The organism is Vibrio sp. KUL80, assembly GCF_059725495.1.
Map to the genome: position 1 here is coordinate 1 of NZ_AP045841.1, position 230,686 is coordinate 230,686.

193 protein-coding genes, 11 tRNA genes, 6 rRNA genes, 5 pseudogenes and 1 riboswitch (1 of these 216 cut by a window edge) are annotated in these 230,686 nt (G+C 46.7%); of the genes and pseudogenes, 134 read left to right on the forward strand and 81 right to left on the reverse strand.

Annotation, left to right across the window (positions count from 1 at the left end; all coding sequences use genetic code 11):
- Nucleotides 1-100 precede the first annotated feature (100 nt).
- From dnaA to AC6I8U_RS00025, 5 genes are all read left to right on the forward strand, one after another.
- Nucleotides 101-1,507 (forward strand): chromosomal replication initiator protein DnaA, encoded by a 1,407-nt coding sequence (dnaA, locus tag AC6I8U_RS00005; RefSeq protein ID WP_096994000.1) that lies wholly within the window; start codon nt 101-103, stop codon nt 1,505-1,507.
- A gap of 87 nt (nt 1,508-1,594) precedes the next feature.
- Nucleotides 1,595-2,695: a DNA polymerase III subunit beta gene (gene dnaN / locus AC6I8U_RS00010; protein ID WP_498017393.1), complete on the forward strand. Its 1,101-nt coding sequence runs from the start codon at nt 1,595-1,597 to the stop codon at nt 2,693-2,695.
- A gap of 15 nt (nt 2,696-2,710) precedes the next feature.
- A complete protein-coding gene (gene recF, locus AC6I8U_RS00015) occupies nt 2,711-3,793 on the forward strand; it encodes a DNA replication/repair protein RecF (RefSeq protein WP_042478135.1) in 1,083 nt (360 codons plus the stop codon).
- A gap of 12 nt (nt 3,794-3,805) precedes the next feature.
- On the forward strand, nt 3,806-6,223 hold the full coding sequence (gyrB, locus tag AC6I8U_RS00020; RefSeq protein WP_498017394.1) for a DNA topoisomerase (ATP-hydrolyzing) subunit B: 2,418 nt from the start codon (nt 3,806-3,808) through the stop codon (nt 6,221-6,223).
- 483 nt (nt 6,224-6,706) lie between these two features.
- Nucleotides 6,707-7,141: an Hsp20 family protein gene (locus tag AC6I8U_RS00025; protein ID WP_498017395.1), complete on the forward strand. Its 435-nt coding sequence runs from the start codon at nt 6,707-6,709 to the stop codon at nt 7,139-7,141.
- A gap of 100 nt (nt 7,142-7,241) precedes the next feature.
- Here the strand turns inward: AC6I8U_RS00025 and AC6I8U_RS00030 are convergent, their stop codons facing one another.
- Nucleotides 7,242-8,501: a valine--pyruvate transaminase gene (locus AC6I8U_RS00030; protein ID WP_498017396.1), complete on the reverse strand. Its 1,260-nt coding sequence runs from the start codon at nt 8,499-8,501 to the stop codon at nt 7,242-7,244.
- Between the two features lie 254 nt (nt 8,502-8,755).
- Here AC6I8U_RS00030 and AC6I8U_RS00035 point away from each other — a divergent pair.
- A pseudogene (locus tag AC6I8U_RS00035) lies at nt 8,756-10,060 on the forward strand (IS1182 family transposase); the annotation flags it as partial.
- A 134-nt stretch (nt 10,061-10,194) separates the two neighbouring features.
- On the opposite strand, the gene AC6I8U_RS00040 reads toward AC6I8U_RS00035, so the two are convergent.
- The 3 genes from AC6I8U_RS00040 to glyQ form a co-directional block, all read right to left on the reverse strand.
- Entirely contained in the window at nt 10,195-12,279 is a 2,085-nt protein-coding gene (locus tag AC6I8U_RS00040) for an alpha-amylase (protein WP_498017397.1), read from the reverse strand.
- 205 nt (nt 12,280-12,484) lie between these two features.
- Nucleotides 12,485-14,581, reverse strand: a complete 2,097-nt coding sequence (gene glyS / locus AC6I8U_RS00045; protein WP_498017398.1) for a glycine--tRNA ligase subunit beta — start codon at nt 14,579-14,581, stop codon at nt 12,485-12,487.
- Between the two features lie 2 nt (nt 14,582-14,583).
- Nucleotides 14,584-15,504 carry a glycine--tRNA ligase subunit alpha gene (gene glyQ, locus AC6I8U_RS00050; RefSeq protein ID WP_042478144.1) on the reverse strand — a complete coding sequence of 307 codons (921 nt, stop codon included), beginning with the start codon at nt 15,502-15,504 and terminating at the stop codon, nt 14,584-14,586.
- 415 nt (nt 15,505-15,919) lie between these two features.
- Here glyQ and AC6I8U_RS00055 point away from each other — a divergent pair, with 415 nt between their 5' ends.
- Nucleotides 15,920-16,474 carry a TMEM165/GDT1 family protein gene (locus AC6I8U_RS00055; protein WP_498017399.1) on the forward strand — a complete coding sequence of 185 codons (555 nt, stop codon included), beginning with the start codon at nt 15,920-15,922 and terminating at the stop codon, nt 16,472-16,474.
- Between the two features lie 152 nt (nt 16,475-16,626).
- Nucleotides 16,627-16,887, forward strand: coding sequence for a hypothetical protein (locus tag AC6I8U_RS00060; protein ID WP_042478170.1), 261 nt, complete (start codon nt 16,627-16,629; stop codon nt 16,885-16,887).
- Nucleotides 16,888-16,922: 35 nt separating this feature from the next.
- Here AC6I8U_RS00060 and tusA read toward each other — a convergent pair whose 3' ends face one another.
- Entirely contained in the window at nt 16,923-17,171 is a 249-nt protein-coding gene (gene tusA, locus AC6I8U_RS00065; RefSeq protein WP_042478150.1) for a sulfurtransferase TusA, read from the reverse strand.
- A 483-nt stretch (nt 17,172-17,654) separates the two neighbouring features.
- On the opposite strand from tusA, the gene AC6I8U_RS00070 reads away from it, so the two are divergent.
- The 3 genes from AC6I8U_RS00070 (at nt 17,655) to AC6I8U_RS00080 (ending at nt 20,216) form a co-directional block, all read left to right on the forward strand.
- The gene (locus AC6I8U_RS00070) at nt 17,655-18,596 is read left to right on the forward strand and encodes a LysR family transcriptional regulator (RefSeq protein WP_042478152.1); all 942 of its coding nucleotides are present in this window, start codon (nt 17,655-17,657) and stop codon (nt 18,594-18,596) included.
- 85 nt (nt 18,597-18,681) lie between these two features.
- On the forward strand, nt 18,682-19,296 hold the full coding sequence (locus AC6I8U_RS00075; RefSeq protein ID WP_498017400.1) for a c-type cytochrome: 615 nt from the start codon (nt 18,682-18,684) through the stop codon (nt 19,294-19,296).
- Nucleotides 19,293-20,216 (forward strand): c-type cytochrome, encoded by a 924-nt coding sequence (locus AC6I8U_RS00080; protein ID WP_498017401.1) that lies wholly within the window; start codon nt 19,293-19,295, stop codon nt 20,214-20,216. The genes AC6I8U_RS00075 and AC6I8U_RS00080 overlap by 4 nt, the downstream gene beginning before the upstream one ends.
- Before the next feature lie 83 nt (nt 20,217-20,299).
- Here the strand turns inward: AC6I8U_RS00080 and acuI are convergent, their stop codons facing one another.
- From acuI to fadB, 3 genes are all read right to left on the reverse strand, one after another.
- Nucleotides 20,300-21,280 carry an acrylyl-CoA reductase (NADPH) gene (gene acuI, locus AC6I8U_RS00085; RefSeq protein WP_128649930.1) on the reverse strand — a complete coding sequence of 327 codons (981 nt, stop codon included), beginning with the start codon at nt 21,278-21,280 and terminating at the stop codon, nt 20,300-20,302.
- Nucleotides 21,281-21,440: 160 nt separating this feature from the next.
- Entirely contained in the window at nt 21,441-22,604 is a 1,164-nt protein-coding gene (fadA, locus tag AC6I8U_RS00090) for an acetyl-CoA C-acyltransferase FadA (protein ID WP_498017402.1), read from the reverse strand.
- Between the two features lie 26 nt (nt 22,605-22,630).
- Complete coding sequence (gene fadB / locus AC6I8U_RS00095; protein ID WP_498017403.1) at nt 22,631-24,799, reverse strand: fatty acid oxidation complex subunit alpha FadB; 2,169 nt, start codon at nt 24,797-24,799, stop codon at nt 22,631-22,633.
- A 219-nt stretch (nt 24,800-25,018) separates the two neighbouring features.
- Here fadB and AC6I8U_RS00100 point away from each other — a divergent pair, with 219 nt between their 5' ends.
- The 17 genes from AC6I8U_RS00100 to thiH all read left to right on the forward strand — a co-directional run bounded on the left by AC6I8U_RS00100 (nt 25,019) and on the right by thiH (nt 40,720).
- Complete coding sequence (locus AC6I8U_RS00100) at nt 25,019-25,642, forward strand: YigZ family protein (protein ID WP_234494908.1); 624 nt, start codon at nt 25,019-25,021, stop codon at nt 25,640-25,642.
- 31 nt (nt 25,643-25,673) lie between these two features.
- Nucleotides 25,674-27,131, forward strand: a complete 1,458-nt coding sequence (locus AC6I8U_RS00105) for a TrkH family potassium uptake protein (RefSeq protein WP_112460744.1) — start codon at nt 25,674-25,676, stop codon at nt 27,129-27,131.
- A gap of 46 nt (nt 27,132-27,177) precedes the next feature.
- A complete protein-coding gene (hemG, locus tag AC6I8U_RS00110; protein ID WP_498017404.1) occupies nt 27,178-27,705 on the forward strand; it encodes a menaquinone-dependent protoporphyrinogen IX dehydrogenase in 528 nt (175 codons plus the stop codon).
- 465 nt (nt 27,706-28,170) lie between these two features.
- A 16S ribosomal RNA gene (locus AC6I8U_RS00115) occupies nt 28,171-29,722 on the forward strand.
- Nucleotides 29,723-29,811: 89 nt separating this feature from the next.
- Nucleotides 29,812-29,887 (forward strand) — tRNA-Glu (locus AC6I8U_RS00120).
- A 2-nt stretch (nt 29,888-29,889) separates the two neighbouring features.
- A tRNA-Lys gene (locus AC6I8U_RS00125) sits at nt 29,890-29,965 on the forward strand.
- Between the two features lie 34 nt (nt 29,966-29,999).
- A tRNA-Val gene (locus tag AC6I8U_RS00130) sits at nt 30,000-30,075 on the forward strand.
- A gap of 318 nt (nt 30,076-30,393) precedes the next feature.
- Nucleotides 30,394-33,280: ribosomal RNA gene (locus AC6I8U_RS00135) — 23S ribosomal RNA — on the forward strand.
- Nucleotides 33,281-33,384: 104 nt separating this feature from the next.
- Nucleotides 33,385-33,500 (forward strand): 5S ribosomal RNA (gene rrf, locus AC6I8U_RS00140).
- Together the 16S, 23S and 5S rRNA genes with 4 tRNA genes alongside form the textbook arrangement of a ribosomal RNA operon.
- A gap of 56 nt (nt 33,501-33,556) precedes the next feature.
- Nucleotides 33,557-33,633 (forward strand) — tRNA-Asp (locus AC6I8U_RS00145).
- 370 nt (nt 33,634-34,003) lie between these two features.
- Complete coding sequence (crcB, locus tag AC6I8U_RS00150; RefSeq protein WP_234494910.1) at nt 34,004-34,387, forward strand: fluoride efflux transporter CrcB; 384 nt, start codon at nt 34,004-34,006, stop codon at nt 34,385-34,387.
- Nucleotides 34,388-34,444: 57 nt separating this feature from the next.
- Nucleotides 34,445-34,544: riboswitch (TPP riboswitch) on the forward strand.
- 113 nt (nt 34,545-34,657) lie between these two features.
- Nucleotides 34,658-36,580 carry a phosphomethylpyrimidine synthase ThiC gene (gene thiC / locus AC6I8U_RS00155; RefSeq protein WP_498017405.1) on the forward strand — a complete coding sequence of 641 codons (1,923 nt, stop codon included), beginning with the start codon at nt 34,658-34,660 and terminating at the stop codon, nt 36,578-36,580.
- 31 nt (nt 36,581-36,611) lie between these two features.
- Nucleotides 36,612-37,841: a thiamine phosphate synthase gene (locus AC6I8U_RS00160; RefSeq protein ID WP_498017406.1), complete on the forward strand. Its 1,230-nt coding sequence runs from the start codon at nt 36,612-36,614 to the stop codon at nt 37,839-37,841.
- Nucleotides 37,834-38,601 (forward strand): HesA/MoeB/ThiF family protein, encoded by a 768-nt coding sequence (locus tag AC6I8U_RS00165; RefSeq protein WP_498017407.1) that lies wholly within the window; start codon nt 37,834-37,836, stop codon nt 38,599-38,601. The genes AC6I8U_RS00160 and AC6I8U_RS00165 overlap by 8 nt, the downstream gene beginning before the upstream one ends.
- Before the next feature lie 20 nt (nt 38,602-38,621).
- Nucleotides 38,622-38,825 carry a sulfur carrier protein ThiS gene (thiS, locus tag AC6I8U_RS00170; protein ID WP_498017408.1) on the forward strand — a complete coding sequence of 68 codons (204 nt, stop codon included), beginning with the start codon at nt 38,622-38,624 and terminating at the stop codon, nt 38,823-38,825.
- Nucleotides 38,826-38,828: 3 nt separating this feature from the next.
- Complete coding sequence (locus AC6I8U_RS00175) at nt 38,829-39,596, forward strand: thiazole synthase (RefSeq protein WP_498017409.1); 768 nt, start codon at nt 38,829-38,831, stop codon at nt 39,594-39,596.
- Nucleotides 39,597-39,607: 11 nt separating this feature from the next.
- Complete coding sequence (gene thiH / locus AC6I8U_RS00180) at nt 39,608-40,720, forward strand: 2-iminoacetate synthase ThiH (protein ID WP_498017410.1); 1,113 nt, start codon at nt 39,608-39,610, stop codon at nt 40,718-40,720.
- Nucleotides 40,721-40,799: 79 nt separating this feature from the next.
- Here thiH and AC6I8U_RS00185 read toward each other — a convergent pair whose 3' ends face one another.
- Together AC6I8U_RS00185 and AC6I8U_RS00190 are read right to left on the reverse strand one after the other, a co-directional pair.
- Nucleotides 40,800-42,587 (reverse strand): aminopeptidase P family protein, encoded by a 1,788-nt coding sequence (locus AC6I8U_RS00185; protein WP_498017411.1) that lies wholly within the window; start codon nt 42,585-42,587, stop codon nt 40,800-40,802.
- Between the two features lie 141 nt (nt 42,588-42,728).
- Nucleotides 42,729-43,670, reverse strand: coding sequence for a LysR family transcriptional regulator (locus tag AC6I8U_RS00190; protein ID WP_498017412.1), 942 nt, complete (start codon nt 43,668-43,670; stop codon nt 42,729-42,731).
- 157 nt (nt 43,671-43,827) lie between these two features.
- Here AC6I8U_RS00190 and AC6I8U_RS00195 point away from each other — a divergent pair, with 157 nt between their 5' ends.
- Both AC6I8U_RS00195 and tsrA read left to right on the forward strand, forming a co-directional pair.
- Complete coding sequence (locus tag AC6I8U_RS00195) at nt 43,828-44,973, forward strand: multidrug effflux MFS transporter (RefSeq protein ID WP_498018290.1); 1,146 nt, start codon at nt 43,828-43,830, stop codon at nt 44,971-44,973.
- 92 nt (nt 44,974-45,065) lie between these two features.
- Nucleotides 45,066-45,350, forward strand: a complete 285-nt coding sequence (gene tsrA, locus AC6I8U_RS00200; RefSeq protein ID WP_042478912.1) for an H-NS-like global regulator TsrA — start codon at nt 45,066-45,068, stop codon at nt 45,348-45,350.
- 72 nt (nt 45,351-45,422) lie between these two features.
- Here tsrA and AC6I8U_RS00205 read toward each other — a convergent pair whose 3' ends face one another.
- The 4 genes from AC6I8U_RS00205 to AC6I8U_RS00220 all read right to left on the reverse strand — a co-directional run bounded on the left by AC6I8U_RS00205 (nt 45,423) and on the right by AC6I8U_RS00220 (nt 47,954).
- The gene (locus tag AC6I8U_RS00205) at nt 45,423-45,875 is read right to left on the reverse strand and encodes a DoxX family protein (protein ID WP_042478909.1); all 453 of its coding nucleotides are present in this window, start codon (nt 45,873-45,875) and stop codon (nt 45,423-45,425) included.
- Nucleotides 45,872-46,663, reverse strand: coding sequence for an HvfC/BufC N-terminal domain-containing protein (locus AC6I8U_RS00210; RefSeq protein ID WP_498017413.1), 792 nt, complete (start codon nt 46,661-46,663; stop codon nt 45,872-45,874). Before AC6I8U_RS00210 ends, AC6I8U_RS00205 begins: the two co-directional genes overlap by 4 nt.
- Nucleotides 46,663-47,520 (reverse strand): MNIO family bufferin maturase, encoded by an 858-nt coding sequence (gene bufB / locus AC6I8U_RS00215; protein ID WP_498017414.1) that lies wholly within the window; start codon nt 47,518-47,520, stop codon nt 46,663-46,665. The genes AC6I8U_RS00210 and bufB overlap by 1 nt, the downstream gene beginning before the upstream one ends.
- A 173-nt stretch (nt 47,521-47,693) precedes the next feature.
- Nucleotides 47,694-47,954, reverse strand: coding sequence for a BufA1 family periplasmic bufferin-type metallophore (locus AC6I8U_RS00220; protein WP_042478904.1), 261 nt, complete (start codon nt 47,952-47,954; stop codon nt 47,694-47,696).
- A gap of 259 nt (nt 47,955-48,213) precedes the next feature.
- Between AC6I8U_RS00220 and uvrD the strand changes: the two genes are divergently transcribed.
- Nucleotides 48,214-50,388 (forward strand): DNA helicase II, encoded by a 2,175-nt coding sequence (gene uvrD / locus AC6I8U_RS00225; protein WP_498018291.1) that lies wholly within the window; start codon nt 48,214-48,216, stop codon nt 50,386-50,388.
- 747 nt (nt 50,389-51,135) lie between these two features.
- On the opposite strand, the gene AC6I8U_RS00230 is transcribed toward uvrD, so the two are convergent.
- Both AC6I8U_RS00230 and rarD read right to left on the reverse strand, forming a co-directional pair.
- Nucleotides 51,136-51,792: a LysE family translocator gene (locus tag AC6I8U_RS00230; protein WP_112478781.1), complete on the reverse strand. Its 657-nt coding sequence runs from the start codon at nt 51,790-51,792 to the stop codon at nt 51,136-51,138.
- 17 nt (nt 51,793-51,809) lie between these two features.
- Nucleotides 51,810-52,727 carry an EamA family transporter RarD gene (gene rarD / locus AC6I8U_RS00235; protein WP_498017415.1) on the reverse strand — a complete coding sequence of 306 codons (918 nt, stop codon included), beginning with the start codon at nt 52,725-52,727 and terminating at the stop codon, nt 51,810-51,812.
- Between the two features lie 205 nt (nt 52,728-52,932).
- Between rarD and recQ the strand changes: the two genes are divergently transcribed.
- From recQ to AC6I8U_RS00250, 3 genes are all read left to right on the forward strand, one after another.
- Nucleotides 52,933-54,768: an ATP-dependent DNA helicase RecQ gene (recQ, locus tag AC6I8U_RS00240; RefSeq protein WP_042503160.1), complete on the forward strand. Its 1,836-nt coding sequence runs from the start codon at nt 52,933-52,935 to the stop codon at nt 54,766-54,768.
- A complete protein-coding gene (locus AC6I8U_RS00245; protein WP_128649908.1) occupies nt 54,761-55,063 on the forward strand; it encodes a DUF3630 family protein in 303 nt (100 codons plus the stop codon). The genes recQ and AC6I8U_RS00245 overlap by 8 nt, the downstream gene beginning before the upstream one ends.
- A gap of 210 nt (nt 55,064-55,273) precedes the next feature.
- Nucleotides 55,274-55,945 (forward strand): 7-cyano-7-deazaguanine/7-aminomethyl-7-deazaguanine transporter, encoded by a 672-nt coding sequence (locus AC6I8U_RS00250; RefSeq protein ID WP_498017416.1) that lies wholly within the window; start codon nt 55,274-55,276, stop codon nt 55,943-55,945.
- Between the two features lie 91 nt (nt 55,946-56,036).
- Here the strand turns inward: AC6I8U_RS00250 and gppA are convergent, their stop codons facing one another.
- Both gppA and rhlB read right to left on the reverse strand, forming a co-directional pair.
- Nucleotides 56,037-57,533: a guanosine-5'-triphosphate,3'-diphosphate diphosphatase gene (gppA, locus tag AC6I8U_RS00255; protein ID WP_498017417.1), complete on the reverse strand. Its 1,497-nt coding sequence runs from the start codon at nt 57,531-57,533 to the stop codon at nt 56,037-56,039.
- 52 nt (nt 57,534-57,585) lie between these two features.
- Entirely contained in the window at nt 57,586-58,878 is a 1,293-nt protein-coding gene (rhlB, locus tag AC6I8U_RS00260; protein ID WP_042478900.1) for an ATP-dependent RNA helicase RhlB, read from the reverse strand.
- A gap of 108 nt (nt 58,879-58,986) precedes the next feature.
- Between rhlB and trxA the strand changes: the two genes are divergently transcribed.
- The 13 genes from trxA to AC6I8U_RS00325 all read left to right on the forward strand — a co-directional run bounded on the left by trxA (nt 58,987) and on the right by AC6I8U_RS00325 (nt 71,945).
- Nucleotides 58,987-59,313, forward strand: coding sequence for a thioredoxin TrxA (gene trxA / locus AC6I8U_RS00265; protein ID WP_042478899.1), 327 nt, complete (start codon nt 58,987-58,989; stop codon nt 59,311-59,313).
- Nucleotides 59,314-59,505: 192 nt separating this feature from the next.
- A complete protein-coding gene (gene rho / locus AC6I8U_RS00270) occupies nt 59,506-60,765 on the forward strand; it encodes a transcription termination factor Rho (protein ID WP_042478896.1) in 1,260 nt (419 codons plus the stop codon).
- A 129-nt stretch (nt 60,766-60,894) separates the two neighbouring features.
- On the forward strand, nt 60,895-61,893 hold the full coding sequence (locus AC6I8U_RS00275) for a hypothetical protein (protein WP_498017418.1): 999 nt from the start codon (nt 60,895-60,897) through the stop codon (nt 61,891-61,893).
- A 98-nt stretch (nt 61,894-61,991) separates the two neighbouring features.
- A complete protein-coding gene (gene ubiD, locus AC6I8U_RS00280) occupies nt 61,992-63,857 on the forward strand; it encodes a 4-hydroxy-3-polyprenylbenzoate decarboxylase (RefSeq protein ID WP_498017419.1) in 1,866 nt (621 codons plus the stop codon).
- On the forward strand, nt 63,854-64,126 hold the full coding sequence (locus AC6I8U_RS00285; RefSeq protein WP_234494928.1) for a 2Fe-2S iron-sulfur cluster-binding protein: 273 nt from the start codon (nt 63,854-63,856) through the stop codon (nt 64,124-64,126). The genes ubiD and AC6I8U_RS00285 overlap by 4 nt, the downstream gene beginning before the upstream one ends.
- A gap of 12 nt (nt 64,127-64,138) precedes the next feature.
- The gene (gene fre / locus AC6I8U_RS00290) at nt 64,139-64,852 is read left to right on the forward strand and encodes an NAD(P)H-flavin reductase (protein WP_234494929.1); all 714 of its coding nucleotides are present in this window, start codon (nt 64,139-64,141) and stop codon (nt 64,850-64,852) included.
- A 517-nt stretch (nt 64,853-65,369) separates the two neighbouring features.
- Nucleotides 65,370-66,922 (forward strand): 16S ribosomal RNA (locus tag AC6I8U_RS00295).
- 67 nt (nt 66,923-66,989) lie between these two features.
- Nucleotides 66,990-67,066, forward strand: a tRNA-Ile gene (locus AC6I8U_RS00300).
- A gap of 42 nt (nt 67,067-67,108) precedes the next feature.
- Nucleotides 67,109-67,184, forward strand: a tRNA-Ala gene (locus AC6I8U_RS00305).
- Nucleotides 67,185-67,507: 323 nt separating this feature from the next.
- Nucleotides 67,508-70,397, forward strand: a 23S ribosomal RNA gene (locus AC6I8U_RS00310).
- A gap of 126 nt (nt 70,398-70,523) precedes the next feature.
- Nucleotides 70,524-70,639 (forward strand): 5S ribosomal RNA (gene rrf / locus AC6I8U_RS00315).
- Between the two features lie 70 nt (nt 70,640-70,709).
- Nucleotides 70,710-70,800: transfer RNA gene (locus AC6I8U_RS00320), tRNA-Ser, on the forward strand.
- Nucleotides 70,801-70,979: 179 nt separating this feature from the next.
- Nucleotides 70,980-71,945 carry a phosphotransferase gene (locus tag AC6I8U_RS00325; protein ID WP_498017420.1) on the forward strand — a complete coding sequence of 322 codons (966 nt, stop codon included), beginning with the start codon at nt 70,980-70,982 and terminating at the stop codon, nt 71,943-71,945.
- Nucleotides 71,946-71,986: 41 nt separating this feature from the next.
- Here AC6I8U_RS00325 and AC6I8U_RS00330 read toward each other — a convergent pair whose 3' ends face one another.
- Genes AC6I8U_RS00330 through hemC form a run of 4 tightly spaced genes read right to left on the reverse strand, consistent with a single transcriptional unit; the run spans nt 71,987 to nt 76,039 of the window.
- Nucleotides 71,987-73,168, reverse strand: a complete 1,182-nt coding sequence (locus AC6I8U_RS00330; protein ID WP_498017421.1) for a heme biosynthesis protein HemY — start codon at nt 73,166-73,168, stop codon at nt 71,987-71,989.
- A complete protein-coding gene (locus tag AC6I8U_RS00335) occupies nt 73,168-74,352 on the reverse strand; it encodes a uroporphyrinogen-III C-methyltransferase (protein WP_498017422.1) in 1,185 nt (394 codons plus the stop codon). The genes AC6I8U_RS00330 and AC6I8U_RS00335 overlap by 1 nt, the downstream gene beginning before the upstream one ends.
- Nucleotides 74,336-75,094: a uroporphyrinogen-III synthase gene (locus tag AC6I8U_RS00340; RefSeq protein ID WP_234494933.1), complete on the reverse strand. Its 759-nt coding sequence runs from the start codon at nt 75,092-75,094 to the stop codon at nt 74,336-74,338. The genes AC6I8U_RS00335 and AC6I8U_RS00340 overlap by 17 nt, the downstream gene beginning before the upstream one ends.
- Nucleotides 75,095-75,100: 6 nt before the next feature.
- Nucleotides 75,101-76,039: a hydroxymethylbilane synthase gene (gene hemC / locus AC6I8U_RS00345; RefSeq protein ID WP_498017423.1), complete on the reverse strand. Its 939-nt coding sequence runs from the start codon at nt 76,037-76,039 to the stop codon at nt 75,101-75,103.
- Nucleotides 76,040-76,382: 343 nt separating this feature from the next.
- On the opposite strand from hemC, the gene AC6I8U_RS00350 reads away from it, so the two are divergent.
- On the forward strand, nt 76,383-78,917 hold the full coding sequence (locus AC6I8U_RS00350) for a class I adenylate cyclase (protein ID WP_234494935.1): 2,535 nt from the start codon (nt 76,383-76,385) through the stop codon (nt 78,915-78,917).
- A gap of 16 nt (nt 78,918-78,933) precedes the next feature.
- On the opposite strand, the gene cyaY is transcribed toward AC6I8U_RS00350, so the two are convergent.
- On the reverse strand, nt 78,934-79,248 hold the full coding sequence (gene cyaY, locus AC6I8U_RS00355; protein ID WP_128650156.1) for an iron donor protein CyaY: 315 nt from the start codon (nt 79,246-79,248) through the stop codon (nt 78,934-78,936).
- A gap of 74 nt (nt 79,249-79,322) precedes the next feature.
- Here cyaY and lptM point away from each other — a divergent pair, with 74 nt between their 5' ends.
- The 6 genes from lptM to yigB all read left to right on the forward strand — a co-directional run bounded on the left by lptM (nt 79,323) and on the right by yigB (nt 84,032).
- A complete protein-coding gene (gene lptM, locus AC6I8U_RS00360) occupies nt 79,323-79,442 on the forward strand; it encodes an LPS translocon maturation chaperone LptM (protein WP_419153417.1) in 120 nt (39 codons plus the stop codon).
- 36 nt (nt 79,443-79,478) lie between these two features.
- Nucleotides 79,479-80,732, forward strand: coding sequence for a diaminopimelate decarboxylase (gene lysA, locus AC6I8U_RS00365; protein ID WP_042478751.1), 1,254 nt, complete (start codon nt 79,479-79,481; stop codon nt 80,730-80,732).
- A 10-nt stretch (nt 80,733-80,742) separates the two neighbouring features.
- Entirely contained in the window at nt 80,743-81,573 is an 831-nt protein-coding gene (gene dapF / locus AC6I8U_RS00370; protein WP_042478753.1) for a diaminopimelate epimerase, read from the forward strand.
- Between the two features lie 83 nt (nt 81,574-81,656).
- Entirely contained in the window at nt 81,657-82,373 is a 717-nt protein-coding gene (locus AC6I8U_RS00375; RefSeq protein WP_498017424.1) for a DUF484 family protein, read from the forward strand.
- Nucleotides 82,351-83,307: a tyrosine recombinase XerC gene (xerC, locus tag AC6I8U_RS00380; protein ID WP_498017425.1), complete on the forward strand. Its 957-nt coding sequence runs from the start codon at nt 82,351-82,353 to the stop codon at nt 83,305-83,307. Before AC6I8U_RS00375 ends, xerC begins: the two co-directional genes overlap by 23 nt.
- Nucleotides 83,307-84,032 (forward strand): 5-amino-6-(5-phospho-D-ribitylamino)uracil phosphatase YigB, encoded by a 726-nt coding sequence (gene yigB, locus AC6I8U_RS00385; protein WP_498017426.1) that lies wholly within the window; start codon nt 83,307-83,309, stop codon nt 84,030-84,032. Before xerC ends, yigB begins: the two co-directional genes overlap by 1 nt.
- A 3-nt stretch (nt 84,033-84,035) precedes the next feature.
- On the opposite strand, the gene AC6I8U_RS00390 is transcribed toward yigB, so the two are convergent.
- A complete protein-coding gene (locus AC6I8U_RS00390) occupies nt 84,036-84,620 on the reverse strand; it encodes a tRNA-uridine aminocarboxypropyltransferase (RefSeq protein ID WP_498017427.1) in 585 nt (194 codons plus the stop codon).
- Between the two features lie 8 nt (nt 84,621-84,628).
- Nucleotides 84,629-85,657 (reverse strand): COG3650 family protein, encoded by a 1,029-nt coding sequence (locus tag AC6I8U_RS00395; RefSeq protein ID WP_498017428.1) that lies wholly within the window; start codon nt 85,655-85,657, stop codon nt 84,629-84,631.
- Between the two features lie 43 nt (nt 85,658-85,700).
- Between AC6I8U_RS00395 and AC6I8U_RS00400 the strand changes: the two genes are divergently transcribed.
- Nucleotides 85,701-86,159 carry an EVE domain-containing protein gene (locus tag AC6I8U_RS00400; protein WP_498017429.1) on the forward strand — a complete coding sequence of 153 codons (459 nt, stop codon included), beginning with the start codon at nt 85,701-85,703 and terminating at the stop codon, nt 86,157-86,159.
- Nucleotides 86,160-86,264: 105 nt separating this feature from the next.
- Here AC6I8U_RS00400 and AC6I8U_RS00405 read toward each other — a convergent pair whose 3' ends face one another.
- Together AC6I8U_RS00405 and AC6I8U_RS00410 are read right to left on the reverse strand one after the other, a co-directional pair.
- Complete coding sequence (locus AC6I8U_RS00405; protein WP_498017430.1) at nt 86,265-87,086, reverse strand: Cof-type HAD-IIB family hydrolase; 822 nt, start codon at nt 87,084-87,086, stop codon at nt 86,265-86,267.
- 138 nt (nt 87,087-87,224) lie between these two features.
- Nucleotides 87,225-88,211: an alpha/beta fold hydrolase gene (locus AC6I8U_RS00410; RefSeq protein ID WP_498017431.1), complete on the reverse strand. Its 987-nt coding sequence runs from the start codon at nt 88,209-88,211 to the stop codon at nt 87,225-87,227.
- A gap of 127 nt (nt 88,212-88,338) precedes the next feature.
- On the opposite strand from AC6I8U_RS00410, the gene rhtB reads away from it, so the two are divergent.
- Both rhtB and AC6I8U_RS00420 read left to right on the forward strand, forming a co-directional pair.
- Nucleotides 88,339-88,956 (forward strand): homoserine/homoserine lactone efflux protein, encoded by a 618-nt coding sequence (gene rhtB / locus AC6I8U_RS00415; RefSeq protein WP_234494944.1) that lies wholly within the window; start codon nt 88,339-88,341, stop codon nt 88,954-88,956.
- 15 nt (nt 88,957-88,971) lie between these two features.
- Entirely contained in the window at nt 88,972-90,198 is a 1,227-nt protein-coding gene (locus AC6I8U_RS00420; RefSeq protein WP_498018292.1) for an EAL and HDOD domain-containing protein, read from the forward strand.
- On the opposite strand, the gene AC6I8U_RS00425 is transcribed toward AC6I8U_RS00420, so the two are convergent.
- Nucleotides 90,195-91,220: an amidohydrolase family protein gene (locus tag AC6I8U_RS00425; RefSeq protein ID WP_498017432.1), complete on the reverse strand. Its 1,026-nt coding sequence runs from the start codon at nt 91,218-91,220 to the stop codon at nt 90,195-90,197. The genes AC6I8U_RS00420 and AC6I8U_RS00425 overlap by 4 nt on opposite strands.
- Nucleotides 91,221-91,290: 70 nt before the next feature.
- A complete protein-coding gene (locus tag AC6I8U_RS00430; RefSeq protein ID WP_252012918.1) occupies nt 91,291-91,611 on the reverse strand; it encodes a DUF2500 domain-containing protein in 321 nt (106 codons plus the stop codon).
- A gap of 260 nt (nt 91,612-91,871) precedes the next feature.
- Here AC6I8U_RS00430 and AC6I8U_RS00435 point away from each other — a divergent pair, with 260 nt between their 5' ends.
- The 4 genes from AC6I8U_RS00435 to AC6I8U_RS00450 all read left to right on the forward strand — a co-directional run bounded on the left by AC6I8U_RS00435 (nt 91,872) and on the right by AC6I8U_RS00450 (nt 94,746).
- On the forward strand, nt 91,872-92,243 hold the full coding sequence (locus tag AC6I8U_RS00435; RefSeq protein WP_042478771.1) for a hypothetical protein: 372 nt from the start codon (nt 91,872-91,874) through the stop codon (nt 92,241-92,243).
- Nucleotides 92,244-93,145: 902 nt separating this feature from the next.
- The gene (locus tag AC6I8U_RS00440; protein ID WP_498017433.1) at nt 93,146-93,784 is read left to right on the forward strand and encodes a lysoplasmalogenase family protein; all 639 of its coding nucleotides are present in this window, start codon (nt 93,146-93,148) and stop codon (nt 93,782-93,784) included.
- A gap of 84 nt (nt 93,785-93,868) precedes the next feature.
- Nucleotides 93,869-94,105 carry a YecH family metal-binding protein gene (locus AC6I8U_RS00445; protein WP_042478773.1) on the forward strand — a complete coding sequence of 79 codons (237 nt, stop codon included), beginning with the start codon at nt 93,869-93,871 and terminating at the stop codon, nt 94,103-94,105.
- Nucleotides 94,106-94,161: 56 nt separating this feature from the next.
- Nucleotides 94,162-94,746 carry a YhgN family NAAT transporter gene (locus tag AC6I8U_RS00450; RefSeq protein WP_128649876.1) on the forward strand — a complete coding sequence of 195 codons (585 nt, stop codon included), beginning with the start codon at nt 94,162-94,164 and terminating at the stop codon, nt 94,744-94,746.
- A gap of 60 nt (nt 94,747-94,806) precedes the next feature.
- Here the strand turns inward: AC6I8U_RS00450 and AC6I8U_RS00455 are convergent, their stop codons facing one another.
- Nucleotides 94,807-95,124 carry a DUF1145 domain-containing protein gene (locus AC6I8U_RS00455; RefSeq protein WP_234494948.1) on the reverse strand — a complete coding sequence of 106 codons (318 nt, stop codon included), beginning with the start codon at nt 95,122-95,124 and terminating at the stop codon, nt 94,807-94,809.
- Nucleotides 95,121-95,723, reverse strand: a complete 603-nt coding sequence (gene rsmD, locus AC6I8U_RS00460; RefSeq protein WP_042478818.1) for a 16S rRNA (guanine(966)-N(2))-methyltransferase RsmD — start codon at nt 95,721-95,723, stop codon at nt 95,121-95,123. The genes AC6I8U_RS00455 and rsmD overlap by 4 nt, the downstream gene beginning before the upstream one ends.
- A 204-nt stretch (nt 95,724-95,927) precedes the next feature.
- On the opposite strand from rsmD, the gene ftsY reads away from it, so the two are divergent.
- From ftsY to glpG, 6 genes are all read left to right on the forward strand, one after another.
- Nucleotides 95,928-97,190 (forward strand): signal recognition particle-docking protein FtsY, encoded by a 1,263-nt coding sequence (gene ftsY, locus AC6I8U_RS00465; RefSeq protein WP_498017434.1) that lies wholly within the window; start codon nt 95,928-95,930, stop codon nt 97,188-97,190.
- A gap of 62 nt (nt 97,191-97,252) precedes the next feature.
- Nucleotides 97,253-97,924 carry a cell division ATP-binding protein FtsE gene (gene ftsE / locus AC6I8U_RS00470; RefSeq protein WP_042478777.1) on the forward strand — a complete coding sequence of 224 codons (672 nt, stop codon included), beginning with the start codon at nt 97,253-97,255 and terminating at the stop codon, nt 97,922-97,924.
- A complete protein-coding gene (gene ftsX, locus AC6I8U_RS00475) occupies nt 97,914-98,867 on the forward strand; it encodes a permease-like cell division protein FtsX (protein WP_498017435.1) in 954 nt (317 codons plus the stop codon). The genes ftsE and ftsX overlap by 11 nt, the downstream gene beginning before the upstream one ends.
- 264 nt (nt 98,868-99,131) lie before the next feature.
- On the forward strand, nt 99,132-99,989 hold the full coding sequence (rpoH, locus tag AC6I8U_RS00480) for an RNA polymerase sigma factor RpoH (RefSeq protein WP_234494951.1): 858 nt from the start codon (nt 99,132-99,134) through the stop codon (nt 99,987-99,989).
- A gap of 492 nt (nt 99,990-100,481) precedes the next feature.
- A complete protein-coding gene (gene glpE, locus AC6I8U_RS00485) occupies nt 100,482-100,808 on the forward strand; it encodes a thiosulfate sulfurtransferase GlpE (RefSeq protein ID WP_498017436.1) in 327 nt (108 codons plus the stop codon).
- Nucleotides 100,809-100,819: 11 nt separating this feature from the next.
- On the forward strand, nt 100,820-101,659 hold the full coding sequence (gene glpG / locus AC6I8U_RS00490; RefSeq protein ID WP_498017437.1) for a rhomboid family intramembrane serine protease GlpG: 840 nt from the start codon (nt 100,820-100,822) through the stop codon (nt 101,657-101,659).
- A 36-nt stretch (nt 101,660-101,695) separates the two neighbouring features.
- Here glpG and AC6I8U_RS00495 read toward each other — a convergent pair whose 3' ends face one another.
- Nucleotides 101,696-102,103 carry a flagellar basal body-associated protein FliL gene (locus tag AC6I8U_RS00495; protein WP_128649880.1) on the reverse strand — a complete coding sequence of 136 codons (408 nt, stop codon included), beginning with the start codon at nt 102,101-102,103 and terminating at the stop codon, nt 101,696-101,698.
- A 159-nt stretch (nt 102,104-102,262) separates the two neighbouring features.
- On the opposite strand from AC6I8U_RS00495, the gene AC6I8U_RS00500 reads away from it, so the two are divergent.
- Entirely contained in the window at nt 102,263-102,805 is a 543-nt protein-coding gene (locus AC6I8U_RS00500; RefSeq protein ID WP_234494953.1) for a chorismate--pyruvate lyase family protein, read from the forward strand.
- Nucleotides 102,802-103,662 carry a 4-hydroxybenzoate octaprenyltransferase gene (gene ubiA / locus AC6I8U_RS00505; protein ID WP_498017438.1) on the forward strand — a complete coding sequence of 287 codons (861 nt, stop codon included), beginning with the start codon at nt 102,802-102,804 and terminating at the stop codon, nt 103,660-103,662. Before AC6I8U_RS00500 ends, ubiA begins: the two co-directional genes overlap by 4 nt.
- A gap of 72 nt (nt 103,663-103,734) precedes the next feature.
- Here the strand turns inward: ubiA and plsB are convergent, their stop codons facing one another.
- Entirely contained in the window at nt 103,735-106,194 is a 2,460-nt protein-coding gene (gene plsB, locus AC6I8U_RS00510) for a glycerol-3-phosphate 1-O-acyltransferase PlsB (RefSeq protein WP_498017439.1), read from the reverse strand.
- Between the two features lie 284 nt (nt 106,195-106,478).
- Here plsB and lexA point away from each other — a divergent pair, with 284 nt between their 5' ends.
- The 5 genes from lexA to hemN all read left to right on the forward strand — a co-directional run bounded on the left by lexA (nt 106,479) and on the right by hemN (nt 110,573).
- On the forward strand, nt 106,479-107,102 hold the full coding sequence (gene lexA, locus AC6I8U_RS00515) for a transcriptional repressor LexA (protein ID WP_252012907.1): 624 nt from the start codon (nt 106,479-106,481) through the stop codon (nt 107,100-107,102).
- A gap of 161 nt (nt 107,103-107,263) precedes the next feature.
- Complete coding sequence (locus AC6I8U_RS00520; RefSeq protein WP_498017440.1) at nt 107,264-107,902, forward strand: class I SAM-dependent methyltransferase; 639 nt, start codon at nt 107,264-107,266, stop codon at nt 107,900-107,902.
- The gene (gene yihI / locus AC6I8U_RS00525; protein WP_128649884.1) at nt 107,902-108,468 is read left to right on the forward strand and encodes a Der GTPase-activating protein YihI; all 567 of its coding nucleotides are present in this window, start codon (nt 107,902-107,904) and stop codon (nt 108,466-108,468) included. The genes AC6I8U_RS00520 and yihI overlap by 1 nt, the downstream gene beginning before the upstream one ends.
- A 15-nt stretch (nt 108,469-108,483) precedes the next feature.
- Nucleotides 108,484-108,978: a DUF2489 domain-containing protein gene (locus tag AC6I8U_RS00530; protein WP_042478799.1), complete on the forward strand. Its 495-nt coding sequence runs from the start codon at nt 108,484-108,486 to the stop codon at nt 108,976-108,978.
- Nucleotides 108,979-109,181: 203 nt separating this feature from the next.
- The gene (hemN, locus tag AC6I8U_RS00535; protein WP_498017441.1) at nt 109,182-110,573 is read left to right on the forward strand and encodes an oxygen-independent coproporphyrinogen III oxidase; all 1,392 of its coding nucleotides are present in this window, start codon (nt 109,182-109,184) and stop codon (nt 110,571-110,573) included.
- 103 nt (nt 110,574-110,676) lie between these two features.
- Here the strand turns inward: hemN and AC6I8U_RS00540 are convergent, their stop codons facing one another.
- The 5 genes from AC6I8U_RS00540 to glnA all read right to left on the reverse strand — a co-directional run bounded on the left by AC6I8U_RS00540 (nt 110,677) and on the right by glnA (nt 118,185).
- A complete protein-coding gene (locus tag AC6I8U_RS00540) occupies nt 110,677-113,241 on the reverse strand; it encodes a bifunctional diguanylate cyclase/phosphodiesterase (protein WP_498017442.1) in 2,565 nt (854 codons plus the stop codon).
- A gap of 176 nt (nt 113,242-113,417) precedes the next feature.
- Nucleotides 113,418-114,821 (reverse strand): nitrogen regulation protein NR(I), encoded by a 1,404-nt coding sequence (gene glnG, locus AC6I8U_RS00545; RefSeq protein ID WP_498017443.1) that lies wholly within the window; start codon nt 114,819-114,821, stop codon nt 113,418-113,420.
- Between the two features lie 47 nt (nt 114,822-114,868).
- Nucleotides 114,869-115,861 carry a nitrogen regulation protein NR(II) gene (gene glnL, locus AC6I8U_RS00550; RefSeq protein ID WP_234496026.1) on the reverse strand — a complete coding sequence of 331 codons (993 nt, stop codon included), beginning with the start codon at nt 115,859-115,861 and terminating at the stop codon, nt 114,869-114,871.
- A gap of 191 nt (nt 115,862-116,052) precedes the next feature.
- Complete coding sequence (locus tag AC6I8U_RS00555) at nt 116,053-116,562, reverse strand: DUF4124 domain-containing protein (RefSeq protein ID WP_498017444.1); 510 nt, start codon at nt 116,560-116,562, stop codon at nt 116,053-116,055.
- Between the two features lie 213 nt (nt 116,563-116,775).
- A complete protein-coding gene (gene glnA, locus AC6I8U_RS00560) occupies nt 116,776-118,185 on the reverse strand; it encodes a glutamate--ammonia ligase (RefSeq protein WP_042478804.1) in 1,410 nt (469 codons plus the stop codon).
- Nucleotides 118,186-118,695: 510 nt separating this feature from the next.
- Here glnA and typA point away from each other — a divergent pair.
- Nucleotides 118,696-120,528: a translational GTPase TypA gene (gene typA, locus AC6I8U_RS00565; protein WP_042478807.1), complete on the forward strand. Its 1,833-nt coding sequence runs from the start codon at nt 118,696-118,698 to the stop codon at nt 120,526-120,528.
- Nucleotides 120,529-120,740: 212 nt separating this feature from the next.
- Here the strand turns inward: typA and pssA are convergent, their stop codons facing one another.
- Nucleotides 120,741-122,081: a CDP-diacylglycerol--serine O-phosphatidyltransferase gene (pssA, locus tag AC6I8U_RS00570; RefSeq protein WP_498017445.1), complete on the reverse strand. Its 1,341-nt coding sequence runs from the start codon at nt 122,079-122,081 to the stop codon at nt 120,741-120,743.
- Between the two features lie 90 nt (nt 122,082-122,171).
- Nucleotides 122,172-122,603: a GNAT family N-acetyltransferase gene (locus AC6I8U_RS00575; protein ID WP_498017446.1), complete on the reverse strand. Its 432-nt coding sequence runs from the start codon at nt 122,601-122,603 to the stop codon at nt 122,172-122,174.
- A gap of 59 nt (nt 122,604-122,662) precedes the next feature.
- On the opposite strand from AC6I8U_RS00575, the gene murB reads away from it, so the two are divergent.
- On the forward strand, nt 122,663-123,697 hold the full coding sequence (gene murB, locus AC6I8U_RS00580) for a UDP-N-acetylmuramate dehydrogenase (RefSeq protein WP_498017447.1): 1,035 nt from the start codon (nt 122,663-122,665) through the stop codon (nt 123,695-123,697).
- On the forward strand, nt 123,694-124,650 hold the full coding sequence (birA, locus tag AC6I8U_RS00585; protein ID WP_498017448.1) for a bifunctional biotin--[acetyl-CoA-carboxylase] ligase/biotin operon repressor BirA: 957 nt from the start codon (nt 123,694-123,696) through the stop codon (nt 124,648-124,650). Before murB ends, birA begins: the two co-directional genes overlap by 4 nt.
- 49 nt (nt 124,651-124,699) lie before the next feature.
- Here the strand turns inward: birA and coaA are convergent, their stop codons facing one another.
- Complete coding sequence (gene coaA / locus AC6I8U_RS00590; RefSeq protein WP_394154662.1) at nt 124,700-125,623, reverse strand: type I pantothenate kinase; 924 nt, start codon at nt 125,621-125,623, stop codon at nt 124,700-124,702.
- A 209-nt stretch (nt 125,624-125,832) separates the two neighbouring features.
- On the opposite strand from coaA, the gene AC6I8U_RS00595 reads away from it, so the two are divergent.
- The 14 genes from AC6I8U_RS00595 (at nt 125,833) to AC6I8U_RS00660 (ending at nt 141,526) form a co-directional block, all read left to right on the forward strand.
- A tRNA-Thr gene (locus tag AC6I8U_RS00595) sits at nt 125,833-125,908 on the forward strand.
- 48 nt (nt 125,909-125,956) lie between these two features.
- A tRNA-Tyr gene (locus AC6I8U_RS00600) sits at nt 125,957-126,041 on the forward strand.
- A 35-nt stretch (nt 126,042-126,076) separates the two neighbouring features.
- A tRNA-Gly gene (locus AC6I8U_RS00605) sits at nt 126,077-126,151 on the forward strand.
- 13 nt (nt 126,152-126,164) lie between these two features.
- Nucleotides 126,165-126,240 (forward strand) — tRNA-Thr (locus tag AC6I8U_RS00610).
- A gap of 136 nt (nt 126,241-126,376) precedes the next feature.
- Nucleotides 126,377-127,561, forward strand: a complete 1,185-nt coding sequence (gene tuf / locus AC6I8U_RS00615) for an elongation factor Tu (RefSeq protein ID WP_234494646.1) — start codon at nt 126,377-126,379, stop codon at nt 127,559-127,561.
- A gap of 302 nt (nt 127,562-127,863) precedes the next feature.
- Nucleotides 127,864-128,241 (forward strand): preprotein translocase subunit SecE, encoded by a 378-nt coding sequence (gene secE, locus AC6I8U_RS00620; RefSeq protein WP_042478967.1) that lies wholly within the window; start codon nt 127,864-127,866, stop codon nt 128,239-128,241.
- 13 nt (nt 128,242-128,254) lie between these two features.
- A complete protein-coding gene (gene nusG / locus AC6I8U_RS00625; protein WP_042478970.1) occupies nt 128,255-128,803 on the forward strand; it encodes a transcription termination/antitermination protein NusG in 549 nt (182 codons plus the stop codon).
- Between the two features lie 188 nt (nt 128,804-128,991).
- The gene (gene rplK / locus AC6I8U_RS00630; RefSeq protein ID WP_008078231.1) at nt 128,992-129,420 is read left to right on the forward strand and encodes a 50S ribosomal protein L11; all 429 of its coding nucleotides are present in this window, start codon (nt 128,992-128,994) and stop codon (nt 129,418-129,420) included.
- Between the two features lie 4 nt (nt 129,421-129,424).
- Nucleotides 129,425-130,126, forward strand: coding sequence for a 50S ribosomal protein L1 (gene rplA, locus AC6I8U_RS00635; RefSeq protein ID WP_042503215.1), 702 nt, complete (start codon nt 129,425-129,427; stop codon nt 130,124-130,126).
- A 256-nt stretch (nt 130,127-130,382) separates the two neighbouring features.
- Nucleotides 130,383-130,877 carry a 50S ribosomal protein L10 gene (gene rplJ, locus AC6I8U_RS00640; protein WP_128648005.1) on the forward strand — a complete coding sequence of 165 codons (495 nt, stop codon included), beginning with the start codon at nt 130,383-130,385 and terminating at the stop codon, nt 130,875-130,877.
- A gap of 59 nt (nt 130,878-130,936) precedes the next feature.
- Entirely contained in the window at nt 130,937-131,305 is a 369-nt protein-coding gene (gene rplL, locus AC6I8U_RS00645; protein WP_031493851.1) for a 50S ribosomal protein L7/L12, read from the forward strand.
- Between the two features lie 250 nt (nt 131,306-131,555).
- Nucleotides 131,556-135,581 (forward strand): DNA-directed RNA polymerase subunit beta, encoded by a 4,026-nt coding sequence (gene rpoB / locus AC6I8U_RS00650; RefSeq protein WP_234494969.1) that lies wholly within the window; start codon nt 131,556-131,558, stop codon nt 135,579-135,581.
- Nucleotides 135,582-135,668: 87 nt separating this feature from the next.
- Nucleotides 135,669-139,871, forward strand: coding sequence for a DNA-directed RNA polymerase subunit beta' (gene rpoC, locus AC6I8U_RS00655; protein WP_112478821.1), 4,203 nt, complete (start codon nt 135,669-135,671; stop codon nt 139,869-139,871).
- Between the two features lie 569 nt (nt 139,872-140,440).
- Nucleotides 140,441-141,526, forward strand: a complete 1,086-nt coding sequence (locus AC6I8U_RS00660) for an IS4 family transposase (protein WP_498017449.1) — start codon at nt 140,441-140,443, stop codon at nt 141,524-141,526.
- 137 nt (nt 141,527-141,663) lie between these two features.
- Here the strand turns inward: AC6I8U_RS00660 and AC6I8U_RS00665 are convergent, their stop codons facing one another.
- Complete coding sequence (locus tag AC6I8U_RS00665; RefSeq protein ID WP_042478978.1) at nt 141,664-142,158, reverse strand: Rsd/AlgQ family anti-sigma factor; 495 nt, start codon at nt 142,156-142,158, stop codon at nt 141,664-141,666.
- A gap of 164 nt (nt 142,159-142,322) precedes the next feature.
- Here AC6I8U_RS00665 and nudC point away from each other — a divergent pair, with 164 nt between their 5' ends.
- From nudC to AC6I8U_RS00680, 3 genes are all read left to right on the forward strand, one after another.
- Entirely contained in the window at nt 142,323-143,105 is a 783-nt protein-coding gene (gene nudC / locus AC6I8U_RS00670; RefSeq protein ID WP_498018293.1) for an NAD(+) diphosphatase, read from the forward strand.
- 308 nt (nt 143,106-143,413) lie between these two features.
- Entirely contained in the window at nt 143,414-144,481 is a 1,068-nt protein-coding gene (hemE, locus tag AC6I8U_RS00675; protein WP_498017450.1) for a uroporphyrinogen decarboxylase, read from the forward strand.
- 120 nt (nt 144,482-144,601) lie between these two features.
- Nucleotides 144,602-145,132 carry a DUF4136 domain-containing protein gene (locus AC6I8U_RS00680; RefSeq protein WP_498017451.1) on the forward strand — a complete coding sequence of 177 codons (531 nt, stop codon included), beginning with the start codon at nt 144,602-144,604 and terminating at the stop codon, nt 145,130-145,132.
- A 61-nt stretch (nt 145,133-145,193) separates the two neighbouring features.
- Here the strand turns inward: AC6I8U_RS00680 and AC6I8U_RS00685 are convergent, their stop codons facing one another.
- Entirely contained in the window at nt 145,194-146,120 is a 927-nt protein-coding gene (locus AC6I8U_RS00685; RefSeq protein WP_498017452.1) for a D-2-hydroxyacid dehydrogenase, read from the reverse strand.
- A gap of 65 nt (nt 146,121-146,185) precedes the next feature.
- Between AC6I8U_RS00685 and AC6I8U_RS00690 the strand changes: the two genes are divergently transcribed.
- The gene (locus AC6I8U_RS00690; RefSeq protein WP_042478981.1) at nt 146,186-146,773 is read left to right on the forward strand and encodes a YjaG family protein; all 588 of its coding nucleotides are present in this window, start codon (nt 146,186-146,188) and stop codon (nt 146,771-146,773) included.
- Between the two features lie 139 nt (nt 146,774-146,912).
- Nucleotides 146,913-148,037 (forward strand): ISAs1 family transposase, encoded by a 1,125-nt coding sequence (locus AC6I8U_RS00695; RefSeq protein ID WP_498017453.1) that lies wholly within the window; start codon nt 146,913-146,915, stop codon nt 148,035-148,037.
- Nucleotides 148,038-148,106: 69 nt separating this feature from the next.
- Here the strand turns inward: AC6I8U_RS00695 and greB are convergent, their stop codons facing one another.
- Both greB and AC6I8U_RS00705 read right to left on the reverse strand, forming a co-directional pair.
- Nucleotides 148,107-148,586, reverse strand: a complete 480-nt coding sequence (gene greB / locus AC6I8U_RS00700; RefSeq protein WP_498017454.1) for a transcription elongation factor GreB — start codon at nt 148,584-148,586, stop codon at nt 148,107-148,109.
- 105 nt (nt 148,587-148,691) lie between these two features.
- Nucleotides 148,692-149,561, reverse strand: a complete 870-nt coding sequence (locus AC6I8U_RS00705; RefSeq protein ID WP_498017455.1) for a helix-turn-helix domain-containing protein — start codon at nt 149,559-149,561, stop codon at nt 148,692-148,694.
- 354 nt (nt 149,562-149,915) lie between these two features.
- Here AC6I8U_RS00705 and ompR point away from each other — a divergent pair, with 354 nt between their 5' ends.
- Nucleotides 149,916-150,635 (forward strand): osmolarity response regulator transcription factor OmpR, encoded by a 720-nt coding sequence (gene ompR / locus AC6I8U_RS00710; protein WP_006071277.1) that lies wholly within the window; start codon nt 149,916-149,918, stop codon nt 150,633-150,635.
- Between the two features lie 86 nt (nt 150,636-150,721).
- Nucleotides 150,722-152,041, forward strand: coding sequence for a two-component system sensor histidine kinase EnvZ (gene envZ / locus AC6I8U_RS00715; protein WP_498017456.1), 1,320 nt, complete (start codon nt 150,722-150,724; stop codon nt 152,039-152,041).
- 180 nt (nt 152,042-152,221) lie between these two features.
- Here the strand turns inward: envZ and recG are convergent, their stop codons facing one another.
- The 6 genes from recG to gmk form a co-directional block, all read right to left on the reverse strand.
- Entirely contained in the window at nt 152,222-154,300 is a 2,079-nt protein-coding gene (gene recG, locus AC6I8U_RS00720; RefSeq protein WP_498017457.1) for an ATP-dependent DNA helicase RecG, read from the reverse strand.
- An 835-nt stretch (nt 154,301-155,135) separates the two neighbouring features.
- Nucleotides 155,136-155,420: a GIY-YIG nuclease family protein gene (locus AC6I8U_RS00725; protein WP_498017458.1), complete on the reverse strand. Its 285-nt coding sequence runs from the start codon at nt 155,418-155,420 to the stop codon at nt 155,136-155,138.
- A gap of 96 nt (nt 155,421-155,516) precedes the next feature.
- Nucleotides 155,517-156,203, reverse strand: coding sequence for a tRNA (guanosine(18)-2'-O)-methyltransferase TrmH (trmH, locus tag AC6I8U_RS00730; RefSeq protein ID WP_498017459.1), 687 nt, complete (start codon nt 156,201-156,203; stop codon nt 155,517-155,519).
- A 63-nt stretch (nt 156,204-156,266) separates the two neighbouring features.
- A complete protein-coding gene (gene spoT, locus AC6I8U_RS00735; RefSeq protein ID WP_042476939.1) occupies nt 156,267-158,384 on the reverse strand; it encodes a bifunctional GTP diphosphokinase/guanosine-3',5'-bis pyrophosphate 3'-pyrophosphohydrolase in 2,118 nt (705 codons plus the stop codon).
- Between the two features lie 45 nt (nt 158,385-158,429).
- Nucleotides 158,430-158,702, reverse strand: coding sequence for a DNA-directed RNA polymerase subunit omega (gene rpoZ / locus AC6I8U_RS00740; protein ID WP_006071268.1), 273 nt, complete (start codon nt 158,700-158,702; stop codon nt 158,430-158,432).
- Between the two features lie 963 nt (nt 158,703-159,665).
- Complete coding sequence (gene gmk / locus AC6I8U_RS00745; RefSeq protein ID WP_446569005.1) at nt 159,666-160,289, reverse strand: guanylate kinase; 624 nt, start codon at nt 160,287-160,289, stop codon at nt 159,666-159,668.
- Between the two features lie 380 nt (nt 160,290-160,669).
- Between gmk and AC6I8U_RS00750 the strand changes: the two genes are divergently transcribed.
- Together AC6I8U_RS00750 and AC6I8U_RS00755 are read left to right on the forward strand one after the other, a co-directional pair.
- The gene (locus AC6I8U_RS00750) at nt 160,670-162,040 is read left to right on the forward strand and encodes an NCS2 family permease (RefSeq protein WP_498017460.1); all 1,371 of its coding nucleotides are present in this window, start codon (nt 160,670-160,672) and stop codon (nt 162,038-162,040) included.
- A 264-nt stretch (nt 162,041-162,304) separates the two neighbouring features.
- Nucleotides 162,305-163,618: an IS4 family transposase gene (locus AC6I8U_RS00755; protein WP_498017197.1), complete on the forward strand. Its 1,314-nt coding sequence runs from the start codon at nt 162,305-162,307 to the stop codon at nt 163,616-163,618.
- Between the two features lie 290 nt (nt 163,619-163,908).
- Here AC6I8U_RS00755 and AC6I8U_RS00760 read toward each other — a convergent pair whose 3' ends face one another.
- The 11 genes from AC6I8U_RS00760 to AC6I8U_RS00810 form a co-directional block, all read right to left on the reverse strand.
- A complete protein-coding gene (locus tag AC6I8U_RS00760; RefSeq protein WP_239921222.1) occupies nt 163,909-164,175 on the reverse strand; it encodes a hypothetical protein in 267 nt (88 codons plus the stop codon).
- An 88-nt stretch (nt 164,176-164,263) separates the two neighbouring features.
- Nucleotides 164,264-164,668: a hypothetical protein gene (locus AC6I8U_RS00765; RefSeq protein WP_498017461.1), complete on the reverse strand. Its 405-nt coding sequence runs from the start codon at nt 164,666-164,668 to the stop codon at nt 164,264-164,266.
- Between the two features lie 103 nt (nt 164,669-164,771).
- Nucleotides 164,772-164,951, reverse strand: a complete 180-nt coding sequence (locus tag AC6I8U_RS00770; protein ID WP_277825207.1) for a hypothetical protein — start codon at nt 164,949-164,951, stop codon at nt 164,772-164,774.
- A gap of 124 nt (nt 164,952-165,075) precedes the next feature.
- On the reverse strand, nt 165,076-165,465 hold the full coding sequence (locus AC6I8U_RS00775; protein WP_277825209.1) for a hypothetical protein: 390 nt from the start codon (nt 165,463-165,465) through the stop codon (nt 165,076-165,078).
- 47 nt (nt 165,466-165,512) lie between these two features.
- Complete coding sequence (locus AC6I8U_RS00780) at nt 165,513-166,244, reverse strand: hypothetical protein (RefSeq protein ID WP_498017462.1); 732 nt, start codon at nt 166,242-166,244, stop codon at nt 165,513-165,515.
- Nucleotides 166,244-166,537, reverse strand: a complete 294-nt coding sequence (locus tag AC6I8U_RS00785) for a hypothetical protein (RefSeq protein WP_277825213.1) — start codon at nt 166,535-166,537, stop codon at nt 166,244-166,246. Before AC6I8U_RS00785 ends, AC6I8U_RS00780 begins: the two co-directional genes overlap by 1 nt.
- Nucleotides 166,538-166,896: 359 nt before the next feature.
- A complete protein-coding gene (locus tag AC6I8U_RS00790) occupies nt 166,897-169,263 on the reverse strand; it encodes a phage NrS-1 polymerase family protein (RefSeq protein ID WP_498017463.1) in 2,367 nt (788 codons plus the stop codon).
- A gap of 248 nt (nt 169,264-169,511) precedes the next feature.
- The gene (locus AC6I8U_RS00795) at nt 169,512-169,709 is read right to left on the reverse strand and encodes a helix-turn-helix transcriptional regulator (protein WP_498017464.1); all 198 of its coding nucleotides are present in this window, start codon (nt 169,707-169,709) and stop codon (nt 169,512-169,514) included.
- Between the two features lie 100 nt (nt 169,710-169,809).
- Entirely contained in the window at nt 169,810-170,256 is a 447-nt protein-coding gene (locus tag AC6I8U_RS00800; RefSeq protein WP_498017465.1) for a hypothetical protein, read from the reverse strand.
- 1 nt (nt 170,257) lies between these two features.
- Nucleotides 170,258-171,535, reverse strand: coding sequence for a tyrosine-type recombinase/integrase (locus tag AC6I8U_RS00805; RefSeq protein WP_498017466.1), 1,278 nt, complete (start codon nt 171,533-171,535; stop codon nt 170,258-170,260).
- A gap of 198 nt (nt 171,536-171,733) precedes the next feature.
- Nucleotides 171,734-172,600 carry a YicC/YloC family endoribonuclease gene (locus AC6I8U_RS00810; RefSeq protein WP_498017467.1) on the reverse strand — a complete coding sequence of 289 codons (867 nt, stop codon included), beginning with the start codon at nt 172,598-172,600 and terminating at the stop codon, nt 171,734-171,736.
- Between the two features lie 151 nt (nt 172,601-172,751).
- Between AC6I8U_RS00810 and rph the strand changes: the two genes are divergently transcribed.
- Nucleotides 172,752-173,468, forward strand: coding sequence for a ribonuclease PH (rph, locus tag AC6I8U_RS00815; RefSeq protein WP_498017468.1), 717 nt, complete (start codon nt 172,752-172,754; stop codon nt 173,466-173,468).
- Nucleotides 173,469-173,688: 220 nt separating this feature from the next.
- Entirely contained in the window at nt 173,689-174,330 is a 642-nt protein-coding gene (gene pyrE, locus AC6I8U_RS00820; protein ID WP_338165597.1) for an orotate phosphoribosyltransferase, read from the forward strand.
- Nucleotides 174,331-174,391: 61 nt separating this feature from the next.
- On the opposite strand, the gene AC6I8U_RS00825 is transcribed toward pyrE, so the two are convergent.
- From AC6I8U_RS00825 to coaD, 4 genes are read right to left on the reverse strand one after another with little or no spacing between them, the layout of a single operon-like run.
- A complete protein-coding gene (locus AC6I8U_RS00825; RefSeq protein ID WP_498017469.1) occupies nt 174,392-175,204 on the reverse strand; it encodes a galactosyltransferase-related protein in 813 nt (270 codons plus the stop codon).
- 2 nt (nt 175,205-175,206) lie between these two features.
- A complete protein-coding gene (locus AC6I8U_RS00830) occupies nt 175,207-176,643 on the reverse strand; it encodes an ArnT family glycosyltransferase (RefSeq protein WP_498018294.1) in 1,437 nt (478 codons plus the stop codon).
- 50 nt (nt 176,644-176,693) lie between these two features.
- Nucleotides 176,694-177,692 (reverse strand): glycosyltransferase family 9 protein, encoded by a 999-nt coding sequence (locus tag AC6I8U_RS00835; RefSeq protein WP_498017470.1) that lies wholly within the window; start codon nt 177,690-177,692, stop codon nt 176,694-176,696.
- A gap of 2 nt (nt 177,693-177,694) precedes the next feature.
- Entirely contained in the window at nt 177,695-178,189 is a 495-nt protein-coding gene (coaD, locus tag AC6I8U_RS00840) for a pantetheine-phosphate adenylyltransferase (RefSeq protein WP_498017471.1), read from the reverse strand.
- Nucleotides 178,190-178,330: 141 nt separating this feature from the next.
- Here coaD and AC6I8U_RS00845 point away from each other — a divergent pair, with 141 nt between their 5' ends.
- Nucleotides 178,331-179,362 (forward strand): glycosyltransferase family 9 protein, encoded by a 1,032-nt coding sequence (locus AC6I8U_RS00845; protein WP_498017472.1) that lies wholly within the window; start codon nt 178,331-178,333, stop codon nt 179,360-179,362.
- Nucleotides 179,363-179,426: 64 nt separating this feature from the next.
- Here the strand turns inward: AC6I8U_RS00845 and AC6I8U_RS00850 are convergent, their stop codons facing one another.
- A complete protein-coding gene (locus tag AC6I8U_RS00850; RefSeq protein ID WP_498017473.1) occupies nt 179,427-180,224 on the reverse strand; it encodes a glycosyltransferase family 2 protein in 798 nt (265 codons plus the stop codon).
- Nucleotides 180,221-181,276, reverse strand: a complete 1,056-nt coding sequence (locus AC6I8U_RS00855; RefSeq protein WP_498017474.1) for a glycosyltransferase family 9 protein — start codon at nt 181,274-181,276, stop codon at nt 180,221-180,223. Before AC6I8U_RS00855 ends, AC6I8U_RS00850 begins: the two co-directional genes overlap by 4 nt.
- 121 nt (nt 181,277-181,397) lie before the next feature.
- Here AC6I8U_RS00855 and AC6I8U_RS00860 point away from each other — a divergent pair, with 121 nt between their 5' ends.
- Entirely contained in the window at nt 181,398-182,102 is a 705-nt protein-coding gene (locus AC6I8U_RS00860) for a 3-deoxy-D-manno-octulosonic acid kinase (RefSeq protein ID WP_498017475.1), read from the forward strand.
- Between the two features lie 21 nt (nt 182,103-182,123).
- Here AC6I8U_RS00860 and AC6I8U_RS00865 read toward each other — a convergent pair whose 3' ends face one another.
- From AC6I8U_RS00865 to rfaD, 12 genes are all read right to left on the reverse strand, one after another.
- On the reverse strand, nt 182,124-183,044 hold the full coding sequence (locus AC6I8U_RS00865) for a WavE lipopolysaccharide synthesis family protein (RefSeq protein ID WP_498017476.1): 921 nt from the start codon (nt 183,042-183,044) through the stop codon (nt 182,124-182,126).
- 9 nt (nt 183,045-183,053) lie between these two features.
- Nucleotides 183,054-183,794 carry a glycosyltransferase family 2 protein gene (locus AC6I8U_RS00870; RefSeq protein ID WP_498017477.1) on the reverse strand — a complete coding sequence of 247 codons (741 nt, stop codon included), beginning with the start codon at nt 183,792-183,794 and terminating at the stop codon, nt 183,054-183,056.
- Nucleotides 183,791-185,386: a capsular biosynthesis protein gene (locus AC6I8U_RS00875; protein WP_498017478.1), complete on the reverse strand. Its 1,596-nt coding sequence runs from the start codon at nt 185,384-185,386 to the stop codon at nt 183,791-183,793. Before AC6I8U_RS00875 ends, AC6I8U_RS00870 begins: the two co-directional genes overlap by 4 nt.
- Nucleotides 185,377-185,757 (reverse strand): HAD hydrolase family protein, encoded by a 381-nt coding sequence (locus AC6I8U_RS00880; RefSeq protein ID WP_498017479.1) that lies wholly within the window; start codon nt 185,755-185,757, stop codon nt 185,377-185,379. The genes AC6I8U_RS00875 and AC6I8U_RS00880 overlap by 10 nt, the downstream gene beginning before the upstream one ends.
- Before the next feature lie 5 nt (nt 185,758-185,762).
- Nucleotides 185,763-187,004, reverse strand: coding sequence for an O-antigen ligase family protein (locus tag AC6I8U_RS00885; RefSeq protein WP_498017480.1), 1,242 nt, complete (start codon nt 187,002-187,004; stop codon nt 185,763-185,765).
- A gap of 70 nt (nt 187,005-187,074) precedes the next feature.
- Nucleotides 187,075-188,346: a lipid IV(A) 3-deoxy-D-manno-octulosonic acid transferase gene (waaA, locus tag AC6I8U_RS00890; RefSeq protein ID WP_498018295.1), complete on the reverse strand. Its 1,272-nt coding sequence runs from the start codon at nt 188,344-188,346 to the stop codon at nt 187,075-187,077.
- A 22-nt stretch (nt 188,347-188,368) separates the two neighbouring features.
- Nucleotides 188,369-188,779, reverse strand: coding sequence for a GtrA family protein (locus AC6I8U_RS00895; protein ID WP_498017481.1), 411 nt, complete (start codon nt 188,777-188,779; stop codon nt 188,369-188,371).
- Nucleotides 188,779-189,774: a glycosyltransferase family 2 protein gene (locus tag AC6I8U_RS00900; RefSeq protein ID WP_498017482.1), complete on the reverse strand. Its 996-nt coding sequence runs from the start codon at nt 189,772-189,774 to the stop codon at nt 188,779-188,781. The genes AC6I8U_RS00895 and AC6I8U_RS00900 overlap by 1 nt, the downstream gene beginning before the upstream one ends.
- Nucleotides 189,774-190,619 (reverse strand): glycosyltransferase, encoded by an 846-nt coding sequence (locus AC6I8U_RS00905; protein WP_498017483.1) that lies wholly within the window; start codon nt 190,617-190,619, stop codon nt 189,774-189,776. Before AC6I8U_RS00905 ends, AC6I8U_RS00900 begins: the two co-directional genes overlap by 1 nt.
- Before the next feature lie 80 nt (nt 190,620-190,699).
- Nucleotides 190,700-191,716: a lipopolysaccharide heptosyltransferase II gene (gene waaF, locus AC6I8U_RS00910; protein WP_498017484.1), complete on the reverse strand. Its 1,017-nt coding sequence runs from the start codon at nt 191,714-191,716 to the stop codon at nt 190,700-190,702.
- Complete coding sequence (locus tag AC6I8U_RS00915) at nt 191,713-193,479, reverse strand: bifunctional glycosyltransferase family 4 protein/polysaccharide deacetylase (RefSeq protein WP_498017485.1); 1,767 nt, start codon at nt 193,477-193,479, stop codon at nt 191,713-191,715. Before AC6I8U_RS00915 ends, waaF begins: the two co-directional genes overlap by 4 nt.
- A 740-nt stretch (nt 193,480-194,219) precedes the next feature.
- A complete protein-coding gene (gene rfaD / locus AC6I8U_RS00920) occupies nt 194,220-195,161 on the reverse strand; it encodes an ADP-glyceromanno-heptose 6-epimerase (protein ID WP_498017486.1) in 942 nt (313 codons plus the stop codon).
- A gap of 427 nt (nt 195,162-195,588) precedes the next feature.
- Between rfaD and AC6I8U_RS00925 the strand changes: the two genes are divergently transcribed.
- The 28 genes and pseudogenes from AC6I8U_RS00925 to manA all read left to right on the forward strand — a co-directional run bounded on the left by AC6I8U_RS00925 (nt 195,589) and on the right by manA (nt 227,719).
- Nucleotides 195,589-195,813: a hypothetical protein gene (locus AC6I8U_RS00925; protein ID WP_252012844.1), complete on the forward strand. Its 225-nt coding sequence runs from the start codon at nt 195,589-195,591 to the stop codon at nt 195,811-195,813.
- Between the two features lie 131 nt (nt 195,814-195,944).
- Entirely contained in the window at nt 195,945-196,586 is a 642-nt protein-coding gene (locus AC6I8U_RS00930; protein WP_252012843.1) for a YjbF family lipoprotein, read from the forward strand.
- A gap of 42 nt (nt 196,587-196,628) precedes the next feature.
- Nucleotides 196,629-197,387, forward strand: a complete 759-nt coding sequence (locus tag AC6I8U_RS00935) for a capsule biosynthesis GfcC family protein (RefSeq protein WP_498017487.1) — start codon at nt 196,629-196,631, stop codon at nt 197,385-197,387.
- Nucleotides 197,380-199,569, forward strand: coding sequence for a YjbH domain-containing protein (locus AC6I8U_RS00940; RefSeq protein ID WP_498017488.1), 2,190 nt, complete (start codon nt 197,380-197,382; stop codon nt 199,567-199,569). Before AC6I8U_RS00935 ends, AC6I8U_RS00940 begins: the two co-directional genes overlap by 8 nt.
- A 799-nt stretch (nt 199,570-200,368) precedes the next feature.
- A complete protein-coding gene (locus tag AC6I8U_RS00945; RefSeq protein ID WP_498017489.1) occupies nt 200,369-201,502 on the forward strand; it encodes a polysaccharide export protein in 1,134 nt (377 codons plus the stop codon).
- 101 nt (nt 201,503-201,603) lie between these two features.
- Complete coding sequence (locus tag AC6I8U_RS00950; RefSeq protein WP_498017490.1) at nt 201,604-202,044, forward strand: arsenate reductase/protein-tyrosine-phosphatase family protein; 441 nt, start codon at nt 201,604-201,606, stop codon at nt 202,042-202,044.
- A 175-nt stretch (nt 202,045-202,219) separates the two neighbouring features.
- Complete coding sequence (locus tag AC6I8U_RS00955; protein WP_498017491.1) at nt 202,220-202,597, forward strand: four helix bundle protein; 378 nt, start codon at nt 202,220-202,222, stop codon at nt 202,595-202,597.
- A gap of 63 nt (nt 202,598-202,660) precedes the next feature.
- Nucleotides 202,661-204,823: a polysaccharide biosynthesis tyrosine autokinase gene (locus AC6I8U_RS00960; RefSeq protein WP_498017492.1), complete on the forward strand. Its 2,163-nt coding sequence runs from the start codon at nt 202,661-202,663 to the stop codon at nt 204,821-204,823.
- 508 nt (nt 204,824-205,331) lie between these two features.
- Nucleotides 205,332-206,456, forward strand: a complete 1,125-nt coding sequence (locus AC6I8U_RS00965; RefSeq protein ID WP_498017493.1) for an ISAs1 family transposase — start codon at nt 205,332-205,334, stop codon at nt 206,454-206,456.
- 343 nt (nt 206,457-206,799) lie between these two features.
- On the forward strand, nt 206,800-207,924 hold the full coding sequence (locus tag AC6I8U_RS00970; RefSeq protein WP_498017493.1) for an ISAs1 family transposase: 1,125 nt from the start codon (nt 206,800-206,802) through the stop codon (nt 207,922-207,924).
- 472 nt (nt 207,925-208,396) lie between these two features.
- Complete coding sequence (locus AC6I8U_RS00975) at nt 208,397-209,521, forward strand: ISAs1 family transposase (RefSeq protein ID WP_498017494.1); 1,125 nt, start codon at nt 208,397-208,399, stop codon at nt 209,519-209,521.
- 106 nt (nt 209,522-209,627) lie between these two features.
- Nucleotides 209,628-210,920 carry an oligosaccharide flippase family protein gene (locus AC6I8U_RS00980; RefSeq protein WP_498017495.1) on the forward strand — a complete coding sequence of 431 codons (1,293 nt, stop codon included), beginning with the start codon at nt 209,628-209,630 and terminating at the stop codon, nt 210,918-210,920.
- Nucleotides 210,917-211,873 carry a glycosyltransferase family 2 protein gene (locus AC6I8U_RS00985; protein WP_498017496.1) on the forward strand — a complete coding sequence of 319 codons (957 nt, stop codon included), beginning with the start codon at nt 210,917-210,919 and terminating at the stop codon, nt 211,871-211,873. The genes AC6I8U_RS00980 and AC6I8U_RS00985 overlap by 4 nt, the downstream gene beginning before the upstream one ends.
- 344 nt (nt 211,874-212,217) lie before the next feature.
- Nucleotides 212,218-213,036 (forward strand): hypothetical protein, encoded by an 819-nt coding sequence (locus AC6I8U_RS00990; protein ID WP_498017497.1) that lies wholly within the window; start codon nt 212,218-212,220, stop codon nt 213,034-213,036.
- Nucleotides 213,033-214,268: a glycosyltransferase gene (locus AC6I8U_RS00995; protein WP_498017498.1), complete on the forward strand. Its 1,236-nt coding sequence runs from the start codon at nt 213,033-213,035 to the stop codon at nt 214,266-214,268. Before AC6I8U_RS00990 ends, AC6I8U_RS00995 begins: the two co-directional genes overlap by 4 nt.
- Nucleotides 214,269-214,315: 47 nt before the next feature.
- Nucleotides 214,316-215,095: a glycosyltransferase family 2 protein gene (locus AC6I8U_RS01000; RefSeq protein WP_498017499.1), complete on the forward strand. Its 780-nt coding sequence runs from the start codon at nt 214,316-214,318 to the stop codon at nt 215,093-215,095.
- A gap of 3 nt (nt 215,096-215,098) precedes the next feature.
- Entirely contained in the window at nt 215,099-216,229 is a 1,131-nt protein-coding gene (locus tag AC6I8U_RS01005) for a glycosyltransferase family 4 protein (protein WP_498017500.1), read from the forward strand.
- Between the two features lie 50 nt (nt 216,230-216,279).
- On the forward strand, nt 216,280-217,401 hold the full coding sequence (locus AC6I8U_RS01010) for a glycosyltransferase family 4 protein (RefSeq protein ID WP_498017501.1): 1,122 nt from the start codon (nt 216,280-216,282) through the stop codon (nt 217,399-217,401).
- Between the two features lie 3 nt (nt 217,402-217,404).
- Nucleotides 217,405-218,511 carry a GDP-mannose 4,6-dehydratase gene (gene gmd, locus AC6I8U_RS01015; protein ID WP_498017502.1) on the forward strand — a complete coding sequence of 369 codons (1,107 nt, stop codon included), beginning with the start codon at nt 217,405-217,407 and terminating at the stop codon, nt 218,509-218,511.
- 5 nt (nt 218,512-218,516) lie between these two features.
- Nucleotides 218,517-219,491, forward strand: a complete 975-nt coding sequence (gene fcl / locus AC6I8U_RS01020) for a GDP-L-fucose synthase (RefSeq protein WP_498017503.1) — start codon at nt 218,517-218,519, stop codon at nt 219,489-219,491.
- A gap of 170 nt (nt 219,492-219,661) precedes the next feature.
- A complete protein-coding gene (locus AC6I8U_RS01025; protein ID WP_498017504.1) occupies nt 219,662-220,114 on the forward strand; it encodes a GDP-mannose mannosyl hydrolase in 453 nt (150 codons plus the stop codon).
- Between the two features lie 271 nt (nt 220,115-220,385).
- Nucleotides 220,386-220,541, forward strand: a pseudogene (locus AC6I8U_RS01030) (transposase family protein); the annotation flags it as partial.
- 169 nt (nt 220,542-220,710) lie between these two features.
- The gene (locus tag AC6I8U_RS01035) at nt 220,711-221,835 is read left to right on the forward strand and encodes an ISAs1 family transposase (RefSeq protein ID WP_498017505.1); all 1,125 of its coding nucleotides are present in this window, start codon (nt 220,711-220,713) and stop codon (nt 221,833-221,835) included.
- A 30-nt stretch (nt 221,836-221,865) separates the two neighbouring features.
- Nucleotides 221,866-222,844: pseudogene (locus AC6I8U_RS01040) on the forward strand (ISAs1 family transposase); the annotation flags it as partial.
- A gap of 95 nt (nt 222,845-222,939) precedes the next feature.
- Nucleotides 222,940-224,346, forward strand: a complete 1,407-nt coding sequence (locus tag AC6I8U_RS01045) for a mannose-1-phosphate guanylyltransferase/mannose-6-phosphate isomerase (protein WP_498017506.1) — start codon at nt 222,940-222,942, stop codon at nt 224,344-224,346.
- A gap of 2 nt (nt 224,347-224,348) precedes the next feature.
- Nucleotides 224,349-225,098 carry a WecB/TagA/CpsF family glycosyltransferase gene (locus tag AC6I8U_RS01050; protein ID WP_498017507.1) on the forward strand — a complete coding sequence of 250 codons (750 nt, stop codon included), beginning with the start codon at nt 224,349-224,351 and terminating at the stop codon, nt 225,096-225,098.
- Nucleotides 225,088-226,518 carry a phosphomannomutase gene (locus AC6I8U_RS01055; RefSeq protein ID WP_498017508.1) on the forward strand — a complete coding sequence of 477 codons (1,431 nt, stop codon included), beginning with the start codon at nt 225,088-225,090 and terminating at the stop codon, nt 226,516-226,518. The genes AC6I8U_RS01050 and AC6I8U_RS01055 overlap by 11 nt, the downstream gene beginning before the upstream one ends.
- A 16-nt stretch (nt 226,519-226,534) precedes the next feature.
- Nucleotides 226,535-227,719: a mannose-6-phosphate isomerase, class I gene (gene manA, locus AC6I8U_RS01060; RefSeq protein ID WP_498017509.1), complete on the forward strand. Its 1,185-nt coding sequence runs from the start codon at nt 226,535-226,537 to the stop codon at nt 227,717-227,719.
- 236 nt (nt 227,720-227,955) lie between these two features.
- On the opposite strand, the pseudogene AC6I8U_RS01065 reads toward manA, so the two are convergent.
- A pseudogene (locus tag AC6I8U_RS01065) lies at nt 227,956-228,555 on the reverse strand (IS5 family transposase); the annotation flags it as partial.
- A 166-nt stretch (nt 228,556-228,721) separates the two neighbouring features.
- Between AC6I8U_RS01065 and AC6I8U_RS01070 the strand changes: the two are divergent.
- Together AC6I8U_RS01070 and AC6I8U_RS01075 are read left to right on the forward strand one after the other, a co-directional pair.
- Nucleotides 228,722-230,335, forward strand: coding sequence for an IS1634 family transposase (locus AC6I8U_RS01070; protein WP_498017510.1), 1,614 nt, complete (start codon nt 228,722-228,724; stop codon nt 230,333-230,335).
- 166 nt (nt 230,336-230,501) lie between these two features.
- Nucleotides 230,502-230,686 (forward strand): annotated as a pseudogene (locus AC6I8U_RS01075) (ISAs1 family transposase) (it continues 944 nt past the right edge of the window).

The following is a 230,686-nucleotide window of genomic DNA, read 5'->3' on the forward strand; positions in this document are numbered from 1 at the left end:
ATCTTATTCACTGGATCGCCGATCATTTACTGGCGATCTTGGTTATCAACAGGTAAAATTACCAATCTTTTCCAATTCCAATAAATAGAGTGAGAGCACCGTGTCATCTTCGCTTTGGTTGCAATGTTCGCAACGTCTACAAGAAGAGCTACCCGCTACCGAATTCAGCATGTGGGTTAGACCCTTACAAGCTGAGCTTAATGACAACACCTTAACTCTATTTGCGCCTAACCGCTTTGTACTCGACTGGGTGCGCGATAGATACCTCAACAGTATTAACCGCCTACTAAAAGAGTACTGCGGTAATGATGTTCCAAATCTGCGTTTCGAAGTCGGTAGCAAGCCAGTTTCTGCGCCACCAGCACCTAAGCCAGTTAAGACCGCTGCAGATGTTGCGGCTGAGTCATCTGCACCTGCGCAGCTACAAGCGCGCCAACCTGTGCATAAAACCTGGGATGATGAAACAGAGGTCTCTGACATCAATCATCGTTCGAACGTTAACATCAAGCACAAGTTCAACAACTTCGTTGAAGGTAAGTCGAACCAACTTGGTCTTGCTGCGGCGCGTCAGGTCGCTGATAACCCTGGCGCAGCTTATAACCCACTATTCTTATATGGCGGTACAGGTCTGGGTAAAACCCACCTATTACATGCAGTGGGCAATGCCATCGTAGATAACAAACCCAACGCGAAAGTGGTGTACATGCACTCGGAGCGTTTTGTTCAGGATATGGTTAAGGCGCTACAAAACAACGCGATTGAAGAATTTAAGCGCTATTACCGCAGTGTCGACGCGCTGCTTATCGATGATATTCAATTCTTCGCCAATAAAGAGCGCTCGCAAGAAGAGTTTTTCCATACCTTTAATGCGCTGCTTGAAGGCAATCAACAGATAATCCTGACATCGGATCGCTATCCAAAAGAGATCAATGGCGTAGAAGATCGCTTGAAATCTCGTTTTGGTTGGGGCTTAACCGTGGCTATCGAGCCGCCTGAGCTGGAAACCCGTGTCGCGATCTTGATGAAAAAAGCCGAAGACCATCAAATTCACTTAGCCGATGAAGTCGCATTCTTTATTGCTAAACGCCTGCGCTCAAACGTTCGTGAGCTGGAAGGGGCACTAAACCGTGTTATCGCCAATGCGAACTTTACTGGTCGTCCTATTACTATCGATTTTGTTCGTGAAGCACTGCGTGACTTGCTGGCGTTGCAAGAGAAGTTGGTGACGATTGATAACATTCAAAAGACGGTTGCTGAATACTACAAGATTAAAGTGGCGGATCTGCTTTCTAAGCGACGTTCTCGCTCAGTCGCTCGCCCGCGTCAATTGGCGATGGCGCTAGCCAAAGAGCTGACCAACCACAGCCTGCCAGAGATTGGTGATGCGTTTGGTGGTCGTGACCACACTACTGTACTGCACGCGTGTCGAAAAATCGCTCAGCTGCGTGAGGAAAGTCACGACATTAAGGAAGACTATTCCAACTTAATTCGCACGCTTTCTTCATAATAGTGGCATAATCACTATAATTAGCATTCAAGTTATTGTATTTCGCATATAAGTGGCATGGATTGCCATCTTTACGAAGAGTTATCTATGAAATTTACTATCGAACGTCACCACCTACTAAAGCCGCTACAACAAGTCTCTGGTGCATTAGGCGGTCGTCCTACATTACCTATTTTGGGCAACTTGCTACTTAAGGTAGAAGAAGGGGTACTTTCTCTTACTGCGACAGACCTAGAGGTTGAGCTGGTAAGTAAAGTAACGCTAGAGAGTGAGTTCGAAGCAGGCAGCGTAACGGTGCCTTCACGTAAGTTCCTCGATATCTGCCGTGGTCTGCCTGATGATTCTGCTATCACCATTGTACTAGAAGGTGACCGCGTACAAGTGCGCTCTGGTCGTAGCCGTTTCTCTTTATCCACATTGCCAGCGAGCGATTTCCCAAACATTGAAGATTGGCAGCAAGAAGTGGCGGTGACGGTGACTCAAGCCGAGCTTAAGTCGCTGATCGACAAGACTCAGTTCTCAATGGCTAACCAAGATGTGCGTTACTACCTAAACGGTATGTTGTTTGAGTTAGACCAAACAACATTGCGTTCAGTGGCGACCGATGGTCACCGTATGGCGGTAGCAACGGTTGCGCTAGAAGGCAGCTTTGACAACAAACAGATCATTGTGCCGCGAAAAGGTGTACAGGAGCTGTCTAAGCTTCTCGATGCGCCAGAGCAGCCAGTCACGCTGCAAATTGGCAGTTCTAACATCCGTGCCGAAGTGAACAACTATGTCTTCACTTCTAAGCTTGTTGATGGTCGTTTCCCCGATTATCGCCGCGTAATGCCGCAAAATACCGACAAGACACTCGAAACAAACTGTGATGAGTTGCGTCAAGCGTTCTCTCGTGCCGCGATTCTATCGAATGAGAAGTTCCGCGGCGTTCGTGTCAACCTTGCAGACAACGAGATGCGCATTACGGCGAATAACCCAGAGCAAGAAGAAGCCGAAGAGATGCTCGACGTGAACTTCCAAGGTGACGCGCTCGAGATTGGTTTCAACGTTTCTTACGTTCTCGATGTACTTAACACGCTTCGCTGCGACCAGGTACGCATGTCGATGTCCAATGCCAACGCCAGTGCTTTGATTGAAAATAGCGAAGATGACAGTGCCATGTACGTGGTGATGCCGATTCGTCTCTAAGACGAGCATGACGTTATGCCGCTTACGCGTTTAATCGTACAGCAATTTCGAAATATTAAAGCCTGTGATATCGAACTATCCACAGGCTTTAACTTTATTATTGGCCCCAACGGCAGTGGCAAAACCAGCTTGTTGGAGGCGATCTATTTGCTCGGTCATGGGCGCTCATTTAAGAGTTCGCTCACCGGTCGAGTGATACAAAATGACTGCCAAGAGCTATTTGTACATGGCCGTTTTTTGAACTCGGATCAATTTGAGATACCCATTGGCATTAATAAGCAGCGCGATGGCTCAACAGAGGTTAAAATAGGCGGTCAATCTGGGCAAAAGTTAGCTCAGCTTGCCAAGGTTCTGCCGCTGCAACTTATCCATCCAGAGGGCTTTGAATTGCTCACTGATGGTCCTAAGTTTCGCCGGGCATTTATCGACTGGGGTGTGTTTCACTCTGAGCCAGGTTTTTTTGAGGCTTGGGGGCGTTTTAAGCGTCTCAGTAAGCAGCGCAATGCGCTACTTAAGACGGCCACCAGCTACCGAGAGTTGAGCTACTGGGATAGAGATTTAGCCCAGCTCGCTGAACAAATCGATGGGTGGCGCCGCACCTATGTCGAACAAATGAAAACCTTGGCTGAAGAGATGTGTCAGTCTTTTCTGCCGGAGTTTGAAATCAAACTCGGTTATTACCGTGGCTGGGAAAAAGACACGCCGTATGGCGAGCTCTTAGAACGTAACTTTGAGCGTGACCAAAGTTTGGGATACACCTTTAGTGGCCCCAATAAAGCCGATTTAAGAATTAAAGTGAACAACACCCCTGTAGAGGATGTGTTGTCTCGTGGTCAGCTAAAACTGATGATGTGTGCGCTGCGCCTTGCGCAAGGGCAGCATCTTGCTGAGTTGACCGGAAAGCAATGTATCTATCTGATAGATGACTTTGCTTCAGAATTAGATAGCCTGCGTCGTAAACGCTTAGCGGATTACTTAAAACAGACTCAGGCTCAAGTTTTTGTAAGCTCTATTACCGAAAGCCAAGTTGCCGACATGATTGACGAAAATGGCAAGATGTTTCATGTGGAACATGGCACAATAGAGCAAGGTAAATAGTGAGAGAAACTCATGTCAGAAAATTACGATTCATCGAGTATTAAGGTACTAAAGGGTCTGGATGCGGTACGTAAGCGTCCGGGAATGTACATCGGCGACACGGACGATGGAACCGGTCTACACCACATGGTTTTTGAGGTGGTTGATAACTCAATTGATGAAGCGTTAGCAGGTCACTGTAGCGACATTATCGTGACTATTCATGAGGACAACTCTGTTTCTGTTAGCGATGATGGCCGTGGTATTCCAACGGAAATGCACCCAGAAGAGCAAGTGTCTGCTGCAGAAGTTATCATGACGGTACTTCACGCGGGTGGTAAGTTCGATGACAACTCGTACAAGGTATCGGGTGGTCTGCACGGCGTAGGTGTTTCTGTAGTAAACGCACTGTCTAAGCAAGTGACACTGACAATCCATCGTGGCGGTCACATTCATACTCAAACTTATCACCACGGTGAGCCACAGGCGCCACTGGCTGTGATTGGTGATACCGACAAAACGGGTACAGAAATCCGTTTCTGGCCAAGTGAAGAAACCTTCTCTAACGTAGAGTTCCACTACGACATTCTTGCCAAGCGTCTACGTGAACTGTCGTTCCTAAACTCAGGAGTCTCAATCAAGCTTGTCGATAAGCGCGAAGAAGACAAAATGGATCACTTCATGTTTGAAGGTGGTATCCAGGCGTTTGTTGAGCATCTAAATACCAACAAGACACCAATCATTCAGAAAATCTTCCACTTTGATAACGAGCGTGATGACGGCATCACGGTTGAAGTGGCGATGCAGTGGAATGATGGCTACCAAGAAAACATTTACTGCTTTACCAACAACATTCCTCAACGTGATGGTGGTACTCACCTTGCGGGCTTCCGTGCCGCACTGACGCGTACGCTGAACTCGTTCATGGATAAAGAGGGCTTCTCTAAGAAAGCTAAGACAGCGACATCAGGTGATGATGCTCGTGAAGGTTTGACCGCTATTATCTCGGTGAAAGTGCCAGATCCGAAGTTCTCAAGCCAAACCAAAGACAAGCTCGTTTCATCAGAAGTGAAATCCGCGGTTGAGTCTGCAATGGGTGAGAAACTGTCTGAGTTCCTAGTGGAAAACCCAGCAGAAGCGAAGATTGTTTGTACTAAGATCATTGACGCCGCTCGCGCTCGTGATGCAGCGCGTAAAGCGCGTGAGATGACACGTCGTAAAGGCGCTCTAGACCTAGCGGGTCTGCCAGGCAAACTGGCTGACTGCCAAGAGAAAGACCCAGCGCTTTCTGAACTGTACATAGTGGAGGGTGACTCTGCGGGCGGTAGTGCTAAGCAGGGTCGTAACCGTAAGAACCAAGCGATTCTTCCACTTAAAGGTAAGATCCTAAACGTAGAGAAAGCACGTTTCGATAAGATGCTTTCTTCACAAGAAGTGGCAACGCTAATTACAGCTCTAGGCTGTGGTATCGGCCGTGACGAGTACAACCCAGATAAACTGCGTTACCACAACATCATCATCATGACCGATGCGGACGTCGATGGTTCTCACATCCGTACGCTGCTTTTGACTTTCTTCTACCGTCAAATGCCAGAGCTTATCGAGCGCGGTTACGTGTACATCGCTCAGCCACCGCTTTACAAAGTGAAGAAAGGTAAGCAAGAGCAGTACATCAAAGATGAAGATGCGATGAACCAATACCAAGTGTCTTTGGCACTGGATAACGCCGCTCTGCACGTGAACCCTGAGGCACCAGCGCTAGCCGGTGAAGCGCTAGAGAAATTGGTACAGCAGTTCAACGGTGCAGTGAAGGTTGCCGAGCGCATGGCTCGTCGTTACCCGCACGCGCTAGTGAGTGAGTTCATGTACACCCCACGCCTAACGGCTGAGCAGTGTCACGACGTAGCGGCGGTTGAAGCATGGTCTAAGCTGCTTGTTGAGCAGCTAAATGCGAAAGAAGTGGGCGCAAGCCAATACAGCTTCGAGGTTGAACAGCACGCTGAGCTAGGTCTGAACCTACCGAAAATCATCGTGCGTACTCACGGTGTGACTCATGAGCATGTGCTGAGTATCGATCTACTGAACTCGAAAGAGTACGGCAAGCTAGTATCTCTATCGGAAGCTCTAGAAGGTCTGATTGAAGAGGGGGCTTACGTGAAACGTGGTGAGCGTACTCAACCAGTGAGCAACTTTGAAGATGCCCTTAACTGGCTAATCAAAGAGTCGCGTCGCGGTCTGAGCCTACAGCGCTACAAAGGTCTAGGTGAGATGAACCCAGATCAGCTTTGGGAAACCACTATGGATCCAGAGACACGTCGCATGATGCAAGTAACGATTGAAGATGCGGTTGGCGCAGACCAGCTGTTCACGACTCTAATGGGCGACCAAGTCGAGCCGCGTCGTAACTTCATCGAAGAGAACGCATTGAAAGTAGCTAACCTAGACGTTTAGATTGATTTCTCTTCGCTGGCTGAACTGATTTCTGCGTCGAAGGTGCTCATTTATACCTATAAATTGCGCGCCTTCTCCTTGAACTCAGCTCACCCAGCTTCGATAAACCAATCTAAAAACAAATAGACTGCCTTACACGGCGGTCTTTTTTGTTTTTAACTCTATGAAAAATAAACGTTATAAAAATAATTAAAGAAAATGCCTTGAAAGCGAATTTCGTCATCCCTATATCTATTTGTGAAGAGGGAGCTGTCTTGCTCAAGAGAGAAGAAACAGACCTTTTAAATCGCCTGCAAAGTATCGCTCAGTGGAGGATAGCTTTAACGGCACACTTAAAAAAATTGATTTATTGCTACGTCCCCGAACAGCAAGGCTGTCAGCGGAGTGGTGGATAAGTCCCTTAGTCGTCACTACATCCGTTTATAGGATGGGTGTAGGTGAAAACTCACGGCTAAGACTATTGCTTACTATGAGGATAGCATTATGAGAACTGTAGATTTCACTCCTTTATACCGCAACGCAATTGGCTTCGATCGTCTATTCAACATGATGGAAGCGAACTCAGCGAAAAACTCTTCTGGCGGTTACCCTCCATACAACATCGAGCAACAAGACGAGAACCACTTCCGAATTACTATGGCTGTGGCTGGTTTTGCTGAAGACCAACTCGATCTGACTCAAAAAGACAACATGCTGATTGTTAAGGGTGAGCGTAAAGCCGAAGAAGGTAAAAACTACGTGTACCAAGGTATCGCAGAGCGCGATTTCGAGCGTAAATTCCAGCTAGCTGACTACGTGAAAGTCGTAGGTGCAAGTATGGAAAATGGTCTACTTCACGTTGATCTGGAGCGTGAGATTCCGGAAGCGATGAAGCCACGTAAAATTGAGATTGGTGGTAACAAACTGATCGAAGGCTAATCATTTCGCTGAAATGAAAGCCCTGATATAAAGAGTGAAAGAGCGCCAGAAGGCGCTCTTTTTTGTATCTATTCTATTGTTATCTTGTGTTTTTGGAGCCTTAATCGCTAGTGCTTTGCGCGTATGCTTTAGCCACTTCTTCCGCGATAATCGCAATACCTTGCTGCATCTTGTCGTCATCTTGCACATAATTCATGCGCAGACATTGATGGGCATGATCCCATTCATCTTCCTGACCAATAAAGAAGTATTCCCCTGGGACAATCAACACGCCGCGATCTTTCAAACGTTGGTAAAGCTCCATAGTGGTAATGGGTAGTTCATCAAACCATAGCCATAGGAAAATCGCGCCTTCTGGCTTATGGATTCGAAAACGGGGATCGGTAATCGCCGATTGCAATAACTCAACCGCGCGCTGGGATTTCTGTTGGTAGAACGGCTTAATGACATTCGAGCTGAGCTCTAGAATGTCACCTTTCTCAATCATGTGATGAGCAAGTGCGGGTCCAAAGCTGCCCGGCGCTAGGCTAATAATTCCATTCATATTGGTCATCGCTTGGGTGACTTCTTCACTGGCAATCACGATACCGCAGCGCAACCCTGGCAGACCTAGCTTGGATAAGCTCATGCAAAGAATGGTGTTCTCATTCCAAAACGGCTCCACATCTTCAAAGATGATGTTTGGGAATGGTAAGCCGTAGGCGTTATCGATGATCAGCGGGATGTTATTTTCACGAGCCAATTTATCCAGCTTGTGGATCTCTTCATCGGTGAGTACGTTACCCGTTGGGTTGGTGGGGCGTGAGGCACAAATCGCGGCAACCGAATCATCGATCTCTAGGTGCTCAAAATCCACATGGTATTTGAATAGACCGTTATCAAGCAGCTCAATCTCTGGGTGATAGGAGACAAAGATGTCTTCGTCTATGCCTGCGTCACCATAACCAATGTACTCTGGCGCAATTGGCAGCAAAATTTTCTTGTGGCTGCCATCGCTTTGCTTACCTGCGAGTAGGTTAAATAGATAGAAAAAACCACTTTGGCTGCCATTGGTTAGGCTGATGTTCTTTTCGGTAATGTTCCAGCCATAGGTATCGCGCAGCAGTTTAGCGAGCGATTTAACAAACGCATCTTTTCCTTGTGGACCGTCGTAGTTGGCCATGGCGGCCACCAGCTCACCACTGGCGAGGAGGTCACTACTGGCTTGGTGAAAATACTCGAGCATGGCAGGAATGGCGGCTGGGTTGCCACCTCCGAGCATGATGGCGCCTGGAGTGCGAAGGCCATCATTAAGATCATCCATTAATTGGGTAATACCTGAGTAACGATTAAATTTTTCACCAAACTTCGAAAATTGCATTGCTGTACCTAGTTCATCGTGTTCACTTGTTGTGTTTTTAAGGGGGGTTATCCTGCTGGTGGCAAGATGAACCTTTGAACATACAGCAATGATAACTAGAGGCAAAGCACTATTTGAGTGCAAAGAAAATGAGCAATAAGAAAGGAGCGCAATAGCGCTCCTCAGACTGCTGACAAAGGTCTAGCCATCAGGCTAGACCTTTGATCTAATAGAGGTATCGAAATATGGATATCTCAATATGCTTCAAGAGCCTTCACCTCTACTGTAAAGATAATGGTCGCCCACCTGTTGACCCTGTACGCCTGTTTAAAATCATCCTGCTTGGCTATCTCTTCGGAATAAAAAGCGAGCGACAACTCGTGAAAGAAATTGAAGTCAATGTCGCGTATCGATGGTTCTTGCGTATGTCACTTACAGAGAAAGTTATCCATGCATCGACACTCAGCCAAAACCGTATTCGCCGCTTTAATGGTACCGATGTGTTTGAGTGTATCTTTATCAATATCGTAGAGCAGGCAATGGCGAAAGGCTTGGTTGCTGGCCAAGAGCTATTTACTGACAGTACGCACCTAAAAGCCAATGCTAATAAGAATAAGCACACGAACAAAGTGACTAAGGTTCGCGCCAGCGCCTATCTTGATATGCTCGATGAAGATGTCGCGCTAGACCGAGAAAAAGAGGGTAAGAAACCTCTAAAAGCACGTGCCTCTGATCCTAAAACTAAGAATACAAAAACAAGCACGAGCGACCCGGAAAGTGGCTTCATGACTCGAGATAATAAGCCTCAAGGCTTCTTCTATCTCGACCACCGTACAGTGGATGGACAGCATGGCATTATCTTAGATACCCATGTCACTGCAGGTAATATCAATGACTCTCAACCTTATGTGAAGCGCCTGGACTATACCCTAGAGCAATTTCACCTTAATCCAATCGCCGTTGGACTCGACGCGGGCTACTTCACTGCGCCAGTCGCTGAGTCATTAGAGCGTCGAAATATCTTGGGCGTGTTCGGTTATCGCAGGCCGTCCAGCACAAAGAATGCGTTCAAGAAAAAGCACTTTATCTACAATAAAGAGCGAGACAGTTACCGCTGTCCTAACGGTCAAGAGCTCATCTATAAAACAACATCTAGAGATGCGTATCGTGAGTATCACTCCGACCCGAAAGAGTGTGCACTCTGCCCAATGCGAGATGACTGTACGCAAAGTAAAACCATGAAGAAAGTCATTACAAGACACATCTATACGGACGCAGTGGATAGAGCAAATCAAATGCGGCTCTCCCCTTATGGAAAAAAGACATATCGGCGAAGAAGTGAGACGGTAGAGCGGAGCTTCGCCGATGCTAAGCAGCACCATGGTCACCGTTATGCTCGCTTCCGTGGATTATCCAAAGTGCAGATGCAATGTTGGCTGGCTGCTACCGCTCAAAACATCAAGAAGATAGCGTTGGTGGTGAGCTATCTACGAAAAATAGGGCTAAATATGTCCCAAATACGTCAAATTATGGCGTCTAGATACCAAATTAAGCATTGTGCTCTTCTAAACTTGGCATGATCAAAAATATCGCGATCGCGGCCTACGGCCGCTCATAAAAGAGAACCCCACTTCGAAAAGTGGGGTTCGTCAGCAATCTGAGGAGCGCAATAGCGCTCCTTTTTGATGTGATTGAGTAGGTCTTAATCTATTGATTATTCACCAGTGTAAACGATGAGTACCTTGTCATCTTGGTAACGACGTTCAAACGCATAGTACCCGCTTTGCTGGTGGGTAATATGCTCACCCTTAGCAATAGCAGGGTGGCGTAGGCGGAAATCACCGAGTGTTTGCCAGTGCTTCAATAGGGTTTCGCGCTGACCAGTTATCTTATCCCAAGGCATGTCTGAGCGCGTACCTTGGTGTGAGTCAGAGCCACTGACACCTAGGTCTCTTGCTATCTCATCACCATAGTAGATCTGCACCGCACCCGGACTTAACATCAGTGCATTGGCGGCACGCATCTGATCATCAATGCTTCGGCTTCGAGATGCCCAGAACAGTGAAGTGTCGTGCGAAGAGAGGTAGCTCAGCACATTGAACTCACTGTCGCTGTTAATGCGCTCTGCATAGCGGCGATAGTCACTGTCTAGGTTAGCGAAACACTTCAATGCCTTAGGGGCAACGTCGCCTTGGAACTCGAAGTTAATGATAGAATCAAAGCCGTTATCGAAATACGGGCTCTTCACCACGCTGTGCGCCCAAACCTCACCGGTCATCCAGAATGGTTTATCATCCAGTGCCTTGTCTGGGTTGTTTTGTTTCCACTCTGCCAGTGCTTCATTGCTGGCTTGCTTGAGTTTGGCCCAGCTTTCCATTTCGACGTGTTTAGCGGTATCGACACGGAAACCATCGATGCCATATTCGCGAACCCAATCTGTTAGCCAGGTGATCAAATGCTCACTTGGCGTGGCTTGAATATCTTTGGCATTGGTCTCTTTATTACGATAGAAGTTCGGCAGGCCTGTCTTCTGTGTCGATTCGGTTTTTAGATCCGGCAAGAAGTTAAGAGACATGGTTCTGTCGTTGTATCCAGGTGCGTCGTAGTCACCGATGTCGGTACGGATCCAATCCTTACCCCACCATTTATCCCATGCCTCGTCATCACTGTACTTGATGTAATCATTAAAGCTGTGCCAGCTTTGCCCTGATTTAGGTTGCCAATCGGTCCAGTTTTCACCGAGTTCTTGTTTCGCCTCTTCATCAGAGAGATACAGTTTTCCGAAGCCAAATTCTTGCATGTCCGCTAGCGTGGCGTAGCCGGTATGGTTCATGACCACGTCCCAAACGACACGGATACCTTTCTCGTGGGCGGTATCGATAAACTGACGCAATTCCGCTTCAGTGCCCATGTTAGCATCGAGCTTGGTCCAATCTTGATGGTAATAGCCGTGATAGCCATAATGTTTGAAGTCACCTCTATCACCGCCACCAACCCAGCCATGAATCTGCTCCAGTGGCGAGGTGATCCAGATGGCATTGACGCCAAGCGATTCAATATAGTCGAGCTTTTTAGTCAAGCCAGCCAGATCGCCACCATGGAAGGTACCGATCTCATGTTTGCCGTCTTTGCTTCGTCCATAGCTGTTATCGTTATCTGGGTTGCCGTTGTAGAAGCGATCGGTCATGACGAAATAGACCGTCGCGTTGTCCCAGTCGAATTCCGCCTTCGGTGCCTGCTCTGCGGGCTCTAGCAGCAATAGGCCCTGGCTGTTTGCGCCAGGCTGCAGCGCAATCTTGCCGCTGCTGACCGTCGCTTGTTGCCCGCTCAGCGCATCTCTAAGTACAGTACCATCGGCAAAGGTGGCACTGACATCAATGACTTTGGGGCTGTCAGTGGCAACAGGGCAGGTGGAGGTAAAATCGTTACTCTGTTTTGGTTTCACCTTCACGGTGAGCTCGTTGTTGGCTGGATTGAGCGTAAACTGGTAGGTATTCGCCTTGAATACTCGCATCGGAATGGCCGATTCCCCGGCACAATCATCGAGCTTTAATGGGCGGTTAAACTTAATGCGCGCGTCTTCCGCCAGAGCAAAGTTGCTGCCACAGGTTTGTGCATTATCACCGATAGAAAAGGTATAGCTGCCTTTGTCGAGCTTCTTTTCTGCTACCAGCAAACCTTGTTCATTGGCAGAAAAAGCCACTTGTTGGTCATCTAAGCTAAGTAGTAACGCGTCATCTGGCAGTTGGCTGCAGGCGCTGAGCATCGCCACTGAGAGTGAAAGTAGGGTCTTTTTCATGGGTTCTCTTCCTTGAAGTTATCCCACGTTTATATCAAATATCGACCTCTACATTCTGAGTGCTATAACCGCTAGTTTGTAGGCAAACTCCCTACAATTTTCATACTAGTTCACAGAACTAACAATAACTTGTTGCCGATCGAAAGGTACAAAAAAGGGAAGCGGATGCTTCCCTTTCATTAACCATTATTGCCTAAATTGACGACTACTTTTGAAGAAGTGAAATGTCGGCGATTTGTAGGAACAGGTTACGCAGGTTGTTTAGTAGCGTTAGACGGTTCTTCTTAAGTGCTTCGTCATCGGCCATGACCATCACGTTATCGAAGAACGCATCCACAGGCTCACGTAGGTCAGCAAGCTTGCTTAGTGCTTCTTGATAGTTACCGGTCGCGAATGCTGGCTCAAGGGCTTCAGTCATCACTTCAACGTTCTCTGCTAGTGTCTTCTCTGCATCTTCTTGTAGAAGTGCAAGGTCGATTTCAGCTGCCAGTTCGCCGTCGAATTTCGCTAGGATGTTACCTACACGCTTGTTCGCTGCCGCCAGTGCTTCTGCTGCCTCTAGCTCACGGAAGTGAGATACCGCTTTAACGCGCTGGTCGAAGTCTGCTGGTTTGGTTGGACGGTTAGCCAGTACTGCTTGGATGATATCCACGCTGAAGCCTTCATCTTTGTACCATGCATTGAAACGACCAAGCATGAAGTCGATGACGTCGTCGGCAACGTTCGCGTTGGTTAGCTTGCTAGTACCGTCTTCTAGGGCAAACAGAGACTGAGCTTTCGCAATTAGGTCCGTTAGGTCTAGGTTGTAGCCGTTTTCGACGATGATACGTAGCACACCTAGAGACGCACGACGAAGTGCGAATGGGTCAGAGCCCTTAGGTGCTTGGCCAATACCGAAGATACCGACAATCGTATCTAGCTTGTCTGCCATTGCAACAGCTGAAGAGATACCTGTGCTTGGTAGCTCGTCACCGGCGAAACGCGGCATGTACTGCTCGTAAAGCGCCAGTGCTACTTGCTCATCTTCACCATCGTGAGTGGCGTAGTGCATGCCCATGACACCTTGGGTATCGGTAAACTCGAATACCATAGAGGTCATTAGGTCACACTTCGCTAGAAGACCAGCACGCTTAGATTTTTCAACGTCAGCATCGATTTGCTCAGCGATGTAGCCAGCAAGTTCAGTGATGCGGTCTGTCTTGTCTTTGATAGTACCAAGCTGCTTCTGGAAGATAGCTTGCTCTAGCTCAGGTAGACGGTCGATAAGAGGGCGCTTACGGTCCGTGTTAAAGAAGAACTCCGCATCCGCTAGACGTGGACGTACAACTTTCTCGTTACCTTCGATTACGTAGCGAGGCTCTTTAGATTCGATGTTAGAGACGAAGATGAAGTTTGGTAGTAGCTTCTTGTTCTCGTCGCCATTCTCATATGAATACACTGGGAAGTACTTCTGGTCACCTTTCATGGTGTAAACCAGCGCTTCAGAAGGCACCTTCAGGAACTCTTCTTCGAATTTCGCCGTTAGTACTACTGGCCACTCAACGAGTGATGTTACTTCTTCAACTAGGTCATCCTCTAGATCAGCGACACCGCCAACTGCTGCTGCCGCTTTTTGCGAATCAGCTAGGATGATTGCTTTACGCGCTTCGTAATCTGCCATCACTTTACCGCGCTCTTCTAGGATCGCAGGATATTGCTCAGCAGAATCGATAGTGAACTCTTGCTCACCCATGAAGCGGTGACCACGGATAGTGCGGTCAGAGGCTACGCCTAGGATCTCGCCTTCGATAAGGTCAGAGCCCATTAGCATAGTCAGTGTTTTAACAGGACGGATGAACTGAGTCGTCTTGTTACCCCAACGCATTGGCTTCGCGATTGGTAGGTTAGCCAGTGCATTTGCTGCTAGGTCAACCACGATTTCAGTTGTTGCTTGGCCTTTGACTTCTTGTTTGAATAGTAGCCATTCGCCTTTGTCTGTCACTAGACGATCCGCTTGCTCAACAGTGATGCCGTTACCACGAGCCCAGCCTTGAGCTGCTTTGGTTGCATTACCGTCAGCATCGAATGCCACAGAAACCGCAGGGCCACGCTTTTCTACCACTTTATCCGCCTGACCTTCAGCAAGACCAGCGACCTTAAGTGCGAGACGACGAGGAGCCGCGTACCATTTCACACCTTCGTGTGTTAGGTCTGCACCTTTAAGCTCTGCTTCGAAGTTCGCTGCAAAAGCTTCTGCAAGGGTACGAAGCTGCGTTGGTGGTAGTTCTTCAGTACCGAGTTCAATTAGAAATTCTTTTGCCATGATTACTTCTCCTCGTCTTTTTTAAGCATTGGGAAGCCTAAGGCTTCACGTGATGCGTAATATGCTTCTGCAACCGCTTTAGTCAGGTTGCGGATACGAAGGATGTAACGTTGGCGCTCTGTTACAGAGATAGCTTTGCGTGCATCAAGGATGTTGAACGCGTGAGCCGCTTTAAGAATGCGCTCATACGCTGGAAGAGGAAGAGGTTTCTCTAGCTCTAGCAGCTCTTTGGTTTCTTTTTCACACTGGTCAAAGTAAGTGAATAGGAAATCTACGTCAGCGTGCTCAAAGTTGTAGGTTGATTGCTCAACTTCGTTTTGGTGGAAGATATCACCGTAAGTGACCTTGCTGCCATCTGGTGCGACGTTCCACACTAGGTCGTAAACAGAATCTACTTCTTGAATGTACATCGCTAGACGCTCGATACCATAAGTGATCTCGCCAGTTACTGGCTTACACTCAAGACCGCCAACCTGCTGGAAGTAGGTAAACTGAGTTACTTCCATGCCGTTTAGCCAGACTTCCCAACCAAGACCCCATGCGCCTAGCGTTGGGTTTTCCCAGTTGTCTTCTACGAAACGAATGTCGTGAACTAGCGGGTCGATACCAAGCACTTCAAGTGAGCCTAGGTACAACTCCTGAATGTTATCTGGAGAAGGCTTAAGCGCAACTTGGAACTGATAATAGTGCTGCAGACGGTTCGGGTTCTCGCCGTAGCGACCATCGGTCGGGCGACGTGAAGGTTGAACGTATGCCGTAGACATTGGCTCTGGGCCAAGTGCACGTAGACATGTCATTGGGTGAGAGGTGCCTGCACCTACTTCCATATCTAGTGGTTGAACAATAGTACAACCGTTCTGTGCCCAGTAATCCTGCAGCGCGAGGATCATTCCCTGGAAGGTTTTGATATCGTATTTTTGCATAGTAATTCGCGCAATTCTCTAAGTGAAAAGGTGTTTCTGATATTCAGAAAATAACAAATAAGTATACCGACTAATCGGTAAGGGGAGTAGGGGTAAAAGTGCTGATTTAATCATCATAAAGGTAAAAAAATGCGGTTTTTCGGAGTTATTCGCTGTGTGAAGGGGCGTAAGCTCCAATATTGTTGAAATTGATTCATTGAGTGATTACAATGCCGTCATCTTTGGGGAGTAGCTTATCCATACACTCACAAGCGTTTGGATTCGTTCGTCAACATAATTGGTGCAAAATCACCATGGCGTTCGAGACTTGTGCCCGCAAGTTTAGCAAGACCATAGATAAACATCGTGAACCGGGGTGGGGCGCGAGGTTTGTCTATAGGTTAAATACTATAAACCCTGCCCCTTAGAGCATGTCGTGAGCGTTTTAGCTATATCAATTACTACTGTGGCACTTGCCGAAATTGGCGATAAGACCCAACTTTTATCTCTACTGCTGGCCAGCCGTTATCGCAAACCTACTCCTATTATTGCTGCTATCTTTCTAGCGACCATTGCCAACCATGCGTTAGCTGCATGGCTGGGGGTTGTGGTGGCCGATTACCTATCACCTGAAGTTCTTAAGTGGGTATTAGTGGTCAGCTTCCTTGCCATGGCTGCCTGGATCTTGGTGCCGGATAAACTCGATGACGATGAGAGTATTTCAAGTCGCGGTCCGTTTATCGCCAGTTTTATCGCATTCTTCATTGCTGAAATTGGCGATAAAACTCAGATAGCGACCTCCATTCTCGGCGCGCAATACGCGGATGCGCTGACCTGGGTGGTGATTGGGACTACGGTGGGTATGCTACTAGCCAATGTGCCTGTCGTCTTGATTGGTAAGCTATCAGCGGACAAGCTTCCGCTTGATTGGATTCGTCGTATTACCGCCATTTTGTTCGTAGGACTCGCTATCGGCGCTGCTGTTTTTTAATAACAATATCAAATAAATATCAAATAAATATCAAACTTTAATCGGGATCAAACTCTCGCTCGAATCTGATGAAATTCGTGATGAATGACATATTAGTGTCATAATTGTCATGGTACTTTAATCATGTGGATCCTAGCGAGAGGGCAACGATTATGCTTACACGTTACACAGGAATGACCGCGGAAAGTCAAAGCCGTTTATTCACCTTCGGTTTGGTATTAACACTGCTTGGGATGGTACTCACCGATATGTGGATACCTATGGTCGTCGGTGCCATCGTCATGGCAGGATTGGCCGTCGAGTCTTGGATTCGGGTTCAGCATTTGATCCCAATGCACAACGAGATCCGTTCGATGCAAAAGCAGATAAAAAAACTGCAATCTGAGATCAGAACGCTCGAATATGACGAATAGTAAAAAGGCTGCCAGTGGCAGCCTTTTTTAGTGCGTTACGCTAACCCTTTTTTAATCAAATAAAGGTAAGGAACGGTTTCTGTCTGAGCACTCAGCAATTGGTGATCCATAAAGCGACAGAAACTTGGAATATCGCGCGTCGTCGAAGGGTCGTCGGCTTTCACTAACAACACTTCACCTTCTTCCATCTTACGAATTGTCTTCCTGACCATCATCACTGGCTCTGGGCAGCGCAGTCCTTCGGCTTCGAGTGTTTGCGTCGCTAGGTCTGTATTGATTGTCATCGGGAACTCTTTCTTACTAAAAAACAGCTCAAATTCTACTTATGAAGAAAAAATATGCAATAACCCCTTGGCAAAAGGAATTTTTTGTTTTAACTTTATTAACAAGTTGGTAACAAAGGAGCAGGGACGTAACTATGTTAACCGTACTAGACAGGATTACAATTTACTCGGTGCTTTGCTTGATAGCATTCTGTGCCTTGGTATTACAGCCTTCCCAACAAGCCGGGTGGGCTCCGTTAATAGGTTTAAGTGTCTCTATAGTGGGTCTCTGGTTAGAGGTAAGACGCTGGCAAGATGTTTCAGAAGAACAAGAGAATTAACATTTGATAAACATTCTTGCAAATTAGAACTTCCAATACATTTTACGACATTCCGACACTATCCCCATTTTCTTGGGCTTCCCCGCTGAAAGGCGGGATTTTTTTTATCTGAAGAAAAGAAAACCAAGTGTACACTAGGGGAAGAATTACGTAGGAAGAGCTTATGGAACTCGAAGAAATCTATCGTCGCGACCTCAATTTATTGGTGGCATTGAAGGTGCTGGTGGAAGAGGGCAGTGTTAGTCAAGCGGCCGTGCGACTCAACCTAAGCCAATCCGCAACGAGTCGAGTGTTAGGTCGATTGAGAGACTTATTAGGGGATCCGCTTTTCACCCGTCAAGGACAGCGAATCATTCCTACCAGTAAAGCGCTCGAGATATGTAAGCAAATTGACCAACCGTTAGAGTCCTTCCGTCAGTTGCTGACACCCAGTGAGTTCAATCCCTACTATTGTAACGAGCGCTTTCTCATCGCGACGACTGACTATGCGATGCAAACCATCCTTCCTTATGCATTGCCGAAGATTTATCAGCTCGCGCCTAATATCTCTTTGGAGTTCGCTCCACTGCAACACGAGAGCCTTTTTAAACAGCTCAGCACTGATAAGGTCGATATGGCGATCTGCCGTCCTACGGGTTCGGTTACACCATTGCATCAAGAAGTCTTGGGCCCGGTCGGCGTCTCTTGCTTAGTTTCCAAGCAACATCCGTTAGCGGATAAACCCGTATCGCTTGAGGATTATATCAATGCGCCTCATGCCATGATTGCGATCAGTGACGGCGTTAAAGCTCTGCTGGATGCCGCGCTTATCAACCAAAACCCTCGAAAAATGGTACTGCGTGCCTATCATCTTGAAGCCGCATTGGCGATTGTCGATAGCATGCCATTGATCATTACCGTACCTGCTGATCTCGCCTATTTAGTAGCAGATCGCTACGATCTAGTAATTAAACCGCTGCCTTTTGCTTTTACGCCGTTTGATTATTCTCTGATTTGGCACGCGCGATGCGATACCTCGGAGTCTCAGAAATGGCTTCGCTCGGTAGTAAAAGAAGAGTGTGGGAAATTGATTGCCAAACGCATTGAAGACGTCGGCCTCGGCTAGTCGTCTCAGAGTTAAAACAGAGAATTCCTTGCCTTAGTCACGCTCTGTTCTAGTGTTACTAGAAACAATAGCAAAGGATTGAGCAATGAACGTGACACGGAAAGCCCTTGTCTTTGCAGCTTTAACCCTTCCCTGCAGTGTATTCGCAGAGACCAATGTAATGGAAGCTTGCATTGACTGTCACGGTGCCGATGGCGTCGGACGTGAAAACACCATTCCTAACCTTCGAGGTCAACCGAAAGCTTACTTGGAAGCACAAGTCCTCGCCTTTAAATCAGGTCAGCGACACAGCACGTTTATGGATCCCGTTGTGCATAATGCGGCTGATGAAGAGTTGATCAAAGCAGCTGACTTTTATGCTTCGATAGCTGTGTCAACACCAGAGACACTTCAGTGGCGAGGTGACAAGTGGCCCGCTGATATGCCGTTAGGAGAACGTATTGCTTACAGTGGGAAGTGGAATGACAAGGTTCCCGCTTGTGTATCGTGTCATGGTCCCAACGGAGTTGGCGTTGCACCCAGTTTTCCGATGTTAATGGGGCAAAACAAAGATTATCTGGTTAATCAGCTCAAAGCATGGAAAAGCGATCAGCGCCCCCCAGGTGTGTTGGGTTCGATGGTGACGATTGCCAAGGGTTTAACCGATGAAGAAATAGAGGCGGTTGCAAGCTACTTTGCATCACAAGGAGGCGCGCAATGAACAGGATAACCATCTTGAGTTTAGTATTGTTTGCCACCCCCGCTGTTTTTGCCGATGCCTATCTAGACAGGGAACCCATAGAACCTGGACGTGCCCTTGCTGAAGGGGAACAGCACCATCAAGTGACTCATTGGGAGACGTTACCTGAGGGTGAGATGGGAGAGTCAGTAAAGCGCGGCTACTCATTATTCATGAACACCCAGCAGATGCGAGCTTCAGGGAAAGTAAATAATGGAATGAACTGCACTAACTGTCACCTAGGCGGTGGTAGCGTCGCAGATGCTGCGCCCATGTGGGCGGCGTTTGTCTCTTATCCTGCTTATCGATCTAAGAACAAGCGCGTCAATACCTTTCAAGATCGGCTACAAGGGTGTTTCCTTTATTCTATGAATGCAGAAGGTGGAAAGCCACCTGAGGTGACTAGTCAAGAAATCCTGGATTTGAATGCTTATTCCTATTGGTTGTCGTTTGGAGTGACCGTTGATAATAATCTGCCGGGACGAGGTTTTGGACATATCTCTGAGCCAGAGCTTGCTCCCGACTATGAACGTGGGCAGCAGGCATATCAGGAGAACTGTGCTGTGTGCCACAGTGAGGATGGTCAAGGCAGAAAAGTCGCTGATCGCTACGTTTTTCCTCCGCTATGGGGACCCGATAGCTTTAACTGGGGAGCGGGCATGCACAAGGTAAACACCGCTGCTGCCTTTATCAAACATAATATGCCGCTTGGGCAAGGAGGGTCACTCTCCGATCAGCAGGCATGGGACATTGCGCTGTTTATGGACAGTCACGAAAGACCTCAGGATCCAAGGTATGATGGGGATATTAGTCAAACCCAAAAAAGTTATCATGGCGACAATAGCCAATATGGTGAACCAAGTCCTGTCGATGAGCACCTACTTGGTACAAAGGCTTACTAACCTTTAGTGCTATCGATTGATATGTTCAAAACGAAAAAAGGCTCTCGCAATGAGAGCCTTTTCTATGATTAGGTTATCGTTAATTAGATTTTGATAGTCACACGACCCGTAACAGCACCGTTAGTGATGTCTTCCGCCGCTTGAATCGCATCTTCTAGTGCTACGGTTTTGCTTGCCTGTGCGTAGTATGACTCAGGAAGTAGCGTTGCTAGCTGTTCCCAAGCTTTGATGCGTTTTTCGCGTGGACACATTACTGAGTCAACACCTTGCAGACGCACGTTGCGCAGGATAAATGGCATTACTGTAGTTGGTAAATCAAAGCCACCCGCTAAACCACATGCTGCGACAACACCGTTGTAGTTTACTTGCGCAAGCACTTTAGCAAGCATGTTGCTACCCACAGTATCGACAGCGGCAGCCCAGAATTGACGCTCAAGTGGTTTCGCTGGCTCTTCCAGTTCGCTGCGCTCAACAATGCGTGATGCACCGAGTGATTTTAGTAGTTCGCCGTTCGCTGAAGCGCGGCCTGTTACTGCCGCCACTTTATAACCTAGTTGGTTAAGCAGCGTAACCGACACACTACCCACACCGCCACTTGCGCCTGTGACCAGTACTTCGCCGTCTTCTGGTTTTACGCCTGCATCAACAATGGCTTGTACACATAGCATCGCAGTAAAACCTGCAGTACCGATAGCCATCACTTTTTCTGCATCGAGACCTGCTGGCATTGGCACTAGCCAGTCACCGTTTAGGCTCGCTTTCTCAGCCATGCCACCCCAGTGATTCTCACCGACCCCCCAGCCAGTGAGAACCACTTCGTCGCCTTCCTTGTAACGAGGGTCGTCTGATTGCGACACTACGCCAGAAAGATCGATACCCGGTACCATTGGGAAATTGCGGATGATTTTACCTTTACCGGTAATCGCCAACCCATCTTTGTAGTTCAAAGATGAATATTTTACATCTATTTTTACATTACCTTCTGGAAGCTGTGACTCGTCTACCTGAGAAATAGTAGCGATTGTTTTTTTGTCTTCTTGGTTAAGTAACAGTGCTTTGAACATGGTGTTCTCCAATGAGTTGACGTGTTATCTGCTGCAAAGTGTAGGTGAGAAATTCGAAAAAAAACAATGAAACTTCAACATTAGATGTATGCATTACATGCATAAATAAAAACAGCCCCGAAAACGGAGCTGTTTGCGTTGAAGAGCCGTAATGAGAGGGCTACGGTCTTTCAAAGATGGTTGCGATACCTTGACCCAAACCAATACACATAGTGGCAAGACCGATCTTGGCGTCTTTGTTTTCCATGATATTGATAAGCGTAGTTGAGATACGAGAGCCCGAGCAGCCGAGTGGGTGACCGAGTGCGATAGCACCGCCATTCAGGTTAACCTTCTCGTCGACCACATCCAGTAGGCCAAGATCTTTGGCACATGGCAGTGATTGAGCCGCAAATGCTTCGTTTAGCTCAACAATGTCGATGTCGTCCATCGTTAGGCCTGCACGTTTAAGCGCTTTTTGCGTGGCTGGTACCGGGCCGTAACCCATAATCGATGGATCGCAGCCTGCAATGGCCATAGAGCGGATCTTCGCGCGAATGGTTAAACCAAGCTCATTGGCTTTCTCTTCGCTCATGATTAGCATGGCAGACGCACCATCCGATAGGGCTGATGATGTACCTGCGGTTACCGTGCCATTTGCAGGGTCAAAGACTGGACGAAGCTTAGACAGCCCTTCAACATTGGTTTCTGGACGAATCACTTCATCGTAATCGAGGGTAAACAGTGAACCATCTTCAGCATGACCTTCGGTCGGCAAGATCTCGTTCTTGAATCGACCTTCAACGGTCGCCGCTTGCGCTCGCTGGTGGCTTCGCGCTGCAAACTCATCTTGTTGCTCACGGCTGATGCCATGTAATTTACCCAGCATTTCGGCGGTGAGACCCATCATGCCCGCTGCTTTCGCGACGTTTTTAGAAAGTTGAGGGTGGAAGTCCACACCGTGCGTCATAGGAACGTGTCCCATGTGCTCAACACCACCAATTAGGCAGATCTCAGCATCGCCAACCATGATTGAGCGCGCCGCGTCATGCAACGCCTGCATAGATGAGCCACACAGGCGGTTTACCGTGACCGCACCAATCTCAATCGGTAGCCCTGCCAGTAGCGCTGCGTTACGAGCAACGTTAAAACCTTGCTCTAGGGTTTGCTGTACACAGCCCCAGTAGATATCTTCAATCTCTTCTGGCTTCACTTGTGGGTTGCGAGCCAAGATACCTTTCATTAGATGTGCCGATAAGTCTTCAGCACGCTGATGTCTAAATGCACCACCCTTGGAACGACCCATAGGTGTACGAAGACAATCAACAACGACAACATTTTTCATTTTGATATTCCTCATCCAGTCGGTGGTTACAGTGAGCTAGCTTGTTGCACGTCATAGAAGCGCTTGCCAGAGCTTGCCATATCGACCAGCGACTGAGGCACCTTGTACATTGCACCTAGCGATTCATATTGCTTCGCCATCACAACGTAGTTATCGATACCGATACTGTCTAGATAGCGGAACACACCACCTCTAAATGGAGGGAAGCCTAGGCCATAGACCAGCGCCATGTCTGCTTCTTGTGGTGTTGCAATGATGCCCTCTTCCAAACACAGTACGACTTCGTTGATCATTGGAATCATCATGCGTTGAATAATGGTGTCATCATTGAATGATTGTGCAGGCTTGCTGACTGACTCAAGCAGTGAGTTGATGTCTTCGCTTGGTGCTTTCTTAGGACGACCGCGCTTGTCCGTGGTGTAAGCATAGAAACCCGAGCCATTCTTCTGACCATAGCGAGTGTTTTCAAATAGCACATCAATGGAATCACGCTGATCTTTTGCCATGCGCTCAGGGAAGCCTTCCGCCATCACCGCTTGTGCATGGTGCGCGGTATCAATGCCCACCACATCAAGTAGGTAAGCAGGGCCCATCGGCCAGCCAAACTTGCGCTCCATGATTTTGTCGATTTGAATGAAGTCCGCGCCATCCGCCAGAAGCTGACTAAAGCCACCAAAGTATGGGAATAGAACACGGTTAACAAAGAACCCTGGGCAGTCGTTGACAACGATAGGAGATTTACCCATCTTCGCAGCGTAAGCAACAACGCGGTTGATGGTTTCTTCCGAGGTGTGCTCACCGCGAATGATTTCGACCAATGGCATGCGGTGTGCTGGGTTAAAGAAGTGCATACCACAGAAGTTTTCTGGGCGTTTTAGAGACTTCGCAAGAACATTGATAGGAATGGTTGAGGTGTTAGAGGCGATGACGGTGTTTTCGCCCACCATCTCTTCGACTTCACTCAGCACTGCGGCTTTGATTTTTGGATTCTCTACCACCGCTTCCACAATCACATCGCTTTGCTCAATACCGGCGTAATGTAGGCTCGGGGTAATAGAAGCCAGCACGCCAGCCATCTTAAATCCGTCGATACGTCCACGTTGTAAACGCTTGTTGAGCAGTTTAGAGGCTTCGGTCATACCTAGCTCAAGAGAGGCTTGAGCGATGTCTTTCATGATGACAGGTACACCTTTTAGCGCAGATTGGTAAGCGATACCGCCACCCATAATACCTGCGCCAAGTACGGCTGCACGCTCAGTCTCTTTACCTGACTTAGCGGCTTTCTTAGCAAGACCTTTGATGTACTGATCATTAAGGAAGATGCCAACCAATGCGTTAGCGACATCTGAGCCAGCAAGGTTGATGAAGTAGTTTGCTTCGATATCAAGCGCCTCATCACGACCAAATTGTGCTGCCTCTTCAATCGTTTTGACTGCGGCCATTGGCGCTGGGTAGTGAGGACCAGCTTTTTGTGCCACTAAACTTTTCGCCATAGTGAAGCTCATCATGGATTCAAGTTTGCTAAGAGTCAGTGGTGATACTTTTGCTTGGCGGCGCGCTTTCCAGTCAATTTTTTCGTTGATGGCAAGCTCGATGGTGTTCAGAGCAGAGTCATACAGTGCTTCGGTCTCGACGATGGCGTCGATAAGACCAACTTTCAATGCCTCATTGGCTCGGCAGGCTTTACCTTGCGTGATGATTTCCATGGCACTGTCAGCGCCAATCAATCTTGGTAGGCGAACGGTACCGCCAAAACCCGGCATAATACCCAGTTTTGTTTCTGGTAGACCGATGCTGGTGGTCTTGTCACCAATTCTAAAGTCCGTCGCCAATACGCACTCACAGCCACCGCCTAGGGTGTGGCCTTTTAGTGCAGATAGCGTTGGGACTGGCAAGTCTTCCAGCTTATTGAAAATGTTGTTGGCGAACCCTAACCATTCCTTGAGTTCAGCTTTTGGCTTGGCAAACAAACCAAGGAACTCAGTGATGTCAGCACCCACAATAAAGGCACTTTTATCCGTCGTTAGGATAAGTCCTTTAAGGTCGCTCCATGAAGCAAGCGCATCGAGGGCTTTGTCTAAAGATTCGAGAGTAGCCAGATCAAGTTTATTGACCGACTGGGGAGAGCTAAAGCACAGTTCGGCGATGCCGCTGCGTACTTCCTTTACCTGTAGAGTTTCAGATTGGTAAATCATTGTCATTCTCCGTGACAGACAATCCGTGATTGTGTGAAAGCGGTTGTTATAGTTTTACTTCTGGTTAGACCAGTTATTTAAGTGTGTACCGCATCGAATTTAATTTCAATACATTTTTTAAACAACTGTTTAACATTATGACCAGTGTCCAATCTTGGAGTCAATTGCTATTGCTCGTGCTAGAATACCCCTTTTAGGCGACAAACCTCGTAAAAGCCAATGAACTCAACTGCATACTTGATACCTGAGCACCCAGTTCTTTTTGAAGAAGAGATCAAAAAGAGCGTGTTCATCACGCAAATCGCTCATACGCCGAGTATTGAGTTGGCGAAAGCATTTGTTGATCAAGTGAAGAAACAGCACAGTAGTGCCCGACATAATTGTTGGGGCTTTGTGGCGGGACGTCCTGAAAATTCGATGATGTGGGGCTTTAGTGATGACGGTGAGCCGTCTGGCACCGCAGGCAAGCCTATCTTGGCGCAGCTTAGTGGTTCTGGTATTGGAGAGCTCACTGCCGTGGTCACGCGTTATTCTGGTGGTATCAAGCTTGGAACGGGCGGTTTGGTGAAGGCTTATGGTGGCGGTGTACAACAAGCACTTAAGCTGATTCAAACAATCGAAAAAAAAATCACCACACAATTACGTCTAGAGTTAGACTATGCATTCGTGTCTATAGCTCAAGCCGAGCTGAGTCGTTTCGAAGCGGTTGAGGTCGAGTCGCACTACACCGACAAGGTCATTCTTATTGTTGAGTTAGAAGTGAACCATGTTGATGCACTGACGCAGAGTATCATTAATAAAAGCGGAGCCAAGGCAATGGTCTCCCCAGTAGAAAACAACTAGGACGTAACGAAGCACCGCTTCATCAACTCATATGCAATTTCGATCCATAATTCGCATTGTTGGACTGCTACTCGCTCTGTTTAGCGTTTCAATGCTCGCCCCCGCTTTAGTCGCACTGATTTATCGAGATGGTGCGGGTGTGCCTTTTGTGACCACTTTTTTCGTCCTACTTGTTTGCGGCGGGTTTTTCTGGTTTCCAAATCGTCGTCATAAACACGAGCTCAAAGCCAGAGACGGCTTCCTTATTGTTGTACTGTTTTGGACCGTAATCGGCAGTGCGGGTGCACTGCCATTTTTGATTTCTGATTATCCGAATGTCTCTGTCACAGATGCCTTCTTTGAATCCTTCTCGGCACTGACGACGACAGGAGCGACGGTCATCGTTGGCTTAGATGAACTTCCTAAAGCGATTTTGTTCTATCGCCAGTTACTCCAATGGTTTGGTGGCATGGGTATCATCGTACTCGCGGTGGCTATTCTACCGGTACTTGGCATCGGTGGGATGCAGCTCTATCGAGCAGAGATCCCTGGACCGGTTAAAGACAGTAAGATGACGCCACGTATCGCAGAGACAGCAAAAGCGCTTTGGTACATCTATCTGAGTTTGACCATTGCCTGTGCAGCGGCGTTTTGGGTGGCAGGCATGACCCCTTTTGATGCCATTGCCCATAGTTTCTCGACGATTGCGATTGGCGGTTTCTCGACTCATGATGCCAGTATGGGTTATTTTAATAGCCCTGCTATCAACATGATTACGGTTGTATTCTTGCTGATATCTGCGTGTAACTATTCTTTGCACTTTGCGGCCTTTGCCTCTGGTGGCGTGCATCCTAAATATTATTGGAAAGATCCCGAGTTTAGAGCCTTCATCTTTATTCAGGTGGTTCTGTTTTTGGTCTGCTTCCTTATCTTACTTGAGCATCACTCCTACAATTCCATGTACGACGCGTTCGATCAGGCTCTATTCCAGTCAGTATCGATATCGACGACGGCCGGCTTTACGACAACGGGCTTCTCTGAGTGGCCACTGTTCTTGCCGGTACTCCTGCTGTTCTCATCTTTTATTGGTGGCTGTGCAGGCTCAACGGGTGGTGGCATGAAGGTCATACGTATTCTTCTGCTGACACTGCAAGGTGCCCGTGAAATGAAGCGCTTGGTTCACCCAAGAGCGGTCTATACCATCAAAGTCGGCGGAACAGCACTATCACAGCGCGTTGTCGATGCCGTTTGGGGGTTCTTCTCTGCTTATGCACTGGTGTTTGTGGTGTGTATGTTGGCGCTTATCGCAACGGGTATGGATGAGCTGAGTGCGTTCTCTGCCGTAGCGGCGACACTGAATAACCTGGGTCCAGGTCTTGGTGAGGTGGCTCTTCACTTTGGTGATGTGAACGACAAGGCGAAATGGGTACTGATCGTGTCGATGCTATTTGGGCGATTGGAAGTGTTCACTCTTCTTATACTACTAACGCCAGCATTCTGGCGAAGCTAATTCATCAATACCAATTAACTAATAGATGGCAGCGAAGGAAATCATCGTGGAAAAAGTTCTCTATCTCTATTCTTCTCGCGAAGGACAAACAAAGAAAATCATTGGACGTATCGCTGAGCAGCTTGGTCACAATGATGCTGCCACTATTAACCTGCATGAAAACCCAGATGTAAATCTGAGTGACTATGACAAAGTACTCATTGGTGCCTCGATTCGTTATGGTCATCTTAATAAGAAGCTGTATCAGTTTATTGAAGCAAACCAACAACAACTGAGTGGAATGAAGGCGGCGTTCTTCTGCGTGAACCTGACGGCAAGAAAAGAAGACCAAGGTAAGGATACGCCAGAAGGCAGTGCCTACATAAAGACGTTTCTTAAAAAGTCACCTTGGCAACCGACGCTGATCGGGGTTTTTGCTGGTGCCCTCTATTATCCTCGTTATAATTCGTTTGATCGCTTTATGATTAAGTTAATTATGACCATGACGGGCGGTGAAACGGATACTACCAAGGAAGTTGAGTATACCAATTGGGATAAAGTGGGGCTGTTTGCAGAGAAATTTGCTCAGCTATAGAGAGAAAACGTTGGTTTTTACGCCGTTTTGACTCGTTTTTAAGCGAACGATAAAAAAAAACGAAAAACTTTAAAAAAAGGGTTGCCAACTTTAATCCGATCTCTATAATGCCCCCTCGCTGACACGGGAAAGGACAACGAAATCCCCAACGAGTCAGAAGGTCACAAGCTTCTAAGAAGCTTAGCAAAATAAGTTGAAAAAAGTGGTTGACACGAAAACTTATCTCGCTAAAATGGCCGTCCGTTTCAAGGGAAGCTTTGAAACAAGCTCTTTAACAATATAAACCTATCAATCTGTGTGGGCACTCGTTGATGATAATCAAATTAGATATTTCTCTTAATAAAGAGCGGTATCAAATTAGGTTTCAATGAAACGAAGTGACCATTGAATCGAAAGATTCAGCACAGTCAATTCAAACATTACTTTTATGTAATGTTCAGTATTCATTGAGCCGAACAAAATCTTAAATTGAAGAGTTTGATCATGGCTCAGATTGAACGCTGGCGGCAGGCCTAACACATGCAAGTCGAGCGGAAACGAGTTAACTGAACCTTCGGGGGACGTTAACGGCGTCGAGCGGCGGACGGGTGAGTAATGCCTGGGAAATTGCCCTGATGTGGGGGATAACCATTGGAAACGATGGCTAATACCGCATAATAGCTTCGGCTCAAAGAGGGGGACCTTCGGGCCTCTCGCGTCAGGATATGCCCAGGTGGGATTAGCTAGTTGGTGAGGTAATGGCTCACCAAGGCGACGATCCCTAGCTGGTCTGAGAGGATGATCAGCCACACTGGAACTGAGACACGGTCCAGACTCCTACGGGAGGCAGCAGTGGGGAATATTGCACAATGGGCGCAAGCCTGATGCAGCCATGCCGCGTGTGTGAAGAAGGCCTTCGGGTTGTAAAGCACTTTCAGCAGTGAGGAAGGTAGTGTCGTTAATAGCGGCATTATTTGACGTTAGCTGCAGAAGAAGCACCGGCTAACTCCGTGCCAGCAGCCGCGGTAATACGGAGGGTGCGAGCGTTAATCGGAATTACTGGGCGTAAAGCGCATGCAGGTGGTTAGTTAAGTCAGATGTGAAAGCCCGGGGCTCAACCTCGGAACTGCATTTGAAACTGGCTGACTAGAGTACTGTAGAGGGGGGTAGAATTTCAGGTGTAGCGGTGAAATGCGTAGAGATCTGAAGGAATACCGGTGGCGAAGGCGGCCCCCTGGACAGATACTGACACTCAGATGCGAAAGCGTGGGGAGCAAACAGGATTAGATACCCTGGTAGTCCACGCCGTAAACGATGTCTACTTGGAGGTTGTGGCCTTGAGCCGTGGCTTTCGGAGCTAACGCGTTAAGTAGACCGCCTGGGGAGTACGGTCGCAAGATTAAAACTCAAATGAATTGACGGGGGCCCGCACAAGCGGTGGAGCATGTGGTTTAATTCGATGCAACGCGAAGAACCTTACCTACTCTTGACATCCTCAGAAGAGACTGGAGACAGTCTTGTGCCTTCGGGAACTGAGAGACAGGTGCTGCATGGCTGTCGTCAGCTCGTGTTGTGAAATGTTGGGTTAAGTCCCGCAACGAGCGCAACCCTTATCCTTGTTTGCCAGCACTTCGGGTGGGAACTCCAGGGAGACTGCCGGTGATAAACCGGAGGAAGGTGGGGACGACGTCAAGTCATCATGGCCCTTACGAGTAGGGCTACACACGTGCTACAATGGCGCATACAGAGGGCGGCCAACTTGCGAAAGTGAGCGAATCCCAAAAAGTGCGTCGTAGTCCGGATTGGAGTCTGCAACTCGACTCCATGAAGTCGGAATCGCTAGTAATCGTGGATCAGAATGCCACGGTGAATACGTTCCCGGGCCTTGTACACACCGCCCGTCACACCATGGGAGTGGGCTGCAAAAGAAGTGGGTAGTTTAACCTTCGGGAGGACGCTCACCACTTTGTGGTTCATGACTGGGGTGAAGTCGTAACAAGGTAGCCCTAGGGGAACCTGGGGCTGGATCACCTCCTTATACGAAAGATTATTGCGATGAGTGTTCACACAGATTGATGGTTTATGATGTAAAGAGATAATGTAAGTGCCCAACACTTACAACTTAGTGTCCCGTTCGTCTAGAGGCCTAGGACACCGCCCTTTCACGGCGGTAACAGGGGTTCGACTCCCCTACGGGATACCATTGGGTCGTTAGCTCAGTTGGTAGAGCAGTTGACTTTTAATCAATTGGTCGCAGGTTCGAATCCTGCACGACCCACCATTTCCTTCCACGGGAAATGTAAAAAACTAAATGTGGGCGATTAGCTCAGTTGGGAGAGCACCTCCCTTACAAGGAGGGGGTCACTGGTTCGAGCCCGGTATCGCCCACCACTCTCTAAGAATTTTTGGATTAAGAATTTCCAAACCACTTCAGTAAAGCGTACGTGGTTGGAATTTTTGACGCCGCAAGGCACTGAGAATCTTTAGAAAGTGCAATTAGTTTGCATAGCTCTTTAACAATTTGGAAAGCTGACAGATAACAATTTGATTGATTGTTATCTATTAAAAGTTCTCAAATCCTAATCGAAAGATTAGGTACCAACACACATTCAAGTGTTCTTGGAATTTGAGTCCGGCAAAATCGAGTCTGCACATGTATAAAAATGCAGACAACTTTGGTTACGTAACAAAGACCCTTTGGGGTTGTATGGTTAAGTGACTAAGCGTACACGGTGGATGCCTTGGCAGTCAGAGGCGATGAAAGGCGTAATAACTTGCGATAAGCTCAGATTAGGTAGTAATAACCTGTGAGTCTGAGATTCCTGAATGGGGAAACCCACCTGCATAAGTAGGTATCGCTGAGTGAATACATAGCTCAGCGAGGCGAACCGGGGGAACTGAAACATCTAAGTACCCCGAGGAAGAGAAATCAACCGAGATTCCGAAAGTAGCGGCGAGCGAAATTGGATTAGCCCTTAAGCTTTTAATGAGACAGGTGAAGGCTCTGGAAAGTGCCGCGATACAGGGTGATAGCCCCGTAACCGACATCTCATCATCAGTGAAATCGAGTAGGGCGGGACACGTGATATCCTGTCTGAATATGGGGGACCATCCTCCAAGGCTAAATACTACTGACTGACCGATAGTGAACCAGTACCGTGAGGGAAAGGCGAAAAGAACCCCTGTGAGGGGAGTGAAATAGAACCTGAAACCGTGTACGTACAAGCAGTAGGAGCACCTTCGTGGTGTGACTGCGTACCTTTTGTATAATGGGTCAGCGACTTATATTCAGTGGCAAGGTTAACCGTTTAGGGGAGCCGTAGGGAAACCGAGTCTTAACTGGGCGTTCAGTCTCTGGATATAGACCCGAAACCAGGTGATCTAGCCATGGGCAGGTTGAAGGTTGAGTAACATCAACTGGAGGACCGAACCGACTAATGTTGAAAAATTAGCGGATGACTTGTGGCTAGGGGGTGAAAGGCCAATCAAACCTGGAGATAGCTGGTTCTCCCCGAAATCTATTTAGGTAGAGCCTCGGACGAATACTACTGGGGGGTAGAGCACTGTTAAGGCTAGGGGGTCATCCCGACTTACCAACCCTTTGCAAACTCCGAATACCAGTAAGTACTATCCGGGAGACACACGGCGGGTGCTAACGTCCGTCGTGGAGAGGGAAACAACCCAGACCGCCAGCTAAGGTCCCAAATTATAGCTAAGTGGGAAACGATGTGGGAAGGCTTAGACAGCTAGGATGTTGGCTTAGAAGCAGCCATCATTTAAAGAAAGCGTAATAGCTCACTAGTCGAGTCGGCCTGCGCGGAAGATGTAACGGGGCTAAGCTATAAACCGAAGCTGCGGCAATGTCTTTGACATTGGGTAGGGGAGCGTTCTGTAAGCCGTTGAAGGTGAACTGTAAGGTTTGCTGGAGGTATCAGAAGTGCGAATGCTGACATGAGTAACGATAAAGGGGGTGAAAAACCTCCTCGCCGGAAGACCAAGGGTTCCTGTCCAACGTTAATCGGGGCAGGGTGAGTCGACCCCTAAGGCGAGGCCGAAAGGCGTAGTCGATGGGAAACGGGTTAATATTCCCGTACTTCTTACAATTGCGATGGGGGGACGGAGAAGGCTAGGTGGGCCTGGCGACGGTTGTCCAGGTTCAAGTGCGTAGGCTTGAGAGTTAGGTAAATCCGGCTCTCTTTAAGGCTGAGACACGATGTCGAGCTACTACGGTAGTGAAGTCATTGATGCCATGCTTCCAGGAAAAGCCTCTAAGCTTCAGATTGTAAGGAATCGTACCCCAAACCGACACAGGTGGTCGGGTAGAGAATACCAAGGCGCTTGAGAGAACTCGGGTGAAGGAACTAGGCAAAATGGTACCGTAACTTCGGGAGAAGGTACGCTCCTCGCGGTGAAGTCCCTTGCGGATGGAGCTATGGGGAGTCGCAGATACCAGGTGGCTGCAACTGTTTATTAAAAACACAGCACTGTGCAAAATCGTAAGATGACGTATACGGTGTGACGCCTGCCCGGTGCCGGAAGGTTAATTGATGGGGTTAGACTTAGGTCGAAGCTCTTGATCGAAGCCCCGGTAAACGGCGGCCGTAACTATAACGGTCCTAAGGTAGCGAAATTCCTTGTCGGGTAAGTTCCGACCTGCACGAATGGCGTAATGATGGCCACGCTGTCTCCACCCGAGACTCAGTGAAATTGAAATCGCTGTGAAGATGCAGTGTACCCGCGGCTAGACGGAAAGACCCCGTGAACCTTTACTACAGCTTGGCACTGAACATTGACCCTACATGTGTAGGATAGGTGGGAGGCTTTGAAACTAGTACGCCAGTATTAGTGGAGCCGTCCTTGAAATACCACCCTTGTAGTGTTGATGTTCTAACTTGGTCCCCTAATCGGGGATGAGGACAGTGCCTGGTGGGTAGTTTGACTGGGGCGGTCTCCTCCCAAAGAGTAACGGAGGAGCACGAAGGTGGGCTAATCACGGTTGGACATCGTGAGGTTAGTGCAATGGCATAAGCCCGCTTGACTGCGAGAATGACAATTCGAGCAGGTGCGAAAGCAGGTCATAGTGATCCGGTGGTTCTGAATGGAAGGGCCATCGCTCAACGGATAAAAGGTACTCCGGGGATAACAGGCTGATACCGCCCAAGAGTTCATATCGACGGCGGTGTTTGGCACCTCGATGTCGGCTCATCACATCCTGGGGCTGAAGTCGGTCCCAAGGGTATGGCTGTTCGCCATTTAAAGTGGTACGCGAGCTGGGTTTAGAACGTCGTGAGACAGTTCGGTCCCTATCTGCCGTGGGCGTTGGAAGATTGAAGGGGGCTGCTCCTAGTACGAGAGGACCGGAGTGGACGAACCTCTGGTGTTCGGGTTGTGATGCCAATCGCATTGCCCGGTAGCTAAGTTCGGAATCGATAACCGCTGAAAGCATCTAAGCGGGAAGCGAGCCCTGAGATGAGTCTTCCCTGGCACTTTAAGTGTCCTAAAGGGTTGTTCGAGACTAGAACGTTGATAGGCAGGGTGTGTAAGCGTTGTGAGGCGTTGAGCTAACCTGTACTAATTGCCCGTGAGGCTTAACCATACAACACCCAAAGGGTTTTGATGGACTCAAAGCAAGAACTTTGAATGTGTATGAGAACACGCTCTTAATATAAGAGAAAACAGCTTTCCGAATTAAAGAATTTGCTTGGCGACCATAGCGTTGTGGACCCACCTGACTCCATGCCGAACTCAGAAGTGAAACGCAATAGCGCCGATGGTAGTGTGGGGCTTCCCCATGTGAGAGTAGGACATCGCCAGGCTTTGAACAATATCTGTTTAAAGCACGATTGAGATAAGACTTTAAATAGACCACTGCGGAGTGGTAGTTCAGTTGGTTAGAATACCGGCCTGTCACGCCGGGGGTCGCGGGTTCGAGTCCCGTCCACTCCGCCACTTATTAGAAAACCCGATGCGAAAGCGTCGGGTTTTTTATTATCTATAGTTTGGTAGCTTCCCTTTCACGGCAGTCGAGTCCCGGTTGGATGCAACCCTAGACTGGGCGTCTCCGCCACTTATCAAGAAGCCTCGTTTAACGACGAGGTTTTTTTGCATTTGTAATTCTTTAATTATCTCGTACTGTATTCATCTGTAGCAATCAAACCACACTCAGTGCAAACGTTACTCCTGTAACTTTTGAATTTTTGGTAGGGTTCAGCCCACTACATCATCAAAATTTATCCTTAGTTTCCTAGATCTTCACTCGAATTTATAGAGTGTTCGTATATTATTACTCCCATCAGTAAGTTTTTTAAAAAGAGTGGTTATGGGACAGCTTTCAATTTTAGGCTTTATAGCAATCGGTGGGGCATTTGGCGCTTGCAGTCGCTATTTGATTTCTGAGCTTTGTGTGATGATCCTAGGGCGTGGTTTCCCTTATGGTACGTTAACCGTGAATGTTGTCGGTTCGTTTATCATGGGGCTGTTGATAGCGGCTTTTGAGGCAGAGGTGTTTGCTCCAGAGCCATGGCGTCAGATCATTGGTCTAGGCTTTTTAGGCGCATTGACGACATTCTCTACCTTTTCGATGGACAATGTATTACTAATGCAGCAAGGCGCATTTTTGAAGATGGGACTAAACGTGCTCCTTAACGTTGTGTTAAGTATCTCAGCCTGTTGGATAGGTTTTCAAATTTTAACCAAAAGTTAGTCAAAAACCACTCAACGGTTATTGAATGTTCGGAATCTTTTCTTCTATAATCGTTGCCAGTACTTGTCGGAGTGCCCTCTGGGCTGAGACCGTTAATTCGGGATCCGTTGAACCTGATCTGGTTAATACCAGCGAAGGGAACAAGAGAATAAAAGTAACTTCACCTCTTTTATTATCAAATAGCTCGCGCTATTGCAGTTGATACCTCTTGTATTCACACATCCGTCAAGCATTTATCTTTTATAACTATATGATATATAAGGAAATGCTATGTCGACACGTAAGCAAAATAGACTGGACGCAAAGAACTTCATCGATACGTTATCGGTGACGCCCTATCCAAACTCAGAGAAAACCTATATTCAAGGTAGCCGCAGCGATCTGCAGGTACCGATGCGTAAGATCTCTCTTTCCGATAGTCTAATTGGTGGCAATCAAGATAACCCAGTATACGAGCCTAACGAGCCTATACACGTGTATGACACCTCTGGCCTATACACAGACCCTCAACATAACATCGACCTCTACAATGGGCTCCCAAAGCTCAGGGAGCAATGGATAGAAGAACGCCTAGATACGGAAGTACTAGACGGTGTGACTTCTGAGTTCGCCAAGGAGCGTTTAGCTGATGAAGCCTTGGACGAGCTTCGTTACGGTCAATTGCCTCGCATTAGACGTGCTACCGATGGAGCATGCGTTACTCAGCTTCACTACGCTCGTAAAGGCATTATTACTCCTGAGATGGAGTACATTGCCATCCGCGAGAACATGGGACGTCAAGAGCTTAAAGACGAAATGCTCACTCAGCAACATCCCGGACAACACTTCGGCGCTAACCTACCAAAAGAAATTACGCCTGAGTTTGTGCGTAAAGAGGTTGCTGAAGGGCGTGCCATTATACCGTCAAACATCAATCACCCTGAGTCTGAGCCAATGATCATTGGTCGAAACTTTTTAGTAAAGGTTAACGCCAATATCGGTAATTCATCGGTCACGTCATCGATTGAAGAAGAAGTAGAAAAATTGGTGTGGGGTACGCGCTGGGGTGCCGATACCGTGATGGATTTGTCTACCGGACGAAATATTCACGAGACTCGAGAATGGATCCTTCGAAATAGTCCAGTACCGATCGGTACCGTTCCTATGTATCAAGCCTTAGAAAAGGTAAATGGTGTAGCTGAGAATCTTACATGGGAAGTGATGCGAGACACACTGATAGAGCAAGCGGAGCAGGGGGTTGATTACTTTACGATCCACGCAGGTTTGCTTCTACATCATATCCCATTAACCGCAAAGCGTGTGACAGGCATTGTAAGCCGAGGTGGTTCTATTATCGCTAAGTGGTGTCTTGCGCATCATGAAGAGAGCTTTCTCTACTCTAACTTCAAAGAGATCTGTGAGATTTGTGCACGCTATGACGTTGCGTTATCTCTAGGCGATGGGCTGCGCCCCGGTTCGATAGCCGATGCTAACGATGAGGCTCAGTTTGCTGAGCTTAGAACGCTTGGCAAACTGACTAAGATAGCGTGGGAGCACGATGTTCAGGTAATCATTGAAGGCCCAGGCCATGTGCCAATGCATATGATTAAAGAGAACATGGAAGAGCAGCTTGAACATTGCCACGAAGCGCCTTTCTATACTCTAGGTCCATTAACTACAGATATTGCACCTGGCTATGACCACATTACCTCAGGTATCGGTGCTGCAATGATTGGTTGGTATGGCTGCGCTATGTTGTGTTATGTGACACCCAAAGAGCATCTTGGCCTGCCCAATAAAGAAGATGTGAAGACAGGTCTTATCACTTACAAACTTGCCGCACACGCTGCTGATCTGGCAAAGGGTCATCCGGGCGCTCAGATCCGTGATAATGCATTGTCAAAGGCAAGATTTGAGTTCCGCTGGGAAGATCAATTCAACCTCGCTCTTGACCCAGATACAGCACGCCAATTCCATGACGAAACCTTGCCTCAAGAATCTGGGAAAGTTGCCCACTTCTGTTCCATGTGTGGTCCTAAATTCTGCTCAATGAAAATCTCTCAAGAGGTTCGCGAGTATGCAAAAGACTATCAATCCAATGAGAATATTGAGGTCAAATTGATCGATGATCCCCTTGAAGGAATGCGTCAAAAATCTCAGGAGTTTAGGGCGACGGGTGCCGAACTTTACCACCCAGCTGTCACCGAAGAATAACTCTACCAACTAGAAGACTAAGGAGCTTCCGTTGAAACTTTTATTGCCCTCTATTTATGCGCCTTTACATTCTCATATAGAGGATGTACTTCAACTTGCAAGTAAGGTTGGCTTTGCTGTCGAGTCTATCGAGCTTTCTATCTCAGACCAATGCGAGGTAGTGACGATTGTTAATGGAAATGAAGTCAGTACGATTTCTAACGACAGTCATAGTAACGAACATTTCGCGAAGTGCGACTATCGAGTTCGCTATTCACATGATTTAGATGAAACAGAGTTATCGAGTAACCTTGCATCGCTTGAATTTGGCGATGTCTACATCGATGTCACTAGCGGTGATAAGTACGCGGATGTTTGGTCGTGTAGAGAAGGCACAATAAAGGCTTCAGCGGACGCCAATAAGGTCATAGACAAGGATATTCATTTTGCTTGGTTTGTTGTCTGCTTAGCTCTGGATTTTCCTCTTGAGGATACGATGATGCTCGCAAGAGCAGGGAGTGTTTCACGTGAAACATGGCCAGCTCAGCTCGAGCAGTTTTCAGTACCCGTTATTGAAAACCATCACCTTGGCATTCGTGTTGGCTGGGCCGTTGATGCGTCCAACCAAGCTTTCCCTAAAGTGAGTAAGCAAAAGTTAGGTCTCTATCCAGTGGTTGATAGCATTGAATGGATAGAGCGTCTGTTAAAGCTAGGTGTCAAAACGATTCAGCTTCGAATCAAGCAACCTGATACACCTAACCTTGAACAACAAATAGAACAAGCTATAAGACTTGGTGAGAAGCATGATGCACAAGTCTTTATTAATGACTATTGGCAGTTGGCACTAAAGCATGGTGCGTATGGTGTTCACTTAGGGCAAGAAGACATCGAAGTTGCGGACCTAAAACAGCTCGCTGAGCAAGGTATTGCGTTAGGGCTATCGACGCATGGCTACTACGAACTGTTGCGCATTATCCAGATTAATCCGAGCTACGTTGCTTTGGGCCACATTTTCCCAACAACGACGAAACAGATGCCTTCGAGACCCCAAGGCTTAGTTAGGTTGGCCTTATATCAAAAGCTCATCGATTCGATTCCTTACGGTGATGTAATCGGCTATCCGACGGTCGCTATTGGTGGGATCGATCTTAAAACAGCGAAACCCGTTTGGGACTGTGGTGTTACGAGTCTAGCGGTTGTACGAGCAATTACCTTATCCGACAACGTACCGGCGGTACTTGATAACTTTGCAACGATTATGAGTGAGCGAACACATGATTAACGATGCTCAGTTTAAGCAGTATTTGAGACAACTCAGCTTGACGAATGTGGGTGAAGCAGGACAAGCAGATATTGTGAACTCTCATGTTTTGATCATTGGTTGCGGTGGTCTTGGAACTGCCGCGAGTATCTATCTAGCTGGAGCTGGGATCGGTCGAATAGTGCTAGCAGATGATGATGTCATTGAAACCTCCAATCTACCTAGACAAGTTACTTATGGCTACGCAGATGTCGGTGTGTCCAAGGTAGCGTGTTTGGCTAAAAGTCTCACCAACCAAAACGCGAATATTAGCGTCAGAGCGATTAATAAGAGGCTTGAGGCTAGCCAGTTAGCGTTAGAGATATCGCTTGCAGATGTGGTTGTGGACTGTAGCGACAACATCACTACACGCCAGGCTGTTAACCAGTACTGCCGTCAACACAATACCGATTTAGTGACTGCTGCAGCAATTGGATGGAATGGGCAACTGGGCGTATTCCCTTTTTCATCCAACCTAGATGTACCGTGTTATCGCTGCCTGTATCCATTTGACGAGATAAAAGGGACGTCAAAATGCTCTGAATCGGCGGTAATGGGTCCTGTGGTTGGGATGATGGGGGTCTATCAAGCGTTGGAGACACTAAAGCTGATCCTAGCCGTTCATCGTGATAGCCAAGATAAACAGATGCCAGATTTGAGACTATTCGACGGACTCAACGGTAGTTGGCAATCATTGAGAATTAACAAAGACACTGAATGCAGTGTGTGCGGCAACAAGTAAAAAGAAGTAAGAGAGCAGAGATGATTCAGTTAAAAGTAAATAATTCCATCCATCAGATGTCGCAAGAAACTAACCTAGCTAACTTGCTTGCAGAGCTAGATATTGAAGCGCTAGGTTGTGCGATTGCTGTCGACGATCAGATCGTTCCTAAATCGGAGTGGCTTACATTCACTGTTAAAGAAAACATGTCCATCAATATTTTTCAAGCGATAGCAGGGGGCTAACTGATGCTGAAGATTGCAGATAAAACCTTTAACTCAAGACTTTTTACCGGTACCGGTAAATTCGCTGATCAGTCGCTGATGATGAAGTCTATCGTGGAGAGCGGTTCAGAATTGGCGACGATGGCGCTTAAGCGGGTTGATCTCGACGGTCAAGATGATGACATCTTGCGTCCTCTAATCAGTAATAATGTCAACTTGCTTCCCAATACCTCAGGTGCAAAAAACGCAAAGGATGCAATATTTGCAGCTCACCTAGCGAGAGAAGCATTGGGTACTAACTGGTTAAAATTGGAAATACACCCTGACCCGAAATACTTATTACCTGATCCAATTGAAACATTAAAGGCGGCGGAGCAGTTGGTAAAGGATGGCTTTATTGTTTTACCTTACTGTCACTCTGATCCGACGCTTTGTAAACATCTAGAGGAAGTAGGCTGTGCTGCTGTGATGCCATTAGGTGCTCCAATTGGAAGCAATAAAGGCATAGTCAGTAAAGACTTCTTAGAGATCATTATCGAGCAAGCGAATGTGCCTGTTGTCGTCGACGCTGGAATTGGTGCGCCTTCTCATGCAGCACTTGCCATGGAGATGGGGGCCGATGCGGTCTTGGTTAACACAGCAATAGCCGCTGCTGCTGACCCAGTCTCGATGGCTCGTGCATTTAAGTTAGCAGTAGAATCAGGTCTCATCGCTTATGAAAGTGGATTGGCTGGTACGGTGAATCACGCTGTTGCGTCTAGTCCGCTTACTGCATTCCTTGATTCGATGTAGGAGAGAGCACCATGAGCTTTGTTGAAGAACATGCTAAGTATGACTGGGATGATGTTAGGTTGTCTATCTATGGCAAAACAGCGGGCGATGTGCAAAGAGCTTTGTCTAAATCTCGTCTTGATCTAGAAGATTTCAAGGCATTGATTAGTCCTGCAGCCGAGCCTTTTCTAGAGCAAATGGCGCAGCGTTCCTTCGCTCTAACTCGTAAGCGTTTCGGTCATACTATGTCTATGTACATTCCCTTGTACTTATCCAACCTGTGTGCCAACGCGTGTACTTACTGCGGTTTTTCCATGGAAAACCGTATTAAACGTAAAACACTATCGAAGCAGGAAATAGCACTCGAATGTGACGTTATTAAACAAATGGGCTTCGACAATATCCTTTTGGTGACAGGTGAGCACGAGAATAAGGTGGGAATGAAGTACTTTAACGAAGTCATTCCAGAGATCAAAAGACACTTTAGCTATCTCGCGATGGAAGTGCAGCCTCTCGATAGAGAAGATTACGCGACATTAAAGCAACATGGCTTAGATGCGGTGATGGTTTATCAAGAGACCTATCACAGACGTACCTATGCAGAGCATCATCTGCGTGGTAACAAGATGGATTTTGATTACCGACTGGATACGCCGGACCGTCTTGCGCAGGCTGGTATTGATAAAATTGGAATCGGTTCTCTGATAGGACTCGAAGAGTGGCGCACCGACTGTTTTTACGTCGCGGCACACCTTCAGTATCTTGAGAGTCGTTATTGGAAAACGCGTTACTCGATCTCGTTCCCAAGGCTTAGACCTTGCGAGGGAGCACTGCAACCTAAGTCGGTGATGACAGACAAGCAGCTGGTTCAGTTAATCTGCGCTTATCGATTATTCAATAACGAGGTTGAGTTGTCACTGTCGACTCGTGAATCAGCCACGTTTAGAGACCATGTTTATCCTCTCGGTATTACCAGTATTAGCGCAGCATCTAAAACACAACCAGGCGGCTACGCTAACGACGAAGAAGAGCTAGAGCAGTTTGCCATTAGTGATGAGCGAAGTGCAGAGCTTGTTGCGGCCTCTGTTAAAAGGGCAGGTATGGAACCGGTTTGGAAGGATTGGCACCAGTCTTACTCTGGATAGTAACTCTTACATGTTTCACGTGAAACAACGAAAAAAGGCGCTGTAAACCAGCGCCTTTTCTTTATCTAACGGATTAATCTTAGAGTGCCTTACAAGCTTCCTCTAGCCACACCAGAGCTTCCCCCTCGACTAATGGAGAGACGTCGCTCCAGACTTTTTGATGATACTGATTCAACCAAGCCTTTTCGCCTTCGGTGAGCAGTTCTGTCACGATATTGCGTTTGTCGATTGGGCAGCGAGTCAACGCTTCAAAACCGTACATTACGCTATCACCATTTGTTGCCTTTTCGACAACAAGCTCAAGGTTCTCTATACGGATACCGAACTCATCTGCACGATAGTAACCCGGCTCATTTGACAACACCATGCCAGGAACCAGGGGAGTATTGTTGACAGCCTTGGCTATGCGCTGTGGTCCTTCATGAACACTCAGGAAATGACCCACACCATGACCTGTACCATGGTCGTAGTCGAAGCCATTTGCCCACAAATGCTGGCGAGCTAATACATCTAACTGGTGACCACAAGTTCCTCTCGGGAAGAGTGCAGATGCGAGACTGATATGACCCTTTAGTACCAGTGTAAACTGACGCTTCATTTCGTCACTAGGCGTACCGATTGCGATGGTGCGAGTAATATCTGTCGTGCCGTCTAGGTACTGACCACCTGAGTCTACAAGGTACAAGGTATCTTGAATGATTGGGCCTGGTACTTCCTGGTTCTCATGATTGTAATGGCACATAGCAGCATTACCAGCTGAGGCCGAAATGGTATCAAAGCTGAGGTCGACAAGGCTTGCATCTGCGCGGCGGAAGGTTTCTAGCTTGTCAGCAAGTACAGCTTCGTCATACAGATTACCAGCTGCAACTTCTGCATCAAGCCAGCAGAGGAAGTTGGTCATCGCAGCACCATCACGAATGTGGCTCTGTTTCATGCCTTCAACTTCTACAGAATTCTTGGCGGCCTTTGGCATCAAACATGGATCGGCGATTTCCAGCAGCAATGCACCGTATTGCTCTAATTTGAGCTTGAACCAAGCGTTACTTGTCGCTGGGTCCAACGTGACTTTTTTGGCTTCTAGAGTTTTAAGGACACTCTCTAAAGTTTCAGGGAGGCAAACTTCTACGCCTTGCCCAACGTGAGAATTGAAGGCTTCACGGTCTTCGATTCTAAATGGGTCGATGAAGAACTGCGTTTTACCATCGGAGTACAGGATGGCATGGGAAAGCAAAACAGGTAGGCGTGAAACGTCGAGACCACGAATGTTGAGCATCCAACAAATAGAGTCTAGCTCAGTAATTATGGCGGCATCGGCACCAGACTTGCTCAGTGACTCTGCAAGCGTCTTACGCTTCTGTTCACTGCTTTGACCAACCTTGTCTAAAGGCATCAAACGAACGTTACTTAGCAGAGCGTCAGGGCGGTCGCTCCAGAATAGATCAATCGGGTTTTCATCAACAGCAACGAGCTCGTACTTACCTGCAAGCTGCTCAATTGCGCCTTGATACCAACTCCCTCTATGCATGCGTGGATCAACGGCAATGCGAGCACCAAGCTCAACTGACTCCATAGTCCATGTTAGTGGTGGTTGTTCAATAAGGTGGCAGTAGTCAAAAGTACCTGCTGGAACTTGCTTGCGAACTTGTACCGTATAGCGACCATCAACAAAAATAGCGGCTGATTGGCGAGTGATAACCGCTGCACCTGCTGACCCAGTGAACTGCGTTAGCCAGTGAAGTCGCTCGTTGTGAGCTGGGACATACTCGCCCAAGTACTCGTCTTCATGGGCAACAATAAACGCATCCAAGTTATTGTCGGTGAGCCAAGATTGAATCTGTTCAACTCGGCGAGAAATCTGTTCCTGCATCTGTAGTTCCTTTGTCTCGGCGAAGCGTGTCACCTTACTATTATTTGCTCTATAAGCTAGCGCTTTTACGGATGATATACAATCGATTCTATGCTCAGATGAAACTATCCACCAATAGTTACTACGATCAAATTTGGTTCGTTATCTTAAGTGCAATGTTTTCTGACGAATGATGTCGATAAGCCAGTTTAGAGCCGGGTCGCGGTCTCTGTCTTTATGCCAAAATAAGGTGTAGGCCATTGGAGGAAACTCTAAGGGCAGTGGCAAGACTCTCAGTCCCATTTGCTCAGCGACCAAATGAACAAAATGCCTCGGTGCGGTAAAGACAAAATCGGTGTAGCTGCAAAGGGCCGCTGCATTATTAAAGTCAGGAACCGTAATGGCGATATCACGCTCTTTACCCATATCAGCGAGTTTGTAATCCAACAGCCAGCGGTCGCTTCCATCACAGCGTACTTGTACATGTCGCAAGGAAAGGTAGGTATCTAGGTTCCAAGGCTTAGAATGAATAGGGTGGTTTGCACGAACCAGACACATCTGATTGTCTCTATACACCTCAAGTTCTTGGATATCGTCTGGGGCGACCATAGTGCGGATTGCATCTCGAATATCAATGTCTTTACCAGTGATACCAAGATCGAGTTCGCCTTTTTGCATCTGCTCAAACGTCGATTCGTTCCAAGCATGAGTACTAATACTGAGATTAGGACCTTGACTGAATATCGCAGGTAAGAAATGCGGCATGATGAGAGGGTAGACGCTCTCTACAGCTGCAATGTGGAAACGGTATTCACTGGTGGTCGGCGAAAACTCTGGTGGCGCAGTAATCGACTGCATATGAGCCACCAAAATATCAAGTTTCGGCTTAAGCTGAAGGGCGCGAGGTGTGGGAGACAACCCATGAGCATGACGAGTAAATAGCGGGTCATCAAACAACTCACGTAGTTTGGATAGAGACTTACTGACCGCGGATTGGGTTAGGCACAATCGATTTGCTGCCCGAGTCACATTGCATTCATCTAAGAGAACCGACAAACAGAGCAATAAATTGAGATCGATCCGACTCAGCTTTTCTAAGTTCATAGTGAGAAATTCCTTTCAGGAATAATGCTAATGAGTATAAACCATTTCTGCTCATATCATAACGAATATAGAATCACATCCCAATTGAACACATTCTATCGGTAAGAGGCGACCTTTGAATAACACCCCTTCTAAAGTCCAAGTAGCAGCGCTCGTCATGTTGGTATTTTTTAGCCCTTTGGCTATTGATATTTATCTGCCAGCATTGACGCAGATCTCTTCATCTTTTGATGTCGCACATACTCGTGCTCAGGACACGATCACTTGGTTTTTGATTGCGATGGGTGTGGGTCAACTCTTTGCAGGGCCACTTGCCGATAAACTAGGACGTCGAACGGTTGCCCTTGGTGGTATCGCTATCTACGGAATGAGTGCTTGCTTGGCGTGGGCAGCTCAATCTATCGAGTGGATGCTTGCCGCAAGGTTGCTACAAGGCTTAGGTGCGTGCGCGACATCTGTAGCGGCCTTTGCAACCGTTCGCGATATGTATGGGCCAGAGCGCAGTGGAAAAATGATCAGTTACCTTAACGGAGCCATTTGTTTTATTCCTGCACTCGCTCCAATCTTGGGTAGTTATTTAACACAGCAATTTGGCTGGCGCGCAAACTTCAGCTTTATGGCGGGGTTTGCACTTATGGTTGGAGGCATAGTTCTGCTTAACATGCGTGAGACCAATCCTGCTCAAATTGGCGAAAAGTACTTTGCTTTGTCTCGCTACACACAGGTGCTTAGTACACCAACTTTCTTATTTCATGCCACGCTATGTTTGCTGGCGATGGGGGTTATTCTTGCCTATGTGACGTCTGCTCCCGTAGTCTTGATGGAACAAATGGGGTTGTCGATGAACGCCTTTACGTTCTGGTTCGGTCTTAATGCCGTGTTTAACATTGCTGCCTGTATGTTAGCGCCAAAGATTATGGACAAGGTGGGTACCCACAAAACGCTGCAACTCGGTATTGTTACTTTACTGACAGCTGGCGCGGCGATGGTTTGGGGAGCGAAGTTCTACACACCGGCATCCTTTATGGTTCCAGTCATTCTTTCATCGATAGGCTTTGCCCTTATATTGGGGGCCGCGGCGGGTAAGGCGTTAGCACCATTTGGCGATAAAGCTGGCACAGCTGCTGCGCTACTTGGTTTGTTCCAGATGAGTGGTGCTGGTCTCTTGGTTGGTATCATGCAGCGAATGGGTTTAGAAGCACCTTATATGATTGCACTACAAATGTGGCTTGTGCTGCCTGCACTAATTATCCTCAAGACAAAAGTTGGTAAAGGCTGGCATCAAACTGTAAAAATCGGCTAATTTAAAATCGATTTAGTTTTCCCAATTGAAAAAACGGGTGTATATTTAGCTCTATATACCCCGTATTAATTAATAACTGGATAAACGCAGTAATGTCTTTGACAACGTACGAAATGGCTCGTGTTCTCGAGCAAATGGAAGAATCTCCAGAAAAAATCATGTTTGGTAAGTTGCTCAATGAATTGGGTAACCAAAGTGAAGAGCGTATCCGCAGTGCCGCTAAACAGGTACCAATCCATATACTGCGAGATATTGTTTATCAATTTCAGCAAGTCATTGAATCTCGTAAAGGTGAGCAGGTAGAGTCACTCGCCAAAGAATTGGCAGAACAAGGCATTTCAGCTGAAGAATTAAAAGCCTTTCTTGCGAACAAGTAATCCATCGTTTTATTAAAAAGCCCGGTATATTTATACCGGGCTTTTTACTTCCTACATTATTCAATCAACAGATTATTTTATCTGTGAACGAATGACTTTATCTGCAGATATAGGTCCAGGTCCCCATACGACGACGACTAATATCATCAAGCCCCAGAGTTGGTGGTCATAGAACCCTTTTTCCCAAAGCAGTGGGTATGAAACAACGGCAATGATATTAAACACAAACAAGACAGCTGCCATTGGTCGAGTAAATAAACCGAGAGCAACAAACACCGGCAGGATCAATTCTGCTGCAGTACCCATATATGCTGCCAACTCCCAGGGTAAAATCGGCACTTGATACTCCAGCTCAAATAGATAAAGCGTGCTGTCCCAAGACGCAATCTTGGTTAGTCCAGAATTAAAGAAAACCCAAGCGACCCAGAGACGGCAGAACAGTAACAGCAAGGGTACAAAGCCTGCTTGAAGCGTATCGATTAGCTTATCGTAGCTGACTAGCCAATTAGAGAGTGTTGATTTCATGTCATGCTCCTTGCGGTGTGCTCGTTATGCAGAGTAAATCCAGCTACAACATCCAAGGCGAATATACTTGGTAGTGCCGTTAGGAGAGCAGGATCAATGAACTTAAGTGGCTGCTGGTGAGATAAAGCGACCAACAATTGAAAGCTAGTCTCGTCGATCACATGTATGGTAGGGGATGCCAATCCTTGCTTTGTGACGAGCACGGATTCGGGTTGATTGATATTGAAATCATCGAGCTGCTCGTTGTGAATTGCCTCTATAAGGCTCGCGATAGCAAACTCAGACTGCATCAAACGATGATTTGGTTTCACATGAAACACAAGCTCACTGTGTTGTGTTTCTGGTACTAGACTCATGTTGACGAGCGGCTCGATGTCATCATTAATGCTGCTTAACGGACATTGATTAAGTGCATCAATAGCTGATTCTAGCGTCATGACATCGACTAAATAGGGAGCCGCGCTTGTGATGTTGTCCAACTCGGATACGGAGTGCGCGAAGCCTTCCCCATAGTCAGCGACATTGCCTGTTTGTGGGGGATGATGAATGATGTGGTGTTTGGCCATGGACTGGAAACACTCTTCTCCCACGAGCTGTAATGTCATTGGATAGCAGACTGCTAGTACTTCACCTAGGCTAATGACAAAATTATTGCGATAGACTTGCATACGATCATCGGCACTAAAGTGGTCGCCGACAATATATTGGTGGATGCTGCTATCAGTTTGGCAGAGTGAGCGACTGAAGGCCGATTGCAGTTCACTAAGACTTAGTTCGCTGGGATTCATTATGCGCTCCTCAATGTTTCTGTGCTGTTCTCAACGAGAATATCGATCGCTTTCTCGGCTTCTTCGAGTAGCACTTGCGGCTCGGGGATATCGAGATCCCACTCAATGAGTGTAGGGACTGGAGCGTTTGAACTGTTCCACTCTCGATATAACTCCCACACTTCGTCCGATACCCGAGCACTGTGGGTATCAATCCAAATTTCACCTTGCTCAAGCTGCTTACGGGTAAAACCGGCTAAATGAATCTCGTCTACGGTCGTTGGATCGACAGCGGCAAGATAGCGATTTGCATCGTAGCCATGGTTGAAGCAAGAGACATGCACGTTGTTTAGGTCGAGTAACAGACGGCAATCAGTACGACGTTGCACTTCGGAGAGAAATTCCCATTCTGGAATCGTCGAGTGATTGAATCGCAAATAGCTGGATGGGTTCTCAATTAATAGCGGCCTTTGAATTGCATCTTGTACTTGAAGCACATTGCGACAAAACAGTATCAACGCTTCTTCCGTATAGGGAAGTGGCAGCAAGTCATTAAAATAATGCCCACCGTGCTCACTCCAACTTAGGTGATCCGAAACAGCAAATGGCTGAATGTCATCGATGAGCCGTCTGAGCTGATGTAAGTGTTGAGTGTTTACTTCTGACGCCGAACCCAAAGAAAGACCGATACCATGACAGCTGATATTGACCTGATCGCGAATCGCCTTTAACTGACGGTACTCAGCGGTATGCGATAGGAAATAATTTTCGCTATGAATCTCAAGCCATCCTGCCTTATCAGCATGCTGCTCAAAGTAGTCTAGGTGTGGTGTGCGTAATCCAACACCAACAAGCTGAAAGGCACGACTTCGATCCATGATGATCTCCCTGATCTGTTTGATTTTGTGGGTAACTTGTAGAAAACGAAAGGGGCGCATCGTTACGCCCCTCCGGTCTTGTTGTAACTTGAAAACGTATGAACAAACAAAGTGAAGACAAAGTTACAATCAAGCTATGCTGATAGCATTGTCGCTTCTAGCACGCGGGACGGCTACGCAGACTCTGTGCTACCACCAACCAGTTTGCCGCATAGACCCTTAGGGACAACAACGAAGGCATCTTTCTGGTTATCTTCTTTCGCAGTACCTGCACATGAGCTGGTTTTTGTTGCACAGTCGTTTTTCCCAGCTTTTGATACGCCGTAGCATTTCTCTTTATCTGCTGCGTGTGCTGGTGCTGCGCCTAGTGTTGCGCCGCCAAGAGCGATTAGACCGGTAACTGCTGCAGTGATAGCTAGATTAGTAGTTTTCATAGTACTTTCCTCGAGACTTGATCCATGTGGTTTATTTTCACAGGTCACTGTTTGCGACTTGCTTATCCAATAGGATAGGAAGCCAAACAAAAATCTTTCAAAAAGATCAAAAAAACTTTGTAATAATGTTAAATGCTAGTATATACCATTGATTTGTATCCAATTTTTTTAAATTTAAAATTAAGAAAATTTTCTGAAATGGTGAGACTGTTTGAGTTATAATCAACGGATATGTATAAATAACCAGTAGCTAAGACTCATCATGGATCCTTCTCTTCTTCTCGACGGTCTCAATGACAAGCAGCGTGAAGCTGTTGCAGCCCCTTTAGAGCACATGCTCGTCCTTGCCGGTGCAGGCAGTGGTAAAACGCGCGTTCTGGTGCATCGTATTGCTTGGCTTATGTCGGTTGAGAACGCCTCTCCGTTTTCCATTATGTCTGTGACCTTTACCAATAAAGCGGCAGCAGAGATGAGAGGGCGTATTGAAGAGCTGATGATGGGCAGTGCTTCTGGTATGTGGAACGGCACTTTCCATGGCATCTGTCACCGCATCCTGCGTGCGCATTATCTCGATGCTAAGCTTCCAGAAGATTTCCAGATCATTGATACCGACGATCAGCAAAGGCTGTTAAAACGTCTCATCAAGGCGCAGAACCTGGATGAGAAGCAATGGCCAGCACGTCAGGCAGCTTGGTGGATTAATGGTAAGAAAGATGAGGGGCTACGACCTCAACATATCGATAGCTACCAAGATCCTGTGACTAAGACCTATTTGCAGATCTACACCGCGTACCAAGAGGCGTGTGATCGTGCTGGGCTGGTGGACTTTGCAGAAATCCTGCTGCGTGCCCATGAGCTGCTGCGTGATAACAAGTTTGTTCGTGAGCACTACCAAGCGCGCTTCAAACACATTCTGGTGGACGAGTTTCAAGACACCAACAACATCCAGTACGCCTGGCTGCGCATGATGACCGGCGCTGACTGTAAGGTGATGATTGTTGGTGATGATGACCAGTCTATTTATGGCTGGCGTGGTGCTAAGGTCGAGAATATCCAGAAGTTCTTAGATGAGTACCTAGGTGCGAAAACCATTCGCCTTGAGCAGAACTACCGCTCCACTAAAACCATCCTTGAAGCTGCCAACGAGCTGATCGCCAACAATACTGAACGTATGGGTAAGGAGCTATGGACGGAAGGTAACGAGGGTGAAAAGATTTCTGTTTACTCTGCGTATAACGAGCTGGATGAAGCGCGTTTTGCCGTGGGTAAAATCAAAGAGTGGCTTGATAAAGGTGGCAGTCTGACAGATTGCGCCATGCTATATCGAAACAACGCCCAGTCCCGTGTTTTAGAAGAAGCCTTGATTCAAGCGCAACTGCCATATCGTATCTATGGTGGTATGCGATTCTTCGAGCGCCAAGAGATCAAAGATGCTCTGGGCTATTTGCGCTTGATGGCCAATCGCAACGACGATGCCGCATTTGAACGTATTGTGAATACACCGACTCGTGGGTTGGGGGATAAAACTCTAGATACCATTCGTTTTGCCGCTCGCGATCGCGGGGCAACGCTATGGGAAGCGAGTATTGCACTACTGGATGAAAAGGTTCTTGCTGGGCGTGCTGCTGGCGCGCTATCGCGTTTCATTGAGCTTATCAATGCACTCGAAGACGACACGTTTGAATCGCCGCTTCATGAGCAAACTGACCATGTGATTAAGACCTCTGGGCTATTTGCTATGTACGAGCAAGAGAAGGGCGAGAAGTCTAAGGCGCGCATTGAAAACTTGGAAGAACTCGTCACCGCAACGCGTCAGTTTGAGAAACCTGAAGAAGCGGAAGATATGACGCTGCTGACGGCGTTCTTAACTCACGCGGCGTTAGAAGCTGGTGAAGGTCAAGCCGATGAGTTTGATGATGCGGTGCAGCTAATGACACTGCATAGTGCCAAAGGTCTCGAGTTCCCAATGGTATTTATGGTGGGGGTTGAAGAGGGCATGTTCCCTAGCCAGATGTCGGCGGAAGAAGCGGGCAGGTTAGAGGAAGAGCGCCGCCTCTGTTATGTGGGTATGACGCGTGCGATGGAGAAGCTATTCATCACCTACGCAGAGATGCGTCGTCTTTACGGACAAGACAAATATCATAAGCCGTCTCGTTTTATCAGAGAGCTGCCAGAGACATGCTTGCAAGAAGTTCGCATGAAGGCGCAAGTCAGCCGTCCAACGACAACGGGACGCTTTAGCCAAACGGAAGTGAAGAATAACTTCAACGAAACGGGCTTCAATCTGGGTGAGCGTGTCATGCACCCTAAATTTGGTGAAGGAACCATCATCAACTTTGAAGGAAGTGGCCCACAAAGCCGCGTACAAGTTGCCTTTAACGGTGAAGGTATTAAATGGCTGGTGACGCAGTACGCCAAGCTGGAAAAGCTGTAAACGATTCAACATGAGCGTTTAACCAAAAGGAGCTTATCGATGGGCTCCTTTTTTGTATCTAGTGTTCTAGGTTGAGCCTTGTTCTAAATCGCTAAATCGCTAAATCGCTAAATCGCAGACAAAGAAAAACCCCGAGGGCTTGCGCCCATCGGGGTTATAGTCTTACTCGCAGCAATCCGGCTACTAAAAGTGCTCCATGCATCTAATCCATGATAGTGTGCTGTAATCCGTCAGCTTAGTCCTTTCGTCGCCTTCCTAGCGGTGTCCTAATGATCTTATCCTGATCTGCTAACAATCCTCGTTAGCGCACTTCACTTGTTCCCTGAGCGGTGTCCCTGACATCATCCTGATGCTAAGTCCTTGCCTCATCCAGAGGTGTCCATTGTCTTTCCTTAGTAGTAACCATCCTAGTTACTATTGCGTCCATTCAATGTCCAATTTGCTTTCCATGCCGATCATTCATCCTGAATAACCGTATCTTCTTCCTGAAGATGCCCAAATCCGTGAGCGTTTCCTGTTCCGTGTCAGCATCCTTCCGACATGGTTAATATTAAACGAAACTGGCCTCGGAGCAATCCAGTTAAACGGTAATAATCCACTACCTCAGCAAAGCGAAATTATCTCCATTCCAATAAAAACAAATGGTTAGCTCGTTTTAGGGGTGAATGCTTGTAGCACGAAGCGATAAACACCTAAGGCTTTGTGAGAGATCTCGCACACGCTGCGTGTCGAATGGCGCAAAATACCCTAAAGGCCGGAAATCACCTGAGTGAAGATGGTCACACCAATCCCTGAAAACAGCACACCACATAGCCCATCAATGTAGATAGCCGCTGATCCAAGCTTACGCTGCATGCGCTTAGTCGATAGCGCCCAGGCTAAAAACGAGAACCAAGCCAAGGAAAGCGACCATAGAATTACGAGAGCCGCCACTTTACCCGGAATCGACATGGTTGATGGCACCAAGCTAGACATCAAACTAATAAAGAACACCAAGGCTTTCGGGTTGAGAATATTGGTGGTAAAGCCGCGAGAGAACGCCTGTCTTCGGCTAGAAAGCAGAAGACTAGGGTCATTGGCAAGGTCACTTGGCTGGTGGCGCTGTGCCCATCTACCCCATACGGAGCGTAAGGCGCCAATACCGAGGTAAAGCAAATAGCTGCCGCCAGCGATTTGCACCACGGCAAACAGTGTTGGGTGCTGATGTACGACATAGCTCACGCCCGTTAGACTGAAAATAGAGTGCAGCAAGATGCCAAATGACAGCCCCAGGGCAATATAAAAGCCAGTCTGGCGTCCAAATCGAGTCGCATTTTGTACCACGAGCGCAAAGTCTGGGCCCGGGCTCATGAGGGCAACAAAGTGCACCGTGGCGAGAGTGACTAGAATAGTGATTTCGTTCATTGTTTTCTGTATCTGTATTACTGAGTTTTAGCCATTGTCTTCTTATTGCTGCGATTGGTTTTTAGTCCATCGAAGCTAAATACCACCAATGCACCCCAGATGAAGGCAAAGGTGAGCGCTTTATCTAAGGTAAAGGCTTCGCCATACACGAGTACGGCCAACAAGAACATTAAGCTCGGGCCAATGTATTGGAAAAAGCCAAGAGTCGACAGCTTCAAGCGTGTCGCCGCACCGGTAAAGCACAATAGTGGTAGCGTGGTAACGATACCTGCAGAGATAAGGAGGAGATTCAGTGTCGTGCTGTTATCCATCATATTTGACGTCGCCGTATCCGCGATAAATAGCACATAAATGGCGGCAGCTGGCAACATCACTAAGGTTTCAATGAATAGCCCGGTTTGCGCATCTAAACTGACTTTCTTACGCAGCAAACCGTACAGGCCAAAGCTCATTGCTAGTGCGAGGGCAACAACGGGTACCGAACCAAATGCAATTAGCTGGATCAGTACACCGATGGTGGCAAGTGCGACCGCAAACCACTGCAGTTTTCTAAGTCGTTCACCTAAAAACAGCATGCCGAGTATCACGTTGATGAGCGGGTTAATGTAGTAACCCAGGCTAGCATCGAGCATGTGATTGGCGTTAACCGCCCAGATAAAGATAAGCCAGTTAATACCAACGAGCAGTGCGGTGGTGAAAAGGTAGCCCATCTTCTTTTTAGAGCGCAGCACATCGCGAACGCTGCGCCAGCGTCGACCAAAATGCAGCAAGACAGTCAGCAACACAAATGACCAGATCACTCGGTGGCTGAGAATTTCTAGGGGAGAAACGCTACCTAGTGCCTTAAAGTAGATAGGGGCGATACCCCACATTGTGTATGCACCGATGGCGAGCAGTACGCCTTGTTTGGCTCTTTGCTGTTCTTCTAATGACATGCAAATTTTCTCAAGAGCAGGTCTGTGACCTAAAAGGGGGAGGAAAGCGTTTGAGTATAACGTGTTGTGGTGTTTTGGACTATTTAATGCTCGATCTGAAGCTACTTTTTCTTCATCCCGCAGAGCAAATTGAGTTTCCTTCAAGTGACAACCCCTCTACAATGTAGCGTTTTCGACCCATCAAAGACTTTCATCAGGATATTGCATGACAGCCGTACTCGCTGCAGAACAATCTGAATCACTACCCAGTTCGCAGTCGGTCTTAGAGTCCGTTTTCGGCTATCAAGAGTTCCGTCCGGGACAGCAAGAAGTTATCGACAGTGCTATTGCGGGCAACGATGGCCTCGTGATCATGCCAACCGGTGGCGGTAAATCTCTGTGCTATCAGATCCCTGCCTTGGTGAGACCCGGCGTGACCTTGGTTATCTCGCCACTGATTTCCCTGATGAAAGATCAAGTCGACCAGCTCAAGGCTGACGGCGTTGCTGCAGAGTGTATTAACTCGACTCAGTCGAGAGAGGCGTTGATTGATATCTATCGCCGCATGAACAGCGGGCAGATCAAGCTGGTGTATGTGTCGCCAGAGCGCGTGTTGATGCACGACTTTATTGAGCGTCTAGAGCATATTGAGCTGTCGATGATTGCTGTGGATGAAGCGCACTGTATTTCTCAGTGGGGGCACGACTTTCGCCCTGAGTATGCCGCGCTCGGTCGACTAAAAGAGCAATTTCCTTATGTACCCGTTGTGGCGCTGACAGCAACGGCCGACGATGCCACTCGCAAAGACATCATCCACAGGCTTAATCTACAAAACCCGCACGAATACTTGGGCAGTTTTGATAGACCTAATATCCGTTACACCTTGGTAGAGAAGCATAAGCCGGTCTCGCAGATCGTGCGCTTTCTTGGCGAGAACAAGGGCGGCAGCGGAATCATCTATTGTGGTAGCCGTAAGAAAGTGGAAATGCTCACCGAAAAGCTTTGTGGCAACCATATCCGAGCGGCAGGCTATCATGCTGGTATGGATACCGATGAGCGTGCTTATGTTCAAGATGCGTTTCAGCGTGATGACATTCAGGTTGTGGTGGCAACGGTGGCCTTTGGTATGGGTATCAATAAGCCGAACGTACGTTTCGTTGCTCACTTTGATATCCCGCGCAACATCGAATCTTATTACCAAGAGACCGGCCGAGCAGGACGTGATGGTTTGCCCGCAGAAGCGATGATGCTTTACGATCCTGCTGATATGGGCTGGCTGCGCCGCATGGTGGATGAAAAGCCTGAAGGACCACAAAAGCAGGTCGAGAGTCATAAGCTTAACGCCATGAGTGCGTTTGCGGAGGCGCAAACCTGTCGTCGTCAGGTACTGCTTAATTACTTTGGTGAGTACCGCGAGCAGCCTTGTGGTAACTGCGATATCTGCTTGGATCCTCCTAAGCATTTTGATGCCACCCAAGAGGCGCAAAAGGCGCTTTCATGTGTCTATCGCGTCAATCAAAGCTTTGGTATCAGCTACGTGGTAGAGGTGCTGCGTGGTATGTCAAATATCCGTATTCGCGAGCATGGGCATGACAAACTCACCACTTACGGCATTGGCCGCGATCATAGCCACGATTACTGGGTGAGTATCTTTAGACAGTTGGTGCACAAAGGGTTACTGAGCCAAAACATCACTCGTAACTCGACGTTGCAACTGACAGAGGAAGCGCGTCCTCTTCTGCGCGGTGAAACCACGCTAGAGCTTGCTGTACCAAGACTCGATACTGCGGCGCGCAGCGCGAAATCCGATAAGCTGGCGTCGAAACACTACGACAAGAAGCTGTTTGCCAAACTACGTAAACTGCGTAAGTCGATTGCTGATGAAGATGGCTTGCCACCGTATGTGGTGTTCAGTGACGCGACCTTGATTGATATGGCGGAAATTTTACCGACCTCGTACGGTGAAATGCTCGCTGTGAACGGGGTGGGTGAGCGCAAGCTTGAAAAGTATGCGGATCCATTCCTCGACTTAATACAGGAGCATTTGACGGGTCATGGCTGATTTTGGTCTTCGTGAATATATTGAACAGGAAGGTAAACTGCTTATCATCACGCCTTCCTTTGACTTTGATAGTTTTGACTCGCTAGCGGTGTCGATGCTCGGCCAGCTTTCAGCAACGGTAGTAGAAAAGCAGTGGGATGCGGACATTCATACCTGGTTGGTGGATTTTGAAGGTTGTCGTATGCTGCTAAAAGGCGAGCATTACAGTGAGTCAATGTGGTTTGAGGCCTTGGATATTTCGGCGAGCAAAGAAGAGTTTGATTTCTTAGCTGGTCTATTTCGTCGCGGCTTTTGACCTAATGCATTCAGTTGTTAGCTCGAAAACGTTTGCTCTATTATCCTCTATTGCGCGTCAAATTGATTAATGTATAATCGCCCGCCGCTGAGCTTAGTTAATCAAACAATGAGTTAAACAAGCAGGCACAATAAACCATTTTATTAGTCACTCGAGGCTTTGCCTCAACTTGGGTTCCCTCAACCCCAAGCAAAACGAAAAAGGTACAATATGAATCCGTTTTCTCCTGTGCAGCAGCGCAAAGCTCTGACATTTCTCGTTCTATTTCACTTGGTGATCATCGCATCCAGTAACTACTTGGTGCAGCTACCGTTTACTATTTTCGGTTTCCACACCACGTGGGGCGCATTTACTTTCCCATTCATTTTCCTTGCGACCGATCTGACCGTACGTATCTTTGGTGCTGGTTTAGCCCGTAAGATCATCTTCTTAGTCATGCTGCCTGCGTTGGCGGTGTCGTATGGATTATCGGTATTGTTCTTTGAAGGGCAGTTCCAAGGCTTTGGGCACTTGGGTGAATTTAACCTGTTTGTTGCTCGTATCGCTGCGGCAAGCTTTATGGCTTACCTGCTGGGACAAATACTAGATGTGCATGTTTTCAACCGTCTGCGCCAAATGAAGCAGTGGTGGGTGGCTCCGACATGTTCAACACTGTTTGGTAACGCGCTGGATACGCTGGCTTTCTTTGCTATCGCATTCTACCAAAGCCCAGATCCGTTTATGGCAGAGCACTGGACGGAGATCGCCTTGGTCGACTACGGCTTCAAACTGGTGATTAGTCTTGGTCTGTTTGTACCAATGTACGGCGTGCTGCTCAATTTCTTGGTGAAGAAGCTGACAGCAGTGAACCCAGAGTTAAAGGTAACAGGCGTAAAAGCCTAATGAGTCTCTAGAAGCAAAATGTAAAAAATCCCGAACGGTTTGGTTCGGGATTTTTTTTCACAGTAATCAGCTTGAGCCGCTTGAATCAGGCTTAGACTGCCTGAATCGTCAGTGGCCAACCGGCATCTGATTGTCGGTTAGACTCGATTTCAAGCTCTGCCGCTGACAGTGGATGGGCTTCTAACCACTGCTTATCAATAGAGAGCGTTAGGCTGTTGCCCTCACACTGCACCGCAAATTGAGGCTGCAGATCACGCTGACGGCGGTGAGTAATGATCACTGATAAGCGCAACAATCTCAGAACTCGCTCCGCACTCTGTGTAGACAAAGCATGCTGCGATGGCAGTGGTGTCAGTTGGTCTTTGTATCGACGAACCACTTCAGCTAGCAGATGCTTTTGCGCACGAGTGAAACCCGGCAAATCTAAGTTCTGAAGTAAGTACGCACTATGCTCACCGGCCTTTTTAAAGTCTAAGGTGAGGCCGATTTCATGCAGTTTTGATGCTGCTTCAAGCAGTGCAATGGCATGTGGCTCTTCAATCCAGCTTTCGTTACCACAGCTCACCAATAAGCTGGTGGCAGTAGCCGCAACTTGATCGCCGTATTCCACATCGAGCTGACAACGGGTTTGCACGCTATTAATCGTGCGCGCACGAATGTCATCTTGTTGCAGCTCTTTAACCATGTCATACACCATACCCTCACGCAGCGCGCCGCCCGCAAGCGTCATGGAGTCGATATTGAGTAGCTCAAATATGGCAATCAATATCGACAGGCCGCTTGGGAAAACCAAAGCCCGTTCCAGCGTTAGACCATCAATATCGAGCTCTTCAAGATGATCGGCTTGCATCGCTTGTTTTTGCAGTCGCTTGAGTTTGGCATGAGTGATGACCTCATCCATACCTTGCGCCAGCATGATCTCTTGCAGAGCTTGAACTGTGCCACTGGCACCCACACACACGTCCCAGCCCAATCCCTGATACTGCTCTAGAATTGGGGCGAGTGTCTGTTTGGCGCCTTCGATAGCGCGTTCGAAGTTGGCTTTGTTTAGCTGGCGGTCTTTGAAGAAACGCTCTAGCCAAGTCACGCAGCCCATTTTCAAACTGGTCAACGCTTTTGGCTCGAACCCTTCGCCAATAATAAGCTCGGTACTAGCACCGCCAATATCGACCACAAGGCGACGGCCAGTGCCGCCAGACGTATGAGCCACACCTTTATAGATGGTCGCCGCTTCTTCTTCACCGCTGATCACTTGGATTGGGTAGCCCAATATTTGATTAGCCTTGGTTAGGAATACATCGACATTAGTCGCGGTACGCAGTGTTGCGGTACCGACGATACGGATGTTTTCTTTTGGAATGTCTTGCAGCCTTTCCGCGAAAAGACTAAGACAATCCCAACCACGCTGCATCGCTTCTTGACTGAGGGCCATCTCATCATCAAGGCCTGCGGCCAAACGCACCTTGCGCTTAATCTTGGCCATGGTCTGAATGCTGCCATCGATATGACGTACAACCAACATATGGAAACTGTTGGAGCCAAGATCGATAGCCGCATACAAAGGTGAAGAATTCACTGCGAGACTCATAAAAACTGCTTACTTCCTGTTCAGATTACTGCTTATGTCAGATCTCGGTCTATTACGACCTTGGTGATCTTGGCCTTCTTTGAGGCTTTCTATTTGATGGTCGTGAGCCACCTGTATTCGTGCGACGAGGACCTGAGTTGCGGCTCTTCATTACGAGTGGCGCAGGCAGCTCGGTCAACAGTGCGCTTGAGTCATAGTCAGACACTGGAATGGAGTGCTCGATATACTCTTCAATCGCTGGCAGGTTGATCGCGTACTCTTCACAAGCAAAGCTGATTGAGTGACCACTTGCACCAGCACGACCTGTACGGCCAATACGGTGAACGTAATCTTCACAGTCGTCAGGTAGGTCGTAGTTGAATACGTGCGTCACTTGAGGGATGTGTAGACCACGTGCTGCAACGTCCGTCGCAACCAGAATGTCCACATCACCTTTTGTGAATTGCTCAAGGATCTTCTCACGCTTCTTCTGTGGTACATCACCAGTCAAAAGACCAACGCGATGGCCGTCAGCGGCTAGGTGACCCCATACTTTTTCACATTTATGTTTGGTGTTAGCGAAGATAATAGCGCGATCCGGCCATTCTTCCTCTACCAGCGTTTGCAGCAGGGCCATCTTTTCATTGTTTGATGGGTAGAACAGCTCTTCTTGAATGCGGTGACCCGTCTTTTGCTCAGGCTCAACAACCACGTGCTCAGGGTTATGCATGTGTTCGAACGCAAGCTCTTGTACACGGTATGACAAGGTCGCAGAGAACAGCATGTTGAGACGGTCTTTAGGCTCAGGCATACGGCGGAACAAAAAGCGAATGTCTTTAATAAAGCCAAGGTCGAACATACGGTCGGCTTCATCAAGCACTACAGCCTGAATGTTGTTGAGGTTAAAAACACGCTGCTTGTAGAAATCGATAATACGACCACAGGTACCGATAAGAATATCGACGCCTTGTTCCAGCTTAGCAAGTTGCTTGTCGTAGCTATCACCACCATACGCAAGTGCTGTTTTCAGACCTGTGCTTTCAATGAGCGGCTTGGCATCATTGTGGATCTGGATAGCAAGTTCGCGCGTTGGAGCCATGATGATCGCGCGCGGTTGTGTCGCTTTGCGGCCTTCATGTTCAGGCGTATTTAACAGATGGTTAAAGGTAGCAGTGAGAAACGCAAGCGTTTTCCCCGTCCCGGTTTGGGCCTGTCCTGCAATATCTTGGCCGGCGAGCAGTACCGGCAGCGCCAAGGCTTGGATAGGGGTACAGTATTCGAACCCTTTTTTTTCCAATCCTTCAATGATTTGCGGGTGCAAATCTAAATCGGCGAACTTTTGCTCTGTGATATGCGTCTTTTTCATCGGTATAGAATATCAGCTTAAGCTTGCAATACGAAGGTAAATACATTCCAATAGGAGATCTAATTGTTGGTGATTATCTCATCAATACAAAAAATATCGGAGTGAAAGATGAGTGAAAAGATTTTGCAGCTGACGGATGACGGTTTTGAAACTGACGTAATTAATGCTGCAGGCCCGGTTCTTGTTGACTTCTGGGCGGAGTGGTGTGGTCCTTGTAAGATGATTGCCCCAATCCTCGATGAAATCGCAGATGAGTACGAAGGCAAACTCACTATCGGCAAGCTAAACATCGACCAAAACGCAGGTACTCCACCTAAGTTTGGTATTCGTGGCATTCCAACGCTACTACTTTTCAAAGATGGCGGAGTGGCAGCAACTAAGGTTGGCGCACTGTCAAAAACTCAGCTAAAAGAGTTCTTAGACGAGAACTTATAATGAGAAGTAACGAAAACCGTGTATCTTAACAAATACACGGTTTTGTTTTTTTCAAAGCTAGACTAGACTCTTTTTTAGTGATAATTTATCGCACGTTAATTAAACAAGTGTTCACTTCTTGGTCGATCCTGTGACCAAATCCTTCTTAACAACAAAACAGATCCTATTTTGACTAAACAAACATCCACCACAATGAACTTAACAGAATTGAAGAACAGACCTGTTTCTGAGCTCGTTAAACTTGGCGAATCTCTTGGTCTGGAAAACTTAGCTCGTCTGCGTAAGCAAGACATCATCTTCGCCATCTTAAAAGCCCATGCGAAAAGTGGTGAAGATATCTTTGGTGACGGGGTCTTAGAGATTCTTCAAGATGGTTTTGGTTTCCTGCGTAGCGCAGACAGTTCATACCTTGCTGGCCCAGATGATATCTACGTTTCTCCAAGTCAGATCCGTCGTTTCAACCTGCGTACAGGTGACTCGATTGCCGGTAAGATTCGCCCACCAAAAGATGGCGAGCGCTATTTCGCACTTCTAAAAGTAAACACTGTTAACGCTGACAAGCCAGATAACGCACGTAACAAGATCCTGTTTGAAAACCTAACCCCTCTGCATGCTAATGAGCGCATGACTATGGAGCGTGGTAACGGCTCAACAGAAGACATTACTGCACGTGTTCTTGATCTCGCGTCTCCAATAGGTAAAGGTCAACGTGGTCTTATCGTTGCACCACCTAAAGCGGGTAAAACCATGCTGCTGCAAAACATTGCGCAGAGCATTGCCCACAACCACCCTGAATGTGAATTGATGGTTCTTCTTATCGACGAACGTCCGGAAGAAGTAACTGAGATGCAGCGCCTAGTTAAAGGTGAAGTAGTGGCATCGACGTTTGATGAGCCAGCGTCTCGTCACGTTCAAGTTGCGGAAATGGTTATCGAGAAAGCGAAGCGTCTTGTTGAACACAAGAAAGACGTGGTTATCCTACTGGATTCTATCACTCGTCTAGCTCGTGCTTACAACACGGTAGTACCTTCATCAGGTAAGGTTCTTACTGGTGGTGTTGACGCGAACGCACTACACCGTCCTAAGCGTTTCTTCGGTGCAGCTCGTAACGTAGAAGAAGGCGGCAGCCTAACTATCATCGCAACAGCGCTAGTGGATACTGGCTCTAAGATGGATGAAGTTATCTACGAAGAGTTTAAAGGTACAGGTAACATGGAACTTCACCTAAACCGTAAGATTGCCGAGAAGCGTGTATTCCCAGCGATTGATTTCAACCGTTCAGGTACACGTCGCGAAGAGCTACTGACGAAAGCCGATGAGCTACAGAAGATGTGGATCCTACGTAAGATTGTTCACCCAATGGGCGAAATCGATGCGATGGAATTCCTAATCGACAAGCTTGCAATGACGAAGACTAACGATGAGTTCTTTGATGCGATGCGTCGTCAGTAATCGTTAATCGAGTCCGCAAAGCGGACAACGAGTCTCAAATTTTAAACGTCACCCCATAGGGGTGACGTTTTTGTTTGCACTTCCCCTGTTTCGCGCGCACAATACTGAGTGTGTTAACAGGAGGTTAATATGCTACAAGGATGGTTAGCGTCTTTACTCCTCGTATTGGCAGTGTCATTTTCACAGCCAGTTTATGCGTCTAAGGAAATGACGCAGCAGGAGGTTGATCACTGGATGCAAAGCCCTGTGGTTTTGCAGAAAGTCGACGATTTTTTATTGTTGGTGGAACAAGACGACACCGACAGCCTCAGATTTGCGTTAAATCGACTCGCGTTGCCTCAACAAGAGGTAGCGAGATTTTTGCTGCTCAAGCATCTTGAAGAGAGTGAGCGTATTCTTTCCCCTAAAATGGCCATTTTCGTACAAGGTCAAAAATCCCTGCCGCCTACTTATACTATGCTCGAGCGCGGTGATGGTTATGAATTTTCGATCCCTGCCTTTAATTATCCCGCCATATCAGCACGTCTCATAAAGCGTTGGAACAGCGACCAAAAAACTTTGGAATTCATCCTTCAGGCTGAAAGTGAACAGCTAGTTTTGCGTGATTGGTTGTCACAGGGCAGTGACTATGAACGTAAGATTCGCGAAGACTTACTCGTTAGAGAGTTTGACAGTTTGTCACCCAAAGCAAACGCCTACATTACACAACAGCTTACCGAAGCCAAGATCACGGAATGGTTGCCATCGACACGAGTCTTAGTACGTATGGCTCAAGTTAACGAAGACGAAGCTTTGTATGACTTACTGTGGAAAATGCGCGCCGACTATCATAGCCAAGCAGAGCTAGAGAGGCTGGCGAGTGTCTCTTCACCGTTTGCACAGAAGCAGATTATGGCAGCGGCACGTAACCCTAGTCTCAAGCGCCAGGCGATCACTGAGCTTGCTCAAATTACGCCACTCCCAAGTGAGGTGAAAACCTTCTTGGTGACGCGAATGACAAGAGTCGAAGATGCAAGCTTTGTGGCGACACAGCTAGCGCAGAATGGTCATAGTGGTTGGGTAAGAGATGTGCTTTCAACCAATAGCCAGGTCAAATCGAGTCTTATTTTGCAGGCGTTGTCGAACTAACTGAATTTGTTTGCCTCTTTGGTTAGTTGAGAGGACATTTCGCTAGATGATAGATTTACGTATATAATGGCACCATCTTTCAAGGCGAAGTATCCCCTATGATTTACAAGGACTTACGTGATTTCACTCAGCACCTGGAAAGCCAGGGGCTGCTCAAGCGCATCTCGCATCCCGTCGACCCTGATTATGAAATGACGGAGATCAGCGATAGGACTCTGCGAGCTGGTGGACCAGCATTGCTGTTCGAAAATCCAATCGGCTACGACATGCCGGTATTGACTAATCTCTTCGGCACGCCACAGCGAGTGGCGATGGGGATGGGACGAGAGCAGGTATCAGAGCTTAGAGAAGTGGGTAAACTACTGGCCTACTTAAAAGAACCTGAGCCACCGCGTGGCTTTAAAGACGCGATCAATAAAATCCCTCTATTTAAGAAAGTGCTGCACATGCCGGCCAAAAGGCTGCGTAAGGCTGCTTGCCAACAAGTCGTTTGGCAAGGTGATGAGGTCGACCTTGATAAAATCCCAGTGATGAGTTGTTGGCCTGATGACGTCGCACCCTTGCTAACTTGGGGACTCACGGTCACCAAAGGTCCGAATAAGAAGCGTCAAAATTTAGGTATCTATCGCCAACAGAAGATAGCCAAGAATAAGATCATCATGCGCTGGCTGGCACATCGTGGTGGGGCGCTTGATCTAAGAGACTGGATGGAAAGTAATCCCGGAAAACCGTTCCCAGTCTCAGTCGCATTTGGCGCCGACCCGGCCACCATCCTTGGGGCGGTCACCCCCGTACCGGATACTTTGTCTGAATATGCGTTTGCGGGATTGCTGCGCGGCGAACGTACCGAAGTGGTCAAATCGGTTAGCAACGATCTTGAAGTGCCAGCGAGTGCCGAAATTGTTCTTGAGGGTTATATCGATCCGCAAGAATTTGCCGATGAAGGTCCGTATGGAGACCACACAGGCTACTACAACGAAAAAGAAAAGCACCACGTCTTTACCATTACGCACATTACTATGCGTGAAAACCCTATCTATCACAGCACCTATACAGGCCGCCCGCCAGATGAACCGGCAGTACTCGGGGTGTCGCTGAACGAAGTCTTTGTGCCTATCTTGCAAAAGCAGTTCCCGGAAATTGAAGACTTCTATCTTCCGCCAGAAGGATGTTCGTATCGCATGGCGGTAGTAACCATGAAGAAGCAATACCCAGGGCATGCTAAGCGTGTGATGATGGGGGTATGGTCTTTCTTGCGTCAGTTCATGTACACCAAGTTTGTCATTGTATGTGATGAAAGCGTCAATGGCCGCGACTGGCAGCAAGTCACCCAAGCTATGAATGATCATATGGTACCGAGTCGCGATACCTTGATGATTGAAAGCACGCCAATAGATTCTTTGGACTTTGCATCACCGCTTACCGGTTTAGGTTCCAAAATGGGACTGGATGCCACAATTAAGTGGGATGCAGAGTTGGAGCTGGAGGCGGCCAAGTATCAAACGGCACAAGATATCGAGCGCTCGAATAGTTGGGATGAAACCTTATTGACGAAACAGGTTACAGCTCAATATCCAGAAGTGACTGACTTGTATATTGCACCGGGAACGGGTACAAATCGTATGGTACTGCTGACTCTAGATAAGCAACGCGCAGGTCAAGCTATTGAGGTAATGAAAGGAGTAGAGACTATACTCTCACCTTATCTGGCGGCTAAGTTTATTGTTGCCTGCGACCAAGACGTGAACGTGCGTGATTGGAATGACGTGATTTGGGCGATCACCACGAGAATGGACCCGTCCAGAGATACATTGCTGGTCAACGATAGCACCTCTAGAGCTTATTTAGATGCAACCAATAAACTTGAAGACGAAGTGACGCGTGAGTGGGGCATACCAATTAAAAAAGACCCAGCATTGGTTGCAAAGATAGACAGCATTTGGGATGAACTCAATATCCTATGACAAAGCGAGTAGTGCTCAAGCCTCAAAACCTTGAGTTTATAGTCGAAGAAGGGCAGACAGTGTTAGAGGCTGCGCTCAACCAGAATCTTGCTTTTCCTCACCGCTGCCAGGTGGGGGCCTGCGCTTCTTGTTTATGCCGTATCGAGTCGGGTACGGTGGACTATGATTTGGAACCATTACTTACCGAGAAAGAAAAGCAGCAAGGTTGGATGTTCTCCTGCCTTGCTTATCCAAAGAGTGATTTGGTGATCACCTTTGGAGACGAGTAAAAGAGATAAACCATGACCATCAATTGTAAAGTTAAGTCTATTGAGCCTTTAGCAGCGAATACCTATCAGATTTTGCTGCACCCAGAACAGCCTGTTAGCTTTAAAGCAGGTCAATATTTAATGGTAGTAATGGGTGAGGCCGACAAGCGTCCGTTCTCTATTGCTAGCAGCCCTTGCCGTCATGAAGGCGAGATCGAACTCCACATTGGTGCTGCGGAGCACAATGCTTATGCGCTAGAAGTGGTTGAATCAATGAAGCATGCACTTGAAGTGGGTGGCGACATTCAGATTGATGCCCCTCATGGCGAAGCATGGATTCGTGAAGATAGCCAACGCCCAATTCTACTGATTGCCGGTGGCACAGGCTTTAGCTATGTACGTTCTATTCTTGATCACTGCATCAGCCAAAACATTGCGCAGCCTATCTATCTATATTGGGGTGGTCGCGATGAGGCTCAGCTATATGCCAAACAAGAGCTAACTGACATCGCTAATGCTCATGAGCGCATTCAGTTCATTCCTGTTATTGAAGAAACTTTGGCTGAGTGGACCGGTAAACAAGGCAACGTACTTCAAGCGGTGAGTGAAGATTTTGATTCACTGGCTGATTTCGATATCTATATAGCAGGCCGTTTCGAAATGGCTGGCGCTGCACGTGAACAGTTCACGCAAAACAAGCAAGCTAAGTCTGATCACATGTATGGTGATGCGTACGCATTTATCTAATTGTTAGTGATTTGTGGCTAAAAGGAGAGTTTTTATACTCTCCTTTTTGTTTTTTGATGGTATTTCAATCAAAAGAACGTTTTTTCTAAAAAATATTGAAAAAGGGGTTGCGCGGCTTCTCATTCTCCCTATAATGCGCACCACACCAAACGGGAGGGCAGCAAAGCAAGAGCCCAACAGGTTTGGCGGGCAAAAAGCCTAAACGAAAATAATTTGAAAAAGTGGTTGACACGACAGGTTATCTAGTTAAAATGGCCGCCCACTTCGAGAGAAAAGCCGAAAGGCTCAAAAACGAAAGTTTAGCCTCTCGAAGAAACGTTCTTTAAAAATTTAAACCTATCAATCTGTGTGGGCACTCGTTGATGATAATCAAATTAGAAACTTTGGTTTCAAATTAGGTTTTCAATGAACTGAGTGACCAATTCAAGTCTTCGGACTTGGCACAGTCAATTCACTATCGTTAGATAGAATCAGTATTCATTGAGCCTCCCCTATTTATTTAGGGAATCAAAACTTTAAATTGAAGAGTTTGATCATGGCTCAGATTGAACGCTGGCGGCAGGCCTAACACATGCAAGTCGAGCGGAAACGAGTTAACTGAACCTTCGGGGAACGTTAACGGCGTCGAGCGGCGGACGGGTGAGTAATGCCTGGGAAATTGCCCTGATGTGGGGGATAACCATTGGAAGCGATGGCTAATACCGCATAATAGCTTCGGCTCAAAGAGGGGGACCTTCGGGCCTCTCGCGTCAGGATATGCCCAGGTGGGATTAGCTAGTTGGTGAGGTAATGGCTCACCAAGGCGACGATCCCTAGCTGGTCTGAGAGGATGATCAGCCACACTGGAACTGAGACACGGTCCAGACTCCTACGGGAGGCAGCAGTGGGGAATATTGCACAATGGGCGCAAGCCTGATGCAGCCATGCCGCGTGTGTGAAGAAGGCCTTCGGGTTGTAAAGCACTTTCAGCAGTGAGGAAGGTGGGTGTCGTTAATAGCGGCATCATTTGACGTTAGCTGCAGAAGAAGCACCGGCTAACTCCGTGCCAGCAGCCGCGGTAATACGGAGGGTGCGAGCGTTAATCGGAATTACTGGGCGTAAAGCGCATGCAGGTGGTTAGTTAAGTCAGATGTGAAAGCCCGGGGCTCAACCTCGGAACTGCATTTGAAACTGGCTGACTAGAGTACTGTAGAGGGGGGTAGAATTTCAGGTGTAGCGGTGAAATGCGTAGAGATCTGAAGGAATACCGGTGGCGAAGGCGGCCCCCTGGACAGATACTGACACTCAGATGCGAAAGCGTGGGGAGCAAACAGGATTAGATACCCTGGTAGTCCACGCCGTAAACGATGTCTACTTGGAGGTTGTGGCCTTGAGCCGTGGCTTTCGGAGCTAACGCGTTAAGTAGACCGCCTGGGGAGTACGGTCGCAAGATTAAAACTCAAATGAATTGACGGGGGCCCGCACAAGCGGTGGAGCATGTGGTTTAATTCGATGCAACGCGAAGAACCTTACCTACTCTTGACATCCTCAGAAGAGACTGGAGACAGTCTTGTGCCTTCGGGAACTGAGAGACAGGTGCTGCATGGCTGTCGTCAGCTCGTGTTGTGAAATGTTGGGTTAAGTCCCGCAACGAGCGCAACCCTTATCCTTGTTTGCCAGCACTTCGGGTGGGAACTCCAGGGAGACTGCCGGTGATAAACCGGAGGAAGGTGGGGACGACGTCAAGTCATCATGGCCCTTACGAGTAGGGCTACACACGTGCTACAATGGCGCATACAGAGGGCGGCCAACTTGCGAAAGTGAGCGAATCCCAAAAAGTGCGTCGTAGTCCGGATTGGAGTCTGCAACTCGACTCCATGAAGTCGGAATCGCTAGTAATCGTGGATCAGAATGCCACGGTGAATACGTTCCCGGGCCTTGTACACACCGCCCGTCACACCATGGGAGTGGGCTGCAAAAGAAGTGGGTAGTTTAACCTTCGGGAGGACGCTCACCACTTTGTGGTTCATGACTGGGGTGAAGTCGTAACAAGGTAGCCCTAGGGGAACCTGGGGCTGGATCACCTCCTTATACGAATAGATTATTGCGATGAGTGTTCACACAGATTGATACGGTTTATGAATTAAAGACGATGCTTGGGTCTGTAGCTCAGGTGGTTAGAGCGTTCGCCTGATAAGCGAGAGGTCGGTGGTTCAAGTCCACTCAGACCCACCAATCTTCCTCCCAGATGATTGGCGGTAAGCATCAAACACTGATGGGGCTATAGCTCAGCTGGGAGAGCGCCTGCCTTGCACGCAGGAGGTCAGCAGTTCGATCCTGCTTAGCTCCACCATCTTTAAGCGCATTTGCTTAAGTGTTCTTAAAAATGGTTTCTTTCTTTAAATAGAAAGCGAATCAAGCTCTTTAAAAATTTGGAAAGCTGACGAATAAGAATTGATTATTCTTATTCAATTAAAAGTTCTCAAATCCTAATCTTTTGATTAGGTACCAACACACATTCAAGTGTTCTTGGGAATTACGAAAGTAATTCATATTTGAGTCCGGCAAAATCGAGTCTGCATCATGTATAAAAATTGCAGACAACTTTGGTTGTTTGACCGTTTGCTTTCACTTTTCAAAAGTGAAGACAAATAGAAAGACCCTTTGGGGTTGTATGGTTAAGTGACTAAGCGTACACGGTGGATGCCTTGGCAGTCAGAGGCGATGAAAGGCGTAATAACTTGCGATAAGCTCAGATTAGGTAGTAATAACCTTTGAGTCTGAGATCCCTGAATGGGGAAACCCACCTGCATAAGCAGGTATCGCTGAGTGAATACATAGCTCAGCGAGGCGAACCGGGGGAACTGAAACATCTAAGTACCCCGAGGAAGAGAAATCAACCGAGATTCCGAAAGTAGCGGCGAGCGAAATTGGATTAGCCCTTAAGCTTTTAATGAGACAGGTGAAGGCTCTGGAAAGTGCCGCGATACAGGGTGATAGCCCCGTAACCGACATCTCATCATCAGTGAAATCGAGTAGGGCGGGACACGTGATATCCTGTCTGAATATGGGGGGACCATCCTCCAAGGCTAAATACTACTGACTGACCGATAGTGAACCAGTACCGTGAGGGAAAGGCGAAAAGAACCCCTGTGAGGGGAGTGAAATAGAACCTGAAACCGTGTACGTACAAGCAGTAGGAGCACCTTCGTAGTGTGACTGCGTACCTTTTGTATAATGGGTCAGCGACTTATATTCAGTGGCAAGGTTAACCGTTTAGGGGAGCCGTAGGGAAACCGAGTCTTAACTGGGCGTTCAGTCTCTGGATATAGACCCGAAACCAGGTGATCTAGCCATGGGCAGGTTGAAGGTTGAGTAACATCAACTGGAGGACCGAACCGACTAATGTTGAAAAATTAGCGGATGACTTGTGGCTAGGGGTGAAAGGCCAATCAAACCTGGAGATAGCTGGTTCTCCCCGAAATCTATTTAGGTAGAGCCTCGGACGAATACTACTGGGGGGTAGAGCACTGTTAAGGCTAGGGGGTCATCCCGACTTACCAACCCTTTGCAAACTCCGAATACCAGTAAGTACTATCCGGGAGACACACGGCGGGTGCTAACGTCCGTCGTGGAGAGGGAAACAACCCAGACCGCCAGCTAAGGTCCCAAATTATAGCTAAGTGGGAAACGATGTGGGAAGGCTTAGACAGCTAGGATGTTGGCTTAGAAGCAGCCATCATTTAAAGAAAGCGTAATAGCTCACTAGTCGAGTCGGCCTGCGCGGAAGATGTAACGGGGCTAAGCTATAAACCGAAGCTGCGGCAATATACTTTGTATATTGGGTAGGGGAGCGTTCTGTAAGCCGTTGAAGGTGGATTGTAAGGTCTGCTGGAGGTATCAGAAGTGCGAATGCTGACATGAGTAACGATAAAGGGGGTGAAAAACCTCCTCGCCGGAAGACCAAGGGTTCCTGTCCAACGTTAATCGGGGCAGGGTGAGTCGACCCCTAAGGCGAGGCCGAAAGGCGTAGTCGATGGGAAACGGGTTAATATTCCCGTACTTCTTACAATTGCGATGGGGGGACGGAGAAGGCTAGGTGGGCCTGGCGACGGTTGTCCAGGTTCAAGTGCGTAGGCTTGAGAGTTAGGTAAATCCGGCTCTCTTTAAGGCTGAGACACGATGTCGAGCTACTACGGTAGTGAAGTCATTGATGCCATGCTTCCAGGAAAAGCCTCTAAGCTTCAGATTGTAAGGAATCGTACCCCAAACCGACACAGGTGGTCGGGTAGAGAATACCAAGGCGCTTGAGAGAACTCGGGTGAAGGAACTAGGCAAAATGGTACCGTAACTTCGGGAGAAGGTACGCTCCTCGCGGTGAAGTCCCTTGCGGATGGAGCTATGGGGAGTCGCAGATACCAGGTGGCTGCAACTGTTTATTAAAAACACAGCACTGTGCAAAATCGTAAGATGACGTATACGGTGTGACGCCTGCCCGGTGCCGGAAGGTTAATTGATGGGGTTAGACTTAGGTCGAAGCTCTTGATCGAAGCCCCGGTAAACGGCGGCCGTAACTATAACGGTCCTAAGGTAGCGAAATTCCTTGTCGGGTAAGTTCCGACCTGCACGAATGGCGTAATGATGGCCACGCTGTCTCCACCCGAGACTCAGTGAAATTGAAATCGCTGTGAAGATGCAGTGTACCCGCGGCTAGACGGAAAGACCCCGTGAACCTTTACTACAGCTTGGCACTGAACATTGACCCTACATGTGTAGGATAGGTGGGAGGCTTTGAAACTAGTACGCCAGTATTAGTGGAGCCGTCCTTGAAATACCACCCTTGTAGTGTTGATGTTCTAACTTGGTCCCCTAATCGGGGATGAGGACAGTGCCTGGTGGGTAGTTTGACTGGGGCGGTCTCCTCCCCAAAGAGTAACGGAGGAGCACGAAGGTGGGCTAATCACGGTTGGACATCGTGAGGTTAGTGCAATGGCATAAGCCCGCTTGACTGCGAGAATGACAATTCGAGCAGGTGCGAAAGCAGGTCATAGTGATCCGGTGGTTCTGAATGGAAGGGCCATCGCTCAACGGATAAAAGGTACTCCGGGGATAACAGGCTGATACCGCCCAAGAGTTCATATCGACGGCGGTGTTTGGCACCTCGATGTCGGCTCATCACATCCTGGGGCTGAAGTCGGTCCCAAGGGTATGGCTGTTCGCCATTTAAAGTGGTACGCGAGCTGGGTTTAGAACGTCGTGAGACAGTTCGGTCCCTATCTGCCGTGGGCGTTGGAAGATTGAAGGGGGCTGCTCCTAGTACGAGAGGACCGGAGTGGACGAACCTCTGGTGTTCGGGTTGTGTCGCCAGACGCATTGCCCGGTAGCTAAGTTCGGAATCGATAACCGCTGAAAGCATCTAAGCGGGAAGCGAGCCCTGAGATGAGTCTTCCCTGGCACTTTAAGTGTCCTAAAGGGTTGTTCGAGACTAGAACGTTGATAGGCAGGGTGTGTAAGCGTTGTGAGGCGTTGAGCTAACCTGTACTAATTGCCCGTGAGGCTTAACCATACAACACCCAAAGGGTTTTGATGGACTCAAAGTAGAACATTGAATGTGTATTTAGACTTTTAAAATCAGTTTTCCAGATTTATTGTTTTCAGATTTTCAGAAAATCTGAAGGCAAAACAGAATTTGCTTGGCGACCATAGCGTTGTGGACCCACCTGATTCCATGCCGAACTCAGAAGTGAAACGCAATAGCGCCGATGGTAGTGTGGGGCTTCCCCATGTGAGAGTAGGACATCGCCAGGCTTTAAATACTGTTACTTGCAATAGTAAGTAACCACATCATCAGTGTACTAATCTGTTGATGACAATTTGTGGAGAGATGGCTGAGTGGTCGAAAGCACCGGTCTTGAAAACCGGCAACCGTTAATAGCGGTTCTAGGGTTCAAATCCCTATCTCTCCGCCACATTAGAAAGCCCGCTGAGAAATCAGCGGGCTTTTTCTTATCTGCAGTTCCTCAAAAACCCCATACTTACTACTTACCTGACTAACCCTTCAGTTTAATGGTATTGTCTGTCACAGTGAGCATCAGTTTCTATTTCTAGAGGTATTTGAGGTTTGAGTTCCAGCCCGTATGAGCCAACGTTGGCAATAAAAAAACTGATTGGTGAAACGCATCGAGTGATCTCTAAAGAGCCGATACAGAGCCTTTGGAGTGGCTATGGACAGTTGTTTAGAGTAACTACGGACAATCCAGGGCTGCCAAGTATGGTCATTAAGTCGATCGACTTGCCAGAGCTGGCGCCGGAGTATCATCCGAAAGGATGGAACACCCAGTTATCGAACGAGAGGAAATTGAAGTCCTATCAGGTTGAGTTTAATTGGTATCGGCAATACGTCTCTCAAATGCCTTTTGGCTGGGCACCAGGCTGTTTAGCGGCGATCAACCATGGTTCGCACTATGACCTCGTTTTGGAGGATCTCAGGCTTCAAGAACGTGCGAGAGTGGTAAAAAAGCCAACGATGGATGAAGTAAAAGCCGTATTGAGCTGGCTAGCCCGCTTTCATGCCTTTTGGCTCGATACGAAGCCTGTAGGCCTTTGGGAGCAGGGAACCTATTGGCATTTGCCTACCCGCCCCGACGAATGGCAAGCAATGACGCCAAGCCGATACAAACAGGCGGCTAAGCGTATTGATGACATACTTAATCGCTGTCGATATCAGACCTTGGTGCATGGTGATGCGAAGCTTGCCAATTTTTGCTTTAATCAATCAGGCTCCGAGGTCAGCGCGGTGGATTTCCAATACGTTGGCGGTGGTGTGGGCGTAAAAGATGTGGCTCTGTTCTTCACCACAGTGCTCAATTTTGATGATGCGCAGCTATCGATCGACGACTATGTTGAGTTTTACTTTCAAGCGCTGAAGGTGGCTTTAGAGGAATATCAATTCGACGTTGACTCTAATGATGTGTGTCAGGAGTGGCGCGCGTTATTGGGGCTGGCATGGGCGGATTATCAACGATTTTTGCTTGGTTGGAGCCCCGTTCATACCAGAGTGAATGCCTTTACTAATCGACTCACGCTTCAAGCATTGGACGATTTCCAGCTATAAAAAAAGCTCCCAAGGGAGCTTTTTATGCATAGACTAATAGCTTATTTACTTTCGATTAGGGTCAACGCCTTACGAGAAACTTCACCTGCTGCTTTAGTCAGGTTCTGTTTCTCTAGCGTGTCTGCCAAATAGGCATAATCGGAGACATCTGGTCGGATAGACAACGCACGCTCGAAATGACGCTGTGCTTGTGGCCATTTTTCATCACGGAAATAGAACTGTGCTAATGCGCTTTGTGCTTTTGCATTATCTGGTTGCTTCTTCACGACATCTTCGAGCATCACAACAACGGGATGCGCGTCTGCTAGGTTAAGTTCTGGTAGCAACGTATACAGCTCGTCATGCCCCTGCTTCTTGAGCGTCTCTTTGATAACAGTGAACGCTTCTGCGTCTGCCTTACGAGCAATTAGCTGCTTGGTGAAGCATCCGACTAAGTGCGTGCTTTGGCGTGTCTTACGAGGTAGTTTATTCCAATGGCTGATTAAGCCCTCACTGCCTTGCTGGCTTGCAATATCCTCTAGCAGGCCACATTGAGCTCGTTCTTCTAATTCCGCTTGCTCTTCAGTATCGATAAGTTTTGCTTTGTTTAGCTTAGGCAGAAGATCAATCAGAGCCTGCCATTCGCCAAGTTCGCGATAGGTTGTCTTCAGTAGGCTTAAAACGATGGTGTTACTTGGGTGCTCAGCTTTTAATGTCTCAAGAGTCGACGCTGCGACTTCCCATTCTTCTTCGCGGACTGCTTGTTTAGCTCGAGTAAGCTGCACGGCCAGCTCAGAGTTTTCTTGTTGAGAAGCAAGATCTAGGTAGTGGTCACGCTTTGCTTTATCACCTTGTCCCAAGGCTGCCTCTGACGCTACCAGATAACACAGTAGTGGCATGTCGTGGTAATTCGCCCAGCGAGTTACTTTCTTCTCTGCGAGCTTCCAGTCACCCTCTAGTAGCTTAACGATACCTTCATTGGTATAGCGGCGAGAGCGACGCATTTTGCGCACACTAAAGTAATTAAAGGTGGTCACGCTGGTGTAGAGAATTTTCTTGATGATGTACTCAAGTAGAAACAGTGCTGCAAGCGCAGCGATCACAAACACCACAAGCGTGGTGACACTCATCTCGATGGTCTTATCAGCAATCGAGATCAGCACATAGCCTTGTTGACCGGAAAACTGAGTACCAACAAATAGACCTGCGCCAAGGACGACGAAGAGAAAAATTAATCGAATCATTATTTCTCCTCCGTGATGATGGTAGTGACTTCACGGCGTAAACGCTCGCTGATCACGTCAGACAGCTTCGCTTGCGTTTCTAGCTTAACTGGATAGTCGACCTGAATGTTTTGTTGACTAAGCTTGCCAAGTGCAGCGTTAAACTCTTTGACGCTATTGTTATCCATATCGAAGAAGGATTCTGACCACTCTTCAGCCGTCTCTAGCGACATCTTGTAGATCTCACCTTGCTCCTCGTAGGTCGCACGAATCGCGGTCTCGATTTTAGACTTGATGTTCTCTCTCAAATAGAAGTGCTGTTCTGGGGATAATAGCGGAATCACGTTACCGTCACGACTACGGAAGGTAATGAAGTTTTCTGAGAAATCCTTCAGTGATGTCATTAGGTTGTCTTGCCAGTCATAGATGTCTTGCGATACTTGGCGCTTCTCAACAGCAGGGGCATCAGGAAGGATCGCATTAGCCAGCGGAAGTTGGTCGACTTGGCGTTGCAGTGAGGTTAAGCGTAGTACTAGCCCGTCACGGTCAATCAAAGGCACGGTACGAAGCTTAGTAATGTCGTTTGCCATGGATTGACGTAGGGATACAAGGCTTGGGTCGTTTAGCGCAGCGATACGTTGGTCCGCACTTTCCATCAAGCGTGTCGCACTGACGACATCATGCTCCAAAAACAGTTTGCGGCCCGCCAGTTTAACCAGGTAATCCGCTTCCGCTAACAGCCAGTCATTTGGACGGCGACCTTTCACATCCGCCACGGCAAGTTGCAGGCTTTCAATGCTCTTTTTCTGCTGGCCAAGCACGACTTCGGCTTTGTGGGTCATGGTTTTCGCTTGTTCCAGCGTATCTGCCTGAATCTGCTGCATCTCAGAGCTCAACGAGCTTTGTGATGCTTTAATCTGTGCTTCAAGCCTTGCAATGCGAGCTTCATAATCGCCCGCTTGCTTTTGCATCATGAACGTCATGCCACCGCCAAGCAGCAGTGCAAGGATAATGGCAGCGGTACCGAGCTTCACGCCGCGCTTACCCTGCTTTTCTTCAAATGCAGGTGATTTAGATTGCGGGCTTTCTGCTTCCGATGCTGGCGCTTCAGGCTCGATCGATTCTTGGGTGTTCTCTGTGGCTAGAGTAGTAACGTCTTGTTTGTCTTCAGACTGGATTTGCTCGTCTTTATTTTTGTTCGTCATTGTTAAGTCCTGTTTTTAGACGCTGGAGAGCAGCAAATAGAGTAGAGTTCGATGCACCTTGGGTGTTCGTTACGTTATTAAATCCCTGTGTCATCGCGAGATTAGCGATTCGTTCACTTGGAACCAAAAGCTGATGTTGTCTTAACCAGTCATGGTTTGACTCTGGTACTTGAGACAGCAAATATTCAAGTTGTTCACCGCTTGTGACCACTAACGTGTCAGTTTTACTATCTTGCCAGTGCTCGAGGGCTTGTTTATCGAACGAGCGATACTGACGCTGATACATTTCCAGATATTGCACATATGCACCGCGTTTCGTCAACTGCTCGTAAATGAGTTCACGCCCGCCATTACCTCGGAGGATGGTCACGACTTGTCCTGAAATCTGTGCAAGCTCTGGCAAAGCGAGCAGGTGCTCACTGTCGCTTATCGAGGGATAGTTTACGTTTTGTTGTACCAGTTTGCTTAATTCATGTGCGGTTTTTTGACCAACGCCAAGATAAATAGCCTGTTTAGGCGCGCAAACGGAGGTGCGGTTGAGGTAGTGCTCTAGACCTTGCACTGCGTATTGGCTGACGGCGATGACGATGTCTGATTGACAAAAGTGCGCACTGTCGGCTGCTTGAATAGTGGGAAAAGAAATGTCAATAAGAGGATAGTGGAGGGCAAAGCCCCCCATACGTTCGATTTGTTTACAGAGTTCGGCACCTTGGGTTTCAGGCCTTGTTACCAGTACTCTCATCTCGCATTACTCGTGATCTTGATAGAGTTTCTCTAGAATTTCTTTTGCGCCGTCGTTTAGGAGCTGGTCAGCAAGTTGCACACCTAACGCTTCGGCATCTTTGCGACTACCTTGGATTTCACCGCGAATGATTTTGCTACCATCGGGTTCACCCACTAAAGCGCGTAGCCAGATGTTGTCGCCATCAATTAAAGAATAGCTGCCGATTGGAACCTGGCAGCCACCTTCAAGAGTTAGGTTCATTGCGCGCTCGCAGCGCACGCGATCTGCCGTTTCCGCATGATTTAAAGGCTCAAGCAGCTTGATAAGACGCTCATCATCGAGGCGGCACTCAATGCCAACTGCACCTTGACCAACGGCAGGTAGCGATTCTTCTGGCTCGATAAAGCTGCGAATGCGAGACTCAAGCTCTAAGCGCTTAAGACCTGCTGCGGCGAGAATTATGGCGTCGTACTCACCGTTGTCGAGTTTGCCTAGACGGGTGCCGACATTGCCTCGTAGCTCCTTGATGATGAGGTCTGGGCGCTGCTCTTTTAGCTGGCATTGTCTGCGCAAGCTACACGTGCCCACGACAGCGCCTTGTGGTAGTTCGCTAATGCTCGCATAGGTATTAGAGACAAATGCATCGCGCGGGTCTTCGCGCTCGCAGATAGTGACTAGACCAAGTCCCGCAGGAAAGTCGACAGGCACATCTTTCATCGAGTGAACAGCGAGGTCAGCACGACCTTCAAGCATCGCCACTTCGAGCTCTTTTACGAAAAGTCCTTTACCGCCAACCTTGGCAAGTGGGGTATCTAAAATGACATCACCTTTGGTCACCATTGTCACCAACTCAACCTCGAGTCCTGGGTGCGCAGCAATCAGGGCATCTTTTACATAGTGAGCCTGCCACAAAGCAAGTGGGCTTTTTCGGGTGGCAATTCGAATTGGCTGAGTCTGTGTCATATCGTTCTCGTAAACTTCTAGGTGGTTTCAATAGCGTAATCGTACCATCGACTCTATGAAATGCTTAGTGATTTCCCAATACCCAAAGTGAGGGATAACTTCACCGATCACAAATATTATCAATACTGTGAGTTTAATCGCATTTGTTGTGGTAACTACTGTTAGAATTGTCCGCTATGATTTGGAAGGCTAAACCAAGTCCCGCATTAGTGGGTATGAGTTGTCGTAGTGCCGAGTATTGCTTTACCGCCTATAATAAAAATGTTACATTGATCACGTTTTGAACGCTCTTTTGTTTAAAACCTATGCAAAATAGCAGTTAGATTGAATCTAGGAATCACCCTTGCAGGCATACACTCAAACTCTCATCCAAAGGTTAGATACCCTTAACCAGCAGCGTATTGAGCGCGCGCTGGCGCTTATGGATCTCCAAGGACAGCGTGTATTCCAACTGATTCCAGCCCTTTTCCATTTCAATCACCCCATCATCCCTGGCTTCTATGAAGCAGAAAGCCCATGCGGCCTGTTTGGTTTTGAAGCGAATGCTCTACAGCAGCAGTTCCTTGACGACATCGCCTTAGCGCTTGGTCAACCACTCCCAGAGCCGACAGAGAATGACATCCTTGGTCTTTACACCATGGGTAGTACCTCATCGATTGGTCAAAGTACGTCGAGTGACTTGGATATCTGGGTGTGCATTTCACCTGAGATGTCGACCAAGTCTCGTGAAAAACTCAGCAATAAATGCTTATTGATCACCGACTGGGCCAAAGGGCTAGGGGTAGAAGCGAACTTCTTCTTGATGGATGAGGAGCGTTTTCGCAGCAACATCTCTGAGGAGATGACGGGCGACAACTGTGGCTCCTCACAACACCTGCTATTGCTTGATGAATTCTATCGCTCAGCCGTGAGGCTGGGTGGTCAGCGACTATTGTGGCAAATCGTTCCACCTGAAATGGAGGAATGCTACGAGGATTATGTCGCTGAAATGTGCCAAAAAGGTCACATCAATTGCGATGAGTGGATCGACTTCGGTCGCTTAAACCGCATCCCAGCGGAAGAGTACTTTGGCTCTAGCCTATGGCAGCTCTATAAGAGTATCGACTCACCGTATAAATCGGTGTTAAAGGCGATCTTACTTGAGGCCTATTCTTGGGAATATCCGCATACGCAACTGCTAAGCATCGACACTAAGCGTCGCTTCTTTGCCCATGAGCCTGATCTCTACGGGATGGATGCCTACTACCTGATGCTTGAAAAGGTGACTCGATACCTTGAGCGTATCGGAGATTCTACGCGTCTCGACCTTGTTCGTCGCTGTTTCTATCTCAAAACACACGAGAAGCTTTCTCGTGAACCAGGCATTGGCTCTATGCCATGGCGCCGTGAAGCGCTGTCGCATATGACGACAAAATGGAACTGGTCACTTGAGGTATTGCAAGAGCTAGACGATCGCCGCAACTGGAAGGTTGAGCAGGTGATGCGTGTTCACAACGACTTGCTCGATGCGCTCATGCTTAGCTATCGTAACCTTATCCAGTTCGCACGACGCAATGACATTACTTCTGCGATCAGCCCACAAGATATCAGTATCTTGGCACGTAAGCTGTATGCGGCATTTGAGGTGTTGCCGGGTAAGGTCACTCTGCTCAATCCGCAGATCTCGCCTGACTTACACGAACCTGACCTTACCTTTATCGAGGTGCAGGAAGGTAAGAGCTATCAATCAGGCTGGTACCTGTACAAGCAGCCGTTGATCCCGCACCGAATCTTGGGTCAAGCACCACTAGAGCATAACGAGTATCTCAGTAAGCTCGTGGCGTGGGCGTTTTTCAATGGCTTAATCACCGAGTCAACACGACTCAATTCCGTGGTGCGTGATGCTCATATTGATATCGACAAGTTCTATCAAATGGTGAGCGATCTAAGAAACACCTTCTCACTGCGCAAGCGCCGCCCGAGCATGCAGGCGCTTGGTAGCCCGTGTGAAATAAGCCAGTTGGCGATGTTCATCAACTTTGAGAACGACCCAACCAAGGACTTGTCGGCAAAAGCCTCTAAAGTGGACCTCAAAAACGTTGATATCCTGAGTTTTGGTAGCGAAGGGCAGAGCCTCATCGGCTCTGTTGATCTGGTCTATCGCAACTCTTGGCATGAAGTACGTACCCTTCATTTTGAAGGTGATACCGCCATGCTTGATGCTCTGAAGACGGTGTTGGGTAAGATGCACCAAGATGCGCTGCCGCCAGAGTCTGTCGACGTTTTCTGTTACAGCAAGAACCTTCGTGGGGTGCTGAGAAATACCGTCTACCAACTTCTCGCTGAGTGTATTGAATTGAGATTGAAGCCGATCGACCAAGAGAAGCGTCGTCGTTTCAAAGCACTCAAAGTCGCGAATCAGATGTATGGCTTATTCTTTGAGCGTCGCGGCGTGTCAGTCCAAAAGCTTGAGAACTCGGTGGACTTCTATCGCAGCATCTCGACCAATAAGCTTCAAGGCTCGCCACTGCTCATGCTTGATCGCGAAGAAGAGTATCAGCTTCCAGAAGTGGTCGATGGGTTTGCGAGTGAGGGCTTGATTCAGTTCTTCTTTGAAGACACGGATAACGGCTTCAACATCTATGTGTTGGATGAGTCGAATCAGGTTGAGGTTTACCACCAGATGCGTGGCAGTAAAGATGAGATGATCGCGAGTGTGAACAGCTTCTACACCTCCAATGTGGATAATGGTGGAGAGGTGTCATCGAAACTGATTAACTTTAACCTTCCTCAGTACTACCAGTTGGTGCATGCCGAGGAGGGAGAACCTTACATCATTCCTTATCGTAATGATGGTGGCTCTCCAAACTCGAGAAACTCAAAAGCCGTTAATGCGTAATGACTATCGATTGGGGTTAGACCCAGTCGATAGATTCGCCAGCATGCTTTTCACACTCTTCTTTTACCATCGCCATCAGCTCAAGCTGAGTCTTTGAGCATGTCCATTTACCTTCAATCAATTTGAAGTGGAAACCACCTGATTTAGACGCTAGCCAAATCTCATGCATAGGCTCTTGGCGGTTAATGATGATTTGACTGCGGTCTTCAAATTCTAGCGTCATGACGTTGCCTGTCACTTCGTAATCGATATCTGCACCTGAATCGTCAATCGCCTCTTCGATGTTTTGCATCTGCTCATCGACTAATTGGTGAAATTCCGTGTCGTTCATTTTGTAATCCTATTGCTTTTCTAATTCGTGGTGCGATTATAGGGGGCATTGATTCAATAATCACGACATGCAAAATGAAAAAGACGATTACGGCAATTTTTATGCTCGTTGTGGTTGGACTTGCGGGATGTGGCCAAATGGGGCCACTCTATCTTCCAGCAGAAGAAGCGCCAGCAAACGAGCAAGCACAATAACCACCGCCATCGACACAGTGTAAAGGGATACAGGATTTGGATTATTTCAACTATCAGGACGATGGCCAGCTTTGGGCCGAGAATACGTCACTTACCGAACTAGCCGAGCAATACGGCACACCACTTTATGTTTATTCGCGCGCGACGCTGGAGCGTCACTGGAATGCGTTTGATAAATCTGTCGGCGATCATCCACACCTTGTGTGCTACGCGGTGAAAGCAAACTCGAACATCGGTGTACTTAATGCACTCGCACGTCTGGGCTCAGGCTTTGATATTGTTTCGGGCGGCGAGCTAGAGCGTGTGGTAGCCGCGGGCGGCGATCCAAGTAAAGTGGTTTTCTCTGGTGTTGGTAAAACGGCACAAGAGATGCGCCGCGCACTAGAGCTTGGTATTAAATGCTTTAACGTCGAGTCTGAACCAGAGCTTGAGCGTCTCAACCAAGTTGCGGGTGAAATGGGCGTGATTGCGCCAATTTCTCTGCGTATTAACCCAGATGTTGACGCCAACACGCACCCTTATATTTCAACCGGTCTTCGTGATAATAAATTCGGTATCGCATTCGACCGTGCCCCTGCCGTGTACAAGTTTGCACAAAGCCTAGACAACCTTGCGGTTCACGGTATTGATTGTCACATCGGCTCGCAGCTAACGGACATTGAACCTTTTATCGATGCGACTGATCGCTTGCTCGCGCTTATCGACCAACTGCGCGCTGACGGTGTGGATATTCGTCACCTTGATGTGGGCGGTGGTCTTGGTGTGGTTTATCGTGACGAATTGCCACCACAACCTTCGGATTATGCTAAAGCGCTACTGGCTCGCTTAGAGAACCACCCAGAGCTTGAGCTTATCTTTGAACCGGGTCGTGCAATTGCCGCTAATGCTGGTGTGCTTCTGACCAAGGTTGAGTTCCTAAAACACACTGAGCACAAAAATTTCGCGATTATCGACGCGGCAATGAACGATCTTATGCGTCCTGCGTTGTACCAAGCTTGGCAAGACATCATCCCAGTGGCCCCTCGTGAAGGTGACGCGACGACATACGACTTGGTGGGTCCAATTTGTGAAACGGGTGACTTTATCGGTAAAGACCGTGCCTTGGTGCTAGAGCCAAATGATTTGCTGGCTGTGCGCTCAGCGGGTGCCTATGGCTTTGTTATGTCTTCAAACTACAACACTCGCCCGCGCGTGGCGGAAGTGATGGTGGATGGAGATAAGGCACACCTTGTTCGTAAGCGTGAAACACTTGAGAGTCTTTGGGAATTAGAAAGCATTTTGCCGGAGTAACTGAACCACTATGCACTTCCACTTTTCTAAAATGCACGGTCTGGGCAACGACTTTATGGTTGTTGATTGTATTACCCAGAACGTTTTCTTTTCGCCTGAGCTTATCCGCCGTTTAGCAGATAGGCATACTGGTGTTGGTTTTGACCAATTACTGATTGTTGAAGCTCCTTACGATCCAGAGACGGATTTTCATTACCGCATCTTCAATGCTGACGGTAGTGAGGTTGAGCAATGTGGTAACGGCGCGCGTTGCTTTGCTCGCTTTGTGCAGATGAAAGGGCTGACCAACAAGTACAGCATCAGTGTCAGTACCAAGAAAGGCAAAATGGTTCTTAAGTTGGAAGAGAACGATCTCGTGACGGTCAATATGGGCCAGCCGGAGTTCGAGCCAAACAAGATCCCATTCAAGGCGAAGCAGAAAGAGAAGACCTATATCCTGCGTGCTGGTGACCATACCTTGTTCTGTGGGGCAGTGAGTATGGGCAATCCGCATGTAGTGACGGTTGTTGATGATACTGAAACCGCAGACGTGGACACATTAGGCCCTCTGTTAGAGTCGCACGAGCGCTTTCCAGAGCGCGTAAACGCGGGCTTTATGCAAGTGCTGAGTCGCGGTGAAGTTAACCTTCGTGTTTATGAGCGCGGCGCGGGCGAAACACAAGCGTGTGGAAGTGGTGCTTGTGGCGCGGTTGCAGTCGGCATTGTGCAAGGTCTATTAGATGAAACCGTAAAAGTGCATCTGCCAGGTGGTGACCTTAAAATCAGTTGGAAGGGGCCGGGTCATCCGCTCTATATGACTGGCGCGGCGGCTCACGTTTTCGATGGGCAGATTTCTTGTTAGCCAATAACCCATTATACTAATGGCGGGCCGTTCACTGGCCCGCCATTTTTTTATCTATTTGACAGGGATTAAAGGGAAGCATTTTGTCTGAGTTTGAAGCAAGCCACCTAACAGCAGAAGTGGTAGCCGAGTATCTTTCTGATCATCCAGATTTTTTTAAGGGTAGAGAATCACTAGTAGAATCCCTTTCCCTCCCGCACCAACAGCAAGGCGCTGTGTCCTTGGTTGGTATTCAGTTGCAACGACAGCGTGAGCGTATTGAGGCGCTTGAGGAAGAGATCACCGCATTGATGTCTCTGGCTGCTCGCAATGATAAGACCTTCTATGAGTTCATGTCGCTGCAAGAGAACCTCTTGAAGTGCCATGATCTACAAAGCGTCATATCCGCCATTAAGCAAACGGCAGCGGGTCTTAACCTGCGTGGCTACCTAAAGCTTATCGACAACGATGACAGTGCCGAGCCACTCTCACTTGAGAGTTGGCAGCGTTTCACCACTAACCATTTGAATGGCAAAGACGCTTATCTTGGTCGCCTGCGTCAGGCCGATCGTACTATGCTATTTACAGAGCAGCAGATTGCCGATGGTCACGTGCCAGAGCTCGGCTCATATGTGGTGCTGCCTCTTAAGCGTAAGTTCGCGCAAGGATTGCTGATCTTCTCAAGTGAAGACGGTGGTCACTTTCAACCGGATATGGATACCCTGTTTTTACGCCATCTCGCGCTGGTGGTTTCCTATCTTTGTGAGCACCTCGATTGGCAGGTGCAAGAGGAAGACAATGTCAGACCAAGCCACGCCTAAGATCAACTTGCCGAGTGGACTGAAAAAGCCTCTCGATAAGTTCTACGAATACCTTCGTAGTGAGAAGGGGCTTAGCCTACACACTCAACGCAACTATCGTCAGCAACTAGAAACCATGGGTCAGCACTTAAATGAGATGGGTGTAAAAGCCTGGACTCAAGTTGATGCTGGTTGGGTGAGGCAGCTGGCTGGCAAAGGCATGCGTGAAGGAATGAAAGCCAGCAGTATTGCCACGCGTTTATCTTCACTACGCAGTTTCTTTGACTTCCTTATCTTGAGGGGAGAGCTAACGGCGAACCCTGCGAAAGGCGTCAGTGCCCCGCGCAAGCAAAGGCCGCTACCTAAGAATTTGGATGTTGATGAGGTTTCTCAGCTGCTGGAAGTGGATGAGGCCGATCCATTGGCGATTCGTGATCGTGCCATGATGGAGATGATGTATGGCGCAGGTCTTCGCTTGGCGGAAATGGTCGGCATCGATGTTAAACACCTCAATCTATCGAGCGGAGAGATCCGTGTGATTGGTAAAGGTAACAAAGAGCGTAAGGTGCCATTTTCGGGCTATGCGGCTGAGTGGGCGCAGAAATGGTTAAAGGTTCGTGGGGAGTTGGCTAAACCCGGTGAGCCAGCATTATTTGTCTCAAAGCTTGGTACCCGTATTTCACATCGCAGCGTGCAAAAGCGCATGGCAGAGTGGGGACAGAAGCAATCATTGGCGAGCCACGTCAGTCCGCACAAACTGCGTCACTCTTTTGCGACGCACATGCTAGAGTCGAGCAACAACCTGCGTGCGGTTCAAGAGTTGCTGGGCCATGAGAATATCTCGACCACACAAATCTATACTCACCTTGATTTCCAACATCTTGCCCAAGCGTATGATCAAGCTCACCCAAGAGCACATAAGAAAGGTAAGCCTAAGCAACAAGAGGATTCCTGATGCGCTTCTATCGCAGTTTACAACCGATCAAGGCGATGACCTTTGATCTCGACGATACGCTTTACGACAACTGGCCGATTATTCGCGAGGTCGAACAAAAAGCCACACAATGGCTACTACAAACCCATCCGATCAGTCAGCAGTGGGATAAAGCGCAGTGGCAGGCCTTTAAGTTTAAGCTGATAGAGCAAAATCCTATGCTGAAACACGACGTCACAGAGTGGCGTTATCAGCAAGTAAAGCAGGGTTTGGAGTATTTGGGTTACGATGATCCTAAAGCTACCGAGGCGGCACAGACCTTGATTCGTCATGTATTGGAATGGCGCAGTGACTTCGATGTTCCACATGAAACACATCAGGTTTTGAGCAAATTGAGTGCCGCAATGCCGTTGGTTGCAATCACTAATGGCAATGTGAACGTCGACAAAATCGGGCTGAGTCGATACTTTGCTTTAGTGCTTAAGGCCGGCCCCGATGGTAGAGCCAAGCCCTTTGCGGACATGTTCGATAAAGCCGCAGACTTTTTGGCCTTGCCGCGTCAGCACATTCTGCATGTCGGCGATCATGTGGTAACCGATGTTGAGGGAGCGAAGCGTAATGGCTTCAGTGCTTGTTGGTTTAACGATAAAGGCTTAACGCCTCGTGACACACGCCGAATGAAGGTGCTGCCCGATGTCGAGATCAATCACATCGAGCAGTTACTTGAGTTACGCGCTGAACGATAGAGGTTAGCGCGTTAACGCATGTCCGCTGCGCTCTGCCTGAAAGCGCAGCAAGTAGTCTTCAAAGAACGTGAGCATGGCATTGGCGTCATGTTCATTTCCTACCTCTCGAGTAATCTCGGCGCACACTTCAAAGGTGCAGAGATTGCCAGGCTCTTGGTTTCGTCTTAACTGGTATTGTGACAGCTCGGCACTATCTAGGTGCACCTTGGGCAGCAATTTCAGCCAAGCGCTGCGATTCAGCATTTTTTTGGCTTCTTGCCACGTCCCATCAAGCACAATGAAATTACTTTTCGCACCTTGTTGTTTCTGTTGCCATTTAGCAAGCGGCACACTTTCTTCACACGGAAATACCAGTACTGGACTAAAGGGGCTAGTGTCAGGCAAGCAGCGCTCGATCGGAGATTTACGTTGCCACTCACTAATTTCGCAGTCATCAAATAATTTATCGATAAGCTTGCCAGTATTGGTGGCGCGTGAAGGCTCGTTAGGGTGAGTGAGCAGGGTAAAGCAAAGATCAGAGGCGATCGTTGGGATCGCCTCACAATAGCAGTTGTGGATAAAACCACAGCGTGGGCACATCTGGCTCATAGTTGGTTCTATTCGCCCTTATAAAGCACTAAACCGCCGTTCGCGATTGGGTAGACGATATCACCCACCTTTTCCTGCTTAGCGACCAGTTTATTGCCGTCTAAGGTGAAAATGCGTTGTGACACTAAATACTGCTGCTGGTGGCGCGTCATGATGACCTGGACTTGCTGATTGTTCAGTTGTTGCCAAAAGCCACGCTCTTCGGTTGCTGGAGAGTCATCTGGATACTCGTAGCGAGTGATAGCGGTGTGATCAGGAAGCAGCGTCATCGAGATGGTAAAGCCGGCGGTCTCTGTGGATTGTGCCACATAACTGCCAGTCCAATTTAGCGTGGTATCCGTGTTCGAAAGCGTGGCACAGCCTTGTCGAGTCTGACCGTTCATGGTCAGCACACCTGTCCAGCCATAAATAGAGTCGCTCATGGTGTCATTACAAAGCTTGCTACTCATCTGAAGATTCGCATCATCAAACTCATAGCGGCGGGTGGTCTGAGTTACCTTACGATCTTTGAGCGTGAGCGACTGTTTATCTTCGCCCATCATCGCAAAGCTCGCTTGTTTGGCGCTGTCAAACTTGAGAGACCAGAAAGGTTCATTGCCAAGTACCTGTGTTGGTCGCAGCGGTTGATCGCAGCGCTTGGGGTTTTCAGCGGTCAGCAGGTTGACGTGTTTTACTACAAAGCGGCCAGTATAATCGGAATCAAACCCACGATGGCTCGGCGGCTCTAGATAACCAACCACTTCCGCATATATTGGCTGATAAGGCTCACGAGTCAGCTTTTCTGCCTCCGGACGAACCTCTTTAGGCAAATCTAGCCAATACTGATGCTGGCTGCCACACGGCTGAATGGTGCGGGTCTCGTGTCCAATGACAGCTTGGCCGCGCATGACATAAGTTTGTGGTGTGATAGTTTCTGGACGTGATAGCTCCGCAGAAGGTACTGGAGGCGCGCTTGGCGGCGTCTCTGTATTGAAAGACGAACATGCTTGAAGCAATATGAGCGGAGCAACCGCAAGCGGTAGGCGCGACATTGTCATTAAATTTTCCTTATTTAGAACGATCACAGGTATCTAAACCATTATGGCATATTGGCTATTTAAAACAGAACCCGATGAGTTTTCCATCGACACTCTGCGTGTCAAAGGGAGCTCATGCTGGGAAGGGATCCGCAATTATCAAGCACGAAACATGATTCGTGATGAGATGAAGCTTGGCGACTTAGTGCTGATCTATCACTCATCGTGCAAAACCATAGGGGTTGCCGGTATCGCTCGCATTACTAGAGAGGCGTACCCAGATCACTTTCAGTTTGATATCAATAGCGACTATTACGATGCCAAAGCTGAACCCGATAACCCACGTTGGTTAATGGTAGACATTGAATATGTCGAAAAGTTTAAGCGTGTACTGCCGTTAAGTGTGCTCAAAACCATGTCGGAACTGGAAAACTTGCCGCTAGTGAAGCGTGGTAACCGTTTGTCGGTAATGCCTGTGTCAGAAACCGAGTGGTCTGCGATTTTGGGTCGAGTGGCGCGCTAAACAAGCGACTGGCCATCAATGAGATAAAACAAAACTCCCACGCCCAATAGCTAGGATATGCGCTATATAGGGGTGAGCATGGGAGTTTGATTGTTGATATTCGGCTTATAGCAGATGCTTTTTCAAAAATTCAGCGACAGCATCGTCGGCGTTGCTGCCAATAACGGTGTTGTTTGGTAGGGCGTTTTTCACTTTGTCGTGCGCGTTTTCCATCACATAACCGTGTCCCGCCATCGTCAGCATTTCAACATCGTTCATGCCATCACCAAAGGCGATGCAGTTCTCAAGACCTAAGCCAAGCTTCTCGGCGACCGCTTTTAGTGCATCACCTTTAGAGACTTCTTTCGCCATCACTTCTAGGCACCAAGGCGTCGAGAAGGCGATATTCAGAGCGTCACCAAACTTAGCTCTCAATGCATCCTCAAATTCTACTAAGTGCTCGTGGTCTTGCTTTGGATGGGTAATGAAGATCTTGGCGATACCATCTGTTGGCGCATTGTTGGCGTCAAATAGGTGATAGCTAAATCCTGTTTCGGTGTGGAACTTACGCAGATACTCATCTTCTTGGTTAAGCAGCCATGTATCGTCTTGGTACATGTGAACAAACAGCTCACTGTCGGTGTTGAGCACATCAACGATCGGTTGTACTAGGTCCTCAGGGACGTTCTGGCTGTATAGCAGTTTATCCTGCTGGTCATGAACTCTCGCGCCGTTCGACGTAATCATGTAGGCAGGAATACCCACAGATTGACGAATACCCGCGACGTCAACATGGTGACGACCGGTTGCGAAAATGAAAGTGTAACCCTTAGCGTGCAGTTCCTTTAACGTTTGCTTGGTGTTAGCACTCAATAGGTGGTCTGGAGCCAGTAAGGTGCCGTCTAGATCAGAAGCGACAATGTTGATGGAATCTCGATTAAGGGTCATAACTTTCTCTTCGTGTCGAACGTGGAGGGTAGTCGCCAAAGGGGCAACCTAATAGGGATATTGTAGGGGATATTAAACCAGAAAAAGAGGGTAAATGGGTGACAGAAATATTTCCTCATTTACCTTCTTTGTTACGTGTTATTGCTTTGAAAAGAAATGGCTTACGGCATCGAGTGCTTGATTTCGGTAGGCATCTTTTTCAAACAAAACTTCATGTTTTGCGCCCTCGACCGTCACCATCTTGGCGTGTTGATTGGTACGTGAGAGCTTGCTGACAAAGCGCTGCTGATCTTGGTTACTCACAATCTGGTCTGCGCCAGCTTGCACCAGAAGCAGCGGTATTTTTACCTGCCTAGTTTGCTGGATACACTGCTTGGCAGCCATTAAGCCTTGCCACACCCATCGGGTGCTTGGTCCGCCAATTTTTAACTCCGGCATCTTCTCGTACAGGTCTCTAAACCAGTGGTAGCGGACCTCGCTTGAGGAGAGCGGGTTGATCTCAAAGGGCTTAGCCACATAGCCTTGATACCCGGGAGCATAGGTTGGCACCGGGTAGATGGCTGTCATAATCTGCGCCACAAATGGAGCGATAGGCTTTAAATACCATGGCACATTGACGCCGTACATAGGCGCACTGAGCGCAATCTTATCGAAGTTGTGAGCGGGACGAGTTTGAATATAGCGAGTCGCAATATTTCCGCCCATAGAGTGAGCAAGGACATGGCGCTGCTGATAGCGGCTTAAGTCAAAACTCTTTAATACAAGGTCCATGTCATCGAGGTAGTCATCGAACTCATGGACGTGGCCCATCTCAGGATTAGGGGCCAGGTGGCTTGATAGGCCTTGGCCTCTGTGGTCAAACGAATAGATGTCGTAACCTTGTTGGAAGAAGTCGTAGAACAGCTCTTGGTATTTCCATGCAGATTCAATACGGCCATTGACCACGATGAGGGCTTTCTGATGATTCTCGTGCGTTAATTTGCACCAGTATAATTGGGTACCATCCTTTGCTTTTAGCTTCCCTTCCTGTCGATTCTCCCATAATTGAGCAATGTGAGTGTTTATTACTTGCTCAAACTCTGGCTCTTGAGTATAAGAGATGTCAGTAGCATTTATCGTGTGCATACATGGGCCTGCTTCAATTTTTATGTATAATGCGCTGTTTTTTAGACACTTTTGTGTCATTTTACAGGGTTATCATTCCACGGAACGTCTTATTCAGTTAAGAGTAAACCAGTGGTGAGGAATTACAATGGATTATCATGTTTGGTTCGCTTATGTGGTTACAGCGATCGTATTTAGCTTGGCGCCAGGTTCGGGTACCGTTAACTCGATCAGTAACGGCCTAAGTTACGGGACACGTAAATCCCTAGCTGCCATTGCTGGGCTGCAAATCGGTTTGGCGATCCACATTATGCTGGTGGGGGCTGGAATCGGTGCTTTGGTCGCCAAGTCAGCGCTGGCGTTTAGTATTATCAAGTGGGTGGGTGTGGTTTACCTGATTTGGCTTGGTATTCAAAAGTGGCGTGATACCTCATCCGTAAAGGCTAGCTCTGAACATGAAAGTCGTACCGCAGGTCAACTGCTGCGCAGTGCTGTGCTGATTAATCTGACTAACCCTAAGTCGATCGTCTTTCTCGTCGCACTGTTTCCGCAATTTATCGACCCTGCTGGCGACCAAGTTCAGCAGCTCATGATTCTTGGTATCACGACAGTAACAATAGACTCTATTGTTATGCTCGGTTATACGTCGCTCGCTTCACAGATGGGGCGTTATATTCGCTCTGATCGTGTCATGGGACGCATTAATAAGTTATTTGGTTCAATGTTTGTAGGATGTGGCGCTTTGCTTGCCGCCGCGAAATCGTAAGGCCGCGTTTTGGATATGTACGCCACCTACGTAGCTCGCCAGCCCATTTTTAATGCCCGCCGGCACACCTTGGGTTACGAGCTGCTGTTCCGTGATGGAGAACGGAACGCCTTTCCGGCTCACGTGGAAGCGAATCGTGCCACCTACCGGTTGATTGTAGAAAATTTCTTATCGTTGGGTATCAATCCAGCGCTTTCTAGTTCACGCTGCTTTATCAATTTCCCTCAGCAGAGTCTGATTCGCAGGCTGCCACTCATATTACCGAAAGAGAGCGTGGTGATTGAGATCCTGGAAACCTGTGAACCGAACGATGAGTTATATGATGCAGTCAAAGAGTTAGCGCGTAGTGGCTACATCATTGCCCTTGATGACTTTGTCTATACCGACGCGTGGGAGCGATTCTTACCGTTTGTACAGATCGTTAAGCTAGACATCATGTCGATGGGCGTCGAGCAGGCATGCGAGTTTGTTCGGCGCCAAAAAGCCAAGGGCAGTCCAAGGCATTACCTTGCTGAGCGTGTTGAGACCGAGCAAGAGTTCCTCTTGACAAAAAAAGCAGGGTTTAAGTTCTTTCAGGGCTTTTTCTTTAGCAAACCCGTCATGGAAAAGCAGGTTTATATCAGCGCTGAGCAGTTGGTGGCGATGGAGCTGTTCCAGCAGGTGTGTATGCCTGAAGTGGACTTTGACAAGATTGAGCAGATCGTTGCTAAAGACGTTACGCTCTCTTATAAGTTGCTGCAGTTTGTTAATACCATGAATCCACGCCTCGAGTCTGAAATCTCCTCATTTAGACAAGCTTTGGTGTATCTAGGGCAAGAGAAACTTAAACTGTTTGTGTCGCTGACCGTTGCGTCGTTCATTTCGAGCAGTAAGCCCAAAGCACTCTATGAGCTCTCATTGCAACGTGCTCAATTTTGCCGATTGATGACCAAATACCCGCCGTTTAGAGATTACAAAGATCAGGCATTTATGATCGGCTTATTCTCGATTCTGGATGCTTTGATGGATCTCTCCCTAGACCAATTGATTACTCAACTGCCACTATGCGAAGAGATCAAACGTGCGCTGCTAGAGAGGCAAGGTCCGTATGGACGATTGCTGTCGATGGGAGAGTGTTTCGAATCCGCCGACTGGCAAGGGCTTGAGAAGCATCGAGCTCAACTTGGGGTATCACAAAATCAAGTGTTCTCAGCGCTGGCCGATGCCCAACGCTGGAGTCAGAAGGTTCAGGCGTTAAGCTAGTTATCGCCTGACGGGGTGCTTTTCGGTAAGACGGTCAGCATGTTTTGATACGCCATTTTGTTGGCGACATGTTTAGGCAGTGCAGACAGTACCGGGTCCCATACCGCGAGCGCTCCTTGCTGATACTGAAATTGACCCACGACATCACTACCAATCATAAACCGCTCAGGATACGCCTCAATCAATGATAGCCAGCGGCTGTCGACTCGACCTTGGGGCGCGATGACCTCAATGAGACTCCAAGACGCCAAGATGTACAGGTTGTCATGCTCACTCAAAAGGTCTGCCACGGTTTGATAGAGGAATTGCATCTTGATGGTTCGAGTGAGTGTGGTCGTGGTACCCGCATGAGCCCAGAGAAAGCGGGTGTCGGGGTGGTTACTGAGTGCCTCTTCAAGCTCTTGTAGATAAAGCGGATTATCCTCTCGCTGTGAGGTGATATTGGTGTGCAGCAGAACGGGAAGATCGTGCTTAGCGGCTAATTCATAGACTTTGGCAAGTGCTGGGTGGTTTGCTCTTGGTTTCTCATCGGCGGTGAGTGCGGTTAGATGGTCATGACGAGTGATCACCTCCCCAATACCTTTCCAAAACCCAGGACGAAATGTCAGTTCGCGTTCGATGTGCTCCGCGGCATTCATGTCTGTAGTGTTAAACCCACTAAGGAAAGGGTGCAGCCTAGCTTGGCTTGGCTTCGGTAGTGATTCTACCTCGCGCGCAATCAGCTCATCGGTAAATGAATAATAGTAGACCGGGGTGTCATCACCATATACAAAGCGCGGTGCCTTAGGTGCGCTCGCATCCCACTTTTTCATCACAGGCAACCCCATGACATATGAGTGGTCGATACTCAATGCATCCATATTATCAATCAGCGCCTGTGCACCGTCACCACGTTGGAAATAGTCGACCAGGTGTACTTCGGCATCATTGACTCGACCCTGATAAGCAGAGCTACAGCCAGAGGTAAGCAACGCGATACACGTGAAAACGGCTTTTAGCTTCACGCGAGAATAGAAACTCATGATTAACATCCATGTGATTGAGCTAAGCGTTACGCTACCACGACTGATAAGCGACGTAAATCTATAGGATTTAACGATTTAGCGCAAAATGTAGGAATTTATCACCCTGATAAGTCAGTACGCCTTTATCGCCAGGATTAAGGTGATGATAGTAGTGGACCCCAATCTGGAACTCTCTTTTAGGGCCAAATGCGCCTTTTTGAATGTAGATCCAGTATTCGTCTTCTTGGGTCGGGTCTTCGGTGGCAACAACCTGCTTATCAAGAATGGTAACAGAGGCTTTTCGCTCAGGCGCATCAATACCAAGTGTATGTTTTCTTTGAATGAAAACAAAAAGATAGCCAGCAATAACGATCAGTACGATGACAGCAATAATCAGAGAGATAGGCATACAAACCCCATTCATTTCAGTACGCTGGAACTAAGATCGCACAAAACCAGCAGAAAATAAGCTGTCATCGTTGGTTTAGCCAAGATTTTTAGGCTCATATCACACAAAAGCGGGCTGAATTAGGTTTAAATCTTTACTTGAATTTACCTTACAATTGTCGAATTCTTAATACAGATGGTTAACAATGGAGTGAACCAAAGTTTTGGACATTAGCCAGCACACCTTTTTTTCACAGTTCGCTGGTGGTTGGAGGGATGCATATGTCTGATATTGAACGTGTTGTTTTACGAACGAGGCGCTTAGAGAAGTTGCTTAGGCAGCAATATCGCGCCGATGGTAAGGGCTTACATCAACTTGTGACTAGCTGTGAAGAACGGCTACCGCATGATGTGATTAGCAAATTGAGATACATCGCGACCATTCGCAACAAGATCGTTCATGAAGAAGATTTTGAGTTGGATGACAAATCAGGATTTCTTCGTGCCTGTGATGAGTGTGAACAAGAGTTAACGCCTAGAAGCAGTCGCTTTATTTGGCGCACCGCTATGTGGTTGATGGCACTGATCACCTTGCTTGCAATGGGTTTCTACTACGTGCACTGGGAGAAGGTGCTACACATCATCTCTAAATGAGAGTGTTGACCCCAAATAGCAAAAGGGACGCATTAAGCGTCCCTTTTTTGATCTTGTAGATTAAAGTCTACGCATCGCTATTAGTAAAGCATCGGCAGTGTCATTAGCCCTACCACTACGGCTATCATCACTAGACCTTGCTTCTGAGAAGATGAAATCATAACACTGCTCCTTTTATTAATTCTGTCGTTGGATATTAGAATAGCACCTGTTTTGGCTTTTAGGCAAGGATATTGTCAAAAAAACTCCATTTTTATAAGTTTTCCACCCTAAATATGATCTTAATGCCACAAAGAAACAGTGTATTTATTCTGGGTTAATTTTGTCCGCACGTGGTTTTGTGATGTAGATTTAAATTAAATATATGTTATTTAAGGATAAATTTGTGATTACATAGTGTTCGTTATAACTGGTGTTTGTTTTGGGGGTTTGGTGTCAACCTGAGGTGAATACCTAGTTAAGCATTGTTTTTGGTGTCTATTTAAGAAGGTGATTTACTGATAGATGAGAAAGTAGGGCTGATTTTCTTAAGAGGCGATAGGAAAACCGTAACTTTTATTAAGTTATTAGAAAGTTAATGAGCGCGCTTTGTTAGAGTGATTTTAATTTTAGTTATTATAAAACAATAATTTAAGTGCTGCTTTCTGAATTGGAGATGTTGGTTTGCGTTAGCGGTAATGATCCATCATTGGAAAAACCATATTACGTCATAGCAAAGAAAGGAAAACGTTTGCTTTGTAATTTTTATGTTTGAGTGACAAAAGGGACGTACTCACACTGAATCTTGGCCTGTCAAAGGCAAACTTTTTTAGTTTAAGACAAGTCCAACTTTTGAACCTTGCCACTGGACAGTCATCATCAGCTTCATACACTGGGTTCGAAAATAAGAATTAGGTGTGTGTATGTGGAGTTGGCTAGCTGTAGCCCTATCGTGTTTGCTGTTTATTTTTGCTGGTGAGAAAGGGGACAAAGCCCGAATGGTGGTGTTTAGTGGACTAACACACGCTCTTTTGGCAGTCATACTCATCAAGACGGGAATGTTCGAGCCTTACCAAATGTGGATACTGGTAGGGTTAGTGCTATTTACTGTTAGCGACGGAGTCGTGCAGTGGCGACGTTTTACCAAACTCAGTTTTTTTGGATACATAGCGGCGCAACTCGCTTATAGCTGGGCTATGTGGGGACAAGTGAACAGTGAGTTTGTGCTTTGGCTGCCTGCATTGTTGTTCTGCATTGCTATCGTCACCTTCTTATTACTATTACCTAGACTCGATTCATTCCTTATGCCCGTTGCCTTGATGGGTTTATCACTGGTTCATCTTATGTGTGCCGCAGGCGAGGCGTGGTTAATTACCCGTTCGTTTGAGGCGATGATTGGGTTTGCGGGGACGGCGTGTCTTGCCCTGTCAGCGTTGCTGCTAGCACTGGATAAGTACCATTTCCAATCAAAACGCGCCAGTTATGCCGTATCGGGAAGCTACTACCTTGCGCATGGTCTTGTTGTGGCTTCGGCGCTGTCGAGTTCAACTCAAATGATATAGCGTCGCTTTGGCTTGCGTCAGATCATGATGCGCCACGCTAAGATTGGCTAGCATAGTCGCACGCTATTTAGTGAGGTAATCTTCATGACAACATCTATCCATGCCCACAAAGTTCTTAACCTGCTGCGTGAGCAACCTATGAGCCGTGAGCAGTTAGAGCAAACCGTTCTTGATCAGTTTGGCGCGGATGCGACTTTCCGTACATGTAGCCGAGAAGGCTTTGATCTTGAGGCTTTGCTAGCGTTCTTTATCGAAAAGCAGAAAGTGATTGAGAATGAGGGGCTTTGGACGCTAAACATCGAGCGAGTCTGTTCTCACTAATTAAGAATTAGCCTGCTATACTCCACTGCAAATTCTTAGATAGCAGGCTGTAATCCATGGATATTCTTTCAGCGGCGACCATGTTATTCCTTATCATGGACCCGCTCGGCAACCTTCCCATCATACTCTCGATACTTAAACACCTCGACCCAGAGCGACGTAGAAAGGTGTTAGTCCGTGAACTGTGCTTTGCTTTGCTCATTCTGCTTCTGTTCCTTTTTGCAGGCAAAGGCATACTAAGTTTCTTACACGTTGAGCCAGAGACACTAAGTATATCCGGCGGTATTATCCTATTTATCATAGCGATACGTATGATTTTCCCACAGGCTGGCAGTGTGACGGGTTTAGCCGCAGGGGAAGAGCCCTTTATTGTACCTATGGCGATCCCAATGATTGCGGGACCCTCTGTCATCGCATCGGTTTTATTGCTTTCGACTCAAAACCCAGACAGCTTGGTTGAGTTGTCTGCGGCGGTACTGATTGCTTGGGGGGCGACCTTCTTTATTCTCATGTTCTATAATTTCTTCCATAAAATGCTGGGTGAGAGAGGTCTTAAGGCCGTTGAGCGATTGATGGGCTTATTACTAGTTATGATTTCAACCCAGATGTTCCTGAACGGGGTGAAGAGTTACCTAGGTTAAACACCTCGGGTGATGGGTCAAAAAAGAAAAGAGCCGCTATTGCGGCTCTTTTTCTAAATACTACTTTTTATCGCTGTTTTCAGCAGTTTGGTCTTCTGGCTCTGGAGCAGGCCCCATCATGTGTTTTTGACGGATATCCAGTAGGGCAAAAATACCAAACGCAAGTATCGAGTATTTCTCCCATGTGCCCAGTTTCAACTTGTCGCCAAAGGCACCAAGGAAAATCGCCATTTGAACGCCATGCATCAAGAACAAGAACGCGGTCATGATATAGAGAGCGATGGCACCTTTGCCTGGAAATGGATGGAAGATATTCAGTATCAAGACAAACCAAACAAACCCGAAGGCGATTTTTGCTAGCATGAGTAGCGCTTTCATTGTGATTCCCTCTCAAATAATCGGTAGCTAACCTGACCCGCCGTCTTTTCTTTTAGTAAGTCCCAGTGCTCTGGAATAGCGTCAAGCTGCAGTTCTTTTTCCGTTTCTATATAGATTAACGCATTGTCTGCAAGCCAACCATTATTCTCTAAACGGTCGATGACATCCGGCAGTAATCCCTTTCTAAACGGTGGGTCGATGAAGACTAAGTCTTGTGGCTCGCCAGCTTGTGATAAAAAGCTGAGCGCGTCGCCATGATGAGCTTTGATATTGTCCGCTTTGACCAGCGCAATGTTACTAACGATCTGCTTATAGGCTTTGTCATTCAGCTCAATCATAGTGACATGGTCCGCTTGCCTTGATGCGGCTTCAAACCCTAAACCGCCAGAGCCCGCAAACAGGTCCAGTACTTTGGCGTGGGGAACATCTTGTGCCAGCCAGTTAAATACCGTCTCTTTAACGCGGTCGGTCGTTGGTCTTAAACCCTCTGCATCATGTACAGGGAGCTTGCGACCACGCCAAAGTCCGCTAATGATGCGAACACTACCCATCTGAGACGATGGTTTTTGTGATGGAGTTTGCTTGCGACGTCTAACCATAGATTTTTTGACCGCCAATAAAGTGATACTATAACGGGCTCATTAACGAGCTTAAATTAATAAGTGACGAAGTGTACCAATCTCTGAGAAAAGTTTTCACTGCTTTGTCACAAATATTTTTTGCACCGCCAGACGTTAACCTATAACGTCTAGGCTACGACGAATTTAAGACATTTGAAAAGACAGTATTCAGGATAGTTTCAGATGACAGAAAAGAAAAAACGCGGACTTCTCTCTTGGCTCGGCTTTGGCGACGAAGATCAAACAGAGCAAAAACAGCAAGACACTGCCGCGGAGACTCAATCCGAACCGCTAGAAGCAGAAGCATCGACTGATGCTGAGCAGCAACAAGCTGAACAGGTTGAAGCGAGTGTTGAACAACAAGACGACGCAGAACCAAACGCTACTGAGCCAGCCGAGCAAGCAGTCGTTGCGGCTGACGAAACCGAAGATACTGAAAAAGCAGAAGCAGAAGCAGAAGCAGAAGCAGAAGCAGAAGCAGAAGCCCCAGTTGTTGCTCGAGTTCAGGAGCAAGAAAAACCAACAGAGAGCTTTTTTGCACGCTTGAAACGTAGCCTGAGCCGTACCAAAGCCAACATCGGTGCGGGTTTCTTTGGTCTGTTCAAAGGCAAAGAGATCGATGACGAGCTGTTTGAAGAGCTAGAAGAACAGCTACTCATTGCTGACGTGGGCATGAACACTACAGTAAAAATTATTGATAATCTTACAGAAAAAGCGTCTCGTGCCGATTTAAAAGATGGCGAAGCGTTGTATGGTCTGCTTAAAGATGAGATGGCTGACATCCTTAGTCATGTCGAAAAGCCATTAGAAGTTGATACCACTAAGACTCCATTCGTTATCCTAATGGTGGGTGTGAACGGTGTGGGTAAAACCACGACGATTGGTAAGCTTGCCAAGCAGTTCCAAGCGGAAGGCAAGAAAGTCATGCTAGCGGCGGGCGATACCTTCCGTGCAGCGGCGGTAGAGCAGTTGCAGGTTTGGGGTGAGCGTAACGATGTCCCAGTGATTGCTCAGCATACTGGAGCGGACAGCGCATCGGTGATTTACGACGCTATTGAAGCGGCGAAAGCGCGCGGGGTGGACGTGGTTATCGCCGATACCGCGGGTCGTCTGCAGAATAAAGCGAACCTGATGGAAGAGCTGCGCAAGATTGTGCGTGTGATGAAGAAGATTGATGATTCTGCACCACACGAGATCATGCTGACGCTTGATGCCGGTACCGGTCAAAATGCGATTAGCCAAGCTAAGCTGTTTAGTGATGTGGCACCGCTGACCGGTATTACGTTAACTAAGCTTGATGGTACCGCAAAAGGCGGGGTAATTTTTGCGCTGGCGGATCAGTTCCAAATCCCAATCCGCTATATTGGTGTTGGTGAAGGCATTGACGATTTAAGGCCGTTTGAGACCAAAGAATTTATCGACGCACTGTTTAGTCGAGAAGAATAAATTAAGGGGATACATGGCATCCCCTTTCTGACCTAAGACATCCAAATCAGAGGAATGATTCGGTGATCAAATTTGAGCAAGTGAGTAAAGCCTATCGAGGTGGGCGACAAGCGCTGCAAAAAGTCGATTTTCACTTAAAGCGTGGTGAGATGGCATTTTTGGGAGGCCACTCCGGCGCAGGGAAAAGTACCTTACTAAAGCTTATCTGTGCGATTGAACGACCAACCGATGGTCGTATTCTATTTAATGACCACGATATCAGTAGACTACCTTCGAAAGATATTCCATTCTTGCGCCGCAATATTGGCATCGTTTTCCAAGATCACCGCTTGCTGATGGATCGCACTGTATTTGATAACGTTGCGCTGCCAATGCGTATCGAGTCTATCTCGGAGAATGAAATCAAACGCCGCGTTTCAGCTGCGCTAGATAAAACTGGGCTGCTCGATAAGATGAAGTGTTTACCAAGTCAGCTTTCTGGTGGTGAACAGCAGCGTGTTGGTATTGCTCGCGCTGTCGTTAATCGCCCGACCATGCTGCTTGCGGATGAGCCGACGGGTAACCTAGACCCTGAGCTTTCGAACAAAGTGTTGAAGCTATTCGAAGAGTTTAACCGTGCTGGCGTGTCCATCCTGTTAGCGACGCATGACATACATCTCGTGCGCTCTCGTCCTCAATACCGTTACCTAGAGCTGAATCAAGGCTTTTTAAGTGAGGTGAGCGATGGTGTTTAAGCGTAATAAAAAGCCGGCTAAGCATCGTCTCAAGTCCGATGGCTTCTTTACTGTGCACTGGCGACAGGCTAAATCGTCACTGGTAGAAATGTGGCAGCGTCCACTAGGCAATATTCTTACCTTAGCGGTTATTTCTATGGCGCTCACCATGCCCGCATGTTTGTACCTTCTGGGTAAGAACGTGGCGGCAGTGACGTCGAATGTGGCCAGCCAGTCTCAAGTGACCGCATTTATCGATGTTGGGGTGCCGGATGCACGCGTTTTAGTGCTGAAAGATGATATCGAGAGCTGGGAGATGGTGAGCGAGGTCGAATACATCACGCCGCAGCAAGGTTTGGCAGACTTGAGTCAGCACTCAGGCCTCGATCAAGCGCTAAGCTTACTGGATGGCTACGCATTGCCGGGAGTATTGGTGATCATTCCTAGTGATACCAGCGTAGAGACAGATCGAGAATTGGTGTCTAAGCTTCGCACCCGTAGCGACATTACTGATGTTCGTCGTGATGAAGATTGGCTAGGGCGCTTTGATGCAATCAAGAACCTGGCATCGACCTTGGTGATTAGCTTGTCTGCTTTGATGTTAGTGTCGGTGTTTCTCATTGTCGGTAATACGCTGCGCTTTAATGTGCTTGCGAATAAAGAAGCTATTCAGACCATGAAACTGATAGGCGCGACGGATGCCTACATCCTTAGACCGTATCTTTACTCAGGAATGTGGTTTGGATTGATTGGAGCGGTCGTCGCGTGGCTGTTTACCGCGTTGCTGACGATTATTATCAACAGCACGGTCACCGATTTGGCCATGCTTTACGACAGTGATTACCGATTGCTTGGACTTGGCTGGGATGAAACCTTACTGATTCTAATGCTGGGTTTGTTCCTGGGCACTGGCGCGGCGAGAATCTCTGCAAAGCGTCATTTGAAAGAAATTGAACCGGTTTAAGCGAAAAGGGTCTTAAATAGTGGCATAAACATCGTAGGTCGACCTGAGCGAATAATCGTTCAACGTTTCAATAACATAGTGAGATTTAGCTCTCATTAATAGTGTATTTACCTATTAATGAGTGAAATTTAATCGGTAATAACACTTGTTTAGACCTATTGATTATGCATAATTACTAACCCCTTCTTGAAACTGTCATGGTTTAGGTCCAGTATTGTCAGGTTAAGAAGGTGTTGACCCTACTCGAGATAGATGAGGAAGTGAATGGCAAACCAAGCGTATCCAATGGCTTTAGTAACACAAGATAGCTTAGACAGCTATATCCGTTCAGTGAACAGCTACCCTATGCTGACCGCTGATGAGGAGCGTGAACTAGCAGAAAGATTACACTACGATGGTGAAATAGAGGCAGCGAAAGGGCTGATCTTATCGCACCTTCGCTTTGTTGTTCATGTTGCTCGTGGCTACTCCGGTTATGGTCTACCTATGGCTGACTTGGTTCAAGAAGGCAACATTGGTCTGATGAAAGCAGTGAAACGTTTTAACCCTGAAGTGGGTGTAAGACTGGTTTCATTTGCAGTGCATTGGATTAAAGCAGAGATCCACGAGTACGTGCTGCGTAACTGGCGTATCGTTAAGATCGCGACCACCAAAGCTCAGCGTAAGCTGTTTTTCAACCTACGTAAGTCGAAAAAGCGCCTAGGTTGGTTTAACAACGGTGAAGTTGAAACGGTAGCGAAAGAGCTCGGTGTTGAACCATCAGAGGTTCGTGAAATGGAATCTCGTCTTGCAGCGCAAGATTCAACGTTCGAGATGCCAAGCGATGATGATGACTCCGGTACAACCTACACCGCGCCTGCGCTGTATCTAGAAGATAAGAGCTCAGATTTGGCCGAGGACTACGAAGCTCAAAACTGGGAAGCTCACACCAACAATCGTCTAAGCCACGCACTAGCGACGCTTGATGATCGCAGCCAACACATCGTTCGTTCACGTTGGTTGGATGACAACAAGTCAACGTTGCAAGATCTCGCCGATAATTACGGTGTGTCTGCAGAGCGTATCCGTCAGCTAGAAAAGAATGCGATGAAGAAGCTGAAAGCGGCAGTGGGCGAGTTTTAAACCCAACACATCGCGAAGCAAATTTTCAAAAGCCGAGGTCAATTGACCTCGGCTTTTTTGATCTCGGCAATGCGTTGTTAAGTACCAGATCAAGTGGTCATCTCGATCCGATAATTGATCGCAAAATTTCGTCTCTTGCCTGTGGATAAGTCTGTGATGAAATTATTTGCCAACTGTCAGAAAGCAGCGACAAATGGTGCTTTGAGAGGCTTTTGGCCTTGGGGATACCTTTTGCTTTACCCACAGTTAGATCAAGATCATACCTAGATGTAGTGGATCAAATGATCCAAAACCACTTTATCAACGCAATCCACAGAGTTACACACAGCTGGTGAAAATGTAGACTGAAGTGGATAACCCTAAAAGGTGTCGGTACTTTGTTAGCACTGAATAGTGCTATTATCGACCAAGAGAAAATAACCAAAAAAACGCATGCAATACGCTTAATTTTGACGTAGCGCTAAGTGCGATGAAAGTAAAGGATTAGACTCTATGGAGCAGTTTCAACATATTGACGTGCACGGGGCACATCAGTTACTACAAGACAACGACGAAGCAAGGCTGGTGGATATCCGTGATATCCAGAGTTTTAATGTCGCTCATGCCACTGACGCATACCACTTAACCAATGACAGCATTGTTGATTTCCTGCAGCAGGTTGAATTTGAAGCACCAGTATTGGTGATGTGTTATCACGGTATCAGCAGTCAAGGCGCAGCTCAGTATCTCCTTAATCAAGGATTTGAGCAGGTATACAGTGTCGATGGTGGTTTTGAAGCGTGGCACAGAGCGGCCTTGCCGGTAGAGAGTCACACATAGAGAGAGCAACAATGGTTAGACTTATCACCCTGCAGAACCCGAGAATGGGGCAGGCATTTATCGATTACATGGCATCGAGAAAGATTGATGTCCAAATGATGCCCGAGGGTGGTGGTCAGTTTGTGCTTTGGCTGATGAACAGTGAAGACCAGCTTGAAGCGGAGGTTGAGCTCAAGCATTTCCTCGATGACCCTATGAATCCCAAGTACCAAGCATCGTCATGGGATATGGCTGAAACGCGCCGCAATGCATTCCACTACCAAACGCCAAGCTTTACCTCAATGCTTAAAGCAAAAGCTGGGATAACAACACTCTCTGTTATGGTGCTGTGCTCGGTTATCTATATCACTCAGTTTGTTGGATTAGGGCAGTGGGTGTTCTCTTGGCTGCACTTTCCAGCTTTTGATGGACAGGATTGGCAAGTATGGCGCTGGTTTAGTCACGCCTTGCTGCATTTCTCTGCCATGCACATCATCTTTAACCTGCTGTGGTGGTGGCAGTTAGGTGGGGATATCGATAAGCGCCTTGGTGGTAAGAAGCTGTTAGAGATCTTTTTCGTCTCTGCCGCTATTTCGGGAATCGGTCAGTATTGGATTGAGGGAGCAAACTTCGGTGGTCTGTCTGGGGTTGTGTATGCGCTAGTCGGCTACCTGTGGATGCTCACGGTGAAGCGTCCTGATATCGGTCTTATTATCCCTAAGCCTATCGTTGCCTTTATGCTGGTTTGGCTTGTGCTTGGCTTTGTTCAGCCGTTCCTTGCTATCGCCAATATGGCGCACCTGACCGGTTTGTTGGCGGGTGTGGCGTTGGGCCTACTCGACAGCTATCGCTTGAAGACAGCCAAGGCTTAAAGACGCTTGAAAATAGCCTAGCCCAACACGCTCATTCTATTGGTAGAGATATTTGGTAAACAGCAGGTCGGCAATGACCGCTTTACCTGTCTCTGCCAATAGCAAGTTGTTGAGATTCTCGACCAGCATCTGACGGATCTCTTCTCTTCCCGCCAAAGACTTAATCACATCGGCATTTTGTTTGCCTAGTAGTTCAATCACGGCATCGCGAATTAGCGGCTGGTGATGTTCAATAATCGCTAAATCATTAACGTCGCCGACCATGACATCAATACGCACTTGAACATAGCCAAGTCGCTTGCCTTTGGTGTGGAAGTTAGTGGTCAATTCCGGCTCGAGAGTGAAATACGCAAGGTTAGGTGCCGACTCCTCTGCGGAGAATGCAGGCATAGCAGCAGTCAAGCCCATGATCAGGAAAAACTGGGTCAGGTAACGTTTACACATATTTCTCTCTTTTAAACTCGAATTAGCCGATATTCCATGAGCCTAATTTTGTTACAATGACGTAATAACGCTGGAGTGTACCGACATGGTTGGTGGTACAATACGCCGTCCAGATGAACAATGATTGTACGCGCTTCAAGCGTGTTATTGAATAGCAAAATGAATGATTCAGCTTTCGACTATCTGAAAATATTACGCCAAGCTCAATGGCAGTCTCCTGACGAGTTTCCTCATCTTAATCGCCATGCCTCGCAATGGTTGACGGAGCAAGGGTCGCTTTCACATAAATTGGCAGAGCATTGTCAGCACTTCTCTGTCGAAGTCGTGCGCAATGAAGCCAGCCCACTTCATACTATGTCTCAGGAGGAAATGGAGCTTCTTGACCACGAACCTTGCTGGTTGAGAGAAGTCGTGTTGTCTGGTGACAACCAGCCTTGGGTTATAGGTCGCACGCTGATGTCGCTTGAGTCGATGGACCGCAGCCAATATGATATTTCTCAACAAGGAACGGTGCCGATTGGTGTGACGGTCTTTTCAAGTGCTGATACCACGCGCGATGCATTGCAAGTGGCACAGATTGCCACGCCAGAGGGCGATCTTTTTGCTCGCCGCTCACGGCTCTGGGTAAAAGGACACCCGATATTGGTTGCCGAACTTTTCTTGCCCGAGTCACCGATTTACCAACAGGAGTGTGGTCAATGACCTCGACAAAAGCCAGAGCTTACTGGCAGCTGATGCGCATGGATAAGCCTATTGGCTCGTTACTATTGCTTTGGCCAACGCTGTGGGCACTGATTGTTGCTGCAGAAGGCATCCCTGATCTTTTTGTGCTTGTGGTCTTTACCTTAGGTGTGGTCATGATGCGTAGCGCGGGCTGCGTGATCAATGATTTCGCCGACCGCAAAGTCGATGGGCATGTAGAGCGAACCAAGGGTCGCCCGCTGCCATCAGGGCAGGTGTCATCAAAAGAGGCCATTGGTCTGTTTCTATTTTTGGCAGTGGCGTCATTTATTCTGGTTTTGACCATGAATACGCTGACGATTCAGCTTTCATTTGTCGGTGTGTTTTTAGCGTTTATCTATCCCTTCATGAAGCGTTACACACACCTTCCACAACTGTTTCTTGGTTTGGCGTTCAGCTGGTCAATTCCAATGGCGTTTGCTGCTCAAGCTAATGCTTTGCCGCCAATGGTCTGGTTTATCTTCGTCATTAATGCTCTTTGGACCATCGCTTACGACACCCAATACGCCATGGTGGACCGAGAAGATGATCTTAAGATTGGAATCAAGTCGACCGCCATTTTGTTTGGCAAGCGCGACAAGCTCATTATTGGTGTGCTGCAACTGATCACCCTGTTGATGTTGATGGGACTTGGCTACAGTTACCAGTTGGGTGGCAGCTTCTACTGGAGTTTGCTTGTGGTGAGTGCGCTGTTTGTTTATCAGCAGTGGCTAATTCGCCATCGTGAGCGCCCACTTTGCTTTCAGGCCTTTCTCAACAACAACTATGTAGGGATGGCAGTCACCATTGGTTTGCTAAGTGCATTTCTGTTGAAGTAACTGAGAGTTTTCGAGTTAAAAAAAGCGCGGTCATTGCAAAATGACCGCGCTTTTTCGTTTTCTCAAAGAGGATTACTCACTCTCGATGGTTTCATCGTCATCTAAGCTAGGGTCGCTTTGATGAACACTCTCTTGAATAGTAAGGCGTACCTCTGGGTACAACAGACCGTAGAGCATACCGGCAAGGTTTTCAGTGGCTGCGATATCGCAGTTACCATCGATATCTAGGTAACCTTGCTCTTTTAGCGTGCTAAATAGCGCCGCGAATACGCCCTTATCGAAAAACTCTGGCGCATTGATACTGTGCAGACGACCTAGGCGCTGAGCAATGTCTTGGCTCTTTTGTTCTAGATCGCGCTTCCCAAGCTCTGGGTAGCACGCCAGCAGATTAAGAGAAATCGCGTAGCGCTGCAGCGTCTCAGAAATTGTGCGGCCCAACAGCATCAGTGTCTGAGTGTTGGACTGATTCATTGACACGACGCCTTGATCAACCAGCACCAGTTCTTGGCGCGACAGCTCATTGATAATGCTATCGACCATCGACTCCAGCTCGCTCTCTTCAATGCTCAAGAACAGCTCTTTTTTCAAGAAAGGATAGAGCTTTTGCACATTGTATTGAATTTGCTCCAGTGACAGTTTGTGCTGACGAATCAACATCTGTGCGATAAGTGATGGCAGTGCGAACAGGTGAATGATGTTATTGCGGTAGTAGGTCATCAGAATCGACTGGTGACGGTCTAGTGAGATAATGTCACCTAGGGTGTCCGACTCAATAACAAATTTATCCAGTGACTCAGCATGAGCGACAAGCTCTTCTGCCGTTGCATTAGGCAGCGTACATGTCTTCGAATAAGGCACGTGTTTAAGCAGTGATAGATAGCAATCGATCTGGTTAACTAAGCTGTCACGAGACAGAGCACGCTGACGTGATGCTAGCAGAGCAGTCGCACAAAGCGTCAGAGCATTAGCGGCGGCAGCGTCGTTGATGTTGGTCATCATCTTAGTCGCAAGGTCATTGACCGCCGGAACCAACCACTGTGGCTTGCTGGTACCCATTGGGTCGATGTCGTGCGTCCAGTTAGGTGCCGCTTCGTTGAGGTACTGGTTAAGTGGGATTGGCTCACCAAAGTTCACGTAGCCTTGGCCGAAGTTACGCAGCTTACGCAGCGTTTTAAGCACCTGACCCGCGTTCTCTTTCTCTTTGCGCTTACCGCGTAGCTCTTTCGCGTAAGTGCTTACTTCCATCACGTGTTCGTAACCAATGTAAACAGGCACTAACGTGACAGGGCGGTTGAGACCGCGCAGCATAGCTTGAATCGTCATCGCCAACATGCCGGTTTTCGCTTGCAGTAAGCGACCAGTACGTGAGCGACCACCCTCACTGAAGTACTCCACTGAGTAGCCTTTCGCGAACAGTTCAGCGAGGTACTCACGGAAAATCGTCGAATACAGCTTGTTGCCCTTAAAGCTGCGGCGGATAAAGAAGGCGCCACCGCGACGGAAAATAGGGCCGGCTGGGAAGAAGTTGAGGTTGATGCCCGCGGCAATATGCGGTGGAACCATGCCTTCTTTGTACAGCACGTAAGAGAGCAACAGATAGTCCATGTGACTGCGGTGACAAGGAACGTAAACAATCTCGTGACCGTCTTGAGCCAGGCGGCGAACGGTAGAGGCGTTGCTGACATTGATGCCTTGATACAGCTTGTTCCACAGCCATGTCAGAACGTGATCACCACTTTTTACCAGCTTGTAGGAGAAATCTGCGGCGATTTCATCCATGATTTGCTGAGCTTCTTTGCGCGCCTTCTCTTCGCTAACGTCGTTGCTTTGTGCGTGATCTTTGATCGCTTGCTCGATAACTTGCGAGTTGAGCAGGCGATGGAACAGTACTTGGCGGTTTGGCAGGTTAGGGCCTGATGCTGCGAGTTTCTGACGCGAGAAGTGAATGCGGGCCACGCGAGCGAGCTTGTGTGCAATAGACTCATCGGTGCCGTGAGAATCGGCCATATAGCGCAGTGATACCACTGGGCTAAAGCGAACCATGCAGTCTCGGCCTGATGCCAATACCGCCATGGTTTTCTGTACGCCATTCATCGGTTGCAGATAAGGCTTCGGCGTTTCTTCTTTGCCAGGCTTACGACCCCATAAGACCGTCGCAGGAATCACCTGAACATCAAGTGATGGGTCTTTTTCGTGCTCTTTGAGTAGATCAGAGAAGAGGGCAATAGACTCATTCGGGACGTCTTGGTCGCTGGTAATCAGCGTCGGTCTTGAAGCTATGAACACAAAGCGATCACGTTCTTCGCCATTGAGCACGATCGGCTCAAGCGGATCTGGCAGTCCTACCGCGAGCGCTTGCTTTTGTAGGGTCAGGAGATCAACGTTTGAGCTGAAGGGCAGTGCATACACCACAGGTTTCGAGATATCGATATTGTGGTCTTCGATGGGGTTAGATGGAATCGCCGTCCCTTTTACTAGCACCGACATGGGCAGTTTTATAAAGGAACGGAACAGTGATTGTCCTGAAGACATAAAGGTTCACAGCCTCAATTTGTTCAAAGAAACAATGCCAGAGGATGAAGCATGGCAACACAATGTTGTGTATTAATCCTAGGCATTAGATTTAGTGCGCCGCAAGCATACCAGAAACTGGTCTTACCTTTTACTGAAAAAACAGTACAACGACATATTTACAATTCTATGCGCCATTGTGTTTAGTTATGGTGTCAATCTGCTAAAAAAACAACCAATTATCGTTGCAATTACAATATTACTGGATATACTCACAGTTAACTGTATAAACAGACAGGTGATGTATGAAGCCGCTAACGCCCCGACAACAGCAGGTCTTTGATCTAATCAAAGCCAAGATAGACGACGTAGGTATGCCACCTACGCGTGCCGAAATCGCTAAGGAACTTGGGTTCCGCTCAGCGAATGCGGCCGAAGAACACCTAAAAGCACTCGCTCGTAAAAAAGCGATTGAAATCATCCCAGGCGCCTCCCGTGGTATCCGAATTTTGCTTGAGCAACAAGCAGCGAACGAAGACCAAGGCCTACCGCTTATCGGTCAAGTGGCGGCAGGTGAGCCTATCTTGGCTCAAGAGCACGTAGAAGCACACTACCAAGTGGATCCGAGTATGTTTAAGCCTCAGGCGGATTTCCTACTTCGCGTAAACGGCGAGAGTATGAAGGATATCGGTATCATGGATGGCGACCTACTAGCGGTTCATAAAACCCAAGACGTTCGTGACGGTCAGGTTGTGGTCGCGCGCGTTGACGAAGATGTGACGGTGAAGCGTTTGGAGCGCAAAGGCGCAACGGTTTTATTGCATGCAGAAAACGAAGAGTTTTCGCCGATTGAAGTCGACTTGACGGCGCAGCATTTAGCCATTGAAGGCATCGCCGTGGGCATCATCCGTAACACGGATTGGATGTAACCTAATTCGGCGGAAGGGCATTTTGTTGTCTTCCGCCAACCTTCCTCGGCCAAAATTACACAAATTGTAGAAAAAATACCCGTCTCTACTCCACTCCGTGCTCACTTTCTGGTATGTTTCGCACCCTTGTATTGATCAGGGTATCGTTCAGGAGAGGAATTGTGGAATCTTGCCCACTGTGTTCGGGACAATCCGTCCACCATTACCATAGTGACAAAAAGCGTGATTACTTGCAGTGCTCGCGTTGTGAATTGGTGTTTGTGCCAAGAGCGCAGCGTCTCGATGCGGTGAGTGAAAAGGCGCACTATGACCTCCACAATAACGATCCCCAAGACCAAGGATACCGCCGCTTTTTGTCTCGATTGGCAGAGCCAATTTTGCAGCGAATTGCACCCGGTTCAAAAGGACTAGACTTTGGATGTGGTCCAGGTCCGACTCTGTCACTGATGCTCACAGAGCAAGGTCATGACATGGCACTGTACGATCTGTACTATTATCCGGATAAATCCGTACTCGATAATAGCTACGATGTGGTGACCGCGACAGAGGTTATCGAACACTTGTATGAGCCAAACCAGGTTTGGCAACAATGGTTATCGCTCATTAAGCCTGGAGGATGGTTGGGCTTAATGACAAAACTGGTGATAGATGTAGACGCATTTGCTAAATGGCACTACAAAAATGACCAGACGCATGTTGTTTTCTTTAGTCGAGCCACGTTCTTGTATTTAGCAGAGCGAGACGGGCTGGATATTGAATTCATTGGTAATGATGTCATTTTACTGAGGAAGCTTACGTAATGAGTCGTAAGAAAAAATCAAGAAAGCCGGGCTCTAATCCAGAGCCGGTAGTTGCGGTTACCCGTAACCGTTCACAAGCGGACGTTGACGGTCGCTTGCGCAAGCGTTTGAAAAAACGCAAAGGTCAGAAGTCAGGCAGCCGCCACTCTGAAGGCAAAGCTGTGAACCAGTCGACGGGTGGCGCTAAGCTAGACCCTCGCCTAGGCAGCAAGAAGAAGATCCCGCTTATCGTTGAGCCTACGAAGAAGCCAACCAAGGTTGAGCGTCGTCTATCTGCTGAGCAAGAACTGGAGATGCTAGAGAACGATGCGCAACTGAACGTGTTGCTCGATCGCATTGAAAGCGGTGAGAACCTAGGTGCTGGTCTACAGAAATACGTGGACGAAAAACTGGATCGTATTGAGAAACTGATGAATCAACTTGGTCTTATGGAGCCTGAGTATGATGAAGACGAAGAGCTTGATATGCCAGTGGCTGAGGTGTCTGCACCAAGCAAGAAAGCAAACAGTGATGATGATCTATTGTCGCAGTTTGAAGATATCGACATGGATCAGTTCAAAGGGTAACAAGGGGTAGAGTAGATGAATACCGTGACGCTGTTAACCATTGCTGGTGTGCTCATTATTGTGGGCTTGGCAAGCTACGCGGGCTATTTGCTACTGCAACTCAAAAAGCAAAAGGAGTTGCAACAACAGCATCGTGAGCTGGCAATCAAAAAGCGTAATGCCAACATCTTCGAGAGTGTGGATACCATTTGCTTAGCGACGATTCAGGGGCAGTGCGACCTGTCGGAAGCGGCAATTCGCCTCTATAACATCATGGACTATGTTCAAGGTGATGAGCGCGTCGACTTTGACAAAGAGTTTCCTGCCACTGCTGAGCTTTTCCATATCGTCAAAGACATGCCTCGCGGTGACGCGAGACAGGAGATGGAAAAGCAGCAGCGAATGCGTGACAATCTGACGCGCCAAAAAGCAGAAGCACGCCTTAACGATGCTATTGTAGAAGAGCTAAAAACGCTGCAACGCACCGTCCAGCCTCTCAATGACCAAATCGATATCAAACTGGTGGGTTAGCTTTAGCTTACCTACCTTTAGCAAGTGATCGTGATAGCAAAATTGGCGATCACTTGCACAATTCCACCTCTTGACGGGATACCCGTCATATTTGTGTGGCAAAATAGCGCCTAGTTGACTCCCTATACCGTCAGGCATTTCTCGTCGGTCTTAGCTCGTAGGTTTAGTGGGGCGAAAGCAACGTGTTTATTGGAAGTATGACCATGTCTCAAAATCAACCCGAAACTCAACAACAGATCGTCTGGGATCAAGCTATCCTCGACAAATACAACTATTCCGGCCCGCGATACACCTCGTATCCAACGGCGGTTGAGTTTCATGAAGCGTATACCATTTCTGATTACGATATGGCGTGTACTCAATACCCAGATCGTCCGCTTTCGCTGTATGTCCATATCCCGTTCTGTCACAAGCTTTGCTACTACTGTGGCTGTAATAAGGTGATTACTCGTCATGCGCACAAAGCCGATGAGTATCTTGATGTTATTGAGCATGAGATTCGCCAGCGTGCGTCCTTGTTGCAGGGCCGAAAGGTCACCCAACTGCACTTCGGTGGTGGTACGCCAACCTTCCTGACGAAAAGCCAAATCAGCCGCCTAATGGCAATCTTGCGTGGTGAGTTTTTCTTTGAAGCGGATGCTGAGATCAGTATTGAAGTCGACCCACGCGAAATTGAGTTGGATATGCTCGACCACCTACGTGAAGAGGGTTTCAACCGTCTAAGCATTGGTGTTCAAGACTTCAATAAAGAGGTTCAAAAGTTGGTAAACCGCGAGCAAGATGAAGAGTTCATTTTTGCTATGGCGAAGCGAGCGAAAGAGCTTGGTTTCCGCTCGACCAACCTAGATTTGATTTACGGTTTGCCAAAGCAGACCAAAGATCGATTTGCACAGACACTTGAGCAGGTGCTCACCATGCGCCCAGGTCGTCTGTCGGTGTTTAACTACGCGCACATGCCAAACCTGTTTGCAGCACAGCGTAAAATCAAAGATGAGGACCTGCCGCAAGCTGAAGAGAAGATGGCTATCCTGCAAGATACCATTGCTACCTTGACCGGTGCGGGTTATCAGTTTATCGGTATGGATCACTTTGCACTGCCTGAAGATGAGTTGGCTGTTGCTCAGCGCGCAGGGGAGCTGCACCGAAACTTCCAAGGCTACACCACACAGGGCGATTGTGACTTGGTTGGGTTTGGTGTTTCTGCTATCTCTATGATTGGTGACAGCTACGCTCAGAACCAAAAAGAGCTGAAGAAATACTACGCTCAGGTGAACGAGTCTCGTCATGCGTTGTGGAAAGGTGTGGTGCTAGACAAAGATGACTTGATCCGTCGTGAGGTCATCAAGCAGCTGATCTGTAACTTCAGCCTAGATAAGCGCTCCGTTGAAAAGATGTTTGCTATCGACTTCAATCAGTACTTTGCAGAAGATTTGAAACTGCTGCAAACCTTCATTGACGATGAGTTGGTCGCGGTATCAGATGACACGATTGAGGTGACTCTGCGAGGTCGCCTGTTGATTCGCAATATCTGCATGAGCTTTGACAAATACCTCCGCCAGCGTGCACGTCAGCAGCAGTTCTCACGCGTTATCTAACGTTAGCTGACGTAGAGTCGACCAAATAGCGAAAGCCCACTAGCCAGTTAGCGTAGTGGGCTTTTTTACATCTGGAATATGGGCCTGACAAAGGTGTTCTGACTTAGGCCATCTTGTTGAGTGAGTTGACTGGGTCATCCCAAAGCACACTTGGCCACTGCTCTATCGGAAGAGGCGGGCTGAACAAATAGCCCTGCGCATGATGGCATCCAAGGGATTGAATGAGCTCAGCTTGTTGCTGGGTCTCAACACCTTCGGCAACCAGGCTAAAGCCAAAACTCTTAGAAAGCTTGGTAATGGCGGCAACGACGCTGTCGTCGACGTTATCACGTGTCAGTCGGTCGACAAACGCCTTGTCGATCTTCAAGCTATCAAACGGCAGCTTGTGCAGATAGGCTAGCGAGGAATAACCGGTACCAAAATCATCAATCGCGATGCTTGCTCCCAGAGATTTAATGAGGCTCATATTATCCAACAGTACCGGATCGTTATCAGCGAGCTTTGACTCCGTTACTTCTATGGTCAGTTGGCTGACAGGGAATCGAGTTCTCTCAAGCAACTGACTCAACTGCTCTACATAGTCTCCGTCTGCCAGTTCAAGAACGGACACATTGATATGCAGCTGGAATTTGGCGGGCAACGCACCCTTGTCTATCTCTGTCTTGACCGTCTGCATTGCTTCCGCTGCCATGTGTTGACCAATTGCCTTGATAAGACCGGAGCTCTCCGCCAGAGGGATAAAATCGAGTGGAGAGATAAACTGCCCTTGATGATCGCGCAGCCTCAGAAGTGCTTCTGCCCCAAATGGCTGGCCGGAGCGAATATCGACAAGGGGTTGGAAGTAGACTTCGAAAAGGTCATGGTCGATCGCGTGGCGTAAGTAGGTCAGCAATCGAGTTTTGTTCTTAGACTGCTCTGCCATCACAGGCGTATAGATGCTGACGTGATTACTCTCGGTCTTAGCATGACTGAGCGCAATACCCGCATTTCGAAGGCAGGTGTCTGCCTTTGCGCAGTCAGACGTGATTCCGATAGAGATGTTGACGCTCAGTGGCTCTCCCGCCACCACAAACGGAGCTGAGAAAACCTGACGCAGACGATGCTGATAGCAAAGCTGTTGCTCTGCGGTGATGCTTGGTAGATAGATAGCAAACTCATCGCCAGCAACGCGCCCCAAGACGCCATTCTCTGCTAAAACCCAAGCTTTGAGGCGCTCGGCAACGATGGTGAGTAGCACATCTCCATAGTGATGCCCAAGGCTATCATTGATGTCACGAAATTGATTAATGCCAAGTAGCATCATGGTACCACTGTTACTTTGCTGCGCCTTTAGCGAGTCGCACGTCTTGATAAAGCCCTGACGACTGTACAGCTTGGTTAAGTTATCGCGAGTCAGCTGCTCTCGCAAAGCATGAAACGAGGCTTGCAGGTGTGAGCGCATCGATGAAAAGCTTTGCAGCAGTTGTGAGATTTCGCTAATGCGATTGCGCTTTGGCAACGGGTAATCCCATGAACCATTGGCAATTTGCTTAGCCGCTTCTGCCGTTTCTGAAAGCGGTACGGTAAGCCGGTTGAGAACGACAATCCCCATGCCCAATCCAAGCAGACCAAGGATGAGTCCTGCCCAGAGCATACGATTGCTGACTACAGGAATATTGCCCATCAAATCGTCGGCAGAAATCACCACCGCGACATACCAATTCAAACGCTTATCGGATTGATAAGGGCTAATCATGATGTACTGTGTCGTGCTCTCATCATCGAACGCGAGAAGCTTGGGGGCGCTTGGCTCCATATTGTGGATGCTTTGACTCAGATACTGCAGCAGCGGGCTTTCGCTGTTAGACAACGAGCGACGATGGCCCGATTTATCCAAAATGGTTCCAGTGCCACTTTGAGCAATGAGCTCATGGTGTTCATCCACCACGTAAACTCTGGCACTGTGTGTGGTATCCAAATCATTAAGAAAACGACTAAAGGTATCTATCTGAACATCAATGGCCGCAACACCAATCAGTTCACGTGTGCCACGAAGAGATTGAAACACAGGTGAGAGCGCGGAAATAGTGATCTCCTGAGCTTCATCTGCATTGGTATAGACTTTTGACCAGGTCGCGTCAGGCTGCTGACGTACGGGTTGGTACCAAGGGCGCTCGCGCGGGTCATAAGGCGAAATCGTGGCCACGACCTTCGACTCGCGTGTATCAGAGGCGTAGACATTGAGGGTATCTTCGGTACCAATGTCTTTGACCATCAGCGAAAACTCAGACTCTTCACCGTCACGCTTGGTTACCCTCAGCGCAAGAAACTCACCTTGCTCCCCGCCAAAACCCATCAAGTCAATTTGTGGAGATTGTACGTTAAGAGAGGCGAAGCTGGAGCGCAGGTAGGCCTCCAATTTAGCGGTATCATTGGGCGTGTAGAGCTGGTGGTATTCGATAGCGTGCGCCAGAGTTTCGACGGCGGTCATTGGCTTGTCGAGATAGATATCAAGACTGTGCACTACGTTCGTGGTTAAGCTAGAGAGTTGTCTGTCGCCGACCTCCATCGCCAGGTCGTCATAACGTTGTTTCTGCAGCCATAGGATAGTGCCAACCGAGCACAAGAACACCGCAATAAAGGGTGCAATCAGTGCTTTTTTGAGAGACAGAGTGAATAATCCAGGCATACAAACAACGTACTTAACTGATGAAACAAACAGAATGAGGTCAACGGGCGAGGGTTTCGCCGGTCTCTATAATAAATCGGCAGAGCGGGGGTAAAGTTTAGGCCATTAACACAATTAATGGCCTAAATAAGTGATAGTTTTGTCGGTAAAGTGTGTGCGAATGTGTGACGTCAGTATTAGTAGAGTTCTTTTAGCTTACGAGTCAAAGTGTTACGACCCCAGCCTAACACTTTAGCGGCATCCTGTTTGTGCCCATTGGTGTGAGAAAGCGCCGCTTCGAGCAAGATACGTTCGAATTCTGGCTGAGCTCGGTTAAGGATTTCAGTCTCTCCAGACTCTAGGGCTTGCGCCGCCCATGAAGAAAGAAGCTGCTGCCAGTCGCCACCACTCATCTCTGTCATGCGCTTTGGTTCATCGAGCAGTTCCGGCGGCAGGTCATTAGGCAGTATTTCGCTGCCACTCGCCATGACCGTCAACCAGCGACAGGTGTTCTCGAGCTGACGTACGTTACCTGGCCAATCCAGCTTATTGAGGATCTCTACTGTGTCTGGGTTGAGCGATTTGGTCTCGACTCCAAGCTCCTCCGCTGCCAGAGACAGGAAGTGCAGAGTGAGTTTTTCAATATCCTGCTTGCGCTCTCTCAGTGCTGGGATATGGATGCGGATAACATTGAGGCGGTGGAACAAATCCTCACGAAACTCGCCATCGTTAACCAGCTTTTCCAGATTCTGGTGTGTCGCCGCGACGATACGAACATCCACCTTGACCGCAGAGTGACCACCCACGCGGTAGAACTGACCGTCTGCCAAAACACGCAGTAAGCGAGTTTGAATATCAAGAGGCATGTCACCAATCTCATCCAAGAACAGTGTGCCGCCGTTTGCCTGTTCGAAGCGACCCTGCCTAACGCTATTGGCGCCGGTAAAGGCGCCTTTCTCGTGACCAAACAGTTCCGATTCGATGAGATCTTTAGGGATGGCCGCCATGTTTAGTGCGATAAAAGGTTTTGCAGAGCGTGGGCTATGTCTGTGCAGAGCATGGGCGACCAACTCTTTACCCGTACCAGACTCTCCGTTAATCAAGACCGAGATAGAAGAGCGAGAGAGGCGGCCGATAGCGCGAAACACTTCCTGCATCGCAGGGGCTTCACCGATGATCTCTGGCGCTTCTGCTGTAATCGTATCGTCACTGCTTAGAACACTTTTTTGCTCTTGGCTATGAGTGATGGCTCGCTCGACGAGCGTTAAGGTTTCGTCGATATCAAAGGGTTTAGGCAGATACTCGAAGGCACCTTTTTGATAGGCATTTACTGCGGCGTCTAGATCGGAGTGCGCCGTCATGATGATAACAGGAAGCTCTGGTGCGCTTTGTTGGACGCGATTTAAAAGCTCTATACCATCGATACCCGGCATGCGAATATCTGACACCAATACGTCAGGCGTCTCTCGCTCAAGCGCCATCAATACGCTTTCGGCATCCGCGAAGGTTTCACATTTGATATTTGCTGACGACAGGGTTTTATCCATAACCCATCGTATTGAGCTGTCGTCATCGACGACCCATACATATCCTTTACTCATAGCCAAACTTCCTTACAGCAAGCTCATCCAACAACCTCTCAGGGCGTTTAAATGGGCAGATAAATAGTAAAAATGGTACGACCGGGCCAACTTTCTACGTCTATTTTTCCATTGTGTTGGTCGATCAAGTTTTGCGAAATGGACAAACCAAGTCCGGTACCGCCTTCGCGACCACTGACCATAGGGTAAAACAGTGTGTCTTGAAGCTCGGCAGGAATGCCTGGTCCATTGTCGATAATTTCTATGCGAGCGGCGAGTTTATGACGCTGACCGTGAATGTTGGCTTGATGAACGGTGCGGGTGCGCAGCGTGATCATGCCATTCTCTTGCTTGGATAAGATCTGTGCGGCGTTGCTGGTGATATTAAGCAATGCCTGCTCGATTTGGTCTGTATCCATCAGTATAGGAGGGAGACTCGGATCATAGTCGCGCTCGATTGCTATGCCGGTGCCAGCGTCTAGCTCCACCAGTTGGCGAACCTTTTCCAGTATTAGGTGCAGGTTTTCTTGTTTCTTAGTGCCTGGCTTTTGGGGGCCAAGTAGACGATCAACCAGTGCCCTAAGCCTATCAGCCTGCTCAATAATGATATTGGTGTATTCATTGAGTGACGGATCAGGGAGCATCTTGGATAGCAGTTGTGCTGCGCCGCGAAGTCCGCCTAGTGGATTTTTTATCTCATGCGCTAACCCGCGAACCAGAAGCTTAGCCGCCTGTTGTTGGGCGTGTTGGTTAAGCTCTTGCGTCAGCCTTTTTTGCTGGCCGATCTTGCGCATTTCAATCAGCAACATCAGCTCTTTGTTCCAAGAAAGCGGACTTACGGTCACCTCGAGCAACAAGGGTTTTCCGTCAACGACAAAGGTGACGTCGCTATCGGTAATGCTCTGGCCGCTTTGCAGCGGCTGTGTTAGCAGTGCTAAATCAAGTGAGGCATGTTGGATAATCTGAGACAAATGGCAGCCAACCAGGCGCTTTGAGCTTTGAGAAAACAATTGCTCCGCTGAGGGGTTGGCATACTGAACCGTTAGCCCTTCATTTAGCATCAACGTGGCTGTTACCACATTATTGAGTATTGCATCCGTCAATTCACAATTCGCCACACGCTATCCTTACTCTGTTCAAAAATGGTGCATTGCACGAGCATCGAAAACTCAATGCACTAATTTGGTGCATCTAATGAGCTAAGTATGGCGCAATTTGGGTTAGAGTAAAAGCGTCAGGGTAGATAGGCTCTCTATTGCACCGATGCACGATGAAGATGCACAGTAATTGTATCTGATGATGCAATTACCTTGCCGCTTTGTAGAATCTGAAGTGTTAACGTGTGTGTACCGCGATCGATGTTATTGAGTCGCCACTTAGGATTCGATTGCGGAGGCATAACTGGCGAGCCATCGAGCAGTAATTGAAGCTGCTGATCCGTTCTGAGATTGGGTGTGAGTTCTGCAATAACATCGATAACGCCGGCGTTGCTGCGAATGGTCGCGTCATGCTTTGGAAAGCGGATGCTCACGCTCAAAGGAAGAGCATTGCTGCTTTTGTCCTCTTTGTCCGTTAGGGAGCTAGAGGTCCAATCGACATCGCTCTCGTTCAATACTTGAGGTGGAGGTGGGGCGTCAGGGAGTTCAATGCGTTTGGCGTCTTTGTGCTCGGGAAAGTCACTAAAGTGAAGATTACCCTGTGTATCTTTCCAGACATAGACTTCGCTTGTATACGAGTTAGCACTAAAAAGACTGAGTCCCAATATACTGAAACTTAAAAGCCGAGAGCGAAAAAGAATGGGGGAACAGAGCCAGGCGGAATTCATGCTTGAACCTTCAATCAAATAGAAAGATAAAGTCCATGCTAGCCTTAGTCTACAAAGGGCTGAATACGAAAAAGGCCCGCCTGCGAGGCGAGCCTAATAATTATGAAAACATGTAATGTATACAGGTCTATCTACTAAACACAGTGTTTATTAAACAGAGTAGTATAGTTCGAACTCAAGTGGGTGAGTTGTCATGTTTACTTTCTCTACGTCTTGAGACTTAAGGTCGATGTAAGAATCGATAAAGTCATCAGAGAATACACCGCCAGCAGTTAGGAACTCACGGTCAGCGTCTAGGCACTCTAGCGCTTCTTTTAGTGAGTAAGCCACTGTTGGGATCTCTGCCGCTTCTTCAGCTGGTAGATCGTAAAGGTCTTTATCCATCGCTTCGCCTGGGTGGATCTTGTTCTTGATACCGTCAAGACCAGCCATAAGCATTGCAGCAAAACATAGGTATGGGTTCGCTGATGGGTCACCGAAACGTAGCTCGATACGACGTGCTTTCGGGCTTGGTACCACTGGGATACGGATAGAAGCAGAACGGTTACGTGCAGAGTATGCAAGCATAACTGGCGCTTCGAAGCCTGGTACAAGACGCTTGTACGAGTTAGTTGATGCGTTAGCAAATGCGTTGATTGCTTTAGCGTGCTTGATGATACCACCGATGTAGTAAAGCGCCATTTCAGATAGGCCGCCGTACTTGTCGCCAGCGAATAGGTTAACACCGTCTTTCGCTAGAGATTGGTGAACGTGCATACCAGAACCGTTGTCACCTACTAGTGGTTTAGGCATGAATGTTGCCGTCTTACCGAATGCGTGAGCAACGTTGTGTACAACGTACTTGTAAACTTGGATTTCGTCCGCTTTCGCTGTTAGCGTGTTGAAACGAGTTGCGATTTCGTTCTGACCCGCAGTTGCTACTTCGTGGTGGTGAGCTTCAACGACTTGACCCATTTCTTCTAGAACTAGACACATTGCAGAGCGGATGTCTTGAGAAGAGTCAACTGGAGCTACTGGGAAGTAACCACCTTTAACGCCAGGACGATGGCCTTTGTTACCGCCTTCGAAGTCTGTACCTGTGTTCCAAGCTGCTTCTACGTCATCGATCTTGAAGAATGAACCAGACATGTCTGTTGCAAACTTAACGTCGTCGAATAGGAAGAATTCTGGCTCTGGACCAACTAGAACAGTATCAGCGATACCTGTTGAACGTAGGAAGTCTTCAGCGCGCTTAGCGATTGAACGTGGGTCGCGGTCGTAGCCTTGCATAGTTGCAGGCTCTAGGATGTCACAACGAATGTTCAGAGTCGCATCTTCAGTGAATGGGTCAAGAACCGCGCTTGCTGCGTCCGGCATCATCACCATGTCTGACTCGTTGATGCCTTTCCAGCCAGCAACAGAAGAACCGTCAAACATTTTACCTTCTTCAAAGAAGTCTGCGTCTACTTGGTGAGCTGGGATAGAAACGTGTTGTTCTTTACCCTTAGTATCTGTAAAGCGTAGATCTACGAATTTAACTTCGTTCTCTTGGATCAGCGATAGAACATTTTCTACTGACATCTTGGAAAACCTCCAGTGTTATTAAAGCGGTTAAGTGCACGATTAGTGTTAATCGGCATTGATTAACGTCTGCTTATTGAAGTGCGTTAATCGATGCTGATTCTATTAAAGCTAAAACCGTGCCAAAAAATAAATCCTTTATTTTTCAATGCTATGAAAAACTTAGTTCCAAATTAGAGCAAACGTTTGCACCAAAATGATCACTGACTGCACCATAAGTGTGCAATGTTAAATTCTTGCACCAAGTTGAATCAAATAGCCCATACATTCAGCATGGTTTTGGCGCGCCTGTCAACCGATACCTTTTCATGACGTTTCATGTTGCGCAGTTTTGGTGAAACCCAGGTTTTCCCTCTCTATATGCAGCAAAAGCAGTGTAAACCGACTATGTTTAAGCAAGATTTCAACGAAGAAGATCACAACTCTCGATATTTCTGGTATATTGCGGGCGTTTTTTTAATCGAGTCAGCGGCTATCGTGCGGCGACTCTTGACTGAGTGAAAGAAATCTATGTCAACTCCACAGATTGATAAGTTAAGAAACATTGCGATTATCGCGCACGTTGACCACGGTAAAACTACCCTTGTTGACAAGCTGCTTCAGCAATCCGGTACTCTTGAGTCTCGCGGTGAAACTGAAGAGCGAGTTATGGACTCGAACGATATTGAAAAAGAGCGTGGTATTACCATTCTTGCTAAGAATACCGCGATCAACTGGAACGACTACCACATCAACATCGTAGATACTCCGGGACACGCGGACTTCGGTGGTGAAGTAGAGCGTATTATGTCGATGGTAGACTCAGTACTACTTATCGTTGACGCAGTAGACGGTCCAATGCCACAAACGCGTTTCGTAACGCAAAAAGCATTCGCGCACGGTCTTAAGCCAATCGTTGTAATCAACAAGATTGACCGTCCAGGTGCTCGTCCTGATTGGGTTATGGATCAAGTATTCGACCTATTCGACAACCTAGGTGCTTCTGACGAGCAGCTAGACTTCCAAGTGGTTTACGCATCGGCACTAAACGGCTGGGCTACGCTTGAAGAAGGCGAAGAAGGCGAGAACATGGAAGCACTATTCCAAGCTATCGTTGACAACGTAGAAGCACCAGCAGTTGACCCAGAGGGTGCACTACAGATGCAGATCTCTCAGCTAGACTACAGCTCATACGTAGGTGTTATCGGTGTAGGCCGTGTAACTCGCGGTACGGTTAAGCCTAACCAACAAGTAACGGTTATCGGCGCTGATGGTAAGACTCGCAACGGTAAAGTGGGTACTATCCTTGGTTACCTTGGCCTTGAGCGTCACGAAGTTCAACAAGCAACGGCGGGCGACATCATCGCTATCACGGGTCTTGGCGAGCTAAAAATCTCTGACACTATCTGTGCTCAGGGTGAAGTTGAAGCGCTACCAGCACTGTCTGTTGATGAGCCGACAGTAACGATGACGTTCCAAGTAAACACTTCTCCATTCGCAGGTAAAGAAGGTAAGTTCGTGACTTCACGTAACATCCTTGAGCGTCTAGAGAAAGAATTGGTACACAACGTTGCACTGCGTGTTGAGCAACTTGACGATCCAGACAAGTTCCGTGTATCAGGTCGTGGTGAGCTACACCTATCTATCCTTATCGAAAACATGCGTCGTGAAGGCTTCGAACTAGCGGTTTCTCGTCCTGAAGTTATCATCAAAGAAGAAGATGGTCAGAAGCAAGAGCCGTACGAAACTGTGACTATCGACGTAGTTGAAGAGCACCAAGGTAGCATCATGGAAGCTATCGGTCTTCGTAAGGGCGAGCTAACTGACATGGCTCCAGATGGTAAAGGCCGTATCCGTATGGACTTCATGATGCCATCTCGTGGTCTAATCGGTTTCCAAACTGAATTCATGACACTAACGTCTGGTTCTGGTCTTCTATACCACACGTTCGATCACTACGGTCCATTCAAGGGCGGTGAGATCGGTCAGCGTGTAAACGGTGTACTTATCTCGAACGGTGCTGGTAAAGCGCTAACTAACGCACTGTTCAACCTACAAGAGCGCGGCCGTATGTTCATCGGTCACGGTGTTGAGGTTTACGAAGGCATGGTTATCGGTATCCACAGCCGCGACAACGACCTAACGGTTAACCCGCTTAAAGGTAAGCAGCTAACTAACGTTCGTGCATCTGGTACAGATGACGCACAGGTTCTTACTCCGCCAATCATCATGACTCTAGAGCAAGCGCTTGAGTTCATCGACGATGACGAGCTAGTGGAAGTAACACCTGAAAGCATCCGCATCCGTAAGAAGTTCCTATCGGAAAGCGACCGTAAGCGTGCGAGCCGTGAAGCTAAGTCTTAATTGATTTAGGTGAGATGTGAAAAAACCAGCCGAAAGGCTGGTTTTTTTGTGTCTGAAGTCAGTCGGATAGTTGTTACTCTTCTAACTGTTACCGTCATCCTCACGAAAGTGAGGATCTGCTGCCACAAGTGACTCACTTATTGCACCTTAATAACCTAAAGCACACGCTTCAAAAGATTCTCGTTTTCACGAGAATGACGTTGTTTTGAATTTTAAAGCAACTGCTTCAAAACCCGATCAGCCCTAACCCGAGTTATCTTCTTCAACAGTTTCTGCACTGGCACCGGATAATTCTCAACCTTCTCCAACTGCTTATAAGTACAAATCAGCTGAGTATGCTCAAGAATATTCTCAATCTCAGCATCAAACTTATCAACAAGGTGCGAGTAGTGATCCTGAATCAAAATTGCGTTCTCGAGATCTAGGCTCCAAGCGCGTGGGTTCAGGTTGTTTCCTGTGATCAGCATATAACGCTTATCTACCCAAATACCTTTCAAGTGGAAGCTGTTGTCATCGTGCTTCCAAAGACGAATGCAGAGATTACGGCTTGCGATGTGCGCTTCGTTGGCTTTGGCAAAACGGCGCAGATTCATTTCATACAGATAAGGCAGGCCACCAATGGTCTTAAAGTCTTCTTCTGGTGAAATGTAGAAATCGTTAGCCGTCTTGTCACCAACGACAATACGCACTTTTACCCCGCGCTTTAGCGCGCGCTTGATCTCTTTAGCAACCGATTTAGGGAAGTTAAAGTAAGGCGTACAAATAAAAATCTCGTCTTTGGCGCTTGCCAGAAGCTGATTGATGCTCTGGTTTAGTTTGTTGCGTCGCTTACCAATGCCCACGATCGGCGTGACGGACACCTGGTGTTCATTAGCTGGCTCGGCATCGAATTCATAACGAGCTTGCGATAGCGAACCACGCAGCTGTCGGATCTCGGCCTTGATTTCTTTGGTGGTCGGCTTCTGTGGGAGCGAGAGGTCATTAACCGCAGGGTTAGCGATCATCTCTGAAGCCACAAAGTTCGCCATACTGTCGGCAAGCTTTTGATTCTCAAGCACGTGATAGCGGTCAAAACGGTAACGGTCTTGGTAGTTCAAGTAGATGTTATTAAGGCTAGCGCCGCTATAAATCACCTTGTCATCGACGATAAACCCTTTTAGGTGCAAAACGCCAAACACCTCTCGACCACGTACAGGAATACCGTATACAGGGACGGCATGTTCGTATTTCTCGCGAAACTCACGGTACATCACTGCATTGCCATCGGATTGCTTAGCGCCAATAAGGCCACGCTGAGCGCGATGCCAATCAACACAGATTGCGATATCTAGGGCAGGGTTGTTCTGTTTCGCCTGATAAAGCTCAGTCAAAATCTGACGACCTGCCTCATCATCTTCTAAATACAGTGCGACTAGGTAGATTCTTGACTTTGCTTCGCGTATCACTTGAATTAAATATTCGCGATAGTCGCTGGCGGAGAGCAAAACATCGAGCTTGCTCGGATCCTGTGCGATAGAGGGAAGCTGTTCAAAAGAGTTCCTAAAAGCCATCATGTAGAGACTGTACCTTTGGTCATTGCAAAATTGCGAACCTAGAATTTTACCAAACTCTTGCCCCAAATGGGTAGTAAACCGTTGATAAGTTTAACGGGGATCAATGTAACGCATTGCTAACAGCGATTTCCCACCGCCAATGTAGCGAGAAAACAGTTGCTTAAGCGGATTTGGTAATGAATCCTCGTCTATGGTTTCAAAGCCATGTTGTGAGTAAAAGCGTTCAAGGTGCGACAAAGCGAAGCAGTAGTCTCCGTCTTTGAGTTCACCTTGCTCTAAATACGTCATCAACTGGTGACCAAGACCAGCGCCACGTTGTTCCGGTAGAACCAGCATGCCAGTCATCAGTCGGTAATGCTCAATCGTTCGAAAGCGCACCAGTGCACTGAGCGATTGATTACGAGTTAAAGTAAGAATGCGTTCGTCACTTTTTGGTTTACCCGCTGGGTAGTGCGATTTGTAGAGTTTCTTTGCGATTGGCAGCTTTATTGGGTCAAGCACACCGAAATTTAACGTATCCATAGCCAATACGGATTTCAAAAGGATAGAATAGCGGCAGTGTAAGCCATCAATCGACGCCCATGCAAATTCAAAACAATGCCCAGCTTCGCCCGTACCATACCTTTGGTATCGACCAACAATGCCACGTCTTGGTTGAGGTCCACTCAGTCGAGGACCTTATTGCGGTTTATCAACGCCCAGAATGGTTAGCTCTGCCAAAGCTTATGCTCGGAAAGGGCAGCAATATGCTGTTTACCACACCGTTTGAAGGTGTAGTCATTATCAATCGCTTACGCGGTATCGATGTCAGTGAGACCGACAGGCAATATCATCTGCATGTCTCTGGTGGGGAAGATTGGCCGAGCTTAGTCGAATGGTGTGTCGAGCATAACTACGCGGGCATCGAAAATCTCGCCCTGATCCCTGGCTGCTCAGGCAGCGCACCCATCCAAAACATTGGAGCGTATGGGATTGAGCTTAAAGATGTTTGCAGCTACGTCGACTACCTCTGCCTAGAGACGTTTGAGGTGAAAAGGCTGACGCGTGAGGCGTGTTTATTCGGTTATCGCGATTCGATTTTCAAACATCAGCTTAAAGATAAAGCCATTGTCACTGCGATAGGATTGGCACTTGATAAGAAGTGGCAGCCAAATCTGAGCTACGGTCCGCTGCAATCGCTAGAGCTAACCACAGCAACGCCCAAAGCCGTGTTTGATATTGTCGTTAAGGTGCGTCAGGAGAAGCTTCCCGATCCCAAAGTGACGGGCAATGCCGGTAGCTTTTTCAAAAATCCGATCATCAGTCGCGAGCAATATGATGCGCTCAAAGCGCAGTTTGACGCTTTGGTGGCGTATCCAGCAGATGAAGGTATGAAGCTCGCTGCGGGATGGTTGATTGACCAGTGTGGTCTCAAAGGGCACCAAATTGGTGGCGCCATGGTACACCCCAACCAAGCTCTAGTATTGGTCAATTACAGCGAAGCAAGAGCGCAGGACATTGTCGAACTTGCGGCATTTGTTCGTCAAAGCGTCTTAGACAAGTTTGGCGTTGAGCTTGAACATGAAGTTCGCTTTATGGGCGCGCAACATGAAGTTTATTTGAAGGATTTGCTATGAAAGAACATCAAATGAAGTTGGCAATCCTAAATCAGCTATCAAAAGGCGGCTTTCACTCGGGCGAGGCGCTCGGTGAACAGCTTGGGATCTCGCGTGCTGCGGTCAGCAAACACATCAAAGGCATCCAACAGTGGGGTGTGGATATCTTTCGTGTGCAAGGCAAGGGCTACCAGTTGGCTCAACCTATGGAGCTATTATCGGAGCAAGCCATTGGTGATGCGCTGACGACACCATTTGAGCTGATCCCAATTATCGACTCGACCAATCAATACTTACTCGACAAACAGGATTTACTCGATTCGGGCAGTGTGTGTATTTCCGAGTACCAAGCCAAAGGGCGTGGTCGCCGAGGTAGACAGTGGGTCTCACCGTTTGGTAGCAATCTCTATCTTTCGATGTATTGGCGTTTAGAAGCCGGAATGGCAGCGGCAATGGGCCTAAGCCTTGTCGTTGGCGTGGCGATTGTCGAAGCGCTGCAAAGCTTGGGAATCAATGGCGTTAAGCTTAAATGGCCGAACGATCTCTACTATCAAGATAAGAAGCTTGCGGGCATTCTCGTTGAAATGTCCGGTCAAGCGGGTGGGGCGGCGAATCTAGTGATTGGCATGGGTATGAACCTGAACATGAGTGAGCAGGTGACCGGTATCGACCAACCATGGACCTCTCTTAGTGAGGTTGCCGATAAACCGTTTAGCCGTAACGAGTTAGTGGTGGCGTTTATCAAAGCGTGGCACGCCGCACTGGAAGACTACGAACTGCGTGGCCTGCACGGCTTTGTTGAGCGTTGGAATCAGCATGATAACTTCCTTGAAAGAGAGGTGAAGCTGATTATGGGGGCTCGAGAAATTAAAGGCATCGTCAAAGGTATTGATGCTACGGGCGCTGTGCTGTTAGAAACCGAGCGCGGGGTCGAGGCATACGTCGGTGGAGAAATATCGCTAAGAAAAGCCTGATCTGAGATTATTGAGGCATCGGCTCATAATCGTCGATGCCAATTAACAACTATTTTCTTAGGTACACCGTCTCAACGCTGTGATCCGCACCTTTTTGCAGAATCAACTGCGCGCGCTCTTTCGTCGGCAAGATGTTTTCTTCTAGGTTCAAGCCGTTAATCGAAGCCCAAATAGATTTCGCCTTAGAGGTCGCTTCGGCTTCAGTGAGCTGGGTGTAGTGGCTAAAGTAAGAGCCTGGCTTAGTGAACGCACCCTCACGGAATTTCATAAAGCGGTTTACATACCACTGCTCAATTTGCTCACTGTCGGCATCCACATACAGAGAAAAATCCAAGAAGTCAGAAATAAACACACGATGTGGGTCGTGCGGATAGTCCATACCACTTTGCAATACGTTTAACCCTTCAATGATCAGCACATCCGGTAGATCAACGATTTTCTGCTCTTCGGTAATATCGTAAGTAATGTGTGAGTAGACAGGGGCTTGGACATTGCGTTTACATGCCTTAACGTCCGAGACAAACTGCACCAAGCGGCGCATGTCGTAGGATTCAGGGAAACCTTTTTTACCCATCAGCCCTTTTTCCAATAGCGTTTTGTTGGGATACAGAAAACCGTCAGTGGTGATGAGTTCCACTTTCGGGTGGTTATCCCAGCGGCTTAATAACGCTTTGAGTAGACGCGCTGTGGTGCTTTTGCCAACGGCGACACTACCAGCAATACCAATAACAAAGGGTGGGGTGTGCTCACTGCTTCCGAGGAACTCACCGAGTACCGAATTGCGGCGCTGCCTTGCTGCGACATAGAGGTTAAGCAGTCGAGAGAGCGGCAGGTAAACATCTGTGGCTTCTTGCATGGTTAGTTTCTCATTGATGCCCTGAAGCTCTTTTAGGTCTTCTTCTGTGAGTGTCATCGGTACGGCGTTACGAAGCGCTGACCATTGCTCTCGACTGAATGACATAAAGGGACTCATAGGTAACCTAACCATGGATTAAAGTGACTGAGTGCTGAACATACCTGAAGCAAGCGATAAATCAAATAATTCATGCAACCAGGTCACGCTAATTCCCCGAAATGTGTACAAAAAGTCGTCAAACAAAAAGAATGTGGTGAAAATCGGATTTTTTTTTAATTTAACGGTTGCATCCACAAGATTCATTCAATAGAATGCGCTCCACTTATGCCGACTTAGCTCAGTAGGTAGAGCAACTGACTTGTAATCAGTAGGTCACCAGTTCGATTCCGGTAGTCGGCACCATTTTCACTTTGCCTAGGGCAATGATGACGAAAATGGTAAGTAAAATTTGGGGGGGTTCCCGAGTGGCCAAAGGGAGCAGACTGTAAATCTGCCGGCACTGCCTTCGATGGTTCGAATCCGTCCCCCCCCACCATATTCTTTAGGGAATAGCTCTCAGAGTTACGTGTTGCGGGCATCGTATAATGGCTATTACCTCAGCCTTCCAAGCTGATGATGCGGGTTCGATTCCCGCTGCCCGCTCCAACTCATTTAGAGTGCTGATATAGCTCAGGTGGTAGAGCGCATCCTTGGTAAGGATGAGGTCGGCAGTTCGAGTCTGCCTATCAGCACCAGCTCTCAAAGCAATTTTCCTTTTGATACTTTCTTTCGCCTAAACTATGTTTATTGGTTGAAAGAAGCTTTATTACCAAGATTTTTTGGTTGCGTGGTCTTCAAAGCCACCTAAATCCGTACCTAGAGGGACAACTCATGTCTAAAGAAAAATTTGAACGTACGAAACCGCACGTAAACGTTGGTACTATCGGCCACGTTGACCACGGTAAAACAACTCTAACAGCTGCAATCTGTACTACTCTTGCAAAAGTGTACGGCGGTGAAGCGAAAGACTTCGCATCTATCGATAACGCTCCAGAAGAGCGTGAGCGCGGTATCACAATCGCAACTTCTCACGTTGAGTACGACACTCCAACTCGTCACTACGCACACGTAGACTGTCCAGGACACGCGGATTATGTTAAGAACATGATCACTGGTGCTGCACAGATGGACGGTGGTATCCTAGTTGTTGCTGCAACTGACGGCCCAATGCCTCAGACTCGTGAGCACATCCTACTAGGCCGTCAGGTTGGTATCCCATACATCATCGTATTCATGAACAAATGTGACATGGTTGACGATGAAGAGCTTCTAGAGCTAGTAGAAATGGAAGTTCGTGAACTTCTATCTGAGTACGAATTCCCAGGTGATGACCTACCAGTTATCCAAGGTTCTGCACTAGGCGCTCTAAACGGCGAGAAGCAGTGGGAAGACAAAATCGTTGAGCTTGCTGAAGCACTAGACTCTTACATCCCAGAGCCAGAGCGTGCAGTAGACCAACCGTTCCTACTACCAATCGAAGACGTATTCTCGATCCAAGGTCGTGGTACTGTTGTAACTGGTCGTATCGAGCGCGGTATCCTACGCGTAGGTGACGAAGTAGAAATCGTAGGTATCAAAGAGACTACAACGACTACTTGTACTGGTGTTGAGATGTTCCGTAAGCTTCTTGACGAAGGTCGTGCTGGTGAGAACGTTGGTGCACTTCTACGTGGTACTAAGCGTGACGAAGTTGAACGTGGTCAAGTTCTTGCAGCTCCTGGCTCAATCAACCCACACACTAAGTTCGAGTCTGAAGTATACGTACTTTCTAAAGACGAAGGCGGCCGTCATACTCCGTTCTTCAAAGGCTACCGTCCACAGTTCTACTTCCGTACAACTGACGTAACTGGTGACATCTCTCTACCAGACGGCGTAGAAATGGTAATGCCTGGCGACAACATCCAAATGAAAGTTGAGCTAATCGCTCCAATCGCAATGGATGAAGGCCTACGTTTCGCTATCCGTGAAGGTGGCCGTACAGTAGGTGCTGGTGTTGTTGCTAAGATCTTCGACTAATTCTTAGAATTGTCGCAAGCTCTGGGAAAATCTTTGAATAAGATTTGACTAAGCAATGCTAAAAAGGGCATCATTTGATGCCCTTTTTCTGCGCTACTATTTATAGGGGCGCATAATTCACTCAATGACTGCTCAAAGAGTGAATGAATAAAGGATTTATAAGGGTTGAGTTGGAAAGCGATTTCTACCTGAGCCTTTGCATAATATGTTGGTTTGACTCAAATTTTATCAACATTAAAGGAATAAGCCCTGCAGCAGCGGGGTTGTTGTCGTCTAGTTAAGACTTGTCACAGGTTGGTTTTATGAAAGCAAACGCTGAAACTCCTGATAGCTCAAATGCAGCAGATGTAATTAAGTGGATCGTCGCTTTTGCGCTGCTAGCCGCCGCTGTTGTGGGTAATTACCTGTACGGAGAGCTATCTGTAGTTCTTCGCGCTGCAGGTGTAGTTGTATTGATTGCCGCGGCACTTGGTGTTGCAGCTACAACAACAAAAGGTAAGGCAGCTATCACGTTCGCACGTGAAGCACGCGTAGAAGTTCGCAAAGTGGTTTGGCCTACACGCCAAGAAACAATGCAGACTACGCTGATTGTCCTTGCAGTAAGTATTGTAATGGCGCTTGCGTTATGGGGTATCGACGGCATTATGGTCCGTCTTGTTGCGTTCATAACCGGGTTATAGAGGGTGTTAATTCATGAGTGAAGCTCCGAAAAAACGCTGGTACGTTGTTCAAGCCTTTTCTGGTTTTGAAGGACGTGTGGCTCAGTCTCTTCGCGAACATATCAAAATGCACGCAATGGAAGAGTACTTTGGTGAAGTGCTAGTACCGACTGAAGAAGTTGTGGAAATGCGCTCTGGCCAACGCCGCAAGAGCGAGCGTAAGTTCTTCCCAGGCTACGTTCTTGTTCAAATGATCATGAACGACGAATCTTGGCACCTTGTACGCAGTGTGCCACGAGTAATGGGCTTCATTGGTGGAACCTCTGACCGTCCAGCACCTATCACAGATAAAGAAGCTGATGCTATTCTGAATCGTCTAGAGAAAGCTAGCGAAGCTCCACGTCCAAGAACGATGTTCGAAGCGGGCGAAGTGGTACGTGTTAACGAAGGTCCGTTTGCTGACTTCAACGGTACTGTTGAAGAAGTGGATTACGAGAAGAGCCGCCTGAAAGTGTCTGTATCGATCTTTGGTCGTGCAACACCAGTTGAGCTTGAATTCGGTCAAGTTGATAAACTTGATTAATACTCATTTTTTAAAGGCTTAGGCCAATAAAAACGAGAGTATAAAAAAACACCATTTTAGGGTTGTTAAAGGCGCGAATTATGCTTATAATTTCGCGCCTTTTTACAGTAACGACTGTAGAAAGTTTTTTCAAAACACGGGGAGCTCTCCCATTCGGATAGCGCTTGAACCCAAAATTAGGAAATATCATGGCTAAGAAAGTTGAAGCTTATATCAAACTGCAAGTTGCAGCTGGTATGGCAAACCCAAGTCCACCGGTTGGTCCTGCTCTAGGTCAACACGGTGTGAACATCATGGAATTCTGTAAAGCGTTCAACGCAAAAACAGAATCTATTGAGAAAGGTCTACCGACTCCAGTAGTAATCACTGTATACAACGACCGTTCTTTCACGTTCGTAACTAAGACTCCACCTGCTGCTGTTCTTCTTAAGAAAGCTGCTGGCGTTAAGTCTGGTTCAGGTCGTCCTAACACTGAAAAAGTGGGTACAGTAACTGACGCTCAAATCCAAGAAATCGCAGAAACTAAAGCTGCTGATATGACTGGTGCTGACATCGAAGCGATGAAGCGTTCTATCGCGGGTACTGCTCGTTCAATGGGCCTAGTGGTAGAGGGTTAAGATCATGGCAAAACTTACTAAGCGTATGCGCGTAATCCGCGAAAAAGTTGACGTAACTAAAGAATACGAAATCAACGAAGCTGTAGCTCTTCTTAAAGAACTAGCAACGGCTAAATTCGTTGAGTCTGTAGACGTTGCTGTTAACCTAGGCATCGATGCTCGTAAATCTGACCAGAACGTACGTGGTGCAACTGTACTACCTCACGGTACTGGCCGCGAAATCCGCGTTGCAGTGTTCACTCAAGGTGCAAACGCTGAAGCAGCTAAAGAAGCTGGCGCAGACATTGTAGGTATGGAAGATCTTGCTGAGCAAGTTAAGAAAGGCGAAATGAACTTCGACGTAGTTGTTGCTTCTCCAGATGCAATGCGTGTTGTTGGTCAACTAGGTACTATCCTAGGTCCTCGCGGTCTTATGCCAAACCCGAAAGTTGGTACTGTAACTCCTAACGTTGCTGAAGCAGTTAAGAACGCTAAAGCTGGTCAGGTTCGTTACCGTAACGACAAGAACGGCATCGTACACACTACCATCGGTAAAGTGTCTTTCGAAGCTAACCAACTACAAGAGAACCTAGAAGCTCTACTAGTTGCGCTTAAGAAAGCGAAGCCGTCTTCAGCGAAAGGTACTTTCCTGAAGAAAGTAAGCATCTCTACTACTATGGGTGCTGGTGTTTCTGTAGATCAATCTACACTAAACACTCAAGCTTAATTGCTTGCATAGGCGCGAAATTCTTGTATAATTTTGCGCCTATCAAAATTTGTGGTTGAGGCTGAAATCCTAGTGAGTTTAGTCTCCATCCAAGACCGTAGGCGTTCTGAAAAGAACTTAATACTACCTACGTAGATGGTGCCAGATAGAAAGGAAGTTGAGCGTAACGTTTATCTTTCTTCTGGAAAGCACCGTATGAACTCCCAAAATCGCGAAGATTTCGGGTGGTGTAAAAACAACCAGGAGTAAATCCAAGATGGCTTTAAACCTTCAAGACAAAAAAGCAATTGTTGCTGAAGTCAACGAAGCAGCCAGTGGTGCACTTTCTGCAGTTGTAGCTGACTCTCGTGGCGTTGAAGTTGGCGCAATGACTTCTCTACGTAAACAAGCGCGTGAAGCGGGCGTTTACCTGAAAGTTGTGCGTAACACTCTAGCACGCCGTGCGGTTCAGGGTACTGACTATGAGTGTCTAACTGACACTTTCACTGGTCCTACTCTAATCGCGTTCTCTAACGAGCACCCAGGTGCTGCAGCGCGTCTTTTCAAAGACTTCGCTAAAGAGAACAAAGATTTCGAGATCAAAGCTGCTGCATTTGAAGGCGCGGTTACTGATGCTGAAGTACTAGCGACACTACCAACTTACGACGAAGCTATTGCACGCCTAATGATGTGCATGAAAGAAGCTTCTGCAGGCAAGCTGGTACGTACTATCGCTGCACTACGCGACCAGAAGCAAGAAGAAGCTGCTTAATCAGCTTGCTTTTTACTGGTTGCAAAATAAACTTATTGTTGACTTAAAAGAGAATTGTTATGTCTATTACTAACGAGCAAATCCTAGACGCAGTTGCAGAAATGTCTGTAATGCAAGTTGTTGAGCTTATCGAAGCTATGGAAGAGAAATTCGGCGTATCTGCTGCAGCTGCTGTTGTAGCTGGCGGTGCTGCTGGTGGCGAAGCTGCTGCTGAGCAAACTGAATTCGACGTAATCCTAACTGCTGCTGGCGGTAACAAAGTTGCTGTTATCAAAGCGGTACGTGGCGCAACAGGTCTAGGCCTTAAAGAAGCTAAAGGTCTTGTAGACTCAGCTCCAGCACCTCTAAAAGAAGGCGTTGACAAAGCTGAAGCTGAAGCTCTTAAAGCTCAGCTAGAAGAAGCTGGTGCTTCTGTTGAAGTTAAGTAATTATTGCTTAATTTCTTAGCCGAATAGGCTAATGGCTGGTGGTTTATTGACCACCGGCCTTTTTGCGCTGTAGGGCATAGATGAATTTTCCCGCTGTTTAAGCGTCTATGCACCAAGCAAAAAACGTTGTCTCGACGCTAGAGCCAACGTCACTACAGTAAACAGTTGTTAGTCACTGCCCCATACTCCACCTTAAGTAACTAGGATGGAAGGGCAGTTTGGGTCACTTATCAGCGAGCTGAGGAACCCCATGGTTTACTCTTATACCGAGAAAAAGCGCATCCGTAAGGACTTTGGTACTCGTCCACAAGTTTTGGACATTCCATACCTGCTATCGATCCAGCTTGATTCGTTCGACAAATTCATCGAACAGGATCCAGAGGGTCAATACGGACTTGAAGCTGCGTTTCGTTCTGTATTCCCAATTCAGAGCTATAACGGCAACTCTGAGCTGCAATACGTTAGCTACCGTCTTGGTGAGCCAGTATTTGATGTTAAAGAATGTCAAATTCGTGGCGTTACGTATTCAAAGCCACTACGCGTAAAACTACGTCTAGTTATCTTTGATAAAGACGCACCAGCAGGTACCGTAAAAGACATTAAAGAACAAGAAGTCTACATGGGCGAAATTCCGCTTATGACAGACAATGGTACCTTCGTTATCAATGGTACCGAGAGGGTTATCGTATCCCAGCTGCACCGAAGCCCAGGCGTGTTCTTCGACAGCGATAAGGGTAAGACTCACTCTTCAGGTAAAGTTCTTTATAACGCACGTGTTATTCCTTACCGTGGTTCATGGCTCGACTTCGAGTTTGACCCGAAAGATAACCTGTACGTTCGTATCGACCGTCGTCGTAAACTACCAGCATCGATCATTCTTCGTGCACTAGGTAAGTCTACGCAAGAAATCCTCGATATCTTCTTCGAAAAAGTAAACTTCGAAGTTAAGGACCAAACTCTACTTATGGAGTTGGTGCCTGAGCGTCTACGTGGTGAGACTGCTTCTTTCGATATCGAAGCAAACGGCAAAACTTATGTTGAGACTGGTCGTCGCGTTACTGCTCGTCACATCCGTCAACTAGAAAAAGATGGCGTTGAGTTCATTGAAGTGCCTGTCGAGTACATCGTAGGTAAAGTAGCTTCTCAAGACTACATCAATGAAGCGACAGGTGAGATCATCGTTGGTGCAAACCAAGAGATCAGCCTAGAAGCACTAGCGAACCTATCTCAGGCAGGCGTTAAGAAACTAGAAGTTCTATTTACGAACGATCTAGACCACGGTCCGTTCATGTCTGACACTCTACGTGTCGACAGCACGGTAGACCGCATCTCTGCATTGGTAGAAATCTACCGCATGATGCGCCCTGGTGAGCCGCCAACAAAAGAAGCTGCAGAAGCACTATTCGAAAGCCTATTCTTCTCTGAAGAGCGTTATGACCTATCGACTGTTGGTCGTATGAAGTTTAACAGCTCTATTCTACGTGAAGATGCTCTAGAGCAGGGTACGCTGGATGAGACTGACATCATCGAAGTGATGAAGAAGCTTATCGCGATCCGTAACGGTATCGGTGAAGTCGATGATATCGACCACCTAGGTAACCGTCGTATCCGCTCTGTAGGTGAAATGGCTGAAAACCAATTCCGTGTTGGTCTTGTACGTGTTGAGCGTGCAGTGAAAGAGCGTTTGAGCCTAGGTGACCTTGATGCAATCATGCCTCAAGACCTAATCAACGCGAAGCCTATCTCTGCGGCAGTTAAAGAATTCTTCGGTTCTTCACAGCTATCTCAGTTTATGGACCAGAACAACCCGCTTTCAGAAGTAACGCACAAGCGTCGTATTTCTGCATTGGGTCCTGGTGGTCTAACTCGTGAGCGTGCTGGCTTCGAAGTACGTGACGTACACGTGACTCACTACGGTCGTCTATGTCCTATCGAAACGCCTGAAGGTCCGAACATCGGTCTAATTAACTCTCTATCAGCATTCGCGCGCTGTAACGAGTACGGTTTCCTAGAAACTCCGTACCGCCGCGTTGTTGACGGTGTAGTAACTGACGAAGTTGATTACCTATCAGCAATCGAAGAAGGCCAATTCGTTATCGCACAGGCTAACGCTGCGTTAACAGAAGAAGGCTCTTTTGCTGACGAGCTAATCACAGCACGTCAAAAAGGTGAATCTGGTCTTCACCCACGCGACCATGTTAACTACATGGACGTTGCAACAAACCAAGTAGTATCTATCGCTGCATCGCTTATCCCGTTCCTAGAACACGATGATGCGAACCGTGCATTGATGGGTGCGAACATGCAACGTCAGGCTGTTCCAACACTTAAGGCTGACAAGCCTCTAGTTGGTACTGGTATCGAGCGCAACGTAGCGGTTGACTCTGGTGTAACAGCAGTAGCTAAACGTGGCGGTACAGTTCAGTCTGTAGACGCGTCTCGTATCGTTATCAAAGTTAACGAAGACGAGCTGATCCCTGGCGAAGCAGGTATCGATATCTACAACCTGACTAAGTACACGCGTTCTAACCAGAACACTTGTATTAACCAGCGCCCAACCGTACTACCTGGCGAGCCAGTAGCACGCGGTGACGTTCTTGCTGATGGTCCTTCAACAGACCTTGGTGAGCTAGCGCTTGGTCAAAACATGCGTATCGCGTTCATGCCTTGGAACGGTTACAACTTCGAAGACTCGATCTTAGTATCTGAGCGCGTAGTTCAAGAAGACCGCTTCACGACTATCCACATCCAAGAACTATCTTGTGTGGCACGTGATACTAAGCTGGGCTCTGAAGAGATCACAGCGGATATTCCAAACGTAGGTGAGTCTGCTCTGTCTAAACTAGACGAGTCAGGTATCGTTTACATCGGTGCTGAAGTTAAGGGTGGCGACATCCTAGTTGGTAAAGTAACGCCTAAAGGTGAAACTCAGCTAACTCCAGAAGAGAAGCTACTACGTGCGATCTTCGGTGAAAAAGCATCTGACGTTAAAGATACTTCACTACGTGTACCTAACTCTATTTCAGGTACCATCATTGACGTTCAAGTCTTCACTCGCGATGGCGTAGAGAAAGACAAGCGTGCTCTAGAAATTGAGCAAATGCAGCTGAAAGAAGCGAAGAAAGACCTAACTGAAGAATTCCAGATTCTTGAGGGTGGCCTTCTAAACCGTGTGAAAGCTGTACTACTTCAAGGTGGTTACTCTGACGCTAAACTAGATACTATCGATCGTAAGAAGTGGCTAGAGCTAACGCTAGAAGACGATGCAATGCAAACTCAGCTTGAGCAACTTGCAGAGCAGTACGACGAGCTTAAAGCAGACTTCGATAAGAAGTTTGAAACTAAGCGTCGTAAGATCACTCAAGGTGATGATCTAGCGCCTGGCGTTCTTAAGATTGTTAAAGTTTACCTAGCGGTTAAACGTCGTATCCAGCCTGGTGATAAGATGGCGGGTCGTCACGGTAACAAGGGTGTAATCTCTAAGATCAACCCTGTTGAAGACATGCCTTACGATGAGAAAGGTCAGCCTGTAGACATCGTACTTAACCCACTGGGTGTACCTTCGCGTATGAACATCGGTCAGATCCTTGAGGTTCACTTAGGTCTGGCAGCGAAAGGTATCGGTGACAAGATCAACCAGATGGTGAAAGAGCAGCAAGAGCTAGCGAAATTCCGCGAGTTCCTGCAGAAGGTTTACGATCTAGGTGGTACTCGTCAGAACGTTGATATTGCATCACTGTCTGATGACGAAGTACGTACTCTAGTTAAGAACCTACGTGGCGGTCTACCGATTGCTACACCTGTCTTTGACGGTGCGTCTGAGAAGTCTATTAAAGAACTTCTAAAACTGGGTGACCTACCAGAATCTGGTCAGCTAACTCTGTTTGACGGTCGTACTGGTGATGCGTTTGAGCGTCCTGTAACTGTAGGTTACATGTACATGCTGAAACTAAACCACCTTGTTGATGACAAGATGCACGCTCGTTCAACTGGTTCGTACAGCCTAGTAACTCAGCAACCACTTGGTGGTAAAGCTCAGTTCGGTGGTCAGCGTTTCGGTGAGATGGAAGTATGGGCACTAGAAGCATACGGTGCTGCATATACGCTTCAAGAAATGCTAACGGTTAAGTCTGATGACGTTAACGGCCGTACGAAGATGTACAAAAACATCGTCGATGGTAACCACAGCATGGAACCTGGCATGCCAGAATCGTTCAACGTACTGTTGAAAGAGATCCGCTCGCTAGGTATCAACATCGAGCTAGAAGACGAATAATCCCTCTGGATTATCTGGTAGAAAAGGGGCTCGCACAGGTTTGCTGACCTAGCGGGTTCCTTTTTAAACTCCTTACAGGAGCTGATTGTGAAAGACTTATTAAACTTTCTAAAAGCACAGCATAAGACCGAAGAATTTGATGCAATCAAAATCGGTCTATCTTCACCTGACATGATTCGTTCATGGTCTTTTGGTGAAGTTAAAAAACCAGAAACTATCAACTATCGTACGTTCAAGCCTGAGCGCGATGGTCTGTTCTGTGCGCGTATCTTTGGTCCAGTTAAAGACTACGAATGTCTTTGTGGCAAATATAAGCGTCTGAAGCACCGTGGTGTTATCTGTGAGAAGTGTGGTGTAGAAGTTACACAAACTAAAGTTCGTCGTGACCGCATGGGCCACATCGAGCTTGCGTCTCCAGTAGCTCACATCTGGTTCCTAAAATCGCTACCATCTCGTATCGGTTTGCTAATGGACATCCCACTACGTGATATCGAGCGCGTTCTTTACTTCGAAATGTACGTAGTAACAGAGCCGGGTATGACGGATCTAGAAAAATCACAGATGCTTACTGAAGAAGAGTATCTTGATCGTCTAGAAGAATGGGGTGATGAGTTCACTGCTAAGATGGGTGCAGAAGCGATCAAAGATCTGCTGTCTACTATGGACATGCACGCTGAAGCAGAGATGATGCGCGAAGAGCTTGAGTCTACAAACTCAGAAACTAAGCGTAAGAAAATCACTAAGCGTCTGAAGCTAGTTGAAGCGTTTATTCAATCAGGTAACAACCCTGAGTGGATGATCCTAACTGTGCTTCCGGTACTTCCGCCAGATCTACGTCCTCTAGTACCACTAGATGGCGGCCGTTTCGCAACGTCTGATCTGAACGACCTATACCGTCGCGTAATCAACCGTAACAACCGTTTGAAGCGTCTTCTAGAGCTAGCGGCTCCGGACATCATCGTACGTAACGAAAAGCGTATGCTGCAAGAGTCTGTTGATGCCCTTCTAGACAACGGTCGTCGCGGTCGTGCGATCACAGGTTCGAACAAGCGTCCTCTGAAATCTCTTGCTGATATGATCAAGGGTAAACAAGGTCGTTTCCGTCAGAACCTACTAGGTAAGCGTGTAGACTACTCTGGCCGTTCTGTAATCACAGTAGGTCCATACCTTCGTCTGCACCAGTGTGGTCTTCCTAAGAAGATGGCACTAGAGCTATTCAAACCATTTATCTACAGCAAGCTAGAAACTCGTGGCATGGCTACGACAATCAAAGCAGCTAAGAAGATGGTAGAGCGCGAAGAAGCGATCGTTTGGGATATCCTAGACGAAGTAATCCGCGAACACCCAGTACTATTGAACCGTGCACCAACACTTCACCGTCTTGGTATCCAGGCGTTCGAACCAGTACTAATCGAAGGTAAAGCGATCCAGCTACACCCACTAGTGTGTGCGGCGTACAACGCGGACTTCGATGGTGACCAAATGGCGGTTCACGTGCCTCTAACTCTAGAAGCACAGCTTGAAGCTCGTACTCTGATGATGTCGACAAACAACATTCTGTCGCCAGCATCAGGTGATCCGATCATCGTACCTTCTCAGGACGTTGTATTGGGTCTGTACTACATGACACGTGACAAGATCAACGTGAAAGGTGAAGGTATGTACCTTGCTGGCCCTGAAGAGGCTGAGAAGGCATACCGTACTAAGAGCGCAGAGCTACACGCTCGCGTAAAAGTACGTATCACTGAAACTGTCGTTGACGAAGACGGCAACAGCACAACTGAGACTAAGATGGTTGATACCACTATCGGTCGTGCAATGCTATGGCAAATCGTGCCAGCAGGTCTTCCATTCAGCTTGGTAAACCAAAAGCTAGGTAAGAAGCAAATCTCTAACCTACTGAACGAGGCTTACCGTAAGCTGGGTCTAAAAGACACTGTAATCTTCGCTGACCAAGTTATGTACGCTGGTTTTGCTTACGCAGCACTTTCAGGTGTATCTGTTGGTATCGATGACATGGTTGTACCTCAAGCGAAGTACGACGAAATCGAATCGGCAGAAGAAGAAGTTCGCGAAATTCAGGATCAGTTCCAATCTGGTCTTGTAACCGCGGGTGAGCGCTACAACAAAGTGATCGATATTTGGGCATCGACCAACGATCGCGTAGCGAAAGCGATGATGGACAACCTATCATCTGAAACGGTTATCAACCGTGACGGTGAAGAAGAGCAACAAGAGTCGTTCAACAGCATCTACATGATGGCTGACTCGGGCGCTCGTGGTTCTGCAGCTCAGATTCGTCAGCTTGCTGGTATGCGTGGTCTGATGGCACGTCCAGATGGTTCAATCATCGAGACGCCAATCACCGCGAACTTTAAAGAAGGTCTAAACGTACTTCAGTACTTTATCTCAACGCACGGTGCTCGTAAGGGTCTTGCGGATACAGCACTGAAAACAGCGAACTCGGGTTACCTAACTCGTCGTCTAGTAGACGTTGCTCAGGACGTAGTAGTTCACGAGCACGACTGTGGTACGCACGAAGGTATCCTAATGACTCCGCACATCGAAGGTGGTGACGTTAAAGTTGCACTTTCTGAGCTTGCGCTAGGTCGTGTAGTTGCTGAAGACGTTCTTAAGCCAGGTACTGAAGAAGTTCTGATCCCACGTAATACTCTGATTGATGAGAAGTGGTGTCAGATCATGGAAGATAACTCTGTAGATAGCATGAAAGTGCGCTCAGTAGTTACCTGTGATGCAGACTTCGGTTGTTGTGCACAGTGTTACGGTCGTGACCTAGCACGTGGTCACCTAGTGAACCAAGGTGAAGCAGTGGGCGTTATCGCTGCTCAGTCTATCGGTGAGCCGGGTACACAGCTTACGATGCGTACGTTCCACATCGGTGGTGCGGCATCTACTGCAGCAGCAGAGAACAGCATCCAAGCTAAGAACACAGGTTCTGTGAAACTTCACAACGCTAAGTTCGTTATCAACAAAGATAAGAAACTGGTTATCACCTCTCGTGCGTCAGAAATGACGATCATCGATGAGTTCGGTCGTACCAAAGAGAAGCACAAACTTCCTTACGGTTCACTACTGACTAAAGGTGACGGCGATGCAGTTCAAGCTGGTGAAACAGTAGCGAACTGGGAAGCGCACACGCTTCCAATCATCACTGAAGTAGCAGGTCGCATCCAGTTCGTAGACATGATCGACGGCGTAACTGTTTCTCGTCAAACAGATGACCTAACCGGTCTATCTTCAAGCGAAGTAACAGAAGCGGCAGCTCGCCCAGCAGCAGGTAAAGATATGCGTCCAGCTATCAAACTTGTTGATGAGCAAGGTAACGACGTAATGATCGCAGGCACTGAAATGCCAGCACTTTACTTCCTACCTGGTAAAGCGATCGTGAACATCGAAGATGGCGCAGAAGTAGGCGTGGGTGATACGCTAGCACGTATTCCACAGAAATCTGGCGGTAACAAAGATATCACCGGTGGTCTACCTCGCGTTGCGGACCTATTCGAAGCTCGTAAGCCAAAAGAGCCAGCAATCCTTGCTGAGCACTCTGGTACCGTTTCATTCGGTAAAGAGACGAAAGGTAAGCGTCGTCTAATCATCACTCGTGATGGTGGCGATAACTACGAAGAGATGATTCCTAAGCATCGTCAGCTAAACGTGTTCGAAGGTGAGCGCGTAGAGCGTGGTGACGTAATCGCTGATGGTCCAGAAACTCCGCATGACATTCTACGTCTACGTGGTATTCACGCTGTGACTCAATACATCGCGAACGAAGTTCAAGAAGTATACCGTCTACAGGGTGTAAAGATTAACGATAAGCACATCGAGACTATCGTTCGTCAAATGCTACGTAAGTGTACTATCACTCATGCTGGTGACTCTGAGTTCCTACCAGGCGAGCAGGTTGAATACTCAAGCGTTAAGATCGCAAACCGTCAGCTAGAAGCTGAAGGCAAAGAACTTGTACGTTTCGAGCGTGACCTACTAGGTATCACTAAGGCATCGCTAGCAACAGAATCGTTCATCTCTGCAGCATCGTTCCAAGAAACGACGCGCGTACTAACAGAGGCAGCGGTATCTGGTAAGCGTGATGACCTACGTGGTCTGAAAGAGAACGTTATCGTGGGTCGTCTGATCCCAGCGGGTACGGGTTTTGCGTATCACCAAGACCGTCAAGCTAAGCGTGACGAAGCTCAAGAAGGTCCATCAGCTGAACAAGCGACGGACAACCTAGCTGCGCTACTAAACGCAGGTTTCTCTTCTGACGAGTAATCGCAGAGCGAAATGATAAAAGGCGCCGAAAGGCGCCTTTTTTGTGTCTGGAATCCTGAGATTTGGCGGGTGCGTTGAGTTGACTCTTACCTACGTAGGCTCGCGGTTAGTTGAGTGGTTCATTTATGGGTGTGACGATTATTTAGGTCTGATAACCCCACAACGCCCGTCATTCCTGCGAAGGCAGGAATCTTCTTGAGGCTTGGTACACGCTTTGAGTAGACCCCTGCCTGCGCAGGGGTGACGGTCATTGTGAGTATGGCTATTTTTAGTATGCAAATGCTAGCATTTATAGGCGCGCGGTCGTTATTTGGGAGTGAAGACTATGTAGATCTGATTACTCCACAACCCCGTCATTCCTGCGTAGGCACTGACGAATCCCCAAAAAATGACAAGCATGGCGAGTTGTGATCTTATGTAATCGCCAAAAAACAAAAGTACAACTCACGATGCCATGCTTATTACTAAATTCTGCCACAAAACCCTCCACCAATCTCTAGCTGATTTCAATCAAGCTAGGGGTAAATTCATTACTGACCGCTAGTAACGCACTTATTCGTTCTAATGAGTTGAGTCTGACGGCTATCGGTCGTTGTCTCGAAGGCTTAACCTCCGTTAAACACAAAATCAAACGTATCGATAGACTTCTCGGTAACCAAAAACTCCATAGTGAACGAGATAGTATTTATCGAGCCTTGTTCAAAGGCTTATTCGCTAAGCTTCCGTGCTATGTGGTTGCAGTAGATTGGAGTGGGTGTTGTAACCGTGAACATTGGCTTCTAAGAGCTAGCTTGCTAGTAGATGGTAGGGCCATTCCTATCTACAACACGGTCGTGACGCAAGACAACCAAGAGAAGGAACATATCCATAATCAATTTCTCGACGTTTTAGCTACGATGCTTCCCGCCAACAAAACTGTCTATATCGTCACAGATGGCGGATTTAAGACACCGTGGTTCAAAAAAATAGAGAGCCTCGGCTGGTATTATCTCGGTCGAGTACGTGGTCGGATTTTTGGAAAAGTTGATGGTAGCTCATGGTGTTCAGTTTCAGAGCTTGGAAAAAATGCGAACATAAAGGCTAAAAAGCTGGGTGATGGGTTACTTGGAAAAACATCGAAGAGCCAAGTATCGTGCTCTTTTGTTAGCTACAAGGGGAAAGCAAAAAACCGGCATAAGATAAAACAACGAAACAAAGGTATTTATCCTGACGCAGAAAGGACATATAAGTCCATTGCGAAAGAGCCTTGGATATTAGTAACCAACGACTCGAAGTTAAGTCCAATGAAAGCTGTGATTTACTACAGCAAAAGAATGCAAATCGAACAAAACTTTAGGGATGATAAAAGCCAACGCTATGGGTTTTCTTGGCACCACAGCCAGACACAGAACTCAGAGCGGATCTCCATACTTTGTTTGATTGCTTGTATCGCAACTCTCGTTTTATGGGTGATCGGTTTTGCGTCTGAAAGGAAAGGTATTAATCAAAAATATCAAGCAAATACGACTAAATCAAAACGTGTTTTGTCATTCCTAACGCTAACCAAAAACATGATATTAGATACAAGCAAAGCACAGTTGATTCGATTATTTAGCAGTGGGTTGGCGATACTCTCAAAAAACTATCTGAGAATTATCGACCAACCGTTGTTCTGAAAAATGGGGATCCCTCAGTGCGTAGGCAGGAATCTTCCTGAGGCTTGGTGCACGCTTTGAGTAGACCCCTGCCTGCGCAGGCGCGCGGCTAGTGGGGTGACGGTAGTTTTAATAGTAGATGTGCTAACTACTTGTACTTACGCACCTGGCGGAATCGCCAAACTATCCGCAATAAGCTGAATCAGCTTATCTTCCACTTCAAAGCGAAGCTCAAGTATCTCACCAACCTTAGACATATCGTCCTCGAAACCCGGAAGCTCATCTTCAAATGATACTTGTACATACTTGTCGTTAAACTCAAGTAGTGGGTCTGTGGTGAGAACGATCTTAGCGTAGGTCGCATCGATATCATCGTTGGTCTTAAAGCCAGTCGCCTTCCACTTATCCATCACCATGTCGTAGATCTTAAAGTGACCTTCAGAGATGTAGTCGACGAGATGATCACAAAAGGAACTGATTTCTTTCGCAGAGGGAAGCTCAACCACGTTAGATTGGGCTTGAGCGGGTTGAAGTGAACCGAGCTTACAGTATTCAACAATAAGCGCTTGTCTTGTTTCTAGCCAGTGGTCGATGACTTCGCTAGAGCCACCCCATTGTTCTTGTACTTGTTTGAATTTATTTAACATGACCATGTCCTCATGATCGGCACTGCAATTGGCAACTGCACGCTTTGTAACGACAAAGAGTAAAAGAGAATTCGTTTCTCATTCACCAGAATTAGAATTTCGAGTTTTCTAGCTGGTATGAATTTAGATTGCCAGTAAAATGGACGAACTGCAAGTGAAGAGGATTCATGATGTTAAAAAAAAGTGAAAAGGTCATTCGCCAGGCTTATTGGTGTGTGGTGTCAGGGAATGAACTTTGGCTTGCAGACGGTGATGTGCCGCTTGGCTCGGCAGAGCAGTTTTCACTGCCTGCTCAGCAGGCGATAAAAGTAGGGGAGTTTGAAGGTAAGCCCGTGATGTGGCTTAACGATGCCGACCTAGAAGGAGAGCGAGAGCTGACCTCGCTGCGCGAACTGCTTCATCTCCCAGAGACGCTGTTCCATCAAATCTCCAAAGCAATTCAATATGGCTATATGAGCCAGTCTATGCGTTTTTGTCCTCAATGCGGAGGTCGCAATCACCTAAACCATAATCAGCTCGCTATGCAATGCCAAGACTGCCGAACGCTGCATTATCCACGTATCTTTCCATGTATTATTGTCGCCGTACGAAAAGGGCAAGATATCTTGCTGGCACAGCATAATCGCCATGCAGGCGGCATGTACACGGTGATTGCCGGGTTCCTAGAAGTGGGTGAGACACTAGAAACTTGCGTTGCTCGTGAGGTGGAAGAGGAGACAGGCATCAAGGTCACCAATATTCGTTATTTTGGCAGTCAGCCATGGGCATTTCCATCGAGCATGATGATGGCGTTTCTTGCTGACTATGAGAGTGGCGACATCAAGCCAGATTACAGCGAACTCAAAGACGCCCAGTGGTTTAATACTAATGAGCTTCCCTTGGTCGCGCCTGAAGGGACCATTGCCAGATCGCTCATTCATGCGACCGTCGAGGCGGCTGCGGCAGAAAAATGACAAAAAAAACCCTCCGCGTGCGGAGGGGGTAAGTAAGATGTCGTTATGAGATGCTGAGTCTAGAGACTCAGTAGTATTATTGTAATTTTCGCTAGCAAACAAACTTTTAACATTCCTTTTGGTCCTTGGCAAACTCACCTCAAAACTGCGTATTGATAATATGATCTGCTTTGCAAAGTGACTCTTTTTTGAGCGGTGGCGCAACACAGGCGATGACCCTCAAATTTTGGTAAAAGAATTGTTATCTAAGGCTGCCAACCATGAATGAATAGCGGTAAACTAACGCCTTTCGAATTGGAGAAAAAAGAATGACGGAATTAAAGAACGATCGCTATCTTCGAGCGTTGTTAAAGCAACCTGTAGACTACACACCAGTATGGATGATGCGCCAAGCGGGCCGTTACCTTCCAGAATACCGTGAGACTCGCTCAGTAGCGGGTGATTTCATGTCACTGTGTAAGAATGCAGAGCTAGCGTCTGAGGTGACTCTTCAGCCACTACGCCGTTTCCCACTGGATGCCGCCATTCTATTTTCTGACATCTTGACGATTCCTGATGCAATGGGTCTAGGCTTGTACTTTGAAGCGGGTGAAGGCCCTAAGTTTGAGCGTCCAATCACTTGTAAAGCAGATGTCGACAAGATTGGTATCCCAGATCCAGAAGGCGAGCTAAAGTATGTAATGAACGCCGTCCGTCAGATCCGTAAAGATTTGAATGGTGATGTTCCGCTGATTGGCTTCTCCGGCAGCCCTTGGACACTTGCTACTTACATGGTGGAAGGTGGCAGCTCAAAAGCCTTCACTAAAATCAAGAAGGTGATGTACGCAGAGCCACAAATCCTGCATGCACTTCTTGATAAGCTAGCAGACAGTGTTATCGAATATCTAAATGCTCAGATCAAAGCAGGTGCTCAGTCTGTGATGGTATTTGATACTTGGGGTGGCGTCTTAACACCTCGCGATTACAACCTGTTCTCACTTCAGTACATGCATAAGATTGTCGATGGCCTTATCCGTGAAAATGAAGGTCGCCGCGTTCCAGTGACCTTGTTCACTAAGAACGGTGGTATGTGGCTAGAGCAAATCGCAGCAACGGGCTGTGATGCAGTAGGTCTAGACTGGACCATCAACATTGCCGATGCGAAAGCTCGCGTAGGCGATAAAGTGGCGCTTCAAGGTAACATGGATCCATCCATGCTTTACGCGCAACCTGAGCGTATTCGTGAAGAAGTGGCGACCATTCTAGAGGGCTTTGGCGATGGTGGTACAGGTCATGTATTCAACCTTGGTCACGGCATCCACTTGGATGTACCACCAGAGAATGCTGGTGTGTTTGTAGAGGCCGTTCACGAGTTATCTAAGCCATACCACAAGTAATCCATTTCTAATTACTGTCGTCTAAATATTGAGATGCCGTTATTTCCCAAAGGGGAGTAACGGCATTTTTGTCTCACTTTGACTACGCTTTAACTAGGTCTTGTGTTGTGAGGCAACCCTATGTTCAAAGTGCTTGTTTCCTTTCTAGCTTCGCTGTTACTTCTCACCGGTTGTGCCTCTGACGTCGCGACCGACTACAACTCTAGCGTCAACTTCGCTGCGTTCAACACGTATCAATACCAAGAAAACGCTGAGGTGCCAGTTAGCCTAGATGGAGCCCGCATCAAACAAGCCGTTGATAACGAGCTCAATGTTCGAGGTTTTTCCATGGTGGAACAGGGTGCCGACTTGGTCGTGCGTTATGACATCCTTGAGGGCACAGAATTAAGAGCCGATGGCCCTAGCTTTGGATTTGGTATCGGAACGGGAGGATACAACAGCGGCTACGGTGTGGGTGTCCGCACCCCAACGCGAGTGAAGGAGAAAAAATTTGGTAAATTGGCGGTCGAGCTTGTGGACCCAAAAACCAATGATGTGGTGTGGCGCTCAGTCTCACAGCGTCAGCTAACCGAGACCATGGAGCCAGCCGACAGAGATGTCTTTGTACAGGAGCAAGTTAGTAAGATGTTTGAGGAGTATCCTGCAAACTAATTGTATCTGTATAGATCATAGAGCTTTTGGATCATGGTGATCCAAAAGCTTAAATACCACCCTAATACCCACGCTCAAAATCAATCAAATTCTGCAGCTGAAACCCATCACGCCAACGCAGATAATTCTCAGCAAAGATATCCACCACCTGCTCAGGAAAACTGATCGCCGCTATATGAGGCGTCACCGTTACGTTTGGATTACTCCAGTAAGGGCACTCTTGGGAGATAGGCTCATCAATAAACACATCTAAAAACGCATGCACCAGATTACCGCGCTCCAAGGCGTTAAGCAGAGCGTTGCCATCCACTGTTTGACCGCGCCCAACATTAAAAAACAGCGCATGGCGACAAGCCGCAAATAAGCGCTCATCGAAAAGGCCGTCAGTAGATGGCGTATTAGGGAGCGTGTTGACGATGATATTCGCACTTTCAAGCGCTTTGCCCGCCTCATTGATATGGTAGGTCTCTGCAAAGGCACTTTGTCTTGGTGGGATTCCGGTGCGATTAATGCCAACGGGGATAATCCCGAGGGCTTTGACGGTATTGGCAAGATGACTGCCAATCGCGCCGGTGCCAAAAATGACCATACGTTTACCGATCATGGATTGATAAGTGTGAGGCTGCCAATCACGTTTTTGCTGCTGCTGCTTGTAAAGGTCGAAATGACGGAAATAGCTGATCGAGTAACCCAGTACATACTCACTAATCTGCTGACCAAAAATACCTTTCACATTAGTAAGCTTGTAATCCTTACGAAGTGACTCGCCCAGTAGAGCATCGATACCAGCATACGTCGACTGAACCCATTCTAACTCCGTAGCGTGATCCAGTTGTGGTGCCAGTTTTGGTGGTGCTGCCAACAAGATGGTTGCACCATTGAGGTCAGTGGTAATCTCGAGATCTGGCAACTGTTTGGTTTCAAGGAGCTTTAGGTAGTGGTCATTGTTGTCCGTCACAAGTGCTAAGCGATGCTTTTGCGTCGTCATTTCTGGCTATTCCCTATCCGTTTGGTTACACTTCCGCTGTCTACATTCACTACGGCAGAGCGACCATGTTAAAGAACCCTATTCAGGTACGTATCGAAAAATTTGAGCCTTGGCAGCATATCACTTTTATGACCTGTTTGTGCGAACGTATGTACCCCAACTTCGCTATGTTCTGTGAGCAAACCGAGTTTGCGGAAGCGCGCGTGTACCGCAATATTTTGGATGCGGTATGGGAACTGCTGACGGTGAAAACCGCTAAAATCAATTTCGAAAAGCAACTCGAGAAGTTAGAAGAGGTCATTCCGAACTCAGAAGATTTCGAGATGTATGGTGTATACCCGGCGATTGATGCATGTTTTGCGCTGTCGACGCTTCTGCATGGTTTGCTTGACCGTGATTACCTACTGGAATCGAGCCTTAAAATCAGCCAGCAGTCCGTAGCGACGGTTGCTCAACTAGAGCAGGCTGAAACTGGCGTTGAGATCACCAACGACAACCAGAAAGAAAACGAAGCCGTCTGTGAAGAGTGGGATGTTCAATGGGCTATCTTCCGTCCACTGCGTGACAGCGAAGAGCGCGATATTGAGCTGATTAAGGACCTGCGCCTAGAATTGAAAGAGCAGGGCATCAGTAATATTGGTGTTGAGATTTAAATACAAAAATGGCCAGGGTTCCCGCATGTTATTTTCGCAGTGTTTCTTGATTTTTCGGGGTGAAATTTCAAAAAATGGGTTGAATGTGATGATCTGACGTGATCTTATACTGTTAAGGTAACAGAGTGAGATTAAGAAGATGAATTACGATGAATTCAAAGACCATTTTAGCATATTGAGTGATAGTCGTCAGGAACGAAAAATCACTTATGACTTCTTCGAAGTGATGTTCCAAGTGGTGACAGCTATGCTATGTGGAATGAAAACTTGGGACGAGATAGAAGCATTTGGAGAAGAGAATTTAGAATGGCTCAGAAAGTTCAGCCCATATTTGTCGGGCATACCAAGTCAAGATACGACGGCGCGTATTGTGGGATTGGTTGACCCGGATGAATTTTCCCTTTGTTTTACTCGATGGTGCAATGATATTCAACATGAAAAATCATTAGAAACCAACCACATAGCCATTGACGGTAAGTCCTTGAAAGGTACGTATGATTACAGCGAGAAGAAATGTCTGACGCATATGGTTAATGCTTATTCTGTCGATACAGGTCTGGTATTAGGACAACTCAAAACGAGTTCAAAATCGAATGAGATAACGACTATCCCTGAACTGCTAAAATTGATCCGAGTTAAAGGTCGAGTAATTAGTCTGGATGCTATGGGCTGCCAACGTTCGATAGCAGAGTTGATTGTTGGTAGAAAAGGTGACTACGTAATGTCTGTGAAAGACAACCAACCGAGCCTTCATAAACTATTTACAGATAACTTTTCATTGGGCCAATTAAGCGATTATTCTGAATATGCCTATGAAGAGGAAGAACTCGGTCAACGTGGTCGCAAGGTGCTTAGAAGCTATATAGTTATTCCATTTACAGAGAAGTTTGGCGACTTTGCTGTTAAATGGGAAGGTTTAAAAAGCCTTTGCGTAGCAGTTACTTACCAGCAAAAGAAAGGCGATGACTCAGGGAGTGTTGGCATTAGGTACTTCATTTCATCGAAAAAAATGGAAGCGAAAGAATTTGGCGCATTATGTCGAGGTCACTGGGGTGTTGAAAGTATGCACTGGTGGTTGGACGCAGTGATGAATGAAGACGATAGCCGAATTACCTATAAGCACGCAGCAGAAAACCTTTCTCGTATACGTCAAATGTGCATGAACTTTATTAAGCTTGTGGACATGAAAGGTACGTTAAAACGGCGACAATTAAAATGCGCGTTAAATACCGAGTTTCGAGAGAGGGTTTTGTTTGGCGCTTGAAGTGTTTAACAATTTTGTAACTCATGCGGGAACCCTGCAAAAATGGCCCAGTTCTCTGGGCCATTTTTGTTATAAACCGTTGTAGCTTATTCGATTAACAAACCACTCTTTGATGCCTTCTGGTGTCTTTACCACAAATTCATCATCGACTTCTTTCTTTAGAATCGCTCTTGCCATTGGCGAATCAATTGAAATGTAGCCTTTTGCGCCACCGTAGATTTCATCTGGGCCGACAATACGAAAGCTCATGGTGTCGCCATCTTCGTTCTCAATCTCTACCCAAGCACCAAAGAATACTTTGCCTTCTTGCTGAGGGGAGTAATCGACCACAGTGACTTGCTCTAGGCGTTTGCGAAGGTAGCGGACACGGCGGTCAATCTCGCGCAGGCGCTTCTTGTTGTACTGATAGTCAGCGTTCTCGGAGCGATCTCCAAGCGACGCAGCCCAAGTTACTTTTTTTGTCACCTCAGGGCGCTCTTCACGCCACAAGAAATCGAGCTCTTTTTTGAGTTTGTCATACCCTTCGCGGGTAATTAGGTTTGTTTTCATTGTTCAATCGTTTCGTCATTCATCATTGCGAACTAAGTCCACTCGCGGAGTAGTGGATTCATTCGCACATGACTACATATTGCCATGAAAACAAAAAAGCTCAATCTATGCTGGAGTGGCGCTTTTCTCGCTGTGAACTTCGGCAGCATTGAGACGGCGGTCTCTTTGCACTTTCTGGTGGTGACTAAGCAGCGATAGGACACGACCCTCATCGTGGAGCTGTTCAAAGAAAGGGTTAGAAGTTAATGTGTCGATATTGCACTCAAACACACTTAGCTCGCCAATATTGTATTTCTCTGGAATATAAATATCGGTGATCACTGTTTTGGCGTATGGCTTGATGGCAGTAAGCAGCATCTTCTTACCTTCGAATAATTCGCATACATGCAAGTGGACTTGACGATAGAGAGATTTATCAAGAGCTAGGTAGCTTAACAGGCAGTCTTGACCAGTTTGGTCCTTGCCGTATACCACGTGGCCGACCATAGCATTTTTGTGCAATGCAACCACAACATGGATTTCACTCACTGACATGACACTGATTAGGTCATCGAAACTGATATAGCGATAATGCTCTTGTGCGTACAGAATTTGTTCGCGGTAGAGCTCAGGTAGTTTATCCCATGTGTAAGTGACATATTGATCGATAGTGCATGGGTATAAAGTATCGAACCCGACAAATAACTGATCGTATTTCTCAACGCTTTGAATAAGCCTTAGCTCTTCATCCGAGTACTGATAAGGTTGCTGAAAAAACGCCGCTACGCCGACGCGTCGCATGAGAGAGGGTTGGCCATTGCCATGCTCCCATTTACTCAGCATCGGCTGATTGACGCCTTGAAAAGCTCGGTGAGACAAACTCAGCGCTTCCACGAGGTCTAGTTGAGACATGCCATTGAAACTTCGCCAGTGCTTGAGTGCTTGGGCAAAATTATCACGCGAAAAATGAAGTTCCCATTGGGGCGCTAGAGTCATAACCTTTCCTTGAACAATTCAAAACAAGATACCGTATACAGGGTATATGACAGAACGACGCCTCGTACGCTAAAACCAAGTTTCAGAATGTTACAAAGCGTTAGCGGGCGCAAGGAATATGGCTACAGGGTTAAATAGGTTTCAGGGAGTAAATTTCATCAACATGCGATAAACATCGCTCATATCACATAGAACTGTGACGAAGATGAATAATATAGACCATAATTAATAATCTCTAACAATTCCGTGCACAATTTTTACGCAAGGAATGTTACATTTACCGCTGATACGCTGATTTGTCATAGTGTTAGACAATTCAGTGTGTGGATAGCCTTTTTAGTGGTGGAATCGAATATGCAAGAAAATCACAAGATTTTAGTTGTTGATGATGATGCACGTCTGCGTGCATTACTAGAGCGTTACTTATCAGAGCAAGGATTCCAAGTACGCAGTGTTGCTAACAGTGAGCAGATGGACCGCCTGTTAACTCGTGAAAACTTTCACCTTATGGTATTGGATTTAATGCTACCTGGTGAAGATGGCCTGTCGATCTGTCGTCGTTTACGTAACGCCAACAACATGTTGCCGATTCTAATGCTGACAGCGAAGGGCGATGAGGTAGACCGTATCGTTGGCCTTGAAGTTGGCGCGGATGACTACCTTCCTAAGCCATTCAACCCGCGCGAGCTGCTGGCTCGTATTAAAGCGGTATTGCGTCGTCAGACTATTGAAGCGCCGGGTGCACCTAGCCAAGAAGAGTCTGTGGTTGAGTTCGGAGACTTCCGACTAAACCTTGGTACTCGAGAAATGTTCCGCGGCGAAGAGGCGATGCCTCTAACCTCTGGTGAGTTTGCAGTACTGAAAGCGTTAGTGACTAACGCGCGTGAGCCAATGTCTCGCGACAAACTGATGAACATGGCGCGTGGTCGTGAATACTCAGCAATGGAGCGTTCAATCGACGTTCAAATCTCTCGCCTACGTCGTATGCTAGAGATTGATCCAAGTAAGCCTCGTTACATTCAAACGGTATGGGGTTTAGGTTACGTCTTCGTGCCAGACGGCAAAGAAGCATAATCTCGCTGGTTTTATGAAGGCTCTGGATGGATTCAGAGCCTTTTTTGTTTATTATCAACACTCCTCTTCGCTCCAAAGGAAACGTTATGCGCTTTCGTAGCTCGTTCACCCAATCCATTCTTCTGTTCTTCACTCTGCTTATCGCCAGTCAGGTTTTTTCGTACTACGCGGTGTATAACTACGCGCTGGTACCGAGTTTGCAGCAGTTCAACAAGATACTGGCGCATGAGTTGGTGTTCTTCTTGGAAGATACAGAAGATGTCGATGGTCAGATTGAGATGGACGCGCCGCTGCGCAGACAGGTGCTGGCTCAGCTTGGTGTGACCATTCATGCTGATGACAGTGCGATGGCGAATGAGTTTAATCATGCTCTGCCTATCGACTTGATGAGTGAAGAGATGACCGATGAGCTTCAGTCCAATACTGAGGTGCGGCTGATCCTAGGCGAAGATAGTTATATTCTCTGGATGCAGATCGATGCCTTGCCGAACTCATTGATCCGCATTCCTTTGTCGGAGCTGCAAGAAGAGGACTTCGCACCGCTGTTTCGCAATAGCTTGATTATGGCATTGTTTGTTATTGTGGGTGGTTGGCTGTTTATTCGACTGCAAAACCGTCCATTAACCGCCTTGGAGAATGCAGCGAAGCTGGTGGGTAAGGGTGAGATCCCACCGCCACTGCCAGAGCGAGGTGCGTCAGAGATTCGCTCAGTGACCCGTGCATTCAATCAGATGGCGAAGGGCATTCAAGAGCTTGAACAAGACCGTACATTGCTCATGGCCGGTATCAGCCATGATATCCGCACGCCTTTGACTCGTATTCGACTCGCAACAGAGATGATGTCGCCAGAGGATAGCTATTTGGCGGAGGGGATCATCAGTGATACTGAGGAGTGTAATGAGATCATCGGTCAGTTCATGGATTACCTCAAACCGGTCAACACGCAGTCCTTTGAGCCTATGAGCCTCAATGATATCTCGTCTGATATTGTTTCTTCCGAGGGAGGCTATGAGGTGCAGATTGAGTACGCGCCAATGAAGAACATTAAAGATATCGAAGGCAGTCCAATTGCCATCAAGCGGGCCATTACCAATCTGGTAGTGAATGCGGTTCGTTACGGTAATGGTTGGGTGAAGGTCACGACAGGGATGACGGTGGATAATAAACTGGCTTGGGTCACCATTGAGGATAATGGTCCAGGTATTGAAGATAGCCAGATCGGTCGTTTGTTCGAACCGTTCACTCGCGGTGATACTGCCCGCGGCAGTGAGGGTACCGGTTTGGGCTTGGCGATCGTGAAACGAATTATCAGCCAGCATCACGGCTCGGTGAGCATTACCAATCGCAGTGGTGGAGGCTTGAAGGCACAAGTGAGCTTTCCTGCGCTCAAGAATGGGTTGAGATAGTGGATGCTTTGATTTGCGCGTGCGCTGTAGAAGATCCCCTTTTTCAAGGGGATGACAGCGTGGCGGAGGACGACAAGTTTTTAGTTCGATTTTGAATGAAGAAAGCACTTCGTCATCCTCACGAAAGTGAGGATCTCGTGACGCGAGTGCCTAACCTAGTTGTGACGTCCAACCTACCATTTACGCTTTCGCGTAAAACTCTCGATCGCCGAGCCAGCGGTCGATAATCTTCTTGGCGTTGTCTGGATATTGCTCATGAACATGGCGAGCAATGCGCTGAACCTCAGGCACTAATCGCTGGTCGCGCACCAAATCCGCAATCTTAAACTCAGCCAATCCTGTTTGCTTGGTGCCAAGTAGTTCACCCGGTCCACGTATCTCCAAGTCTTTTTGCGCGATCACAAAACCATCATTACTCTCACGAAGCACGCCTAAGCGCTTCTGTGCGGTTTTAGAGAGTGGAGAGTGATACAACAGCACACAGTGGCTCGCCACGCTACCACGGCCCACACGGCCGCGTAGCTGGTGCAACTGAGCTAGACCAAGGCGCTCTGGGTTCTCGATAATCATCAAGCTTGAGTTAGGTACATCCACACCCACTTCAATCACCGTAGTGGCCACCAATAGATGCAGTTCATTGTTTTTAAAGCGCTGCATAACGTCTTGCTTCTCAGCTGGCTTCATGCGGCCATGCACTAAGCCTATTTTGAGATCGGGCAGTTTGCGCTGCAGATCTTCAGCCGTGTCGGCCGCCGCTTGAGCCTCAAGGACTTCCGACTCGTCAATAAGGGTACACACCCAATAGGCTTGCTTGCCTTCATGCAGGCAGGCATTTTTCACCCTTTCAATGACATCGTCGCGCTTAGTATCGGGAATAGCGACGGTTTGAATCGGGGTTCGACCTGGTGGAAGCTCATCGATAACTGAAGTTTCTAAGTCAGCATAAGCGGTCATCGCCAGCGTTCTTGGAATTGGCGTTGCAGTCATGATCAATTGGTGTGGGTGGAAGCCTTGCTTCGCCCCTTTTGCACGTAGCTCTAGACGCTGGTGGACACCAAAACGGTGCTGCTCATCGATAATGACAAGGGCGAGATTGTTAAATTCAACCGACTCTTGAAACAGCGCATGAGTCCCCACCACCATCTGCGCTTCACCACTGGCTATGCGCGCCAGCTCGGCTTCTTTCGCCTTGCCTTTCTGCTTGCCAGACAGCCAACCGACTTGGATGCCCATAGACTCAAACCAGCCGGCAAAGTTAATGGCATGCTGCTCAGCCAGCAGTTCAGTAGGCGCCATCATGGCGACTTGATAGCCGTGTTCAATGGCGCGCACGGCAGCCAAAGCGGCAACAAGCGTTTTACCTGAGCCCACATCGCCCTGAACTAATCGCATCATAGGGATTGGCTTTTGAAGATCAGTTTCTATCTCTTGAACGACGCGAGCCTGAGCGCCTGTTGGTGAGAAGGGCAGTTGTCCGAGTAGCTTGTGCTTGAGCGTCTCGACAGGCTGTAGCGCGATAGCTGCATCTTGCTGACCTTTGCTTCGCACGGCCAACATCGAGAGGTTCTGTGCCATCAACTCTTCAATGATAAGACGCTGCTGCGCAGGGTGTTTGCCTTCATCAAAATCGTCGAGGTTAATATTCGGTGGCGGGCGGTGAATTATGTGTAGCGCCTCAGCAAGCGTCATCTGTTGGTTGTACAGGCCGCTTGGGAGGAGTTCATCAATCGCTGCACCATCCATTAGCTTAAGGGCTTGGTCGGTTAAGCTCTTTAGAGTGAGCTGCCTTAAACCTTCAGTTGTCGGGTAGATGGGCGTCAGTGTTTGCTCTAGCTTTGGCGTTTTCCCTTCAGCATGAAATTTGTATTCAGGATGGATGATTTCAAGACCATGATTACCGCGCTTTACCTCACCATAAGCGACGATGATGCGCCCTTCGGAGAAGTTGTTCTTCATTGCCGCGGTGAAGTTGAAAAAGCGTAAGGTAATGGTGCCATTACCATCACTAACTTTTACCGTCAGCATTTTGCGACGACCAAAGGCCACATCGCTGCTCATCACCTTACCCTGCACTGACCCCCAAAGACCGGGGTGCAGTTTGACGATAGGGTAAATACGCGTTCGGTCTTCATAACGATGGGGGAGGTGAAACAGCAGGTCTTGCACTGTGTGCAATCCTACCTTTTCAAGTTTCTCTGCGACTTTTGCCCCAACGCCAGAAAGCGAAGTTAAAGGAATTGCCGACAGTAACTGAGCCATATTCACCATCCATCAGAGTGTTAGATGAGAATATTCAAGCATTTTACTGTCTTTTTGTACAGTTTTATAAGAAGGGCCTACTTTCATGCTCAAAGTTCGTCATCCCACAGGCCCTGCGCCTACGCAGGAGTGACGCATATTTTGAGTGTGGGGAACTTACAACTCCCGTCATTCCTGCGCAGGCAGGAATCTTCTTGAGGCTTGGTGCGCGCGTTGAGTAGACTCCTGCCTAACGCAGGAGTGACGACTATTTTGAGTTTGGGGGAACCTACAACACCCGTCATTCCTGTGCAGACAGGAATCTTCTTGAGACTTGGTGCGCGTGTTTAGTAGATCTCTGCCTGCGCAGAGATGACGACTATTTTGAATGTGAGGAACCAACAACTCGCGTCATTCCTGTGAAGACAGGAATCTTCTTGAGGCTTGGTGCGCGCGTTGAGTAGATCTCTGCCTACGCAGAGGTGACGACTATTTTGAGTGTGGGGAGTCTACAACTCTCGTCATTCCTGCGTAGGCAGGAATCTTCTTGAGGCTTGGTGCACGCGTTGAGTGGATCTCTGCCTACGCAGAGATGACGAACATTTTGAGTATGAAGAACCTACAACTCGCGTCATTCCTGCGCAGGTAGGAATCTTCTTGAGGCTTGGTGTGCGCGTTGAGTAGATCTCTGCCTGCGCAGAGATGACGATTATTTTGAATGTCATGAACCTGAAACTCATGTCATTCCTGCGCAGGCAGGAATCTTGTTGAGGCTTGGTGCGCGCATTGAGTAGATCTCTGCCTACGCAGAGATGACGAAAAATTTATAACCTCGATTCTACGTGGCACTTCTCAACTACAGAGAATCATACAAGTCCACCCAACTAGGGTTAACACCCTTGATGAGATTTTCTTTCCATTCACGCTTCCACTTCTTCACCTGTTTCTCTCTTTCAATCGCAGAGTACATTGAATGGTGAACCTCAAAAAAGACCAATTTATGAACGTGGTACTTTTTAGTAAAACCGTCAACAACACCAGCTTTGTGTTGCCAAACCCTTTGTTTGAGCTGCGAGGTGACACCAATGTAAAGAACGTTGTGGTTATTGGAAGATAAAATGTATACGCACGCATGCTTCATAGAAGTTGCTCAAATAGTGGCAGATTACCATCTGAGCATTTTCTTATTGCGAGTCGCTTCAAACAGGAAAGAAAACCAGTCCTAAATCAAACTTTGTTAATTCTTCTGCATCTCTTTCCACCATGACTCATCAGCAACAATCTGCCCTTCGTCATCGAGTGGTGGATAGGGCATATTTTTCTTCTTTGCGACCTTGGCGAGAACCGGGTGACCACGCTCGAATAGGATGCGGTGAATGGTATCTTCTGGAAGCACACTTGTATCGCGATCGTACATACCCGCTAGCTGACGCTGACGTTGCGCTTCGAACAAGATAAGCGCACTGGCAACCGAGACATTAAGTGACTGCACCATGCCTACCATAGGAATAATGATGTCTTGATCCGCTTCACCGAGCGCATCTTGAGTAATACCGTTCTTCTCGCCGCCGAGAATGATAGCGGTAGGTTTGGTGTAGTCTATCTCGCGAAAGTCGACGGCGTTATCAGACAGGTTGGTAGCCAGTACTTGCATGCCTTGGCTTTTTAACTCGCGCACAGCATCTGCGACCGTATCGTGAGTTTCAACTTCCACCCAGTTACGCGCGCCTGCTGAGGTATGGCTTAGGGTACGCATTTTCTCATCAGGCCATACGGCGTGGACCTTGTGCACACCCGCGGCATCGGCGGTGCGAATGACGGCAGAGACATTGTTCGGCTTGTGAACTTGCTCTAGCAGCAAAGTCAGGTCGGGTTGGCGTGCTTTTAGCACTTGCTGAATACGATTGTAGCGTTCTAAATTCATTAGGATGTTCCAAATAAAACGGGCTCGATATTCATCGAACCCGTGTTAGATCAAGCAATAGCCTTAGTTCTTACGGCGTCTGACTCGCAGTGCGTGCGGCATAACGCGAATGCGCTTCATGATGCCTGCAAGGTGCACACGGTCTTTGGTTGTCAGCAATACCGTCACAGTATACAAACGACCATCACGCTCTTCCGTCGAAATGCCGTGAATGTTCGAGCCAGTCTTAGCAATCACATTAGTGAGCTCGGCAAGCGCACCTTGGTGGTTTTGCAGATCGACTTGAAGTTCTGCAGTGAACTCTTGCTCGTAGTCGTCACTCCATTCTACCGCCATGTACTTGTCAGGCTCTTTCTGGTGACCACGAACGTTTGGACACGTTTCACGGTGAACCACAAGGCCACGTCCCGGCGACACATGGGCAATGATGTGATCGTCTGGAATTGGGTGACAGCAGTTCGCGAACGTCAGAAGAATACCTTCCGCTCCGCGGATTGGCAGCTTCTTACCTGATGATGGAATAGAGCTTGTTTGTGTTAGCTCGTCCGTATCACCCAGTAAGCGTCTCGCAATCACGATGCTCATGAGTTCACCAAGACCAATCGCAGCAAGCAAGTCGTCTAGTGACTCTAGCTTGAGGTCGGTAAGTACTTCGTTGATGTTCTCTGGGTAGATGGTATCAACAGAGTGGCGACCTAATGCATGGTTTAGCAGGCGGCGACCCAGAACCACAGACTCTTCACGACGCATGGTCTTCAGCACCTGACGGATCTTAGTGCGAGCACGTGACGTCACAACATAGTTTAGCCATGCCGCATTTGGACGAGCGCCTGGTGCACTGATGATCTCAACGGTTTGACCGTTCTTCAGGGCCTTGCTAAGTGGGTATGGGTTACGATCAACGCGAGCACCCACACAGGTGTTACCGACATCGGTATGCACCGCATAAGCAAAGTCGACCGCTGTCGCGCCAAGTGGTAGCTCGACGATACGACCTTTTGGTGTGAACACGTAAATCTCATCTGGGAACAGATCCGATTTTACGTTTTCAATAAATTCAAATGAGTTACCTGCGCTTTGCTGTAGCTCAAGCAGACTTTGCATCCAGCGCTGTGCTTTAATTTGCGCAGTAGTGCCAGTGCGGTCGCCATTGCCTTTGTATGCCCAATGCGCTGCCACACCCTTGTCCGCCATCTGGTCCATGTCTTCAGTACGAATCTGTACTTCAACAGGAACACCGTGAGGACCAACCATCGAGGTGTGAAGGGATTGATAGCCGTTCGCCTTTGGTACCGCAATGTAATCTTTCATGCGACCCGGACGTGGCTTATACAGGCTGTGTACTTGACCAAGTACGCGATAGCAGGTGTCCGCCGTATCCACGATAACGCGGAAGGCGTAGATATCCATGATGGTGTGGAAGCGCTGCTCTTTGGTTTTCATCTTGTTATAGATGGAGAACAGGTTCTTCTCACGACCCAACACGCGACAGTTCAAACCAACCTCACCGAGGCGGCCTTCGATCTCGCTATGGATACGTTGGATCATTTCCTTACGGTTACCACGAGCAGCTTTCACTACTTCTTTTAGAACGCGATAACGGTTTGGATAAAGCGCTTCAAAACCCAACTCTTCAAGCTCGGTCTTGATGTTGTGAATACCTAGACGATGCGCAAGCGGCGCATAGATCTCTAGGGTTTCACGAGCAATACGGCGTTTCTTGTCCGGACGAAGCGCGCCCAATGTACGCATGTTATGAGTACGGTCACTGAGCTTAATCAAGATCACGCGGATGTCTTGCACCATGGCAAGCACCATCTTACGGAAGTTTTCCGCTTGAGCTTCTTTGCGATCTCGGAATTTTAGCTTGTCGAGCTTAGAGACGCCGTCCACGAGTTCCGCGACGGTGTTGCCAAACTGTTCTTCTAGCTCTTCTTTGGTGACTTCCGTATCTTCAATGACATCATGCAACAGTGCTGCTTGCAGTGTTTCGATATCCAGACGCATTTCTGCGAGGATACGAGCAACCGCTACAGGGTGGATGATGTAAGGTTCACCGCTAGAGCGGGTCTGCCCTTCATGGGCATCTCTTGCTACCACATAAGATTGACGCAGAGCCTCAATTTGAGGCTCTGTTAGGTATTCTTGGGCAACGTCTTTAAGGCTATCGAATAGGTACAAATTATAGGCCCGAAAGTCGATGGAACTCTGATTGGATAGGTCGAATTAACGGTTGTGAGCGATGCTGCTTACTGCCGCTAGTTCTGCAGCTTCTTGCTCTTGCTGCTCTTGACGCTCGCGTGCGTCTAGTACTTCTTTCGTGATCAAGCCTTCTTCGATTTCGCGTAGAGCGATAACCGTTGGCTTATCATTTTCTTCTGGCACTAGTGCATCTTTACCACCGATTTGCATCTGACGTGCGCGGCGAGCCGAAATAAGAACTAGGTCGAAGCGGTTGCCAACTTTTTCAACAGCGTCTTGAACAGTTACGCGTGCCATAAGAACTCCAATAGTTAACTAAATTTTTGATGACGAGAAAGTATACAGGCTATTACGTTTAGATTCTAGATCACAAATGATCCGTTTAGCTACTGTTACTTAGGTTTTAATTGTGCACTACATTCGAAGTAGTACACTCGTCATCCCCTTGAAAAAGGGGATCTCGTGCGGCGAGTGACTCACATTATTTGAGCACAATACTCGCTGATAGAGATCCTCACTTTTGTGAGGATGACGGTATATTTCGGTTTTTAATGTGTACTGCATTCAACGCAGTACACTCGTCATCCCCCTTGAAAAAGGGGATCTCGTGCGGCGAGTGACTCACATAATTTGAGCACAATACTCGCTGATAGAGATCCTCACTTTCGTGAGGATGACGGTTTATTTCGGTTTTTAATGTGTACTGCATTCAACGCAGTACACTCGTCATCCCCTTGAAAAAGGGGGATCTCGTGCGGCGAGTGACTCACATTATTTGAGCACGATACTCGCTGATAGAGATCCTCACTTTTGTGAGGATGACGGTATATTTCGGTTTTTAATGTGTACTGCATTCAACGCAGTACACTCGTCATCCCCTTGAAAAAGGGGATCTCGTGCGGCGAGTGACTCACATAATTTGAGCTCAATACTCGCTGATAGAGATCCTCACTTTCGTGAGGATGACGGTTTATTTCGGTTTTTAATGTGTACTGCATTCAACGCAGTACACTCGTCACCCCCTTGAAAAAGGGGATCTCGTGCGGCGAGTGACTCACATAATTTGAGCGCGATACTCGCTGATTGAGGTCCTCACTTTCGTGAGGATGACGGTTTATTTTGTTTTTAGTGTGCACTACATTCGAAGTAGTACACTCGTCATCCCCTTGAAAAAGGGGATCTCGTGCGGCGAGTGACTCGCATAATTTGAGCGCAATACTCGCTGACAAAGATCCTCACTTTCATGAGGATGACGGCTTTCTATTCAGCTAGCAAAGCATCTAGCATGCCTTTATATTTCACGGCTTGCTTGTCTTGCTTCAAGCGCTCAGCGCGCAAAATCGCTTTAAAATCAACAAGTGCGCCATCAAAGTCATCGTTGACGATAACATAGTCGTACTCGTTGTAATGTGACATTTCTGATTTTGCTTCGCTCATGCGTTTTGCGATCACTTCATCGCTGTCTTGACCGCGCACGTTTAGGCGACGCTCAAGTTCGCTGTTTGACGGCGGTAGAATAAAGACGCTTTTTGCTTCTGGCATTTGCTCGCGGATCTGGCGCGCGCCTTGCCAGTCGATATCTAGGAAGACGTCGATGCCTTTCTCTAGCGTTTCTTCAATCCACAGGCGAGACGTACCGTAGTAGTTACCAAACACTTCGGCGTACTCTAGAAATGCGCCTTGCTCAATCAGTGATTCAAACTCTGATTTTTCAACAAAGTGGTAGTGCACGCCGTCTTCTTCACCAGGGCGCATGCCACGAGTGGTGTGAGAAACAGAAACCTTCATTGCGTAGGTTGGGTTTTTTTCCAACATAGCTGCAATTAAGCTCGATTTACCAGCGCCGCTTGGTGCCGATACGATATACAGGGTGCCTTTACCAATCATTTGTCAGTGTCCGCATTCTTGGGTTGAAGGAATAGAAGCTGCGCGATGCACTCTTCTATTTTAGATAAAACACTGGCCCAAGTGCTGAAATTTCGGCCAGAAAAATGGAGGCGAAGAGTATCACGATTGAGGGCAGCACGACAAGCTGTCTTCTCTTTGATGTGAGGACTTGCATAAGGAGCCTAGGGTAGGTGTCGAGAGTTGAGAGTCAACATTGAGAGCAAACGTTTGCTTATTTATCAAGGTTTTGTTTTTTAAGCGATAAAAACCAACAAGAAAAACATTGATTTATTTCTCTGGCTGATTAGAATTCGCGCCATTATTTTTGTCGCGCATACGTTTGCGTCTCCGTCATTTCTTTCTTTAAAGGTTCCACTGTGAGTGCAGAATTAGCTGGCCAAAGGCAAGCCAACCCCTCTTTTATCGAAGCTACCTTCAAGGTGCGCGAGCGTAAATCTACGATCGGCACCGAGGTATACGCAGGTTTTATTACGTTTCTAGCGATGAGCTACATCCTAGCGGTGAACCCAGCCATCTTGGGTGACATTCCCGGCATGGACCGCGGCGCAGTATTCACAGCAACGGCGTTGGCAGCGGCATTTGCGACTCTGATTATGGGTTTCTTTGGTAACTACCCAGTGATGCTTGCACCTGGTATGAGCATGAATGGCTTCTTTAAAGGCATGCTTCTTAGCGGCTCAGTGGCTCTGGTTTGGCATGAAGCGCTACTGGGTATCTTCTTCTCGGGCATCATCTACTTGATCTTATCAATGACTAAGATCCGCAAGGCGATGATTGAATCGATTCCAGAAGACCTGAAGCTGGCGATTACCGTATCGCTTGGCTTGTTTATCGCCTTCTTAGGGCTAAAGAACGCCGGTATCATCGTTTCAAACCCAATCATCTTGGTGAGCATGGGTGATATCCTGAACCCTCAGGTTATGATCGCTTACGTCAGTATCTTCATTGCGCTGGGTTGCATGGTTCGCGATATCAAGCTGGCGACGTTTATCTCATTCATATCGGCCATCGTTTTGACCATCCTTGCTGATACCTTCATGGGTACAAGCAACGCGCCAATTCCAGATCAGCTCGTCGCGATGCCGCCAAGCATGGCAGGTAGCTTTGGTGCTATCTTCGATTTCTCTGGTTTAACGGCAGAGAAGATGTTTGATCTGCTGTTCATCGTGATTATCTTTTTGATTGTCGATTTCTTCGATGGATTGAGCACGATTGTGGGTGTGGGCCGCGACGCTGGCATTATCGATAAAGACGGCAAGGTGCCAAATGCGCGTTCAGCGCTCGTCGCTGACGCGGGTGGTACAGTAATGGGGTCGCTGCTTGGCACAACGTCGGTTACAGCATTCTCTGAGTCGGGCATTGCGTCTTCTCAAGGTGCGAAAACGGGTCTAGCGGCAGTTGTAGTCGCCGGTTTGTTCTTTGTCTCTCTATTCCTATACCCGCTATTCTCATTGTTCTCTGCGGCAATGGTGGCACCAGCGATGGTCGTCGTTGGTATCTATATGATTGGTCGCCTAGGTGATATTAAGTGGGACAAAAAAGAGTCTCGCATCGCCGCCTTCTTTACCATTATGTTTACCGTACTAAGCTTCTCACCGGCAAACGGTATGGCGATGGGCTTTATTAGCTATGCGTTTAGTATGGTAGTGGCAGACAAGGGTAAAGAGGTTCACCCGGTGATCTATGTGTTGTCAGCGCTGTTTATGACTTACTTGGTGTTGTTATAGTCACTAATAATCGAATAACCCTACAGCGCCGTCATTCCTGTGCAGACAGGAATCTTCTTGGGGCTTGGTGCAAGCGTTGAGTAAACCTATGCCAGCACAAGTACACGACTCGTGAGGTGGTGGCTATTTTGAGCACCGAAAACATTCAAGCAATAAAAAAGCAGGCATTAGCCTAATGCCGATCAGTTAACAACTAAATGATCGGTTGAACGATCCATTCAAAGTGTCAAAATCCGAGTGTATTCAATGCACTCGGATTTTTTTATGTTTTTAAGACAGGCTCTTAACCAAGTTCATCAATTCTCTGCAGAGCAACTTTCGGGTTTATCTGATCTGCTTTCGCCAGAACTCATTTCCCAATGTTTGGAAGATACAGGGATTACGACTATTCGTAGACGAAGATTGCCAATGGAAATGATGGTTTGGAGTGTTGTTGGGATGTCTTTGTATCGCCATTTGTCCATGGAGAAAGTCGTCTCGAAGCTGGATATTCTTCTCCCAGGTAAGAAGCCATTTGTTGCTCCGAGTGCAGTAATCCAAGCAAGACAAAGGCTGGGCTCCGATGTCATGAAATCGGTTTTTACTCAAACGCAGAAGCTCTGGAATGACAAAACGCCCCATCCAGACTGGCATGGTTTAACACTGCATGCGGTCGACGGTGTAGTCTGGCGAACTCCTGATACTAAAGACAATGACGAACGCTTCAGTCGAACTCGGAATCAAAAATGCTCGTCCGAATACCCTCAGGTTCGAATGGTCTGCCATATGGAACTGACAAGTCATCTTCTGAATAGTGCATCTTTCGACTCCACATCAAAGAGCGAAGTGGACTTAACTACGGAGCTCATCGTTCACTCTCCCGACCATAGCCTAACTATCTTCGATAGAGGTTTTTATGCTCTAGGTCTATTACACCGCTGGCAAACAACAGGGGTAGACAGACATTGGCTTATTCCAATGCGTAAAGGGGCCCAATACACAATGCTCCGCAAATTAGGGCGTGGGCAAGAGTTGGTCGAATTAAAGCTATCCCCTCAAGCTAGGAAAAAGTGGCACGACGCACCGGAAACACTGGAAGCTCGATTGATAACTAAGACTATTAAGGGTAAAGAGGTACGGTTGTTGACCTCGATGACTGACCCTTTACGCTACCCAGGAAAAGACATCTCGGAGCTATATAGCCATCGATGGGAGATAGAGTTGGGCTATCGAGAAATGAAACAATATATGCTCCAAAACAACCTGACCCTAAGAAGTAAAAAGCCCGAGTTAATAGAACAAGAACTGTGGGGTATGCTGTTGGCCTATAACCTACTGCGGTTCTTGATGTGCCAAATGGCCTACGACCAAAATAAGGTAATGCCTTACCAGATAGGCTTTAAACAAGCCTCGTTGTTCTTAATAGGACAGTTACAACTCCTTCCTGCCGTCGCACCCGGAAGAATCCCGGAGGTGATGAACTATATCCTAGATATGGCTGAGAGTTTTACGTTGCCAGAAAGGCGGGATAGAAGCTATCCAAGAGCAGTAAAAAGAAGGCCCAGTCGCTATGCGACTAGACCTTCTAAAAGGTGTTAGATGCTTCTTAACTTACAAGCATTAGGCATTAGCCTGCTTTTTTGTCATTCAACAGAATTACTCAATATTCTGAATCTGCTTGTTGGTTGTGGGTTGACAATCCCTTTTCTGGTAAGGGGTTTCGGGCTTTTGTTGTTGTTACGCTATATTATCTGTCACCAACTCTGTCACCGTTTTTTCTAACCGTAATGCACTTTTTAATAAATATAGAATTATTCTACATTACGTAAAAAAGCGAGACTACCGCCTCGCTTCGTTATCGTCGTTTAGTGTAATACCACCATAGCCGCCTACGGTTTCGCATACTGCCTCCAATGTGGCCGCAATCGTTCGATCATGGCTGTATAGTCCAGGTCCACCAACTCGCAATACTCCTTGCAGATTGGCGAACGCTCTAGCCAAAACTGGGCGCGCTCCTGGTCGTCCTGCTTAACTTTCTTTCGTCCTTCTCCGCCTAGACTCTCAACAACTGCCAGTAGGATCACTTCCACAAATAGTTGTCGCTCTGGGCTAACGTCGGCTACTTCTCGAATCGCCTCTAGCTCTACCGCTTCCATAAAGCCCCCAGGGAATAGCCGTAAAGTATGCCTATCGTAGTGTAAATGGCGGCCAGGCTATAAAGCTCGATAAGGTTTAGTGTGAGAGTCATACGCCCCCCGCTAGCGTTCGTAGCTGGTCTAGCGTCCGCTCTACGTAGTCGGTACGGTCCGCACGTTCACCGGCCGGGATTCGATCCGACGCAAAGCCCAAATAGAAAAGGTTATCCGCCACACTTTTAACCAGGTGGGGTACTTCCACGGTTAAAGATTGCTCTAGTAGGCGTAGCTCTGCGGACCGGCTCCGAATGTACTCGGCTAGCTCCTGTTTTCCGTTACCTTGTGGGCGTCCTACCGTCGCCCCCCGGTTTAGATACTTAATAGCGGCGGGGTGATCGGCGTCTATTCCGCCCTCGGTCATTGCTTCACGTAGTACCGACTTCGAAACTTTGGTTATAGCCGCCGGCGATACGCCCGCTAGCCGCGCAAATTCCGCTTTAGATACGACACTCATAATCTGTTTACTCCTTGAACAAAAGTTACTGTTTGTGCGAGGGGTGCGCGGCGGAATCAAAACCCCAGACCCCGCCCCGGTAGCTGGCAGTACCTAAAAGTTTTCAGCCCGCTAGCCGCTTCGCTGCCTGTTCGTAGCGGTGGGCTTTCGCTTCTACAACTTGAGGCGGGCGCTTTGTTTCGACGGCTTCGTCCAGGGCGTCGCGGGTGTCCTGTATCTCTGCGTAAACGTCGTTAAGCTCTGCTTCATCTTCTGCCGGTGTGCCGCTTCGGACTGCTTCCACGGCTTCGGCTACTGCGTCGTAATAGCGGGCGGTGTCTAGGTGAGATAGGGCGCGGTTTCTTTCCTGCGCTCTACCTTCCTCTAAGATCGCTAGATACAGTTCCGGCGATTCCGCTAGTAGTTCCTCAAGTGTCATAACGAACCCCCAGGCGCTTCTCGATAGCGGCGACTACCTGGTCGCTTTGATTGTCGTTTTTTGCATCTGAGAGGGTCATAGCTAGATAGTTTGCTTTCGCTGTCTCGTTGAACGGCGCCCCTTCGCGTACACACTGGGCGGCGAACTTCATACGATCATTGCTAAACGTCGTCGGTAGTGTTGCTAGAATGCGCTCGCGCTCCTGGGTGACTCCTAGCGAGATACATTCAGCGTAAAGCCCTGGGTAACTCTGCTTTAAGTCGGCTACGGTTTGCGGGCCATTAGGTAGCGCTCGGCTTGATGTGGCCGCACGTGGTAGGGCGCCATTACGGCGGGCGATTTCGTATAGTCCTGGGTTGGTGGTTTTAAGGTCGCTCATTGTTAGTTCTCCAAAAGGCCCGCCATTTAGACGGGCGTAATTAGTGGTTAATATTCGTCGTCGGCGTTAAGGTCGATAACGCGGCTAGCGTTGCGTAAATCCGCTTGATAGTGATCGCCCGGTTTCATTACTTCGCGTCGGCGTTTATTTGCTAGGTTCTCGGCGCATAGTTGGCTACACGTTTCGGCGGTGTCGTCGGTGTAGGTCTTATGCTCTTTGCCACAGAAAGCACACGTACGCGGCGAGATAGGGCGATCCGCGTAACCTTCGGCTAGTCGAGAGATTAAGCCGTCAGTGTTCGATAGTTCGCGGGTCACTGCGCCAGGCGTTACGGTCAGTTCGTCGTGTAGTGAGTTAATGCGGTGGATCTCTGCCTGTAGCGATTTGCGTTCGTCTTTCAACAAATCGAAAACGCGGTTATCAGTTAGCCCGATATTTTCAGCACTAAATACCTGTCCACGCTGCCACAGAACATTAGCTAGCTTGTCGGCTAGGGCGTTCGCTTCTGCGGTTAGCTTGCTATGCTGCTCGATAGCCTGGCGGCTGCTTTTCGCTACTGCCTGTAGGTAGACTTTGCGCTCTTTGGCTTTTGCTTCACTCTCGGCCGCTTCTAGGCGGTCACGCTCTGCCGTTTCGGCTTCGTCTAGCATTGCTAGCTTTTCACGTAATACCGCACGTTCGCGGGCTACTGCGTCTAAGTCGTCGGCGCCTTTGGCTGTTAGTTTGCTTAGGGCTGCGGTTACGCTTTCGCGTACTTTCTTAATTTCTGGTAGCTTCATTATTTCTGTCCTTGTTCAATTTTGACTAAGTTGTCGATCATCATTAGGTCTTTACAAAGCCCTGATAGCTCGACGGCGTTAAATACGTGTTCTTTTCCAGGCTCCAGCTTGTCGGCGGCGGCCTGTAGAAAATTCGAAAGGTTGAGGGCGTGGTCTATGCCGTAATGCTCCCCGTTTTGCTTTAGAACTTCGGCCATTACTTCGAGTGCATCCCGTGGGTAGGTGACTACATCGTCCGCGCCTAAAGCTGCTATTGCTCGCTGCATTTCTGCTAGCTGGCTGTTTATGCTCATTGGTTTATCTCCGGTTGTTTGTGGCGCGCTAACTGGGCCGGTTTGTTGCTACCTGTAAGTGACGGGGGCGTCATTTACGGGTTAGCGTTAAATTTCTTACTTTTGTGGGCCGTTTGGGTCCGAGTGTCCATTTGCTTAAATATTTATTGGACCGGCTCTAGCCCTTGTCCTGTAAGGGTTTGGGCGACTTTGTCCGCACCCGTCCAATTGTTTTGACTTTACCGCCAGTTCTCCGCGTAGCCGCCACAGTGGCCGGCCGCTACGTAGCCGCTAGCTACTACACACCCCCTCTCTTTATTTATTACTTTTAACTATTAATTAGTTGGACAGTTGGACAAAGAGAGAGGGAAAGCTAGTAATTACGGGGGCTTAGGGCTGTCCGAGAAAATGGACTTAGCTCGGACGCTTCCGTTATTTGGACTTGTGGCCGCTTCATCGTGTGAACGCTCCCAATGATTACGGACGGCGTCGGCGGTCGTTACCTGGGCCGCTAAACTTCCACGCTTGGCGTAAATTCGGCGACGCTTACCCGCAATAGTTACCTTGCCTTGAGATACTTCTAGCGCTGGGTGTCTTATGTAACCCAGGTTCGCAAGTACGCCGGCGACTTTCTGCGGGCTGAGTTTCTTCCCGTTGGCGTTTAGGTGGTCTTTCGCTACGGTCGTACATACTAGGCCGCCACGGAATCCCCATTCTTCAAGCTCGATTGCTTCCTGGATAATCTGCTCGGCTACTCCTAGGCTAGAGCGCACGGCCTCGGCGGTGCTACTGGTATTCGGTGCGCGCCCCATAACATCGACGGTTACGGATCTTGTCGCCAGGTATTCGGCCACGTGTGCATAGCCGCCACGCTCTAGCCAGTTGTAAAGGTCTGCAAAGTAGCCGCCGCTCATATTGTCGCGGGCCAGGTCTGCGGCTTCTTGCTGGGCGGTATAGAACACACAATAACGGCGGTCGTTCTCGGTCTTGAGTACCGCGTCTTTATGGTTTGAAAACATAATGAAGTTAGCGCGGTTGTCGCCGGTTCTCTGGTCCTGGCCTTTGCCGTGGATTTCTAGCCGCTTGTTAGTGATCATCGGTTTTAGTGTGTCTGCTACTTCCTGGCGGCCCGCCGTGTGTAGCTCCTCAATGCCGATTACTAGCTTTTGCTCAATCCAGGCGTTGAACGGGTTTGTTATTTCCGCCGCGTTCGGTAGGTGGGCGTAGCGCTCGCCTAGTGCGTATGCCAGTACATGATAGAAAACGGTTTTTCCGTTACCTTCGGCCCCTTGCAATACGACACACCATTGAAATTTAGCGCCCGGTTGCTGAACGCAAGCGGCCAGGTACGAAAGGAATATTTCGCGGTCGCTTTCACTTGGTAATAGTCGCTCTACGTGGCCTAGAAATGGCGCAACGTCTCCGGCTTTACGCTCTCCCATAGCGGGGACGTAGACGTTAACCAGGCGGCGTCCGCTTTCTGTAACGATCTGCCCGGTTGCCAATTCTGGGCGAAACATAGCGCCATGCGCCCACGGGTAATTAACGCTCTGCGATTCGGTGAACGCTTCCCAGGCTTTACGCGTGGTTTTGCCTTCGGTATTCAGTACAAAGTCATAGCCGCCGTATATAGCGTTAAATTGTTCGGGTTTTAGCTGATCCCCTTCGGGCGTGAATACGCGGTGACGGTCGAGCATATAAACGCAACCTGCAAACCGTTCGGCCTGTTGTGTAGCGGCTAATAGCTGGTGGCCTGTTCTATACGTAATAGCTTCAACTGGGCTGTTGATAGCTTCCACGGGTTTAATGTGGCCGCTATAGACGTTAGCGCATTGTTGCGCCGCACTGGTGATCGTGCGCTCGCGGTAGTCTGGGCGGTTTTCCCACTTTTCACGATATAGGCCCGATAGACGGAATAGGCGATCCATTCGCTCGCAATTGCGCCCGGTCCAAAAAGCTAAATGCTGGCTTAGGGCTGCGTCTGCGCTGCTCGCGTCGTATGGTCTGTTACCTTCATTATCTGGATAGGCAATAGCTAGGGCTTGCTCGTCGGCTTCCCATAGTTGGCGAACGGTAGCGGCACCACCGAAAGCGCTACGGCTACTAGGGTTAATCGCTAGCATCTTTTCGATTAGTTCGTCGTCGCTTTCTGGTCCGCTCCACTCTGGCGACGGCTCGGTCGTCCACTCGGCGGCGGTTTCCGTTCCTGGCGCGGTGGGTTTGAAGTATGCGGCCACAATTCCCGGCAATGCTGCGCTACAATCGGTAGCGGCGTTACCCGTGGCGTTAATGCCGGTTAGCGCTACAAATCGGCCCTCGGTGTAGAACTCGAGTTTAAGCGGCACGTTTTTACAAGCGTGTTGCGGTGCCTTACCTTTACCGAAAATGTGTAAGCCTTGCCCGCTTTGCGAGATCTCAACGGCTGCACCTGTTAAACGGCTTACAAGGTCCATAGCTACCGGGGACCACTCGCGGTTAGGCTCTAAACAGTGGTCAATATCGACAAAGAAAAACGGGTCCGATTCAGTGAAAACAAAACCGATCCCATATTCGGGACCATACGCGGCGGCGGTGTTTAGTGCTGCCTCTGCGTTCATCCATGCGCCGGCGTCGTGTGCGTCGCCTACTTTCGCGGTACGGTAATCAATCGGTAGCTTTACGCGCTTTCCGTTACGCTCTGCCAGCTTCCACAAAATGAATTGAGGGTATTCGGCTAATGGTGCTAGCGGTAGGGGTAATTCCTGCATTAGAAAGCCCTCCCGCTATTACGCAATCTAGCGCCTCGCTCGACGTCTTTACGTACACGTGGGATTGTTTTCCCATACATACGGGCGATTCGTCCCGCGTGGCCTGTTGGTAGTCTGCGGCCGCCTAATGGTAGGTTTTCTACTGCCTGGCGGATCGCTTCGTTATAGCCGCCTTTTCGTTTATTATTGGTCATGTGAGTTATCTCCGGTCCGGTGCCCGCTTCGGCGGGTTTCTTTTTATCTGCGGGTCATATAGCCGCGTGATGGTTAAGCCATGCGTGATAAGCGGATTCGAGATAGCCCAGGACGCGCCCGTCAATTTCTACAACTGCGGGTAGTTTGCCTTCCTGAGAAAGTCGCCATTCGGTAGTTCGTGAAATGCCGGTTAGTTCGCGGAATTGAGCGCGGCTAATAATTCGGTCGGGGTTCTTTGATTGGGTATTCATAACGCACCTGTTTACTGTTGTTTCTGTATGGTGCGTATTGTTGCTTGCTGATCTGTACGGATAGGAGAGGGGGCAATCCAGAACGCCCCCGAAAGGTAGGTTATTGCTTGCGGATAGCGGCCTCTACTAGCTGGCACACTTCTAATTCTTGTTCCTGGTATTTAGTCCAATAGTCGTCGGCTGTCGACTTGCCGATCCCCTGTTCTTTTGCTGCGGTTTTAATCGCTTTGGTTTGGCTGTCGCCTGCTTCGATTAGCTCCGCTATACGGCTAACCGTGGCCCAATATGGCGCTTTGCTGCGCCGGTGGTTAGTTTGTAGTCCCGTTCCGCTAGCAAGTGCGCTAACGGCGCCTTTCTGGTCGCCGGCTTTGGCCTTTGTGGCTGCAGCATATAAGGCGGGGGCTAACGCCATAGCGAGCGGCAAGGGTAGCGGTTTACCTTGTGCGATATAGTCGGCGGCTAGCTCCAAAAACTCGCCGGCACATTCAACGCTTACGTTTTTACTATCGACTACTTCACCCGCTAACCCCATTTTTGATAAGTCCATATTACGCCCCCTTTCTAAAGCTAGTTACATTCGCCATAGGGTTAATAATTGGCGCTAACTGATCCGCTATCTTTTGTAGTGCTTCGCGGCGTTCGTCTAGGTAGTCGTAACGGTCGTAAATGCCCTCTACGCCTTTTAGTTTATGGTTTAGGCATCGTTCCGCCACGTGTCCAGGGACGCCCGCGTCGGCTAGTAGCGTTCGGCAAGTTCGGCGCAAGTCGTGGATCGTAAAGTGTTCGATTCCCGCGTCGCCTAGTTTGTTCTCTGGTGGCTTTCCTGGGCGGACCTTTAAGCCGAATAATTTAGCTAGTGCATGGTTTAGCGTGTCGGGGCTAATGTGGCCGAATCGTTTACTAGCGCGACGGTTAGGGAATACAAACTCTGAACCACACGCCCGTAAATGTAATTCTTCTAGCCACTCTACGGCCACACTTGAAAGCGGTACGCTGATCGGAGCGCCCGTTTTGCTTCGTTCTTCCGGTAGGTTCCATAGGCCCGCGTCTATATCGAACTCGCTCCACTTAGCGGCGATTAGTTCGCCTTTTCGAACGCCTAGCGTTAACAAAAGGGCCGTTGCTAAATAGTTCTCGCGGGTAAACTGGTTCGCGTTCTCTCTCAATACCTGGAAAACGGTTGCTAGTTCTTCGATTGTTAAAGCGCGGCTTCGGCTTTTCTCTACGCCTCTGGCATGGTGAACCGTGAAAGCATCGGCCGGGTTAGAAGTCATTAGGTTTAATCGGATACCGTGGCGGAATAGCTGTTTGCAATACATAAGCGCATCGTTTGCAATCGTTGGGCGGTCGCTGGTGGCGATCTGCTCAATGGCGGCGCGTATGTCTATCGGGCTTACACGGTCTAGCGATAGCTCCCCGAAAACGGGCGCTAGGTCATTTTGATACACGCGGCGGGGTATTCCTGGGTGCTTTAGGCGCTTTTCTATATCGTTGGTTAGCCAGTCGGCGGCCAGGTCGTTAACGGTCTTTATCTTTACGCTGTCGGGCCGCTTCTTCTCTGCTAGCGGGTCGATCCCTTCCTTAACGTCTGCTTTTAGTTGGGCCGTGGCTGCGGCTGCTTGAGCTAGTGACAGTTCGCCCGGCTTGGTTCCGTATCGGCCTAGAGTGATCTCGCGGCGTTTTCCGTTGGTTGTGTAGCGGCATACCCAAAAGCCGGTCCCTTCGTTGCTTACACGAAAGTAAAGCCCGTTACCGGCTGCGAATCGCCCCGGCTCGCTTTTGCGTAGTAGTGATTTGACTTGTTTGTCGTTTAGTTTCGCGGCCATGCTGCCCCCTCTGTTTCGTTAAGTGGTGACAGAAAGCCGATTTATAGCGTTTTTATCGTGTGTCAGATTTTTATGTCACCAATTCTGTCACCACTATTTTGAAACATAGCGGATAGATTGTAAACAGTGAGAAACTAAAAAGCCCCTATATACGGGGCTTTATGTGCGTTTTGGAATGTCTGGAAACGTCCAGAAAAATCATTCAATATTCTGAATCTGCTCACGCATCTGCTCAATCAACACCTTAAGTTCAACACCCGATGCGGTGATATCTGTGCTGATAGACTTAGACGCTAGCGTGTTTGACTCGCGGTTAAACTCCTGCATCATAAAGTCAAGACGACGACCGACTGCACCACCTTTTTTCATGATGCTAGTGGTTTCTTTAACGTGAGAGTCTAGACGGTCTAGTTCTTCTGCTACGTCAGACTTTTGCGCCAGAAGAATCAACTCTTGCTCAACGCGAGAAGCATCAAGCTCAATCTTAGCTTCTTCAAACTTACCAAGTAGACGTTCACGTTGCCATTCGATGATTTCTGGCATGCGAGCGCGAACCTTCACCACTTCTTCCGTGATGGCATCTAAACGCTGAACGATCAACGCCTTCATGTTTTCACCTTCACGACCACGCGCTTCGATGAAGTCACTCAGTGCACCCTCAAAGCCATCTAGCAGTGCTTTGTTGATGGTGTCCATGTCCTGCTCTGGCGTTTCCATCACACCTGGCCACTGCATGACTTGGAATGGGTTAATGCGGTTTTGCTCACCAGTCAGTCCCATGATCTGGTTCGCTGCACCAATCACTTGCTTAGCGAGTGTTTCATTGATGTTCAGCTCACCTTTAGCTGCAGGGTTCGCTTCAAAGCGAAGGTGACATTCGACCTTACCGCGCGCCAAACGCTTACGGAAGCGCTCACGAAGGACAGGTTCAAGACCACGGAACTGCTCAGGAAGACGGAAGTATGTTTCGAGATAACGTTGGTTTACAGAGCGGATTTCCCATACTGCGCTACCCCAGTCACCTTTGACCTCTTTGCGCGCGTACGCGGTCATGCTGTAGATCATGAAATGATTCCCTTGGATTCAATAAATATGTTCAAACTGTCTTCATGGTAGCACAGAGCTCGAATCGAAGTCACACAACCTAGACCCATACTCGCTTCTCCGTTATAATCTTCGCCCAACCAAATTCGCTTCCCCAACAAAGGTAATGTCCATGCGTCCAAATGATCGCGCAGCAGACCAAGTGCGCCCAATAAAAATTACTCGCAACTATACCGCTTACGCAGAAGGCTCTGTGCTGGTAGAGTTCGGCAATACCAAAGTGTTGTGTAACGCAACAGTGGAAGAGAATGTGCCTCGCTGGCTAAAAGGCCAAGGTAAAGGCTGGGTAACTGCTGAATACGGCATGCTACCACGCTCAACGCACTCAAGAATGCGCCGTGAAGCTGCCAGTGGCAAGCAAGGCGGACGTACGATGGAGATCCAACGCCTGATCGCTCGCAGCCTACGCGCAGTCGTAGACCTAGAAGCCATGGGTGAAATCATGGTGACAGTCGACTGTGACGTTATCCAAGCGGATGGAGGTACTCGTACGGCATCTATCTCTGGCGCTAGCGTTGCAATGGCAGACGCATTTGCTCACCTCGTAGCAAAAGGCACGCTAAAAGCGAACCCAATGAAAGGGCACGTTGCAGCAGTATCTGTGGGCATTCTTGGTGAAGAGGTTCTGTGTGACCTTGAGTACACCGAGGATTCGGCAGCCGATACCGACATGAACGTTGTGATGACAGAAGATGGTCGCATGATCGAAATCCAAGGCACCGCAGAAGGCGAACCGTTTAGTCACGATGAGCTAATGGCGCTACTGGCGTCAGCGAAGAAAGGCATTACCGAGATCGTAGCAGCTCAGAAACTGGCATTAGAAGATTGATTAATGGCTCCCGTAAGGGGGCTATTTTTTTGTGTGCAGGACACACTAAAAACCGAAACAACCCGTCATCCTCACGAAAGTGAGGATCTCCAGCAGCGAGTATTGCGTTCAAATAATGTGAGTCACTTGCCGCACGAGATCCCCTTTTTCAAGGGGATGATGGATGTACTGCGTGGGTGACGCGATGTACATTGTGAATGAAATTAAAGAGAGAGATAAAATGAAAGCATACCAGCGTGAATTTATTGAATTTGCATTAGAGAAAGAAGTCCTAAAATTTGGCGAGTTTACCCTTAAATCTGGTCGTAAAAGCCCTTACTTCTTTAACGCTGGGCTTTTCAATACGGGTCGTGACCTTGCTCGTCTAGGTCGCTTCTACGCAGCAGCACTGGCAGACTCTGGCATCGAGTTCGACGTGCTATTTGGCCCTGCTTACAAAGGCATTCCAATCGCAACAACAACAGCGGTTGCCTTGGCTGATCACCACGACATCGACACACCTTACTGCTTTAACCGTAAAGAAGCGAAAGACCACGGTGAAGGTGGTAACCTGGTAGGTAGCGCACTTGAAGGTCGCATTATGCTGGTGGATGACGTGATCACAGCAGGCACTGCGATTCGTGAGTCAATGGAAATCATCAAGGCGAACGGCGCTGACCTAGCGGGTGTACTGGTTGCTATTGACCGTCAAGAAAAAGGCAAAGGTGAGCTATCTGCGATTCAAGAAGTTGAACGCGACTTTGGCTGCGCAGTAATTTCAATTGTAAGCCTGACTGACCTTATTACTTACCTTGAAGAGAAGGGTGGTAATGCTGAGCATTTAGAGGCGGTGAAGGCGTATCGAGCTGAATTTGGTATCTAAATACCTAAAGCAAAGCGAAAGAGAAAAGAGCAGGCATAAGCCTGCTCTTTTTCATTGATGACTAAAGCCATTTTGAAAGCCCATTTCGGGCGAACTTAACGCGGTTTTTCTCTTTTTCTTCCTTGATGCGCTTTAGTTCTTCGTCACCGTCATCTGCCTCTCTGATAGGGTGTTCTAAGTGAAACAAGACAGCCCTGCCCGCAACACCATAATAATCGACGTCTGCGAGTTTTAGACGCTGATGGAGGTCGATATCTTCACCTCCCCACCCAACGTAATCTTCATCAAATCCGTTTACTTCCAGAAAATCACAGCGGTCAACGGCAAAGTCGGCACCGTAGGGCCAGATGTCTTTGACTTTCTTCAGAAACGGTAGCATCGCATCTGGGAAACGTAGAGCTTGCTCTGAGTGAGACGCCACCTTAAAGATAGATAAGAAAAGCAATCTAACGCTGTTGTTCAAGAAACTCGGCTGTTTAACTCGGCGCTTGAGTTCGTTAGTTAGTTTCTCTCGCAAGTTAATACGTGGTCCGGTTGTTATCATCTTTGGCTGATATAACGATTTATGGTCACTTATAAAATATGGGCAAGGGATACAATCACTATCTGAAAAAACGATTCTGTCGGCAGTACTGCTAGCGGCTGCTTTGTTCAGAATCATTGAGCGACGAAACCCTATATCCTCATGCCACACGTGGCGAATATTCAGTCCCTTGTTCTTAAAGTCTTCAACTACGTTTTTTATCGATGGACCCGAGCCATCATCAGCGATGCAAACTGTAAAGTCAGTATCTCGCTGGTTTAAGTAGCCAGCGAGCGTTAGAGACAAAACATCCGCATCATTGTAGGCAGACAATATGACTTCGTATTTCATTACTATTTGATATCTTCTACTTTATCGCTTTCTACGTCAGCGTTATCGAGATGACACAAATAAGCGATACGAGCCGAACTCGTTGCATTGGTCTCTTCACAAGAGTCTAGCAACTGATAAGAGTTCAGTTCCCATTCAACCGCTTCACGGCGAAGGATCAGGTAGAATTCTTTTTCACCCTGGGCTTGTTGCTCCGCATTGTAAACTTTAGCCTGACCATTACTGTAGTACTGGCCAGAGTACGTGCGGTGGTGCGCATAGTAAGATGGGATGTTAGGGTCGATAGCGTCAAAGATCGATTTATCACTGTTGTCCGCAACTTTGCCTGTCGACAGCAAATAAGTCGCAACGATGAGTGCTACTGGTACTACAAGGGCTGCGATTGACAGCCAAACGATATCCTTCTTCTTCCAGAAAATAGCGAACAGCAAACCTACCGCTGGTGCTCCAGGCAGCACGTATGTTGGTAGGATATTGCTAGACATTGTAAACAGCACAAGCGGTGATAGTGCCCACCAGATGGCGAAACTCGTAAAGCCATTGTTTTGTTTCGCTTGCTCTAAACCAAACTTGGCACGAACAACCATCAGAACAGGTAAAATCAAAGACCAAGGAAGGACTGCGAGTAACCAGAAGAACCAAATCTTACCCTTCGGCTCTTCGTGGCCACTGCCATAAAGATCGCCAGTCCAGCCTGGCTCAACGAAGCGCTTGTAATGCTCGCCAACAATGAAGTAGTCAATGAAACCAGGAGTCGCTTTTTCTGCAAGCAGGTACCATGGCAGGGCGATGGCCAACATTAGTAGGGTGCCTTTGATGAGCGGGAATCGTTTCCAAAGCTCAACAAATGCGCCAATCAAACCGTGCTGAATGACCATCCACGGGAAGACGGCTAGTCCAAATAGCACGATGGCTACCGGTCCTTTCGCTAGCAAGCCTACAGCAAGCCCTGCGAAGCCAACATAGCCCCAGAACGTCTTGCCAAGCCAGCATTGATAAAAGCCAATCATGGCCATGGTAAGACCGACGGTTAATGCCATATCGGTCATCACTGCACCCGCAGAGATAGAAAAGACCAGCGTCGTAGATAACACAACGGCTGCGACTAGCGGGTTATAGCCATTCTTCTTGGCAAACCAAGCGACGCCCCATACAACGAGAACACCAGCAGCCCAATGTGGTAGACGCAGTGTAAACTCAGATAGACCAAACATTTCGACGCTGATGGCACTCATCCAAGTAAATAGTGGTGGTTTGCCCCAGAAAGGAACGCCATAGTCAAAGAGAGGCGTTAACCAGTTTCCGGTTTCCACCATTAGACGCGCCATTTCACCATAGCGAGATTCCGTCGTATCCATCAAAGGGTATAGACCCAATGTCAGCAAACGGATAAGCAACGCACCTATCAATAAAGTCCAAAGCGTGCGTTCTTTATTAATCATCTTTTACTCCTAAAAAATAAGGCAATGTAAGCTGTCGATATTCAGTTTCACGACTGGCTAATGTATGGGCGGATTATGTCTAAGACCATCTCTGGGTACAGTTGTTTCATACACAGGTTATTCTTACACGCTTTAAATCGTTCAGTATGAGAACAGGGGCTGCATTCTATGTCGATTGAAGCGATGTGGACAGTATTAAATTTGCACGAATAGGGTGCGGTTCCATTTGGATCACTCGGCCCAAACAGAGCAACCGTTGGTGCCCCTGTCGCTGCGGCCATATGAGAAGGGCCTGTATCTGTGGTCACAACGACGTTTGCCCCTTCTAGTACCGCAATAAGCTCAGGCAGAGTGGTATTACCCATTAAATCAATGACGTCTGTGTCAAGCTCAGCTAAGAAACTGGTCAGAAACGCTTTTTCTTCATTGGTGCCAACAATAACGGCTTTAGTATTGATAGACGCTGAACTTATCAATGATTTCCAATGCTCTAATGGCCAAGAGCGATAGCTTCGATAGTCGGGTTTGTCAGAGTGACTGTTTGCAGGATGAAATACAACATACTGCTCTGGAAGCTCAAACTTGGCCTTTACGGTTGCGACCTCTTCACCGACGAGTCTTGGAAACCCTTCAGTATCAGTGACACCTGACAAAGAGAGTGCTGCCAACATGTTTTCAACGGCGTGCATGTCTGAAACGTTGGCATCTAAATCCGCAATATGTATGGTTTTCGCTGCTTTGATATTGTTGACGAAGCGACGAAACGAGCGAGAATGCTCCAAGTTCACCACCAAGTCGTACGGATGCTGTCGAGCCTGAGCAAGCATTCTTAGCTTAGGGATATTAAATGGCATCGCTAAATTTCTGCTTTTTAGCGTAAACACATTTGCAATGCGATGATCTTTTGCGAATAACCCTTTTGCTAGTGGATTGCCCAGCCAGTCAATATGGGTAGTCTTACCAAATTGTTTGCGTAAGCAGTCAATTACCGCCGTGGCAAAAATGGTATCGCCGAGGGCGCCCGCTCTTATGACAAGAATTTTCATAGCTATACAATTCTCTTTGATTCTAGAGCAGTAGCGACGACCGGTGGAACAAATTGAGTCACATCCCCACCATGAATAGCGACCTCTCTTACCAGTGTTGAAGATATGAAAGCGTGTTCTTCAGCGGGCGTCAAAAATACGCTCTCTAGTCCCGGTAATAGACGGCGATACATATTAGTTAGACCAAACTCGTACTCAAAGTCGACTGTCGTGCGCAGCCCTCGAATAAGAACATTTGCTTGTTCAGCTTTAGCGAAGTCAACGAGAAGCCCAGAGAAGCCCTTAGATGTCACGTTTGACAGATGACTGGTGACTTGTTGAGAGAATGCGACGCGCTCCTCCAGAGTAAATAGCGTGTTCTTGCTTGGGCTGGCTGCGATAGCAATAATGATTTCGTCAAACATAGTGGAGGCACGCTCGATAAGGTCAAGGTGTCCGTTCGTAATAGGATCAAAAGTGCCAGGGTATATGACTCGAGATAGGCGTTTTGGGCTCACAGTGTTCTCTCTGGTAGAGGTTTGACGTCAGTTTACCATTTTATAGACAGGAACAAAGGGTTAAGCAAGAGTTATCATTATGCAGTGGAATTGCTATCATCACCGACAGATCGACAACTAGAGTGAAAATGAGTGAGCAGAATGAAAAACATACTCGTGGTGCGTAATGACAAGATCGGAGACTTCATGCTTGCGTGGCCAAGTTTCGCGATGTTAAAGCAATCTCTTCCTGATTGTCGCGTTACTGCTCTGGTTCCCAGTTATACCGCAGCGCTCGCCAAGGCATGCCCTTGGATTGATGAGGTCATTATTGATGCTGGCAAAAAAGCCGATAAAGCGACGCAGCAGGCTCTAGTGCGCACAATAAAAAGTGCCAATTTTGATGCATCGATCAATCTGTTCTCCGATACCTATAACGCGCTGCTAGTGTGGAAAGCGAAAATTCCTTACCGTTTAGCGCCTGCCACTAAGTTTGCGCAGGTGTTTTACAATAAGCGCATTAAGCAAAAGCGTTCGCAAAGTGCCAAGCCTGAGTTCGAATACAACTTAGATCTTATCCGTGTATTTCTTAACGACCAGTCAGTTGCGATTGTTGAGCCAAAAGCCCCTTACTTCTCCTTTTCTTTAGATTCGCTCGCTAAACAAAAAGAAAAGTTGTCCGAGCAACTTGGCTTGAACAAGGCGAAGTCATGGCTCTATGTGCATGCGGGTAGCGGTGGCTCTGCGAATAACCTGAGCTTGGAGCAGTACTGCTCGCTGCTGGAAGGACTTAATGAAGATTTTGAAATCGTACTGACCGCAGGACCAGGTGAACAAGAGAAAGCGCAAGAACTACAAACTCTGCTTAAAGAGAACGCTCTGGCGAGCGTGATCTATGATAAAAACGATGGTCTCGTCGACTTTTCATGTTCGCTGGCTTGTGCGAGTTTGTTCATCGCTGGTTCAACAGGACCGCTTCACATTGCTGCAGCGCTGGATGTTCCTACCGTTGGTTTTTTCCCAGCCAAGCGCTCAGCGACACCGCTGCGTTGGCGACCATTAAACTCTAAAGGGAAACACATCGCGTTTTGCCCACCGAAAGCGGAAGATAAAGCGAGCCAAGATGATATGTCACGAATCGACGTCAATGTATGCTCGAACGATATAAACACTTGGTGGGATGGCATTCGATAGGGGCAAAAAAGCCAAGAAGTAATTCTCTTGGCTTCTCGTTTATTCGGGATGGCTTTTACAGCGATTAAGATTTTTGCTGGCTATCGTTCGCTCTTGCCCAAAGGTCGGCGTATTTGATGAATGTTGAATGCGCCGACAGAATCGCAATCAAAAACCCTTGCTTACCATCCAAGAACCCACGCTTTAACACGTACATTTTCAAGAAACAGCCAAGCGCGTGCAATATCGCTTGCGACAGCGAGGCCGTTTTACCGCGTTTTTGTTTTTGGTCCGCCCAAGCGCGACCGTAACTCGCCGACTTCACTAAGTAGTGTTCCATATCCTTATACGAATAGTGAAGGATGTCACCCTTGAGTCGCTTAGTCTCTGTGCCTTCCGGAATGATGACCGACTCATGCACTAGGTTATCGTTGTATTTCGTCAAAGCATTTGGATACAAACGAACATGGTGATAGTACCAGCCCGAGTGCTTTAGGAAGCGACCAAACACCCAAGTCAGCTCATTCAAGCTGAATACTGTGTTTTTCGGCGGTGACACCAGCATAGTTTGAATCTCCTGCTGCAGTACATCATCAATGCGCTCGTCAGCATCTAAAGCAAGAATCCAATCACAGTCAGTATACGATTGAGCCAGTTGTTTCTGTTTACCAAACCCAGGCCACTCACTGTTTACGAAGAACTTAGCGCCGTACTTTTCGGCGATCTGCTGTGTTCCATCCGTACTGCCAGAGTCGACGATGACGATCTCATCAACCCAAGTGACACTTTGCAAACACTCCTCCAATGATGCCTCTTCATTTTTTGTAATGATGATGGCAGCAATGGATGCTCGCTCTTGATGGGCTGTTGTTTGTGATGTCATAGTTTTTCCTCGTGACAAACAAGGTCGAACATGTCGATTACTTGCTGTGGTTGGATGCGTTGCATCGCTTGTTTATCTTTCACTCGTGTACGCCACTCAAGCTCACTGCTTGGCTTACCGGTTTCGGCAATGATAGCCTCTTCATAGGCGGAGACAACATACTTTTGATAGTTGTAAGGTCCTGTGCGAAGCGGGTTATGGTGAGCATATAACCCGATCACCGGTGTTGCCATCGCGTTAGCCATATGCGTTGGCCCAGTATCAGGAGCTAACACTAAATCGGCGCGATCAATCAGACCTAACATCTGCATAATGTCTGTCTGACCGATAAGGTTGGTCACTAGGTTGGGGCACAGCCTTTCTATCTTTTCGCCAAGTTCAATCTCGCTCTGTGCTGGACTGCCACCTAAGATGATATTCCAACCGAGTTCAGAGGCGTGCTGAATCACTTGAGCATAACCTTCGGCGGTCCAGTTCTTATAGCCTTTGCTTGCCGCAGGTACGATGACAAGATTTCGTTTTGAATCTTCTGAAATAACCCCCTCAGACCAAGACCTAGCTTCTGCTGGGCAGTCCAAGCTCCACTTTGGATAGGTTACTGGCACACCTAAGCTTTGTGTAAATGCCATTAACCCATCAAGTACATGGAGTTTAGTTGGAGAGGGCACTTTCACGTTGGTAAACAAATGCTGCAAGTCCTGCGAACGCGCCTTATCAAAGCCGAGCTTGTATTTCGCTTTGATCCCTAAGGTAGCAATGCTCGCGCGAAATGCATACTGCATATGCAAAAGAGCATCAAACTGCTGGCCTTTAAGTTGCCTCCAAAGCTGCGTATAGCCCCGCCATCCAGCTTTCTTGTCGAATACCACGACATCTACACCGGGTAAGTCGCGAATCAGATTTGCTTCAAGACCGCCCGTCACCCAAGTAACACTCACCGAAGGCCAATAAGATTGAATTGCTTGTACCGCAGCAATGGTATTACATACATCACCAAGGGCGGAGAGCCTTAGAATACAAATGGACTTAGGTGGCTGGCTAAACAGGGACATAGGAATGCGGTCTTGGGGAATAATGGTAAAGATTATGCAGGGCAGAGGTTTGATTGTAAAATGGCATGAAGGAAAAAGGCACTCGGTCGATACCGCCATCTTGTTGAAATAAGGCTTGTCTGTGAAAAAACTACAAAAAAATAATACGACCTATTGGTATGACGAAACGCTGCTCAAAGAACCGGTGGAGCAAGTCTTCGACCCGGAGTTTTGGCAATCAGGCGATCGTGTTATTGGAAGTGCTCAAGGACGCGGCACTACGTGGTTTGTGAAAACAGAGATGGGGGAAGCTGCTCTCAGACATTATCGACGTGGAGGCCTGTTTGGAAAGCTAGTAGAAGACCAATACTGGTTTACAGGATGGGAAAAATCGAGAGCCTATGCGGAATATCAATTGCTAAAATTACTGGCTGATTCGGGGGTGAATGTCCCAAGACCATTAGCCGCAAGAGCAGTCAAGATGGGTTGTGTCTATCGAGCAGACATTCTAAGCGAGAAAGTGGCGAACGCGCGCGATTTAGTTGCCGTGTTACAAGACGAGGCTTTGAGCTCTCACATGTATCAAGCCATTGGCGCCGAGATTCGCAAGATGCATGACGCCTCTGTCAATCATACGGATCTCAATATTCATAACCTGCTTATTGATAGCAAACAAAAGGTTTGGATCATTGATTTCGATAAATGCTATCAGCAAACGGGTGAGGGCTGGAAAGCTGATAACATGAATCGCTTGAGACGTTCTTTTGAGAAAGAGCTCAAGCGATTCAATATCAAGTGGCTGGAGAGCGACTTTCAGACTCTTCTCGACGGCTACGCTAAAAGTTAGCCGTCATAGCACACGTATCTGCTAAATCTTAAAAACAGAGCGAAGTTTCTCAGGGGCTCTTTGGAGCAATAAGCTGAGGTTTTTAGTTGCAGAGAACGGGGCGTTATTCGCCTTTAGCCAATCAAGATGAGTCCATTCATTGTATCGACGCTTTCGGCTAGTAAAGCGCTCATTGATCGACAGTCCTAGGTTCTCTGACGCTTCAACGATTAGGTTATTGGCAACAAAAGTGTGCCAAAAGCTCTCTTCTGCGCCACCGGTATCATTAGCTTTGTTATGGACAAACAGTGATCGCTGGACGAGAGGGTTTAACCAGTGCAGAGTGAGAAACTGCTCCGTCAGAGGGTAGTGGCTCTTGTAGCCATCTGATGGGAAAAACTCTAACTCGGGAACCAGAGTTTCTGGCCAAATCTTGAGAAGATCTTCCGTTAAACCAAAGTCAAATAAATCACTTTTGTGGTAGTAGACGTCTTGTCCGTAGTGGTATTTGGTGAAAAACACGCTCGATGTCAGTACGCGCTGTTTGAAAACCGCCGCTTCGGAATCACGAGGTATATCAAAGCAAGCTTGGTAGACATCCACAAACTGTCTAGAACAAATCATGTTATCTGTTCTGAGCTTCACAGCGTATGGGGTCTCTACTGCGCATAACCCTCGGTGCGTACTGACCAGTTGACGATTGTTGTTTAGCGTTTGCTTTTCACCATTGACATAAACCACATTAGACCCAGGGTCGTCATGCAGCAGTACTTTATCCGCATCAAGATGTTCAACGTCTTGGCCTTTCCAAGTGGATAAAATAATGGGAGATTGAGGAAACAGCTCTCTCAATTTAGCGATTGCTTGACTAGTGATATCCGATGACATACTACGACCATCGTACCGGGCTACTGGTCCCTGTAGAACGAAAGTAATGTCTTTGTCCAATATAGGTTTAATCATAGAGATCACTTACTTCCTATCAAGAAAGTCATCATACTCGCTTGGCACGCCGCAAAAAATCACTTCAGAACGTTCGATAAGGTGATAGTGAATCTTCTTACCTTCGTTAATTAAATAGTTATACAAAGGCGCGACATATAACTCACCTTTCTCCCATTCACTTTTAGGGAGTGAGAGGTAGTGATGGTAAGCCGACATATAGTCATCCACAGTTCGGAAGTGATAAAGACCAGTACAACATAGGTTGGAGATGGGGTTCTTTTCCGCAGTTTGTTTTACTTCGGTCGTGTCATCAGAGATGGGTAGAGCGAACGACCAGTTGTCACCAGTGCCTTTAAATACCTCTAAGTAACCGTCTTCCATGGCATTGAGGTCAGGGTACTCAAAGTTAGGGCGAAACGTGTCAATGTTAAAGATAGTCATTGGTATATTCTGGTTTGACGGGTTCTCGTCTTGCCATTGAGATAAGCCTAGCGTTACCGTCTCGGCTTGTCCGCGAGTTTCTTCTTTCAGAGAAACGATGTAAAACTCGTTAATCCCCATCTTTTCTGCTTGTGCTTTAACAAAATCGGCGGTGTCATAGACGTCACGCACAATAAACAAAAACGCGGTATTGTGAAAGTATGCTTTGAAACTGTTAACGGCATGCTCAAACAGAGTTTCGCTATGTGCAGTCAGCATGTATTTCGGTAAGGTGTATCCTGCTTTGAAAAAGCGAGAGCTCAAACCTGCCATTGGAATTACGATCATTCTTCTAACCTTTTCATTTTAAAGTAGAGTCTAAATGCATTTGCGAAGAGCGCTTTTTGACGTTGCTCATCATCGGCATGCAAAGGCAGCATGGATAAGAACAGCTGGATCTGCATCGCCATGAGCGCTTGAGCATTGATGGAAAACTCTTTTTGTATGATCTCGATAAAACGTTGTTGAATTACCTTGTCTGCTTGCGTTTCTTCAATAGCAAAATTAATAGATTGTTCAGCAATCTCGATGTCGTAGCAGCCTGCAATAATCCAATCATACATTCCGAGTACAGAATGGCTCAGCTTAGCGATGTCGTACCTTAGATCGCCGTAGATCGTATGCTGCCCTGAAGGCGTCGTGCCTCTAGGGTCGATAACTTTTATTTTTTCAGCTCTAAAATCATACAGAATATTACTAAAACAGAAATCACCGTGTAGAACAGATATTGGCCATTCATTAGTGTCATTGGTAGGCAAGTGTCGCTGACTTTCATCGACAAGCTGTTGCAGGCTCACTGCTTTTTCCTTGTTATAAAACCAAGGTTGCGTCATCGAAATTTGATGCTGCTGACAATACTGTTGCAGTCGCTCATGAGTCTTTGCACCAAACAACTGCTGTAAATCGTTGTGGACTTCTTGCTTAGACGTGTTTTCTACCAGGCAGTCTTTAAGGAATTCGATACACCCTTTGAGGATTTGTTCCCATTTACCAACAGTAAGCTCCCCGAAAACATAGAGCTCATTTAGCGCAGTCTGGTGGAGGTACTCCAAGCGATAAGAGATAGAGTTACCGTTATCGAAGGTACCCAGAAACTGTGGGGTATATCCGCGTAAAGAGCTTGGTAGCGTATTGAACCAGTTCGCTTCCGCTGCAATTTTACTGTTTTTCTCAGATGACTTTTCTATCCACTTAGAACATATAAACAGCGAGTTAAACGCTCTTTGTGTTGTAAAGTGCGCTTTTGAACGGTAATAGGTGTTAACGTGTCCAAAGTCGAGCCAACTATCCGAAGGCACTGTCGTTAGCCCCATACTTTGATGGTAAATGTTCAATCCGCTGATAAAGTCCCAGTTAGCTTGGGTGATAGCGCGAACCAACTGGCGTGGTGAGCTGAACTTGAAGTAGCCATTAACAATATTAAGAGCATTGTTTTTTGCATCGCTATGGCTGTCTTGCACCCAATTTAGGTTGTTCTCCGTAACAACTGCCCAGTCATAGCCATCGGAAGCTTCCGAAACACAAATAATGTCATTCCCATCAGGGAGGTTGGTGAATAACGTATCTCCAAACAGGATATGCAAAGGGGAGTGCTGATCGTAGTCCGACAAGTTCATCGCTGCGACGAGAGATGAACCAAGAGTGATGTTGTCTGGAACCGGAATGATCTCCACACCGCGTGACTTAAGCCATTGCTTATCGGAGGCAGAGACGGTGTAAGATTCTGGTACAGTGAGCGCGACATGGCTGCCCTTTGGTGCAAGAGCGACTTGATGCTGAAATAGTCTGCGGTTGCCAAGCGGTAAAAAACTAGGAGGTATGCGTCCAAACTCGGACTGCATCTCTTGATCTACATAGGCTGCAGACATAATCAAGAACATAGCTTTTCCTTTGCTAGCAACTCATTGATTTCTTCGGGGCTAAGTGAGGCGAACTCAGATGGGCGTATGGCTCTATCATCAATGTAAAAACCCTCATGACCACACCAAGGCTTACCTACGATGACCTCGTCATAAGGTACATCGTGCTCGTCCAACCATTTTGTAATGATAGGAAGAGTGTGGATATTGATCTTACCCACATTGCCTTCATAGGTACGCATGTTGCGTGCTGTTGCGATGGTGATGTCAAAGCCTTGTTGCTTGTAATTACGTAGCTGCTCTATGACATCTAGGTTCGGGAGTACCTTTTCATAATCATTGGTGTTTGCTTGGGTTATCGTACCATCGAGGTCAACGATTAGTCTTTTCATTGCAATTATACCTTTGTAGTTTCAGTGCTTTCAGTCGATCCTTGAGCCCTAACCAAAAAGCCAAGAATAATAGCATTGGTAATGGCGTAGAGAACCACGCCCTCGTTATGCAAGAAGTGGTCTTGGGAGACGCAGAAGCCTGCTGTAGAAAGTATATGGATTCCACCAGATAAGGCCCAAAAGCGCTCCTCCTCATTTTGCCCTTTCACCAGCCGTGTAAGGTAGATAAGACCCGGACCAAGCATTAAACAGAGCAGTCCTGCGAATCCAAAAATCCCGCGCTGTGAAAGCGCATTAAGGTATGCGCTGTGCGCGTTACCATTAAAGCTTCGAGCAAAATTGGATAGTTCACCTGTAGCGTTCTGTTTATCTAACAGAGGCTGCAATCCTTCTTTGCCCCAGCCAAACATTGGTTTTTCATAGAAGTTATGCAGGGCGTTTTTCCACAGTTCGATTCGAACACCAACAGAGCCTGTCTCACTATGAGCTTCGTGTGATGCTTGAGAAATGCGACTTGAAATGGATGGCGATTGGCTGCTTACGATAACCATCGTTACTAGCAATGAACCCAGCGCAATGGCTGTAAACATTTTAGTGACTTGTTTTCTATAAACAAAAAAAGGCAAGACAAATAGAAATGGAGCCAAAATCCAACCGCCTCGAGACAAGGACAGCAGGCTTGCGGCTAAACCTAAATTGGCACCGATGAGACAGACGCATGAAAGGGTTGGTCGTGTCGCACGAGTATAAAACGAAGCTGCAAAAGCCAGCGTAGCAAAAAGGATGGCAGCGTTGCCTTTTTGGATCGGCATTAAATAATCAAACCCGCGAACACCCGTAACGAAAATATCGTAAGATGATATGCCCAGTCCGATCAGGCTGCCAATGGTAAGGGAATAAAAGTAGAACTTGCTGTCTACTCTGTTAGCGAATACCGTCCAGGCAACAGTGACTAACAAGAGATTCTTTAGAGGGTACTCAGCCGCTTTAATAACTTTGTTAATATCGCCGGTATCCAAAGCAACACTTATAATCAGTACAAAAAAGTGAATGGAAAAAAGTATCGCGGTAAGCTTTATCAGACTCGTGTTATTGCGAGGCGCACCTTTAATACTAATGAGTGCAACAATAAGCAGTAGAGCTGACGTAATGTTGTACCACTCATTAAAATAAGTCGCAGAAAACAAAAACACAGCGAGTGAAGCGATGACTGTTCTCACTCTTTCGGTATTAGTAAAGGTGGTCATAAGTTTAGAGGTGTACTCAGACGGAAAACTAACCGAAGTATACAATATTTTTCATTTCAATCCATGCAACTCAAAATACGAGAGCATTTAGCGTGCGCTCTAATGAACCTTGGTTTTGTTCAACGACTCTTCGAGCGTTTTTCCCCATAATCTCAGCGGTTTCAGGTTCATTCAGAAGGTTGGCAACGGCTTTTTCTATTTGTTGGTCATTTTGACAAATTAGCGCCGCATCGTTAGCGGTTAGCTTTTGAGTGATATCCTTGAAATTGTAGTAGCTAGGTCCTGTTAAAATAGGCAGCTCAAGAGCGGCTGGCTCAAGTAGATTATGACCTCCAACCTTATCACCAATCAAACTGCCCCCAACAAAACAAATGTCACTTGCTGATAGGTAAACCATCATCTCTCCCATGGTATCCCCTAAGAACACGCTCGTGCCCATGTCTAGCGTAGTGGTGTCACCAGAGCGCCTTTTCACGTTAAAACCACGGGACTCGCACAGGTTTTGAACAGTAGTGAATCTTTCTGGATGCCTAGGTACAAGAATGAGCAATAGACTAGGGAACTGTTTCAGCAATGCATTGTGGGCACTAAGGAACTGCTCATCCTCACCACTATGCGTGCTTGCGGCAATCCAAACAGGTCTATCGGCACCCAGTTGGCGACGAAGCGCTTGTCCTTCATCTAGAGTTTGCTGTGATACAGAAATATCGTACTTGATCGAACCTGTTGTATGAACCTTACTCTCAGAAATACCAAGCTTAATAAATCGCTTTGCATCATCCTCATACTGGCAGCTGATCGAAGACAAGTGAGGTGCAAGCAGGTTAAATATTGGTTGGAACTTCTTATAACGCAGGTAAGAGCGTTCAGAGAGCCTGGCATTGATAACAGAAATAGGAATACCTGCGCTTGCCACACAATTTAACGTATTCGGCCACAACTCGGTTTCCATGATGATAAGTTGCTTGGGCTTGATGGACTTGAGAAAGCCTTTAACCGCAAAACCAAAATCGATGGGCATGTAGCGATGCTCTGCGATATCAGAAAGCTTCTCGGCTTGCTCTGCACCAGTAGGGGTGGTCGTTGTAATAACGATGGTGTTTTGCGGGTGCAGCTTCGCGTATTGGCGGATGAGTGGTGTGACCGCCAACACTTCGCCAACAGAAACGGCGTGGAACCAGATTACATCAGAACCAGACTTGGATAACTTCGGTGTGTAACCAAAGTGCTCCTTCCATCGCGGCCCGACATTCGGTTTTCCTGGCTTGTTACGAAATAGTCCCCAAAGAAGAAAGGGAGCAGCGAGAGCGAGCACTACGGTGTAAATAAGTCTGAGCATGATGGAATTAGTGACCCTTAAAAAATTATGTGTCGCTTTGATCTGGCTTTGCCTTATCCGAGAAGGTCCAAAATTTATGCATAAAGTAAGTCACAATTGGCAGTACGATGACGACAATGAGCACTCGGATGTAGCTATTGAGTTCGGTGAATAACTCGCTGAAACCTTGGGAAATCATCAATGCACAAAACTGAACCAAGAAAAACCGAATCAAGTTGCCAATATTAATTTTCTTCTTAAAGACCAACAAGGTTTGCGCGATGTACGAAAACACAAAGGCAATGGAAAACCCGACAACATTGGCAAAAAATACGCTGTCCGCGATAAGGTGCAAAAAGCTAAAGGCAACAGCTATGTGAATCGCCGTTGCCATACCACCTGTTAAGATAAAACGAACGATTCGATGTTCGAGCAAACGATCTAACAACGCGCGCATTATTTTGATTTCTGATCGCTGTCGCGTTGGGTTGCGTTACTGTGCAAGCGATCGTCTTCAATCAAGCTATCTTCTTCAATGATGTAAGTCGGTCTTCGCTTAGACTCCATATAGAGTCGACCTATGTATTCGCCCATGACACCAATACCAATGAGTTGCACTCCTCCTAAGAAGAGCATAACGGTAATCAAGGATGCATAACCCGGTGCGTCGATGCCGTAGATGAGAGTCTTAACAACAGTAAAGCTGCCATACACGAATGCTAGCGCAGAGATAAATGAACCGATATATAGCCAAATTCGCAGTGGTGCGGTGCTAAAGCTGGTAATGCCATCAAGAGCAAAGTTCCAGAGCTTCCAGCCGTTGAAGCTAGTTTCACCCGCTTCTCGAGCTTCGCGCTTGTATTCCACCACGGACGTTTTAAAGCCAACCCAAGAGAAGATACCTTTCATAAAGCGCTGGTTTTCTGGAAGCAGCTGTATCGCCTGAACCACACGGCGGTTAATCAGTCTAAAATCACCCACGTTTTCTGGGATCTCTACCTGAGCAACGGCATTGTGAAACTTATAGAAAAGTTCGGCACTAAACTTCTTCGCCCAAGAATCGGTACTGCGGTCGACACGTTTAGCGACAACTACATCGAAACCTTTTTCCCATTCGCTTAGAAAATCATGGATCAGCTCTGGGGGATCTTGCAGGTCAGCATCAATAGGTATCAGTACTTCACCTCGAGCGACATCAATGCCAGCGGTTAATGCCGCTTCTTTGCCGAAGTTGCGAGAAAGGTTAATGATACGAATCGACGAGTACTGCTGCTGAAGCTGCTTGATGGTGTCCAGCGTATTGTCATTGCTGCCGTCATTGATCAGGATGATTTCATAACTGTAATTAGTGTCGTCTAGTACAGCGCTAATACGTTCCATAAAAAGCCCAACAACCTGTTCTTCGTTGTAGCATGGGCAGACGATGGAAATGGTTGGTGTGGATTCGGTCATCAGTTATCTCTAATTTGAACAATGCCGTTGAGGCAACGAGTAAGGTTTTGTTGTTTTTTAGCCTCAAACATCAATGAGGCTTCTTGTCCTTGCTGCTTCTCTTTGTGGTACAGATGGAACAAGGCACAACGACCTAATACAGTTTGGATTTTCATTCCGGACTTTTCTAGGCGCCATACTAAATCCGTCTCTTCCATGCCATAGCCTTCATAATCTGAGTCAAACCCGTTGACATCAAGAAGTGCCTGACGCGGCACGGCTAAATTGGCCCCGATCGCCCCTCTTGGCTTCCGGTTCCAATGACGCAGTACAAAGTTAGGGAAACGAATCGCCATTTCCGGGCGTTTAAGCCCCTTCTTGAGTGCTTGGGTTAATAACCAAGGCGCACTTTCTATCTGTTTCAGCGACACTTCATGGCGGCGAAGTTTATCACTCGCCCCCTGATATAAATCGACTCGTCGACCAAAGAACATGGTGTCTTGGCGAAGCACTTGTCGGTAATCGTGTACGAAGTGTTTTGACGGAATACAGTCGTTATCCGTCATAATAATAAAGTCGCTAGTAGAGCTTGCGATCGCTTTATTAAGAGCGAGTGCCCTGCGATAGCCATTGTCTTCTTGCCAAAGGTGACGAATATTAAGCCCAAGCGAGATATAGACATCAATCAGTGCTTTGACCTCGGGACCAGAACCATCATCTGTCACACACAAGCTAAAGTTGTCGTCAGTTTGGCGTAAATAGCCCTCGAAAACCAAACGCATATCGCGAACATTGTTGTACGCGGCCATGATCACTTCGATGGTCGATTCGTTTGAAGTCAAATTGGTATCACTGGCGTTGGTCATTAAGATTCTATTCCTTGGCTCCGATGGGGAAGTCGATTTTTTAACGTGGTCGTCATCATGCGGTGAGCATGCATGCTCGCCTACTTCAGGCGCGCGATAACCTGTTCTGGGTCAAGCTGCTTGAGGCAATTCAAATGACCTAAAGGACATTCACGCTTAAAACATGGGCGACACTCTATATCAGTATTGACGATCTGTACATTATCACTCAAAGGTGGTGTGTAATCGGGAGAGCTTGACCCATAAACGGCGACGATCTTACAGCCAACGGCGGCAGACACGTGCATTAAACCAGAGTCATTGCTGATAACCGTATCGCAGGCAGCCAGCAGATCCACAGCCTCTATCAGTGATGTGTTGCCAGCGAGATTATGGCAGTGCTGCGCTAGCTCTGGGGCAAGAGCATTACGAATCTTTTCTGTAACTTCTCTGTCTTTTGCCGAGCCAAACAGCCACACCTGCTTGCCTTGCTCAATAGTGTATTGGGCGACGGCAGCATAATAGGCATCTGGCCAGCGCTTCGCCGGTCCGAACTCCGCGCCAGGGCACATTCCAACTACGGTACGGCTCTGGTTTAAACCCAACTTATCAAACGCGTGTTGTTGGGTTTGAGCGTCAACAGATAGCGATGGTCTAGGGCAATTTGATAACGAGACTTCGTTCAACATATCTTGCTTAGAAGACGCCAAAGCCACAAAACGCTCTACATAGTATTGGAACACGCGTTTATTTGGGCGCAAATCGGTCAGCAAGCCGTAGCGAGACTCACCTTTCCAACCGATGCGGTTAGGAATTCTTGCAAACAGAGGAATCAATGCCGATTTTGCAGAGTTTGGCAAGACAAACGCATGGGTATACCCCTCAGACTTAAGACCTCGACCTATCTTCCAGCGACCTTTAAGGTCAAACGCACCATGCCCAATTGGCATCTCTATCGAGCGATTCACCTCTGGCATGCGCGCCAGAATCGGCTTACACCAAGCGGGAGCTAATACATCGATGGTGGCAGTAGGGTGTTTCTTCTTGAGTGCTTTATAAAGGCTTTGGGACATAACCATGTCGCCAACCCAAGAAGGACCGATAACTAAAATCTTCACTGGTTTACCTTTTTGAACAGATAGTTGCCACGCACTTTGCGCCATAAACCAAAGGCGTCAGTCTTAGGAAAAATCGCGATGCGCCTGATCTGGAAGCGATCCTCATGAAACTTCAATGGACCCGAGTCAGTCGCCACCGCATAGCTGTAACCCAGAGACTCAGCGAGCTTTTTCGAGTCATCATTATGGTCGCCATAAGGGTAGGCGAATGACACCAGCGGCTTACCAATAATGGCTTCAAGCTCTTGCTTGTTGGTTGCGATCTCATGTGCTTGCTGCTCTGAAGAGAGTGTGCTGAGTCTTGGATGCGTCAGCGTATGACCACCAATCTCAACATACCCAGAATCCGACAATTCACGAACCTGCTCGGCATTCATAATATCCAGCTCGCGCTCTTTCTGCTCGGTTTCAACGTCCCAGCGATTAAAGGTTTCACCGGTCACAACATAAACCGTTGCCTTATACCCATACTTCTTCAGTACAGGCAGCATGAGCTTAAGGTTATCAACATAGCCATCATCGACAGTAATCATGATATAGCGTTTGCCAGGCTCAAGTCGTCGAATCGTACTACCATCAGCAAGGTCTTCAAATGTTAAGGTTTCAAATCCTTGTTTTTTGAGCATCGCCAAGTGCTTGTCGAACATATCGATATGGATATAAGGCGCAAAGACGTTCTTATCTTCATCGTTATCGATGAAGCGGTGATACATGATCACCGGCATTTCGCGTCTAAGCTTTTCTACATAGATATCTTGATACACTCGCTCAACTTGATCGACGATATTCGTGAGCGTGTAGTTATCACGAATCACCTGGCTGGTGGCATCACTGCAATGAGGCGTGCTCAAGCCTTTCTCCACCAATGCTGCAATAGTGGAGAAGTCGATATTCATCTCTTTAGCGCCGATATCACCAAAGTTACACGCCATCGCTTCAACGACATTGGTTTCGTCCACAATACCCACACAGCTAGCTTCACCCACGGCTAACGTCGGCCTACCGCACAGCAAAGACTCCATCGCCACACGACCTGCGCCAATGACAAGATCGGCTTCACTGAGCATTTTTGGCACATCATTGGTGTAGCCAACAAAGTTAACCGCTGAGGTGAACTGCTCAAATCGCTCCGTCATTTCAGAGCCAGTGACGACGCGAATATCATATTTAGTCGCATCCAAACACTCATCGAGTAAGCGATAACACAAATCACCCTTAGGACCCGTTAAACGACCAACGATAGTAACGACCGGTTTGGGATTAGTCGGAGCGGCGGTTTTTTGGAAGCGATCGGTTTCTATACCATTGCGGCTGACTTCCATTTGCTCAAGAGATACATCTAGCTCGTTATGTAACTGGTCGCGAATCGCTTCACAAACAGGAAGGGCTTTATCACCCATCGCATGGAATTTCTTACGCGAGGCATGCACAGGCTGGCGACCATGCACTGTGGTCACCATCGGCGTACCAGTGATCTTACACGCCACATGACAACTCCAACTCGACGCGCGAGAGTGAGCATGCACCAACTGAATGTTGTGCTTTTTAATCAAATAAACCAAATACCCAACATGCCAAAAACGACGAGGCACACTGCGTTTATTAAACCGCAACGAAAAAAACTCACCGTCATGAGGCTTAGTCAGGGTATCAGAGACATAAAACACATTATGACCCCGAGCCGTCAGTTCATTACCCACCGTAGTAGCGTAAACCTCAGCCCCAGTCACTTCCAGCTGGGACAGAGCCATAAGAATGTTCATTATGATTTGTCTCTTTTAATTACTTGATTACGCACTTGTCCCTGTCACCCCTACTTAAGCCCGTCATACACACGTACTTCTCACTATTGATACTTATCCCGGATAACCTCACTTACCCGCACCTATTCCCGTTATCCTCACCTATCCCCGTCATCCTCACGAAAGTGAGGATCTCCCAAAGCGCACTCCGCCCTCAACAATTACGCCACAATCCCAGCACAATTACCTTCTTCACACGCCTCATGAGATCCCCTTTTCCAAGGGGATGACGCAGTGGGGGGGGGGATAGTGCCTGTGTCGTTTTGGAAGCAATACACTAAAAAATATACCGCCATCCTCACCTATTCCTATCATCCACACTTACCCCGTCATCCTCACGAAAGTGAGGATCTCTCAAAGCGCACTCCGCCTTCAACAATTACGCCACAATCCCTACACAATTACCTTCATCACGCGCCTCATGAGATCCCCTTTTCCAAGGGGATGACGCAGTGGGGGATAGTGTCTGTGTCGTTTTGGAAGCAATACACTAAAAAACATACCGCCATCTTCACCTATTCCCATCATCCTCACTTATCCCCGTCATCCTCACGAAAGTGAGGATCTCCCAAAGCGCACTCCGGACTCAACAACTACGCCGCAATCCCAGCGTAATTACCTTCTTCACGCGCTTCACAAGATCCCCTTTTCCAAGGGGATGACGTAGTTAGGGGATTACATAAGCAACACCATCCTACCTATCACCCATTAACAATCGCCAAATACTCCGCCACACCTTCAGCAACCGTCTTAAACTCAACATCACACCCAGCCGCACGCAAATTCGTCAAATCCGCCTGAGTAAACTCCTGATAAGCACCTTTCAAATGATCTGGGAACGGGATATTCTCAATCTCACCCTTACCATGATGCTTAATCACAGCACTCGCCACAGCCTCAAAGCTCTCAGCATTACCCGTACCGCAGTTAAAGATGCCAGAAACGCCATTTTCTAAGAACCACAGGTTCACATTCGCCACGTCACCCACATAAACAAAGTCACGAATAAAGTGCTCACTACCCGCGAACAACTTCGGATTCTCACCCGCATTCATCTGACTATTCAAATGGAACGCAACCGACGCCATGCTGCCTTTATGCTGCTCACGAGGACCATAAACATTAAAGTAACGGAATCCCGTCACCTGCGACAATTTCTCACCATGTGCCTCAGCATCCGCCCACAAACGGCGAACATAATTATCAAACTGCTGCTTAGAGTAACCATAAACATTCAGTGCGCCTTCGTACTCACGCTCTTCTTTAAACACCGTCGTCTCACCATAAGTCGCAGCCGAAGAAGCGTACAAAAACGGAATTTCACGATCCAAACAGTAATGAAGCAACTCTTTCGAATACTCATAGTTATTGAGCATCACGTACTTGCCATCCCACTCCGTCGTCGCCGAACAAGCGCCTTCGTGGAATACCGCCTCAATTGGTCCAAAGTCATCACCAGCCATGATCTGTGTTAAGAAGTCATCACGGTCCATGTAATCTGTGATATCAAGGTCAACTAAGTTTTTGAACTTACGTCCATTTTTAAGATTGTCTACCACCAGAATATCATTCAAGCCGGCCTCATTAAGTGCCTTGATAATATTGCTGCCAATCATGCCAGCACCACCAGTTACAATGATCATAAAAACTCTTCCAATTTGAATAGGATAATGACTTGAGTATATAAGATTTTAGGGGGTGGGGTAAGAGCTTGGTAGAGAATGATCCTCGGTCCTAGGGTTTAAGAGCGGGGGCTTCTGTGCTTGGGTCTATTTGGATAGGGTGAATAATCTTCTCTCGAAAAAATGAAAACTAAGATTCTCCCTTCCAAACCAACATTCCCCTTCAACTCAAACACCGAGAACCGGTCTCCCCACACCTAGGTCCAAGGACCGCCTTTTCCCAGGACCGCTCTTAGAACAGTGATAACCTGCTCAAAAACTATCTTTTGTCAGCAAACTGTAAAAAAAATCCCATTTACAACGCTTTATACAATGGACTAACATTGAAAGTCAGTGTGTTCAACTAGATGCACTGAATTATCGATAATTGAGTAAAAAGGATATAACCATGAAAAAAATCGCACTAATCATGGCGATTGCAGCGGGTCTTTCTGCACCAGCGTTTGCTGAAGCAGAAGGCGCAGCAGCTGGCGCGAGTGCTGGTGGTGCTGCGGCTGGTGGTGCTGTGACTGGCGCTGTTGCCGTTGGTGCAGCAGCAGCGGTAGCGGTAGTTGCAGTAGCGTCTTCAGAAGATTCTACAGCGACAACCACGACAGTTACGGCTGGCCAGTAACCGTCATTTAGACAAGCTTCTTTCACGCTTTAGTAGTGAAAGAAGCTTTGTTTTTAATGCACAGGAAATAATGAAGTGCTCTCGATTTTTGATTCGAAGAGACAAAACTCAGTTTATCGCGGAATGTTGTATTGAAGCTCAAACTTACCCTTCTAGCTGGAGCCTTGCTCGCACTTAGTGGCTGTTCACAGCGCTTTCAAGATGTTAATTCAACGCTATCCGAAGCTTTCTTAGGAGCAGACGATGTTGTGATGACTGCAGAGCAAATTAAAGAACTCCCATACGCTAGCGCCTACCTTCGTATTAACGATGGCGCCCAAATCTTTGTTGTGCTTGCATTCGCAGAACCCAATCCCGCGACAGGAAAAACCCAGTACAAGTGGATGTCCTCAGACCGAGCCATGTTCATCTTCGAAGATGGAAGGCTGGTGAAAACCATCGGTTTATATGACAACAATCTACAAGGTATTACGCATACTCAGATTACAAACTCGTCTTGGTCAGTAAACTACGACTGGATGCCAGACTATCGGTATGGCTATCAAGGAACGCTTGTCCGAACTGAAGATACCCTAGAGCAAGTAAACACACCTATAGCAAGCTATCAGACCCAAAACTACACAGAGCAAGTTCGCTTTGACGCCATCGATGCAACAATCACCAATCAATATTGGCGAGACACAAAGTCAAACAGAGTAGTCAAGTCGATAAATTACGTAGGCCCAGATATGGCAAAAGTAGAATTCACCGTATTAAAACGCCCTTCGATGTAAGCGTCGTAACAAAGGCTTTTAGATCCAACAAGGAAAATAATAATGATACACGGATGGCTAAAAAGACGTTGTTTTGCACTATTTCTTGCCTGTCCCTTTTTTGCAGTAAGCGCTGAGCTATCGGTGTTACTCCCAGAGCAGTCTGTTCGTTTGGAATATTCCCAACCTGCACGCCTCGAAACCGTATTAAAAGACACCCATTCACAAGCTCTAAAGAATCGAACCTCTCTAGATAGCGTTCAAGCCCAACTATTTTCATTAAGTAAACAATCAATAATTGAAAACCAGGTTGATGAGCTCGTTAAGAAACTAGAATTACTGCAGCAACAAGAGCCAGAAATTGGCGCCAATAACCTTTTAGAACAGATCCAACAATCCAGTTTCAAGTATCGAGAGTTTACTTCACTCGACTACGATGTTGTGCAATCACAGCATGAAGGCAACCCATTATTAACAGGAAACTACGAACTAAATATTGGGTCAAGGAACAATCAAGTCACCTTCATGGGATCGATAAAAACGATAGAGGCAGCTCCACACCGTGCTCAATGGTTCATAGCCGATTACTTTAAATCAATGGGAGATATCCGGCTAAACTCAGCTAGCGAGAGTATCGCGTGGGTGATCCAACCTGACGGGAACGTTCAGCAAACCGATTATGGCCTATGGAATTTCAAACCCCACTTCATAGCACCAGGCGCTATTGTTTATGTCCCTATTAAGTCCCTGCCCTTTGAATTTGAATCAATCAACAAGGATTACATCGAGCTGCTGCGTCACAAGGTAAAGAACAATGAATAACAAAATAACACCTTCACTGATTGCTGCTGCCGTCACGCTAGCGTTATCAGCTACTGCAAAAGCCGATGCTTTCAAACCAGCAACGCTAACCCCCTCTCAATCTGATTTTGGTGGTGTTGGATTAATGCAAATGCCAACGGGTCGAATGGCGGCTGAGGGTGAGTTTAGCTTCAATGGTGACTGGAGTGAGCATTACCACAAGTACAATATCAGCTTACAGGTGATGCCATGGCTCGAAACTACGATTCGCTACACACTAGTCCAAGATTTGCTATACAGTAACGACCCAAGCTTTAGCGGCGACACCAAATACACAGACAAAGGTATTGACCTAAAATTTCGCTTACTGAAAGAAGGCGATTACCTACCTGAAACATCGATCGGCTTGCGCGATTTCGGTGGTACAGGTTTGTTTGATGGTGAATTTATCGCTGCGACCAAGCGATTTGGAAACCTAGACTTTACCCTAGGCATGGGATGGGGATATCTAGGTACTCGTGACAATATCGCTAATCCTTTTTGCAAAATTAGTGATGGCTACTGCACGCGCCCTTCAGATTTTAAAGGCAGTGGTGGGATGGTCGACTACGAGCGCTGGTTTAAAGGACCAGCAGCATTATTCGGTGGTATTGAATACCAAACACCCTGGCAACCACTTCGCTTTAAACTTGAATACGATTCCAACAACTACTCGCAAGATTTTCCTGTGGTGAGAGCCGGTGTTGATATGACACCCTCAACACCGTGGAACGTTGGTGCTCTTTATCGATTAGGTAATTGGGGCGACATTCGAGCAAGTTATCAGAGAGGCAACGCTGTCGCACTTGGCGTTACATTGCGCACTAACTTTAATGACGCAAAATCGTATTGGTTGGACGAACCAACCCCCGAGCTTCGTCCAACCGAAACATCTACCAGCATAGCGGCGGTAGACTGGGACAAGATTGCGGGAGAACTGAGCAAGAATGCCGGTTATGATGACGTGGCAATAAAACACAGCGGTTCATCAGTCACGGTAATCGGTAAGCAAACGAAGTACCGAGACCGAGCAGAAGCACGTGAACGCGCAACAAGGGTGTTAGCCAACGAATTGCCTGCGGAGATCACTTCTTACCAAATCATTGAAACTAACCTCAATCAGCCTCAAACAGAGACGCAAATAGATGCTGAAGCTTTCAAGCAGATCGCCATTGAGCAACCGATATATCGCGAAGTCACCGACGCAATGGTAGAAACTGAACTAGCTAGCGAAAGCAACGGCTCAACAGAATACGATGGCTTTAACCGTTTTGACTACTCCTTCAGGCCAACCCTCGCACAGTCGATCGGCTCCGCTGAAAATTTCTACCTATATGAAATCGGTATCGATGGCAGCGCTGAAATGTGGGCGACTAAAAATTTGAATCTATCGGGTACCGTGCACCTCAACTTGCTAGATAACTACGACAAATTTAACTACATCGTCCCACCAGATGGCACTAATGTTCCGAGGGTAAGGACGCTATTTAGAGCTTACGTATCTGACAACACGCTTTGGGTGAAAAATCTCCAAGCTACCTATTTCCAAGAATTTGGCAATGGCTTCTATGGTCAAGTCTATGGGGGCTACCTAGAGACAATGTTTGCAGGCGCGGGCGGTGAACTCCTTTATCGGCCCCTAAATAAAAACTGGGCCATTGGTGCTGACGTAAACTTAGTGTCACAGCGCGACCCAAGAAGTCCATTTGGTGTTTTTGATGAAGAAGACCAATCGATACCAGAGTTTGGACGTCCATTCAAAGTGGTCACGAAGGGAACGACAGGCTTCTTAACAGGTTATTATATGCCGCAGTGGTCATTCATCGATAATACATTACTTAAAGTGGGTATTGGTAAGTTTTTGGCAGGGGATCTAGGTACGCGAATCGACTTCTCGAAGCAGTTCAAAAGTGGCGTTATTGCAGGCGCATACGCCAGTTTTACGGATCTTAGTTCAGAGGAGTTCGGAGAGGGAAGCTTTACCAAAGGCTTCTATGTCTCTATTCCATTTGACATCATGACCGTCAAACCAAGCGCTAATCGAGCCAGCTTTAATTGGCAGCCCATCACGAGAGATGGTGGGCAGATGCTAGGTAGAAAATACGAGCTATTTAGCGTAACCGATGCGAGATCTCCCTGGCTGCAAAGACCATCATCAAACTAGCAGTACAAATCCTTACAGGACTGTCAGTGAAAATACTTTATGCTGACAGTCCTGTGACTTGTGCCACAGTTTACGGGCTGAAAGTCCTTGGGTTTTGTACGTAATTACGGAATAATATTACCAAAATGACTGTTGCCTCACAGAGTGCTAAAGCACCAGAGCGACAAAACAAGATAAATGGTTTACCAACCCTAAACGCAGCATAGCGTTAAAGCGATTTGGCTTAAAACAATAGTCGCGAGGGGGTGGAATACACATCAATATGTCAGTTAACCATATCTATCTGCTAATGACGTTAACGTCGTACGACATGGGTGATATCACGCTATCGAGACGTGCCAAAAACCATCATAGATACCATATCGCAATACGAGACGAGTTGCTTGTAATGCCTTTTTTTATGTGGATAATGCAATGACTCAAAAAATGGTAAATTTCTTACAAGTTTTTGAGTAAAGATAGAGTTTTCAAAAGAAAAAATACGCTTATTGAGTGTGACATTTTAGTTTCATATTCATGATATAAAGTACGTGCCTCGGTAACTATTTACGTAAATGTAACGTTGCCAACCGTGTTACGGATAAAAACTCGCTTAAGGATGCGCAATAGGGTTAAGTGCAACACGACCAAAGGGCGGTAGCTTACCAAAACTAGGCGATCTAGTGCCCAAATTGGTAAGTAAATGATATTCACACCTTGACCCTCGCGCCTAACAACAGAAAAATACTCAATAGCATTCACTCTCAGGGACCGGGACGAGTATACTCGGACCAAAACTAGGAACTGGCTTCAAATACCCATGAACAACCTTAAAAAATTGACTATTGCCACTATGCTTCCACTTGCGATTGCAGGGTGTACTTTGCCTGGCGGGCACATCTCGACCAGTGATAAAAATGTTGTGCAAGCGGAAGGAGAAACGACAGATCTTTCTAAGCTAGTTAATGTTTACCCTCTCACTCCTGAGAGTGTCGCCTCTTTCAAATCTCCAGAGCCGGTTGCTCAATCTAACCCAACGTTAGACCTTGAGATTGCTAAGTATCAGTACAGAGTTGGCCCAGGAGATATCTTAAACGTCACTATTTGGGACCATCCAGAATTAACGATTCCAGCAGGTTCTTACCGAAGTTCTGCTGAAGCGGGTAACTGGGTTAATGCTGACGGTACAATATTTTATCCATATATTGGTCTGGTGCATGTAGAAGGCAAAACCGTACGTGAAATTCGTATAGAGATGACTAAGCGCTTAGAGAAGTATATTGAAAGCCCGCAAGTAGACGTCAATGTAGCGTCTTTCCGTTCAAAAAAAGTCTATGTAACCGGCGAAGTTACTGCTCCCGGGCAGAAGCCAGTAACCAACATTCCAATGACCTTACTCGATGCCGTTAATCAAGCCGGTGGTCTAGAAAGCGCTGCAGATTGGCGCAATGTGACACTTACTCGTAATGGTATTGAGGAGCGCATTTCACTTTACGCACTAATGCAGAAAGGTGATTTAAAGCAAAATCGCTTAATGCAACCAGGCGACATTATTCACGTTCCACGTAATGATGCCCAGAAAGTGTTTGTTATGGGCGAAGTAGGCGACCCACAAACTCTTAAAATGGAGCGTAATGGTATGAGCCTAACTGAAGCATTGAGTTCTGTAGGTGGTATCAACGAAGTAGCAGCCGCCGCAACGGGCATTTTTGTTATTCGCCCAACTCAAGGCAACGAAACAGACAAAATCGCCAGCATTTATCAGCTAAACATGAAAGATGCCACTGCTTTGTTCCTTGGAACGGAATTTGAGCTTGAACCTTACGATGTCGTCTATGTCACAGCTACACCACTAGCTCGCTGGAATCGCTTAATGACTCAACTATTGCCAACGCTTACAGGTATCAAGAATATCGGTGATGCAGGTACATCCTATAGAAATTGGGGTGAATAATAGATTAGAACGGTTCTATGGCCCTGTGGCCCTAAGGTAAAACACGGCACCACAGAACCACAGAACCACAGGACCACAGAACCACAGGACCGCTCTTAACCATGTTCAACAAAATTCTAGTCGTCTGCGTAGGCAATATCTGCCGCTCCCCAATCGGCGAATATATGCTAGCGAAAATGCTACCAAACAAAACAGTAGCTTCCGCAGGCATCGCCTCAGCCAAAAGCGGCCTAGTCGGCAAACCAGCAGACAAAACCGCAATTGAAGTCGCGGCGGAAAACAATATTGATCTGACGCCGCACGTTTCACAACAACTAACAAGCGAACTCTGCAAAGACTACGACCTAATCCTAGTCATGGAGAAAGGTCACATAGAAGCCTTAACCAGCATCGCCCCAGAAGCCCGCGGCAAAACCATGCTCTTCGGTCAATGGATTGGTCAAAAAGACATCCCCGACCCATATCGACAAAGCCGCGAAGCGTTTGATCATGCGTATGAGTTGATTGAGCGGAGTGCGGGGGAGTGGGTGAAGAAGCTGTAGATAGAGCGGTCCTAGGAAAAAGATGGGCCTAGGTCCTAGGTGAAGTCGGCTTAAAGCAAGTCGATAATGATGATTATTGTGTTTGTTTTTGATTGACATGAATAGCCAAAAACAAAACCCTGTCGGACCAAGGACCAAGGACCAAGGACCAAGGACCAAGGACCAAGGACTTACTTTGCAATTTGAAAAACTAGAAGTTTGGAAAAAGAGTTCACGGCTGTGTGTCGAAATCATCAGGGAACTCGATTCTTGCAGGAACTTCAGCTTAAAAGATCAATTATCACGAAGCTCTCTTTCAGTGCCTTCCAACATTGCCGAAGGTGAAGAGCGTGAGACAGCTAGAGAATCAGCGCGGTTTCTTTACATAGCCAAAGGCTCATGTGGAGAAATGATTACACAACTATACATAGCCGCAGAGCTGAACTATTTGAACAAAGACAAATCAAAGGAGTTCATCAGTGAAGCAAAACACATTTCTGCCATGCTAGCAAAACTAATTAAAATTCGTCGAGGCTCAGTCAAAGAAGAAAGTGCTTCTTACGACCCCGAGTAATCACCAAGGACCAAGGACCAAGGACCTAAAACTATTGCTTAACCCGGAACTATTACTTTCATCATGACAACACCACAACAAACTAATTCGTCCCCGTCCGACGAAATCGACCTAGGCAAACTTTTCGGCATCCTCCTAGACGCCAAATGGGTCATCTTATTCACAACTTTCTTCTTCGCCTGCTTCGGTGTTGCGTATGCACTTTTAGCCACCCCCATCTATAAAGCCGATGCACTAATACAAGTCGAGCAAAAAAGTGGTGGTATGTCGTCGCTTTTAAGTGAAGGTCTTGGTGATATGTTTGCTCAAGAATCCTCGGCGACAACAGAGATCGAGCTGATTAACTCACGTATGGTGCTGGGACAAACGGTCGATAAGCTGAATTTAACAACGATAGCAGCGCCAGAATATCTTCCTATTATCGGAAAAGGTTTGGCAAGAATTACGGGTGAGCAAGCGTTTATTGATGTTGGTCGATTAGAGGTGCCTGAGCGTTGGCATTATTTGAAAGATCAATCGCTCACATTGAAACAGTTGGACGACAACAATCAAAATTATGAGCTTTATGATGCGGAAGGCAATGTTCTGCTGTTGGGTAGTGTAGGAGTACTTGCGGAAGGAAACGGCTATAAATTGTTTGTTACTGAGCTATCGGGTAAAAAAGAACAAACATACTCACTCGGTAAGGTTGCTCGCATCGATGCCATAAATGCTCTGCAGCAAGCGCTTTCGATTTCTGAGCGCGGCAAGCAAACTGGTATATTACAACTCTCCCTAGAGGGTGAGCGTAAAATTACGCTAGAGCGAGTTCTCAACGACATCAGTCAAAATTACTTCCTACAAAATGTAGCGCGCCAATCCGCAGAAGCGGAAAAAAGCCTCGATTTTCTTAAAGGCCATCTACCAGACATTAAAACCAGTCTCACAGCGGCAGAAGACACGTTAAACCAATATCGTCAAGAAAATGAATCAGTAGATTTAGGCTTAGAGGCTCAATCAACGCTAAAGGTGATGGTAGAACTTGAAGCGCAACTCAATGAACTCACCTTCAAAGAGAGTGAAGTAAGTCAACGTTTTACGCCTGACCACCCTGCTTATCGTTCTCTGCTTGAAAAGCGTGAAACTTTGCTTAAAGAAAAGCAGCGTTTGAATCAGCAGATCCAGAAACTGCCAAAAACACAGCGCGAAGTATTGCGTATGACGCGTGATGTTGAGGTAAACCAACAAATTTATGTTCAGCTTTTAAATAAAGTCCAAGAACTGAATATTATGAAAGCGGGTACTGTTGGTAACGTACGCATTGTTGATTCAGCGCAGTCTTATACACGTGCAGTTAAACCGAAGAAACCACTGATCGTTGTGCTAGCAACACTGCTGGGCGGTATGCTGAGTGTAGCGTTCGTTTTGGTGAGAGCGGCCTTTCACAAAGGTGTCGAGTCTCCAGATGAGATTGAAGCGATTGGCTTACCTGTGTATGCAAGTGTTCCTAAATCAGACATGCAGTTGCAGCTGGAACAATTGTCGAAGCGCAATAAAGGGAAGCAAAAACTTTTAGCAGAATCTAACCCAGCTGATCTGTCCATTGAATCGCTGCGTGGTCTTCGTACCAGCTTGCACTTTGCCATGATGGAAGCGAAAAATAATATCCTAATGATATCGGGCCCTGCGCCGGGTATTGGCAAATCTTTTGTTTCTTCTAACTTTGCCGCTGTAGCGGCGAAAACAGGTCAAAAAGTATTGCTTGTCGATGCGGATATGCGTAAAGGCTATTTGCAGAAGCACTTTGATCTTAAGTGGGATGATGGTCTGTCTGAGATGTTGAGCGGAAAAATCAATACTGGACAGGCAATTAAATCTACAGTCATTGATAACCTAGATGTAATAACTCGCGGTCAAGTCCCACCAAACCCATCTGAGCTTCTAATGCATCCAAGATTTAAAGAGTTTACCGAGTGGGCATCTGAAAACTACGACCTGGTTATCCTAGATACACCTCCTGTGCTGGCAGTAACCGACCCAAGCATTGTGGGCGCATTAGCAGGTACGACCCTGATGGTTGCACGCTTTGGTCAAAACACGATTAAAGAGATAGAAGTTGCCCAGGGTAGATTTGAGCAATCTGGTATTGAGGTTAAAGGCGTGATCTTTAATGCGATAGAGAAGAAAGCTTCGAGTTCATATGGCTATGGTTATTATAATTATGCTTACACGAACGATAAGAAGTAAGTGTCGGTGAGTATGTCAACTGCTGTGCTTGATGAAGCGAGTATGCAACGAAAGCTCCAGGTCTAGTGAAAATCTAGACCTATTGGGGCGGTTTAGAAAAAAGTTACAAAAACAAATAATTACAATGAGATAGGCGAAATTGACTGTCTCAAAATGAATGAAAAGTGTCTCAGTGCATGAAACTGTCTGAGGCATTTTTGTGTCATCGCCGCAGAAAAATTCATGTACATGCCCATGTTTAAAGAGATTGTGGCGTGTTGAATTCTCAATTTTAAAAGGTCACTAGTTGACCTGAGTTCTGGATAAGAAATTGAGGATGAAGAGGAACTAATTGCCAGGGAAAATTCATGAACATGCCCATGTTTAAAGGGTCTGTAGCTTATTGAGTTCTCACTTTTTGAACTTCATTAGTTAGCGTTATCACATAACCGTCAATCGCCTGATGATCGATTTGTAGATCATTTCCAGTGTTTTCTAATACCTCCATAGACAATTTGGAGGTCCATTAATGAGCAAGAAGCACCCATTTATGCATTTCGATGTTATTCCAGATTACCGACAACAAGGCAAAGTCGAACACAAGTTAACTGATATCATTCTGTTAACAATTTGTGCTGTGCTTTCTGGCCAAGACGATTGGAAAGCGATTAGCCTTTACGGTGAAGCTAAGTTGGATTTCTTGAAGCGACTTGGTGATTTTAGCCATGGCGTGCCTTCAACATCGACGATAGCCAGAGCGATGGGAATGATTAATGCGACTCGACTGCAAAAATGCTTCATTGAGTGGATGAAAGATTGCTGTGAATTAACCAAAGGTGAAGTGATTGCCATCGATGGTAAAACCGTTAGGGGCTCTTATGATGATTCTCGTGGGCTCGGTGCAATTCATATGGTGAACGCTTTTGCGACAGAAAGTGGAGTTAGTCTCGGACAACAAAAAGTCTACGAAAAGTCCAACGAGATCACCGCTATCCCAGAGTTACTAGAACTGCTTGATATATCGGGCTGTTTGGTGACGATAGATGCTATGGGATGTCAGAAAAAGATTGCTCAAACAATTCTAAACAAAAACGCTGATTACTTGCTGGCTGTAAAAGGCAACCAAGGTCGTTTGGAGCAAGCATTCGATAATTACTTCGACATGAGCATGCTGCAAAAACACGATGGTGATTCATACAGCACACAGGAAAAATCGCGTGGCAGACAAGAAACCAGATTGGCTCTAACGAACAAGGAGTTAAGTGTTCTAGGAGACTTGGAGTTTGATTGGCCTGAGTTAAAAACGATGGGTATTGTTGTGACTGTGAGGCAGGAAGAAGCGGTTGCGAAAGAGTCAGAAATCACGGTGAGATACTACATTAGTTCGAAGGATTTAAGTGCTAAGGAATTGTTAAATGCAACGCGTTCACATTGGTTGGTCGAGTCGATGCATTGGTCCTTAGATACAACATTTGGTGAAGATGGTAGCCGAAAACGCGCAGACGAGAGCGCAGAAAATTTTGCAAGGATCAGGCAGATGTGTTTGAACATGCTGAAGAGTGAAACGACTTTGAAAGCGAGTATTAAACACAAAAGAGCGATGTGTGCGATGGATTCTGAGTACCTTTTGAAGGTTCTGGCGAGCCTTTATTGACGGGGATGTTCATGAATTTTCCGTGAACTAATTGCTCGTTCCCCGATCTGATCATTCGACCAAGAGTGAACAGACCAGGGAAAAATCATGAGTGTGTCGTGGAGCACAGAGGTTAACTTAAGGTTAACCATCTAAGCGTAAGCTTAAGAAGAGATGAAGGTAGGCCCCTCCAGGGAAAATTCATGAACATGCCCATGTTTAAAGGGTCTGTAGCTTATTGAGTTCTCACTTTTTGAACTTCATTAGTTAGCGTTATCACATAACCGTCAATCGCCTGATGATCGATTTGTAGATCATTTCCAGTGTTTTCTAATACCTCCATAGACAATTTGGAGGTCCATTAATGAGCAAGAAGCACCCATTTATGCATTTCGATGTTATTCCAGATTACCGACAACAAGGCAAAGTCGAACACAAGTTAACTGATATCATTCTGTTAACAATTTGTGCTGTGCTTTCTGGCCAAGACGATTGGAAAGCGATTAGCCTTTACGGTGAAGCTAAGTTGGATTTCTTGAAGCGACTTGGTGATTTTAGCCATGGCGTGCCTTCAACATCGACGATAGCCAGAGCGATGGGAATGATTAATGCGACTCGACTGCAAAAATGCTTCATTGAGTGGATGAAAGATTGCTGTGAATTAACCAAAGGTGAAGTGATTGCCATCGATGGTAAAACCGTTAGGGGCTCTTATGATGATTCTCGTGGGCTCGGTGCAATTCATATGGTGAACGCTTTTGCGACAGAAAGTGGAGTTAGTCTCGGACAACAAAAAGTCTACGAAAAGTCCAACGAGATCACCGCTATCCCAGAGTTACTAGAACTGCTTGATATATCGGGCTGTTTGGTGACGATAGATGCTATGGGATGTCAGAAAAAGATTGCTCAAACAATTCTAAACAAAAACGCTGATTACTTGCTGGCTGTAAAAGGCAACCAAGGTCGTTTGGAGCAAGCATTCGATAATTACTTCGACATGAGCATGCTGCAAAAACACGATGGTGATTCATACAGCACACAGGAAAAATCGCGTGGCAGACAAGAAACCAGATTGGCTCTAACGAACAAGGAGTTAAGTGTTCTAGGAGACTTGGAGTTTGATTGGCCTGAGTTAAAAACGATGGGTATTGTTGTGACTGTGAGGCAGGAAGAAGCGGTTGCGAAAGAGTCAGAAATCACGGTGAGATACTACATTAGTTCGAAGGATTTAAGTGCTAAGGAATTGTTAAATGCAACGCGTTCACATTGGTTGGTCGAGTCGATGCATTGGTCCTTAGATACAACATTTGGTGAAGATGGTAGCCGAAAACGCGCAGACGAGAGCGCAGAAAATTTTGCAAGGATCAGGCAGATGTGTTTGAACATGCTGAAGAGTGAAACGACTTTGAAAGCGAGTATTAAACACAAAAGAGCGATGTGTGCGATGGATTCTGAGTACCTTTTGAAGGTTCTGGCGAGCCTTTATTGACGGGGATGTTCATGAATTTTCCGTGTAGGCCCCTCAAAGTCTACTGTCGGAAGTCGGCTTTATACCCAGGGAAAATTCACGTACATGCCTATGTTTAAAGGGTTCGTGGCATAGTGAGTTCTCAATTTTCGAACCTCACTAGTTAGCGTTATCACATAACAATCAATTGTCTGATGATCGATTTGTAGATCATTTTCAGTGTTTTTTAATACCTCCATAGACAAATTGGAGGTTCAACGATGAGTAATCAGCACCCATTTATGCATTTCGATGTCATTCCAGATTATCGCCAACAAGGCCAGGGAAAATTCACGTACATGCCTATGTTTAAAGGGTTCGTGGCGTAGTGAGTTCTCAATTTTCGAACCTCACTAGTTAGCGTTATCACATAACAATCAATTGTCTGATGATCGATTTGTAGATCATTTTCAGTGTTTTTTAATACCTCCATAGTCAAATTGGAGGTTCAACGATGAGTAATCAGCACCCATTTATGCATTTCGATGTCATTCCAGATTATCGCCAACAAGGCAAAGTCGAGCACAAGTTAACTGATATCATTCTGTTAACAATTTGTGCTGTGCTTTCTGGCCAAGACGACTGGAAAGCGATTAGCCTTTACGGTGAAGCTAAGTTGGATTTCTTGAAGCGATTTGGCGATTTTAGCCATGGCGTGCCTTCGACATCGACGATAGCCAGAGCGATGGGAATGATTAATGCGACTCGATTGCAAAAATGCTTCATTGAATGGATGAAAGATTGCTGTGAGCTCACTAAAGGTGAAGTGATTGCCATTGATGGTAAAACCGTCAAGGGCTCTTATGATGACTCTCGTGGCCTTGGTGCCATTCATATGGTGAACGCCTTTGCGACAGAAAATGGTGTTAGTCTCGGACAACATAAAGTTTACGAAAAAAGCAATGAGATCACTGCTATCCCAGAGTTGCTCGAACTGCTTGATATATCGGGCTGTTTAGTGACTATTGACGCGATGGGATGCCAAAAGAAAATTGCTCAAAAAGTGCTAAACAAAAACGCAGATTACTTATTGGCGGTGAAAGGTAATCAAGGTCGTTTAGAGCAAGCATTCGATAATTATTTCGATATGAGCATGCTACAAAAACACGATGGTGATTCTTATAGCACGCAGGAAAAATCACGTGGCAGACAAGAAACCAGGTTGGCTTTAACTAACACAGATTTGAGTGTTTTAGGTGATTTAGAGTTTGATTGGCCCGAGCTAAAAACAATGGGTATTGTTGTTTCTGTGAGACAAGAAGAAGCCGTGGCGAAAGAGTCAGAAATCACGGTGAGATACTACATTAGCTCGAAGAATTTAAACGCTAAAGAATTGTTAAATGCAACGCGTTCACATTGGTTGGTCGAGTCGATGCATTGGTCCCTCGACATGACATTTGGTGAAGATGCTTGCCGAAAACGAGCGGAAGAGAGTGCAGAGAACTTTGCAAGGATCAGACAGATGTGTTTAAACATGCTGAAGAGTGAAACGACTTTGAAAGCGAGTATTAAACACAAAAGAGCGATGTGTGCGATGGATTCTGAGTACCTTTTGAAGGTTCTGGCGAGCCTTTATTGACGGGGATGTTCATGATTTTTCAGTGTAGTAACCACTTAGCAACAGACAGAATCCAATTGTAAGAGAGCAGTTCAGAATGTCGGCGTATAAAGAACTAATGAGTTCGATGAAAATTAGTGTAATCGGAAAATACTCTGTATATGTAGTGCAGTTAATTTCGATGATGTTGATGGCGAGACTATTTAGTCCAGATGCATTTGGGTTCTTTGCTGCTATCCAAGTATTTGCAACTTTTTTTATGTTGTTGAGCGAAATGGGGCTTGTGCCAGCATTAATAAATGAGAAGGTGATATCCCAAAAACTTCGAGATGCCGTTTTTACATTAACACTAATCATTGGATTAATACTATCCTTTTCCTTTTATTTGGCTGGACCATTAATTTCTAAGTTCTATAACAATCCTATTTACGACCAACTCGTAATTCCAATAGCTATAAGTATAGTATTTTCGACTTGTTCGATAGTATCAATTGCAGCGCTTCAGAAAGAGAAAAAATTCATTGCTATTGCGAAATGCGAAGTTTTTGCTGAAATACTGTCATTGTTATCACTAATTTACTTTATGAATAACTTCTCAGCAGAAATGTCACTCGGTTGGAAGTTAGCTATTGTTACATTATTCAAGTTCGTATTTTTAGTTTGCTATTCTTCTCGTACCGAAACTGGCATTGCACGATTTAGTAACACTATTGCGCCATCAAAGAAGTTACTCTCGTTTTCGATGTATCAATTTGCATTCAATATAATTAACTACTTCTCAAGAAACTTGGATAACATCCTTGTAGGCAAGTATATGCAACCTAGTGAGTTGGGATTATACGATCGGGCTTATAAGTTGATGCAGTATCCGTTATTACTTTTAACTTTTGCTATGAACCCTGCGATTCAACCAGTATTAGTTAAGCTAAAGAATTCGCCAGAAGAATTCAGCGGAGTGCATAATATATTTTTTAAAAGAATGTTCACTTTGGGCATACTTATCGGTGCGTTAGTCCATGTGTTCTCAGATTTTATCGTTGAAATTATACTAGGAGATACATGGATTTCAGTTGCTCCAGTTTTGAAAGTCCTATCTTTGACTATTCCTTTTCAAATCGTAATGAGTTCTAGTGGAGGCTTTTTCCAAGCAAAAAGCAGAGTCGACCTATTATTGATGTGTGGAATTTTTTCTGCATTACTAAATGTATCCGCAATTACTATAGGCGTTTCATTAGGTTCATTAGTTTCGCTGGCATGGTGTATACTTTTTTCATTTATAGTGAGCTTTTTTCAATGTTATTATGTGCTCGCAAGAAACATATTGTCTTCTTCTCTAATTGAATTGATCAATTCGATCAAATACCCTTTAATATTACAATTGTCAATTATCCTATTCTATGTCCTAAGAGTGAATCTATGAAGCGAAAATTTAGTATCATCGTACCAGCTTTCAATGTTGAGAATTATATATCAGAGTGTTTAGATTCAGTTTTGGCGCAAACATATACAAATTTTGAAATAATAATTGTCAATGATGGTTCTACAGATAGTACTCTAAGTATAATAGAAAAATATAGCAATTCATTCAAGAATATACGGGTTGTAGACCAAGATAATAAGGGGCTATCAGCTGCTCGAAATGTTGGAAAGAAATTGGCTTCTGGTGAGTATTTGTACTTTCTTGACTCAGATGACATAATTGACAGTAACATGTTGTCTTCAGTATATGATATACTTAGGACAGATGGAAATATAGATATCGTGTTATTTGACGCGATGTCTTTTATTGATGGAGACGTAACTTTCTCAAGGGGGGGGTTCGATTATGAAAGGGATATCAATGAAGGTAAGTATACAGGTTTAAAACTTCTTGATATTGCTTTGTCAAAGAACAAGCATATTGTATCAGCATGTTGTTATGTAACCAAAAAGGAGAGTTTCGAACATATTAACTTTCCTGATGGAGTATTGTATGAAGATAACTATTACACAACAAAAATACTGGCTGAGAATAAAACTTGTTATGTTTCTAAAGATAAACATTTCAATAGAAGAATTAGACCAGATTCGATTACTACACAAAAACCTAGCATGAAACATGCTGAGGGCTACTATTCAGTAGCAGATCTTCTTTATTCAGAGCTAAAAGAAAATTTAGTACTAAAGAAATACATATCTGACTTATTTAATGCAGGAATAAAAATCGAGTTTTCTATATTTAAAAAGGTTCAGTTTAAACGAAAGTTACACTTATATGAGGATTCCCTCAAATTCAATAGAGAAAGAAGACGGTTTTTTATGAGGATATTTTTTCCAGTTACTTATAATAAAATAAGATCTTTGAGAAGTTCTTTGCTAGGAACCGGAAGTTGAAAATAAGATTACATTCACAATTATATATAATGTTGTTTCTTAATAGTATATATATTTATATACTTACATCCTATGCCCCGGATGGATTGTCATTATTAAAGTTGTTGGCGACACTATTTATTTTTCTGAGTTTGATGTTTTTTTTACGCTTGTTTATAAAGTCTTCGTTTGAATTAAATAGGATTTTCAGAGAGAGTTGGTGTTACCTTTTACTCCTGACGATTATCTCATTAATGATAGTGCGAAGTTTTAGTTTAAACACACAAGATTGGATAACTCTTATAGGACATAAAGAGGCTGCATTATCGTGGTTATGTGTATTATTAGTACCTGTCGGAATTAGGGTGGCTTATACGGTAGATCTAAATAAGATTGTATTAAATCTCTGTTTTATAACAACGATTGTTTTTTATCTTCAATTATTGATATATCCTAGTGTTGGTTACTATTGGTATTATTTAATATGCAGTACCATTATATTACCCTGGTTTAATAACTATAATAAAACCATCTTCGACTGGCTGAAAATTTCTCTTGTTTTAGCCACTTTATTTGTGTCTGCACTTATGATGGGTGGAAGAGTTTGGATTATATTTATAGTTATGGCAGTGTTGTTTAGGCTTTTCTATAAGCATACTGTCGCTTCATACAAAGCAGGGAAGCTAGCATATTCATATTTAAGTTTCATTACAATTATAGTAATTTCTGCGTGTGGATACTTTCTTTTTATTATGATTAAGGCTGAAGGCGGAGAGATTACAACTGATACAAGAACATTCCTATTTACTGAGTTATTTAGCGACCTTAGTTGGAAAGAGATTATATATGGAAGGGGTGTATTGGGAACTTATTTTAGTCCGTACTTTCAGTTGGTGCAAGATGCCGGGGGGTTTGGTGATTCACCCAATAGACTGATATCGGAAGTCGGCTATCTTCAAATGGTTCTTAAAGGTGGAGTTCTTTTGATTGTCTCTACTTTGCTCTTTATTTTGCCTCTGATCAAGACCACTAAGTTTCAAGAGGGGTATGTAATATTTATATCATTGCATGTTATTCTATGGAGTATTTCTTTGACACCAACATATTCACCTCAAAATATAGTGTTTTGGTTAAGTTGTGGTGTTCTATTTGAGCATGTCAGATCCAATAGGAACGAACAATGAAAGTACTGCATATAGTAAGCGGTGAGCTGAATAGTGGAGCTGCAAGAGGCGCTTTATGGTTGCATGAGGCGCTAATCGATAGTGGTGTAGATTCAAAAATACTTTTACCCCATATAGATGGCACCAAATATGAAACTATTGAGGGCTTTTTTAAAAACGAATTTTTTAAAAAAGTGTCACTTACGCTCAAGTCTAGAGCGGATACCTTTATATTTGAGTGTTATGATAAACAGGAAGGGACCCATTTTAGTGCAGGCTTATTTGGTTGTGCATTAAACCTTAGCCAAGCAGTTAGAGATGCAGACATTATCCATTTACACTGGATAAATGGTGGGTATTTAAATATATCTACGTTAGGTAAGTTTAATAAGCCAATTGTTTGGTCCATTAGAGATATGTGGCCTTTGACTGGCGGATGCCATTATTCTCTCGGTTGTGAAAATTTCAAACGTGGCTGTGGCAGTTGTCCACAGCTTAATAGTAAGAATCCTAAAGATGTAACTAACTATCTATCTACTTTAAAAAATCGAACATTTAGCCGATTGGATATTCATCCAGTTGGAATAAGTAATTGGGTAAGTGATCAAGTAGCACAGTCATCAATAATGCAAGGTGTGAAGGTCAGAACTATATTTAATACCGTCGATTCCAATAAGTTTTCACCTCAGTCTAAAAAAGAAAGTAAAGAATACTTTGGCTTTGACTCTGATTTGCCGATAGTTTTGATCGGTGCCAATAACATCAAAGACTACTATAAAGGTTTCAGTCTTTTCACTCGAGCGATAGAACTTTTGATAAACCAGAATGATATGCCTTTTCAAGTGGTATCTTTTGGGAAGTATAATAGGGACATAGAACAGTTACCTTTCCACATAAATCAAATAGGCTTTATAGAAGACGACTTAATCTTGAGTAAACTATATAGCTCAGCAGATGTGTTCGTTGCCCCAAGTATTTTTGAAGCTTTTGGAAAAACGGTTGCCGAGTCGATGAGTTGTGGAACCCCAGTTGTCGCATTTAACAATACTGGTCCAGTTGATATTATAGATCACAAAGTAAACGGATACTTGGCGACCTATAATGATATAAATGACTTAGCGAATGGAATTAGGTACTTAATAAAGCAAAGGCCAGGCAACATAGAACAAAAGTCGATCGAAAGTATTAAACAAAAATTCTCACCGAGATTAATTGCAGATAAGTATATTTGTCTCTATAAAGAGCTAGTTTAGAGTTCTATCTTGGGTTAATAAGAGTCATTAAGTTAAAAGGTTAATGCATGACTGAAAAACTTCCATTAGTTTCTATTGTAACTGTTGTGTACAATGGCGAAAAGTATATAGAGAAGACTATTAATAGCGTCCTAAATCAAACATATCCAAATATTGAATATATTATTGTAGATGGAGGCTCTACCGATAAAACTTTGGAGTTAATTGCTAGTTATGAAAATGAAATTGATCTATTGATTAGTGAACCTGATGAAGGTATTTATGACGCGATGAATAAAGGTATTGCTATCTGCAATGGCGATATTATAGGGATGATTAATAGTGATGACTGGTATTCTGAGGAGGCCATTGAGATGGTTGTGAATAAATATGTAGAATCTGGTAGTTCGCTAGATGTTATACATTCAGATCGATTTGATGTCTATCCTGACTCCACTTTAAAGGTGAAGAAATTTGATAGTTCTCTATTCAAGTTTAAGTATTACGGTATGACTTATAGTCATCCGTCTATGTTTGTAGCCTCCAATGTCTATAGAAGTTTCAAATACAATACCAACCTCAAAGCGTTATCGGATTATGAGTTTGTCTATAGATTGATACAAAATGGAAAATTCAAATTTTCTCATATCAAAAAGCCTTTGGTTTACTATCGGCTCGATGGACTGAGTGGAAATATGTCTATGTTTGAACATGCGAAAGAGGGTTGGTTGGTAAGAAGAAATGCAGGACTAAATTTTGGACAGCGGCTATTTAGCCTTATCTTTAATATGTCTGTAGTAGTGGCGTTTAGAACGCTTCGTATCATAAAAGTAAAAAGGTCAACTTAGTCCATGGCTATTATCCATTTGGTGACTGGATTTAGGTTAGGTGGCGCCGAAAAAGTAGCGTTTTCATTGGCAAAATCTAAACCAGATAGTACGGTCGTGGGTATCTTCGATTCTCCGCATGATAGATACAAGAATGGACTGCTCAAAGACCTTCAACAATCGGGGGTCAATACGGTATGTCTGGGCTTTAAAGAAACAAAGGGACCGTTAGCCTATTTCTTTCTGTTGCTTTCTGCTGTTAAGTTTTATATTTTTCTCAGAAGAAAGAGTAAACGATGCATTGTACATAGCCACACTGACTTCCCTGATTTTGTACTTTCTATTAGTTTGCGGCTATTTAAGCTTTTTGGCGGTTCACCTCCTCATATCATTAGAACTATACACAATGTAAAGCTCTGGCCAACTCATGGGAGAATCGCTAAATTAGTAGAATCTTCATTTGACAGTGATCGAGTGATATTTGTTTCCGAGGGAGCGAGGGAAGCTTATATTAATCTGAGGGTTTTGACTGGGAATAGACAGTCAAAGTTTCAAAATTTAATCTATAACGGTGTGGATGAAAAACCATTTAATATAGCCCGGGACAAACGAAAGAGGCGAAAAGTACAATCTCCTCTTCGTTTTTTATTTATAGGGAGGTTTACCTTTCAAAAAGGACTCGATATTTTAGTTGATGCTATAAGTAAATTGGAAGATAGTACCCTGAATAAGGTGGAGTTTCATTTTTATGGTCATGGTGAGCTCGAAGATTTGTTAATTAAAAATTCTGCCAATTTCCCGATTATAGTTAATCCACCAGTCAATGACGTTAGTTTGCTTTTTCCACACTTCGACGCTCTTGTAATGCCCTCACGATTTGAAGGATTAGGTTTAGTAGCTATTGAATCATTCTTGAGTAAGTTGCCTGTTATTCTTCCGCCAGCGCCTGGACTAATAGAGGTCTTTGATTCAAAATGGCCTTTAGTTTTTGATTTGGAATCATCCGATTCATTGAAAAATATAATTGTAAACTTCGTTAATGAAGATGTAGTGTTTGAGCCGCAATTACAAAATACAGCAAATATAATGAAAATAAAGTTTTCACATCAAAGCATGTTGGAAAAGTACGCCTTGGAATATGATTCTTTCAACTAGCGAAATGCTTGTGTTTTGTTTTTTGGCATTCAATTTAGTACCGGTTTTATATGAAAAATAATAGAATTTTATGCATTTTGCATCGTTCTCCACCAACTCATGGTGCAGCAAAAGTTGGTGACTTTATCTCTAGTAGTGAAAAGATTAATACTGCTTTAGATACACAATATTTGACTATAAGGTCCTCAAAAGACATAGCAGATATAGGTGGCTTTAACCTGAGGAAAGTTTATTACTTTTTGATACTTTTTTTCCAGGTCGCTAAGGCTCTACTTTTTTTTCGTCCTTCGATTATTTATTTTACAGCATCGACCTCAGGGGTTGCATTCTATAGAGATGTGCTCTTGTCTTTGACATGGAAACTGTATAACAAGTTTTTTGATATTGATGTATATTATCATTATCACACAAGGGGAGTTTCAAAATTCTGTAGCAGCACATTTAAGAGATTGTTGGGTGAGTTTTTTGTAAATCATGTCAGTATTATTCTTTTGAGTCCAACTTTGAAGAGTGATGTCAAGGTTTTGTCAAAATATAAAGATATTAAGTATCTTCCCAACGCGGTGCCGGATTACTTTGTAGGTGAAGTTGACAAAGTCTACTTCAAAAATAAATATGATGCTGAAAGTCAACGTCTCAATATTTTATACTTGGCACACATGAGTGAAGCAAAAGGGTTTAAAGAGGTTTTACTCTTAGCTAGAGAGTGTGCCGCTGAAGGTTTGGATGTAAAGTTTAACTTCGCTGGGGAATGGGACTCCGATGAAAGTGAGAAATACTTCTATGAATTTGTAGCGGAACATAGTTTGGAGGAATTAGTTTTTTATCATGGGTTTGTTAGTGGAGAAGATAAGTCTCTACTTTTTAAGACGTGCCATGGTCTAATTTATCCAACTAGAGAGGACGCTTATCCTTTGACGCTTCTAGAAAGTTTGTCTTTTGGTGTCCCCGTTATTTCTAACAATATAGGCGCTATCTCTGAGATTATTGACAACCGCAGTGGCGTTGTATTAGAAAGGCATGATGCGCTTTGGGATGGTTTAATGCTATTCAAAGGTAAGTTTTTTGATAATAAGTCCGGCGTGTATTGTAGAGAGAGGTACATGCAGCATTTTACATACGATAAATTTGAAGACAACTTTATAAAAATATTTGAGAATTATAAGAGGTAATTTGTGAAAAAAGCATTCATTACGGGAATTACAGGTCAAGATGGTTCATATCTTGCTGAGCTTCTTGTCAGTAAGGGGTATGAAGTGCATGGTTTGATCCGCCGAGCGTCTTCTTTTAATACTGAGCGTATCGACAACGCGATGGAAAACAGTGACAAGATCAAACTTCACTATGGTGATTTGACTGACTCTTCAAATCTAATTCGTTTGGTCAAAGAGATTCAACCAGATGAAATCTATAACTTAGGTGCGATGTCTCATGTTGCGGTTTCGTTTGAATCACCGGAGTATGCGGCCGATGTTGATGCAATGGGCACCATCCGTCTTCTCGAAGCGATACGTATCAATGGTTTAGAAGAAAAGACTCGCTTTTATCAAGCGTCAACTTCTGAGCTTTATGGCGAGGTTCGTGAAATTCCGCAGCGTGAGACGACACCTTTCTATCCGCGCTCCCCTTACGCTGTGGCTAAGATGTATGCGTATTGGATTACCGTTAACTATCGCGAGTCTTACGGCATTTATGCGTGTAATGGCATATTATTTAATCACGAGTCTCCTCGTCGTGGTGAAACGTTTGTAACTCGCAAAATTACTCGTACTATTGCGAACATTTCTCAAGGACTAGAGTGTTGCTTGCACCTCGGTAACATGGATGCACTGCGCGATTGGGGTCACGCTAAAGACTATGTACGTATGCAGTGGATGATGCTTCAACAAGACGTCGCGGATGACTTTGTGATTGCGACTGGTAAGCAAATCTCTGTGCGTGAATTTGTTCGAATGTCAGCGCAAGAGGCGGGTATTGAGCTTGAATTTAGTGGTGAAGGTGTCGACGAAATTGGAACGGTAGCAGCTGTTGACTCAACCAAAGCACCATCTGTGTCTGTGGGTGATGTGATTGTTAAGGTAAATCCTAAATTCTTCCGTCCTGCTGAAGTGGAAACGCTACTTGGCGACCCAACTAAAGCCAAAGAAAGGCTAGGCTGGATACCTGAGATTACAGTAGAAGAAATGTGTGCTGAAATGGTTCAAGCTGATGTGAACAGAGCGAAACAACACGCCCTGCTGAAAGCAAACGGTTTCGACGTGTCTATTTCGGTAGAGAGCTAATCAAAATGTCGTTATTAGATAAAAAAAGAGTGTTTGTAGCAGGCCATCGCGGGATGGTCGGTTCGGCGATTGTTAGACAACTTGAACTGCGCAATGACGTTAAGTTGATTGTTCGTACTTCATCAGAGCTCGATTTGACCGACCAAGCGGCAGTAAATGCATTCTTCGCTGAGCAGAGTATTGACGAAGTATACCTTGCAGCTGCGAAAGTTGGGGGGATCTTTGCCAACAATACCTTCCCGGCGGAGTTCATTTATCAGAACTTGATGATCGAAGGCAATATCATCCACGCCGCACACACGAATGATGTACAAAATCTTCTGTTTCTTGGATCTTCCTGTATCTATCCAAAGTTCGCTGAGCAACCAATGACGGAAAACGCACTGTTAACCGGTGTTTTAGAAGAAACTAATGAGCCATATGCGATTGCAAAAATCGCTGGCATTAAGTTATGTGAATCGTATAACCGTCAGTATGGTCGTAACTATCGTTCGGTGATGCCAACTAACCTGTATGGTTTGAATGACAACTTTCACCTTGCGAACTCTCATGTTATCCCAGCAATAATGCGCCGGTTCCATGAAGCCAAACTAAATGGTGATAAAGAAGTTGTGGTGTGGGGGACGGGCAAACCAATGCGCGAATTCCTGTATGTCGATGATATGGCTGCGGCTTCTGTCCACGTTATGGAGTTGGATTATGAAACTTATCAGGCGAACACAGAGCCGATGTCGTCCCACATTAATGTAGGGACCGGTGTGGATTGCACGATCCGTGAGATGGCGGAAACCATGGCGAAGGTCGTGGGTTTTGAGGGTGATATTGTGTTTGATACCACCAAGCCAGATGGAACTCCTCGTAAGTTGATGAATGTCTCTCGGTTAACTAGCCTTGGTTGGAACTATCAAGTCGGTCTGGAAGATGGACTGGCTAAGACTTATCAGTGGTTTTTAGAGAATCAACATAATATTCGTGGTTAGTTAGATTCCGGCCTTCGTGGAATGACCGTGTTTCGCGTTGTTCAGTGACTTCTCTCATAGCAACTGGATATTGGCCGGTTTAATAGATATTTACGTGAATTACAAATCTTCTCAGAAATGAGTGATTTTATTAGGTTTCATTATCCTCAACATATTGACTTGGATTTACAATGACTCAATTAGATATTGATACTTTTAAGACTGTGACCGAATTCACACCTTTGGTATCTATTGACTTAGTAGTTAAGAACATGAGGGGGCAAGTCTTACTTGGTGAGCGAAACAATAGACCTGCTCAGGGGTATTGGTTTGTACCCGGAGGTCGCATTTTTAAAGATGAAACGTTTGAGCAAGCTTTTGAACGTCTCACTAATCTAGAGCTTGGCAAAGAACTCTCGTTGAGAGAGGCAAAGTTTCTAGGTCCTTACGAGCATCATTATGAGGACAACTTTTCTGGCCCTAGCTTTTCCACACACTATGTAGTCTTGGGGTATGAGTTGGTTTTGGATATTGAGACTTCTAATTTGCCGAAAGAACAGCATGGAGACTATCGATGGTGGAATGTCGAGGCGTTACTGCAATCTAGTTTAGTTCATCAGAATACCAAGGATTATTTTTTGTGAAGGTTTTTGTTAGCACTTTAACTTAGATTGATTGTAATAAGGTTGGTTCAGTCTCTGTGAAATCCTAGGGTGACGTTTAAGTTGAGCTGATGAATAACCAGGGAAAATTCATGAACATGCCCATGTTTAAAGGGTCTGTAGCTTATTGAGTTCTCACTTTTTGAACTTCATTAGTTAGCGTTATCACATAACCGTCAATCGCCTGATGATCGATTTGTAGATCATTTCCAGTGTTTTCTAATACCTCCATAGACAATTTGGAGGTCCATTAATGAGCAAGAAGCACCCATTTATGCATTTCGATGTTATTCCAGATTACCGACAACAAGGCAAAGTCGAACACAAGTTAACTGATATCATTCTGTTAACAATTTGTGCTGTGCTTTCTGGCCAAGACGATTGGAAAGCGATTAGCCTTTACGGCAGGGAAAATTCATGAACATGCCCATGTTTAAAGGGTCTGTAGCTTATTGAGTTCTCACTTTTTGAACTTCATTAGTTAGCGTTATCACATAACCGTCAATCGCCTGATGATCGATTTGTAGATCATTTCCAGTGTTTTCTAATACCTCCATAGACAATTTGGAGGTCCATTAATGAGCAAGAAGCACCCATTTATGCATTTCGATGTTATTCCAGATTACCGACAACAAGGCAAAGTCGAACACAAGTTAACTGATATCATTCTGTTAACAATTTGTGCTGTGCTTTCTGGCCAAGACGATTGGAAAGCGATTAGCCTTTACGGTGAAGCTAAGTTGGATTTCTTGAAGCGACTTGGTGATTTTAGCCATGGCGTGCCTTCAACATCGACGATAGCCAGAGCGATGGGAATGATTAATGCGACTCGACTGCAAAAATGCTTCATTGAGTGGATGAAAGATTGCTGTGAATTAACCAAAGGTGAAGTGATTGCCATCGATGGTAAAACCGTTAGGGGCTCTTATGATGATTCTCGTGGGCTCGGTGCAATTCATATGGTGAACGCTTTTGCGACAGAAAATGGAGTTAGTCTCGGACAACAAAAAGTCTACGAAAAGTCCAACGAGATCACCGCTATCCCAGAGTTACTAGAACTGCTTGATATATCGGGCTGTTTGGTGACGATAGATGCTATGGGATGTCAGAAAAAGATTGCTCAAACAATTCTAAACAAAAACGCTGATTACTTGCTGGCTGTAAAAGGCAACCAAGGTCGTTTGGAGCAAGCATTCGATAATTACTTCGACATGAGCATGCTGCAAAAACACGATGGTGATTCATACAGCACACAGGAAAAATCGCGTGGCAGACAAGAAACCAGATTGGCTCTAACGAACAAGGAGTTAAGTGTTCTAGGAGACTTGGAGTTTGATTGGCCTGAGTTAAAAACGATGGGTATTGTTGTGACTGTGAGGCAGGAAGAAGCGGTTGCGAAAGAGTCAGAAATCACGGTGAGATACTACATTAGTTCGAAGGATTTAAGTGCTAAGGAATTGTTAAATGCAACGCGTTCACATTGGTTGGTCGAGTCGATGCATTGGTCCTTAGATACAACATTTGGTGAAGATGGTAGCCGAAAACGCGCAGACGAGAGCGCAGAAAATTTTGCAAGGATCAGGCAGATGTGTTTGAACATGCTGAAGAGTGAAACGACTTTGAAAGCGAGTATTAAACACAAAAGAGCGATGTGTGCGATGGATTCTGAGTACCTTTTGAAGGTTCTGGCGAGCCTTTATTGACGGGGATGTTCATGAATTTTCCGTGGCCTTTACGGTGAAGCTAAGTTGGATTTCTTGAAGCGACTTGGTGATTTTAGCCATGGCGTGCCTTCAACATCGACGATAGCCAGAGCGATGGGAATGATTAATGCGACTCGACTGCAAAAATGCTTCATTGAGTGGATGAAAGATTGCTGTGAATTAACCAAAGGTGAAGTGATTGCCATCGATGGTAAAACCGTTAGGGGCTCTTATGATGATTCTCGTGGGCTCGGTGCAATTCATATGGTGAACGCTTTTGCGACAGAAAATGGAGTTAGTCTCGGACAACAAAAAGTCTACGAAAAGTCCAACGAGATCACCGCTATCCCAGAGTTACTAGAACTGCTTGATATATCGGGCTGTTTGGTGACGATAGATGCTATGGGATGTCAGAAAAAGATTGCTCAAACAATTCTAAACAAAAACGCTGATTACTTGCTGGCTGTAAAAGGCAACCAAGGTCGTTTGGAGCAAGCATTCGATAATTACTTCGACATGAGCATGCTGCAAAAACACGATGGTGATTCATACAGCACACAGGAAAAATCGCGTGGCAGACAAGAAACCAGATTGGCTCTAACGAACAAGGAGTTAAGTGTTCTAGGAGACTTGGAGTTTGATTGGCCTGAGTTAAAAACGATGGGTATTGTTGTGACTGTGAGGCAGGAAGAAGCGGTTGCGAAAGAGTCAGAAATCACGGTGAGATACTACATTAGTTCGAAGGATTTAAGTGCTAAGGAATTGTTAAATGCAACGCGTTCACATTGGTTGGTCGAGTCGATGCATTGGTCCTTAGATACAACATTTGGTGAAGATGGTAGCCGAAAAACGCGCAGACGAGAGCGCAGAAAATTTTGCAAGGATCAGGCAGATGTGTTTGAACATGCTGAAGAGTGAAACGACTTTGAAAGCGAGTATTAAACACAAAAGAGCGATGTGTGCGATGGATTCTGAGTACCTTTTGAAGGTTCTGGCGAGCCTTTATTGACGGGGATGTTCATGAATTTTCCGTGGATGAATAACTGAACTTGACTCTCGTTCGGGCTTTAAGATTAATAATCAATATATAAGTTAGGTTTTATTATGATTTTACCTGTCATTATGGCTGGCGGCTCGGGTAGTCGTTTATGGCCGCTATCTAGAACTCATTACCCTAAGCAATTTATTAGCTTAACCAGTGATAATACAATGCTTCAAGACACTATTGCCCGTTTAAATGGGATCGAACATAAATCTCCGTTTCTGATTTGTAATGAAGAGCACCGATTTATTGTTGCTGAGCAGCTGCGTAAGCAAAACCTTTCTCATAGTGGGATTGTCTTGGAACCTGTTGGACGCAATACTGCGCCTGCTATAACGCTTGCGGCGCTTCAGGGTATTAAAGAAGGGGATGACCCTTTGCTTCTTGTATTGGCGGCCGACCACGTAATCAAGAACCAAGCCGAGTTTGCAAGTGTTGTTGAAAAAGCAAAAGTCCAAGCAGAACAAGGCAAGTTGGTGACTTTTGGTATCGTACCAACAGGACCAGAGACTGGCTACGGTTACATTAAACAAGGTCGCATGTTAGGTGAGTCTAGCTTTGAGGTAGAGCGCTTTGTCGAGAAACCAGATTTAGCGACCGCACGTGAGTATGTCAGTTCCAGTGAGTACCTTTGGAACAGTGGTATGTTCTTGTTTAGAGCGTCTCGGTATCTGGAAGAGTTGAAGTTATATCGACCCGATATTTTTCAAGCATGCGAGAAAGCCTTTGCGGGTAGTACCACAGATCTAGATTTCATCCGTCTGGATGAAGATGCGTTTAAAGCCTGCCCCGATGATTCTATTGACTATGCAGTTATGGAAAAAACCCAAGATGCGGCTGTGGTTACACTAGATGCGCAGTGGAGTGATGTAGGCTCTTTCAGTACGCTATGGGAAGTCGCAGATAAAGACGCTAATGGAAATGTCGCTCATGGTGATGTGCTAACTCAAGGTACGCAGAATAGCTTTGTTTATTCCCAAAATAAGCTAGTTACAACTGTTGGGGTTAATGACTTAATTGTTGTCGAAACCAAAGATGCAGTGTTAGTGGCGCACAAAGATAAAGTGCAAGATGTAAAATCTATCGTCAATGAGCTAAAAGTACAGAGTCGCAAAGAATGTCAGCAGCATCGTGAGGTCTATCGTCCATGGGGCTCTCACGACGAGATTGCTGACGGCGAACGCTTTCACGTTAAGCACCTGATTGTAAAACCAGGTGAATCTACCGCTACACAAATGCATTATCACCGTTCAGAGCACTGGGTTGTGGTTCAAGGTACTGCAAAAGTGCTTAACGGTGAAAAGTCTTATTTATTGAGTGAAAACGAATCGACGTATGTCGCGATTGGTTCACCTCATAAAATTGAAAATCCTGGCAAGGTCGACTTACACCTTATTGAAGTGCGCACGGGTAATTATCTTGAAGAAGACGACATTGTGCGTACAGAAGAATATGGTGTTGGTTACTAACTATGCAAGAGCTTTCTATATTAGGTTATTCTGTATCTACTCGCTCTGTAGTGGAAATTGTATCTGAATCGTTAGGATCTGGTGAGTTAAAGGTTGTAAACACGATCAACCCTCATTCTTATGCTGAATCGAAAAATGATGGAGCATTTCAGAAAGCTCTGCTTGATTCAACAGTGTTGATCCCCGATGGCAGCGGTATAGTGTTGGCTGCTAGAAAGTTGCACAAGAAAAAAATCAATAAGATTGCTGGTACGGATCTGTTCTTTGAAACAATGAAGCAATTAGATAAAAAATCCGGTAGCGTATTCTTTTTAGGTAGCACCGATGTTGTGCTACATAAGATTAGGGCAAGGGCATCGAAAGAGTTTCCAAATGTCCAGTGTCACACGTTATCCCCGCCTTATAAAACAGAATTTTCTGTAAATGATAAGGTTTCATTTATAGAGGCAATAAACGCTTCTAACGCTGATGTAATATTTGTCGGCCTCACAGCTCCGAAACAGGAAAAGTTAATACATTCAATTAGAAACAACATATCAGGGTCTATGGTTTCTGGTATCGGTGCAGTATTTGATTTTTATGCTGGAACTGTTAAGAGACCAAGCCAAATATGGTTAGATCTCCATTTGGAGTGGTTGGTTAGATTTATTGGAGAACCTAAAAGGTTGTGGCAAAGAACATTCGTCTCAGCGCCTATATTTTTAATAGATATGTATAGACAAAAATACACAGGTTATAAGAATGAAAAATAGTTACTCCATAATAAATGAATCTGAAGTTCAATTTGGCACTAGCGGTGCCCGTGGCTTGGTAGAACAGTTCACTAGTGATGTATGTGCTGCTTTTACTCATGCTTTTTTCGAAAGCATCAAAAGCAACTTTGACTTTGATGCGTTAGCGCTGGCTATTGATAACCGCCCAAGCAGCTATGCAATGGCACAGGCGTGTGCTGTGGCCGCAAAAGATGCCGGCTTGCAAGTTGTTTATTATGGCGTAGTTCCAACTCCTGCATTAGCTTATGTCTCGATGCAACAGAATATCCCTTGCATCATGGTAACAGGTAGTCATATCCCTTTTGACCGTAATGGCCTTAAATTTTATCGTCCGGATGGTGAAATTAGTAAAGCTGATGAACAAGCGATCTTAAATGCTAAAGTTTTGTTTACACCAGTTAATGAACTACCAGAGTTAGAAGTTAACGACTTTGCCAAGCAGGAGTACACACATCGTTATACGTCGTTATTTACGACTAATATGCTATCAGGCAAGCGTATTGGTATTTATGAGCACTCTAGTGCTGGCCGTGATATCTATGGCGGGTTGTTTGAAGCGCTAGGTGCTGAAGTGATCTCTCTAGAGCGCACGAATGAGTTTGTGCCGATTGATACTGAGGCCGTAACAGAAGTCGATAAGGTTAAAGCGCAAGCATGGTCAAAAGAGCATAATCTCGATTTCATCTTTTCAACAGACGGAGACGGTGACCGTCCATTAGTTGCTGATGAAAGCGGTGAATGGTTACGCGGTGATATTCTAGGTTTGCTCTGTGCACAAGAGATGGGCATTGACGCTCTAGCTATTCCAGTCAGCTGTAATACGATTATTGAGCTATCGTCAGCGTTTAATTTCGTATCGAAAACTAAGATAGGCTCACCTTACGTAATTGCTGAGTTTGATGTATTGTCTAAAGACTATTCTCGCATTGCAGGATTTGAAGCTAACGGTGGTTTCTTATTAGGCAGTGATGTTGAAATTAATGGTACGACATTAAAAGCACTTCCCACTCGAGACGCGGTGTTGCCTGCCCTGATGTTGTTGTCGGCAACACAAAATACCGCTATCGCCCAGCTTGTGAGCGACCTTCCTCAAAGGTTCACTCATAGTGACCGTATTCAAAATTTTATGACTGAAAAGAGCTTAGCAATTCTTGCTCAAGGTATAGAAAATCCACAAGCATTAATCACAGCGCTAGGCTTTGAAGACTCCGTCTCCATAGTCGATACCACCGATGGATTGAGAATGACGCTTTCAAGTGGTGTGATTGTACACCTTCGTCCTTCAGGAAACGCACCAGAACTGCGCTGTTATGCTGAGGCTGATACAATGGACCATGCCACTCGTGTCGTAGATTCAGTTCTTAGCAAAGTGCAAGACTTAGACATCACTCTAGCTTAGTTAAAGGCTTTAGTTCATGATATATAAACTGACGAATATAATTCAAAACTACGCTTGGGGCAGCAACACTTCATTGAGTTTTTTGTTTGGTTTTGAGAATCCAGAAAGTCAACCGCAAGCTGAGCTGTGGATGGGAGCACACCCAAATGGGTGCTCTTACCTTGAGGAACTCGATACGTCTTTAGCTGATTACATTACACAACACCCTGCAACAGTGTTGGGTGACTATACCGCAGATCGCTATGGTCAAATGCCTTATTTGTTTAAGGTGTTGGCGGCTGAAACGCCATTGTCCATTCAAGTGCACCCTAATAAACGCAACTCGGAAATAGGCTTTGAGCGTGAAAACGCGCAAGGTATAGCATTGACTGCGCCTAATCGAAACTATAAGGATGCAAACCATAAGCCAGAGTTGGTATTCGCCATCACTATTTATAAGGCGATGAATGGTTTTAGGCCTTTTGAGGATATTCTCTCTTTATTTGAAGAAGTGAATATCCACGCTCTTGCACCAGATGTTGAAGTTTTCACGCATTCACCAGATGATAAAGGCTTGCAAACATTATTTAAGGCGTTGCTTACTTTAGAGGGCGAGAAAAAGCAGAAAGCTTTGGCTGAGCTCTGTGAACACTATGGTAAAGCGAATCTATCACCTATGGCCAAGCAAGCACTAGAGTATAGTCAACACTTTGCCAAATTGTACCCCGGTGACAATGGGATTTTGGCGCCTCTGATTTTGAATATCGTTGAACTCCAACCAGGAGAAGCCATGTTTTTGCATGCAGAAACGCCACATGCTTATGTTCAAGGTACAGCTTTAGAGGTGATGGCGAGCTCAGACAATGTTCTTCGAGCAGGTCTTACACCTAAGCATATTGATGTTGAAGAGTTGATAGCAAATACACATTTTCATCCGATACCTCCAGCCAGTCTATTAACGCCACCAATGAAACGAGAAGGACGCTTGCACTTTCCTGTTCCAGTTGATGACTTTAAATTTGATGTGTTAGAGGCAAACGAAACTGAGCAATCTATTTTTGTAAGAGGCGCTGAGATTGTGTTTTGTATTCAAGGTGAGGTGTGTCTTTCGGCGCAGGGCAAGCAGGTTAAGATACGCACTGGAGAGTCAGTATTAATACCGTTTGAAGCTCAGAAATTTTTCTATGGCGGTAAAGGGCAGTTAGCTCGGGTATCTAATTAGCTAACGTATAGATGAAAACATAAGGAATTGATGTATTATTGGGGCTTGATAGTGACTGCAGCGGAATGGCTGGGAAAAATCATGTAAATGCACGTGTTTAAAGGGGTCGTAGCGTATTAAGTTCTCAACTTTTGAACGTTGCGAGTTAGTGTTATTACATTCCCGTTAATCGTCTGATGATCGATTGGTAGATCATTTTCAGTGCTTTCAAATGCTTCCATAGAAAATTTGGAGGCTCAACAATGAGCAACAAGCGGCTTTGATGCGTAATTCAGACGAGAAACCAAGCTGCCCAAAGTTGAGTAACTTTTAGACAATATGCTGAGTTTACCACCCAACAACTGTTTCACTCGATGCATTGCTGTCTCTGATAGCGAGCGCTTGTGATAACCATACCGCTTTTTCCAGTTCTTGTTGGAGCCGTACAGCTTCTGGCAACCTACCGCTAGGTTGCGAGGGTGTCCTTGTTCCCAGAAGGCTGCTCCTTCCCTTGGCGGGATGAGCGGAACCGCTCGCTTTATACGTATTGCATCATGGCAATGTCTGGTGTCATAAGCACCATCACCTGATATTTCAATGATTTTACGACGTGTCTGCTTGAGTAGGTTGGGAAGCACTTCGGCATCGGTAACGTTAGATAAACTAAGCTCTGCTGCGACTATTTCGTGGGTGCCGGTATCTACTGCTAAATGTAGCTTACGCCAGACTCTGCGCTCCCCATCAGTACCGTGCTTTTTGACCTTCCATTCACCTTCGCCATAAACCTTGAGACCGGTGGCATCGATGGCAAGATGCTGTATCACACCTCTGGTTTTAGTTTTAAATGAAACCTCAACATCCAGGGAAAATTCACGTACATGCCTATGTTTAACCGTCATTCCGCACCTAATTCAGGAATTTAAATAGTGTGATCCAGTGATCATTTACAAGACTTAGTAGCATAGGCAGCTTGACCGCGATCCCCAGTTTTGATCTATTACTGTTATTTAACGGTCGCTTATTATGTCTGCTCCTCAACCTGTTATTAAACGTCTAGATCACCTAGGGCTTATCGCTGCTTTCTGCCACGAGGTCGACCTGCCGGGTATCATCGACCGCATCATTCCTAAGTATTCGGAGCATAACGTTTCACATGGTGATGCTGTGTTGGCTATGATCCTTAATGGGCTAGGCTTTCATAGCCGCACGCTGCACATGTTCTCTGATTTTTTCGAGACCAAGCCGATTGCCAAGTTGCTAGCTAAAGACATTGAGGCACACCACCTTACTGATGATGTACTTGGGCGCACATTGGATGCTCTATATGAAGCCGATGTCTCTGCTCTTTATCAAGCAATTGCAGAGCATGTGGTTGATAAACTTGGACTTAAAACGGACTCCGTCCACCTCGATATCACGAGTTTTCATGTCGATGGTGACTACGAGCAAGACGAAGACATTAATGCTATTAAACTAGTCAAAGGCTATAGCCGAGACCACCGTCCAGAGTTAAACCAAGTGGTCCTTGAGCTGATTTGTGAAAACCAAGCAGGCTTACCCGTTTACATGCAGGCACTCAGTGGTAACACCAATGACGCTAAAGCCTTTTCTGAAGTGACGAAGAAGCACATACATTGTCTAAAATCCGCCCAAAATAGTCGCTACTTCATCGCTGACGCTGCGTTATATACCGAAGACAGTATTCGTTCGCTGGATGAGCAACAGCAAAAATTTATTACTCGCGTTCCAATGACCATCAAGTCAGCCAAAGAAGCGCTATTGGCTCTAGAGCCAGAGCAACTAAGTAGCATAGGTAATGGTTATTCAGGTTGCTGGATTGACGCTAACTATGGTTCAGTTAATCAGAGGTGGTTGTTGGTTCACAGCGAACAAGCCACCAAGCGAGAAGAAGCCACGTTTTACAAAAACTTAGATAAAAAAGTCACCAAAGAGCTTAAAGCGCTGGGGCAACTAATGAAAAAGCAGTTTGCTTGCGCAGTGGATGCCGAGCAAGCGATGAACGACTTTGCCAACGAGTGTCATTTACTGGGCTTTGTACATACCACCGTAGTGAAAGAGCCGATCTATGCAGGTCGCGGTCGCCCTAAAAAAGAAGCAAAGCCAACAGGCTACCACTACTACATCGATGCGACGCCCTATACCGACCTAGAAAAAGTCAAACTGGCGAGGCTTAAAGTGGGTATGTTTATCCTCGCGACCAACGATACTGATAGTTCAGAGCTGACAATGGCGGCACTGCTTGAGCATTACAAATCCCAGCAAAAGGTCGAGCGCGGATTCCGCTTTTTGAAAAGCCCAGAGTTCCTAACCTCATCCATTTTTCTAAAGAAGCCCCAACGTATTGAGGCGCTCTTGATGATCATGACGCTAAGTCTTCTCGTTTATGCAAGTTTAGAGCACAAAATCCGAGAGCAGCTCACCAACACAGAAGAGTTCTTCCCGAGTATGGTGAAGAACAAAACAACAACGAAACCGACAGCGCGTTGGGTGTTCTTAAAATTCGAAGGCATCGACACGCTCGAACTAGGTGGTCAACGTTTCATAACGGGAGTCCAAGAGCATCAGACTCGGCTAGTCAAATTACTTGGTTCGCTATATGAAGCGGTTTATTCCTGAATTGGCTGCGGAATCTCGGGTTTAAAGGTTTCGTGGCGTAGTGAGTTCTCAATTTTCGAACCTCACTAGTTAGCGTTATCACATAACAATCAATTGTCTGATGATCGATTTGTAGATCATTTTCAGTGTTTTTTAATACCTCCATAGACAAATTGGAGGTTCAACGATGAGTAATCAGCACCCATTTATGCATTTCGATGTCATTCCAGATTATCGCCAACAAGGCAAAGTCGAGCACAAGTTAACTGATATCATTCTGTTAACAATTTGTGCTGTGCTTTCTGGCTAAGACGACTGGAAAGCGATTAGCCTTTACGGCGAAGCTAAGTTGGATTTCTTGAAGCGATTTGG

Excerpts from the sequence above, each read along its gene's own strand:
- plsB (WP_498017439.1), bottom strand. The coding sequence starts at position 106,194 with ATGTCTTCAGGACAATCACTGTTCCGTTCCTTTATAAAACTGCCCATG.
- AC6I8U_RS00960 (WP_498017492.1), top strand. The coding sequence starts at position 202,661 with ATGACAACACCACAACAAACTAATTCGTCCCCGTCCGACGAAATCGAC.
- AC6I8U_RS00075 (WP_498017400.1), top strand. The coding sequence starts at position 18,682 with ATGAACGTGACACGGAAAGCCCTTGTCTTTGCAGCTTTAACCCTTCCC.
- xerC (WP_498017425.1), top strand. The coding sequence starts at position 82,351 with ATGTCAGACCAAGCCACGCCTAAGATCAACTTGCCGAGTGGACTGAAA.
- AC6I8U_RS00030 (WP_498017396.1), bottom strand. The coding sequence starts at position 8,501 with ATGCAATTTTCGAAGTTTGGTGAAAAATTTAATCGTTACTCAGGTATT.
- AC6I8U_RS00935 (WP_498017487.1), top strand. The coding sequence starts at position 196,629 with ATGATACACGGATGGCTAAAAAGACGTTGTTTTGCACTATTTCTTGCC.
- thiS (WP_498017408.1), top strand. The coding sequence starts at position 38,622 with ATGATTCAGTTAAAAGTAAATAATTCCATCCATCAGATGTCGCAAGAA.
- AC6I8U_RS00395 (WP_498017428.1), bottom strand. The coding sequence starts at position 85,657 with ATGACAATGTCGCGCCTACCGCTTGCGGTTGCTCCGCTCATATTGCTT.
- AC6I8U_RS00060 (WP_042478170.1), top strand. The coding sequence starts at position 16,627 with ATGCTTACACGTTACACAGGAATGACCGCGGAAAGTCAAAGCCGTTTA.
- AC6I8U_RS00495 (WP_128649880.1), bottom strand. The coding sequence starts at position 102,103 with ATGTGTAAACGTTACCTGACCCAGTTTTTCCTGATCATGGGCTTGACT.
- AC6I8U_RS01000 (WP_498017499.1), top strand. The coding sequence starts at position 214,316 with ATGACTGAAAAACTTCCATTAGTTTCTATTGTAACTGTTGTGTACAAT.
- AC6I8U_RS00690 (WP_042478981.1), top strand. The coding sequence starts at position 146,186 with ATGTTAAAGAACCCTATTCAGGTACGTATCGAAAAATTTGAGCCTTGG.
- greB (WP_498017454.1), bottom strand. The coding sequence starts at position 148,586 with ATGAAAACAAACCTAATTACCCGCGAAGGGTATGACAAACTCAAAAAA.
- AC6I8U_RS00175 (WP_498017409.1), top strand. The coding sequence starts at position 38,829 with ATGCTGAAGATTGCAGATAAAACCTTTAACTCAAGACTTTTTACCGGT.
- rpoB (WP_234494969.1), top strand. The coding sequence starts at position 131,556 with ATGGTTTACTCTTATACCGAGAAAAAGCGCATCCGTAAGGACTTTGGT.
- rplA (WP_042503215.1), top strand. The coding sequence starts at position 129,425 with ATGGCAAAACTTACTAAGCGTATGCGCGTAATCCGCGAAAAAGTTGAC.
- coaA (WP_394154662.1), bottom strand. The coding sequence starts at position 125,623 with ATGAGTCCCTTTATGTCATTCAGTCGAGAGCAATGGTCAGCGCTTCGT.
- tsrA (WP_042478912.1), top strand. The coding sequence starts at position 45,066 with ATGTCTTTGACAACGTACGAAATGGCTCGTGTTCTCGAGCAAATGGAA.
- ubiA (WP_498017438.1), top strand. The coding sequence starts at position 102,802 with ATGACCTCGACAAAAGCCAGAGCTTACTGGCAGCTGATGCGCATGGAT.
- AC6I8U_RS00250 (WP_498017416.1), top strand. The coding sequence starts at position 55,274 with ATGAATCCGTTTTCTCCTGTGCAGCAGCGCAAAGCTCTGACATTTCTC.
- AC6I8U_RS00865 (WP_498017476.1), bottom strand. The coding sequence starts at position 183,044 with ATGATTAAACCTATATTGGACAAAGACATTACTTTCGTTCTACAGGGA.
- AC6I8U_RS00975 (WP_498017494.1), top strand. The coding sequence starts at position 208,397 with ATGAGTAATCAGCACCCATTTATGCATTTCGATGTCATTCCAGATTAT.
- tusA (WP_042478150.1), bottom strand. The coding sequence starts at position 17,171 with ATGACAATCAATACAGACCTAGCGACGCAAACACTCGAAGCCGAAGGA.
- rpoZ (WP_006071268.1), bottom strand. The coding sequence starts at position 158,702 with ATGGCACGCGTAACTGTTCAAGACGCTGTTGAAAAAGTTGGCAACCGC.
- rfaD (WP_498017486.1), bottom strand. The coding sequence starts at position 195,161 with ATGATCATTGTAACTGGTGGTGCTGGCATGATTGGCAGCAATATTATC.
- cyaY (WP_128650156.1), bottom strand. The coding sequence starts at position 79,248 with ATGAACGACACGGAATTTCACCAATTAGTCGATGAGCAGATGCAAAAC.
- AC6I8U_RS00905 (WP_498017483.1), bottom strand. The coding sequence starts at position 190,619 with ATGACCAACGCCAGTGATACCAATTTGACTTCAAACGAATCGACCATC.
- AC6I8U_RS00825 (WP_498017469.1), bottom strand. The coding sequence starts at position 175,204 with ATGAAATACGAAGTCATATTGTCTGCCTACAATGATGCGGATGTTTTG.
- AC6I8U_RS00070 (WP_042478152.1), top strand. The coding sequence starts at position 17,655 with ATGGAACTCGAAGAAATCTATCGTCGCGACCTCAATTTATTGGTGGCA.
- ftsX (WP_498017435.1), top strand. The coding sequence starts at position 97,914 with ATGGTGTTTAAGCGTAATAAAAAGCCGGCTAAGCATCGTCTCAAGTCC.
- AC6I8U_RS00705 (WP_498017455.1), bottom strand. The coding sequence starts at position 149,561 with ATGACTCTAGCGCCCCAATGGGAACTTCATTTTTCGCGTGATAATTTT.
- typA (WP_042478807.1), top strand. The coding sequence starts at position 118,696 with ATGTCAACTCCACAGATTGATAAGTTAAGAAACATTGCGATTATCGCG.
- AC6I8U_RS00540 (WP_498017442.1), bottom strand. The coding sequence starts at position 113,241 with ATGCCTGGATTATTCACTCTGTCTCTCAAAAAAGCACTGATTGCACCC.
- gppA (WP_498017417.1), bottom strand. The coding sequence starts at position 57,533 with ATGAGTCTCGCAGTGAATTCTTCACCTTTGTATGCGGCTATCGATCTT.
- bufB (WP_498017414.1), bottom strand. The coding sequence starts at position 47,520 with ATGGATCGAAGTCGTGCCTTTCAGCTTGTTGGTGTTGGATTACGCACA.
- fadB (WP_498017403.1), bottom strand. The coding sequence starts at position 24,799 with ATGATTTACCAATCTGAAACTCTACAGGTAAAGGAAGTACGCAGCGGC.
- thiC (WP_498017405.1), top strand. The coding sequence starts at position 34,658 with ATGTCGACACGTAAGCAAAATAGACTGGACGCAAAGAACTTCATCGAT.
- AC6I8U_RS00575 (WP_498017446.1), bottom strand. The coding sequence starts at position 122,603 with ATGGATACGTTAAATTTCGGTGTGCTTGACCCAATAAAGCTGCCAATC.
- AC6I8U_RS00845 (WP_498017472.1), top strand. The coding sequence starts at position 178,331 with ATGAAAAACATACTCGTGGTGCGTAATGACAAGATCGGAGACTTCATG.
- yihI (WP_128649884.1), top strand. The coding sequence starts at position 107,902 with ATGAGTCGTAAGAAAAAATCAAGAAAGCCGGGCTCTAATCCAGAGCCG.
- fre (WP_234494929.1), top strand. The coding sequence starts at position 64,139 with ATGACCATCAATTGTAAAGTTAAGTCTATTGAGCCTTTAGCAGCGAAT.
- secE (WP_042478967.1), top strand. The coding sequence starts at position 127,864 with ATGAAAGCAAACGCTGAAACTCCTGATAGCTCAAATGCAGCAGATGTA.
- trmH (WP_498017459.1), bottom strand. The coding sequence starts at position 156,203 with ATGAATTTAGAACGCTACAATCGTATTCAGCAAGTGCTAAAAGCACGC.
- glpE (WP_498017436.1), top strand. The coding sequence starts at position 100,482 with ATGGAGCAGTTTCAACATATTGACGTGCACGGGGCACATCAGTTACTA.
- pssA (WP_498017445.1), bottom strand. The coding sequence starts at position 122,081 with ATGATGGCTTTTAGGAACTCTTTTGAACAGCTTCCCTCTATCGCACAG.
- AC6I8U_RS00410 (WP_498017431.1), bottom strand. The coding sequence starts at position 88,211 with ATGCACACGATAAATGCTACTGACATCTCTTATACTCAAGAGCCAGAG.
- AC6I8U_RS01050 (WP_498017507.1), top strand. The coding sequence starts at position 224,349 with ATGCAAGAGCTTTCTATATTAGGTTATTCTGTATCTACTCGCTCTGTA.
- AC6I8U_RS00455 (WP_234494948.1), bottom strand. The coding sequence starts at position 95,124 with ATGAAAGCGCTACTCATGCTAGCAAAAATCGCCTTCGGGTTTGTTTGG.
- AC6I8U_RS00025 (WP_498017395.1), top strand. The coding sequence starts at position 6,707 with ATGAGAACTGTAGATTTCACTCCTTTATACCGCAACGCAATTGGCTTC.
- AC6I8U_RS00450 (WP_128649876.1), top strand. The coding sequence starts at position 94,162 with ATGGATATTCTTTCAGCGGCGACCATGTTATTCCTTATCATGGACCCG.
- AC6I8U_RS00985 (WP_498017496.1), top strand. The coding sequence starts at position 210,917 with ATGAAGCGAAAATTTAGTATCATCGTACCAGCTTTCAATGTTGAGAAT.
- AC6I8U_RS00285 (WP_234494928.1), top strand. The coding sequence starts at position 63,854 with ATGACAAAGCGAGTAGTGCTCAAGCCTCAAAACCTTGAGTTTATAGTC.
- recG (WP_498017457.1), bottom strand. The coding sequence starts at position 154,300 with ATGGCTCAGTTACTGTCGGCAATTCCTTTAACTTCGCTTTCTGGCGTT.
- AC6I8U_RS00915 (WP_498017485.1), bottom strand. The coding sequence starts at position 193,479 with ATGAACATTCTTATGGCTCTGTCCCAGCTGGAAGTGACTGGGGCTGAG.
- AC6I8U_RS00330 (WP_498017421.1), bottom strand. The coding sequence starts at position 73,168 with ATGATTCGATTAATTTTTCTCTTCGTCGTCCTTGGCGCAGGTCTATTT.
- birA (WP_498017448.1), top strand. The coding sequence starts at position 123,694 with ATGAAAGAACATCAAATGAAGTTGGCAATCCTAAATCAGCTATCAAAA.
- acuI (WP_128649930.1), bottom strand. The coding sequence starts at position 21,280 with ATGTTCAAAGCACTGTTACTTAACCAAGAAGACAAAAAAACAATCGCT.
- AC6I8U_RS00775 (WP_277825209.1), bottom strand. The coding sequence starts at position 165,465 with ATGAGCGACCTTAAAACCACCAACCCAGGACTATACGAAATCGCCCGC.
- AC6I8U_RS01025 (WP_498017504.1), top strand. The coding sequence starts at position 219,662 with ATGACTCAATTAGATATTGATACTTTTAAGACTGTGACCGAATTCACA.
- AC6I8U_RS00335 (WP_498017422.1), bottom strand. The coding sequence starts at position 74,352 with ATGACGAACAAAAATAAAGACGAGCAAATCCAGTCTGAAGACAAACAA.
- AC6I8U_RS00790 (WP_498017463.1), bottom strand. The coding sequence starts at position 169,263 with ATGCAGGAATTACCCCTACCGCTAGCACCATTAGCCGAATACCCTCAA.
- glnG (WP_498017443.1), bottom strand. The coding sequence starts at position 114,821 with ATGAGTAAAGGATATGTATGGGTCGTCGATGACGACAGCTCAATACGA.
- murB (WP_498017447.1), top strand. The coding sequence starts at position 122,663 with ATGCAAATTCAAAACAATGCCCAGCTTCGCCCGTACCATACCTTTGGT.
- AC6I8U_RS00100 (WP_234494908.1), top strand. The coding sequence starts at position 25,019 with ATGAACTCAACTGCATACTTGATACCTGAGCACCCAGTTCTTTTTGAA.
- AC6I8U_RS00445 (WP_042478773.1), top strand. The coding sequence starts at position 93,869 with ATGACAACATCTATCCATGCCCACAAAGTTCTTAACCTGCTGCGTGAG.
- AC6I8U_RS00210 (WP_498017413.1), bottom strand. The coding sequence starts at position 46,663 with ATGAATCCCAGCGAACTAAGTCTTAGTGAACTGCAATCGGCCTTCAGT.
- AC6I8U_RS00040 (WP_498017397.1), bottom strand. The coding sequence starts at position 12,279 with ATGAAAAAGACCCTACTTTCACTCTCAGTGGCGATGCTCAGCGCCTGC.
- rph (WP_498017468.1), top strand. The coding sequence starts at position 172,752 with ATGCGTCCAAATGATCGCGCAGCAGACCAAGTGCGCCCAATAAAAATT.
- hemC (WP_498017423.1), bottom strand. The coding sequence starts at position 76,039 with ATGACACAGACTCAGCCAATTCGAATTGCCACCCGAAAAAGCCCACTT.
- AC6I8U_RS00665 (WP_042478978.1), bottom strand. The coding sequence starts at position 142,158 with ATGGTCATGTTAAATAAATTCAAACAAGTACAAGAACAATGGGGTGGC.
- AC6I8U_RS00425 (WP_498017432.1), bottom strand. The coding sequence starts at position 91,220 with ATGAGTTTCTATTCTCGCGTGAAGCTAAAAGCCGTTTTCACGTGTATC.
- glpG (WP_498017437.1), top strand. The coding sequence starts at position 100,820 with ATGGTTAGACTTATCACCCTGCAGAACCCGAGAATGGGGCAGGCATTT.
- AC6I8U_RS00980 (WP_498017495.1), top strand. The coding sequence starts at position 209,628 with ATGAAAATTAGTGTAATCGGAAAATACTCTGTATATGTAGTGCAGTTA.
- rho (WP_042478896.1), top strand. The coding sequence starts at position 59,506 with ATGAACTTAACAGAATTGAAGAACAGACCTGTTTCTGAGCTCGTTAAA.
- AC6I8U_RS00805 (WP_498017466.1), bottom strand. The coding sequence starts at position 171,535 with ATGGCCGCGAAACTAAACGACAAACAAGTCAAATCACTACTACGCAAA.
- AC6I8U_RS00530 (WP_042478799.1), top strand. The coding sequence starts at position 108,484 with ATGAATACCGTGACGCTGTTAACCATTGCTGGTGTGCTCATTATTGTG.
- pyrE (WP_338165597.1), top strand. The coding sequence starts at position 173,689 with ATGAAAGCATACCAGCGTGAATTTATTGAATTTGCATTAGAGAAAGAA.
- nudC (WP_498018293.1), top strand. The coding sequence starts at position 142,323 with ATGTTAAAAAAAAGTGAAAAGGTCATTCGCCAGGCTTATTGGTGTGTG.
- AC6I8U_RS00245 (WP_128649908.1), top strand. The coding sequence starts at position 54,761 with ATGGCTGATTTTGGTCTTCGTGAATATATTGAACAGGAAGGTAAACTG.
- AC6I8U_RS00205 (WP_042478909.1), bottom strand. The coding sequence starts at position 45,875 with ATGAAATCAACACTCTCTAATTGGCTAGTCAGCTACGATAAGCTAATC.
- AC6I8U_RS00855 (WP_498017474.1), bottom strand. The coding sequence starts at position 181,276 with ATGTCCCTGTTTAGCCAGCCACCTAAGTCCATTTGTATTCTAAGGCTC.
- AC6I8U_RS00685 (WP_498017452.1), bottom strand. The coding sequence starts at position 146,120 with ATGACGACGCAAAAGCATCGCTTAGCACTTGTGACGGACAACAATGAC.
- AC6I8U_RS00940 (WP_498017488.1), top strand. The coding sequence starts at position 197,380 with ATGAATAACAAAATAACACCTTCACTGATTGCTGCTGCCGTCACGCTA.
- AC6I8U_RS00800 (WP_498017465.1), bottom strand. The coding sequence starts at position 170,256 with ATGGACTTATCAAAAATGGGGTTAGCGGGTGAAGTAGTCGATAGTAAA.
- glyS (WP_498017398.1), bottom strand. The coding sequence starts at position 14,581 with ATGGCAAAAGAATTTCTAATTGAACTCGGTACTGAAGAACTACCACCA.
- AC6I8U_RS01010 (WP_498017501.1), top strand. The coding sequence starts at position 216,280 with ATGAAAAATAATAGAATTTTATGCATTTTGCATCGTTCTCCACCAACT.
- AC6I8U_RS00275 (WP_498017418.1), top strand. The coding sequence starts at position 60,895 with ATGCTACAAGGATGGTTAGCGTCTTTACTCCTCGTATTGGCAGTGTCA.
- thiH (WP_498017410.1), top strand. The coding sequence starts at position 39,608 with ATGAGCTTTGTTGAAGAACATGCTAAGTATGACTGGGATGATGTTAGG.
- ubiD (WP_498017419.1), top strand. The coding sequence starts at position 61,992 with ATGATTTACAAGGACTTACGTGATTTCACTCAGCACCTGGAAAGCCAG.
- AC6I8U_RS00680 (WP_498017451.1), top strand. The coding sequence starts at position 144,602 with ATGTTCAAAGTGCTTGTTTCCTTTCTAGCTTCGCTGTTACTTCTCACC.
- AC6I8U_RS00760 (WP_239921222.1), bottom strand. The coding sequence starts at position 164,175 with ATGGAAGCGGTAGAGCTAGAGGCGATTCGAGAAGTAGCCGACGTTAGC.
- AC6I8U_RS00435 (WP_042478771.1), top strand. The coding sequence starts at position 91,872 with ATGTCTGATATTGAACGTGTTGTTTTACGAACGAGGCGCTTAGAGAAG.
- fcl (WP_498017503.1), top strand. The coding sequence starts at position 218,517 with ATGTCGTTATTAGATAAAAAAAGAGTGTTTGTAGCAGGCCATCGCGGG.
- recF (WP_042478135.1), top strand. The coding sequence starts at position 2,711 with ATGCCGCTTACGCGTTTAATCGTACAGCAATTTCGAAATATTAAAGCC.
- AC6I8U_RS00340 (WP_234494933.1), bottom strand. The coding sequence starts at position 75,094 with ATGAGAGTACTGGTAACAAGGCCTGAAACCCAAGGTGCCGAACTCTGT.
- glnL (WP_234496026.1), bottom strand. The coding sequence starts at position 115,861 with ATGCTAAATGAAGGGCTAACGGTTCAGTATGCCAACCCCTCAGCGGAG.
- glyQ (WP_042478144.1), bottom strand. The coding sequence starts at position 15,504 with ATGCAAAAATACGATATCAAAACCTTCCAGGGAATGATCCTCGCGCTG.
- AC6I8U_RS01045 (WP_498017506.1), top strand. The coding sequence starts at position 222,940 with ATGATTTTACCTGTCATTATGGCTGGCGGCTCGGGTAGTCGTTTATGG.
- yigB (WP_498017426.1), top strand. The coding sequence starts at position 83,307 with ATGCGCTTCTATCGCAGTTTACAACCGATCAAGGCGATGACCTTTGAT.
- AC6I8U_RS00945 (WP_498017489.1), top strand. The coding sequence starts at position 200,369 with ATGAACAACCTTAAAAAATTGACTATTGCCACTATGCTTCCACTTGCG.
- hemN (WP_498017441.1), top strand. The coding sequence starts at position 109,182 with ATGTCTCAAAATCAACCCGAAACTCAACAACAGATCGTCTGGGATCAA.
- crcB (WP_234494910.1), top strand. The coding sequence starts at position 34,004 with ATGGGACAGCTTTCAATTTTAGGCTTTATAGCAATCGGTGGGGCATTT.
- rplJ (WP_128648005.1), top strand. The coding sequence starts at position 130,383 with ATGGCTTTAAACCTTCAAGACAAAAAAGCAATTGTTGCTGAAGTCAAC.
- AC6I8U_RS01070 (WP_498017510.1), top strand. The coding sequence starts at position 228,722 with ATGTCTGCTCCTCAACCTGTTATTAAACGTCTAGATCACCTAGGGCTT.
- AC6I8U_RS00500 (WP_234494953.1), top strand. The coding sequence starts at position 102,263 with ATGAATGATTCAGCTTTCGACTATCTGAAAATATTACGCCAAGCTCAA.
- glnA (WP_042478804.1), bottom strand. The coding sequence starts at position 118,185 with ATGTCAGTAGAAAATGTTCTATCGCTGATCCAAGAGAACGAAGTTAAA.
- lptM (WP_419153417.1), top strand. The coding sequence starts at position 79,323 with ATGAAAAAGACGATTACGGCAATTTTTATGCTCGTTGTGGTTGGACTT.
- AC6I8U_RS00875 (WP_498017478.1), bottom strand. The coding sequence starts at position 185,386 with ATGTTCTTGATTATGTCTGCAGCCTATGTAGATCAAGAGATGCAGTCC.
- AC6I8U_RS00220 (WP_042478904.1), bottom strand. The coding sequence starts at position 47,954 with ATGAAAACTACTAATCTAGCTATCACTGCAGCAGTTACCGGTCTAATC.
- AC6I8U_RS00970 (WP_498017493.1), top strand. The coding sequence starts at position 206,800 with ATGAGCAAGAAGCACCCATTTATGCATTTCGATGTTATTCCAGATTAC.
- AC6I8U_RS00420 (WP_498018292.1), top strand. The coding sequence starts at position 88,972 with ATGTACGCCACCTACGTAGCTCGCCAGCCCATTTTTAATGCCCGCCGG.
- AC6I8U_RS01035 (WP_498017505.1), top strand. The coding sequence starts at position 220,711 with ATGAGCAAGAAGCACCCATTTATGCATTTCGATGTTATTCCAGATTAC.
- rarD (WP_498017415.1), bottom strand. The coding sequence starts at position 52,727 with ATGTCATTAGAAGAACAGCAAAGAGCCAAACAAGGCGTACTGCTCGCC.
- envZ (WP_498017456.1), top strand. The coding sequence starts at position 150,722 with ATGCGCTTTCGTAGCTCGTTCACCCAATCCATTCTTCTGTTCTTCACT.
- dapF (WP_042478753.1), top strand. The coding sequence starts at position 80,743 with ATGCACTTCCACTTTTCTAAAATGCACGGTCTGGGCAACGACTTTATG.
- rsmD (WP_042478818.1), bottom strand. The coding sequence starts at position 95,723 with ATGGTTAGACGTCGCAAGCAAACTCCATCACAAAAACCATCGTCTCAG.
- AC6I8U_RS00400 (WP_498017429.1), top strand. The coding sequence starts at position 85,701 with ATGGCATATTGGCTATTTAAAACAGAACCCGATGAGTTTTCCATCGAC.
- trxA (WP_042478899.1), top strand. The coding sequence starts at position 58,987 with ATGAGTGAAAAGATTTTGCAGCTGACGGATGACGGTTTTGAAACTGAC.
- AC6I8U_RS00835 (WP_498017470.1), bottom strand. The coding sequence starts at position 177,692 with ATGAAAATTCTTGTCATAAGAGCGGGCGCCCTCGGCGATACCATTTTT.
- AC6I8U_RS00725 (WP_498017458.1), bottom strand. The coding sequence starts at position 155,420 with ATGAAGCATGCGTGCGTATACATTTTATCTTCCAATAACCACAACGTT.
- AC6I8U_RS00880 (WP_498017479.1), bottom strand. The coding sequence starts at position 185,757 with ATGAAAAGACTAATCGTTGACCTCGATGGTACGATAACCCAAGCAAAC.
- rhtB (WP_234494944.1), top strand. The coding sequence starts at position 88,339 with ATGGATTATCATGTTTGGTTCGCTTATGTGGTTACAGCGATCGTATTT.
- AC6I8U_RS00965 (WP_498017493.1), top strand. The coding sequence starts at position 205,332 with ATGAGCAAGAAGCACCCATTTATGCATTTCGATGTTATTCCAGATTAC.
- AC6I8U_RS00390 (WP_498017427.1), bottom strand. The coding sequence starts at position 84,620 with ATGAGCCAGATGTGCCCACGCTGTGGTTTTATCCACAACTGCTATTGT.
- AC6I8U_RS00900 (WP_498017482.1), bottom strand. The coding sequence starts at position 189,774 with ATGACCGAATCCACACCAACCATTTCCATCGTCTGCCCATGCTACAAC.
- rhlB (WP_042478900.1), bottom strand. The coding sequence starts at position 58,878 with ATGAAAAAGACGCATATCACAGAGCAAAAGTTCGCCGATTTAGATTTG.
- AC6I8U_RS00195 (WP_498018290.1), top strand. The coding sequence starts at position 43,828 with ATGTTGGTATTTTTTAGCCCTTTGGCTATTGATATTTATCTGCCAGCA.
- AC6I8U_RS00430 (WP_252012918.1), bottom strand. The coding sequence starts at position 91,611 with ATGCCTATCTCTCTGATTATTGCTGTCATCGTACTGATCGTTATTGCT.
- AC6I8U_RS00885 (WP_498017480.1), bottom strand. The coding sequence starts at position 187,004 with ATGACCACCTTTACTAATACCGAAAGAGTGAGAACAGTCATCGCTTCA.
- ompR (WP_006071277.1), top strand. The coding sequence starts at position 149,916 with ATGCAAGAAAATCACAAGATTTTAGTTGTTGATGATGATGCACGTCTG.
- AC6I8U_RS00765 (WP_498017461.1), bottom strand. The coding sequence starts at position 164,668 with ATGAGTGTCGTATCTAAAGCGGAATTTGCGCGGCTAGCGGGCGTATCG.
- AC6I8U_RS00895 (WP_498017481.1), bottom strand. The coding sequence starts at position 188,779 with ATGCGCGCGTTGTTAGATCGTTTGCTCGAACATCGAATCGTTCGTTTT.
- AC6I8U_RS00440 (WP_498017433.1), top strand. The coding sequence starts at position 93,146 with ATGTGGAGTTGGCTAGCTGTAGCCCTATCGTGTTTGCTGTTTATTTTT.
- AC6I8U_RS00165 (WP_498017407.1), top strand. The coding sequence starts at position 37,834 with ATGATTAACGATGCTCAGTTTAAGCAGTATTTGAGACAACTCAGCTTG.
- fadA (WP_498017402.1), bottom strand. The coding sequence starts at position 22,604 with ATGAAAAATGTTGTCGTTGTTGATTGTCTTCGTACACCTATGGGTCGT.
- AC6I8U_RS00810 (WP_498017467.1), bottom strand. The coding sequence starts at position 172,600 with ATGATCTACAGCATGACCGCGTACGCGCGCAAAGAGGTCAAAGGTGAC.
- AC6I8U_RS00185 (WP_498017411.1), bottom strand. The coding sequence starts at position 42,587 with ATGCAGGAACAGATTTCTCGCCGAGTTGAACAGATTCAATCTTGGCTC.
- AC6I8U_RS00755 (WP_498017197.1), top strand. The coding sequence starts at position 162,305 with ATGTTTTTAAGACAGGCTCTTAACCAAGTTCATCAATTCTCTGCAGAG.
- AC6I8U_RS00695 (WP_498017453.1), top strand. The coding sequence starts at position 146,913 with ATGAATTACGATGAATTCAAAGACCATTTTAGCATATTGAGTGATAGT.
- AC6I8U_RS00850 (WP_498017473.1), bottom strand. The coding sequence starts at position 180,224 with ATGACATCACAAACAACAGCCCATCAAGAGCGAGCATCCATTGCTGCC.
- AC6I8U_RS00190 (WP_498017412.1), bottom strand. The coding sequence starts at position 43,670 with ATGAACTTAGAAAAGCTGAGTCGGATCGATCTCAATTTATTGCTCTGT.
- nusG (WP_042478970.1), top strand. The coding sequence starts at position 128,255 with ATGAGTGAAGCTCCGAAAAAACGCTGGTACGTTGTTCAAGCCTTTTCT.
- AC6I8U_RS00105 (WP_112460744.1), top strand. The coding sequence starts at position 25,674 with ATGCAATTTCGATCCATAATTCGCATTGTTGGACTGCTACTCGCTCTG.
- tuf (WP_234494646.1), top strand. The coding sequence starts at position 126,377 with ATGTCTAAAGAAAAATTTGAACGTACGAAACCGCACGTAAACGTTGGT.
- AC6I8U_RS00950 (WP_498017490.1), top strand. The coding sequence starts at position 201,604 with ATGTTCAACAAAATTCTAGTCGTCTGCGTAGGCAATATCTGCCGCTCC.
- AC6I8U_RS00925 (WP_252012844.1), top strand. The coding sequence starts at position 195,589 with ATGAAAAAAATCGCACTAATCATGGCGATTGCAGCGGGTCTTTCTGCA.
- hemE (WP_498017450.1), top strand. The coding sequence starts at position 143,414 with ATGACGGAATTAAAGAACGATCGCTATCTTCGAGCGTTGTTAAAGCAA.
- gyrB (WP_498017394.1), top strand. The coding sequence starts at position 3,806 with ATGTCAGAAAATTACGATTCATCGAGTATTAAGGTACTAAAGGGTCTG.
- AC6I8U_RS00870 (WP_498017477.1), bottom strand. The coding sequence starts at position 183,794 with ATGATCGTAATTCCAATGGCAGGTTTGAGCTCTCGCTTTTTCAAAGCA.
- rpoH (WP_234494951.1), top strand. The coding sequence starts at position 99,132 with ATGGCAAACCAAGCGTATCCAATGGCTTTAGTAACACAAGATAGCTTA.
- AC6I8U_RS00995 (WP_498017498.1), top strand. The coding sequence starts at position 213,033 with ATGAAAGTACTGCATATAGTAAGCGGTGAGCTGAATAGTGGAGCTGCA.
- AC6I8U_RS00780 (WP_498017462.1), bottom strand. The coding sequence starts at position 166,244 with ATGAAGCTACCAGAAATTAAGAAAGTACGCGAAAGCGTAACCGCAGCC.
- AC6I8U_RS00785 (WP_277825213.1), bottom strand. The coding sequence starts at position 166,537 with ATGAGCATAAACAGCCAGCTAGCAGAAATGCAGCGAGCAATAGCAGCT.
- AC6I8U_RS00230 (WP_112478781.1), bottom strand. The coding sequence starts at position 51,792 with ATGAACGAAATCACTATTCTAGTCACTCTCGCCACGGTGCACTTTGTT.
- recQ (WP_042503160.1), top strand. The coding sequence starts at position 52,933 with ATGACAGCCGTACTCGCTGCAGAACAATCTGAATCACTACCCAGTTCG.
- rplL (WP_031493851.1), top strand. The coding sequence starts at position 130,937 with ATGTCTATTACTAACGAGCAAATCCTAGACGCAGTTGCAGAAATGTCT.
- ftsY (WP_498017434.1), top strand. The coding sequence starts at position 95,928 with ATGACAGAAAAGAAAAAACGCGGACTTCTCTCTTGGCTCGGCTTTGGC.
- AC6I8U_RS00795 (WP_498017464.1), bottom strand. The coding sequence starts at position 169,709 with ATGAATACCCAATCAAAGAACCCCGACCGAATTATTAGCCGCGCTCAA.
- lexA (WP_252012907.1), top strand. The coding sequence starts at position 106,479 with ATGAAGCCGCTAACGCCCCGACAACAGCAGGTCTTTGATCTAATCAAA.
- AC6I8U_RS00405 (WP_498017430.1), bottom strand. The coding sequence starts at position 87,086 with ATGACCCTTAATCGAGATTCCATCAACATTGTCGCTTCTGATCTAGAC.
- AC6I8U_RS01005 (WP_498017500.1), top strand. The coding sequence starts at position 215,099 with ATGGCTATTATCCATTTGGTGACTGGATTTAGGTTAGGTGGCGCCGAA.
- AC6I8U_RS00080 (WP_498017401.1), top strand. The coding sequence starts at position 19,293 with ATGAACAGGATAACCATCTTGAGTTTAGTATTGTTTGCCACCCCCGCT.
- dnaN (WP_498017393.1), top strand. The coding sequence starts at position 1,595 with ATGAAATTTACTATCGAACGTCACCACCTACTAAAGCCGCTACAACAA.
- rplK (WP_008078231.1), top strand. The coding sequence starts at position 128,992 with ATGGCTAAGAAAGTTGAAGCTTATATCAAACTGCAAGTTGCAGCTGGT.
- AC6I8U_RS01055 (WP_498017508.1), top strand. The coding sequence starts at position 225,088 with ATGAAAAATAGTTACTCCATAATAAATGAATCTGAAGTTCAATTTGGC.
- manA (WP_498017509.1), top strand. The coding sequence starts at position 226,535 with ATGATATATAAACTGACGAATATAATTCAAAACTACGCTTGGGGCAGC.